Here is a 230,686-nt window from a genome sequence, read left to right as displayed (position 1 = left end):
CAACGAAACGCTCGATGCCGCGCTCAAACGACTGGCATTGTCCGGTGAGGAATTCGCGGTGCTGCTGCTCGACCTCGATCGCTTCAAGGAGGTCAACGACCAGTTCGGTCATCCCGCCGGCGACGAATTCCTGGTCCAGGTCGCAAGCCGCCTGCAACGCTGCACGCGCGCGGCCGAGCATGTCGCGCGCATCGGCGGTGACGAATTCGCGCTGGTCATGAACAATTTGGCGCGGCCGGAAGATGCGCTCGAGATCGCCGAGCGCTTCGTCGCGGCCTTCACCGAGCCGTTCCAGATCGAGGGCCGCCAGATCGTCGGCGCGACCAGCGTTGGCATTGTGCTGGCACCGCGCGACGGCACCATGCCGCTTGACGTCATGAAGAATGCCGATGCCGCGCTCTATCGCGCCAAGAAGGCGGGAGCCGGCACGATCTGCTTTTTCGAGACCAGCGACGACAGGGTGTCGCGCGACCGCAAGGCGCTGCAATCGGACCTCGCCGGCGCGATCGCGAGGGACGAGCTGTTCCTGGTGTTCCAACCGTTCCTCGATCTCGGCGACAACCGCATCACCGGATTCGAGGCGCTGCTGCGGTGGCAGCATCCCGCGCGCGGGCTGGTGCCGCCGAGCGAATTCATCCCGATCGCCGAGGAGACCGGGCTGATCCACGAGATCGGCGAATGGGTCATCCGCCGCGCCTGCGCGACGGTGGCGCAATGGCCGGACGAGATCAGGGTCGCCGTGAATTTCTCCGCGGCGCAATTTCACAACACCGGCGTCCTCCAGACCATCGTGCAGGCGCTTGCCGATGCGAAGGTCTCACCCAGCCGGCTCGAGATCGAGATCACCGAATCGATGCTGCTGTCGAAATACGGCTCGGCCGCATCGGTCCTGAATGCGCTGCTGGAGCTCGGCGTCACCGTAGCGCTCGACGATTTCGGGACGGGCTTCTCCTCGCTCACCTATTTGCGCAAGCTGCCGTTCAGCCGCATCAAGATCGACCAGTCCTTCATCAGCGACGTGTTGGTGCAGCCGGACTGCGCCGCCATCGTGAAGTCGGTGATCTCGCTCGCGCGGGACCTGCGCATCGGCGTCGTCGCCGAAGGCGTCGAGACCGCCGACCAGCTCGAATATCTGCGCCAGATCAGTTGCGACGAGGTGCAGGGCTATCTGATCAGCCGGCCGGTAGCGGCCGATGCCGTGCTGGCGCTGCTGGACAGCAGGAAGCATCGCGCGATTTACGCGGCGTAGGCCTCGATCGGATTAGGATCGGTGCGGCCACGAAGGAGGTGCGCTCCCTCCCGCTTGCGGGGGAGGGCTGGGGAGAGGGTCTCTCCACGGAGGGACTCCCCAAGAGGAGAGCCCTCACCCGCGCCTTCGGCGCGACCTCTCCCGCAAGCGGGCGAGGTGGAGGCCGCGGCGCCGTCCATTCCTCCTAACAGACTCCCGCTCCGGGCCTCGCCTCAAATCGCATCCGCGCGCAGCAGCGTGTCGACCGTAATCGTGCCTCTCGCGCGGGAAACGCAGACGCAGATCTTCTGGTTGCTTTGCTTCTGATGGTCGCTGAAGAAAACGTCGCGATGGTCGATCTCGCCGTCGACCGCGACCACGTCGATGGCGCACAGGCCGCACTCGCCGCGCTTGCAATCATACATCACGTCGTGGCCGCTGGCATTGAGCACATCAAGCATCGAGCGTTCGCGTGGAATCTCGAGCTCGACATTCGAGCCCTTCAAGCGCACCCGGAACGTCTCGGTCGGCAGCGTGCCGCTGGAGCCGAACGTCTCGTAGCGGAGATCTGAAAGCGGATGGCCGGCGCCGATCCAGGCATGGCGCGCGGCATCGAGCATGCGCATCGGGCCGCAGAACAGCGCGAGCGTGCCTTGGGGAAGCGAGGCGAACAGGGCGTCGAGATCGAGGCGCTTGCCTTCGTCGCTGGCATGAACGACCAGGCGATCGCCGAGCAGCGCGGCGAGATCGTCGAGATAGGCGGCTTCGCTGCGCGAACGCACGGCATAGTGCAGCGTGACGTCAGCGCCGCGGCGGGCCAGCGCCTGCGCGGCACCGAGGATCGGCGTGATGCCGATGCCGCCGGCGATCAGGCAATAATTTTCGCGCACCCAGTCCACCGCAAGCAGCGAGGCGGGCTGCGTGATGTCGAGCCGCGCGCCTGGCGCTAATTGCCACATATAGCGCGAGCCGCCGCGGGAATCCTCGGCGCGGCGCACCGCGATCTTGAAGCCGTGGGACGAAGCTTCGCCGACCAGCGAATAGGACCGCGTCTCCGGCAGGCCGTCGATGCTGACGCTGACATTGATGTGGCTGCCGACCGGATAGGCCGCACCGTCGAACTGATCGGGCCGGATCAGGAATTCGCGGATGCCAGGTGCGAGATCGCGGGTCGAGACGAGCGTCGCCGGAAGCCAGGTTTCGATGAAGCGCATGGTGATTGCCTCAATCGTTTGCGGTCTTGATCAGCGCGAGCGCCGGCAAGAGGTCGAGATGGGTCCGGTTGCGCAACGCGAGCCGCAGGTTTCGTACCGCGAGCCGCGCATGCTCGCGCATGACGGCTTCGGCGCGCGCGCCTTCGCGGTTCTCGATCGCGTCGATCACCACGCGGTGATGCTCCTGTCCGATGATCAGGATCTGCTGCGCCTCGGGCAGCGCCGATTGCGCCATCACGAACCCGCTCGGCGAGGCGAACGGCAGCGCCGAGGCGCGGTCGATCTGCCGGATCAAGGGCGGGCTGCGCGACAATTCAGTGAGCAGGGCGTGGAAGCGCGCGTTCAGCGTGACGTAAGACGAAAATGCGTCGACCGAGATCGGCACCTGACGCAGCAATTCATCGATCGCGGCGAGGCACTCCTTCAGCGGCTCGAGCTCGCGCGCGGAGACGCCGCGCTCGGCCGCAAAGCGCGCGGCGAGGCCTTCCAGCGTGCCGCGCAGCTCGATGGAGTCGGAGATATCGCGCTCCGAGAACGCCTTCACCATGAAGCCGCCGGAGGGGATCGCCTCCAACAGGCCCTCCTCCTCCAGCCGCACCAGCGCCATGCGCACCGGCGTGCGCGAGACGCCTGTCGTCTCCACCGCCTGGAGCTCGGAGATGCGCTCGCCCGGACGCAATGAGCCCGACAGGATCTGGTCGCGCAGCGCGAGCTGTGCCTTCACGGTCTGCGAGACGGAGCGGTCAACCTCACGTTCGGCCATCGTCTACTCCGCGGCCTGGAGATGTGTTGGTGCGTTTTCCTTCGCCACCATGCGATCGATCAGCTTGCGCGACCACATCGCGCCGGCATCGATGTTGAGGTTGTAGAAGATGCGATCCGGGTTCTCGTCCATCGCGCGCTGCTGCGCTTCGAGGATCAGCTCGTCCTCATGGAAGATGCCGGAGACGCCGTCGCGGATCTCGGTGGTGATGCGCTGCTCGCCGAGACGATAGTTGCGCACGAAGGCCCAGAAATAATGGCAGGTCTTCTCGGTCTCCGGCGTGATGGTGTTGAGCACGAACCCGTTGACGCCCTGCGAGCGGTCGCCTTCCGGCGCGCCGGTGCCGGTCGGCGCCACGCCGACGTCGATGGCGATGGTGCACGGGGCCTCGAAACGGATGATCTGCCAGCGGTCGACGAGGCCGGGCTTGCCGAGCTGCTTGGCCCAGAACGGCGGCGGCTCGATGCCGCGCATCCAGCGCGTCACCGTCACCGTCTTCTCGCCATGGGTGACGTCGAACGGTGCCTCGGCCACCGCATCGTTGCCGATCGAAGAGCCATGCACGAAGGTCTCGTGGGTGAGATCCATGAGATTGTCGAGCACCAGGCGATAGTCGCATTTGACGTGGATGGTCTTGCCGTCGCCGGCCCAGGCCGGATCGTGATTCCAGTGCATGTCCGGAACTAGCGCGGGATCGGCTAGCGCGGGATCGCCCATCCAGAGCCAGATGTAGCGGTGACGCTCGATCACGGGATAGGCGCGGACACAGGCGGAGGGATTGATGGTCTCCTGCGAGGGCATGAAGGTGCAGCGCCCTTGCGCGTTGTACTTCAGGCCATGATAGCCGCAGACGACGGTGTCGCCTTCGAGCCGGCCCTTGGACAGCGGCACCAGGCGGTGCCAGCAGGCATCCTCCAGCGCGGCCACCGAGCCATCGGCCTTGCGGTACATCACGATGTGCTTGCCGCAGATCGTCCGCGGCAACAGCGCCGGCTTCACCTCGGCATCCCAGGCGGCGGCGTACCAGGCGTTCATGGGGAAGGGTTTTGTCATCGGTCTCGCTCCCACGGCTTATGCATACGTTATGTATACAATAGCGGCGGCATGGAGATCATTCAAGTCGAAAAAGGAGTAGCTGAATACCATACCCACCCATGATGTATACATACTTATGCACGGTCATTCCCCGCGAAGGCGGGGAATCCAGTACGCCGCGGCGGACATTAGGGTCACACAACTTCCGCCGCGGAGTACTGGATCGCCCGCCTGCGCGGGCGATGACACCGGAGGATACGGCGCGTCCTCCCTAGGAGGGACAGTGAGAGCGGCACTCGGGCCCGAATGCTACGCCCCGAACACCTTCGCCAGCCCGGCCTTGGCTTCCTCCTGAATCCGCGTCAGGTGCTCGGTGCTGCGGAAGCTTTCCGCGTAGATCTTGTAGACGTCCTCCGTCCCCGACGGCCTGGCCGCGAACCAGCCGAAATCGGTCTCGACCTTGATGCCACCGAACGGCTGGCCGTTGCCGGGCGCCTTGCTCAGGGTGGCGCGGACGGGATCACCGGCGAGATCCTTCAGGCCAAGCTGCTCGGGTGTGACGGACTTCAAAATGTTCTTCTGCGGCCCGGTGGCGGCAACATCGATGCGCGCGTAATGGGGCACGCCGAACTCGGCGGTGAGGTCATTGAAGAGCTGGCTGGGATCACGGCCAGTCCTGGCCATGATCTCGGCGGCGAGCAGGCCGAGGATGACGCCGTCCTTGTCGGTGGTCCATACCGTACCGTCGCGGCGCAGGAATGAGGCGCCCGCACTCTCCTCGCCGCCGAAGCCGAAGCCGCCCGTGAGGAGGCCGTCGACGAACCATTTGAAGCCGACCGGCGTCTCGACCAGCTTGCGGCCGAGCTTTTTCGCAACGCGGTCGATGATCGAGCTCGACACCACGGTCTTGCCGATCGCGGCATCCTTGCCCCAGTCCGGGCGATGCGCGAACAGATAGGAGATCGCGGTCGCAAGATAATGATTCGGATTCATCAGGCCGCCGGTGCGCGTCACGATGCCGTGGCGATCGGCGTCGGTGTCGTTGGCAAAGGCGACGTCGAAGCGGTCGCGCATCCCGATCAGGCTCGCCATCGCATAGGGCGAGGAGCAGTCCATGCGGATCTTGCCGTCCCAGTCGACGGTCATGAAGCGGAAGGTCGGATCGATCGCCTCGTTCACGACGGTGGCCTTGAGGCCATAGCGCTCGATGATCGGATGCCAGTAATGCACGGCGGCACCGCCGAGCGGATCGATGCCGATCGTGACGCCGGCGGATCTGACCAGGTCGAGATCGACGACATTGCCGAGATCGGCCACGTAAGGCGTGATGAAATCATAGGCGTGGACGTTCGCGGATTTCTTCGCCTTGGCATAGTCGATGCGCTTCACGCCCTTGAGGGCGTCGGCGAGATAAGCATTGGCGCGCTTCTCGACCACGCCGGTGACGTCGGTGTCGGCGGGGCCGCCATGCGGCGGATTGTATTTATAGCCGCCGTCTTCGGGGGGATTGTGCGAGGGCGTGATCACGACGCCATCGGCGAGGCCGCTCGTACGCCCTTTGTTGTAGGTCAGGATCGCGTGTGAGACTACCGGCGTCGGCGTGTAGCCGCCGTCCTTGTCGATCATGACGTCGACGCCGTTGGCCGCGAACACCTCGATGGCGCTGACCAGGGCCGGCTCTGCCAGCGCATGGGTATCGATGCCGATGAAGAGCGGGCCGGTCAGCTGCTTTTCTCTTCTGTAGTCACAAATCGCCTGCGTGGTCGCGACGATGTGGCCCTCGTTGAAGGTGTTCTTGAACGAGGTGCCGCGATGACCCGAGGTGCCGAACGCGACCCGTTGCGCGGGGTCGGCCGCATCCGGCTTGCCGGCGAAATATTCCGTCACCAGCCGCGGAATATTGGTGAGCGCGTCCGGCGAGGCCTGCTTGCCCGCCGCGGGATGAACATCAGCCACTGAAATACCTCGTCCTTGTCAAATTGAGGCCTGCCGCACCATAGCATTGGGCTTGCACGCGCCAACTCAAAAGCCATTGGCCGACACCGGCAACAAATGGCCGCATTTGGGCCCATGAATAGTGACATGACCATTTTCGCAACGACCCTGCTGCTCGCCAGTTCCTTGGCGCTATCGTCTCCGGCACACGTCGGGCGAACCGACGCCGAACTCAACCCGATGCTGCGCAACGCGGCCGTGGATCATGACCTCGCCAAGGTGAAGCAGCAGTTCGAACGGGAGCTCCACAGCGACGCTGCAGACCGCTCCGCGGCATCCAGCCAGCGCTAGCGCCGCGGGCCGGGCGCATCCAAAGGCATTCCTGACGGCCGCACATGGCGTTTACTTCCTTGGGCCGCCTCGAAAGAGGCAGGCACCACAATGCAAATTGCGGGATCATGCTATGGTTGATGCGTCCCCGCTGCCGCGCCGCAAGGCCGGTTTGTTAACTCGGAAGCTCTATCACAGACCCATGCTGTGGGATCGAACACGCTTCAATCTCGGCGCGACGTGGGGACGCGTGGCGGTCGCCCTGCTTTTGTCGGCTCCGATCTGCGCGCAGGCCAAGGACGGCGGTCCGGACGAGCCGCGCACGACGGCAGCGCTGCCCGACGGCGGGACGGAGCTCGGCGCCGGAGAAACGCCGGCATCCCGCGCCGCGATCCGGAAGATCATCGAGAGAGAGATCGCAAACACCCATTTGCCTGCCGACATCGCCGAAGCGGTGGTCTTCGTCGAGAGCGGCTACAACCCGGCCGTGATCGGCAGCGTCGGCGAGATCGGGCTGATGCAGGTGCGGCCCGAGACCGCAGCGATGCTGGGATTCCGCGGAAGCAATGCTGAACTGGCAGAGCCGGACATCAACATCCATTACGGGGTGATTTATCTCAGCCAGGCTTGGCGCCTGGCGGGCGGGGATCTCTGCCGCGCGCTGATGAAGTATCGGGCGGGTCATGGCGAGGAGACGATGACCCCGCGATCGCAAGTCTATTGCAACCGGGCCCGTAACCGGCTTCTCGCGATGAACTCGGCATCGCTGAACGTCGAAGCCGCGGCCGGTCCGGCTCCCGCGCCCATTCCCGCGGCGCCGGCAAAACTGGCAAGTGCACCGAAGATGTCGACGCAGCCCAAAGCCGTCTATGCCCGCTATCGTCAGGGCACGGCCGCCGCCAGCCGCGCCTATTGGGCCGCACATGAAGCCCGGATCAGCCAAATCAAGGCTCGCATCGAAGCAAGATGGAAGCGCGTCGCATCGCGTTGACGGGGATGCCCCGATCTGCCGCTAGAGCCGCTCGCTGAGCGCGAGCTTGTAGCCGACGCCGGTGACGGTCGCGATCACGGGCGTGCCGCTGCCGGTGAGTTTGCGGCGCAGCCGCGCCACCAGCGCATCGACGGTGCGGATGTCGACTTCGGCCTGGCGGTTGCTGACCACCTCGATCAGATAGTCGCGGCTGAGCGGCCTGCCGTCGGCGCCGACCAGCGCGGCGAGCAGATCGAATTCGGCGCGGGTCAACGCCACCGGCTTGCCGTCGCTGCCGAGCAGCTCGCGCCGGGTCAGGTCGATGATCCAATCACCGAACGCGATCGAATTGTGGTTGCGCGCTGCCTTGCGGTCGATCGAGCGCCGCCGCAGCACGCTGCGCGCGCGCGCGAGCAAGTCGCGTAAGTTGATCGGCTTGGTGACGTAATGGTCGCCGGCGATCTCGAGGCCGAGGATGCGATCGACGTCGGTGTCGCGGCGCGTCACGAAGATGATGCCGGCGTTGCTGGTCGCCTGGATCTCCTTGGCGAGCTCGAAGCCGTCACCGTCGGGCAACTGCACGTCGAGGAAGACGAGATCGGTACGCGCGCGCAGTGCCTGGCGGCATTCCGCGCAGGAGCCGGCGCCGACCACGTCGAAATTGTTCTCGTCGAAATAGCCGACCAGCATCGTCCGCGTCACCGGATCGTCTTCGACGACGATCAGCCGCTCGCGGCCGGCGGGGCGCAATTCCGGACGGGCGGAATCGGCCACGATCTTGGGTGTCCTGTGTGCCTGCGGCCCGGCCTGGAAATTCAGGTCCTTGCGCAACGCGCTGTCCTGTGAACGACCATTCACGACCTGTTCGAGCCCCCGAAATTGCCCGCCGCGATACTAGGCGTGTTGTGATGCCCAAACAATATTGGTCATGGTCTTGACGCATTAAGTATGAATTGGCCCACAATTCTCATCGCGTGCATGATCATGCGCCAGCCGCCGAGCCTCCGCGACACCGCCAGTTCGGCACATCCGGCTCCGCACGTCCGCCGTTAACGTAAAGGACGCCTTCGGCTTCGGAAACGCCGGCCCCGCCTCTATGGTCCCCGCTCGCAGATACCAGACCACGGAGAAGGCGTGATGCAGGGGCAGGCCCGGTTGGCAGCCGGTCGAACCAAAGAAGGCACTACGGCCTTCGGCCGTTCGCACACGCTCGACTTGCTGCGCGGTCTTGCCATTGCCGGCGTGATGGCGATCCACGTCTCGCAGTCGTTCCCGTCGCACATCGGCGCCGTCGACTTCGCCTTCATGTGCGGCTGGACCGGCGTCAACGTGTTCTACTTCGTCAGCGCCATGACGATGTGCCTGATGTGGACGCAGCGCACCGAAACGAATCCGGCGCGCAAGTTCTACATCCGCCGTTTCCTGCGCATCGCGCCGCTGTTCTGGCTCGCGATCCCGGTCTACCTGCTCGTCAACGGCACGGGGCCGAGCGCCAACGCTCCCAACGGCATCGGACCGCTTCAGGTGGCCCTGACCGCGACGTTCCTGCACGGCTTCTGGCCGGACAGCGTCAACAGCGTCGTGCCGGGCGACTGGTCGATCGCGGCGGAGATGACGTTCTATCTCGTCTTTCCGCTTCTGATCATCGCGTTCGGAGCACGCCGTCATCTCTATCTGGCGCTCGCGATCGTGCTGCATCTCGTCAATGTCTGCCTCTTTAAGCCGTGGGCCTTCGCGCTGTTCTCGGCCTATTACGGATCGGGCAACGAAGCCTTCGTCTGGACCACGCTGCACATCAGCTTCCTTAACCAGCTTCCGGTCTTCCTCGTCGGCTGCGCGCTGTTCTTCTCCCTGCGCGACGGCTTTGCGAAGTCGGATGCCGCGGTCTTCGCCGTCTTCATCGCACTGTCCTTCATCGCCGACCGCGCCACTGCCTCGCATGAATTCAACTATCTGATGATCAATCTCGTGCTCGGTGCGCTGGTCGCCGGCTGCATCCGTCTCGCGATCCGCTGGCGGCCGCTCGAGGCGCTCGGCCGCAATTCCTACTCGATGTATCTGTCGCACTTCGCGGTGATCTATGGCCTGCGCCAGATCTGGCCGCTCGCGGACGGGCTGGTCTCGCTGCTCATCGCCTATGCCGTCACCGCCGCGCTCAGCTATTTCGTCGCCCGCGCGACCTGGCATCTGGTCGAGCGGCATGCGCAGGATCTGGCGCACCGCCTGACGTCCGCGAGAGGGGACCGATCAACCATCCGGCCGACCCTCGCCGCCACTGCGGCCGGCGTCCGCTGAGCGCCCTGCTCCGTTCCGGCGCTGGTCCTTGATGCGGCTTGCTTAGCTTGCCGTGTTCAAATCTACTGTGAAAAATCTTCACGCTGGAGGTGGCGCCATGGAGGTCATATTGCTCGGCACCGGCGGCCCACGCCCGGATCCACGCCGGATGGCGACGACCACGCTGATCAGGCTCGGCGACGAGAACATCCTGATCGACGCCGGCCGCGGCGTCACGCTGCAGCTCAGCAAGGCCGGCGTGCCGCTCGGCGCCATCAACACGGTCTTTCTCACCCATCACCATTTCGACCACATCGGCGACCTCTACGATGTGATGCTGAATTCATGGATGCATGGCCGCAAGGACGAGCTGCGCATCTATGGTCCCCCGGATACCGAACGGCTGGTCAATACGCTGATCACGCAGGTCTACGACAAGGACATCACCTGGCGGGATCGCGGCGAGCCGACCTTCGGCGGCTGGAAACCGGTGGTTGCAACGGACATCGTGCCGGGTCCCGTTCTCGACACCGGCCGCTGGAAGATCAGCGCCGAGCTCGTCTCGCATGGCGACGGCCTCGACATGCCGCCGGCCTTCCTCCAACGCTGGATGTGTCTCGGCTACCGCTTCGAGGCGGAGGGCAAGGTCATTGCGATTTCCGGCGACACGGTCCCCTGCCCCGGTCTCGAGCGACTGGCTGAGGGCGCCGACCTGCTGGTTCAGTGCTGCTTCCTCGCAACGCCTGAGATCAACAACGAGCACTTGCGCCGGCTTGCGAAATTCACGATCGCCTGCGGCGATACGGTCGGCAAGGTCGCGGCCAAGGCCGGTGTCAAGAAGCTCGCCCTGACCCATCACCGGCCGCGCACCGACGATTCCATGCTGAACGCGCTGCTCAACGACGTCCGGCGGGACTACTCAGGACCTGTCGTGCTCGGCGAGGATCTCACGCGCATCGAGGTCTGAAGACATCGATCTAGGACGATCCGATTTCGATCCGGAACGACAAGCGCTCTTCCGCTCCCGCCGCGATATGCATCAGGCCGGGCTTGTCGGTGAACTCGCCGTCGAAGCCGGCGGGACTGGCATGGCCGCGCCAGGGCTCGATACAGAGGAAAGGCGCGCCCGAGGGCTTCGACCAGACGCCGAGCTCGCGAAAACCGCGCCAGGACATTTTCAGCCACGGCCCGGTTGATGCGCCCTGCCCGGCGGCATAGCGGACCGAGCTGCTCTCGATGCGGTCGAAGATGATGGCGTCATCCACGAACAAGGCTTCGGACAAGGGCAGCGATTTATCTTTGACCGGACTTGGTGCCGTTGCCGCGCGCAGCAAGCCGCCGTCGAGACGGCGGACGGGAGACGATTCCGCGTTCGCAAAGGTCAGCGCATAGCTCTCCTTTGCCAGTCCGGATTGCAGCGGCCAGTTAAAGGCGGGATGACCGCCGAGCGACGCCGGCAATGTCTCCTTGTCGGTGTTGGCGATCGTGAACGTCAGATCAAGGCCGGAATCGTCGATCGCATAGGCAGCGGTGAGCCGGAACGCGAACGGATAGAGCGCACGCGTCGCCTCGCTGTCTTCGAGCACTAGGGTGCAGCGGCTCTCGCCGCGTTCTGCCCACGCAAAGCGGCTGTCGCGCGCAAAGCCGTGCTGGGTCATCCGATACGTCTTGCCCCGGTGCCGCAATTCGTCATTGGCGAGGCGCCCGACGATCGGAAACAAGAGCGGCGCGTGGCGCGGCCATTCCGGCCCCGCCTGCCAGACGAATTCGATGCCGCCTCCGTCTTTGAGCGAGCACAGCTCGGCTCCGTGCGCCTTGATGGCCGCGCTGAGCCGGCCGCTTCGAATGGAGTGGGTTTCATCGCTCATGCGCGACATCTACACCGCGATCTGATACGCAGCAAGGCGGCACCAGCGGAGGCGTGACGGTCATCGATGGCGCTTGCTTGTACAGAGCGTTGAAACGTAACAGAGAATTTGGTGTGGACCATCGCCAGCTCGACACCGCGGCTACGCGCAGCAACTCGCCTGATTAGCGCCTAGGTTGTCACACCGCCGGACCTTCGGAGCAGTCGCGCTAGGCCGAATACAAGAGTAAGCCGCCGAGGTCCGCAACGCCCTCGACTTTGCCACAGGACCGAGGCGCAGCCGCGAACTTGGGCACCGAACATACCTTCGACCCGCAGTCCCAGATGTCCCAGCAGGGCGTCCTCTCAGGACGATGCGACCGGTTTAGACTCAGCACGACGGGATACCCCAGCGCCGGCGAGCTCGTGGGAATTGGACTTGCGCAACAGGAACAACGACCTCCAATCGCCTTGATGGCCAAATTCGATATAACGATAGCTCAGCGCACTTAGCAGGATCGTTATTGCAAGATACGGAAATGAAAGTCGAAGCGTGTCTTGCAACGGAGACGTATCGGGCGGGATCATTTCAACCATGATGATCGAATGCCACGCATAGATACTGTAGCACATGCATCCGACGACTTGAATTGGCCACGCCTCGAACAAGCGATTTGCGGACCATGCCCCGCACAACACCGCCAGCAGCACCATGGAAAACCCGGCGCAAAAGATCGTGGCGTAGAGAATGCTCACAGCCCAGGGGCCGTTATCCTTGAGATATATGGCGGCAATCATCAGCAGCAGTCCGGGCAGCAGCCCGCGCGACTGAAATCTCCTTAGTGAAACGCTGTCTCTGGACTTGACGTAGAGATCGCAAACCAACATTCCGAAAATGAATTGGTAACACGACCCAAATATTCCGCCCACAAACGGGCGAAACATCCCAATCCGATCCACCACGATAAGATGCCCAGCCACCACGAAAGCTGAGCAGATGACGACGCTCAACAGCAACAGTCTTCCAAGGCCGAAGCGCGCGATCAGAAGAATCAGCAGCGGAAACAAAAGGCTGAACCAGATTTCAACGCCTACGGACCACAATACGGGATTGGAGGGGGGCATAAACCCGTGCGGCACAAAAATGAAAAGCGTAGATAACAGTCCGCCGAGCTCCAGATACCACGCATGCGATCCAGCGGGCGACTTGGCATGGAGTGCAACCGTCACGAGGACAACCGTATAGTAGAGTGGAAGCAACCGGGCTGCGCGATGCCAATAGAAATGCGGGAAGTCGGCGAGCCGATCGATGACTCGCTTCTTTGTGCGATAGGGCAGGTACAGAACGAATCCGGAGAGCACAAAAAAGATATTTACGCCCAAGAAGCCATGCTTCGCGACAATCGCCAGGAGACCATTCGGATCAAGTTCGCCGGGAAACGCCGGCGCGCTGGATGTAAACGGAACAAGCAAGTGAAAAAGGATCACCATCAAGATGGCGAGTCCGCGAAAACCGTTGACGGCCCCGATCTTCTGCGCGCGGCTGTCGGTTATGATGGCGGAACCTGGGGATTGTAACGACAAGACGGCGATCTCGGTATTCGTGGTTTCCTGTTTGCGATGTTCGCTACGTTGAGCGAGCTGTCAATCGATGGCTGTCGCATCACTACGACACGTGCGATGCCAAATCGAAGGCGCATTGACCAGCAAATAGGCAAGTCACCGGATCGCGGGGATGCAGCGAATATCTCGTATCGCTCACGACGCGTCAGAAGCGCTCCTGAGGCGAGCGCAGCCCGACACGGATACGGCGAACGACGTGCCTTCAAATCGTCAATTACGGCATCTATCAACTACAGGATATAGACGGTAGCAGGTTAACTCTGAGGCAGAATTATGAGTGGGCGCGTATAGTTTTGATGGTTGGGCTTCTCATCATATTTGTTCTGCTCGCGATTGGCTTCGCGGCCGGCTACGGCACGCGTGAGCTGATCTCTCGTAAGCGGCACGCCGAGTACTTGAACTTGCAGCCCTACGTTTCGCCCGCGCTCAGAACCAGGCGACCAGCTTCGGATGAAAGCACCAGGGCGCGATACGCCACACCTCAACCCGCAATGACTGAGCAGATGAACCATGACATGCCTCAGTCGTTTAAACCCGTATCCATTCGGGAGCCGAAGCCAGTGAAATCCGGGCCTTCCGGCGCAAGCTTGCGTCTGATCGAGCCGCATTCCTCTGAGCCCGATACCGGATCTTTGCAGCCCGTGGACATTGAGCAGAGCCTCGAAGAACTGGTCGGGCTCCTGCTGCGTAAAAGCCAGGGGAGCTAGGACTGGTCTCCTCCGAGGCGTCTTGGTCACAAGCCTCTTGCCGCATTTGCGTGTCGGCCTGTTGCCGAGGTCGACCACCCGGGTGAGCCCCTGGAACCGAAAAGCACCCAGTTGTCAGCAGGAGAACTCCGGGATCCAGGAGACCGGGTCGACGACCGAGCACGTTTTACGACAGAACCGCGCGCCCGCAGCGCAGCGGCAGGCGCACCAAAGATTGGGCGCGGCCGCGTAAAAGTGGTATGTTTTTAGCGGTTCTGTGGCTACAATACGGCCCGTCATGCGTCGGAACATCTCTGGTGCAAGAGCAGGAGGGCAGATCTTGGTCGTGCTGATGATCGCAAGCGCCGTAGCGGGTGTTCTTCTGGGGCGTTTTCTTCGCGCATACGCCCTTATTCCCGCAACGATGCTGATCCTGGTTGCAGCGTGGTATTTGGGTCTTGAGCAGGGTTTCGCCACGGGCGCGATAGCATTCGTCGCCAGCGCGGTAATTTTGCAAGTCGTCTATTGCGCGAGCCTCCTGATCTATCTGCTCATCGCGAACCTCTCGGTGCTCGACCAAGTGCAGTCGGAGGCATCACCGCAGATGCCTGAATCGCAAATCGCAGTCTAGTCACCCCCCTATCATGAGCGGCCAGCGAGCATGTTGTCGCATGGTCCGTGCATTGTGACATCCTCCTGTAGAAGCTCCGCATCTGCTTAATTGTCATGCAGATCATGCCGCAGGGCCGCATTCCAGTCCGTTGTGCTTGTGAGCCGCTTCGTTTACGCGGCATGATCCCGTGCACGAGTGATGCTCCGCAGAAACCGCTGGCCACAACTCTAATCTGCTCTCAACGGCTCGACAGATCTCCTGCACCCAACTGAATACGCGTATGATGCGTGGCGGAGGCTCCTTCCTTTGACTTTGATTTCGGCTCCTTGAAACCGCAGCGGAATGGCTGTGTTGCACAAGGCCAAATGCTTTTGGATGACACGAATCCGCGACAAGCTGGTGCGACACTTCACTTTATGACTTTATGCTCAAGACGTTTGGGAATGAATGGCAATGCAATCTATTTGGAACCGATGCGAAACCGCCGGCCGATAGTCCTCGATTGCAAATAGGAAGCGCACATTTGTAGCTCGCCGCGGGCTTATGAGGCTAGATCAACCCGCTGGGACAATGTGACCGTCCATAGCACCTATATTCGCCGTCTTTATCGTAGATAATGCAGATGTGATCGGTTGGCTGGAAAATCTAAAATGGAATTGCTGGCGAGAGCAGCGGCGGGCGGCAACCGCGCGCGGAACGCGTTACAAGGGTCGATCGTAAGGGGTCAAGCGGCTATCGCACTTTTGACGCCAACGCGATCACGGGCCAAGCATCCCGATCCAGTCATTCACCGGATTGATAGCAGGCCGCTCGACTTCGGCGCCGATGAGATCGTGGCTGTCGGCAAGCTTCGCAACGAAATGCTGCGATTACCCGATTTCCTGCGCCACCATCGCCGGCTCGGGGTCGGACGTTTCCTCGCGATCGATGATCGTTCGGATGACGGCACGCGAGCATTCCTACTCGATCAGCCGGATGTTCACGTGTTCGAGATCCGAGAGCCCTTTGCAGAATCAAGTGGTGGCGCGCGTTGGACCAGCGCCGTGCTCGACCAATTCGCGCCAGGACGGTGGGCGCTGACGCTCGACGCAGACGAACTCTTTGTCTATCCCGGTTGCGAAAATTTTGATCTTCGATGGCTGTGCCGATATCTGGAGAGCACCGGCGCAGATTGCATGACTGCGGAGATGGTCGATATGTATCCACGCTGGCTCGGTGGCCCGGAGCGCTACCATGCCGGTGAGAGCCTCGTCGCGTTCTGCCCCTACTTCGATTCAGATACCTATGTGAAGCGCCGTCGGCGCGGCTTTCCGACCAACTACCTGGTGGGTGGTGCGCGAGCGAGGTTGTTTTATGACGAACCGATGCCGCCGAAGATCGCTCTTTACGACGCACTTGTGCGGTTGCTTGAGCCATACGGGCTGGCGCGGCTGCTGCCTGCAGTTAACATCACGCGCTGGCAGCCACCGCTGCTCACTAAAGTGCCGCTCGCGCGCTGGTTGCCCGGCCGTCGTTATATCGCCGCCGGTCACCTGATGGCCCCACCAGGCAAGCCAGGCGATGTCACAGGCGCCCTGCTCCATTTCAAATTTCTCCACGACTTCACCGACAAGGTCGCAATCGCGGTCCGCGAGGGCAATTACTATCTCGGATCGGTCGAGTATCAGCGTTACGCGGAGCGACTCGATCAGAATCCGTCATTCGAGCTCATCTATCCGAAAAGCCTGATCTACCAATCATCCGACGATCTTGTCCGTTGCGATCTGATGCGTCTCTCTCCGGCCTATCAGGCCGCGACGCGATAACCTGACCCACCGCTTCTTGTACACAGGAGGCGCGCTGGAGCCTTCCTCCAAACGTCATCGGACCCCGTCGTTGTGCTTGATGTTTTCGTCGGAAGGACCGACCGGTATCCGCTGTTCCGGAGCATTGATCTCATCGATCAGCTTGCGGCCGAGAAGCCGAAGGAGAAGCTTCCTTCCGCGCACCAGTGCCGGATAAAGTGCCTTTGCGAGGCGTGGCCGGGAGAACACGAGCCGATTAAGGCGATTGAAAACAGTCGCCTCCCCGGCAAGCGTTGCCAGCAGATGCATTGCATCGGCCCCATAGTAATGCCGCCCACGCCAGCGAACCACCATGCCTTCATTGAGATCGAGATTGCGGGCGCGGATATCGCCTACGATTGGATGCTCCGAACGCGCATCGATCAGGTGAATGCGCTGCCCACGCTCCCGCAACTGGTACAGCAGAACATAGCGGCTGCATAAGGGGCATTCGCCGTCATATACCACCCAGATATCGTCATCACTATGGGTCAATTCGATAATCCGTACGCTTCCGAACGTCGCGCACAAGCTTGCCCTCCGCCAGACCGACGCATACTGAGTCCACCACATAGTGATAGGCGACAATATCGTCCATGGTCAGCTTGTTGAATTCGCCATACAGCCATGGATTGGACAGCATGTGGTGCGGATAGGCATAAAAGCTGTTGTTGTCCTTCACCCAGGGATAGACACGGAAAAAGCGATCCGTCTCGCGGACCAATTTTTCCACGGCCTCCATGGCTACGCCTGTGTCCTGACGCGGAAGGATCTCCGGGCCGCAGGTGGTCGCGTCATGCCAAGTCGCAAGATCGTGGTTGTTGCCGCCAACGCGAGCCCGGAAATGATTCTCAGGGATGTACATGGTTCCGGTCCCGATCATGTACGAGTAGATGCCGAAATACGTGGAAGGCGCGAGAACCTGGCGACCATCGCGGGTCTCGACGAAAAGCCGCGGGCTTGCCAGCTTCGGCCCGTCCAGCCATCCGAGATGATTGGTGTAGAAGAAGAACCGGCCGCAGATGACGGTCACGACCATCACAACCTTCATCGCCGGGGTGAATCCATCACGCGGCAGCGTCCGCGCCGCGGCTACGATGAACAGGTTGAGCGCAATCCAGAAGAAGAACAGAGCCCCGAGCGTGAAGTACACGCCGATGTGGAAGATGTCGAACAGCAGGCAGAAGAACGACAGCGCGCGCGTCGAGATCGCAGCCAGGGGCGACAAGAGCTGGGCACCCAGCACGAAGACGTTGAAGATCAGCTGGTTGCTCGCGATCGCGTCCCAGATCGTCTGCAACGCGCCCGGCCATAGGCCGAGCGGGGCGTCGCCGCGTTCGAGTCCCATCAGGATTGAGGTTTGCGTGGGATTTGCGAGCAGCCAGGTCCATGGCTTCTCGCCACCAGCCTGCAGCTTTGAGATTCCCGACCAGAAATAGCTGCCGAGATGCGCCCCGACGGCGCACGCCCAAATCAAGCCATAGGCGCGATCGCGAAGCTGCTTCACGTTATCTGCGGAAGCGAACACAGTTCGCAGCCACGGCACGCGATCCATCGCCCAGGCGCTGGTGAGGACGATCGTGCCGAGCACGCCAAGGACGGCGAAGTTACCGACGTCGAGCATCCCGAGATAATCGGTCTCAGTCACGAAGATGCCGGATACGACGCTCACCATTTCGCGCCATGCATGATAGAAGTAGAACAGCGGCACCAGAAATGAAGGACGCCAGATCGCGGCTATTCCTGCCACAACCGCAAGCACCGCACCGTAGCGGAAGAACAGTGTTTTGTCGCTCGAACCGAACAGGATGTTGGGAGGCCCTGCGAAGGGCCCCAATGAATCGAACAGCAACTGCACGAAGATCGTCATTCCGATCGCGAAGGCGGTGATCCGCAATGGCGGCGAGAAATCACGGTAGCGAATGGAGCTGAAGGCGAGCGCGCCGGCAAATGCCAAGCAAACCAGCACCAGAGCGTAAATGTCAGACCAGCGCGCGAGATGCGTGACGGCCCGCCGCGAAATCGCAGAAAGAATGACGGCTACTGCAAGGAGGAAGAGAGGTCCCGCAAGCGACGCGACGCCAGACCGCGCTCCTTGCTGTGATGCAACGGTATACAACGTCATCCCGTCTCGGACCTCCGGAGCTTCGCCATCGAGATCAGCCGAACCTTATAGAATCACGAGCGGTCTGCAAACATCGCAAGCGCAGCTTGCCCTTCTCCTGGTGTGAGTGCACAAAATCATCTCACGGGAACCTCAGCACTGCGAATTGAAATATGACAAACTGCGGGCATTGATGTGACCACAAGTCTCCGCATTGACATTGGTGATGGTCAGGCCATCGTTTGAAATCAGCTTCGACCAGGCTCGCCCAGGTACGCCGGTCCCACATCGCCCGATCACGTCTTCCGTTCGTGTCAAGGCCAAGCTAAAAGCCGGAGACGATCGGAACCGCCATCGTTCGGCGCGCTGGATTTCCCGCGGCATTTGCTGGCAGGCGCAAGACCGCGCAAGAACTGTTTGAGATCGCGGGGGTGAGCTCGTTGGACAAAGACAGCAAGTCACGGGCCGTAAACAACATCCTCATAACGGGCGGGTCCCAGGCCTGGAAACTGTCGGCCGGTTTTGTCTTGACGATATTCTCGACGCGAAATCTTGCCCCGTCCGACTTCGGCCTGCTGGCCATGTCTGCGACGGCTGCAACGTTCCTCGGGCTCATCAAGGACGTCGGCGTTGGACAGGCCATCATTCAACGCACGGAAATCGCCAAGGGCCAGATCGATGCGCTGTTCTGGCTATCGGTGCTCGCTTCCGCGGCATCTGCTCTCGTTCTGGCGTTGAGCGCGCATCCGGTTGCGCTGTTTTACGGCGATACGAGGCTTCAACAGCTCATGATCGCAATTGCCGGCCTAAGCTTCATTGCTGGCCTTGCGACCGTTCCGGCGGCGCTACTTGCCAGAGAATCCCGGTTCAAGACCCTGGCAATCCTGGATGTCGCTGCGACAACTGCTTCCGTTGTCGCCGGGATCGTCGCCGTAATCATCTTGAGAGACTATTGGGCACTTTATCTGTCCACGCTCGTTCTCACGCTCATTTCGACAGTCGGGATCTGGGTCTATTCTGGCTATCGCCCCGGATATGCCCGTCTGGACAGCGAGACGCGGCACATGGCGCGATTTGGCCTGCACGTGTCAGGGTTCAATCTGGTCAACTATCTCTCGAGAAATGCGGACAACATTCTCATCGGCAAATTTCGAGGCGGCGACGAACTCGGCCTGTACGATCGGGCCTATAAGCTGTTGCTGCTGCCGATCGTCCAATTACACAACCCCATCGGTCAGGTGATTGTCCCGCTGCTTTCGCGGCTTCGTTTCGATAAGGAGAGATATCTCAGCACCTACAACGATGCCCTTTCCATGGTTATGCTCATATGTCAGCCGGGCATCGTCTTCGCCATCCTGCTCTCGGAGCCGCTCTTCAGAGTTCTCCTCGGGGAGCATTGGGTGGGTGCAGCCCCGATTTTTTCTTGGCTTGGCGTTGCGGGCTTGATCCAGGTCGCAACCGCGACGGCAGCTTGGCTGTTCCTCAGTCAAGGCCGTGGCCAGGAGTACTTCAGGCTCGGCGTTTGGACCGCCCTGATCAACGTGACCTCATTCCTCGTCGGTCTTCCCTGGGGCGCCCTCGGAATCGCGGCGGCGTATACGCTGGTGAACTGCACCGTCGTGCTGCCGCTTTACGCGATGTCAATCGGTCGTCATGGCCCGGTGACGACTAGGAGCCTGGTCAAGACGACCGTCCCACATTGGATCGGTTGTGGCGTTGCGGCGGCCGTCACAAGGATTTCGATCATCTCATTGCTGGATGGAAACTCTTTCGCTGGGTTAGTTATGCTGCTGGCGCTTGCCTATGCATCATATCTCCTCCCCATGACCTTCTTCGCGCGGAAACGGGAACTTGCGAAACGCGTATTACGCAACGCTTTTCGAAAGGCAAAGACCTTCAGCGAAGGATGAAGTCATGCAACTCCGCCAGATGGGCATCAATCGGGGCTACCGCGTGAACGGCGTCGGCCTGATGAAGGCTTGAGTTAACATCTGGATAAGTGGTGGCCACGAGGAGCCTTGCCTTGGCCGATTCATGAAAAGCCTCGTTGCTGAACTCATATACGGTGGGGATAGCGGACTGCTCGAACACGAACCCGTCGTCTCGCGGGCGCGCGGGGCCGACGGCCGGTGCGGTAGGAGGAGGCTGCGACGGCGCAACCGCCGAAAAATCAAAACTGGCCTTCGGAGGATCGATGACCAGCGTGCCCCCGGATCCGTCGCTCGAGAGATTGAAGGTGGAGTTGGTGTAGTCGCCAACAAGCGAGATATGTGCCGTGTGATTTTGAGCATCGACCACGGTCAACACGCCACCGGCTGTATCGCCGGAAAAGGACGCCAACGTTCCCGCTCCATACGCGATGTCCTTCAGGTCGATATGATTGGAATTGGACTCGGTGCCGTCACCCGTCAGACCGATGAGCGTTCCCGTAAATTGCGACGCGTGGTCCAACACCAGATTGCCGGTCGACGCCTTGAAGGTGATCGACCCGGAAGCGGCGCCGGACAATTCGAGCGTGGCGCCGGGGTCGACCGTCGCGGCCTGTGACATATTGCCCAGATTCAATACGACATTTCCGGAGATCTTGAGGATGGTCGATGACGTATTGATTACACCATCGCCATTGAGGTCCTGATAAAAAGTCGTCTCGACCGCTTTAAGAGCAGGGTCAGTCGGGGCCACCTTGTTCAGGAGGTTCGATACATAGTTGCCATTGCTGTCCGTGGTCCACACACAGAGTTCGCCGGTGGCCGGAATCTTCCAGGCCACATCATAGCCGCTGGTCGTTTGCTCCACGCCCACCGGCGTCCAAGCGCCGAACTGTCCCGACACAACCGCTACGCCACCGTACTTCAAGGTCGGTCCCGCGCCGCTGGCAATCGCGTCGAGCAAGTAATTCGAGCCGACCAGAACCAAGCTGGTTGAGCCGGACGCCTCGATTGTCGTGCCTGAAACCTTCTCGGGTGCTGGTGGAAGACCAATCACGCCATCACCATTGAGATCCTGGTGAAAGAGGGTCTCGCTCGACTCAAGAGCCGGGTCGGTTCCGGACACCTTGTTCAGATAGTTGGATACGAAATTGCCGTTGCTGTCGGTGCTCCAGACCGCGAACTGGCCGGTCGAGGGGATCTTCCACGCGACGAGATAGCCGTTCGACGACGCTTCCGCAGCCACTGGCACCCATGCGCCAAGCTGCCCCGCGACAACCGCGGTTCCGCCATTCTTCAAGATCACCGATGAGCCGGCCGTCGAAAGGTAGAAGTTGCTTCCCGACTTGATAAGCGATGTCGTGCCGGCCGCTTCGATCACCGTACCGACGGCGGAGCTGAAAGCGTTCGAAAGCTGGCTCAAATTGCCGGCGATGTCGGTGGCGGTCGCGGTGAAGCTGTGTTGCCCTGCCGTGAGCGATCCGGTGGTGACGCTCCAGGCCCCACTCGTCGCCGCGACCCCCGTGCCGAGCAAGGTCGAGCCTTCGTACAGCCGGACAGTGCTTCCGGCTTCTGCCGTGCCGGACACGATTATTGCGCTCGAAGCTCCAGGTGCACCCGAGGTCAGGATAGGTGCAACCGGGGCACGCGTATCGACCGTGACGTTCAACGCGCCGGAGGAAGCGCTGACGTTGCCGGCGGCGTCCGCGGTCTTGCCGGTAAAGGTGTGATTACCGTCCGCCAAGGTTGCGGTGGCAAAGGACCAGGCTCCGTTGGTGTCGGCGATCACCGTTCCGATCATCGTCGCGCCGTCGAAGACCTGCACCGTGCTCCCGGCGTCCGCGGTTCCAGTCAAATTCACGTGGTTGACATTGGTGACGCCATCGCCGGCAACGTTGCTGTCTGGCGAGAACGACGCGAGCTTGGGCACGTTCGGGGCGACCGTATCGATGGTGACATTCACCCCGGCTGAGAGCGCGGTGAGATTGCCGACACCGTCCATCGCTGCGGCGGCAAAGGCGTGGCCGCCTTCGGCCAGCATTGCGGTCGCCATGCTCCAGTTACCGTTGCCGTCGGCGATCGCCGTGCCGATCTGAGTTGTCCCGTCGAAAACCTTGACGGTTACACCTGCCTGCGCGCGACCCGTGAGGACCAGATGATTTGTATTGATGAGGCCCGACACGATCGAACCGCTGTCGTTGACAGCCGAGATCGTCGGCACGGCGATAGGTATCATCGCCATCGGCGAATTCGTCGCGGAAACGAATGAATAGTCGGCCGACGTCAAGCTGGTGACGCCCGCAATGCGCAGCGTATCTGCTCCACCCGCGTAGTGAACGGTCCACACGTCGTTCACATGGGTCAAATAGGCGCCGCTGTCGTATCCTTTCAGAATCAGCTTGTCGTGTTCGGCAGTCGAGGTCGTGAAGACGTGGAAATCGGCGACCGTATCGTTGCCGCTGCCTGCATTGTAAATGAACGTATCGTTTCCGGCTCCTCCGGAGAGCCAGTCATTCCCGCCCGCGCCATCCAGGGAATCGTCACCGCTCGAGCCGACCATGCGGTTTGCCAATTGGTTGCCGACGCCCGCGAGCCCGCCCATCATCAACGTCAGGTTTTCGACGTTTGCCGGCAACGTGTACGACGTCCACGCCTCCACGCTGTCAATGCCGCCGCCGGGATTCTCGACGATTTTCTGGTTCGCGTTACCGATGACGTAGGAATCGTCGCCGTTCCACCCGACGAGCGTGTCATCGATATTGACCGCCGAGAGCTTGTCGTTTGCCGCGGTACCGTACACCATGCGGCTGCTCGCTTTCCCGCTGATCCAGGACGTGATCGTCCCACCGACCGGGAGTGTTGCTGGCAATTGGAAATCGTCGCTGGTGAATGCCGAGACCGTCGTGTTGCGCAACACCAGGGTGTCCTGGCTGGTCAACTTCAGATAGACGTCGCTTCCGACCTGGGTCATCGCCGCCTGCACGTCGGCGAATGAGGTGAAGGCAAAGCCGTTGAGCTGGACGACGTCGTGCGCGGCACCCGATCCCGGAGAAAAGTCGGTGATGATGTCCGAACCATCGCCGGAGTTGACCACGAAGGTATCCGCACCGCCGCCGCCGGTCAGGATATCATTGCCGAGCCCGCCGGTGATCACGTTCGCCGCGGAATTGCCGATGATGATGTTGGACTGAATATTGCCGGTGGCGTTGATGGCCGCCGAACCGGTGAGCGTCAAATTCTCGACGTAGCTCGAAAGCGTATACGTCACGGAGGAGTTTACCGTGTCGATGCCTCCGCCATAGGCCTCGATAACCTTCGCACCGGAATCGGTCACGACATAAGTGTCATCGCCGGCACCGCCGGTCATGGCATCGGCGCCTCCCGCACCACCGATCAGGTCATTACCGGATGTGCCGCTCAGCGTGTCCGCAGCCGCGCTTCCCACGATCGTGTTGGTCGGTGCGCCACTCGTGAGCAGGGTGTAGTTCGCAAGCGTGTACTCCGGCAATTGATAGGCTTTGATTGAATCGATGGTCATCGTCGCCGTCGATCCTGGAGCGGCGTTGCCCGGCCAGCTCCCGCCCATCGCCAGATTGGCGATCATGTACATCGCCGTATTCATGTCGGAGGGCGTCGCCTGCTGTGCGACCTCCTTCCCGTCGACGAAGAACGTCAAGTCGTAAGGGGTCCATTTGAGCGCAAACGTGTGCTCTCCACTGGTCAGGTTGGCTGTATTTGCCCACCCCCCATTCGTCGCAGGCGCGTAGGGCGAATGAATGGCCCAATGAGCCTGGTCAGGATCCTGACCAAATGCTTCGAGCACGTCGATTTCCGTGTTGAGGTTATTGGCAGTGCTGGGAAGCATCCAGAACGCCGGCCACGCGCCGCTTGTGCTGGGCAGCGTGGCCGTCATCTCGAAATAGCCGTAGGTCTGGGTAAAGCTGTTCTGGGTCGAGATCATGCCCGACGAAAATATGGCACTGCCTGTATAAGGCGTTGCGCTCGCAGGCAACGGTTGCGCCGTGATGACGAGGTGACCGTCCTGAATCGAGAACGGATTAAGCCCGAGCGACGTTGATGCCTGAGTGGCCGGCAGTCCGGAAAAGCTGGGATCGACATACACTTCCTGTTCGCCGGCCAGCCCGTACCCTGCGGCTCCGCTCCAGGCATAGCTCGTGCGCCAGGTCAGGCTCGGATCCTGGCCCGCGGAGAGCGTGTTGAAGTCGTCGTTGAAGGTCTGGACCAGTCCGGTCAGCGGACTGACGATGTTTATATTGGCGGTCGTGAGATTCTGGAGGCTGGTGTTTTCAAGGGTTATCGTTTCGCCGCTCGCGAGTTTCAGAACAAGGTCGGTGCCGACCTGTTTCATGGCCGCCGTGACATCGGTGAACGTCTTGAAGCCGGTGTTGTTGAGCTGCAGGACGTCCCCGCCGGCGCCCGCCTGAAAGTCGGTGACGATGTCGTTGCCGTTGCCCGCTGTCACGACAAAGGTGTCGCGACCGGCTCCACCGGTCAGCACATCGTTGCCTCGCCCGCCGTCGATCATGTTGTCGCCGGCGTTGCCGACAATGATGTTGTTGAGGTCATTACCGGTGGCGGGAGACGGAACGCTATCTGTCAGGACAAGATTCTCGACGTTCGGCGCATTGACAAGGCTGTATCCGTTGATGTTCCAGACACGGATCGTATCGATACCCTCTCCGGCCTGCTCGACGACCTTGGTGTTGTGGTCATAGACATAGTAGGTGTCGTCCCCTGCTCCGCCGATCAGCGTGACGCCCGTGCCGCCGGCCTCCATGCCGTCGTTTGTCGCCCCGGTCGTCAGCGTGCCGCCTGCGGGGACGGTACCCGCCCAGTTCCATGCCGTTCCGCTCGCTGGCAGCGGATTGTCCAGCACGACATTGCTTGCAACCAAGGTCGAAAGCGCGACATTCTGCAGCGTCAGGGTTTCGGTGGACGACAGCGTGACGACCGTATCGGAGCCCACTTGGGTGGCCGCTGCCAGGAAGCTTGCGAACGTCGCAAAGCCGTAGTTCTGCACTCGCAGCACATCGCCGCCTAAGCCCGCCTGAAAATCAGTAACGGTATCGGAGCCGTACCCCTTCGAGACAACGAAAGTATCGCTGCCTGCTCCTCCGGTCAGAACATCATTTCCGGTACCGCCAAACAGAACGTCGGCACCGGCGCTTCCATTGATAATGGTCATGATGGATTACGTGCTCCTTTTACGTGGCACACAACTATGGACGCGTTCAAAAGAGCCTTATGGATTCGACGCAATTTGACGCATGACGAGAGAATTAGCCGACGGCTGGAGATTTCTGCGGAGACACCGGAATGCTACGGGCTCATGTGAAGTCCGCGCTGCTTTGCAAACGCTCAGTGCATTGCCCGTCGTTCCCTGGGCGGGCGCCGAACACGCTGGGTTCCGATTAGGGAACCGCATTTTGCATCCGATAGTATTCAACCCGTATGACACCTCGTTGGCCGAATAGAGTCGCAACACGTGGGTACGATCAATCGGCGGCATGCAGACGCGTGGAGCTGCCACAAAGGCCCGAAACTTTATTGCTTCGCTGCGGTCTGGTCCGAGGGATAGAATCGCGCCTGATGCGCTTCCGATAGAACCTGTCCCGTCGATGATTTCACGAGGGCGGTCCATTCATACAGACCCGGCTTGCAAGGACCAAATGTCCGGATCGTCCCAGACGGCACAACGCCATTACCAGGAACCGGAACGTTCTGGCCTCCCATTTCGCGAGCACCTTCCGCAAGTGTGAGCGTCATCGAAGTGGCACCGGCGGGAATGTTGCGCAGACGTATCTCCGGATTTGGGAACAGCGTGACACAGCCGTGCGCCCCGCGCCATGAAAAATCCAACGTCATCGGATCGGCCGATGCAGGATGACAGACCGCGAGCAACAAAGCGACGGCAACAACAACAGCAGCTCTCACATATCGCTCCCAGTCCGGTTCGCTTCCGATCTTCGAGCGATCGGGGCACGCACTATTCACGATTCACGCAGAATAGATCGCCCATTTTAAGGCGCCATCGGTAAGCCCACTTGCAACCGATGCATTAAAAGAAGCAGTCACGAGTTGGCCATTCTTTTGACGGACCGTCGGTTCGTCCTTTGGCGTGCATCAACGACCATTCCCGCGCCTGCCAACGGATTAAGCAAACAACCGCAAGCGGCAGCTAAATCGTGTCCAAAGAAGTCCTGATTGTCATACCGGTACTGAACGAGGCCCCCCAGATCGAGACGGTTGTCCGCAACCTGGCCCGGGACAGCCTTCACGCAGGTCGCACAATAGTGGTTGCAGATGGCGGCAGCACCGATGGGACGCCCGACATTGTCCGCCAGCTCGCCAAAGACATTGGCGGCGTCCATCTGTTGCGCAATCCGCAGCGGCTGCAGAGTGCCGGGGTCAATCTAGCCGTACAGGTCTATGGTGCTGCGGCGCAGGTCCTAGTGCGGTGTGACGCCCATTGCGGATATCCAGCGGATTATGTTTCGAGCCTCCTCGAGACTCTGGACGAGCGTAAGGCCGACTCGGTCGTGGTCCCCATGGACTCGCATGGCGAGGGTTGCCTGCAGAAGGCCGTCGCCTGGGTCTCGGACACCAAGGTCGGTTCGGGCGGATCGGCACATCGCGGCGGAAAGCAAAGCGGCTTTGTCGATCACGGGCATCATGCGGCGATGACCATCGACGCGTTCCGCAGGGCTGGTGGTTACGACGAATCCTTCGCTCATAATGAAGATGCAGAGTTTGACTGCAGGCTGCGTGCAATCGGCGGCCGGATATTTCTGGATTCGAACATCCGCCTTTCATATCGACCGCGGTCGAGCTTTCTGAGCCTGGCAAAGCAGTACTTCAACTACGGTCGCGGTCGATCGAGAACCGTGAGACGGCATCCCGGATCGTTGCGACTGCGTCAATTCGTGGTGCCCACGCATGTTGCATTGACGATTGGCGCCATCGTGCTGTCGCCGGCGGCGCCGCTGCTGTTGACATTGCCGGCAGCCTATCTGGCGATACTGGCGCTGACTGCAATGATGATTGCAGTAAAACATCGCTCTATTTGCGGGCTGCTTGCACTGCCGGCCGCTGTCGTGATGCACTTCGCGTGGGCACTTGGCTTTTTCTGGGGCATCCTGTCGATCCGCCAGGCCACCTGGCAGATGACCCCTTCAGTTTCCTGAACCCTGCAGAACCTGGGCACTGGCCGGCGCGCCCACACGCCGGCCTGCCTTCACATAGGCCGCCTCGGTCAGGCGTGCAATCGAGGTCCACGTCGGCACCGAGTCTCGCAGATCCAACATTCCTTGACTCTTGCGGTTTCGATAATCAGGGTCGCTGATCAAGCGCTCAAGCGTCCGGGACAACGCGGCGGGATCACCTGGAGGAACGAGCGTCCCCTCTGCCCGATCGCTCAGCCATTCCGAAAACGTTCCAAGGTTCGAAGCGACGATCGGACGTCCCGCCGCGATCGCCAGCATCAGCACACCCGATGCGTCGATATCCCGGTACGGAAAAGCCAGGATGTCAGCGCGCGCGACCAGTGAGGTAACTTCATCTTCCGGAACGAAACGCAGGTCGAATTCGACATGGTCTTCGAGCTGCAGATCCTTCACCATCGCAAACAGCGGCTCCATCGCCATTTCCGGCCAGCCCACGACCTTCACCACGCAATGCGCCCTGACCTCTCGGGGAAGCAGCGCAAGCGCGCGAAGCATGACGTCGACGCCCTTGTAGGGCTTTATCTTGCCGAACAGGAGTATTTGAACGCGCCCGTTCCCGGCCGAGGGCTCGTCGGCCGGTCGGGTGATATGATCCGTCAGCAATCCGTGCGCGATAACGGATATCTTTTCGTCCGGGATACCAACGCGTAGCAGGCGATCGCGTGCAACGGTCGTATGAACGATAAGATGATCGAAGCAATGCAGAATGCTGAACGCGCCAATTCGCTGTATCCGCGAGCTCGGATTGTTATTGAACGGATTCGAGTCATGAACGGTCAGAACCGTTGGCGCGACCCTCCTGAACTTGGGAATGAACTGGCTGTCGACGATCGCCAGCGGTGCCCATTGGAAATGGATCACGTCAGGCGGCGTCCTCCTGAACCGCCTGATCAGCCGTGTCATTGATTCAGCGTGACTGAGGCCCTTCAGCCCCAGCTGCACGTTGCGTGGAAGTTTCTTGAAAAAGCGCGACTGCAATCCCGGATAAAAATGCCTGTCGAGAAACAGGTCTTCATCAACGGAAGGCTTCCGCCCGAGCTGGCGCCCGACAATGCTGGCTGCATGCCCAATATCGGTCAATCCTTTGGCTAATTTAAGATCATATGGCCAAGTAAACAGCGACGGATCGATCAGAGCGATTTTCATGCGATTGCCTCACCAACCATGCTTTGCGGACCGTGAAATTACTTCTGGCTCATCAAGGCATGGATTGATAGCCTCTTCTGTCACCTGCAAATTGTGAGCGACACGCGTTGAAGATCAGCATCGTCATAACTGTCTACAATTACGAACGGTATGTCGGATTGGCAATCGACAGCGCGTTGAATCAGACCCGTCCGGCGGACGAAATCGTCGTCGTCGACGACGGATCGATCGACGGTTCCCGCCAGATCATCGCCGGCTATGGTGACAGGATTCGAGCCATATTTCAGGCAAATCAGGGCAACATCGCAGCATTCGAAGTTGGGTATCGCGCAGCGACAGGCGATGTACTGCTGTTCCTCGATGCGGATGACATCCTGATGCCGACGGCGGTCGAAAACGTCGCGGCGCACTGGCGTGAAGGTGTTTCGAAAGTTCAGTTCAATCTGGACATCATCGATGGCGCCGGCAGGCGACTTGGGCGCTCGTTTTGTGCGTTTCCTAAATCCTACGCGCCAGACGATGTGCACGCAGAATTTACCCGGTCGGGAACGTACATCTGGCCAGTCATGTCGGGAAATGCGTACTCCCGAGAGTTTCTTCGACAGGTCATCCCGCTCAATCCGCCCGTGGGATACGACGGCGCCCTCAACACGATCGCGCCTCTTTACGGAGACGTGGTCACGGTGCAGGAAACCCTGGGGCAATATCGGCTCCATGGCAGAAATATCAGCCGAAATGACGCGAAGGGCCGGGCGCAGCGGTTTCCGGATTTTCCTAGGCAGATCGGGTTCCGTGTCGCAGAGTTCGATATCCTGAAGGCGCATTGCGACAAGAAGTCCATGCACGTGCAAGCGGCACGGCCGATCGATAACGAGATCGTCTTTGTCAACTATCGCCTCGCGTCGCGTAAACTGGGATTGCGCTACGTTCGGCAGGACGCGGACACATCGAGTTCACTTCTGCGCCGTGGGATATGGCTTGCGCTGACCACGACAACACATTGGCGCGCCGCCGCCTCTCATATCGTCTGGTTCACAGGGCTGTTCTTGAGCCCTTCCTGGCTTGCGTACCAGCTGATCATGCTCCGCTTCAACAGGGCAGAACTCTTGAGGCCGCTGATCAGGTTCGGAAGTGCCATCCGGCGCAAGCCCGCCTGAGTGGGCAACGCCGCAAAGGCAACCCGCCTCGTCAGATCTCGTCCTACGCCCTCCAGGCGTCGATCACACGCTTTCGATCGTAACGAATTGTCTCCGGCATTGGCCCGGAAAGACTGGTTGCGGCGGCGAGGCGGGCGCGAATCCGCCTGTCGGACTGGCGAAGGCGGATATTTTCCGACAGGCGCAGAACATATTCCTTTGATTTCCACGCAAACCGAGCCGCTCTGTCAAACGCAGTAGGCTCGCGGACCGACTCCGCCGCCTTTGCAATCGAAGACGTCAGCGTCACCTCAAGGCACGGAAAAGGAAACAAGGCATAATTGTGGAGGCCATTTGCCCAGAAGCGGTCCATCTCCCAGTCGATCGGCCGATGAATCGTTGTCACGCTGTCGATGAATCGACGCGCGGCATGGCCGGAGATTAGATAAGCCTGCGTTCCCATTGGCGCACGCTCAAACCGCACCAATTCCCGCTGATCCAGCCAGGCCACGTGCGTGCACGGCGCCATGTGTCGCCCATACAGCCGGAGATAGCCGATCTCGGCCGCCTTGCAGATGTCCGGAAGCGATCGAAAGCTGAACCCGGCATCGAGAATGACGTCGTCTTCGACCACAAGTGTCCATGAATCGTCGGCGTCTGACGCTGCCACTTGCGCCATGATGCTCATATGACTAGCTGCGCAGCCGATCTCGGCACGTGAAAGGCCCCTGCCCCAAAAGCGGATGGCCGCCGCCTCATCATATTGCGGGAGCCCCTTGGCGGGCACGCGCAAGGCATCAAAGAAGGTCCATGGAATCTCAAGCGACTCCAGATTTGCACTCGCGCGCTCGCGACGCATGGAACCGGCCAAACTAATCGCCACAATTCTGAGATTGCTGCCCATCGATTGATCAGTCCGACGCGTTGATTGGGAACCGTATTGCACGTGATCTCCAAACGATTACCGCGAACCGGTCTGTGCTGACAAGGACGCGGCGCCCGGCGGCTGCCATGCTGGTGGCCATTTCACATTCTTGTTTCGTAAAGCACGGCGAAATCTGCGGCTATACCTAAAGCGGTCGCATTCGGATGCCTTGGATCGAACCAACGGTTCCTCACAGACGAGTGAAACATGTACATCGCGAAAGTCGCGATGGTCTCAAGCAAAGAGGCGCGGATGCCATCAAAGCATCGATTCACCAGCACCATGGCAGCATTGTTCGTCGCATCATTGGTTGTCGGTGGCTCAGTACTTTATCTTGGCCTGAGCAACGATGGTTTGCGACAGCGCCTGCAATTCATCCCGCTGTTTAAGGAACGCAGCCAGGTCGTCGGCGGCGCCGTCGTCGGCCAGAACGGCAGTGGGTTGTATGCCGGCTATACGCTGTCCTGGGGTGATGAATTCAACACTCTCGATATCGTGGGTCCGGCAAACCCTCGCGGCAAGTTCTTCCCGACTGGCGCCTATCATCCAGGCATCCGCGGCAATACCACGTCGCTCGGGACAGCTTTTGATGCCGACCCGCTGACCACCGGCTACAAGGACCGCAACCGCGGTGTCGCGGTTGGCTTCGACAACATGTCGATCTCCGGCTCGGTGCTGCGCCTCGGAGCGCGCAAGGCAACAACGCGCGAGCAGGCATTCCTTACGCCGACCGACCGGTCCATCAACGGAGGCGTGCGGCCGCACCTCTCCGCGATGATCCATACCGCCGGGGCGTTTGCATACTACCCGACCGCCAACGCCGTCATCATCGAGATGCGTGCCCGGTTCAGCCCCAGGCTTACAAATCCGGCCGGCTTTCATCCCGCGTTCTGGACCTATTCGGTCGCACCCGTGCTTAATCCAACCGGCAACGAGTGGGATCTTGAGTGCAACTCCCAAGGGATGCACTTCAGCAATATCGTCCATACCTCGGGGGCGATCTCGACCGACAACAGCGCCGGACCATTCGACTATATGGACGGCGCGTTCCACGTCTTCAGCTTTGTTTTTCGAAACGGCGGAAACACCCAACTCTACGTCGATGGCGCCCTTCGATCCCAGTTTGCCGGCGTGGATTCCAATACCAAGAATATGCCCTCATTTGTGCTGCTGACGTCACACATATTCAATAACACGTTCGCGGGCGAGGCGTATGACGCCGCAGCGTGGGCCAGCTCGGCGACCGGCGCCTATCTCGATGTCGACTGGATCCGCGGCTGGCGCACGACAGGCGTCAAGCATTGGAAGCCGCTGGTTTCGGTCGCAGATCTCAATGTCGATTACGACGGCAACGGCAAGATTGTGCTGCCGAGCGCCAAGGCCCTCTGGGGTGATGCGAGCGTTACCGAATTCGTCCAGGTCGTACCCTATGACAGCTCCGAACCGGGTATGACGGAGCAGACGACGTTTACGCAATTCCCGGAAGGCATTTCGTACGATGCGACATCGCGCACGATCAAGGCGGACTTCACCACTGCCAAGGGCAATGCCGGGCGGTCTCATGTCGTCGTTTATGGCTACAAGCCTGACGGCTCAACGATGGAGCCACTGCGATTCTCCATCAATCGCGGTCCGCGCGTGACGACGCGCCCCCTTTCATCCGCCGCAGGCGACAGCTACCGCCACGATATCTATGGGGAGTGCGATGTCGGAGTCATGATGCCGAAGATATTGTCCGTCAAAGGACTGCCGCAGGGGCTCGCTTTTGACCGTTCCACCGGACTCATCAATGGTGCTCCAACGACGCCAGGGGTCACCAGCCTGACAATCTCCTGCGCAAACAATGCGGGCCAGACAACAAAGAGGACGACAACGTTGACCGTCCACGCGCACGATCCGGCGAACCGCCCGTACGGAGGATGATGCTCGACCCTCAACCTTGATCCGTCGGGGCCGAACTGCCCTGGCAGATATCCAGAAAATTTGCGAGGGCGTCGTCCACACTCGTGCTCAGTGGCCGGCTCAACTTTTCGAATGGCTTGCTCCACGCATCGACGAACGTGCTGATCTTCCCATAATTGTTGTCAAGGACCGAGTGCGGCACATTCAGCAACACGCAAAAGATATGCGTGTGAAGCCGGTCCGTGATCACGTAGGCCGACGATCCAACCTGCCTCATTCCACGGGCTACACGGTTCGACGCCAGCAGGTGAAACCACCGAATGCGCACGTCGAGCTCCGACGGCGTCATGCCCTTGAGCAAGAGGAGCGCCGTCTCGAGCAGCGCCTTGACAAACAACCACTTTCCCAAGCCTCGTTGTTCGATGAGCCAGTCCTCGACAACTGCAAAGTTTGGGAGCGTCGGAAAACGCTTTTGCTCCACCTTCTCGTGATCGGTTCGGAGCAGCAGCAACAATTTCCTGGTTACTGCCGCTGGCGAGCTCTGCGCCCCCAGGCAGAATGCCATGTCCGGACAGAGATCGACGGGCGCAGTAAATTCCGTTGTCGCGATATTCAAACTTTGCACGTCGCGGACCAAAATCCGGAATTTCTTATGCGAGTTGATGATCTCCGCGGCGCGTTTGAGACTTGCCTTCGAGGAGAAGTGTATGGTTTGCGGCAATTGAATGATCTGGCGATCCGGAAACTCCGACAGAAGCCTGAGCCGAAACTCCTGATGGCTAGGCCACAGGTCGCCGAAATTGCCGCCACCATGGATAAGGATAGGTCCGACAGGAACGGCTCTTTCAAACTCTTCCTTTGACCAGGTGTCATAGGTGCAGACGTACGACGGTGCTCGGCCTAGCTTCTTCTGCAGATAGGTCTCTTCACCCAACCATATGGCGCTGTCGCCCACATTCGAGTGGTTGGGGAAGTCCACTAGCGCAAAATTCTCGACACCCTCCAGATGAGGCCCGATGACCTTTTCAATCTCATCCTGCATTTCTGCAATCAGTGTACGAGAGTCCTTCATGGGAGTTTCGGCCATCGTCCTGAGTTCGGTCCCGTCGGTCGCATCACAGCATCGAACGGCTTTCGATGCATCGGCAAAACTTCCCATTCGATTAATCCATTTCTGCCATTGCGCCAGGTACTCGCTGCGGTTGAGCGATGACGCATCTGCCTGCCGTCAGCGAGAACGCCGGACGTTTGCGCTGCGAGCTTCCCGCGTCAGTCATTCGATCTTTCGCGCTCAGCCGGCTTCTGCCTCTATCACGCACTCGTGCCTCTCTCGGTGTCCCCTCGCCGATGCGGAAGCTGACCGGGTTCCAGAGCACGGAATAGATCGGCTTAGCAGCCAAAAGGCAAGTCTCGGCAACGCTGCCGATTAGCGACAACACCGCACATATTCATGACAAGAATCGAATCTATTGAAGTCTTAAGGCAGGCAAATGTGTTGATCGCAACGAACATAGGCAGCGAGCCTGCGGGAATGCCGCTTCTTGCAGCAAGCCTGCACCCAGTGCGTTAGCGAGCTCGGAGTCACCATGATCGGTTTGTTGAAAGACTACGTAAAGGCCCGCCTGCTTGATAACGACTTTATGATATCCGGCACCTCAAAGGAGCAGGAGCTCAGGGAATTCTTCCGGGACCTTTTCCCTGTCGTGACGGACAAGAAATTGATTCGACTGGGCGGATCGGCTGATGGCGGCTATTTGGTTCCGGACGACCTCGATGGCTGCGTCGGTTGCTTTTCGCCGGGGGTCTACAACGTCTCTGACTTCGAGCTCGGCCTTGCCGAACGTGGCATCCCGTGTTTCCTCGCTGACTTCTCGGTGGATGCACCGGCGATCCACAATGACCTGCTCGATTTCGAAAAGAAGTTCCTCGGAAACGAAAACAACGCCAAGTTCATGACTTTAGAGAACTGGATGTCGAGAAAGGGCCCTCGGACCGGCGATCTCATCCTCCAGATGGACATTGAAGGCGGCGAGTACGAGGTTCTCATCGAAACGAGCTGCGACGACCTGAAGCGCTTCAGGATCATGATCATCGAGTTCCATTCCATGGACAGAATTCTCAATCCCATCGGTCTCAAGCTGATCGGCGCTGTTTTCAAGAAGATCACCAAGCACTTCGACGTCGTACACATTCATCCGAACAATTACTTCAAACCCATCGAGTACAGGGGCTTCAAGGTACCGCCGATCATGGAATTCTCGTTCTTGCGCAAGGATCGCGCTGCTCGCCGGACGCCTGCGAGAAAGTTTCCTCACGACCTCGACAGGAGAAACGTCGCAAACAGGGACGATGTCGTGCTGCCGAAATGCTGGTTCGCTCCGGAGTGATCGCCGCCGTGGCCGCGCCGACGAATCACGCCAGCCGCGCACAACGGGCGCGCGGATGCGTGACCGTTGGCTCGCAATGGCAGAAGTGCGCTTCCTACTCTCGCGCCTGCAGGTTCTCGCCGAGATATGCCTGATAGGCCAGCTTGAGCCCATCCTCGAGCGGGGTCTTGGCCCGCCAACCCAGTTTCGCCAACCGGTTGACGTCGAGCAATTTGCGCGGGGTGCCGTCGGGGCGCGAGGTGTCAAAGCTGATCTCGCCTGAATAGCCGACGGTCTCCGCGACCACGCGGGCGAATTCGGCGATCGCAATGTCCACGCCGGTGCCGATGTTGACGAGCTCGCCGCTCGAATAGGTCTTCATCAGATGGATGCAGGCGTCCGCAAGATCGTCGACAAAGAGGAATTCGCGCCGCGGCGTGCCGGTGCCCCACACCACGACGTTCTTCGCTCCCGACGTCTTGGCCTCATGGAAACGGCGGATCAACGCCGCGACGACGTGGCTGTATTCGGGATGATAATTGTCGCCGCGACCGTAGAGGTTGGTCGGCATCACACTGATGAAGTTTGAACCGTACTGGCTGCGATAGGCCTCGACCATCTTGATGCCCGCGATCTTGGCGATCGCGTAGGGTTCGTTGGTCGGCTCCAGCGGGCCAGTCAGCATCGACTCTTCGCGAATCGGCTGGACTGCGAGTTTGGGGTAGATGCAGGAGGAGCCAAAGAACATCAGCTTCTCGCATCGATTGACATGCGCGGCGTGGATGACGTTGGTCGCGATCGCCAGATTTTCGTAGAGGAACTCGGCGCGCAGCGTATTGTTGGCGACGATGCCGCCGACCTTGGCGGCAGCAAGGAACACTGCCTGCGGACGCCTTGCCGCAAACCATTTATCGACCGCGGCCTGGTCACGCAGGTCGACCTCGCTTCGCGAGACTGTCAGAAGTTCGACGTTTTCCTCCGCGAGCCGCCGCACTAACGCGGAGCCAACCATGCCGCGATGTCCGGCGACAAAGACGGTCTTACCGGCCAGCTCAAATGGAGTGCTTGGCATTGGTAACCTCTCGCCTGGCCTCGAGCAAATCGGAAGCCACCATTTCCTTGACCAGTTGCGCGAACGGGGTCCTGGATTTCCAGCCGAGCTTCTCGCGCGCCTTGCTGGGATCGCCGATCAGGAGATCGACCTCGGTGGGACGGAAATAGGTCGGGTCGATCCGCACGATGATCCTGCCTGACTTCTTGTCGATACCGGTTTCCTCGACGCCCTTGCCCCGCCATTCGACTTTGCGGCCGACTTCGGCGAAGGCGAGCTCCACGAACTCACGCACCGAGCGAGTCTCTCCGGTTGCCAGCACGAAATCGTCGGGCCGGTCGGCCTGCAGGATCATGTGCATGCCTTCGACATAATCCCTGGCATGGCCCCAGTCGCGCTTGGCTTCGAGATTTCCGAGATACAGCGTCTCTTCGAGGCCTGTCTCGATGCGGGCAACGGCACGCGTGATCTTGCGGGTGACGAAGGTTTCGCCGCGGATCGGGCTCTCGTGGTTGAAGAGAATACCGTTCGAGGCAAACATGCCGTAGGCTTCGCGGTAGTTCACCGTGATCCAATAGGCATAGAGCTTCGCCACCGCGTAAGGGGAGCGCGGGTAGAAGGGAGTCGTTTCCTTCTGCGGCACTTCCTGCACAAGGCCGTAGAGCTCCGAAGTGGACGCCTGATAGAACCGCGCCTCCTTCTCCATGCCAAGAATGCGAATCGCCTCCAATAGCCGCAGCGTTCCGATCGCGTCAGCGTTCGCGGTGTACTCCGGGCTCTCGAAACTGACCGCCACATGGCTCTGTGCGGCCAGATTGTAGATCTCGGTTGGCCGGATCTGCTGCATCAGGCGGATCAGGTTTGTCGAATCCGTCATGTCGCCGTAATGCATCAGGAACGGCACATTGCCGGCATGCGGATCCTGATAAAGATGATCGACACGGGCGGTGTTGAAGGAGGACGAGCGCCGCTTGATGCCGTGGACGATGTAGCCCAGGCCGACCAGATACTCGGCGAGATAGGCACCGTCCTGACCGGTGACGCCCGTGATCAGCGCGACGCGCCGCTTCGACCTTTCATTCATATTGCTCACCCGACTGCTCGGTTATCATCGACGATTTTTCCCATTTTCCCAAACCTGTTGGCGATTGCGCCGAGGATTCGCAGGATCTCACGCTCGGGCCCTGCCGGCGCGCCTGTCGCTCGCCAGAATCCAAAGAGTGACCCGACATAGGCAAGAGCGCTCACGAGAACAACAGCGATCAACCGAGCATAGACGTGAGACTCATGGCCAAAAGATGTGATGAAAGCCCAATTCGTCAGAAGACCGACAATGATCATCGTGCAGGTGGACAAAGCGGTCCTTAGATTCACGAGAAATTGCCGGGAGACAGAAGTGTCGATCAATTCGCGGACCAGGACCATGTTGTAGACGACACCGCCGAGGGTAACCGCCACGCGGGCGACCAGCAGGCCAACTAACCCTCCCATCCACAAGCCCGCAACAATGAAAGGCAGCCTCACGATCAGGATCGCAACGTCGCGATGAAATAACCTGCGCGTCTGGCCAAGGGCCAGACCAAGGGGTTGGACGGTCGCGCTGAGCGTGTGCAACGCAATTGCACCACCGAGGAGCTGGATCACGATCGTCGCGCCTGCCCAAGCTTCACCCAGTGCGAGCGGAACGAATTGATCGGCGATCAACGCGAAGCCGAACCCCGCCGGAAAGGCGATCGCACACAGCATTGATTGCGCCGACAGATAAGCTCGCTGAAGGGCGGCTTTGTCGTCCCTCAGCCTCACGAACGCGGGAAACAGCGTCCCGGCGAGCGGATTTGTTGCTTCTCTTGTCGGCGTGGCGGCCAGGTCGCTGCCAAGCACATATCCACCCAGGGCGGATTTCCCGAGAAAATATCCGATGATGATCTGGTCGAAACGCCAGTTCAGCGTGCTGACGGCCTGTCCGAGCGATAGCCACACAGAGAACGAGAATAGGGAGCGGCTACCCTTTATCCGGAATTTCGGCCGGAACGGCTGGATCAGATAAGAGGCGACGACATCGATGAAGTTGGCGACGACGGCTCCGGCGATAAGCGCCCAGTAGCTCCTGAAGCAAATGGCGATCCCAGAGGAGACGAGGATGGTTGCGAGCGCCCGGCTGCTGCTCGTCACAAATTCCTGCCAGAAGACGAGTTGACGCTGCATCATCGCAAGCATCGGATTTCGAAGGCCGGATATCACGATCGAACAGCTCAGGACCAACAGGATCGGAATCAAGCGGCCATCGCCGTAGGACAATGCCACCGGATAGGCGAGCAACGACAGCAAGAGTGCCAGCAAGCAAGCACGAGCCAGGCTCAACGTCCACGCGGCGTGGAATTGATCTTCACTTGGATCCTTGTGGTGAATGAGCGCCGATGCCAGGGACAGTTCAGTCATCGACGTCAGAACAGCAATGATGGCCGTCGCGACGGCAACCAGGCCGAAATCTTCCGGCGTGAGCATTCTCGCCAATATGAGCGTGTTCAAGAAGCCGAGACTGGCAACCACCAGCCGGCTCACGCCGATCCAAGCAGCTCCGATGGCGATTGAATTTTTCGACAAAGGGAGCGTCGTACGCGCACCAATAGCGACCATTTTCAATGCTCGTTCATTGACAGATGGTTTCCAGTGCGCGCTCGAAGATGTCAGGCGCAACCTCGAAATCGAATGGACTGGGCCCAAACGCTCCCTGCGGGCGCGTTCCCTTGCTGTCCCCCACGATGTAAGAATAGTCCGCGCCGGCGGACGTTGCGATCGTGTAGTAGTAGGGATGCACGTGGTCTGACGGGATCAACTCCAGGACTTTCGTTCCAGGCGAGCAGAATACGAGGTTGGTCAGCCCCGCACCATGTGCGCCAACGACAATCGAGCATTCCGAGAAAAACGCCGCTTCATCCTCAACGTCATCAAAGTCGTAGATCTGGAAGCCGAACCTTTTCAGTGCAGGCATCAGCTCTTCTTCGTTGGCGACCTTCCTTTGTCCTTTGCGCGGAACGTATACGCGCCTGTCGTGACGAAGCGGCGACTTGGCTACCTGCAAGCGGAAGAACTCCGTAAGCCATGGCGCATAATTCCGTCGCAAGCCTGGAAACGAAGTGCCGATCACGAGATCGGCCTGGATATCCTCCTGGCCTGCCCACACGCACTTGTGCATCGGAATTCCAAGCCGGCGAACGAGCTTGGCTGCCGTTTCGGACCCAGGCTTGGGCAAATAGACATAATCGACATCATCGAGCGAGAGGCCACTTTTCTGAAATAACGCCAAGCGTCCCAGGCAATCGAGCAGGAAGTGCCCATAGTTTCCTCCGGCGAAATCACTCGCCAGCGAGAGACAGGTGCCGCTTAGCGGCAGCGGCGTGCCGTAGGCAATTGATCGCGGATGGCGCGAGAACGACGATCCGTACCAGGTGCTCTCGTAGAGCAGCGATCCATCCTCCGTCACGAGCCAGCCGTCGGGACCGAGGATGCGGGCCTTGTCCAGGCGGAGAATGCCCAGCTCTGGCATTCTGTTGTCAACGCTTTCACCGAAACCTGCGTCGCGGCTGCCGAATCGAACCGGCGCCTTCCGCGCCAGTACCTCTTCCTCGACGGCAGTCAGCCAAGTATGCGGATGTTCACTTCGCCACGCGCGATGATCACAAAGCCGGCTCGGGCTGCCGCGCAATGCACCACGGAGGATTTGCCTGACGGCGCGAACCTTTGAGTTCATGGATGACTACCATTGCAAGAGACACTGACCGTGACAGGCAAGCGCGCATGACGGCCCACCTGCCACAGCCAAAGCAAAATTCAGACCGGCCGTACCGATCGCAATCAGCGGTACTCGGCTTGATCCAGATCACACGGAGTTGTGCGCACGCTGGATGCACCCCTCCGATCAGCGTCGCACATGCAGCGACAATAGACGGCAAGATCTGGCTTTTTTTGGTTGGATCACCGTGGTGTCGCAAGCAACGGGGACTTCTTTGGGGCCGACCTCGCCCGCGACTTCAGCCGTCAGTTTGCTGCCCAGCAGATAGTTCCCTTCGCGCGGCACGGCGGGCAGCGCGAATTCGATCACGCTGACGCCATCTTCCCCTTCCTTGCGAGAGACCTGTTGCAGCGGCTTCTTTGCCGATGCGACCATGGCGCCGGTTGTTGCATCGAAGACGTACGCATGAAGCGTTCGATTTGTCGGATAGTCTTCCGGAATCTTGATGGGAATTTCGATCTTGAGCGGATCGGTTGTGCTCAGTGACAATACCCCCGCATTCGGCTTCTTATCCGCTACCACATTCGTAACATTGAGGAATGTCGGCTTGGGCATGTCGTTGAGCGCTGCCGTGTATCCAAAATCATTGGGATCCGGTGTCACGTCGCTCGGACCGCATTTTCGGCTTCCCCGCTCGGACGACGTGAACTGGCAGACGCGAACGTAGTCGATCTTGAACGTCTGCGGGAAAGCCGCATCATCGACCCCGTGCCGGCCGGCCCAGGCTGCTCCGCCGACGGCGTAATTGAGATCAATGTGCGCCGGCGGCCCCAGTTGGCCGTCCTTCCTGAGCCACTGGTACATGCGCGTGTAGATGAGACGGCCGTCCCAGAAGAACGAAATGCGGTCAGGAGCCCAAACGAAGCCGGCAATATGCCAGTCCTTGTTCAGATCCTCCTTGCCGACCATGTCCTGAAACCTGAGCACGAACGAGTTGTCTACATACGTGTAGGACTGCGGCGTCCACTTATCTTTACTCATGGCATTCGAGTGCAGCATGTTCGGCTTGTCTTCCGCGCCATTGATGACGTACTCGAAAATGTCGATCTCCGGCGGATGCCAGAACTTTCCATCGATGTCGTAATCGGCTTCGAGCCAGAATGCCGGCCACGATCCCCGCGCATTCGGAAGAAAGACCCGCGCTTCATAGTAGCCATAGTAGAATGTCTGATGGCTACGGATCATCGCGGAATCGAACGTGTCCGCCCCCTCATTCTTTTTTGCAGTCAGATTCAGGGCACCTTCGGACACCACGTGGTTGTCGCGGTAGTGCTGCTTTTCATCGTTGAAACGATCCATCGTTTCGTTGTTGTAAATGTATCGGGTAGCCCATTTGGTTCGATCAAGCTTGTCGCCGTTGAACTCGTCCGAAAAAACCAGCTCCCAGCCAGCGCACCAGGCCGGCGCTGCGGATCCGAGTGCAACGACTATCGAGGCGACACAAAGGAGTTGCCTGCGCACGGCTGCGATCATCAACGAGATCCTTTCGGTTCGGCTGTTAGCCCGGCTGGGAAACGCTCTGCCGGCCCAATGCGCAAAGACGATGGCAATAGTGACGCGCCACGTCGTAAGCCGGCACAATCAAGCGCACGGCTGCGGCATTTTCCCGAATAGACAGTCAACTTGCGATCGTTTTGGGGCGGTGACTTGTCGAACAATCAAGAACATTTGACTGTTCCCCGATCAGGTTCCCTCCTTGAGTGCCGTCGAGTGCTTGATTGATCGGCCGGACTGGCGGTTTCGCTTCCGAGGCCCTGTCGAGCCGTTTTCGAATTTGTCCCGTCGCCTTCACTTCAAGGAAGCGATGGCTGATCGTTGCAACGATAAGCGACGGCGGAAGCGAAACCAGGAGGAAAAACAGTTGCGATCCGCTCCCCAATGCATCGACCATGCCCGTCCGATACATGATCAGCTTGACCCCGGCCATGACGATCGGCGGCCAGAGATAAAAACTGAAGCTGATCGTTCCAAGCCACTGCATCACCTGCCAACGCAGCATTCTTCCGATCAGACCGTTTCCTCGGGACATGCCAAGCAGGAAAATAGTCCCGAAGACGCCACCAAGAACAATAAATGGAAAAGCAGAGATCCAGTCATGGAATGACAAATATGCCGGCGTGACAAAGCCAACGTAGTCTGTTGCGCTGGCCAGCTCGAGGCCTCTCCAGACAGTCAGGAACAGCACGAAGAAGATCGCCGGGTACTTCGCCAGCGAATGCAACAAGGTCGACGATAGGTACTTCTCCGCAATGAGCACGCCACCAATCATCAGGAGCGCGCGGGGATAGTACACGAGCAACATCAGCGAACTGACGGCTAATGCCAGCGCCAGCGGCCGACTGACGCCGCTGATCAGGAAAACGACGGCACATACTCCATAGAACAGGAATTCGTATCCGAGCGACCACGCGGCGGGATTGATCTGGATGATGTCAACAAATGGAGGCGGCGCCAATAGATTTGCACCAACCAGCAGCAGACTTGGACCCTTTCCTAAAAGCCGGCCAAAAATCGCGATCGCGATCACGGTCGCCCAGAGCACAGGAAGAATCCTCGCATAGCGATCAAGAATAAAGGTCAAGACCGAGGATGCGCGATACAGGCTTGGCAGAATTACGATTCCACTGATGCCGAAGAAGAACTCGACACCGAATTTTCCGGTCTGCAGCGCTTCTCCCAACAGCCCCCTGGCAAACAGATCGAACGTCGGGAGGCCGGAATGAACGACGTGATAGACGAATACCATGAGGCAAAACAAACCTCTGGCACCATGAACGTAAGGGTTAAATCTTGCGCTCGTGTCGTGTTCCATGTGGGAAGTCACTACAGGCTCAAGTATAGAGGGTGAACAGCCTCACGAGCGAGACCAAGATCGACCGCGATCGTTGCCCTGCGCTCAGACGTACCCACCAACCGAGGCGCCAAGAAGCAGTAATCGACGAGTCCTAACATGGTGAGCCTCGACACATTCCCAGCCAGAACCTCGTCTAACAAGCGCGCTGCAGTAGCGTCAAGCGACGAGACCAACAGCGTCATTTTCGCGCATATCGCCTTCATTCTGTGCATTTGCATGCAGCGCTTCGGACTCCTCATCGGAACCGGACAGATCTTCTTTTCGCTGTTCGGATTCTTCGCGCTCGTCGCGTGGGGATGGTGGGTTGGTCTGGTGAGCATTCGCGGGCCGCAGACTCTCGCATTCGGACTCGTCGTCGTCTGGTTTCTCTTCAGCGCGGTCGCCGCAGCCGAATCTCCCGATCGCGGTGTCGAGACCAGTGCGGCATCACTTGCGATGGTTCTTGTCACGAATTCGATCTTCCTGTTCGGACCCTCGACGAGATTCTCGAACGAGGCGGTCCTTCCCGTCTTCCTGTTCTATGTTCGCCTGTGCGCCGTTCTGGCAATCGTCCAGATCGTTCTTCAATTCGGCGGAATACGCATCTTCTCGTTCAAGGATGCAATCCCGGCGCTCGATCCGGTCCTCGTCGAGTCCGCCTACAATCAAAATGCGGTAGAATTTTATGGGTCTTTGAATCGACGCGCGAACGGGTTTTTCCCGATGGAGCCGGGAGCGCTATCCCAATTGCTCGCTATAGGTGTGATCGTCGATGTGTTCATTTTGCGGCGACTTGCCTATCTTCCGTTGTACGCCATCTCGTACGTGCTCACTCGGTCCGGATCGGGCCTCCTGGTGCTCGTCGTGTCCCTCGGTGCCTATCCCCTGATTGCTCCGCTCAAATCACTGCGGGTTATCGCCATCGGGGCGGCCGTTGCCTTGGTGATCGGCACAACGTACCTCGTTGCGCCGGAACCTTTTGATCCCATCGTTAGTAGGCTTGATGAATTCAGTTCAACCAAGTCGAGCGGCTATGCTCGCTACGTCGCACAACTACAGACCTGGGACTATCTCTTTCAGACCGACAGAGTGCTTATCGGCTCCGGGCCCGGCGGGCTGGAACGGTCGCCCGCCTACTTTGGCGGCAGCGGAAATCCCGTTCTCAAGCTCGTCGCGGATTACGGAATTATCGGGCTACTGATTTTCCTGTTCTATCTCATCCTCTCGATATTCAGGAAAGACAACTCGATGCTCGCATTGACAATGCTGGCCTGCTATCAGCTCGGCGGCGGCAACCTCGCCATGGCCCCATTCCTGATCATGATGGCAATGCTGTGCGTATGGTCGCAGCCGCCAGGCGCCGGCCTGAGGTCGATCCGTCCCAAAGCTGCCGTCTGACCGAAGCGTCCCAGCCCTGCCTTGATCATCGAATGATGCGGAATCGACCGAGCAAAGCGCGCAACCATTTCGGCCGCTGGGCGGGCACGTAGCGCAAACTCACCAGGGCACGACGGAAGTACTGCGGACTGATCAGGATGCAGAAGATCCAGGCCAGCAGCGATATGCGCTGCGATCTTGAGAAACCTTGCGGCGACGCAGCCGCTCCAAGCGCATCGACAGCGATGCTCAACGAGCTATCCGCTGCGATTGGATGAAGGTCCGGCCGCAGCTTGAACGACGCTATCCGCAAACAAAGAAATATCAAATTGCGCTTGAGTGCATCGGGCGCAACCGGCAGCTTCTCCGTGCGCGCGATCTCGGAAAAGAACTTGTACCGCCTCCGCGTGAGGTCGATCTCTCTCGCAAAGCGGGTATCGTCGAGTTGAAGGAAAGCCCCGTGATTGAGGCCGTGCACGCGATAGTCTGCCAACGGCTTGGTGATCGTTACGATCTCGCCACATGCAGGAGCGGCCGCCAAAAGATAACTGTCCGGAGCCCGATCAACGAAGTCGGACTCAAAGCCGAAGACACGCTCGACAAACCATTTCGGGTAGGCATTTCCCGACCCGGGCGGCGTCGGATAAGCGCCGGTGGTTGCCATCCACTTGCGGACGTCCTCCGAGGACGGACAGGAGAAGTACTGCGGCAGGACATTTCCGGTCGGCTGCCCGTCGGCATCGATCACGCGCATCTGAAACTGATATTTGCTCGCGGCTTTGGACCAGACGGATACGATCTCCGTCATGACATCAGGACGCAAGGCGTCGTCCGAGTCGAGAAATATGATGATATCGCCGGACGACCTGCGAAAGCCATTCACACAGGACATCATCTGCCCGGCGTTCGCCTGGCTGATGATTGTGACTTCGTCTGCAAATTCGTTGATGACGTCGAGTGAATGGTCCGTCGACCCGTCATCGACGACGATCACTTCGACGTTTGACCATCGTATGTCCAGCGCGCTGCGGATCGCGGATCCCACGTAAGCTGCGTAATTGTGGTTCGGAATGACGACCGAGAGGCGCGGCAGGGTCGCCAGTTCGACTTCTGGCAACACAGCGTGCCCTGGTATCTCCTTCAACATTCGCCGCCCAGAATACTCGCGTTGTAAGTACGTCGCATGACCGTCGACAGAACATCACAGTCGACGGACGTCAGACATCCAATCCAGGAAGGTGCAGCCTCTAGCACGTGTTTTCAAGCGCAAGGAAGAGGCAAGATTCCTCCTGCAATCCCGGGAACCATTTTGCCTGTCATTCTGTTGCCGCAACTGCAAATCTATCCTGCCGCCGACAATCGCGGCTTCGTTTCGAGAGCTGGCCCCAACCATCATGGATGTGCAGAGCAGTGAAGATACATGATAACCGATCTAGGCGCTCAGACGGTTATGCGGCGATATGTGTAGCTATCGCTTCATCGCTCCTCGCAACGACGGCCGATGCTCAAATTTCCGGCTTCGGTCGCACATCTCCTCCGATGTATGGCGGCTCCGGCATTTCCACTCGGCCTTCGAGTTCGATTCGACCGATGGAAGGTACTTTCGCTCCAAATCACACGACAGCGGACGGAAAGCTTTGCATATCGGTCAATCCGTTGACGCACCCCCAAGCCAACAATCCCAAGATCATCGAGCAGATTGTGCTGGTTCAAAACATTTGCGGTCAATCGATCAGGGTTCGGGTTTGCTACGCGGGAAGTTCCGACTGCATTGTCGTTCCGCTCGCAGGCTACCAGAAGCTGCAGAGACTACTGGGGATTGCGGCCGGATCAACGAACTTTCAATTTGAGTATCGCGAGCTCTATTGAGTCGTTGATTCAGACGAACACCCCTGGTTGAACGCTCACAAGAAATGTGCGCGTTGCCGCTTGAACCAACGCCACCGCATTCGGGATCGCCAAGATGGAACTGATGTTTCCGCGTTCACACGCGCTGCCTGTAACGATCTTGTTATCGCCGCATCAAAAACGCACGACTAACCAATTGCTGCCCCGATTTGCTCGCTTCATTGATATCCAGCAGCGAAAACGCTCGCGGTCGCGAGCGGGCGTACTGCGCGTCAAGCGATCTTGGTCTGTGCGGGCACAACTCTTGCAACGGCGGGGCGTGCAGTTCTTCAATGCGCGTACTCGATCGTCAGCAAGCCTTGACCGAACTTCGTCGCAGTTGATTCAGCACCTTCACTCACGTTGACCCTCGCGCACATGTCCCATCCCACCCAGGCTATTGTATTCGGAGGCGCAGGCTTCATCGGTACACATCTGATGACGCGAATGCTCGCTTCCGGCCGCTACGACCGTATCGTCTCAGTGGATATCGGGAAGCCCAGGGCGTGCGTCGAAGGCGTCGAGTATGTCCATCATGATGTCCGTGAGCCAATCGACCCGAAGCTCGGTGGCGGGGTGCCTGCCGACATCTTCAACCTGGCTGCGGTCCATGTCACCCCGGGTCATCCGGACGGCGACTATTATTATACAAACGTGCTAGGTGCGGTGCACGTCTGCCGATTTGCGAGAGACACTGGCAGCCGGAATGTCATCTTTACCAGTTCGATATCGGTCTACGGTCCGACGGAAACCCCACTTACCGAAGATGCGACGCCAGTCCCGGTCAGTGCTTATGGACGTTCCAAACTCTCGGCCGAAGCAATCCATCGTCTATGGCAGTCGGAGGACCCGGACAGGCGGCTTACCATCGTGCGCCCCGCCGTCATCTATGGGCGCTACGAGCGAGGCAATTTCACGCGATTGTCGAGGCTTCTCGAAAGGCGGGCCTTCATCTATCCCGGCCGCACCGACACCATCAAGTCGTGCGGCTACGTGAAGGACCTGGTCTCGTCGATGCTCTTCATGGCGTCTCGCAACGACAGTCTGTCGATTTACAACTTCTGCTATGAGCACCGTTACACCATCAGCGAGATTTGCTCCGCCTTCTCTCAAGCTGCCGAATACCCCAAGCCGACGATAACGATTCCGGTATGGCTAATGAATCTCGCCGTGCTTCCATTCGAGGTGCTGCAGGCTGTCGGCATCAAGACCGGCATCAATCGTGACCGGATCAAGAAGTTGTGGTTTTCTACGAACATTCTGCCGAAGCATCTGATCGCAAGCGGGTTCAAATTCGACTACGATCTGGCAAGCTCGCTTGTGGATTGGAATCGGGAATCCTCAATCAAGGATTTTGATTGAGGTCTCGTTGCTTGATCTTTCGAGTGCCCGATCGATCGGGGATTCACCGTGGAACTGCGAAGCCGACCCTCGCCACCATAGTGGATGCTCCGAAACCGGACTCGTTCGCATTCCGCCGTCACGTGCTCAGTCGCAACCGCGAGACCGGATTCGCCTTGCCTGTGCCAGTTGCAAGATCCTCATGCTTGTCCGTCACACTCAGGTCGATATTGCATTGCAGAATTCGAGGCCGGTCGGACTCTGTCCACCGGCTCGGCACGTGAGATTCGTGGAACCCTGCCCAATTCGTGGGCGACCATGATCTTCTCAGGCGGCGTAATTCGTCTCGATCTTGAAAGTCGCTTTTTGGCAGAGTTGACGGAGATGGGCATTGTGACGATTTTGCGGCGAGCAGCACCGACAAAGGGCCGGCAGCGTTGCCGAAACTTCTCTGACCAACAACGTGTCGAACGATCTGGCTAGGTGTTTCGCCGAGAGCTTCGATGGCACAGGTCAACCCTCGAGCGCTGCGACGTCGACCATCACATCCGACGTGTCGAATTCTTACCAGCAGGAACTTCTACGTGACGCTTTAACGTTCACGAATTCAGCCGCGGCACGGCCAGCCTGATGCCGCATTCACAGAGATTTGGGTAGGCGGGCCGGATGCTTCAAAAAATCACATCTCGCGAGATTGAAACCACCGCACCAGAGGCTCCATCGCTGGAGCAGACCATCTCCTCTGCGCTTGCGCTGGTGAGCCGCCAGTATCCAGTGATGATTTTCACGCTGCTCCTGTGCATCTGTCTTGCCGGCGTTTACGTGTTCACGGCGCCGAAGCGATATACCGGAACGGCCATCCTGATGATCGACAGCCGCAAGATGCAGGGCCTGCAGACGCAAGCGCCTGCGAGCGGCGCAGACAACCCGATCGACTCGGCGATGGTCGACAGTCAGGTCGAACTTCTCAAGTCCGAAGCGATCGCCTCCAAAGTCATCAAGGACCTGAAACTTGCGGAGTCGGCAGACTTCATGAGCGACGGTGGCGGATTGCTCAGCAGCATCAGTAGCGCGATTACCGGAATATTCTCCGAGTCGACCCCGCCCACGGAAGAGCAAATACTGCGCGCGGCACTCGCTCGCTTTGCGAGCGGCCTCAGCATCAAGCGCGTCGGCGTGAGCTATGTTATCGAGATCTCCTTTCAGGCATTGTCGCAGGACCTGGCAGCACGGATCGCCAACGCGGTCGCCGACGGCTATATCGTGGACTCGTTGGAATCGAAATATCAGGCCTCGAGACGGGCGGCGGTCTGGCTGCAGGACCGATTGAAGGAATTGCGATCGCAGGCGTCTTCCGCTGAACGCACCGTCGCGGATTTCAAGGCCAAGAACAACATCGTCGACGCCGGCGGGCGACTGCTCACCGAGCAGCAACTCGCTGAAATCAATACTTCGCTGACGGCTGCGCGTAGCCAGCGTGCGGAGGCACAAGCTAAGCTCGAACGCATCACCGCGATATTGAATACGGACAGCGACGATTCCAAGGTCATTCTGAATGAACTGGCGACTGTGAGCGAGACGATGGCCAACCCGGTCATCACCAAATTGCGCCAGACCTATCTCGAGTACGCGGCCAAGCAAGCCGATTGGTCGAACCGGTATGGATCGACACATCTGGCGGTTGTCAATTTACGCAACCAGATGCGAGAAATCCGACGCTCGATCATTGACGAACTGCGACGCACGGCCGAGGTCTACAAGAGTGACCTTGAAATTGCCAAGGCGCGCGAGGAGTCCAGCCAGAAGAGCTTGAACGATACGATCGCGGTCTCGAATAATACCAGCCAGGCCCAAATCATCCTGAGAGATCTGGAAAGCAACGCTCAGAGCGCTCGCGCATTATCGGACAACTTCCTGCAACTGTACATGGTCTCGGTTCAGCAGCAGTCGTTTCCCGTTACCGAAGCGAGGGTGATCAGTCAGGCCGCGTCGACTCTTCCCAACAAGACGTCGCCAAGAACGACACTCATCCTGCTTGCGGCGATTGTGGGTGGGTCGATTCTCGCAGCTCTCGTCGCAATCCTGCTTGATATGATGGATCGCGTCTTCCGTACCGTTTCGCAGGTCGAGCAGTTCGTGGATACCCGCTGTCTCGCTTCGATCCCGGTCATAGAGCAGGGTGCCATCAAAGCGAATTCCGCTCAATCGGGCAAAGCGGCCTGGCGATTCGGCAAACGCGACAAGCCCAAACCGCAGCAGGCATCACCGAGTCACGGGGCATCCGGCACGACGTTGCCACTCCACGGGTCCGCGCCCGCGTTCAGCCACCAACAGTCGCATCGCGACCGTCTGCTTTCAACCGAGGAGAGCGTCGGGCGGCACGTGATCAATGCCCCGTTTTCACGCTTCGCGGAGGGATTTCGGTCGATCAAGCTCGCCAGCGATTTCGCAAATTTCGGTGCAGGGTCCAACAAGGTCCTGGGGATTACCTCCGCTCTTCCGAACGAGGGAAAGTCAACCGTCAGCGAAGCGCTGGCGCAGACCTTGGCGCAAAGCGGCTGCCGTACGCTGCTGATCGATGGCGACATCCGCAACCCCAGCCTCACCGCAAGGCTTACTCCGGCTGCGCAGGACGGCTTGATCCATGTCGTCATCGGCCAAGCCGACTGGAGGGACGTGGTCTGGATCGACCCGCAGACGAATCTACATTTTCTTCCTTGTGCTATCACATCCCGCTTCTCGAATTCGAGCGACCTGCTGGCCTCGCAACAGATGGACGATCTGTTCCAGCAACTACGGCAGCACTTTGATCGCATCGTTCTCGATCTTAGCCCGCTGGCGCCGGTCGTCGACGTTCGGGCGACCAGGGGGCTGGCTGATTCCTATATCCTTGTCATCGAATGGGCGAAGTCGAAAATCGATATCGTCGAGCGCGTGCTAGGCGAAACGCCGGTTGTGCGCGAGCGGATGCTCGGTGCGGTTCTTAACAAGGTGAACGTGTCGGTGATGAGCCGCTACGATACGTACGGCGCAGCCTACTATCGCAATCGATACTACAAGAGGTATGGTTACGTCGATTGACGTCAGATGCTTGATCCGGAGCGGTGGGCAGCACTACAGGGCCCTTGGATACAACATGAATGATTTGGCGCTAGCGCATGTTAGGTCGGCGCTTCTGATGGTGCGCTCAGTTCTGCTCGGTGCTGGTCTCTTGATGACGACGGCTCCTGGTCGAGCCGAGCCGGTGCGTCCGGGCATTCTGAACTGCGGGTCTGGCATCAGCGCCGAGCAGCGTCGACGTTGCGACGAAGAGGCGTTCAAGCAGATCGAGTCCGGCAGCCAATCGACACAGCTTGAGAGCGGATGGCGACTAGTTAAGAGCAAAAATCCAGACGGCGGCGCCGATGCCATTTCAGTGATGCATGTCGTCGATAGTGCCAAGTCGGATACGCGCCTTGCTGGTCTGAGCCTGCAATGCGGGAAGAGTGGCATCGAAATTGTACTCATTGTACTCGAGCCACTGTCCCGCTCGGCGCGACCGAACGTAGCCCTCATAGCAGGAGAGAAGCGCGCAGAGTTCCAGGCATCTGTGATCCAGGGCGGCGTGGCGCTCCTACTACCCGCCGACGCCTCGAAGCTTGCTGCCAGCGACTGGCAGACCGCAAACGAGCTTGCGGTTGAAATTGGGACCACACCGAGCGCGATCCGCGGCGCGGTGCCGATGGCTGGACTGGCGACGGCTCTCCGTTACTTGTCGCAGTACTGCTATGCTCGATAGTTTAGCCGGTCACGGAACTGTCATGCCGCGCGAATCCCGCAAATCGACTGCATGTGACCAGTTGGCAGGCCGCGTGTGATGATGCTTTATAGTGGCAACTATCCGGCCATCCATCACCGAGACGACGGTGGCCTCGCATGCTCGGATATGCGACGCGTATCAATGTCCCACTTGTGCAATGCTGCACTCCATTCCCGCTTCCACGTCTCACGGTTCTCCGATTGCTCATCGCTTCCTGGCTTTTGATCACATTGCTGGCCGCGACTCCGATCTTGGCCATCACAAGCGGGTCCTTCGCACAGCATGTGATTTCACTTGCTACTGCGTTAATGATGGCAATGGCAACAAGAGGTCCGGAGGCGCAAATCGCGTCGGCCGCGCAGTTGCTGAAGCAATTTCTCCTCATATTCTTGCTTCCGGTCGTCTGGATGACGTTGCAAATCTTTCCGATGTCTTCGCTTGCGAACCCGATCTGGTCGGCGACTTCGATCGCATTGAATCAGCCATCGCTGCCGGGCCGCATCAGCGTTGATACGGGCGCGACGTTGCAAAGCCTGTTCCTCTTTCTGGTCGATGTGTCGCTCCTGGTGTCGACCATCATCATCGCCAGGGATCGCCGTATGGCCGAAACGATCCTGTTCGTATTGAGCGCAGTGACGACCCTCATGTCAGTCGAGCTCCTACTCGGCCGGCTCGATTTATTCGCCGGAATCATTCCCCAATCCGGCGCAGCTACGAACCTGTTTCCGGCAGCAGCCGCTCTTGCGATATTGACAAATGGCGCGCTCGTCGCCCGGGCACTCGAACGCCACCTGCACCAGCAGAACATCCACAATCTGGCCTCGCCCCAACTGTGGGTCGGCGTTTTCTGCGGCCTGTTAGGAATTGCCGTAGCATTCGCCGCACTTGCGACCCTCGAACAACACACATTGGTGGCGGTTACTGGCTGCGGATTGATGGTCCTCGTGTTCATAGCCGCTGTCCGGCGCTTGGGATTTCGGTTTTGGCCTTCGGCGCTATTGTTCTTGGTCCTTGCAGCGGTCGCCAGCGCGATGGCTGTGCCGCACACTCTATCCGGAGGCTTGGGCCTGCTTGGATTCGTCAGCCTCCCCCCGGAAGCAGTTGCGCCGGCAAAGCACCTGCTCTCTGATGCACCGACGTGGGGCAATGGTCTCGGAACCTTTAGGCTGACTTCGAGAGCCTATCAGGAGTTCGGCGCTGCGCTGGCAGACCCTCCTTCCACCGCGGTCTTAATGGCTGTCGAGGCGGGAAGATTGGCGAGCGCCATCCTGGTAGTCTTCGCCGCCCAGTTCTTCCTTGTTAGCTTTCGCGGCGCCGTTCGGCGAGGACGTGATTCCTTTTTCGCGGCCGCCGCGGCCGCCGGCGTTGTCGTTGTACTCTGCGAGAGCTTTCTTGACTCAAGTCTCTCAAACCCCACGATTCAAGCGATCGTGGCGGTGATGGTCGGAGTTGGACTTGCACAGTCCGTGGGACGGACCAGTGGCGCCAACCACTCGGCGGCATCCGCGCGACCGTAACATTGGGCATCGAGAATGAGTTCATCGAGCAGATTTCGCATTCTTCTGATGGCGTCGGCCTTGACGGTCGGATCCTATGCGATCGTGTCGGCCGTAGCGGAGGTGACGGCGCTGGGGCGGATAACATTTCCCGCAGATGCGGCCGAGATTGGGGCGCGGTGGACTGGAGACGCCCCCTCATTGTTGGGAACGCGCTCGCCGTTTGGATCAGAGCTGGAGAGCAATTATGCATTGATCGCCGCGCTACAGACAATTGAGTCCGGTCAGCAAAGGGCCACGATCCTGCGATCAATAGCGCCCGATGCTCTCGGCCGGGTCAGGCGGACGCTGTCGATCTCGCCCTACAAACCCGAACTATGGCTGGCACTGGCTCTGCTTCAAGTCCAGCGCGACCCGTACGATCCGGTCGTGGTCGAGGCCCTGAAGATGGCATATTTTGTCGCACCAAACGACGCGCGATTGATGCCGGTGCGGATCGACATGGCGGCCCGCTTCGACGCACTCGCCCTTCCCGATGTCAAGGACCTCGTACGCAATGACGTCCGGCTCATCCTAATTCGCCGACCTGGGTCGAGATCGGCACTGGTGTCCGCTTATCGGCGGGCATCAAAACTGGGCAAGGCTTTCCTTGAGGATGCCGTTGAATCGATCGACCCGTCCTTCCTGGCGACACTGCGCGGTTGAATTCGGACAGGACACCTGATGAAGTGCGGGGAGCCGTCGGCACCAAAACACGAGGCGCGAACTTCGCCCGGAACAAGCACTCGCTTCGCTGCACTCATCCGAACCCAGCCTCACCGGTCGATCTGGGGTGATGCCGGAGTTGACCGCTTCGCTCATAGATTACAGATCTTCGATCGTTCAGGAAAACGGTTATGATTGGCGCGCTGCCGCGCGTTTTCTTTTCACGATCAATCCTCTTGCGCAATACGGGGGCGGTTGCCGCCGCCGGCGAACTCACCTAGCGCTCGCGCGATCCATAGGTCCAGCGCCAACCGTAGTGGTACGGAGTCCACAAACGACGGTCATTGTCGTAGCCGATGTTTGCGCGGATTGATGAAGGCGTGCGTGAGGTGATTGAGATAGAGTATCTCCGGGAACTCGTCGGCTGAAAGGAGCCGACTTACATTGCAACAGCGCTGTGCACCCTTTCCTTCTGAGGTTCCGACGGTTAATTTGACCCCATACTCTTGCATTTCGGTGGGACTGGATGACGGTACTTGCCATATTAAGCATCTGGCTACTGCTCAACGTTTTATTCGTGCTCATCGTGGTTCCTCCCCGCGGGGCGCGATCGCGGCTCAACAGGTCAGGAACAATCCTTGCGCCCGTCCCGATCGAAAAGCATCAAGACCAGCTCGATCACAACGAACAATTCTCCCTTCGCCACGCTCTCGGATCATTCGCAACGGGAGTTTTTTTCGTCCTGATGCCCCGGCTGATCGCAATACGGGAGGCCATCATGCGGCTGTGGAACAGGGCGCGTAGGCATAAGACCTAAAACTTGGTGATTGGCGCGACGGCTGAAAGGCTCCACAAGGAGCTCTCGCCTCAATCCGCATCTAGCTCAGCGCCTATGAGTCCGCGCCGCGGCGCCAATGACGCCGGCGCTGACCTAGTACGCCTCCTGTGAAATGACGGTAGCCGCCGTGCGCGCCATGATTTTCAGGTCGAGCCAAATGCTCCAGTTCCTTACATACCAAACGTCATATTCTACCCGCTTTTCCATCAGGTCGATGGTCGGCGTTTCGCCCCGGAAACCATTAACCTGAGCCCAGCCCGTGAGGCCCGGCTTCATGTGGTGGCGGTATACGTAATTGCTGATGATCTCGTCATAATAGTTGTCGTGGGCAAGCGCATGTGGGCGCGGTCCGACCAACGACATGTCGCCGCGCAGCACGTTCCAGAGCTGGGGCAACTCGTCAATGCTGGTCATGCGGAGGAAGCGCCCAATCCTCGTGACGCGCGCGTCCCTCTTGGTTGCTTGAGCAATCGAATGACCATTCTCGCACACGTACATGCTGCGAAATTTCCAGATGTCAAACGGCTTGCCGTTGAAGCCGCGGCGCGACTGTCGAAAGATCACGCTCCCAGGCGAATCCAGCTTGATCAGAATGGAGACGGTGATCAGCACCGGCGCCAGGGCCACTAGCGAAAACAACGCCAGGCCGACGTCGAGGCAGCGCTTCTGGAGACGTTCAAACACGCTGAGCGGTGGTCGCTGAATCTCGATTGCCACCGTGCCGCTGACCGGCAAAAACGGACGCGATACCAGATCTGCAATCGAGTTATCCGGCAACAGACGGATCGGCTGTGGTACGGCGCGCAGGTGCAGTTCGAGTTGCTGCAACGACGGCAGCTCGTTCCAGTCAACCGCCAACAGGTACTCCTCGACATCTGCTGCACGGGATTGGAGGATGACATCGCGGATTTGCCTCTCCCAGCCGTTCCCATGGCTGTTAGCGGGAAGCACGAAATGGCGAACCACGTCGAATCCGTTCTTGCGCAGGTCCTTGAAACGGCTCGAGGTGAAATCAAGCGGCTTCAGGCTGAGCAGGGCAACCTTGCGATCGACCAATCTGCCCTTGGCAAAGCTCGTGCCGAGCGCCCACTGCCACGCAAAGCGCAGGCTGAGCAACCCAACGCCGCCAACGCCGGTGAAGATAAGGAACGTGCCGCGGGACAAATTGTCCGACGATTTCAATAGAAACGCCGCGACAGCAAGGATTGTCAGTGACACCAGCCAGATGATCACCGCTTTGCGCAATTGCCAGACCAGGCTGAGCAAACGGTGCGTTGCATACACACCCTGAAAATATGCGATCGCAACGAACACTGCGCTGACGATCAGTCCGGCGCCGATGGGCGCTCCGTCTCCAGATGACGGCGTAGCGAGGCTATACAGTTCCGACGCCACCGCGTAGCAGAGCAAGATCAGCAAAAGGTCGGCCGCGATGACGAGAAGCTGAAAGGGCCTCTGAAGAGCCGTGCCCCGTGCGGAGGACACCGCATAGGTGCTTTCAGAACCATAAGTTGCAACAACCATTCGATCCTCTACGTGTGGAGAGTGCCTGGCGGTCATTGTGATGCTGAAGATTTGCCGCTTCCCAGACGAAGGGTGTTAAGTGATCGCAGCGACATTGTGGCGCTGCATGCAAAACTTTTGCGATGCACTGATGCGTCGCGTCGAATGAGAAGTGATAATCCGACGCGCTGAAAATCTCGTCACAGTGCTGACATATCGGCGACGCGCTGCCCTATTTTGAATCGAGTTCCACATCCAACACGATGCTTTAATGCTCGCGCGAGCGCGTCTTCGCTCATCTTTGAGGCGCCGATCCGTTGCGAGACTGCGAACAGTATTTGCGGGAACTTCAATTTCTGACTACGAGGGCATCGTAGGATTTGCATTGAGGCATGCATCTTTGCCGCGCTCTGCAGTTCAGCGATGCAATTTCCACGGACCGCTCTTCGCTCGACCCGTTGCAAACAGGTAGGCAAAAAGTTCCGCCCTTCTTTTGGCGTGATCAAGCCGGAGAACGACGACGCTACCCTATTCACCGCACATTGTTCGCGTCAGATGGGGGAGTTCTCAGGTGCCGGCGACTTGGGGAAATTTTCTCGACCACCTCATCGATTGTGCGCCATGATATCTTTCGCCCGACCACGTCGGCCAATCCACAAGCCGCACCTGCCGGAGGGAATTCGCATCTATGCGATCTCGGATATTCACGGCTGTGCGCACTTGCTCCAGCCGATGTTGCGGGTGATCGACGCCGACGTGGCTCGCAGCCGCCCGCACTATGCGATCGAGGTCTTCATGGGCGATTACATCGATCGCGGCCCGGACACGCGCGCCACCCTCGACATCCTGGTCGAGCGTAGTCGCCGGGGCAATGCGGTCTTCCTCAAGGGTAATCACGAGGCATTTCTGGTGAGCGTGTTCGAAGACCCTTCACTGTTCGCGGACTGGATTGCCGTCGGGGGGAGCCAGACATTGATGTCTTACGGGCTCGCCCCGCCGGACTTGAAGCGCGACGAGCCGACGTCGATCTTGCGCGATTTGATTCGCGCAATGCCGACTGAGCATCTGGAATTCCTGGACAATCTGCGGCTGAGCTTTACGTGCGGGGATTTCTTCTTTGTGCATGCGGGCGTTCGACCGGGCGTGGCGTTATCCGAACAGCAGGAGAACGATCTTTTGTGGATTCGCGAGGAGTTCCTGGAGAGCAAAAAGCATTTCGGCAAATATGTCGTGCACGGTCACACGCCGGTGCGGAACGCCGATGTGCGAAATAACCGCGCCAACATCGATACCGGCGCCTATGCGACCGGCAATCTCACCCTGATGAGCATCCAGGGAAGCCGCATGCTCGCGGTGTGACATCTGGCAACCGCTTGCCATCTGCCAAAGCCTCTTCCGCGACGAGGGTCGAATGGGCCTCGGCGCCCAGAGGTGAAGCGCCTTGCTAATTGAGGACTTGCCTAATTGAGCAAGCAGGGCTTCTGCGGCCGGGCACGCGTCTCGGCCATCCAATCGTTCCAGGCTCGCTCATGCTTGACGTAGAGCTCCAGCCAACGCGCGCCGTGCTCGTTCTGCTGCAGACGACGCTCCTGGTCAGGTAAACCGGCGCGCAATCGCGCATCCGGATTGTCCAGCGTTTCGAACTCGACCGTCTCCGAAATCGTCAGGCCGACGAGAACACGCTGTCCCGCGCCATCCACGATGTATCGCCGCGGAGCGTCCTTCTTGGGTTCACTCATCTCGTCATGCCCCCATTCGTTTCAGTGAGACCCCCGCGTGCCCGCCGACGAGCCGGACGGTGCCTAAAAGGCTCGTCGGGCATGGCCGAATGTTGAGGTGGGAGTCGAGGTCTCACCGGAACTTGCAGCCCTTCGCTGGACGCGCCAAGCACGCAGCGCATATCCCAAGATGAGGCCAGCGCCAAAAATGGAAGCGGAGACAAATGCAGAAGCCATGGAGAGTCGTCCCGGATAGTCCGGGGACACATCAAGACCGAGCAGTGTGTCGACATCATGATTCTCGATGGCTCCCGGCGCCGAAAGATTGTTCACGCCTCGACTTCTTGTGTGCATGCAATGCGGTGCCGTGTCAGATCGTCCTTTCCCACCTCTCATCTCGGTCGGCAACGATCACTCTCTCTATATAGAGAAGCCTTTGCGACCTTGCGGGCCGGGCCTTTATCGTCGAACAGGAGCGCTTCGAGCTGACCTCGCCTCCCGCAATGGGAAATTTCGGGCTGATCGGTCGACCGATGCCCTTGCAACCGTCCGGGAGCCGTCGCATTATTTCGCATCGCATTTAGAAGGGATTCAATCCAATGAACTTCCGCGTGCTTATTCCATGCATTGCCCTGTCTGCCCTTGGCCTCACCTTGACGGCATCCGTGGCGCCAGCCGCCGAGCTCGCGCTTGGTCCGGCGCATCATCGGGCGGCTTCCGTCCAAGGCGGAGTTGTGCTGTGGGATGATGTCTACCCGCCCGCGATCTATGGTCCCCAGCTTCGCCCGGTCGAGGAAGTCGCGGCCATGAAGGCGCAGGCACGGCCCGTGTCCCAGCGCTGGTGGGGATACTGGTACGCCTGGTAAATTCGAGAGCGCTTGGCTGAGGCCGAGCCAGGCTGGACTAACGACCGCCGCCACATCGGGCAACCGGATGGCGGCGGTCTTTGTTTTGAGGCGCGCCGCATATATCCGGCGGCCGCGGTGGGCCATAGGGCCCCGACGCCTCCAAAGCCTAGGTGATGAGGAAGTTGCCATTGTGCAGCGTGCCAGTGGCGTTTTGCAGGCTAACGTCCATATCACTGGCGCCGTCGCCGTCGATATCGATCTGGAGGTAGTCGTTGCCAGGCCCAAAACTCTGCAAATGGGCCGAAGCCTGGTTGGCGCCGAGGAGCGCCGCACTGTCCACATACTCGATGTGACCGCCGGCGATGCTGATGCCTGAGAAGGTAAAGCTATCGTTGCCCGCATCGAAATTGTGAATGGTGTCGGCAGCACCGGCGGCGGAATCTGCGATGCTGGCGAAACGGAAACTGTCGTGGCCCGCACTGGCGAAGATCTCATCCGCGCCCGCGCCGGCAGTGATCGTCGTGTTGCCTGACGTATTGCCGATCGTGATCCTGTCGAAATTCGCGCCAGCATTGATGTTTTCGACGTTGCTTACCGTGATGTCGTAGACGTTCGCGTTGAAGGTCAAGCTGTCGTTGCCGTCGCCGAGATCGATCACGTTCGCCGGACTGCCGTTCAACGTCAGGGTATCGTTCGACGAGCTCCCGTTGAGCAGATTCACGTTCCAGAGATTGTCGAACGAATTGCTGCCTGCGGCGAGATTCAGCACGTTGGCTGTACCCTCGCCGAGATTGACCGTGACGCCGGACACGGTGTTCAGGAGTGTGACCGTGTCGTCCGATGGGTTGAGATTGCCGGTAAAATCACTGCCGTTGAGGTTTTCGACGCCAACGATGCTGAGCGAATTGACGCCGTTGGCGAGAGAAACCAGATCGCTGCCACCGCCCATGTCGATGGCAATGCCGTCGACATTATCCGTCAAGCTCAAGGAATTATCGCCTGCATTGCCGTTGATGTGCTCGACACCGACCGCGGCAAATGCAGCGAAGTTTCCGTTAAGGACGATGGTGTCCTCGCCATTGCCGAGGTCAATTGCGACCCCGTTCGCAGCAGAGATCGCACCGGTCACGCTGAGAGTGTCATCACCCGCGGTTCCGTTGACGTGATTGACATCGAAGATATTCACGAACGAGTTCGCGCCGGCGGCGAGATTCATCGTGTTGTCGCCGTTGCCGAGGCTGATCTCCAGGCCAGTGACCGTCGTCGACAAGTTGAGCACGTCATTGACGCCAGGCGTCGCACCGAAATCGGATCCGGCGATCCCCTCGACGTCCACGAGGCTCAGCGTGTTGGTACCGCCCACGAGGCCGAGATGGTCATTGCCGCCACCGAGGTTTACGACCAATCCGTCAGCGTTGTTCGTCAGGTTGACGAATTCGTCGCTATTGCTGCCGACCAGATTCTCGACGCCGGTAAGATTGAGCGTGTAACCGTTGCCGAAGACGCTGCCGTTGAGCAAGACCGTATCCGCGACCCCGCCCCCCAGATTGATCTGATGGCCGAAGATGTTGCTCCCGATACGAAGGTAATCGTCACCGGCCGTTCCGATGACGGGCGCACTGCCGGAGATCTGCTGTTGCGTCGAGAGATCAATCGGACTGCCCGAAGCACCCGACGACAGCAGCACGATGCCGTCGCTGAACTGCAGAACTTCGACATTGGTCAGGCTGTCGGTGCCGTCACGGCCCGCCGTATTGTCTTGAACCACAATCGGTCCAGGCGTCGTGACGGTGTATTGCGATTGCGTCCCGCTGAAGATCACCATGTCGGTGCCGGCGCCGCCGTCGATCGTGTCGTTGCCGCCCTGGCCGGTGATGCCGTCATTGCCGCCGCCGGCACTGATCGCGTCGGCGCCGCCACCGCCGAAGAAGTACTCGTCATTTGAGCTGCCGACCAACGTGTCGGCCAGATTGGAACCCTGAACGCTGTTGACGCCACCCGTGATGACGTCGGCGCCTGCGGCCCCGCTCACCACTCCCGTCGAGAGATCGACGGAAACGCCTCCGCTTGCCTGGGAGTATGAGACGCGCGTATTGCCGTTGCCGGTGATGGTATCATTGCCGAGGAGGCCTTCGAACAAATTGAAGGTACCGAACAATCCGACGAATGTCGCCGCATTGTAAGTGTCGGCCTGATTGCTGCCGGTCACACTGTTGACACCCGTGTAGGTGTCGGCGCCGATCGAGCTGCCGCCGGTTGCAGTTCCTGCCTGCAGGTTGATCGTCACGGCATCGGTCGCGCTGGCGTAGATGATGCGGGTGTTGCCGTTTCCGGTGATGGTGTCGTTGCCGGCCAAGCCTTCGAACTGGTTGAAATTGCCGTTGTTGCCGACGTTGTTGACGGCGGCATTCTGGAAGCCAATCGCACCGAAATTCGTCGCCGTGAAGACGTCGTTGAAAGTCGTGCCCTGGGCGCCCTCGATCCCGCGGAACGTGTCATTGCCGATCGAACTGTCACCGGTCGCCGTGCCGGCCGTGAAGTCGATGGTTACCGGGCCGGTGGAGAAGTAGATATTGTTGTAACTGATGACGTCGAAGCCGCCGCGACCATCGATGGAGTCGTCACCGGCAAGGCCAGTGAACGTCTCGGTAGCTGCAGTGTTGTTGCTTCCATAAAGGACATCGTTGAACATCGAGGCCATCACGGCATTGACGCCGCTGAAGGTGTCGCTGCCCGTGGATGCGTCACCACTCGCCGTGCCCGCCAGCAGGTCGACCGTCACGAGACCGGTCGCATTGGTGAACGCGATGCGCGTGTTGCCGTTACCGGTGATGCTGTCGTTGCCTCCCATGCCGATGAATTCGTTGAAGGTCCCGTTGGAGCCGGCATTCGTGCTGCCTGCACCGAAGCCGGTGGCGTTGAAGACGTCCGCGTCGTTCGAGCCGCGCACGGATTCGATCGATCGAAGCGTGTCGGTGCCGACCGTCGCGGCGTCGCCCGTCACGGTTCCCGCAGCGAGCTGAACGTTGATCCCGCCCACGGCTGCCGGATCGAGCGCGTAGTCCGCCCGGTCGAAACCGGCCCGGCCATCGATCGAGTCGTTGCCGGCGCGACCTTCGAAGGTCTCCACGGTCCCCGGTCCGTTGGTGCTGCCCAGCAACTGGTCGGCAAATCCGGAGCCGACGATGCCGGCAAAGCCCGAGCCCACCAGGGTATCGGTCCCGACCGAGCTATCTCCCGTCGCCGAATGCGCGGCCAGATCCACTGTCACGCTACCCGTCGCGTTGGCGTAAGAGATGCGCGTCAGCAGCGCACCCAGGCTGTTGGTGGCTCCCGTGATGTTGTCGTCGCCGCCGCGGCCCTCGAATTCGTTGAAGCCGAGATTCGTGCCGGCAATGCCGGTGTTGCCCGCAAAGCCGGTCGCGTTGAACGTGTCGGCAAAGCTGCTGCCGACGATGCCCTCGACGTTCACGAGCGTGTCAGTTCCGACACCCGGACCTGTCACCGAGCCTGCGGCGAGACTTGCGGTAATGCCGCCCGTCGCATCGGTATAATCGGCGCGGTCGAAGCCGAGGCCGCCGTCGAGCAAATCATTGCCATCGAGGCCTTTCAGGCGGTCGTTGCCGCCGAGGCCACTCAGGCTGTCGGCATAGGCCGTGCCGGTCAGCGTGTTCGCGTTGCCGTCGCCAGTGAGGTTGACGCCTTGCCCCAGGATGAAATCGGCCGCCGTGAGGTTCGAGAGCGTCACGTTCGAGAGCGTCAGGCTGTCGCCATTGCCGAAGTCGATGACCGTGTTCAGCCCAACCTGAGTGGCAAGCGCCTGAACCTGCGCAAAGCTGGAGACACCCGCGACGCCCGTGAGGTCGATCTTGTCAGTCTGCGTCTGCAAGAAGTCGCCGATGGTGTCCGCGCCTCCGCCGGTGGCGTAGACGAAGGTATCGGCGCCGAAACCGCCACCGAGGAAATCGTTGCCGGCACCGCCGTTGATCAGGTCGTTGCCGTTGTTACCGAACAACTGGTCGCCACTGACCGAGCCGGTGATCGTGTCGTTGAAGTTCGAGCCCGCGACGTTGGTCACCCCTCCCGTGATGGTGTCGTGACCCACCGAGCCGTCGCCGTCCGCGGTACCGCCAGCGAGATTGACGGTCACACCCGACGTGGCGCTGCCGTACTGGATCTGGGTGGAGCCATTGCCGATGATGGTATCGTTGCCGGAGCCGCCCTGGAAGAAGTTGGCCCCGACGAAACCGGCCGCGTCGAACGTATCGTTGCCGCTGCCGCCGACCGCACTGTTGACGCCTGTGAAGCTGTCATGGCCGGTCGAAGCATCGCCATTGGCCGTGCCTGCCGCGAGGTTGATGGTCACGCCGGACATCGCATTCCCGAACAGGATCTGCGTGCTGCCATTGCCGATGATGGTATCGTCGCCGCCCTGGCCCTGGAACGCGTTGAACCCGGCGAACCCCGTCGCGTCGAAACTGTCGGCAAGATTGCTGCCGGTTGCACTGTTGACACCCGTAAAGCTGTCATGCCCGACCGAGGCATCGCCGCTGGCGATTCCGGCCTGAAGGTTGATGGTCACCCCGCCGGTTGCATTGGCGTAGATGATGCGGGTGTTGCCGCTGCCGGTGACGACGTCATCGCCGCCCAGGCCTTCGAACTGGTTGTAGGTGCCGTTGTTACCGACGTTGGAAGCACCGTTCTGGCCGTAGCCCGTTGCGTCGTAGCTGTCGGCGTAGCCCGTGCCCTGAATGCCCTCGATCGAGCGCAGCGTATCGCTGCCGATCGACGCATCGCCGGTCGCCGTGCCTGCCGCCATGTCGACGGTCACGCCGCCCGTGACCGTGCTGAGGCTGTTGTAGATGGCAACGTCGAACCCGCCGCGACCGTCGATGTAATCGTCACCGCCAAGTCCGGTGAAATTGTTGTTGAAGCTGCTCCCGAGCAACGTGTCCGAGAAAGTCGAGCCCTGCACGGCGTTGACGCCGGTGAAGGTGTCGGTTCCCTCGGTCGCACCCGTGGCACTGCCGGCGACCGTGACTGCATTCGTCGTCCCGACGGCGCTGGTCTCGAGGTCGACGCTGACGCTCGAGGCGGCGATCTGGTAGTTCAGGCGGGTGAAGCCGTTGCCGATGATGGTGTCGTTGCCGCCGGCGCCGGCGAAGTCATTGTAGGCCCCCGAGGAGCCGACATTGGTCGCCCCAACCTGACCGAAGCCGGCCGCATCGAAGGTGTCGTCAAAATTGGTGCCGCGGGCGGCCTCGACGTTGCGCAACGTGTCGGTGCCGACCGTCGCATCGCCGTTCACAACGCCTGCCGCAAGGTGAACATAGATGCCTGACGTCGTCGTCGTATCCGAATTGTAGGTGACCTGGTCGTAGCCGCCGCGGCCATCGATATAGTCGTCGCCGCCGCGACCCTCATAGGTCTCGTAGGTGAAGGCGGCATTGTCGCTGCCGTAGATGGTGTCGTTGTAGGCCGAGGCCCAGATGGTCGAGACATTGGAGAAGGTGTCGTGACCGACGGAGGCGTCGCCGTCGGCGGTGCCTGCGCCGATGTCGACCGTGACGGCACCGGTCGCGCTCAGATAGGACAATCGCGTCACCGCCTGCCCCAGGGCGTTCAGATCGCCAATCACGCTGTCGTCGCCGCCACGTCCTTCGAACTCACTTTGACCGGCTGCCACGCCGGGCAGGCCGGTCGAGTCGGTAAATCCAGCCGCGTTGAACGTATCCGCAAAATTGCTGCCGACCGCCCCCTCGATACCAACGAGCGTGTCGGTTCCGACGCCCGATCCTGAGGCGACGCCTGCTGCCAGATTGACCGTGATACCGCCGGTCGCGTCGGTATAGACGGCGCGGTCGAAGCCCGCTCCGCCATCCAGGAGGTCGCTGCCACCCAGGCCCTGAAGGCGATCGTTGCCGCCGAGGCCGCTGATGGATTCGGCATTTGCCGTTCCGACGAGGCTGTTGGCGTCGTCGTCGCCGACGATCGGCGCGGCCGGCGTTCCGAACAGGAAATCGCTCGCCGTCAGGCTGCTCAGAGTGACGTTCTGAAGCGTGAGCCCGTCACCGGAACTGAACGTGATGATCGTGTTCGGGCCGCTCTGCTCCGCGTGCGATTGCAGATCGGAGAGGCTATAGATGCCGTAGACTCCGGTCAGATCGATCTTGTCCTGGCCATGGACGAAATCCTGGATGAAGTCGAAACCACCGCCGCTCGCATAGACAAAGGTGTCTGCACCGGCTCCGCCGCTAAGGAAATCGTTGCCGGCTCGGCCATCCAGCGTGTCATTGCCGCCGCTGCCGGAGAGGCCGTCATTGCTGGCGCTACCGACGATCGTATCGTTGAAATTCGATCCGAAGACGTTGAAGACGCCCCCGGTGATGGTGTCATGGCCGACCGAGCCGTCACCGTCAGCCGTACCCGCGGTGAGATTGATGGTCACGCCGCTGGTCGCGCTGCCATACTGAATCAGGGTGTTGCCGTTGCCGGTAATGCTGTCGTTTCCGGCGTTGCCCTGGAATGAATTGAAATTCGCGTTGACGCCGGTGAAGCCCGTTGCGTCATAGACGTCGTTGAAATTGCTGCCGATGGCGCTGTTCACGCCGCTGAAACTGTCGTGGCCGACTGACGTGTCGCCGCTGGCAGAACCGGCCGCGAGATTGATGGTCACACCGCCGGTGGCGTTGTTGTACTGGATCTGGGTCGTGCCGTTGCCGATGATCTGGTCGTCGCCCCCCTGCCCCTGGAACGAGGTCCCGCTCGGGCCAGAGAATCCGGTCGCGTCGAAAATGTCGGCAAAGTTGCTGCCGAGGGCACTGTTGACACCGGTGAAGGTGTCGTGACCGATTGAACCGTCACCGGTAGCGGTGCCGCCCACGAGATTGATGGTCACGCCGCCGGTGGCGTTGGCGAAAATGAGGCGAGTGTTGCCGTTGCCGGTGATGACGTCGTCACCGCGCAGCCCTTCGAACTGGTTGAAGGTCCCGTTGTTGCCGATGTTGTCCCCGGTCACGCCGTAACCGGTCGCGTCATAGGTATCGTTGAAGTTTGTGCCCTGAATGCCTTCGATCGAACGAAGCGTATCCGTGCCGTTCGAGACATCGCCGGTGACGATGCCGGCCGCCATATTGACGGTGATGCTCCCCGTGGTGAAAAAGATGTTGTTGTAGGACGACACGTCGAAGCCACCGCGGCCGTCGATATGATCGTTGCCGGCAAGGCCGGTGAAGGTATCGTTGGTCGCGCCGCCGTAAAGGGAATCATCGAACATCGATGCCTGGACGGCGTTGACGCCCGTGAAATGATCGGTGCCGACGGATGAATCACCGGTGGCGATGCCGGTCACGAAGTCGACCTGGACGCCCGCCGTCGCATTGTTGAAACCGAGCCGCGTAAAGCCATTGCCGGTGATGGTGTCGTTGCCACCATTGCCGGTGAACTCGTTGAACGTCCCATTCGAGCCGGCATTGACGCTGTTGGAGCCGAAACCGACGGCATTGTAGGTATCCGCGAAGTTGGTGCCGCGGATTGCCTCGATCGCGCGCAGCGTGTCCGTTCCGACGGTGGCGTCGCCGGTCACGATGCCGGCTGCCAGATTGACCGTGATTCCCGTCGCCGTGGTCGGATCGACGTTATAGTCGACGCGGTCATAGCCGCCGCGACCGTCGATATAGTCGTTACCGGCCAAGCCCGAGTACACTTCCGCGGTGAACATCGGATTGTTGCTGCCGAGAATCGTGTCGTCATGGGCTGAGCCCCAGACGCCGTTGAAGCCGGAACCGACCAGCGTATCGTGGCCCACCGACGCATCACCCTGCGCATAGCCGGCGGCGAGATCCACCGTCACCGCCCCGGTCGCGCTCACATAGGAGACGCGCGTGAGCTCCGCCCCCTGGCTGTTGGTATTGCTGATGATGGTGTCGTCGCCGCCCTTGCCCTCGAACTCATTGTAGCCGACGGGGCTGCCCGGAGCACGCGCGTCGCCGGTGAATCCGGCGCCGTTGAATATGTCGGCGAATTCGCTGCCGATGGCGGCTTCGATATTGACAAGCGTGTCCGTATCCACTCCTGCGCCGGACGCTGTTCCCGCCGCGAGATTGATCGTGACTCCGCCGGTCGCATCGGTATAGACGGCGCGGTCGAATCCTGGGCCGCCGTCGAGAACATCGTCGCCGGCACCGCCCGTGAGATAATCCTTGCCCGCGCCACCAAAGAGAATGTCGTTCCCGGCGCCGCCGCTGATGCGGTCGTTGCCGTCCTGACCGTCGATGAGATCGCTGCCGCCCCCACCCGAGAGCACGTCATCGCCGAGCGAGCCGAACTGGGCGCTGCCGACGGGCGTCAGCACGGCATTCTCGACCTGCTGGTCAAGGTTGTCGACGTAGAGAGTGGTGAGCTCGGTTACCGAATCCGGGTCGGAAAAGTTCGTCGCGGCCAATTGGTCGGCGGCCGCGCCTTGAGCGACCTGGCCGGCCTGCGCCAGTTCAGTGACATTCGTCGCCGACTGAATGCTGTCGTTCGCGGCGGCAACGACCTCGATAACCGTCGCCGCAGCCGCCGCGTCGACGCCAGAGGACACCACCACGCTCTGCACCGTTTCCTGCGAGCTGAGATCGAAGGGCAGTGGATTGTCCGGATCGGCCTGAGCGGTCGCAACCGCATCCGCAATTGCGGCTATGACCGTATCCGGCGCAACGCCGACGGCCGAGACCTGCGCCACCGTGCTCTGGACCTGGATGGCCGCCGCAAGCACCGCGGTCGCCGTTGGATCGCTATTCACCGCGTCAGGCACCGGATCGTACGACCTCAAGTCGATACCGGTGAGGTCAAGGTCGAAGGCGGCGGCCACGGCGTTCATGGCTTGGTCCGCCGTCAGCGACGTGCTGTCGATCAAGGCAGCGATCAACGTCGTCAGCGGCGTGATGATGGTGGATCCCTCCGGCGCCCTCAGCACGCCATCGACCTGCAGTCCCGTCGAGATGTCGACACCGCCGATGCTCACGAGCGGACCGGATCCGCCGGACAGCGTGAAGCTGCCGTCGGCCCGGGTCGTCGTGAACGCCTCGCCCGCATCGAGAATTCCGTTGTTGTTGGCGTCTGCAAAGACCGTGGCTCCGCCGATGTAGCCGTCAATATCCAGCGCGTTGATCTCGTTGGCGCCGGGCGTCACGGTCAGCGTGAGGTCGGCCGAGCTCGACGCCTGATGCACGCCGTCGTCGGAGGTGGCCGTGACCTTCAGCGTGAACGGGGTCGTGCTGCCGACGGCATTGTGCGGGATCAAGACGATCTCGGAGATTGAATCGCCGGTCACGAGCCAGGTGCCGTCCCCGATTGCCACGCCGTTCTCGACGTCAAACGTCGTCGGCACACCTTCGATCTTGACCGACAGGATGCTGCCTTGGTCGACTTTGCTGGCCGCGACGTTGAGCGTGATCTCTCCGTCGGCGGCGCCAGATGCGTCCTGAACGCTCAAGCTCGGCGCGTCCTGCGCGCCGTGGATATCGAAGCTGATCTCCTTGGTCGTGCCATCGGCCGACGTGACGGTGAAGGTCTCCGTCTTGGTGTCGGTGGCACCGAGATATTGGATCGCCGCGTTATCGACCGAATAGGTGTAGTGACCGTCGGCAGACAGTGTCACCGCACCGAGATTGCCCGGTGCCGTAATGACGCCAGCCTGGAATGCGGCCTGGTTCTGGTCGGGATCGCTGATGGACAGCTGCCCCGATGCCGTCAGCTGGCTGTCCTCGGTGACGTTGTGCTCTGCAGGATTGCCTATCGCGGCTACGTCGTTGGCGCCCGTGATGTTCACCACGATATCAGAGGTGGCGCTACCGTCGGCCGAGGCGACCGTCAGGGTGTCGGTGACGTGCTGCCCTGCGACGAGCGAATCCGATTTCGCAGGATCGAGCGTATAGGTCCAGGCACCGGTCGCTGGATTGAAGGTGAAGTTGCCGTAGGCGCCGGCCAGGGAGGCCGGGGCGGCGAAATGGTCTTGGCCGCTGTCGAGGTCGTGCACCGCGAGTTGGCCCGACGCGTTGGGATCGCCGGCCACTGCGTCGGCAACGCCGCCAGCCTCGATCACCGAAATATCCTGGGTCCCTGACACCGTGATCGTGGCCGCGTCGTTGCTGCCGGTGACGGTCACCGTGAGCGTCGACAAGCCCGTGCCTCCGTGGTTGTCGGCATTCGTGTAGGTGAACTGATCCGTTACCTGCTGGCCTTCGGCGAGCGCCTGCACGGACGCGCTGGAATTGTTGAGCGTATAGGTGTAGGCGCCGGTCGCCTTGGTGACGACCAGCGTTCCATAGGCGCTGACGACGGTGATCGTGGTGCCGTTGTCGGTGCCTCCCGCTACCGCCGACACGATGTGGGTGTCGCCGACATCGGCGTCCGTGTCGTTTGCGAGCAAATTGCCGCTCGCAACCGTCGTCGCATCCTCCGTGACGGAGACGATATCTGCGACTGCGACCGGCGCATGATTGGTCGCGCCTTCGATGACGACCTCGACCTTCTCGATCGAGACGATGGCCAGGTTGAAGCTCCTGAACGCGTAGTCCGCGCTGCCATAGCGCGCGATAAGCGCCTGGATTGCCGCAAGATCGGACCTGAACGAAGCCGAGTTCGCCAGTTCCTGCGTGACGACGAGGCGGAGCGTGTCCTGGCCCTTGCCGCCGTCATAGATATCGCAAGAACCCACATTCTCCGAAACGCGGTAGATGAGGGTATCGTTGCCATTCTCGCCGCTGACGATGTCAAGACCCGCGCCGCCGTCGATGACGTCGTCGCCGTTGCCGCCGCCGATCAGATCGTTGCCCGTCCCACCGAGTAGCGTATCGTTGCCGTTGCCGCCGAAAATGAGGTCATTACCGGTGCCGCCATCCACCGTGTCGTTGCCATTTCCGGCGTCGATCAGGTCGTTGCCCGCACCGGCGTTTATACTGTCATTGCCGTTGCCGCCCTGAATGAGATCATTGCCTGCCCCGGCGTTGACGGTATCGTCGCCGTTTTTTGCATTGATGACGTCAGCCGCGTTAGTGCCGGCGATCTGATTGCTTGCGTCGGTGCCGTTGATGATCATGGCGGTTCATCTTCCTCGATAGGGCAACAGGCATTGCTCGCGAGCGCGCGGAAGCGGCTTGCGTTATGCGGATGGAGAAATCTTCAATCGTCGATGGTGGAACGCGATATGGACGCGACGCGTAACGTCGTGCGGTCCCTCATGGTGAGCCCCTTCGTAACCTCTTTGATTTTTCAAGTTCGCCGTCAGCCCAACGGCGCGAGTTGGAAATGAACTGGTCTTGTTATTGTTCTACTGAAGTACCGCTCGACGAGGCATTGTGATGCAGCGTCGAACGTCGAAGTCGTATCGCGGACCGTCAAAAGGTTTTTGACAATTGCAAATTGTTTCCATTGTTGCGCGACAGCGTCAAGACAGCACAGCTGCTAACCTTAAGCAGGACGCGAACCGAACGGTGCAGCTGCGAAATCATGCGTTTCCGATTTGCGACGGCCGGCCATCTCACCGAGCCAGAGCATCGACGCATCGCTGGGCCACGGCGCAATCCGCACCGAAATGAAATGTGCGCGCTCTCCACCTGTCGCGATCGGGCCAGATCGCTCAAGCTGCTGATAAAACGAATTGCTACCGTTGACAGCGCCGGCCCCCGGGCCGCGTCGCGTGCTGCAGACCGCACTGCGACACTCTGACGCGCCGAGGCGTCCCCACAGAAACAGAGCATGAGCGGAAACCGAAAACCTGCAACAAACTGGCTCAAGGCCTTAATTCCTCGATCAAAGGCTATTCCTCGCCAATGGAATAGCGTTGGCACGTCTCGACGCATGACCCGAATGGGTCATTGAGAGCTTGCTGGCGCCGCCTCACGGCGCCGATCTCATTAGACTTTCGTCGACCGCGATTCTTCAGGAAAAGCAGGCAGCAGGGCTTGCTTCGAGCTGCCGCCTCACGAACATCCTGGACCAGGGAAGCGCGTTCGAGGGGGCCCAGGGTCGGTTGTGGACCTTCTGCACGGCGTGCAACGAAGCTCGCCGGCTGCAACGAATGCTTGGGCACGGCGGAGGGGGGCCGCTCTTGAGGACCAATAAGATAGACGATCAGGAATTGTCGAAAGTCATCGATCGGCTTGGCGAAGCCGCGGTGAATCCGGATGCGTGGCGCGACATCATGGATGACATCTGCAAGGCGGTCGGGGCGTCGGCGGCACTCCTGCTTCAGAGCGACATCAGGACCCCAGACGTCCCACGCACCGAATCGATCGACGAAGGGACCCAATTCTACTTCAGGAATAACTGGCATCTCAGGGATCCCCGCGCCAGGGGGTTTCCGCGCATGATGGCGGGCGAGGTCGTGACCGACCTCGACGTGATGACCCTGGAGCAGATCCGCTCCGATCCCATGTACAACGAGGTGCTATTTCCGTTCGGATACCGTTGGTTCGCCGGCATAGGCTTCTGGGCCGATACCGCAGCATGGGCATTGACGATCCAGCGAACGGGACCCGAGGGCATGTTCGAGGCCCGCGACAAGCAATTGCTCGCGCAATTGGCGCCGCGCCTCACCGAGACCGCCACGCTCGCGACCGCCGTCGGCAGGGTCGCGCTGACGTCGATGACCGACGTCCTCAGCCGTGTTCGTCAACCTGCATTGGTCCTCAACCGAGAGGGAATGGTCCTGCGCACGAACGAGGTGGCCGACTGTGGCTTTGACGATGAGATCCGCATCAGGGAGCGGCGTCTCGTTCTGCGCGACAAGCAGGCGATGACGAAACTCGATCAGCTGATCAGCTTGATCCGGTCTACGCCTGACGCCATCGCTATCCCCGCCTCTCCGATCCTCATTCGTCGGACGACAAAGCCGCCGGTTGTCTTGCGCATCTTGCCAGTGGACGGCGCCGCGCGTTCCGTCTTCCTCGGAGCGCGTGCCGTGCTGATCCTATCCAACCTCGTCCCGCGCACTGCGCCAGACCCGGCGCTCATCGGCCAAGCCTTCGACCTCACACGAGCCGAATCTCGATTGGCCGCGCTGCTTGCAACTGGCGCATCGATCGACAGCGCCTCCGAACACCTCGGCATTTCGCGCGAAACGGCTCGCAATCACCTGAAAGCGATCTTCTCGAAGACGGGAGCGCACCGCCAGTCGGAGCTGGTCACTCTCGTTTCTCAACTGGCATGAGCGGGACGTTACTATCAACGCTGCAAGACTCTTCGGCGTCCTCAAACAAAGGTCGCTACAGGTCCAGCTGGTTACGCAATGCGTCACGCTCTTCGAAGAGTTCTCGGAGTCGCTGAGCATTGTCGGATTGCATCTCCTGCCACTCGATGCGATCCTCCGCGGTCCACAAGTAAGACTCGCGATTGAATCGGTCTTTTTCTGCCTTATCAAATTCCATGTACAGTTTGATATCGCACTCAACTTGGTCAAGTTGCTCTCGAAGAGTTCTTGGCATCAGCCGTTCCCTCGGCTCTGCCTCTAGCCCACTTTTGATCTTTGACGCTATCGGTGCGGCGATCAATAGGCCTTCTCTCCCCACGGATGACACCCTCAATCTTATTTAAAGTTGTGTGGTCGGCGTGGCTCTCTCTGCGTCAATCCTTGGCCCGAACGATCAACAAGTCGGCCCTGTATAGGCCGCCTGCTGATGAACGCGTCACTCCAAGCTGCCGTAGCATTGTCCAGAATTATTCACTTACGATTTCAACGTATGCAAAGTGAAGAGTGATCGGTGTTTTTGAACCGTCCAATATGATCCGGAGGCTTTTGGGATGATATCCAGCACCAATCAAAGTCCCAGTTCTGCCAGACAACCGTGGCCCGGCAGATGGTCTTACCTCGATGCGAGCACCGACAGTAAATTGCTCTTTGATTGAGAGAGAATCTTGCATCGCTGATGCCTGCACCAAATTCCGGGTTTACTCGATCCAGGCTACGGCTTCTTGGTCGAAGCGCCGAAGACGCTGGCTTGCCATTTCATCACCAGGCGCGGTCCAACAAGGATTTCCTCGTCGGCGACTTTCGCTCAGCCGGCCGCTGTTGCTTGCGGACTCGCGAGCCGAAGGCAATAGTGACCTCACTTAGTAGCAAGCGTATTTTGCCCCCGGCCTACATCCCTTCTTAGCGCCCTTGGTTTTGTCGGGTGTGTTTTGCTGCGCCAGTGCTGGTGGCGAATAGAGCGGCGCCACGGTTGAAATCGCGAATAGAATTAGGACTGTGAGCATGATCGATTTCATCGAAGACACCCCTTCTTGACCCGCACTGATTTATCTGCCATTTTAAATCAGACGCATTGGTATAAAGTATTTAACAACATCTCTTCAAGAGATATTTTCAAATATCGTACTCATTCCCGCCCGGATGGAAGATGATGGACGAGAAGATTGTCCGTTTGCGCACATATCAGAAGAACATAGATCGGTATGTGCGCCTGCTCGAAACGACGCTGACCGAAGTTGAACGGCAGTACATTGAGAGGCGCCTGACCGAAGAACGATCGGCTATGGCACTGCTGTCTGCCTCGTCGCTTCAGATGGCCATCGAGGCTAACGTTGCCAATCAGGCATGCAATCGCCAGCCCAGCTTCAACGCCGCAGAATAGAGCTAACATCGGTCAACCGAGATCCGCTGTGCAACTGCCCCGCAAGTGAGGATGCACAGAGATCCGGGCAGCGACGAATGCACGAATCTGCGCAAGCGGCTGCGGTCCGCAACTCTACGCCAGCATGGCCGGAATCGGGTCCGGTGCCAAAAGCCGATATTTTTTTGGTCATTGCATCGGTGACGCGCGCGCCGACGCTCCGGGCCTGCTGCTGCTTGCACTAAGCTGAAGGACAAGCTTGGGCAGCGGTTGCCTCTCTGATCCGAGGGCCTGACTTAGATCAACTAACCTTCGGATGTGCCTCGGAGCGCAATTTGAACAGCTTTGCGAATTCGCTCACCTTGGCTGGGGGCGATGCCATCCAAGTGGTAAATCCGGCATAGCAGGCTGTTGATACGCCTTACGATAACGCGATTACTGGAATGCCGGTTGCGCGCGTGCACCAACTGACGCCGCACCTCGATCAGGTCAAGGCGACGAAACGCTCTTGATCGTACCATGTGAGTTGGACCTTCCGCACGGGCCCCAATGCTCTCGTTTGATTCCGGGGTCGAACGATCATGGGCTTCAAACAGATTCCGGTGCCGACCGCACAATCTGTTTGCAGTTAATTTACGATGTGTTATTAACACGAAATTAATTAATTTCAATTTCTGAGTGGGGCACTATTTGAATACCCCATTAAACCAAAAGCTCGATGTTGCCGGATCTGAGGTCGCTTGGGAGTCCTTCAGCTTCCCTGAACCTCGCCCAGCCAACTCTCTCATCATTCCTGACGCGCATCTCCTGTTCTCGGGTGAATATGCACGTTCGGGCCATGATCTCATCATTTCCGATCCCAACCATCGGATCACGATCCCCAATTACTTTCTCGGTGAGAAGCGTTCGCCGCTCAGCTCTGCGGACGGCGCGCTGCTCGATGCAAGAGTCGTTGAAGCTCTCACCGGCTACCAAACCTTTGCTCAAGCCGGAGGAAATGCTGCCGCTGGAAAGGTGATTGGCCATGTCGCCACCATAACGGGCAGCGCCAGCATCGTTCGCAACGGCGTTACTATCGAGGCGAATAACGGGGACGTCGTCTATCAGAACGATATCGTGCAGACTGGAAGCAGCTCTACCCTCGGCCTCGTTCTGATCGACGGCTCAACGTTCAACCTGAGTGCCAACGCTCGCTTCATGTTGAACGAGTTGGGGTATGAGGGGCAGAGTAGTGCGAGCGGTACCTTAGTCAGTCTGACGAGTGGCGCGAACCATTCGCTGTTCACTCTCGTCCAGGGCGCTGCCAGTTTCGTCGCCGGCCAGGTTGCCAAAACGGGTGAGATGCAGGTTGCAACGCCTACCGCCGTGATCGGAATTCGCGGTACAGCCGTCCTTCTTAACGTCGATGCAGTGGATGGACAGGTCTCGGTTTCCGTTGCTGATCAGCAAGACGGTCAGGTTCATTCCGTACAGGTCTTCAAATGCGTCCCAACGAACTTGCTTCAAGGCGTTTGTACCGCGGGGGATCCAATCGGGATAGTTACCAGCGACGGTCCATCGATGACCATCACGCCAACCGCGAATTTCGAGGTGATCACCCAAGCCGTCAGTAAGAGCCCAGGCCAGGTTGCGCAGGAATTCAACGCCTTTCAGCAGGTGTTAACGACCTACGATATCGGGAAACAGATCGCTCCAGACACTCCGGCACCTAGCGACGGCAAGCGAGGAGACGTCGATACAAAATCACTGCAGAAGTTCGCTGGGAGCCCGCCACCATCACCCACCGAGGCTCCGACTACCGTTGTTGCGGACGACGTCAAGGGCCAACCTGGTGGCGGCTCGATCACTCCAACTTTTGCGCCCCTCGCCTCCATCACGGGAGGTTCTGCGTCCGCATCGAAACCGCTCGTCCCGACTTTGGATACAACGCAAGCTATCGCCTTGGTGTCGTTGGCGCCTGTAACAATCGCCAATGCAGGTGGGCCAACCAATCAAGGAGGCCAAACGATCAGCGGAACTGTCGATGCGTCCCTCGTTGGAACGACAGTGACGCTGTACGATACCTACAATGGTGTCACCACACAAATTGGAACGGTGACCGTTGGCTCCGGCGGTGTTTGGAGCACGGCAGTCACTCTGGCAGGAGATGGCGACCACAGCATCGTCGCTTTGGACGCTAGCGCCAACGTTAGCACAAGCGTGCCCGTTGTTTTCACCCTCGACACCACGGCACCCGCGGTCGCCATCACGAGCGCGGGCGGGCCAGTCAACCAGGCCAGCCAGACAATCACCGGCACGGTGGGCGTCGCCGATGCCGGCGCCACCGTCACCATCCTGGACGGCACCACCGCGATCGGCACCGCCACCGTGCAGGGCAACGGCAGCTGGAGCAGCACGGTCACGCTCAATAACGGCCCGAACTCGCTGACGGCACGGGTGAGCGATGCGGCCGGCAACACCGCGACCAGCAGCGCGGTGGTCTACACGCTCAGCACCACCGGCCTGACCGTGACCGAGACCCTGGTCGCCGACACCGGCACCTCGGTCACCGACCACGTCACCGCCAACCCGGCGCTGAACGGCACCGGTCTCGCCAACACCGTGGTGCACTTCACCATCGACGGCAGCCCGATCGCGGCAACCGTGACCACCGATGCGCAAGGCGCCTGGTCGTTTACGCCGAGCGGGCTGGCCGACGGACCGCACACCATCGTGGCGAGCCAGACCGACAGCTTCGGCAACACCGGCTCGGCCTCGCTGAGCTTCACGCTCGACACCACGGCACCCACCGTCGCGATCACCAGTGCGGGCGGACCGGTCAACCAGGCGAGCCAGACCATCACCGGCACGGTGGACGTCGCCGATGCCGGCGCCACCGTCACCATCCTGGACGGCACCACCGCGATCGGCACCGCCACCGTGCAAGGTAACGGCAGCTGGAGCACCACGGTCACGCTGAACCAGGGCGGTAACTCCCTGACCGCACGGGTGAGCGATGCGGCCGGCAACATCGCAACCAGCAGCGCGGTGGTCTACACGCTCGGCACCACCGGCCCGACGGTGACCGAGGCCCTGGTCGCCGACACCGGCACTTCGGCCAGCGACCACGTCACCGCCAACCCGGCCGTGAGCGGCACCGGCCTCGCCAACACCGTGGTGCACTTCACCATCGACGGCAGCTCGATCGCCGCAACCGCGACCACCGATGCGCAGGGCGCCTGGTCGTTCGCGCCGAGCGGGCTGGCCGACGGACCGCACACCATCGTGGCGAGCCAGACCGACGCGTTCGGCAACACCGGCTCGGCGTCGCTGAGCTTCACGCTGGACACGACGGCACCCGCGGTCGCGATCACCAGCGCGGGCGGGCCGGTCAACCAGGCGAGCCAGACCATCACCGGCACGGTCGGCGTCGCCGATGCCGGCGCCACCGTCACCATCCTGGACGGCACCACCACAATCGGCACCGCCATCGTGCAGGCCAACGGCAGCTGGAGCAGCACAGTCACGCTCAACAACGGCCCGAACTCCCTGACCGCACGGGTGAGCGATACGGCCGGCAACACCGCGACCAGCAGCGCGGTGGTCTACACGCTCAGCACCACCGGCCCGACGGTGACCGAGGCCCTGGTCGTCGACACCGGCACCTCAGTCACCGACCACGTCACCGCCAACCCAGCGCTGAGCGGCACCGGCCTCGCCAACACCGTGGTGCACTTCACCATCGACGGCAGCCCGATCGCGGCAACGGTGACCGCCGATGCGCAAGGCGCCTGGTCGTTTACGCCGAGCGGGCTGGCCGACGGACCGCACACCATCGTGGCGAGCCAGACCGACAGCTTCGGCAACACCGGTTCGGCCTCGTTGAGCTTCACGCTGGACACGACGGCACCGAGCGGCGGCACGCCAGATCTGACGGCGGGCTCGGACAGCGGCAGCTCGAACACGGACAACATCACCTCGACGACGTCGCCGAGCTTCACGGTGGCGCTGAACCCGGCGGCTGCCATCGGCGATACGGTGCAGCTGTTGCTGGGCGGCTCGCCGCTGGCACATCCGGTCACGCATGTGATCACGGCCACCGACGTCACGGCCGGCAGCGTCAGCCTGACGGTGACTGCCGGCGATCTCGGAGCCGATGGCGCCAAGCAGGTCACGGCGCAGTTCAGCGATGCCGCCGGCAACAATTCGATGACTGCAGCGCTGAGCTTCACCCTCGATACCACGGCGCCCGCCGTCGCCATCACCAGCGCCGGCGGACCGGTCAACCAGGCGAGCCAAACCATCACCGGCACGGTGGGCGTCGCCGATGCCGGCGCCACCGTCACCATCCTGGACGGCACTACCACAATCGGCACCGCCATCGTGCAAGGCAACGGCAGCTGGAGCAGCGCGGTCACGCTCAACGACGGCCCGAACTCGCTGACGGCGCGGGTGAGCGATGCCGCCGGCAACACCGCGACCAGCAGCGCGGTGGTCTATTTTGTCGGCGTGCCCGGCGCCATTCTCGGCGACGCTGGCGACAACATCCTGACCGGGACCGTCGGGAACGATGTATTCCAGGGCTTTGGCGGTAATGACATATTCAACGGGTTGTCGGGTGTTGATCGCGCGGTCTATGTCGACGCGACCGGGGGCATTACCGCCGATCTGACGGCAGGGATCGTGACGGGTCCAGGTGTCGGCACCGACACGTTGATCGGTATCGAAGCCATCCAGGGCAGCAACTTTGCCGACCATTACTCGGCGGTCGGTTTCAGCGGCAATTCCGGGGTCCCCGGTACGCCAATTGGCTTCAACAGTTTCGAAGGCATGGGGGGCGACGATATCATCGCCGGCACGGTCAATCCTTCCGGAGAGATTCTGACCCGCATTTCCTATGTCAGTGCGACAGCGGCAGTCGTCGTAGATTTCGCCGCGGGAACGGCGAACGGCGATTCGTCAGTTGGCAGCGACACTTTCACCAACGTCAACTCGGTCATTGGCTCGGCATTTGGAGACACGCTGCGGGGCAGCGACAATCCGAATGGTACTTTCGAGCAATATGACGGTCGTGCCGGCAACGATCTGATCGATGGCCGCGGCGGCTACGATTTCGCCATCTACAACAACGACGTCGCCACAGCCACGGGCATAACCGTCAATCTGGCAACCGGAACCGTCACTGGCGATGCGACGATCGGAACCGACACGCTGCGTTCAGTGGAAGCTGTGCGCGGCACCAACTTCGCTGATACTTACGATGCCACCGGTTTCAGCGGCACCAGCACCAATGCCGGATCGAGCGGCACCTTCAACAATTTTGAAGGCATGGGCGGCAACGATACCATCATCGGAAATGGCAACACCCGAATCCAATATACGCAATCAAGCGCCGCCGTAACGGTCGATTTCCTCGCGGGCACTGCGATCGGCGATGCCTCGGTGGGTACCGATACATTCACCGGCGTCAACGCCGTCATGGGCTCGATGTTTGCCGACACCTTTTCGGGCAGCGGCGCCAACGAGAACTTCATGGGCCTTGCCGGCGATGATTTCATCGACGGAAAAGGCGGCTTCGACACGGCGCAGTATGCCAACCTCACCTTCACGACGGGTGGGATCAGCGTTCACCTTGCAGCTGGAACGGTGACAGGCGATGCCTCGAGCGGCACCGACACCTTGCGTTCAATCGAAGCCATTCAGGGCACTAACTTTATCGACACCTATGACGCGATCAATTTCGGCGTCACGGGAGCTATTGATCCCGCTACCGGCCTCCCCTATGCCAACGTCGGCAACAATGGCACCTTCAATCAATTTGAGGGAATGGGCGGTAACGACATCATCACCGGTAACGGCAACACGCGTCTGATCTACGCCAATGCGACCGGCCCTGTGACAATCACTTTCAGTCTCAATGGCTGGACCAGCAGCACCAGCGGTGCGTCGGGCACCGTGACCGGCGATGGGTCCGTAGGCACCGACACCTTCTCCGGTGTCGGCTCGGTATCGGGATCGTCATTTGCCGACACCATCACCGGCTCGAACAATCCAAACAACACCTCCGAAGAATTTTCGGGTCGCGCCGGCAATGACTTCATCGACGGCAAGGGTGGGTTCGACAGAGCATTCTACAACAACGACGGCACGGCTTCAGGTATTCAAGTCGATCTGGCTTCGGGCGTGGTGACTGGCGATGCGGCTATCGGAACGGACACCCTCCGATCGGTTGAAGCGATCCGCGGGACCGCCTTCGCCGACACTTATGTCGCGACCAATTTCGGCGTGTCCGGGCCGAATCTCGGCGATTTCGGTACTTTCAACGAGTTTGAGGGGATGGCCGGCAATGACACCATCACCGGCAACGGCAATACCCGCATTGCATTCTACAATGCCCTGGATGGAGTGACCGTGGATCTCGCCGCCGGCGACTCCCACGGGACGGCCTCCGGTGATGCCGCAGGTGTCGGGACAGATGCGTTCACCGGCGTGAATGCCGTCCGTGGCTCGTCGTTTGCCGACATCATCCTCGGAGATGCCAATGCCAATACGCTCGACGGCAGAGATGGCAACGACCGGATCGATGGCCGTGGCGGTGCCGATACCCTGACTGGCGGGAACGGCTCTGACATTTTCGTCTATGCCGATGGCGGCGGAACAGACACCATCACGGACTTTGACCGCAGCCAGGGCGACACCATTGATCTGACAGGTTTGTCCGGCATCTTCACGCTCGCGGACGTTCAATCGAAATCGACGGTGAGTGCCGGCAATACCATAATCAATTTCGGGAGCGGAAATACTCTGACGCTGATTGGTGTGACAAGCCTCCAGCAAAGCGACTTCATCTTTCCGAACGCCACTAACGGCACCTCGGGCTCGGATGTGCTGCTCGGAACGAGCCAAGCGGATGCAATTTACGGGCTTGCAGGAAATGATCGGCTTCAGGGATTCGGTGGCAACGATCTGCTCAATGGCGGGGCCGATTTCGACCGCGCTGTCTACACCGATGCCACGGGCGGAATCTCCGTCGACCTGGCGGCGGGCACGGCATCCGGTCCGGGAGTGGGCACCGACACGCTCGTCGCGATCGAAGGTGCGATTGGCAGTGATTTCGCGGACACATTCAATGCGACCGGTTTCGCGGGAGCCACCGGTATTCCCGGTACACCGATCGGGTTTAACGAGTTCGAGGGTCGAGGCGGCAATGACACCATTCTAAGTGCCGTGAACTCTCTGGGCGCGGCTCTGACGCGGGTTTCTTATGTGAGCGCCACCGCGGGTGTGACTGTCGATATCTTGGCCGGTACGGCGGATGGAGATGGATCCGTTGGTCACGACACGTTTGTCGGCTCGGGAATTATTGCAGTCTGGGGCTCTTCGTTCGCCGATACCCTTTTCGGAAGCAACAATGGATTCGGCACGATCGAGGTCTTTGCAGGCTTTGCTGGCAACGATGTGATCGACGGCCGCGGCGGCTTCGACCGTGTCGACTACAATAACGATCCGACCACCGCGTCAGGCATCACTGTCAATCTCGCGGCCGGCACCCTGACGGGAGACGCCACGGTTGGTCATGATACACTGGTGTCGATCGAAGCTGTCCGCGGCACCAATTTTGCCGACACCTACAACGCCTCCGGGTTTAGCAACACCAGCACGAACTCCGGATCATTGGGGACCTTCAACGAGTTCACCGGCGAGGGCGGCAACGACATCATCACCGGCAATGGCAACACGCGCATCGGATTCAATAATGCGACCGCGGGCGTTGTGGTGGATATAGCAGCCGGCACGGCTACCGGGGACTCCTCGGTCGGAAGCGATACGTTCACCGGCGTCAATGCCATCATGGGCACGATGTTCATCGATTCCCTGTCGGGAAGCAGCACCAACGAGACATTTACAGGGCTTGGCGGCAACGACACGATTGACGGTCGCGGCGGCTTTGATACCGCCAGCTATCACAACATCTACCTTTCGACCGGCAGTGTCACCATTGACATGGCGACCGGCACGGCTACGGGCGATTCCTCGATCGGCGTGGACACGCTGCGCTCGATCGAAGCTATCCAGGGAACCATCCTTGCCGATGCCTACGTGGCAACCGGATACGGCCTCGCAGGCGCTCTTAACGTCGGCAACAACGGCACCTTCAACCAGTTCGAGGGACTTGGTGGTGACGATTCGATCACCGGCAACGGCAACACGCGCCTGATCTACACCAATGCGACCGGTCCCGTGACAATCACTTTCAGCCTCAATAGCTGGACCAGCACCACCAGCGGCGCGTCGGGTACCGTGACCGGCGATGGGTCCGTAGGCACCGACACCTTCTCGGGCGTTGGCTCGGTGTCAGGGTCGTCATTTGCCGACACCATCACCGGCTCGAACAATCCCAATGGTACAGCGGAAGATTTTGCGGGTCGCGGTGGCAACGACTTCATCGACGGTAAAGCTGGCTTTGACCGAGCGTTCTACAACAACGATGGCTCGGCTTCAGGTATTCAAGTCGATCTGGCTTCGGGTGTGGTGAGCGGCGACGCTACTATCGGAACGGACACCCTTCGATCGGTCGAAGCGATCCGCGGGACCGCTTTCGCCGACACTTATGTCGCGACCAATTTCGGCGTGTCCGGGCCGAATCTCGGCGATTTCGGTACTTTCAACGAGTTTGAGGGGATGGCCGGCAATGACACCATCACCGGCAACGGCAATACCCGCATTGCATTCTACAATGCCCTGGATGGAGTGACCGTGGATCTCGCCGCCGGCGACTCCCACGGGACGGCCTCCGGTGATGCCGCAGGTGTCGGGACAGATGCGTTCACCGGCGTGAATGCCGTCCGTGGTTCAGCCTTCGCTGACTTCATTTTCGGCGATGCCGGCAACAACACATTGGATGGGCAAGCAGGAAATGACGTGATCCAGGGGCGCGGAGGCGCCGACACCCTGATAGGAGGAGCGGGAAACGACCAATTCGTCTTCGCCGCGGTTTCCGACTCTACGGTAGCAAGCCATGATACGATCAGTGATTTCGTTCATGGTGCAGACCTCATCGACACCTCGGCGATCGCGGGAGTAACGAGTGTCCAGGGCCTGCTAAGCGGGAGCGCCCAAGTCGCCGCACATAGTATCGCGTGGATTCAGAGCGGCGCGAATACGATTGTCTACGTCAACAGCTCGGGCGCTGCGCAGAACCAGGGGTCGGCGGATATGGAAATTGTCTTGACCAGCGTTACTGCGAATACTTTGACCAATCAGGACTTTCTCTTCCAGATCTAACGGCGCAATTCTTTGCCCCTCGGAGATCGAGGACAACCCGCTGCGCTACGGTTGTCGTTAGCCGGTCAAGCTCGAATGCACGCACTGCTTCGCGATTGTGCATCGGCTGCCTCACAATTGTCATAGCGCTTCCATTGCATCGCAATATAATTCGACTAGCAATCAGGAATGTCAGGCGAACTTTCGATGATCAGACATGCTATGCGCATGCTGGCCATAATGTATTGCGTTTGCAGCCAGCCAGCCTATTCACACTACGAATCTCAAGCGGTGGCACCTCCGCTTTCATTCTCTCAATTCTGCATTCAATATCCCGAGGACTGCCAGCGCCACGATGACCGCAGGATTCGAGATTTCCGCTCCTCCATTCAACGTTGGCGAGAACTCGCCCAGATCAACTCGACGGTGAATTTCGGAATAACACCGAGAGATCCGCCCGCAAGTCGAAATGACGCGGAGTGGCAGATATTCCCTTACGAAGGCAATTGCGGCGACTATGCCGTCACCAAGCGCCATCTGCTGCTGCGATCCGGCTGGCCCAGCTCATCAGTCCTTCTCGCCGAGGTCGTCATCCGAGCAACCGGAGAGCACCACCTCGTGCTGCTTGTGCGTGAGGGAAGAGCGGTCCTTGTACTCGATAATCTGAGCCCGGTCGTGACGCCGCTAGTCGATGCGCTGGATCGGTACGTCATCGTGCGCGCGGAGTCTGGCACAGATCCACAACAGTGGACACGAGACGTCACCGCCTTCTAGCTAGGCTACTGGCCGACTACCGGTCCAAGCCTGAAAGCTGTCATCAATCCAATCCACCCTTTCTCTGGGGAGGACTTTTGGCACACCCGCTGCAGCCAAGCTGCCGTTAATCTAAGCTTGATTTTCGTCCTGTTTCACCCTCCCTAGCCAAGTCAATTCCGTGTAAGCACATATTTCCATTTTTGGGACTGATATGACAAAGAAACGAGCACTTATTACCGGCGTCACCGGCCAGGACGGCGCTTATTTGGCCGAACTTCTTCTACAGAAGGGATACGAGGTCCACGGCATCAAGCGCCGGACCTCCCTCTTCAATACCGACCGAATCGATCACCTTTACCTTGACCCGCATGAGCCGGACCCGCCGTTCCGGTTGCACTACGGCGACCTCACGGACTCGTCGAGCTTGATCCGGATCGTCGGGCAGGTGCAGCCTAATGAGATCTATAATCTCGCTGCCCAGAGCCATGTTGCCGTTTCGTTTGAGGAACCGGAATACACCGCAAATTCAGACGCGCTGGGCGCGCTTCGGATTTTAGAGGCGATCCGGATCGTTGGCCTGGAGAAGAAGACGCGTTTCTACCAAGCCTCGACGTCCGAACTCTATGGCCTCGTGCAGGAGATCCCGCAAAAGGAGACGACGCCCTTCTACCCACGTTCCCCTTACGCGGTCGCCAAGCTCTATGCGTATTGGATCACCGTGAACTATCGTGAAGCCTACGGCATGTATGCCTGCAATGGCATCCTGTTCAATCACGAGTCTCCCGTCCGCGGCGAGACCTTTGTCACCCGAAAAATCACGCGCGCCATGGCGCGGATCCATTTGGGCCTGCAGGAACGTTTGTATCTCGGTAATCTCGACGCGCTGCGCGACTGGGGACATGCCCGCGATTATGTTGAGATGCAGTGGTTGATGTTGCAGCAGGAGAAGGCAGAGGATTTCGTCATCGCTACCGGCAAACAACACTCGGTGAGGGATTTCGTCAACGTCGCGGCCAGCGAGATTGGAATGCGAATTCGCTGGGAAGGCGCGGGGGTCGATGAAAAGGGATACGATGCCAAAACTGGAAAGTGCGTTGTATCGGTCGATCCCAGGTACTTCCGACCGACCGAAGTCGAGACGCTTCTCGGTGATCCTGCCAAGGCGAAACAGAAGCTCGGGTGGGAGCCGAAAACGTCGTTCGAAAGCCTAGTTCGGGAGATGATGAAGGAGGATCTCGAATCCGCGAAGCGGGACGAACTGATCAAGCAGCACGGCTTCCGCTACTTCGCGCGACACGAATAGCCCTGTCGGTGGGTCGACATCGCGATTGATGAGAAGCAAGTAAGCGCTCTCGCGGCGCTTACTGGTGGCTGCTCTTGCCCAAGCGTCGTCATCGCGGTGTCATCCCTCTTTAGGCAAGCGAACCGCATCGTCCACCGGCAGTGAGGAATGAGGCGTTAGAGACCGGACCGACGTCTCGCTGCTCTTGCCAAGACCCCAAGGTTTCCGAGGAGATGTCTTGCCGCTATCGCCGCACTCTTGCCTTCGGTGACTTCCTGGAGCTTATACTCAAAGTAGTCGGGCAAGACGCGATCCAGATCGAACGGGCTGGTTAGCGAGGAATAGCCTGCGGGACAACAATCGCCGCGACAAAAAACGAGAAGGTTCTGTCGATACCAGGGCCGAATTCGGCTGTCGTCATATATCTGCGGTCGGACGCAATCGAAGGCGCTGTAACCATGGCCGCCGAAACGTTCTGCCCAGTAGGATGGCCACTGCTCGTTCAGGTGGTTTCTACCGCCTTGTCCTTTGACTGCAGCAGAGAACAATACGACTGGTGCAGCGGCCACGAGCGCGGAAACGAACTCATTCGCGCTACTCTCGGGCAAATGCTCGGCCACCTCTAACGAACAAGCCAAATCGAATTTGCGGCCGATATCGGTGATGGATCGAAGGTCCATGGATCTGAACCGTTCCGACGGAATTCTGAGCTGATCACGAGGCACATAGTCGCCGTCAATTCCGAGATAATCGCTCACACCGTTCGTAGCGAATTCGTGCAGCCAAGCGCCGATACCGCAGCCGACGTCAACGACCGAATTGACTTTGAAAAGTCGAAGCACCAGTGGGACGATCACCGACGCAGATTCGAAAGACCCGCCTGACTGCTCCTTAAAGAACTGCGCACCGTAATGCTCAGCGACAGACTTCTCCATATCGACACCTCCGGACAATCAAGGCTGCTCCATGCCGGCGCACAACGTCAAGCCCGTCACCCATTGGAGTTTGCAGCAAAAATGTGACCTGTGCGATCGAGTTCCGCACTGCCACATTTGTGGTGCCGACCTCGGCTCGCGGATCGCACTCTCAACTTCGGGCGCTGCAATAACGCATGCTCTATCGCGGCAATACGTTCGGCTTTCGGAAAAGACCTTCCTCCCTTCTTCAATTGATCTTTCACCGACTTTGAAGCAACTGGGCAACATCGCGTACTTCGTCGAATGCGTCGCCGCTTTGTCGCCATTGTTTCCAACGGAACACTGGCGTGCTTAGCATAGAGCGGGTTGACCTCCCTTCATGTGGAGGTCAAGTTGCCGGGTGGGCTGTTCAGGCGACAAGTACAGGCGAACTCATTATGCTCACAGCGCCGCTACGTTTTGCCGGCCGATTGCGCCGCTACATTTCCCGCCGCCTTTACGGCGATCCCGACTCCTATCTTGAACTATGTTCCGGCGTGATTCATGTCGGGGCAAATGCTGGCCAAGAACGAGAGCTCTATGCCCGACACAAGCTCAAGGTGGCGTGGATAGAACCTGTCCCGGAGCAATTTGAAAAGCTTCGACAAAACATCCGCTCGCTGCCTGACCAGCGGGCAATCAACGCGCTGATCGCCGATACTGATGGCAAGCCCTATACTTTCCATGTCTCGAACAATGATGGCCTGTCATCGTCCATTCTGGATTTGCATGACCACAAGGACATTTGGCCGGATGTGCACTTCGTCCGCGACATAACGATTCGTTCTTCGACGTTGAAAACGGCTCTTGAAATGTGGCAAGTCGATCCCGGGCAATACAATGCCCTTGTGTTGGACACCCAGGGCTCGGAGTTGCTGGTTCTGCGGGGTGCGCAAGAAATCTTGCGGCAATTCAGATTCATCAAGGCCGAAGCGGCGGACTTCGAGTCATACCGGAATTGTGCGACCGTTGATCAAATACGCTCGTATCTGAAAGCTTTTGGCTTTCAGGTGAGACGCGAGGACCGGTTTGCGAAGCGTGCATCTGGTGGCGCCTATTTCGACATCTTGTTCGAACGCGTCTAAGGCTGAGGTCACCGAATGACGCCAACCTGCCGGCTTTGGTCCGAGCGGATATTATCTGCAGATTACTTCCCCGCGCTTGGCGGGTCAGGCCCGACTTCTCCTTCGCGTATCCGCCGACACTAGCCCTTGCCTCGCCGCCGCCCCACGAACAGCCGAAAACGGACAAACTCCCCGAACGAAATGCGTGGTACTGATTGTTCGCGCGTTTCTAGACGCAATGTGCACAGCAATAGACATGCAGCCCGTATCGCGAGCGGCGACCCATTTCAGAGCTGATGTCGAGGGGCTGAGGGCGATCGCAGTTCTATCGGTGGTCGCCTTTCATTACGGAGTTCCGGGCTTAACCGGCGGATTTGTCGGTGTAGACGTGTTCTTCGTCATATCCGGCTTCCTGATCACGCAACTTTTGCTTCGGGAGATAGCCGCGACCGGGAAAGTCGATTTTCTTGGCTTCTATGGTCGCAGGGCTAAGAGACTCTTGCCTGCCGCCTTCGCGGTCACGCTAGCGACCTTGATCATCGGATACTTCGTGCTGGCGCCCTTTGAACAGAAGGAGATGGCCAAGTCGGCCGCAGCTTCAGCGCTGTATGCCGCCAATGTTTGGCTCCTCCGCCAATCCATGAACTATTTCGCCCCCGAAAGTTCGCTCAATCCCTTCCTTCATACGTGGTCACTTTCAGTCGAGGAACAATTTTACTTGGTCTGGCCCGCGTTTCTCCTCATTGTCGGTCGTTTCAGCCAAAAGATCATCCTGCCAGCTTTGCTGATCGTAGTGTTCGGATCGTTCGCTGGCTGCAGCTACCTGACCTACGGCAAGCAAGCTTGGGCGTTCTATCTCGCGCCCCCTCGGGCGTGGGAGTTTGGAGCAGGAGCTCTGATCGCAACAAGACCCTTCGAGCGCTGGGCAAAGCAGCATGGCTCGAGTTCAATCGTTGGATGGTTGTCATTCGCACTTCTCATCCTGTCATTCTTTGCTATCGACGGCTTCATGGCGTTCCCGGGAGTAGTTGCCGTTGTTCCAGTGGCAGCTACGGCACTGCTGCTGCTCACGGGGAACAATCCTGCTGGACCGTCGGCTTTGCTCAGGACGTATCCGTTTCAGTTCTTCGGTGCACGGTCCTACGCCATTTACCTCTGGCATTGGCCGATTGCAGTTCTTGGTACGGTGCTTGTTGGCAGCACGGCACTCGCCAATTGCCTTTTCTTTGCCATGACGATCGTTCTCTCGTCGCTCAGCCTTGCCTGGCTCGAATACCCCATCAGAGCTAGTCACTGGCTGGCACAACGACCTGTACGATCAATAATCATGGGCGGCGCCGTTACGTTAACCGCCACAATTGCCGGCATCCTTTCGTTCGCGATTGCGCAGTACGTCACGAATGGCGCGCAAGCGAAGATAATTGCTTCGACTTCGAAATATTCGCTCTCGAGCGAGAGTGGTTGTCTGGCCGGGTTCACCACACAAAGTCCCATCCGCTGCGTGTTCGGCCCATCCAGCTATACAAAGACAATTGTGCTGTTGGGAGATTCTCACGCCGATCAATGGACGACCGCGCTCGCGGCTATTGCCGAACAGAGAGGATGGCGGCTTATTACCTACCTGAAGGCCTCGTGTCCTATAGCCGATATCCCGGTTTCCAAGGTCTACAGTTTGCGACTTCGCCGGCTTTCGCCCCAGTGCGCGAGTTGGCGCGAGCAGGCAATCGCGATGATAAAAACTCAAGATGGCCCCGACGCGATACTGTTGGCGCAGTTTTCGAGCGGAAACGTCAAGGGACCATTCACCAATCTGGGACCTCACGCAGTGAGCATTGAGACCTGGGAGCGTGGATTATTTGGAGCGCTCAAGGAACTCGAACCGGTCAACGCCAAGCTCATTGTGATCCGCGACAATCCCACTCCTTACCACCCGGTCGGCAATTGTCTTGCTCGGGCGGAATGGCGGCGCTTACCATTCAGCACCTGCAGTCGCAGTCTTTCGCTCACTACAAGCAACGAAGTGTTCGAAGCGGAGCAACGTGCCGTCTCGTCCATCAACAACGCGCGCATGATCGACCTAACATCGTCGATTTGCACAGGCTTGGTATGTCCGGCCATTCGCGACGGCGTCGTTGTCTATAGAGACGCAAACCATCTCACAGTCGATTTCACACTAGCGCTTATGGATCGTCTCGCCGCAGAACTAACAGCCGCCCTCTGAGGAAGATCGTGTCGGTCAAGCATCGCAGCGAGCGAGACTCGGGTATGAGCGCTCATCGCGGCGCTTACTTCCGGCTAGTCTCGGTCGACAAAACTATCGCAGCGCAGCTGGTTGAGGCTAGGCACCTCAGGGCACACGAACCGCATCCTCCACCGGCAAAGCAACGTTGTCGTTAGCGCCTGCCGAGCCGCTTTCCTCTTTCCCAGTTGAGTTGGACTCGCCTGCCATGACTTCCGCCCACCGCCGAACGATGGTCCACCGATCCCATCGCTCGAGGGCGCGCTTTCGTCCTTCATCGCCGTAACGCCGGCGGAGTGCGGGCGACTCACTGAGCTGGCAGACCGCAACTTCCAGAGCGGACAAATCTCCCGGCGGAATCACGAGACCGGCGCCGGTCACTTCCGCCGCCAGCCCCGTACCTTCTTCGGCCATCGCTATGACCGGCCGCGCGGACGCGAAGATCGCACCAAGTTTCGAGGGCAACACCAGATCGGCCGCCTCGGCCTTCTGCGGAATGAGATGAAAATCGGCCGTCGCCATCAATTCGTTGAAGCTCTCGCTGGGCTGAAGTCCGAAAAAATGGATGTTGGAATGTCCGGCGCCCATCTGCTCGAGCCTCGTTTTGTGCGGTCCCTCGCCGGCAAGAATAAAGTGAACATTTGGACGGCTTTGCTCCAAGCTGATCGCAGCCTCGATTACGAGATCGAGCCCCTGCTTGTTCGACATCGTTCCAGAGTAGAGCGCAACAATATCGCCCTCGCCAAGGTTTAACTGCCGGCGGTATTTTGTCATTCGTGATCCGGGGCAGACCGCGCTGGTATCAATCCAGTTTCTGACCTCAAGCGCTTTGTTGGGCGCTAGCCCCTTGATTGCCAGCCGCAGCAGCATCGCCTCGGAAATAGTTGAGACGCGATCGAAGGATTTGAGGATTGCAGCTTCCATTCTCAACATCCACTTGCGCAGTGAATGGTTGCGCAGGAGACCAAGATCAAATGCCGCGTCGACCTCGAAGTCCTGCACATGAAGCCATGATTTGGCACCGACGCGACGAGCGACGAACGAGACGAAGGCAGCCGACATCAGCGATGGCGCGACAGCGATCATAACGTCTGGTCGCCAGGATAGCGCCTCGAAGAGGACCGGCGCCGCGCTTGTGAGTGCGAACGAAGCGTGATGGACCAGCCGTTTAGCGCCCGAGGGATGTCCGGGCACATAAATCGGCGCACGTGTTACTCGAACACCGCCAACATCTCTCGATCTGAAGTACGACGATTTGAACGCGGGGGGGATCTTCCAGGCCGGATAATAGGGAGGCGCCGTAATGACCCGAACTTCATGACCGTCGGCTGCCAAACTTTCGCAGAGCTCGGCGTTGTATTTCGCAACGCCGATCAGATCTGGGGCATAGTTGATGCCGACCAAGAGAACACGCATAAAGCCCGCCCCAGTTCAAACTTCAGAATAAAAAAGCTTCTTGCAATCTAAGTCGTCTACTCAGCGCGTTGCGCCGACTTCCAGATGACGTCCGTAGCCTTCTAGATAATCTGCGTAGGCCGTCGCGAGGCCGACCCGCAGAGCAACTTTCGGTCGCCAGCCGAGCCCTCGAATTCTCGAACTATCCAGCAGCTTGCGTGGCGTTCCGTCAGGCTTGGAGGTATCGAACGCGAGCTTGCCTCCATAGCCAACGACTTCCGCTACGGCCGCCGCGAAGTCTGCGATCGACAACTCATCGCCGCTGCCGACGTTTATCGGTAGGTCGCTCGAATAATTCTTCAGAAGGAAAACGCAGGCATCGGCGAAATCATCGACGTTGAGAAATTCGCGGAGCGGCGTGCCGGTGCCCCATACGGAGACGCTCGGCGCATTGGCGATCTTGGCTTCGTGGAAGCGCCGGATCAGCGCTGCAGGGACGTGACTATGGTCCGGATGATAATTGTCGCCACGGCCGTAGAGATTGGTCGGCATCACCGAGATGAAGTCATCGCCATATTGCCGACGATACGCCTGGCACATCTTGAGGCCGGCAATCTTGGCGATCGCATACCATTCGTTGGTCGGCTCGAGCGGCCCCGTCAGCAATTCGCTTTCGGCGATCGGCTGCTTGGCGTGCTTGGGATAGATGCAGGACGAGCCGAGAAACAACAGGCGCTGCACGCCAACCGTGTGACTTGCGCGGATGACGTTCAATTCCACCGCAAGATTGTCGCAGAGAAAGTCGACCGGAAAACTGTTGTTGGCTGCGATACCGCCGACCTTTGCAGCGGCGTGCACCACTACGTCGGGACGATTGGCCTGCAGCCATTTCAGCGTGGGCTCTTCCTTTGTGAGGTCCAGCTCACGCCGGTCGGCCGTCAGCACAGTGCAATTCTCTGATGCAAGCCTTCGGACGACAGCTGATCCGACCATGCCGCGGTGACCCGCGACAAAGACACGTTTGCCCGTGAGATCGTAGGTTGAAACCCCTGTCATCGTATCCTCTACCAGCGACCGATTGGCCGGATCACCACTCCCAGGAGATCCAGCCACCGCCGCCTTAAGCAATCACGCTGCCGATGCAGCCCCGCCGATCTGGTAACACAATCTTCACCATGCGAAAGCCTATCCCGGCCCGACAAAGATATTCATGGTGAACCTGCGCTGCGCGCACAAAAGAGCAGCACTCTGCGAAACAAAAATGAGCAAGGCAGCCGCATGAGCTGTGCGGCTGCCTCGAAATATCTGTGAAAGAAGCGGCAGCCCGCCGCTCTGTCAGCCCAAGCTCAATATGCCCGACGCAGGACAGGACCGACTGGCGCGCAAACGCGGTCCATGTACCAGCCATAGGGCGTCTCGACCCGCACCAAGGGGCAACGGCGCACTGGCACATAGCGGTATGGGTACGGCTGCGCCCAGAACGTAACAGGCGTCACCTGGCTCTCTCCCGTGAGCAGGGCTGCCGGTGCGGGCATCTGCATCGCGGCGCTTGCTCCGCTCGCTGCGCCGAGGGTAACAGTTGCGGCCAAAAGACCTGCTCGCATCAACGTCTTAAACATCCAAAAAGCTCCTCGCCCCTGCGGATTTGATCCCCGTGCTCGTCAGACCCCAGCCGGCCGACGTCGCGGTCCGCAACTAGCCCAAATAGTGAACCGAACTTTACCAAGGCCATCGGTAGAAATGCAACCGATGCCACGGCGGCCAAAGGCCTTTTGGGTCGATATGGCGCATAGGTGTGGCTTCTTGGTCCTACTTTTCCTCGCTCCAGGCGCCCGGGGCAGCGAGGTCGGGTGAACGGCGGTACACATCCCGAAGGAACTGGTAGTTGACCGTCTGAGCCAGCGGCACGTCTTCCTCGCCGAGCTTGGCGAAAATGAGAATATCCCGGAGCGTCCGCCAGCGGCTTTCGTCGTAGTCGCCAATGCGACCGCCCGTCGGCAGTACCAACGGCCGTTGCTGCTGCAGCTCGAATTTCAGCCGCTCAGGGCTCAGCCTGATCGGGCCGGCGCCGGCGAGAACGGGCACGCTCCGTGCATAGTCCGCGTAGGTAAATTGCCATCCTCGAATGAGGCCCTGAAGGATGTCGGCAATCATGGATGGCTGTTCATGGACGAGACCATTGCTCGCGAAGTAGACCAAGCCAGGGACATGGATGCCGTAGTCTTGCGGCTTGATGACATTCAGCTTCACGAAAGCCGAACTGGAGGGATCGGGTTGCTCGTCGATTGCGGTGATGATCGCATCCACCTCCCCGGCCCTCAGAGCTTCGAAGCTGTCGCGGTCGGGCACCTTGGTGATCTGGCTCCGGGGAAGCCCGAGCTGCGCCATCATGGCATCGAAAACGACGTCTCCCTCACTCGCCCTGCGGTATCCGACCCGCTTTCCGACCAGATCAGCCGGTCGCCGCAATCCCGAGGCTTCGAGCGTGAAAATCGCGACAGAGGTGTCGAGAAAGCTCGCAGCAAACGCGGTCACGGGCACGCCACGCCAGCTCGCCAGCAAGAACTTCTGGCCGCTCGTCACGCCGATGGCATGTTGACGTGCAATGGTTTGAACGAAGTCAGGGTCTTCAAGCTGGGCCGACACCTCAATGCGGGAGGAGAAGTATCCCTGTCTGGATGCCGCGAGTTCGCCGGCAAACCGCGCGCCATATGGCCCGTCCAGGAGAAGCTTGGCTGCGGCGGCCGTGGAAGCTGTCGGAGCTCGTATGGGCGCTCTATCGGGACGAAGAACGAGGGGTGCGGTTCCTACCAACGCGACGACTGCGAGGCCAATGGCGAGGTACCGCTTCCCTCTCGGCCGAGGTCGCCGCCGGGACTGGGTTCGAGGCAACGAGAACTTCCTAACGGGTTGTGAAATTTAACATATCAGTCACGAGGCGAGATGGGCTACAATGCAAGCTTGTGGGGTAAGGTTAATTTTTCCTTCGCCTTGTTCTAACAGCGATTTTGACCGATAGCACGGCGCGTTCGGGCAATGAATATTGCGTCAATGGGTTTGGCAGGATGACTATTCTTTCCACGCGACCGGTGCCCGTCGCTGATTCGGCTTCGGAAATTGGCGTGGTCGAGCCAGTTGCATCCACAGCTGCAGGCTTTGCGCCTAGCTGGTTGCGCCCTGTGGTTGTGGAACGGTCGATGGCGGTGATCGATGCGGCGCTGATCGTGGTCAGCGGGATCGGCTGCGCGGTCGGCTATCACGTCGCAACCGCCGGCACGCTCGGCAAGGCCGACGTCTATGCGGCGGCGAGCCTGCTCGTCGCGATCAATTTCGTGCTTCTGACCATCGTGCAGCAGGGCTACCGCCTCAAGAACATCACGAACCTGCCGCGCACGTTCCGGATGACGCTGACGACGTGGACCTTTCTGTTCGGCGCGCTGCTGGCGATCGCCTTCACGATGAAGGTCAGCGACGAATTCTCCCGCGGCACCACGATCTCGTTCTATCTGGTCGGCCTCGCCGTTCTGCTCGCCTGGAAGACGGCCGCCGCGCGCTGGACCGCGCACGCCTTGCGCACCGGCGCCTTCGCCAACGGCCGTGCGATCATGATCGCCGAGTTCGGCCTTGCCACCTCGTCCAACGCGGTCGACGACCTCGGCCAGCACGGCTACCGCCTGATGCGGGTGATGGAGGTCCGGCCCAAGGAGCTCGATTCGCCGCTGCTGCTGTCTTCGCTGGCGCCGCGCTTCGAGGAGCTGATCAGTTACGCGCGCGAGCACCGGATCGAGCACGTCTTCCTGCTGATCAACTGGAGCCGGCAGCATGCGATCGACAGCATTCTGGACGTGCTGAAGATCCTCCCCGTCCCGGTGCATCTGGTGCCGGACGCCAACACGGCGCGCTTCCTGCGCTATCCGCTTGAAGGCACCGGCAACACCTTCACCGCCGAGCTGCGCCGCGCCCCGCTCTCTTATCGCGAACGCGCGCTCAAGCGCGCGCTGGACCTCGTCGGCGCGAGCTTTGCGCTGCTGGTGTTCGCGCCGGTGATGCTGGTGACCGCGATCGTGATCAAGCTGACCTCGAAGGGCCCGGTGTTCTTCCGCCAGACCCGCCACGGCTTTGGCGGGCGCGCGTTCAGGATCTTCAAATTCCGCACCATGCGCGTGCTCGAGGACGGCCCGACGATCGTGCAGGCGCAGAAGAACGACCCGCGCGTCACGCCAATCGGCAAATGGCTGCGCAAGACCTCGATCGACGAGCTGCCGCAGCTCCTCAACGTGCTCAAGGGCGACATGTCGCTGGTCGGCCCCCGCCCGCACGCGGCCGCCCACAACACCGAATATGAGCAGATCATCGGCAACTACGCCTTCCGCCACCACGTCAAGCCCGGCATCACCGGCTGGGCCCAGGTTAATGGTTATCGCGGAGAAACCCGCACGCTCGAGCTGATGCAGAAGCGCGTGGAGCATGATCTGTGGTACATCAATAATTGGAGCTTGTGGTTGGATGCGAGGATTCTCTTTCGCACGATATTGGTAGGAATCGTGGGCAAAGCGGCTTATTGACCCCCAGCCAAGATTGACCCTCGAACTTCGTGGCGATGCTCAGGACAGATGCATCAGTGCCCCAATACGGCTGAGCAACCTTCGATGACGAAAACTTCCTTTGGGCGGTTTCTTTCTGCTAACGCCCTCAGCTCATTCGTTGGGACCGGCATTCAGGCTGCAACGGCTCCGATTTTCCTACTTGTCCTCTCTGTCGGCCAATACGCAACAATTTTGTTGGCGCAAACAGTTGCGACTTACATAGCCTTTTTTCTCAACGGCTTTTATTATTTCATGATGAACTCGATTACTCATGACTGCATCAACAACAGGCGTGAACAAGCTCAAGAAATCTACACGCTCGGCTATTTATCAATTCTTGTCCTTTGTACGACGGCCATCGTTGGAGCGGCAACAACGCTTGCAGCACTTGACGACCCACGAAGCACCGCCATGCTCATCTGGGTCGCGGTGCTAGGAAGCGCTATAAATCTTGGCTACATCCTCGTCGACACTAACTTCCGTGTGGCAAACGAATATGCACTTGGCGTCAATTTGCTCACCGTCGCTCGACTAGTTGATTTCGTCTTGCTTGTATCGGTATTAGCACTCACGAAAGATTTGCTGCTTTCCCTGCTCTTTAATGTTTGCACCCGTACCCTTACCATCATCCTCTTGAAGACGTTGGCGGAGAACCGCTCAGGCGCCCTTTCGATTGGCACGAAAGTTCCAAGCCCCCTCATAGCGATCCGTTATTTGCGATTGGCGCTAGGGCAAGCTGGTCTGTCTGCATACACTGCGTTGGCCGTGATGGGCCCTCAACTTGTTGCAAGCAGCTTCTTTTCGGATACGGTTGCGGTTGCCTTCAACGTTCACCGGACGTACATGCGAGTTGTCGCAGCTCTAGCAAATATCGCAACAGCATCGTCATGGCCGGTACTGAACACTTTACATGCAAGCGGCCGCCCTTCTGAGCTCGCAGCATTCCTAAGCAAGCTCGTCTCGCGCTCGCTTGGGATTACATCCATCGCCTCCGTTTTTTTGTTCTTCGGTGCTCCCTGGGCCTTTTCGACTCTGTTTCACAATAAGGTCCCGGCCAATTCGGAATACCTCGTGTTGATAGGGCTGGCTTGCGTTTTCAATAGCGGCACCACAATCGCACAGGCGCTGTACCTCGCCACCAATCTGAGGTCGACCTTCGTCCTAATTGCATTTCTGCTTACCGCCACAGAGTTAGTTTTGATGGTTGTGATCGGGATACATGTGGGCTTCACATACGGGCTCTTGGTCTATGCGGCTTTTGAACTCGCAGTATTGATTTCTGCTCTAATCGGATGTTCCAGAACGATCCGACGTGAGCAGCAGATTCAGGCAAAATAAGGCGATGGCTTTGTCCATAGCAATCCCCGTTTCGAGGCGAAAGCGCAGCTTCCTGGATTTATTTTCGTTCTGGGCGCTCATCCTTCTCTCTGGACAAGGCTTATTGAACTATCTCCTCGGACAGTCGGCGCTATCGCCCTGGAAGCAGCTCCTGCTGATGGTCTGCTTTCTGACTGCACTTCTACGTATCCAAAGACCATTCGATTTTTATGTGTCAATTTATGTACTTGCGAGTTCCTGCGCACTGATCGTTTCCGGCTCCGTTGAGGGAGTCGGTATGGACACATTGCTATTCAACAGCTTTTACTATGTTGCGTGGCTACCATTCTATCTAACTGGCACAGTCTTCGACTTGCGAGGTCGTAGCAATTTTGTGCGACATGCCTCACTTCTATTTCTTCTGATTGGAGCCATTGGACTCGTACTGCAGCTCTACACGCCCTTTTTCGACTTTTTAAAGGATCAGGAAGCGGCAGACATACGCAGCCGCGCCGGCGAGACGCAACGATTTGGCTTTATTTTTGTAACCTCAACATTAGTTATGCCGACGCTGGCGGGTATGTACTTTCTATATCTGCGCACGGCCAAAAACATGTTCTCTCGAGCTGTGGCACAGGCATCGCTGGTGCTAGCTGTCTTGCCCACCGGTTCGCTGGCCGGCCTGATAATGCTACTTTCAACTTTCGGCATGATAGTGCCACGCCTAAGAGTTGCTTCCGCTGTTCCTTTTTTGGTCGGATTGGCGTTACTTGCTGCCGCCGCAGCTCCGTTCAGCGACGATCTCATCGACCGACAACTTCAAAGGATGACAGGCAATACGATCGAAACTGCATCAAATCAGACGCGCTTGGGCCTCTGGCAATACGCGGTAGACACGATAGCCAATTTCCCCATCGAGATGCAGGTCTTCGGCGCCGGGTTAGGCGTCACGAACTCGAACCGCGCCCAGACAGCAACTTATGCTCATGGCGAATCTTCCTTCTTTCAGGCTCTAATCGAAGGCGGCCTTGTAGGACTGACACTGCGGATTCTCCCGTTCTTTTTGTTACTGTCAGCCAATCTACCGCGAAAGGATTCGATGACGAACTGGGCATACGGCCTTGGGCTTTTCATTTGCTGCGCTGCCGCTCCATTGTTTGGTGGTTTCGGCTTGCAATGTCTCTTGGGCTTCAACGCAGGCCTATCTCAGCAGATAGCGAGACGCGCGGGAGATCGGTAATTGCGATACTTTGTGGTCAATCTGATTCTCTGGTTGCTGCCGCCAACTCGGTTTTTTGCTTTCAAGAGAGCCCTGCTGCGAGCAGGCGGCATTAGCGTTGGGGCTCGCACCCGCGTTTGCGGCGGGACCAGATTTTACGGTGCGGGTCGAGTGTTTATAGGTAGCGACTGCTGGATCGGGCTTGAGACAAAGTTTCATACTGCTGAGCGGGCCGACATTCGGATAGGAGACCGCTGCGATATAGCGCCGGAGGTAATGTTCATCTGCGGATCTCACGAAATGGGTAATGCTGAGAGGCGAGCCGGTCCCGGAAAGTCAACATCGATCGAGATTGGCAATGGAATTTGGATCGGCACCCGCTCAACGATCCTGGGGGGCGCGCAATTGAGAGACTCGTGCATATGCGCCGCGGGGTCTTTGGTCCCGGGCCGTCTGTTTCCGCCGGATGTTCTCATCGCTGGGCATCCGGTGAAGATCGTTAGAGCTTTTGATGTACCCAATAACGAGTAACGCTTAATGCATCCGAGACTGCACTACTTTTCGCTAATCTCGACGGACAAGCTGAACCACCGCTTCGGGGCAAACTTTCACGTTGGTCCGGCCAGCCGCAAAGTACTCGGAACAACACTTGCTCTCCTCTCGGCAAAGGTGAGGCCGGTTGTTGTCTCCGCCCTCATTCCATATCGTAGAGGGACCTCTTATTCCTCAATCGAGAGAATCGAGAGGATACCGTACGTTAGACTATTCGCTCTTGGGCGTGGTGCGTTCCGTCGACTGACAGCCTCGGTTTCTTTTCTTTTCTATACGATTTCAGTGGTTAGATCGAATGACGCTGTGCTGCTTTACAATGCGTTTCCAGAATACATTCTAGCGGCGTTTTATCGCTTTTTGATCGGCCACCGAGCCATATTGGACGTTGAGGACGGTCCTCGGGTCGATGAACGCGGCCCGCGCGGCGCAATGAATATCATCTCGTTCCACATTCTCAGAGCCCTCTGCGATCAGAAGGTCGTAACTGTATCCAAAGCGCTTGCCGAGACCCTTAAGTTGACCAAATACCACGTTAACTACGGCGTCTCATTCCAGACTCGCAATTCGAAGCCGCCCACCGAAAGATTTAGAGCGGACGCACCGCTGAGCATTTTGTATGGCGGAGCAATTATGCCGGAAACGGGGTCTGATCTCTTTTGTAAGGCGGTTCGCCAACTTGCAGACAACCACCCAAAACTGAGGGTGACCTTCCATATTACAGGAGTGTATGACTCAACTTTCTTGGAGGGTCTCCGTCTCAATCAGCCAAACGACTGTGAGACGGAAATCATCGTTCATGGAGACCTCACTGCCGCAGAATACAACGCTCTTTTGCGTTCGATGGACGTCGGTTTATGTTTGAAACTTCCATCCCACAGTATGGGACAGACCACATTTCCATCAAAGGTCGTCGAGATTTGTGCCGCTGGAGTATTGTTGTGCACCACACGAGTAAGCGATGTTCCCGATATATTCGATGACAATAACGCAGTAGTCCTCAAGAATGAGGAGGTAGATGAGCTAGTCGGAGCTATTGCAAACATCTGCCACAACAAAGAGGAAATGCAACATCGAGCGCATTGCGGTCGATTGATGGTGGAGCACAGATTTGGCGTCACGAAAGTCGGGAGCGACCTTCGCGCGTTCATATTCGCTGAATCTCCGGTAACGCAACCGCTGGCCGCAGGTTCAACCTAACAATGGTCGATGTCATAGCGTTCGTATGGGACAACTTTGGGCCTCCTCACATGGATCGGTGTGAGGCAACCGCACGTCGCTTGCAGAACAGATTTCGAGTAGTCGGCGTAGAACTGTTCGAACGGAGTGAGACGTACTCGTGGAATTCGTCAAACGGCGGTACTTTTGAGAAGTTGACTTTATTTAAGACCCGCACAGCCGCCTCACCCCGCATCTTTCTCGAACTCCTAATCAAACTCAGATCTATAAAAGCGCACCACATATTCCTATGCCACTATCAAGAATGGCATATCCTCTTCGTCGCCGTGTTGCTGCGGATCATGGGCAAGAAAGTATATTTTTTAGGCGACTCAAAATTTGACGACTATCCTCGCTGGGTCGGCCGCGAATGGTTGAAGTCACTTTTCTTATTGCCCTACGTAGGAGCATTGACGGCAAGTTGGCGTTCACAGCAGTACCTTGAATTTCTTGGCTGGAAGAAGAGGCCAATCGAACTGGGCTACGACACGATCTCAGTGGATCGAATCAGAATGCTGGCAGGCTCCGCACCTGCGCCCGGCGGATGCCCTCACAGCGAACGGCACTTTACCGTCGTTGCTCGACATGTTCCGAAAAAAAATATCGCGTTGGCTCTACAAGCTTTCGCTGATTTTACGCGAGAGAATCCAAGAGAAACGCCGCGCAGGCTCGTGCTGTGCGGCTCTGGCCCGCTTGAGGAGCAACTAAAGGAGTGTGCTCGTCGCCTTTCAGTCGAGCACCTTGTAGACTTTCGAGGCTTCGTTCAGACAGATCAGGTATGCCAAGCACTTTCGAATACACTCTGCTTAATACTCCCGAGTATCGAGGAGCAATTTGGCCAGGTAGTACCCGAAGCGCTAGCGATGGGGGTACCTGTAGCTCTATCCACGAACTGTGGAGCACGCGATGAACTCGTTAGATCGGGCGTCAATGGATTTGTTTTCGAGCCAGACAATGTAACTGGGCTCCGGAATTTTCTGTGCCTCATCTCCAGGGACGAAAACTTTTGGTCTATTTTGGCAAAAAATGCACATCTCTTTGTTTCGCTGGGAGATGTGGAACGATTTGCCAATTCTGTCGAACGCTTGACTTCCAAAGTAAAAGTAGACTGATCAGCTCTGAAATGGGACTTCTCGATGAAGCTTCTTTTTTGCCGGGCCTTCGCGCTTACCCTGATGGCTCTTTCCGTGGCTGCTTCAGCGCAGCCGGCGCCTCCCCAACAAGCGGTTCGCGCGGGCTTCACCCGATTGATTTTTAATGACGATTTTCTCACGCTTGATCTTAGCGCCGATGGCGAGGGAGATCACGCCTGGTATAATAATCTTTGGTACCAAGCGCCTTCCGAACGTGATCGCTTTCGCCTTGAGGGCGGCATCCTGACTTTGGCAACTCGTGACGATCGCGTCAACATGACGTCGATTGTGACTGTGCCTCACAAGAATGGCCGTCGGACAATCTTTGGGCACGGATATTTTGAAGCTAGGCTAAAATGGCCATCCGACCCCAACAATTTCGCGGCCTTCTGGCTCTTTAGCGATGCTCATGCAAGAGGTACAGACGGGGATCACTGGTGTGAGATTGATATCTACGAAAGCTTCAAAGACGATCTGTATCTTGGAACAGTTCACGAGTGGAGGCCAAAGCGAAGCACACCAAACCCGAACAACTACCACAGACTTTCAGCGCCGATAGCCGTCAATCAGTGGAACATTTATGGATTGTTGTGGGAGAAAGGCAAAGTCACATGGTACTTGAACAATGTTGAACAGATGTCCGCGACAACACCTGAAATATGTGAAGCTCAAAAATTGTTCTTGATATTGAGTGCGCAGAAACGAGGTGGAAAGGCCGACCAAACTTTGTCGGTCGATTGGGTGCGAGTATTTGCTGCACCTGACTGAGTTAATACTTCGGCGGCGAGCGCGTTAGCCGCCCATCGTCGATTACCACGTTTCTGAGCGATGCTGGAACCGGAGTTAGTCTTGAGATATAGTGGACAAAGTTGTTCAGTTTCCGAGAGCGAATGAACTGCTTTTGAGACTATGAACTGTTTGATGATAGAATAGCGTCACAGGCGAAAGAGCCTTGAGAATACTCCAAGTCATTGCAACGGCCGATCCGCGCTACGGCGGGCCAATCGAAGGAATCGTTAGATCATCCGGGGCGCTGGCTCGATTCGGGCACACCCGGGAGTTGGCGACGTTGGATCACCCCTCAGCCCCCTGGCTTAAGTCATCATCAATACCAGTTCACGCTTTGGGCTCGACGAGACCAGAGACGCGCCGCCGATGGAGATGGTTGCCGTGGGTGCATTATGGGTACACCGCAAAGCTCGTCCCATGGCTTAAGGCCAATGCTTCGAACTATGACGTCGTTGTCGTCAGTGGCCTCTGGAATTATTCGACATTGGCGGCTCGCCAAGCGCTCGTCTCTCTAAAGGTCCCCTATTTTGTCTTCACGCATGGGATGCTGGACCCGTGGTTCAGAAAGACCTACCCTCTTAAAACATTCCTAAAGCAAATATCCTGGTGGTTTAACGAGGGACCCTTGCTTGCGAATGCGAGCGGCGTCTTGTTTACGTGCGAGGAGGAGCGCCTTCTCGCGAAGGATGCATTCTGGCCGTATCAAATCAAAGAGTTCGTAGTAGGTTACGGCACTTCCTATACTGCAAACGACGCAGCAGCACAGGTTGCCGAATTTCGGAGTAGTATTCGGAATCTGGGGGGCAAGCGTTTTCTCTTGTTCCTAAGTCGAATTCATCCCAAGAAAGGGTGCGACCTCCTAATAGAGGCTTTTGCAAAGGTTGCACACTCGGCTCCCGATCTTGATTTGGTCATGGCTGGTCCCGACCAGATTGGTTGGATAGCACAGCTGAAGAAGCAGGCGACTCGATACGGTATAGAGGATCGCATACATTGGCCAGGAATGTTGGAAGGCTCCAAAAAATGGGGAGCCTTTCACGGCTGCGAAGCCTTCGTTCTTCCGTCACATCAAGAAAATTTTGGCATAGTTGTTGCTGAAGCCCTAGCCTGCGGAAAGCCAGTCCTAATTACGGATAAAGTCAATATCTGGCGTGAAATAGAGCGAGAGAGCGCTGGGATCGTCGAGAAAGACGACGGAGCAGGAATTGTATCGTTGTTAGAGCGCTTCATGAATATGAACGATGATGAGAGAGCAATTATGGGAGTCAAGGCACGTAGCGCGTTCTCGACTCATTTTGACGTTGATCAAAATGTAACAAAGCTGCTGAGCGTATTTCGCGAAGCCGGCCTAGCACAGTAGTCGTAATCGTCGCCCGGTTGAGTTTCCGCAATGCTCTTAGATGCAAGCCAAAACAAGCCTTTGGAGGGAGGGCCGAGTTTTTCACTCGGCAACCGACTGTTCCGGGTTCTCTGGGGAGTGTCATGGATTCTTCTGGCGAGATGGACGCCACCTCCGTTCCATCGCTGGCGACGATCCGTACTCATCATTTTTGGAGCCAAAATTCATAAGTCCGCCAGGATCCATGCCTCGGTTCGCATTTGGTATCCCCCTTATCTAGAAGTTGGGGAACATGCCACTATTGGTCCGCGAGTGAACTGCTATTGCCAAGACAGAATTCGGATTGGCGATCGAGCCATCGTTTCGCAAGGTGCTCACCTCTGCGCAGGAAGTCATGACATAAGCGACAGGAACTTCCAATTAACGACGAGACCGATCGTCATTGAAGATTGGGCTTGGTTAGCTGCAGAGTGCTTCATCGGTCCCGGCGTTACTGTAGGAGAGGGCGCCGTGCTAGGCGCAAGGGGCGTAGCCTTTAGGAACTTACAGGCTTGGACCGTGTATGCTGGAAACCCAGCTCAAAAGATTAAGGATCGTATCCTACGCGCCGAATGACCTGTTACTTCTGAGAAATCGTGTATCGAAAGACTTTGACGCCTGTCATTGTACCCAACACCAAGTCAGATCGACTATAGCTCCCAAGAGCACTATCAACGCATCTTTCAGTGCCTGCATAGCAAACTCTGATCTTGATCAATCGAGGACAAATGTTCTTCACACTCACAACATGATCGAACAAATTTTGATTGATCATGTGTGATCGAGCTGCGGCCTCAATATCCAGACACGGTCTGCCGAGTGCGTCCCGCAAAATGGGGGAGCTAGATTGTTCGGGCGAGCCCTGGAGCGTCAGCCTTGAAGCGGAATTGTCGGTCTGCGCAAGCAGGCCGGTCGAAACTCCGGATGTCATCGCGAACAGCACGAGGACAGAGTATATTGCACGCTCGGATTTGCCGGCCATCACCGCCATAGCCTTTCGTCGAGTTCGACACCTGGTACGCTTACCTTGACCTTATCGAAAGCCAAACGCTTCGCTAGCGACTCGCGCGCTACAATGTCCACTTCCTCAATACCAGTGAGCAGTCGCTCCCTGTTGGCCCAGCCAACCCCTTCCAAAGCCATCGCGGCCTCTTCCGTAAAGCCGCTATCGACCATTCCAGCGAACTCCGAAATCACCTTAGCTTTCGTCGCCTCACACAACATCGGAAAAACAGCTAAGGCCAGCGTATTACGCCGAAGCGCGACCCAGCCCTCGTGCGGACCAGTTCTGTACGAAAAATGCAAATAGCCGAGGATCGAAGTGTCGAATCCACGCCGGGCGTTTTCGACTGAGTAAACTAAAAGCCAAAGAAAGGAATCTGCCGGATTGACCGCGAGCGAGGATCTAATTGCTTCATTGGCCTCAATTGTTGCTCTATCAGCTGTCTCCGAGCTGGTGCGTGTCGCCTCTTCCGAAATCCAAAGTCGGATAACAGCTTCTGCCCGCACCATTTCGTTTCTCCGAACCAAGCCTTCGGAATTTGCGGTCGCGGACGACAACACGTTCTTAAGTGTTTTGGACTTGAAACGATCGCCGGCCAGAATGCGCGCCATGACATCTCTGGCTGGGGCTGATGACGAGAAAGCTGGCAGCAAGACACCCGACCAGATCGCGCCAGCAAACCCTAGCAAGAGCAAGAAGCCGCGCAACGCGACACCCGACTTTGGATGAGCGCTACTCGACATACCCATAGCGAGCGTAATATTTCTGATAGTAGTAGCGACCGTGATAGGATTCGTATCGCGCAAGCAACTTGGTATCAGCCTTGTTCAGGACCACGCCGAGCAGTTTGTCCTGGATCTCCGGTGAGCTGCGCAGATTGTGCTTGACCACATCGATCTTGGTCCGCCCCCACTCCACTACAAACACGTAGGAATCGATGAAGGATGAAGTAACACGCACGTCTACCACCGGCGCCATGGGCGGCATATCCAACACCACGTAGTCGAATTTCGAGCGCAACTCGGTCACCAGCGCATGCATCGCCTTGGAGGCTAGGATCTCGTTGGTGTGGAGCAGCTTCGAGGTGGTGCCCGCCGGCAGGATCGAGAGCTTGGTCTGGGGGTCGACGATCAGCGCGTCCTCCAGCCGGGTCTTTTGCGCGACAACGTCAACAAGGCCGATCTTGGCATCCGGCACCAGCGCGCGTGACAGTGAGGGGTTGCGCAGGTCAGCATCGACCAGGATGACCCGAGCTCCGCCATGCGCCATCAGCTGGGCGAGGTTGGTCGAAAGCGTGCTCTTGCCTTCGTTCGGAAGGGTCGAGGTAGTCGCCAATACGCGGTTCTCGCGCACGATCGCATTGAGATCCACCGCCACCTTTACCGAACGCACGGCCTCCGAAAAACGCGACAGCGGGCTTTCGATGACATAGCGTAGGAGATCGGGCTCGGGATTGTTTTTCTTGGTGAGCTTGCCGGTCAGCACCTTTTCTCCAAGGCTCTGCACGGAGGTAGCACCGAGCGCTGGCAGGATAGCGACGCAATTAGCGCCCAATTGTTCCTCGACTTGGCTTGTGGTCCGAAAGACTTTGTCGCCCAACTCACGCGCCATTGCAGCACCGAAACTCAGTAGAAAGCCGCCGAACAGCGCGCCAGCCAAGATGATTAGTGTCTTCGGATAGCTCTTCCTCAGCGGCGTGGTCGCAGCACTGATCACGCGCGCCTCGGTGATAGGGAACGACTGCTGCTGCACGCTCTCCATGTAGCGTTGGAGGAAATTGTCGTACATCGCCTGGTAGGACTGCGCGTTGCTCTCGAGCTCGCGCAGCTGCACCTGCGCCTGGTTGGTGAGCTGCGACTCCGAGACGACGTTGGCGAGGCTCGACTTGATACTCTCCTCACGGGTCACTGCGATGTCGTAGTCGCTCTTGTAGGATTCCTGGATGCGCTTGAGCTCGTCCGTGATGTTCTTCTTGATCTCGGCCATCTGGCGACGGAGGTTGACGGCGGCGAGGTGATCCGCGCCGTATTTCATCGCCCAGATCGACTCCTTGGAGGCCATGTCGACATATTGCGCGCGTAGCTTGACGATGGTGTCGTTCTTCAGCGCATCGGCGACGTTGGCGTCCGGGATGTCCTGCTTGAGGATGTCGTTCATGCGGTCGAGCCGCGCCTTGGCCTCAGCGGTGGCTGCATGTGCCATCACCAGCTGGCTGTTCACCTCGGCGAGCTGCTGCTCGTTCATCAGCCGGCCGCCGGTGTCAACGATGTTGTTGGCGGTCTTGAAATCCACCACCGCCTTCTGCGCAGCGGAGGCCTGGGTACGCAGCTCCTTGATGCGGTCCTGGAGCCAGACGCTGGCGCGACGAGTCGCCTGATACTTCGCTTCGAGGGAGTCGACGATATAGGCGTCCGCGATGGCGTTGGCGATCTTCGCCGCCTTGGCCGGGTCCTTCGAGGTGAAACCGATCTCCATGACATAGGTGAGGCCGAGACGCTTGATGGTGCGGTTCTTCTCGAACCGCTCCAGCGCCTGGCGGGTCTGCTCGAATTCGGATGGCGCGCGCCCGTCGGAAAACAAACCGGAGACGGCGCCGATCACCGTGCCGAGCAGGCCACCGCCGCTGCCGGTGAATTCAGGGTCGTCGATTAGGTGCAAGTCGCGAATAACCGCGAGGCTGATGTTCTCGGACTTCAGGATCTCGACCTGGGTTTCCACCGTCGCGGAGTCGACCGCAAGGTCGCCGAGGACCGAGGACTGCTGGAACAACTGCACCTTGCGGGTGTCGATCACCATCGAGGCAGTGGAGGTGAACAGCGGTGCGGCGGTGAAGAGATAGAGCAGCGCCAGAATCACGCAGGCCGATACGATCGCGACCATGGTCGGGAACTGGCGGCGGACGATTTCGAGATAGGAGGTCAGCGTCTGCGACGGGGAGCCGTCGGCCTCGGCGAAATCACGGTTGATCTCCGAGGTCGGCTTGTTCACCTGCAACATCTAGCAATTCCTGAAAATGGATCGATGTGTCTTTTTAAGGATTGACGTTCGTCAAAAGCCTGGATGCGTCCGGAGCAAACCTGATGCCAAAGCCCGCGCTGCGCGAACCCCTAGCATAATCCTGCCTGCAATTGAACGTGCTCGATGCTGCGCACAGCGCCGCTTGCACGACATTTTGCAGGAAGCTTAACGGTGCAAAAGCAAAGCGGCGCCCGCTGGCGCCGCTGCCGTGAGTGTCAAAGGCCGGCCGCAGGGCCGATTCTTATCAGCGCGGGCTGACGCTGTTGGTCGTGCCACTTACGCCGGCGTTCGCGTGCGGCGTGATCGTCGTCGCATAGTGCAGGCCGCCGAAGGTGCCGAGGCTGCCGCCCTGTCCGCCGTTGGCGAAGCCGCCGCCGACCGGGCCGCCCGCGCCGGAGCCACCGCCGCCCGCGCCGCCGCCGGTCGCGGCGATCGCGACGTCGCCGGTCGCGGCCTGGTAGGCGGCGATCACGTCGGGGTTGCCGATGCCGGCGATCGCGGTCTGGATCTCATTGGCGAAAGCCGCATCGCTCTGCGCCGCCATGCGGGCGACCTGGGCGAGGCCGCCGACGATCGCGCGCATCTGGTCCTTGGTGGTCGCGGGATCCTTCAGAAGCGCGATCAGGCCCGGGAGCGTGGTCGGATCGGAGGCGCCGAGGTCGCGCACGCGCGAGATCAGCTGCGGGCCGCCGGTCGGATATTGCTGCAACAGGCTGTTGGGCGCGGCCTTGAACTCGGAAATGATTTGGGCCGGCAGCTGGCGCTGCGGCGGATAAACGGCGGCGCTTGCGGCTGAGGTGATCGTCGCGGCGAGGGCCGCGGCAGCAGCCATGCGAAGCGCAATCCTGATAACGCTCATAAATAGACCTCCAAAAAATCAGCTGCCCCGATTTGCTTCCTCGGCCCGGGCAATGGCTTGCAGTTGCGGAACCTATCCGAAGAGAAATGGGCTGTCCACTTATTCTAAAGACTTCGTAAACAGCGCAACTGCTTCAAATCTAGACACTTTTATGAAGCCGAGGCATTCGCCGCGCGGTTGTATCGGCGGTTGAGGTGCGGCCCTCGCCTCGCCCGCCGGAAGCGACGGCGTTGCTTGCGGAGCGGCCCTCCCGGGTCGAGAAGGACTGGGCCAGGCCCGCGCCGAAAAGCGCAAAGAATGGAATGCTGTAGCCGGGCACCTGGAGCGTGAAGTCGAGGCACGAATGCAGCAGCGACAGCGTGGCGGTGGCCGCGGCCGCCAGCGGGATGATGGCATCGCGCCGTCGCCCGAACACGCCCTTGGCCAGAACCAGCAGCATGATCGCCCAGCCGACCGCAACCAAGAGCGCCATGGGAATGCCCACCTCGGAGGCAAGCTCCAGCGGCGTCGAATGCGCGGCATCCCAGATGCCGCGAATCGAGATGTTGGGACTGCGATAGGGCGGGAAGGCCCATTGGAAGGTGCCCATGCCGGTGCCGAACCAGGGGTTATCGGCGATGATCTTAAGCGTCGATTTCCAGGCCTCGACGCGGCCCTCGTCGACCAGGCCCTGGCTGTCAAACCGGCTCGAGACGCGGCCGCCCAGGAGCTGCAGCAGGCCCAGCGCGACGGCAAGGCCGGAGCCGAGCGAGATCCAGATGCCGGTGCGTCGCGGCAGGTCTTTGCGGAGGAAGAGCGTGAACGCGACGATCATCGCGAGCAGCGACAGGCCGACGCCGGCGCGCGAACCCGTCATGAACATCGCCATGAGGCAGATCAGCAGGCAGCCAAGCTGCGGCAGGATTTCCTTTGGCGGGATCGTGCGCAGATCGAGCGACAGGCGTCGCCATTCGATATGCCGCTCCGGCAAGCGGCGGCGGACATCTTCCAGGATCAGCAGCAGCCAGATCACCGCGCAGGAGCCGAAATAGGCCGCCGCCGTGTTGCGGTTGATGAAGGTGCCGGTGACGCTGCCGAGATAGGCCGTCTTGTCCCGCCACAGGATCATGGTCGGCTCGATCAGGAACGAGAGCACGCCATAGAGCGCGTAACCCGCGCCCGAGATCGCGATCACCCACAGCAAGCGGCGCGCGCGCTCGCGATCGGCGCCGACGGTGATGCCGAGGACGATGGCAAGAATGTTGGCGAGCGGGGCGCCGAGCGCGAAGAACGCCTCGTTCTTCACGATCGAAGCGGACGGGGCGATCGGCACGCCGAGCAGATCCGACGCCTGCTTCCAGATCGGCTGGAATGGCGCGAGGAAGGGATGATCGGACAGCTGCTCATGCAGCACGAACGCGTAAGCGGCGACGATCACGGCGATGCCGGCGAGCAGCCCTAGATGCGGCCTTCGCAGCTCGCGCGTCGGCGCGAACATCACCGCGATTCCCAAGCACAGGCACCAGAACGCGATCGACAGATCATTGGTCGAGCCGAACGGAAACGGCGCGCCGGCGACCACGAAGAACAGGATGAAGGTCGCGGGCAAGCTCCACGACCAACGGATATGGGGAGGCCAAAGGCGCATCGTCGTTTGGGCGAGCTTTGCTTAGCTTCTAGAGGAAGCAATCAATCGGATAGATCTTCAGATCAACGTTGAGGCGGCTGTTCCGGGTCTGCGCCCGGAAGGCGTAGAATAGCCCAAGACTGTCACTCCCCGGCTCGAGTTTTATTCCGGGGGTTAACTCATCCGGCGGGACCAGAAGGCCGATGTGTCGGTTGATGGCGGAAATCTCGATCCGCCCCTCCCCCTCGCCGAACCGACCCTCAAGCCGGGTCACGGTGACCTTGGGCAGGCCGCGGCGCTGATGGCAGGCCTCCTCCTCCCATAGCCTGGTCTGTTGGACCAGCGGCTTGCCCGAGCCATCGGGGACGACGATATCCGGGAAAGACGGGCGCAGCATCCCGAAGAACCGGCTCTCTTTGGAGTTCGCCGACAGCCGGACCGTGAACGAGAGCTCGCCCTTTTCCCCGCGAAGGCGCGCCAAGATCGGCGCATCGGGTTCGGCGGAGACTATCACGTCGATGCGATGGCGAACGCCGAGCTCCCCTGCAGCAGCAAGGGCCTGCCCGAACGGTGCAAGTCCGACGGCAGCAGGGACGAGAGCCAGAAGACGCCAGAATGCTCGAAAGCGCATGAAGCCCCTTGCAACACTGCGGGGTGACCTATCGGCGCGACGTGCTCAGTGCCGCCTTGATCCAAATCCCGAACTCGTAGCCGCAGCAGAACCGCCTCGGTTGCTAAACGAAAATGGCACCGGGACAAAGCCCCGGTGCCATCGGTTTTGGTCGATCAAGTCGGCGTCTTACGGCGCCAGCTTGACGTTGTTGCGGAAGATCAGGGCGTCGTTGGAGAGGTTCACGGCATCGCTGCCGGTCGCCATGATCACGCGCAGGTAGTTCAGGAACTTGGCAACTTCGACGTTGCGCGAGTTCGAGACGTAGATGATGTCCTGATTCTTCATCATGACCTTGGTGGCGAGGAAGAAGCCACCCGGATCGCGGAAATTGACCGCGAAGATGACCGGGATCGTTTCTGACGTGTACTTGCTCACGTCGATGCCGAGCTGTGCGGCAACCTCACGCGGCTCGCGGCGGTAGAGATACACGGCAGCCGGATCGGCCTGGCCATCCAAGAGACCACCGGCCTTGCCGACGGCTTCGCCGAGGTTGATGCGCCAGGCATCGAAATTGAACTCGCCGCTCTGGCCGCTGGCGCCAAACGCCAGGAACTTCTGCTGCTCGCGATAGACATAGATGCTGTCGTCGGGGCGAACATAGATGTTGTTCTCAGGCGTCATCACGAGATTTTCGAACGGCACGGTAGCCCGCCGTCCGGCACGCTCCAGCATGACCCAGGTCTCGAAGCCCTGACCCTTGATGCCGCCGGCGCGGGTGATCGCATCGAGCACGCGATCCTTCGCACCCGCCGCGCTCGCCGGATAACGCGCCGGCGTATTGACCTCGCCGAGCACGCTGATGAGCTGGGTCCGCTGCGAGGACATCGCAACCACAACCTGCGGCTCGATGGCGCGGTTGGATATCTTTTCAACGATGGCTCGCTGAATCTGAACCGCTGTGAGGCCCGCCGCCTTGACCTGACCGGCATAGGGCACGGTGATGAAGCCGTCATTGTCGACCGATTGATCCGGGATCGTCACGAAGTTACCCGGACGGACGCCGGCTTCCGCCGGGATGAACAGACCACCGGCGGCAGCTTCGAAGATGGTGACGCTGACAACGTCGCCGATGCCGAACACGATGCTGGCCGGCGGCCGCTTGTCCGTGAAGGCCCCCGCGAGCCCCTTGGGCTCATGGGTGTGCAGAATCTTCACCGTAGCCGGATTGATCGGCACCAGCTCATAGGCCGGCGCATTTTCGGTCTGGATCTTGTTGTTGACGTCATCCGTGAGCGGGCCCGAACCGGGATTGGTTGAACACGCTCCGAGCGCTAAAGCGGCCGCCAGAAATGCCGGCTTGAATACATAAGTTTTGACAAAGGAATGCATGAATCGCGCCCCAAGAGACCCCAATTACCGTCGATTGGTACGGCGGCGCGGGCGGTGCGACAAGGGTTCCCTAGTGGTTAACGGTGCGATCAGTCGGCTACTGTTGCGTGCGAGCCACTGTTTGGGGCTTAGTTTAACCCTTTGTGACTATTTGTTGTATTTCCTGTGCCCGGCTGACGAGCAAACCGCCCAAGTCAAGGGCTAGGCGTGTCGAGCGCGAGGCTTCTTGGCCTCGCCGCCCTCTGCTAAGGCTGGGCTATTAAGAGTAGGAATCCCCGTGTCTGGCATCCTTCTGATCCCGCTGCTGGCAGGTTCCCTCCTTGGCGCCGCTGATCGCCCATTGGACGGTACAATACCTTGCGCTGAGAGCGCCCGATCCACCTGCCACGGCCCGGCTGTTGTCGAGGTCGCCTCCTCCGCCTCCTCCTCCGTCTGGAAGTTCAGCCGGACCCAAGGGACGAAGGACGGCGAGAGCTTCGCCGCCATCATGAAGACGGCGGACACCAGCCAGTCCGACCCGGACTTCGCCGGCCTGATCGTGCGTTGCGCGCCGAAGGGCAAGGTCGACGTGCTGGTAGCCTTGATCCGGCCTTTCCCGCCGCGGAGCCATCCTAAGGTCACGATCGCCGCGGCCGGCGGCGGCACTTTGACCTTTGATGCCAGCATGGCGGCCGCGGGGGCCGCAGTGCTGTTGCCCGATGAGGTCTCTGCCTTTGCCGCCGGAAAGTGGCAGACGACCCCCTCACTGTCCGTTGTCGTCAAGGAAAGCGACAGCGAGATCAAAGGTGCGGTGGCCCTAAATGGACTGCGGGAGGCCTATCATTCGCTGCTGGCAAATTGCAGCCAATAGGCCAAATTTAGCCATACAACTTAAGGGTCTTTTTAGGGGGGGAACCTAGGGTCCGGAGCACAGAGAGTGTTTCGGATGACCGCGTTTTTGATTTTCAGCTTTCTCGTAGGTGCCGTGCTGGGCCAACGCTTTCGCGTCCTGGTGCTCCTGCCGTTGACCTTCGTCATGGTGCTCGCCGCGATTCCGGTCGGCTTGATGGTCGATCTCACCGTGGTTGAGAGCCTGAAAGGCGTGGTGTTCGCCGCCATCGCCCTCCAGGGCGGCTACCTCTTTGGGTCAGGAGCGCGCTTTGGCCTTGCTGCCGCGCGTACCACCCGCGTATTCACCCGCCCGGTCAAAACTGTCCGCTGACGACGCCGGATTGACGCGGCGATGAACCTTTCGCGCGCGCGCGAAAGGTGAAGACCGAGCTGTTGTCCTGACAGAGCTCTGTTTGAAAACCCATCGCCCGCTTGTATGGTGACCTGACCGTTTCAGGATTCCCTTCGAGCGCGCCGTTTGTCCTTCGCTTATTTTGCCCTCATCGTTTCAATCGTCTCAGCTTCCGCTCTCGAAATTGCCGGCGCCAGGGTCGGTGCGCAGCTCGGGACGATGGCCGCAGCGCTGAGCTTGCTGGCGGCCGCTTCGGCCGCGCGGAAGGCCGACTACGACCACTATGTGCGCGCGGCCGCCTGGGGCCGGTGGATCCTGCTCGCCATTCCGCTGTGCATCGCGGCCCAACACGTCCCTCTTCCGCTGAGCTGGGCGCATCCGATCTGGGCCAGCGCTCACGACGTCCTCGGTGGCCTGTCGCTCGGGCCGATCACGGCCGACACCGGCTTGACGATGAACGCGCTGCTGCTGGCACTCGCGGCGATCTCGTTGCTCGGCGTCACCATCCTGGTGGTCCGCAACCGCGGCCGTGCCGAGCTGGTTCTTTTCGTGCTCAGCGGAGTGACCGCGGTCTCCGCCTTGACCTTGGACTTGCATCGGCTGTCGCCGGCCGTTGCGGCAGCCGCGCCCGCTGACTTCACCACGACTTTGGCCGGCCTCGGCCTCATGCTCAATTTAGCGGTCATGCAGCTCGCTGCTGAACGGGCCGAAACGCATCACTCGGTCCTTCGCTCGATCGCGATCGGCCTTTGCGGCCTTGTCGGGACCCTGGTCTGCGCGGCCGCGATCTTTGGGTTTTCCGGGACGAACAGCGCGATCGCAGCGGCCTTTGGCGTTGTGCTGATCCTGCTGATCCTCGTCATCCGGAGGCTCGACCTCTCGCCATTGGCCGGGGGCGCATTGTCGGCAGCAGCTCTGATCGGCGCGACTATCGTCCTGACCTTCCTCTTCGAGAAGAGTTCTGGGCCGGTCCTCATGCGGCTCGTCCCGAACTTGGGGACCGAGACCAAGGCCGCCCTCGAGCGGATGTTGGCCGACACACGCTGGTTCGGCGCGGGCGCAGGAAGCTTTTCGGCCGTCGCGAAGATCTATCAGAGCGAGGCTGGCACGACTTTGACCGCGCCCTCGGCGGCCATCGCCGTCTTTGCGGACACAGGATGGATCGGCTTGACCGCCATGATGGCAGTAAGCCTGATCGCTCTGGTGCGCCTGTTCTTCGGCGCGCTCCAGCGCGGACGCGACTCGTTCTTCCCAGCGGCAACCGCGGCCTGCGTTCTCTTTGCACTCGTCCAGAGCTTCGCCGGTCCGGGACTGCTGCGCCCGGCAGCAATCCTGTGTCTTTCGGTGATCGTGGGACTGGGGCTGTCGCAGAGCGTCAGCCAATCCTCATCACGATAGAGCGCCGGTCATCAGACGGCGCGATCGCCGAGTGACGCCCAGTAGTTCGGGTTCTTGGGTGATTGGATGCGGACCCAGCGATAGGGCTTCTTCGACCACGGCAGGATGTGACCGGAGAGATTGTCCAGCACGAGATCGCCGGAGAAGGTGCGCACCACGACCACGAGATGATGCTCGCCCCATGTGGTCACGACCTCGCTGAGCAGCACCGAGCGCGCCGGAAAGCCCTTGGCGATCAAATCGTGGCGTTTTGTCACAGCGTAGTCGTTGCAGTCGCCGCTCGCCGGATGCAGCAGCCATTTCTCGCCGCGCAGCCCCTCCAGGTTGGCCTCGGGACGGATCGCGCCGTTGATCCGTTGGTTGATCTCTTGCATCTGCGCCAGCCGCTCCGGCGTGAGCTTCAGACGGCCGCCCCTGAACACGACCTGCTGCGGCCGCGGCCTGCACTCGTCCTTGTACTTCAGGCAAAAGAGCGTGAATGCCATCGGCGCCAGCGTCGGCTGGTCGAACTTGATGTACTGGATGGCACCGCGCAGCCCCAAGGGCGCGCCGACGAAGGCGGCTTCCGCTCTCTGCTGCACCCCCGCAGCAACGACGATTGCGGCCACGGCCGCCAGGAACTTTACAACTTTGCGCATGTCGCGCTCCCCTTCTTGTAGGAAAGGACGCTACGCGAGACCTCTTGAAATACGGCTCAAAGGCCACGCGATCCTTTAATCAAAATGCGGGCGCGTTGGTTGCAAACAATTAAGAATATCGATGTGTGACTGGTTCTGCTAAGAGCGGTCACGATGATCCGCTCGTGACGCTAGAAGCGATTCGACCGACCCGATGGGCCTTTCCAGCCGCTTTCGAAAGAAGACCAAGCCTCGGCTTCCCGACGGCGTTCGCGTCTATGCGATCGGCGACGTGCATGGCCGCGCCGATTTGCTTCAATCGCTGTTAACCGTGATCGACGCCGATCTTGCCCGCTCGGCTCCCCAACGAGCCATTCAGGTCTTTCTCGGCGACTATGTCGACCGCGGCCCGGACTCGCGAGCCGTTCTTGATCTCTTGATCGCGCGCTCGAAATCACACGAGACGGTCTGCCTCAAGGGCAACCACGAAGTCTTCCTGCTCGAGGTCCTCAAGGACCCCGCCCGCTTGCAGGAGTGGCGCCACTATGGCGGCCTCCTGACGCTGGTCTCCTATGGCATCAGGCCGACCATGAATCCGTCCGCAGAGCAGCAGGTCGAGCTGATCGATGAATTGAAGCGCGCGCTCCCGCCCGAGCATCTCGCCTTCCTCCAGCAATTGCCCTCCTCCTTCACCTGCGGCGATTTCTTTTTCGTCCACGCCGGCGTCAAGCCGGGCATCGCGCTCGATCGCCAAAAGGATGAGGATCTGCTCTGGATCCGCGAGGAATTCCTGGCCTCCGAGGAGCGCTTCGGCAAATATATCGTTCACGGTCACACGCCGGTCAGCGCGCCCGATATTCGACCAAACCGCATCAATATCGACACCGGCGCCTACGCGACCGGCAACTTGACGCTGTTGACGATCCAAGGCGATAGTCTGCTCGCAATTTAAGAGTTGAATGTCGGACCCGTCGTCGGCTCGCGCTCATAGGCCTCGTCAATTCCACCATGAATCGCATGATCCTGCTTCGCGTCATCGGCATCTTGACCGCAATCGTGCTGGCGCTTCACGCCGGCATGACGTTCTACGGCGATCTCATACGACCGAACTTTCGCGCCAGCGACTTGTTCTCGGGCGAGATTCCGCCCGACAAGGCCAAGCTGGCGGCCGCCGGCGGCCTTGCATCTTTTTCATGGGATGGCGAGTTGCTTGCGAATTACGCGGCAGCGATGGCCGCTGACTTTCTTCACCGCCCCTCCACCGACGCGGGCAGCAGGGCCAGCGAGAACAAGGCAGCTCAAGGTGCCGTCGTGGCTGCCTTGAAAGTATCGCCGATCAGGCCCGCGCTATGGCTCACGCTCGGCACGCTACAGGCCCAGGCCGGCGAGGCGGTAACGCCTGCGGTGAAGATGTCTTACTTGACCGGGTCGGTGCCGATCGACGTTGCCTTCTCTCGCGTCCAAATCGTGACGTCGGGCGCGGCCGCGACCGATGAAGAGATCAAGCTCCTGGCGCAGTCCGACATCCGGTCGGCGCTGGCCAATCGCTCTCGTTACGAGCCACTGCTGATCGCGGCCTACGTGCAGGCGACTCCGCAAGGCAAGTCGCTGCTGCTGGAGACCACGAAAGTGGCCGACCCCAAATTCAACGAGATTATGCGGCGATACTGAACCCGGACGAGCTTCGTTGCCATCGCTCCTGGGGCTGCAGCGAATTCCTCAGCGCACCGATTTCGGGTTGACCGGCACAAAGTCGTGATCGCGGCGCGGTTGCTCGGATCGCCCCTGGTAGACGAACATGCCTTTCTTGGTCGCGACGATGTCGCCTCGTTGCAGACTGTCGTCGTTGAGGAGACGTTCGGTCGCGACAAGGTCCGGATCTTCCGGAATCGGCTTGTAGAGCTCTGGATGCTCCCGCCGCTCGCGCGAGACCTCCTTGGCTCGGCGCCGCGCGTCCTCGATCCGCTGCCGCCATTCGTCGCGCGTAACTTCCGGCTCGCTTGGCGGAAGATAGTCGTTGATCGAGGGCTCCGGTTCGGTCTGAGCGAGACACAAGGACGGACAGGCAAGACCAAGGCCGAGCACGCCGGCAACAATGATGACCGCCTGAGGCAGCTTCCCAAACCGCTTTTCACAGTGGCCACGTCGACCCGTTCGCACGCTGATGACTCCAGGCAGAGCGACAAGGACGACCATTGGCCAATTTCCTCATCTCCAGCTTTTCAATCTATACCTTTGCCGATTGCAAGAAAGCCAATTCGCCGGGCACCCTTTCCATTTTAGCTCGCGAGGATTTCAGCACCTGGGGCCGTTCGGGGGCCGTCCCATCAAAAAATAGAAAAACAACCCCATGCACAGTAGCCGACACCAGTCGGATCAATGGGTTGCGCCTTTTCCGAAATTCGGGTTGACTCGTCGGGCAAAACAGGGGCAGGATGGCATGGTCCGGAGAGAGGCCGACCGGATGATTGATGTACCCGAGATCCGCGGCATTTGATCGGCTTAAGGGCCAACGGCTCTGTTCTAAGACCTCGTTAGGTCATTGCTGTTTAACTTTGGCATGCGCTCGTGGAGTTGCCGAGAATGCGTGCAAGACCGTTATTGCTGTTAAGTATTGCCGTCGCGGCTTCCTTCATGTCTGGCCTGACGGCGCACGCCAGTCCCGTCTGCATCAAGGAGCGGACGCCTTTTGCCTTTTCGGAAGATTCAGTGAGATGGACGATGTCGATCGCGCCTGGGGCAGATTGCATCCAGGGACTGCGTTGGTCGTATATGCAGATTTTCAACGTGTCGGTCGTGAGCGGACCATCATGGGGACAATTGGCGGTGGTCGGGTCCGGCTTCCGCTATTCGGCAGGAAACGAAACGCCCGGCGCCGACAAGTTCACGCTGGTGATCTCGGGCAAGAGCCGTCATCATCGCGGGACATCGATCCTGGAGGTCGAGGTAAACCCGCAATAGCTGTCTCACGACGCCACCGAAAGGTGCAGGCAGGGCTAACGACGGCTCGACCCGCTGCCCCGGGTTCTGTTCCCGTGATAGGGGCGGGCGTGTCCGCCCCTCGTCACGGGGGGCTCGATTCGACTCGGAATATTTGGCGTCGCTGTGGACGGCGAGGGCTGCGACGGGTTGACGATGATCACGTTGCGATTGGGCGTCGACGGATCGTTGACGCCCTGGGCCCAGGCGCCGGCAGGCACGACAAGCGCGAGTGTGATCAAGACTAAGCGTTTCATGCGAGATCTCCCGAGCAAGAACGTCAGGGAGGCGAACACCGTTCCTTCACGGCTGCTTCACGGTTCCTTGCGTGACCTCACCGAGGCACGGCAATCAGCTTGCCATCCCGCCAGACGCCTTGGGCCGCCCTTCCGGCAGGAAGGCTCCCCGTCACATTTCGGACGGCGGTCGGCCGCGACGCGGCTTGGATGGTCTGCGCCTTTTTCGTGGGCGTTGTGATGATGCTGGAGCTGGTGGTGTTGGCCTGATCCTTGACCCCTTGCGCCGAAGCGGGCTGAACCAGGAACGCCAAAAACGTGATTGCTGTCAAAATGCCGCGCATCATCAAACACCGGAAAGAGGAGTTCGGCGAAATGTCACAGGTTTTTGCCCAAAAGCAAGCTCTTCGAGACATGCGCGTGCAGGACCCAGGGATCCGGGGGTGAAAAAGCCTAGCGAAACAGCTGTATCCGGGGTAGTTGATCGGCCTTGATGACCGAGCCCGGCGACACTGCAGCCAACGCGGACGAGATCAAGGCTGGACTTGTCCGCCTGTTATCAGGGCGGATCCGCGAAATCTCCGACGACCCCCGGCAGATGCGGGACGTCGTTTACGAACTGGCCCGCATCAAGCTGCTGGAACAATTCAACCACGCCGATGCGCGGGAGGCGCGAGCGCTCCAGCAAGTGCTCGAACGCGCCATCCAGGAGGTCGAACGGTCCTTTGAGCGAAGCGAGCCGTCCTCACTGGCAAAGGCTGCCGGCACTGTCGTGGCGAATTCTCGGCCGGACAACGCCCCTGCTCCGCCGCCCATTCCGACGCCGCCGGCTCTGGCTTCACCAGCCCCTTCGACGGCCGCGGAAACGCCACGCGGACCTGCGGCACCGTCAAGATCGCTGGACCAACTCAAACGGAGCGGCGCCTTCAAATCTCTCGTTCGATTGACCGCCATGCTCCTGCTCATTGCGGGCGCCGGGGCCGCGGCTGCCTATTGGCTACATCTGAGGACACAAGTGACCGCATTGCCACAGGTGGCGCTGCCGTCCGCGCGCTCACCGGAAACCTCGGGCCCTCAGCCGACCGCCGTCCCGACTCCCTCGGTGGGTGAACCCGCTGAACGGACGCCGGATAGCGCAAAGGAGCCGGCGCAAGCCGCACAACCGTCGATGCCTTTGCCGACGACGTTCGGCGTCTACGCCTTGAGCGAGGGCCAGCTCCATGAGCTCAAGCCGGTGCCCGGAAAGATTCCGGACCGGCGCGTCGCGATCTCGGCAGCCATCAACACGCCGAGCGCAACCACATTGATGGGCGGCGACGTCAGATTCATCGTGTTCAGGCCCGACGGAGGTGTCGATGCGAGCGGGACCGAAGTTCGGGTGGTCGCGAAAGTCTCCCGGGCAATGGGCGTCGATGCCACCGGGAAAGCCGCCATGGTCAGCGCCGGCGATTCCTGGGTCATCCGCAGCATGTCGTACCCCTACAAGGTAGGTCCGGTCGAAGACCAGTCGAGAATGCTGTTGCTCCAACCAGAGCAAGACGGCTTTACGCTCGCCCCCGGCCGCTACGTCGTGGTGGTCAAGGGTATGGGCTACGACTTCACGGTCGCCGGAACGGTCACTGATCCCAATCAATGCGTCGAACGCATCAATGCGGCGAACGGCGCGTTCTACTCGCCCTGTCCGCCGCCCCGACGCTAAAGCGCGATGAGATTAGGATGTATCGTCATCGCGCTTTAGGTTGTTGTTTGAGCATGATCTTTTCGGAAAACCGCTGCGCACTTTTCCGGATCATGCTTTAGAGCATGATCGGTTCTGATTGAATCAGAACCGAAGCTCTAGATTCTTGTTTTGACGCGTTTTCTTCACGCGAACCGGTATCCACTTCGCTCGAAAGCGCTCCGGCCGTAGCCACCCTGTTCTTATTTCGCCGGCTTGTTGTCCTTTGGCGCGCCCGCCGGCATGTCGTCGACCTTGCCATTGTTGGCAACGCATTTTTGGAAGTATTCGCGCTTATCCTTGGCCGTTCCCTTAGTGCTCCCGGCCGCGGGGTTGCCGATCTGTCTGGGCGGAAAGGCCTTGGCCATCGCCGCATCGCATGCGCGGGCCACTTCCGCCGTGATGGCCGAAGCCGTCGCCGGCGCGGCCAGCGTCAAAGCGCATGCCAATCCAACCAACGTCCTCAAATTCTTGACTGGCACCTCTTCGCTCCTTCAATCCATGAATGCTTGCCGGGACCATATCAAAAAGGGTCGAAGCGCCCAACGGCAAAGCAGCGCCGAATTGTCACGCGGCCGACCTTGCTCGGCGCAGGGCTACTGCATTTGTGAGTGTTTCCCTGCGGCCATCCTTCGAGACGCCCGCTTTACGCGGGCTCCTCAGGATGAGGACGGAGTGCGCGGCAGCAGTTTCAACGGGCACCGACGCCGATTAGCCTCATCCTGAGGAGACCGCTGGGAGCGGTCGTCTCGAAGGACGAGGCGCGCGCTCAGGCCGCCGCCAAGATCATATCCGATTGCCCTGCTACTCGGCGGGACATTGCGCGTGACAAAGCCGTGAAATCCGCGCGTCGCGGCGCATCGCGATGCGGAGCATCGTCCAGTGCAATCCGGGTGAGGGGCCGCGGCAGACAATGAAACTGTAACCCCTCACCCGGATCGCATCTTTGATGCAATCCGACCTCTCCCTACGGGAGAGGGTGCCCTCCTCGGCTCGCACCGATTCAACCAAAGCTCAACTCGCTTTAGCTGTCGAGCTGCGGCGGCTTGAAATCCGGAAAGCGCGTGAGCATTGCGGTCTTGACGAACTTCAAGTGCGCGATGGCGCTTGCCAATTCCTTGAGCCGTCGCTGGCCATTCGAGATGTCGGCCGCAAAGAGATCCTGATGATAATTGTCGAGCGGCTCACGCTCGAGATATTCATCGGTGCCGTTTCCGAAGGTGACGGATGCACGTGCGAGGGCATCGTCAACACGCCGGTTGAGGCCGGCCTGCTCCCTCTCCGCCTCCTGCAATGCTGTTTCGATCGCCGCCAGGACGGCACCGATCCGCGCGCGGTCGGTCTCTGCATCACGCTCGACGGAGCGGGCTTTAAAACCTTTGTCCTCACGGCGGGAGCCGAGAAGATTGTGTGCGCGCGCTCTCAGGAACAGCTGAAACATTTGGGCCATCCCACATTCGAGATTTAGGCGGCTACCATCGGTCAGACATAGTTAACAAAGCTTAAATCCTGCGCCCGCTCCGCCTGGCTTTGTGCGATCCACGCCCGCCAAGCCCCTTCGTGCTTGGAATAGAGCTCAAGCCAGCGAACTTCGTCCGCCGCAACGGCTCCGTCGTTCACGCAAATCTCGGACGCGAATTGCTCTGTCTCGTTCGATGAAAGATCCAGCGCTTCGAACTCCGCCGTCTCTTCCAAAGAAAGGCCGATCAGGACGCGATGCCCTTGGGCGTCGACGAAATACCTGCGGGGCGCGTTGTGCCTTTGATCAATCATTCGAATGGCCCTCATTCATGATCCAAGGCCGCGGAAGATCTTTCAACCGCCGATCAAAGGTACGAACAAAAGCGATCAAAATAAGGACGCACGTCGCGCCCAGCAACGCAATCAAATACGCCATCTACGCCCACCCATGCGGGCCCCGAAAAAATCGAGGCGGCTAAACTCTCACAATGAACCGATACGTTTTAGGTTGCCTTTCCGAAGCTCTCAAGGACCGCACCACGTTAACCTAACCGCACATGGTTATCCGACCTTGCCGCGAGGCAAGATCAACTTCCGACTAAAACATCGCGCCCATGGTTCTGCATTACGATGGATGCTCGCTTTGTTTCACTCCCATCGATGCCGGCGTGTAGGGCGCATAGAGGCGATATCGTGCTGATCGCTTGCGCGAGCGCCACGCCCGCACACCATAGCCACAGCCAAAGCCAGCTGTAAAAATCGAAATCAAAACCAGAATCGCAAGCATTTGGAATGTTCCCAATTTTTCGGAACGCTCCTCCCGGTACATTTCAAACGTGATGTTGCGACGACTTCAAGGTCATCGGCGCTGAAACTTTTGTCAGACGATCATGAAGTTTGTGCAACGTGGTGCTCGAAGTTTGGTCGTCGCGCGAAAACCTGGCGGCAGGAGAGGATGACGAAATCTCTCATTGTTCGAGAGCGATATCCAGCCGACGATGTTAACCCCTGTTCACCTCGGCAAGCAGCCTGAAGCCACGAGCGCGCTGGTGGTCGAGCGTGTCTGTCCTCTGCGTGATGAAGTCGCTTCCGACACCTTTTTCGCACGCGGCTGCTGGCGATTGCAGACAACACCGACGAAACCTCCGTGGTTATACGGAGCGGCATACACCAACTTCATCGCGGTAAGGTTGAGCGGTTAGCTTAATCCGCGGTGTTTGTTGCGAAGTCTCGCGTTTCGCTTATCCATCTTCGCACCGGGCTCCCCCAAGTCCGGCCCCACCCAAGCAAAGCCGTCGAGCGAACATGGGTCGCTTGGCGGCTTTGTCCCTTGTGTCGACGAGAGGATCATTTCGGTTATGGCGCGCAAGCCCTGGTCGTTCAAGGAAGACCGCCGGCTCATGGAGCTGGCCAAGTCTTCGGCTTCGCTGGAAGAGGCGGCGAAAGTTCTCGGGCGCTCGCCTGATGCGATCAAGCGCATGGCGTTGCGGCTTGGTCTTTCGTTGAAGTCGAAAGCGAGCAAGAAAGGCTAGCCTCGGGAAAGGCTAGCCTCGGAAAGAGAGAGTCGAGGACGGCAGCGCCATCATCGCGGCAACGCTCCTCTTCGACCCAGCCGCAGCTTTTCGCCTTGGCAGGACGGAACCAAAGCAACCATTGGGTGTTTGATTCCAGACTTTCAGCGAGGTCTGGCAGTGCTCCACTTTGCCATTTCCGCGATATTGGTTTGGCTGGCGATCAACGTCGCTTTCGTGGTGCTTCGGCTGCGAGCCACCCGCCATCCCGCCACGCCCCACAGCGATAGGCCCAGCCGACCTTATCCAGAGGTCATTTCCGTCCGCCATCGCGGCGGGCGGTGAGCGTCGATTGAGCCGCCTGCCTGCGGCGGTCCGTCCGGCCCGTTCACCGGCCAGTTGTACGTCTTCTGGGGCCCCCTCTAAGGCTGGCTCCGTAGCGGGGCATCTCCGTTCCTTCGTCCCGTTAAACGCTATCTTAGTCCCCGCAGGCTAGGATCAATTTTCCAGGCCTCCCCTGAATTTCGCCCGGACCGGATGAGATTACAGCGACCCAACCTCCTGTTTGCGGCGCTCGTGCTTGCGAGCACGATGGCGTTCGCCCTGGCGGGCCATTTCGCGGCGGAGGCCGTCATTCGCCACCAGCAGGCGCATCAGCTGAGCGAGTTGACCGAGGTCGTTCTGCGCCGCTCCGAATTTGCGGTCGATTTTGCCGCGGCCAGCCTGGACGAGCTCGCAAAACGCAATCTCGCCAGCTGCGAGCCCGGGGCGTTGCAAGCCATCCGCCTCCACGTCTACCAGCGGTCGGCGATCAAGGACGTCCGCCTCGTCAAACCGGATGGCTCGGTGATCTGCTCGGCCTATTCCGAGACGCTCGAATTCGACAAGGGATGGGTGAATCGCCGCGACATGCTGCCCTCGCGCGACAAGGCACTTTCGCTGTTCCGCGTGGAGCAGTTCGGCGGCGACGCCTTGGGCGTGCTCAGGGACATCAACGACAGCTCCGCCCTCGTCGCCATTGTCGGAATCAACGCCAGCCTGTTCGACATCATGCCCGCCGAATTGCGGGCGCACAGCGAGGTGATCCTCACCTTGAGCAGTGGCGAGAAGCTCGGCGAATTCCAGACCGACGCCGACAAGTCCCCGCTGGAGCCGATCAGCTTCGACAGGACTTCCACGCGCTTCCCGCTTCATGCCACGATCATGCTCGAGCAAGCGGTGCTTTCGAGCTGGAACCACGAGGCTTATTGGCCCGCCCTCGCGGTGGCCCTTGGACTTGGCGCAATCTTTGGCATCCTGCTGGCACGCAGCCGCCGAATGGAGGGGCCCGTCGCCGATCTCGATCTGGCGCTGGCGGCCGGCGAATTCAAGCCGTACTACCAACCCATCTTCGATCTCGGGACAGGTCAGATCAAGGGCTGCGAGATTCTGGTTCGCTGGGTGCGCCGAGATGGCTCGGTCGTGCCGCCGATGAACTTCATTCCGCTCGCCGAATCCAGTGGACGCATCCAGGCGATGACCTGGCAGATCCTGGGATCGGCGCTCGCCGAGTTGAAGCCATTGCTGAGGGCAAACAAGAATTTCAAGATGTCCTTGAATGTCGTGCCCGGGCATCTCCTGAGTGCAGGCTTCGTTGAAACGCTGCGTCGCAAGGTCCTGACCGCAAGGGTCTCCGCGCGCCAGATCGTGGTCGAGATAACCGAGCGCGACGAGCTCGACGATCTCGCGCGCGCCGCGGCGGTTGTCGCCGAGCTGCGGGACCATGGCTTCCGCGTTGCCATTGACGACGTCGGCGTCGGCCATAGCGGACTGTCTCGACTGAAGGGCCTCGGCGCCGACATGATCAAGATCGACAAGTTCTTCGTGGACACGATCACGGTGGACGCGTCGACGACGACGATCGTGGAGATGCTGGTTGCGCTCGCGAGAGACCTCCATATGAGCGTGGTCGCGGAAGGCATCGAGACCGAGGAGCAGCTCCGCGCACTGCTCGCGTCCGGCGTAGCGGAGGGCCAGGGTTATCTCGTTGCGCCGCCCCTGCCCTTCGCCAGGTTTAGTGAGCTCGTCGAGTCGCGCCGGGTGGCGCAGTCAGGCGCGGCGGTCTCGAACGATGCGGCTTTGGTGGCCTGACGGTCGAGGAAGAACTTCTATTTCCCTAACGGGGGGTGAGCCGCCAAACGGTATCACCGTCCTTGTGCCAGCGGAGCCTTTGGCGGCGTCCAGCGCCTTTAACGATATTTTCGTCTTTCGAACCAGACGGGCGCCCAACCTTGTATGTTGGCGCCATGCGCAGGAGCCACCTCATCGCAGCCGCGAGCATCTGTCTAGCGCTGATCGTCTATGCCACCCTGGCGAAGCTGGCGGGAAGACCCGCGCTCATGGGACATCACGAGGCCTATTGGATTGTCGTGATCGAGCGCTTCAGTGCCTATGGTCTGCTCGGCTTCCTGCTTTCCTTCCTGTTGCCAGGACGGCTTGGTTTGGCTTGCTCGCTCGTCGTGGCGGTCGCTATGGGGCTGGAGCTGATGCAGGTGTTCATACCCGACCGGGATCCGGGCTTTCTCGACGTGCTCCAGAAGGCGGCAGGAGGCACCGTCGGCGTCATGCTCGCCCAGATGATCCTGGCGTTCTTGCCGAGACCGCCGTCCTAAGCAGCCAACATCCCCTCAGCGAGATGACCGGTGGACGTACACCCCGGTCTCTACTTCACTTCATCATCTGACCGCGCAACTCGCCGCCCGGGTTCGCGGCCGTATGGATGTTCGCGTACCATTTTCCGGTCAGCAGATCTGCCGCCTGCGCGTCGGTGAGCGTGGCACTGCCCTGGATCGGGCTTTGCACCGTCTTGAACGGGAGGACGATGCCGGCGTTCTTGCCAGCTTCGCCGGGGCCATGGAAATGCGCCCCCATTGCGGGTCCCGTCAGCCCGGCATAGGTGACGGTGTAAGTCAGAACTTTCGTTACAGTGTCGTAGCTGGCTTCTGCCTTGCCCGATCCGGACGAGCTGTTCGGGGGCACTTCATTGCTTCCCTTGAGCTCGGCTTGCAGCTTCACGGCTTCCGCGTTTGCCATTCCGCTCGTCGCAACGACGCTTCCAACCAGCGCGAGCGTCCCCAACAGTGCCACCGACGGCCGACGCACAGCTTTGCTCATGCACTCCTCCTGCAGACTTCGCTCCCCATCGCGATTTGAACACCGACGACAGCCGGAAATTCCGCCGCAGAGCTTATGCTGATTCGGGACAACGAGCGCGGTAATTAGCCTTCGGCATGGGCCGGAACACGCGGAGGTTCAGGCCGCCCCACGCCTGTTGTGGAGCTGGGTGGGAGCCAGGAGTTCGGCCATTTGCCGGTGGGTGTTGTGCAGCGCCTCAATCGCGCAATCGAGATCGAAATCCGCCTCACGAACGGATGCAAAGAACTTGGCCGTCAGTGCCAGATCGAGTTTGACCCGCGTCGTCCCGTCGCGACTTTTGCGACGATCGAGCGACAGATGGATGGCGCGATCCCTCGCCTCCATTGCGCCACAGCCGCAAAGCGCGCCGAGTTCATCGTATGTCATCCAGATCTGAGGCATGTTCTTCCACCACACTTGATCGGCCGCAAGGCTAGCCCCCGCTTCTAAAGGCAGAGTTGCTGCAGCGCGGCCGCGGCGTGATTTCGAGACAACAGCGTCAATGCAACGCTAATCACGGAGCTGGGCGCGATTTCACTTGGACGGGCCTGCCGTGAACGGATGCTGCGGCCGGTAACGGCTGTCGGCCCCCTTGGGCAGCTTACCTGCATTCAGCCTCACGACCGCGCTCCTGATGTCGGCAGCCGGCGCATCTTCCTGGCTGTAGATCAGCGTCGCCTCGAACTTCACCTCAGGCGCTTGCTTGGCCGTGCCCGAGCAGGTCGCTATCGCACCGCTGAAGACGCCGGAGAGATAGACTTCGACCTCGTCACGCCCGAACACGGTGGGCGGGCCCTCGGCATGCCGGCGCGTGGTTAGAACGGCCGTGAAACGCTGGTCGTCATCGAATTGATAGGAGCCGCCATAGGTGAAGAAGCTGTCGCTCCCCGAAATCCGGCCCTGGGACAGATGCACAATGCCGGTGCCTTGCGCCTGCGCGGTTCTAAACCACGCCGCGTATTTGCCCTCTTTCAGCATGGAAACATCCGTCGTGAATTCCATGCGTATTTGCAACGAACCGTGGGGCGCGACAATGACCGACGCGGCGCGCATTCCGCCACGGTTAATGCCTCGCAAAGTCAACCTGTCAAATTGCTGCCGACGCGCGAAGCCGGCAGCAACGTCAAAACAGTTCTATGCCGTCATCGGCGGTCTCGACCGCCTCGACCCGGCGCGTGGTGGCGATCGACGCCAGCCCGAGCGTTTGCAGGAATTGCCGATGGACGTCCCGCTCGCGCTCCATCGTGTAGCGCCCGAAGAGTTCGTCGAGCATGGCCTCGTCCTGCGGACGCGGTTTCTGCGCGCCGGCACCGGCCGTCTCGAGGCGCGCAGCGACCGCGGGCAAAGCCGCGGAGCCTTCGCCGAGCGTGCTCATCAGGCCTTGCGCCGAATTCATCAGCCCCTCGAACTCCGCGCCTTCAACCACGAGCCGGTTCATCAGCTTGCCGAGCCGTTCATTGCCGGCCTCGACCTCGCGCAGCGCCTGAAGGATCTGCGGCTCGAGCTTGGCGAGCTGCGTGGGATCGCCCTGCACGCGGAGTTGCTTCAGTTCCCTGGCCGAGCGCTCGATGCCGTCGAGCACCGGCCGCAAGCGTCCTGCCCCCGCCGAGACCTGGTCGGCGGTCGTCTTGAGCTCGTTGGCGATGACGACGAAGGCGCTGCCGCGGCTGCCGAGATGGCTTGCCTTGAGACCGGCATTCATCCCGATCAGCGTGATGTCTATGGTCGCCTCGGCAAGCCCGGCGATCGCCTGACGAAACTTCGTCAGCGTGTCCTCGACGATCGCAAGCGCCTCGTCCACCGAGCGGCCGGCGCCCTCGCAGGTGGCAATCAGGGTCGAGGCGTGCGCCAGCGTCTGCTTGATACGCGCCAGGAACGACGACGCACCGCCGTCCTCGCCGCCGAATAGCGTGCGGCCGTGACCGACGACACTGCTCGCATCGTGCAGGATGGCGGTCAGCGCGCGAACGATCTGACCGATGTCGCCGCCGAACTCGCGCTGGGCATCCCTGAGCTGGGCCGCCTGCAACTGGCAAATCGCGCGCGCGCCGTCATTGCTCGCGCCCGGTTCGGGAACGAGGCTCGGGGCGGATCCCGAGACGAGGCCGAGACCGTGAGCGACATGCTCGAGACGCTGGCGCGTGCTGTCGCCGGCCTGCAAGGAGATGATCGCGCTGCCCACCGCCTCGGCGATCTTCCTGGTGCTGGAACTCGCGAGGTCGGCGAGATGGCTGCTGTTGCGGCGCTGATCGTGCAATCCGGAATAGGCCGCACCAAGCTCGACGCTCTCCGCCGCCAGTTGATTCCGGTAGCGGCTCTCGAACTCCTTCTGCCGGCCGAGTGCGGTGGCGACCGCCTCGGACAGGCGCTGCTGATCCCGCGCGCAGCCCTCGATCGAGCCCTGCACGGCCTTTCCGAGATCGTAGGCTTCCTGCGTGAAGGCGAGAAAGCCCTCGCGGTCGCCGTCGAGCGAGGCAGCCTCGATCCGCGCGCTGCGGGCAATGATGGTGATCATCTGGATGTGCTTGAACACCGGCTTGAGCAGCGAGGACGCCTCCGCCGTGCTCCTGCCGATCGTCTCCAGCAGGGCGGTCTCGGCCGGAAGCGCCTGCGCCAGCTCGCTGAGCTGTGCGGCGATCTCCTGCAACGCGGTCGCGGCGCCCTCGATCTCGGCACCGGAGAGTTCCGAGGACAGCGTTGCGAGACCCTGGTTCAGCTCCTTGAAGATGAGATGGCCACGCCCGAGCTCGTGACCGACGCGCGCGAACACGTCCTCGATCCGCGAGGAAACGTCCTCGATCGCGGTGATCGCCTCATTGAGCGTGTTGGCCGGAATGACGGACATTGCCATCAACCTGCCGCGGCGGCGTGGCCGGACTGATACCAGTGCATGATCTCGCGCGGGATATGGTGCAGCGATACGACCTTCTCGACGCCGCCATGGGCGATGGCTTCCTTGGGCATGCCGAACACCACGCAGCTCTCTTCATCCTGCGCCCGCGTCGAGGCGCCGAGCTTGCGCATCTCCAGCATTCCGCGCGCGCCGTCGTCGCCCATGCCGGTCATGATCACCGCGAGCGCGTTGGCGCCGGCATGCTGGGCCGCCGAGCGGAACAGCACGTCGACGGACGGACGATGCCGCGACACCGGCGGGCCGTCCTTGATCGCGATCTGGTAGCGCAGGCCGATGCGCTGGAGCAGCATGTGACGGGCACCCGGCGCGATATAGGCGCAACCCGGCAGCACCGGCTCGCCATCCTCGGCCTCCTTGACCCGGATCTGGCAGACGCCGTCGAGACGTTTGGCAAAGGCCGCGGTGAAACCCGGCGGCATGTGCTGGACGATCAGAAGCGGAGGACAGTGCGGCGGCAGCATCTCGAGGACGTCGTTGAGCGCTTCGGTGCCACCCGTCGAGGAGCCGATACACACGATGCGCTCCGTGGTCGGCCGGACTTTGCCTTGCACCGGCGGCGGGATGATCGCATCAGCCGTCAGCTTCTTCTCGATCTCCCGACGCTCCGCGCGCGGGCGCACCCGGGCGCGGGCGGCCGACTTCACGGCCTCGCGCAGCCGCGTGGAGCATTCGAGCAGCGCCTGCCGCGTGTCGATCTTCGGCTTCGGCACGATGTCGACCGCACCCGCCTCGAACGCCTCGAACATCACGTTCGAGCCCTCCTCGGTCAGCGAGGAGCAGATGATCACCGGGATCGGACGTTGCGCCATGATCTTGCGCAGGAACGTCATGCCGTCCATGCGCGGCATCTCGATGTCGAGGATGATGACGTCGGGAATTTCGTTCTGGAGGCGGCGCGCCGCCGCGAACGGATCCGAAGCCGTTGCCATCACCTCGATGTCGGGATCGTCGTTGAGGATCGTCTGCAGGATTTGGCGCACCGACGCCGAATCGTCCACGATCAGCACGCGAACTTTTTCCTTCGGCATTCTTGGCGGCGCTCCGATCAAACCTGGAAGATGGTGGGTTGGACCTGCTTCAGACCCGGCACGGCGCTGTGGATCATCGATTCCGAGTGCCCGACCAGCAGATAACCACCGGGCCGCAAATGGTTGCACAGCTGCTCGATCACCTTGCGCTGGGTCTCGCGCTCGAAATAGATCAGGACGTTGCGGCAGAAGATGATATCGACGTCGCGGTCGACGGGATAGGACGCGTCCATGAGATTCATCCGCATGAAATGCGTCATGCGCCGCAATTCCGGTACCACCCGCACCTCGCCGCGCGACCTGTCCCGCGACGACAGGAAATATCGGTTCACGAAGTTTTCCGGCACAGGCGCAAGCACATCGCGCGTGTAGATGGCGGTCTTGGCAAGGCGCAGCACAGCAGTCGAGATGTCGGTCCCGAGGATGCGGTATTGAAACCGCGAACCGTTCCGCGTCATGTCGTCCAGCACCATCGCGGTCGTATAGGCTTCCATGCCGGTGGAGCTCGCCGAGCTCCAGATCTTCAGGTTCGCATTCTTGCGTCCATGCGATTTGAGCAGGGCGGGGATCGCGACATCCCGCAAGAAGGTGAAGTGCTGCGGCTCCCGGAAGAAGTCGGTCTTGTTGGTCGTCACCACATCGATGAGATGAGTGAGCTCGGTGTCGAAATGATCGGCCTCGAACAGGTTTTCGACGTACTCGTTCAGATCCGAATAGTTCAGCGCGCGCACGCGCTTGTGCAGCCGCCCTTCCAGCATCAGCCGCTTGCCCGGCGGCAGCTTGATGCCGACCTGGCCCTCGATCAATTGGGCGATGGTCCGGAAGTGGCGGTCCGACAGATGCACGGCCGTATCCTGCACGCCGGGCATCATGGCCGCCTGCCCCGGTCCGGGATGGCCGCCTGCAGCGAATGTCGGGCCGTCCTGGCCATCTTGAATCCTACGCGTTCACGTAACCGCTGAAAGCGGACCGGTCCACCGTCATCGAGCGAGCCGGCCCGCAGAAGCCCTCGCGGGCCTAGCGTTGGAAATCGGCGTCCCGGTCGTCCCCGCCGTCGTTCATGTCGAAGGCGAAGCCGCCGCCATTGGCAGCCTTCAGGGCGCGCACCGGCTTGCCTTGCGGCTTCTTGGCCGGACGCTCAGTGGCCGCCATTGTCGCCGCCTTGGCCCGCAACTGATTGACCGCCCGATCGATCGGCGCCGCCGCCGGGCTCTTTCCGCCGTGCTCGATGCGGAAATAGGCGATCGTGGACTGCAGCTGTTCGGCCTGCGAGGCGAGTTCCTCGGAGGTCGAGGACACCTGCTCGGAGGCGCTGGCGTTCTGCTGGCCAACCTTGTCGAGCTGCTGGATCGCCTGGTTGATCTGCGCCGAGCCGACGTCCTGCTCGCGGCAGGCCGCGGTGATCTCCTCGACGAGCTCGGCTGTCCTCTTGATGTCCGGAACGAGCTTGGAGAGCATGGCGCCGGCCTCCTGCGCCACCTTGACGGTGTCGGCCGAGAGGGTGCCGATCTCGGCAGCGGCGGCCTGGCTGCGCTCGGCGAGCTTGCGCACTTCGGACGCCACCACCGCAAAGCCCTTGCCGTGCTCGCCGGCGCGGGCGGCCTCGACCGCCGCGTTGAGCGCGAGCAGGTCGGTCTGGCGCGCGATCTCCTGCACGATCGTGATCTTCTCGGCGATGGTCTGCATCGCGTTGACGGCGCGGCCGACCGCGGCGCCGCTGGCCTCCGCGTCCTTAGCGGACTGCGCCGCGATCTTCTCGGTCTGGTTGGCGTTGTCGGCGTTCTGCTTCACGTTGGAGGCCATCTCCTCCATCGAGGAGGAGGCTTCCTCGGCGGACGAGGCCTGCTCGGTTGCGCCCTGCGAGAGCTGTTCGGCGCTGGCGGACAGTTCCTGGCTGCCGGCCGAAACGTTCTGCGCCGCGGTGAGCGCCTCCGATACGATCTGCCGGAGCTTCTCCACCATGCGTTGGAGCGCGAGACCGAGCGTGTCCTTGTCCGACAGCGGCTTGGCTTCGACCATCAGATTGCCTTGCGAGATCTCATTGGCGACGGCCGCGGTCTGGTTGAGGTTGACCGTCATCGCGTTCAGGGATTTCACGAGATCGCCGATCTCGTCGTTGCTGGAAGCATCGATCTTCTGGCTGAGATCACCGATCGCCACAGCATCCGCCAGCCCGACGGCCTTGGCGAGGGACCGGCTGATATTGATCGAAATCCAGACTGCGCTGATCGCCGCAACGATGAGCGAGACGACGACGAGGACGATGAGGATCAACTGGGCGCGGCGGCTGTCTTCATTGGACTGCACGGCCTGCTCGGCCATCTGCCTCTTCGTGTTCGCGACATAGGCTCCCATCGCCTCCGTCGCGTCCGCGACCACCTTGCGCCCGTCACCCATCGAGCGCTCCGTTGCCTTGGTCTTGTCCGTCTTTGCCAGCCTGATCGTCTCTTCCTGGTAGACGTTCATCCTGGCGTAGACACTCGCAAAATTGTCGAGCAGCTTCCTGCCGCCTTCACTGGCGAGCGCATAGACCTCGTCCTTGATCTTCGTCGCCTCCTCGCGGAGCTTGGCCGCGTTCGCGGCGAATTCATCGACTTCGCTTGGTGTTCCCAGAATTGCGTTCTTTTCCGCCCTGACCTGCTGCCAAATGATCCTTTCGACTTCGGATGCTTTCTCCATCCGCTTGGCGCGAAGCACCATGGAATCTGCAGTCGCGGCCATGTCGGCCAATTTCGTGTAGCTCACAGCGCCTGCCACAATGAACAGAAGGATGACGACGCCGAAGGCGCTGGCAAGCTTAGCTTTGACGGTGAATCTCATGTTCGATCTCATTGGTTCAAATTGGGATTGCTATTCGGCAACGCTTTACGCTTCGCAATTCATGCGGCGCGAGATGCATCGGCATCACGCCCCTCCGGGATCTCGTCATGCGCCATCAGCTTGGCGAGATCGAAGATGACGACGAACTTTTCGCCCTTACGGCCGATTCCCGCGGCATAGTCGGATTGCCATTTGCCGCCGACTTCGGGGATGGGCTCGATCGCCTGCTCGTCGATATCGGTGACCTCGAACACGCAGTCGGCAACGAAGCCGACGCCGACCAGGCGATCTTTCATCGGCACATCGAGGATGATGATCCGGGTTGCTTCAGTGGCAGCGACGCTCGGCAGGCCGAGCTTGGTCCGGAGATCGACGATCGGATAGCCGCTACCGCGCACGTCGATCATGCCGAGCAGGAAATCCGGCGCATGCGGAAGCCGCGAGATCGGCCGCATGTCGAGAATTTCGCGGACGTTGCGGATGCTGATGCCGAACGTCTCGCCGGCGAGCCCGAGCGTCAGATATTGCGAGGTTGCGGCCATGATGCAGTCCAGGGGTCGATGGGTTGCGATAGATGTGGTCCGGCGCGCGGCCGGACCGGTTGATCAGCGTCGAAACTCGGCGTCGCGATCGTCCTCGCCATCGTCCATGTCGAAGGCGAAGCCGCCGCCGCTGGCGACTTTCAACGCACGTGCCGGCTGGCGCGCAGGCGCAGGCTTCTTCTTGCCGCGATCGGCGACCGTCATCTGCGCGGCCTTGGCACGGAGCTGGGTGACAGCGTGGTCGATCGGCGCAGCCGCCGCGTTCTCCTTGCGCTTGTCGTTCTCGATCCGGAAGAACGAGATGGTCGACTGCAGCTGCTCGGCCTGCGAAGCGAGCTCTTCCGAGGTCGAGGACACCTGCTCGGACGCGCTGGCGTTCTGCTGGCCGACCTTGTCCAGTTGCTGGATCGCCTGGTTGATTTGGGAGGAGCCGACGTCCTGTTCGCGGCAGGCGGCCGTGATTTCCTGCACCAGCTCCGCCGTCTTCTTGATGTCAGGGACGAGATTGGAGAGCATGCTTCCCGCCTCCTGAGCGACCTTCACGGTCTCGCTCGAGAGCGTGCCAATCTCTGCAGCGGCCGCCTGGCTGCGCTCGGCGAGCTTGCGCACCTCGGAGGCGACCACCGCAAAGCCCTTGCCGTGCTCGCCGGCGCGGGCGGCCTCAACCGCGGCGTTGAGGGCGAGAAGATCGGTCTGCCGCGCGATCTCCTGGACGATGGTGATCTTCTCGGCAATCGTCTGCATCGCCTCGACGGCACGACCGACGGCGGCGCCGCTGGCTTCGGCATCCTTGGCCGACTGCGCTGCGATCTTCTCGGTCTGGCTGGCGTTGTCGGCGTTCTGCTTCACGTTGGAGGCCATCTCCTCCATCGAGGAGGAGGCTTCTTCCGCCGAGGAGGCCTGCTCGGTCGCACCCTGCGAGAGCTGCTCGGCACTCGCCGAGAGCTCCTGGCTGCCGGCCGAGACATTATTCGCAGCGGTCAGAGCTTCCGACACGATCTGCCGGAGCCTTTCAACCATCGCGTTCAGAGATTTTACCAGATCACCAATCTCGTCATTGCTGGACATGTTGATGGTCTGGGTGAGGTCGCCATTGGAAACCGCGGCGGCGAGGCCTACGGCCCGGCCGAGGGCGCGGCTAATTCCAAGCGCGATCCACATTGCCGCACCAACGGCGACTATGAGCGATATAATGATGATGCCGAGCAAGATCGTCTGGGCGCGAGCTCCGTCTTCGTGAGCCTGTTCGGATCGATCAGCCACCTGCTTGTTTACATACGCGATGTACTCGTCGCCAGCCGCAAGCGCCTCGCCTCCAGCCTTACGCACCTCCGTGGAAGAATGCGCCGCCGCTTTCGCCCGATCAATCTTGGCCAGCTTGAGCCCCTCATCCTGAGCGGCCATCATCTTGACCTGAGCTGCAGAAAGCTTGTCAATCAGCTTTTTTCCGTTCTCGGTAGCGATCGCGTAGAGCTCGTCTCTCTTCCTTGTAAATGTGCCCCGAAGATTGCCGATCTCGCCCGCGATGCGGTCCGTCTCCGCGTCGGATGATGCCAGGATCGCGTTCTTTTCGGCACGAATCTGCACCAAGATTTCCTTTTGCAGATCCGCCGCTTTCTGGATGCGCCCCGCCGCAGAGACCAGCGCGTCGCTCGCTCCGATCAGTTCGCTGAGCTTCACGTAGGCGACGCCACCGGCGATCATGGAAAGCACAATGACGACGCCGAATGCGCAGGCGAGTTTTGCTTTGACTGTAAATCTCATAAAATAGAGCCCCTACGATTAGAGCCTCGACTGGAGACCCGATCAATTCAGAATGCGTTCCATGTTCGGAACGATAACGAACTCTTCACGCCACTTGGTGATGAAACGGATGAACTCCGGCTTCCAGTGCATTCCAACGCGCGGCGTCTGCTGCACGTGCGCCTGGGAGATGTCGGTTACTTCGTAGACCTTGTCTGCGGTCACACCGACCAGCACGGGCTCGTTGTCGATCTCGATCTCGATGACGACGATTCTCGTGTCGGCCGAATTCTCAACCAGGGGCATCCCGAAGCGGATCCGCAGATCCGCAAGCGGGATGACGTTCCCGCGAACGTTGATCACGCTGCCCACGAAGGCTCTCGCGCCGGCGACTTTTGTTGCCGGAATGGGATCGATAATCTCGCGCACGAGGCCCGCGTCCAGCGCGAACTTCTCTTCGCCGAGGCCGATCATCACGACCTGCATGGCATCTGCGCCGGCGTCACCGCCCTGCAACGTCTCTCCGCTCATTATGCTGCCTCGCTGAGGTGCTGCTTTTCGATCCTGGACTGCGCCAGCGCGACGAGTTGGGCGACGTCGAGGATCAGCGCCGCCGTGCCGTCACCGAGGATGGTCGCGCCGGAGAAGATCGTGACGTCGGAGTGCAGCTTGGACAGCGACTTGATCACGGTCTGATGGTTACCGATGATCTGGTCAGCGACGAGTCCGACGCGGGTTTCGCCGGTCGAGATGATGATCGTCTTCTGATGCCGGTCCGGTGCACCGGATGCGGCCATGAGCTCGCGCAGGCGCAGGAAGGGGACGAGGTTGCCGCGCACGTTGAGGAAGCTGCGGCCGCGCGAGCGCTCGTCCTCGGCCGTCAGCTCGACGCATTCCTCCACCGCCGACAGCGGGATGATGTAGCGGCCTTCGCCGACGCGGATCAGGAGGCCCTCGATGATCGCGAGCGTGAGCGGCAGACGCAGCGTCACGGTGGTGCCCTGGCCCGGCCTGGTCGACAGGTCGATCGAGCCGCGCATGTTCTCGATGGTGCGCTTGACCACGTCCATGCCGACGCCGCGGCCGGACAGTGCCGAGATGGTCTGCGCGGTGGAGAAGCCGGGATGGAACAGGAACTGGTGGATCTCGTGGTCGGAGAGCGCAGCCCCAGCTGCAATCAGGCCCTGCTCTTCCGCCTTGGCGCGGATGCGCGCGGTGTTGAGGCCGCCGCCATTGTCCTTGACGGTGACGAGCACCTGCGCGCCGGAATGGACGGCGGCAAGCTCGATGCGGCCTTGCTCGGTCTTGCCGGCGGCAGTACGGGTCGCAGTGTCCTCGATGCCATGGTCGATAGCGTTGCGGATCAGGTGCACCAGAGGATCGGCGAGGCACTCGATCATGGTCTTGTCGAGCTCGGTGTCCTCGCCCGAGGTGACGAATTCGACCGGCTTCGACAGGTCGCGCGACAGATCGTGCACGAGGCGGCGGAAGCGGCCGAACAGCGAGCCGATCGGCACCATGCGCGCGCCCATCGTGGTGTCGCGCAAGGAGGACGCAAGGCGCTCGATCTCCTCGGCGATCATCTTGATCGAGAGGTCGGAGCCGGCAGCGGCGAGCTGGGTCAGCCGCGCCTGGGCGATGACAAGCTCGCCGACCCGATCCATCAGCTCGTCGAGGCGCTCGGCCTGGACGCGGACGGTGGCGATGCCGCGATCGTCGCGCTTGGCCTCGGCCTTCGCTTCCGGCTTGGATTCAGATTTCGGCTCCGCCTTTGCAACAGGCTGCTCGACGACCGGTGCGGCAGCAACCTCAACCGCCGGCGCAGGCATCTCGGCCACCGGGGCCGCGGGCTCCTCGTCGAGCAGCTGGAACAGCGGTACCGGGGCGGGCGCCTCAACGTGCTCCAGCGGCGAGAGCGTGAGCTTCATCTCATCTTGCACGAACATGAAGACGTCGTCGATCGCGTCCTTGTCGCAGGCCGCATGCAGCTTGACGTCCCACTTCAGATAGCAGTCTTCCGGCTCCATCTCGTCGAGGAACGGGATGCCGTCCGTGATCGGGACGACGAAGCAGGGGCCGAGCTTGCAGAGATCCTCCAGCAGATCGAGCGGGTTCGAGCCGTTGCGCAGGATATGCGATTCGAATTCCAGATAAAGGTGCCAGCCTGCCTGCTTGCGCTCGCCGGGGGCCAGCGGCGGCGCTTCGGCGATCTCGGCGACAGGCGCAGCAGGCTGATCGGACGAGACAAAGCGTCTGAGGTCGTCGAGAATGGCCTCGCCTATGATGTCGTCGGTCGACTGGGGATCCTCGATCAGCGCGCGGATATAGTCCTTGGCGGCGAGCGCGACCGAGATCAGCTCCTGCGTCGGCATGATCTCGCCCTTGCGGACGCGGTCGAACGCGGTCTCGAATTCATGGGTGAAGGAGGCGACCTTGTCGAAGCCGAACATGGCGCCCGAGCCCTTGATCGTGTGCAGGGCGCGAAAGGCGGAATCGACCAGCTCGCGGTCATCGGGACGCTGGCCGAGATCGAGCAAGGCCCCTTCGAGAACTTCGAAGAGCTCGCTGGCTTCCTGACGAAAAACCTCGGTCGGGTCCATCGCGGTCATGAGCGCACCAGTTTGGAGACGACGGCGAGCAACTGCTCGGGCTTGAACGGCTTGGTGATCCAGCCGGTGGCGCCGGCACTCTTCGCTTCCTGCTTGACCGCATCGTTGGATTCGGTGGTCAGGAAGACGATGGGCATGCCGACCGCGCCCGGCAGCTTGCGCAGCGCCCGGATCAGCTCCAGCCCGTTCATGACGGGCATATTGAGGTCGGTGATCACGAGGTCGAGCTTGCCGGCCTGCGCCTTGGCGAGGCCTTGGGCACCGTCGCCGGCCTCGATCACGCTGTGACCGGCCGGCTCGAGCACGACCTTGATCATCTGGCGAATGCTGGGGGAATCGTCGACCGTCAGAATCGTGGCCATTAGGCGCCATCTTTCTTTTGCGGAAAATGCTGATCGATCATCGCCTCGCTGGCAAAGCCGGCGCGGCGGAGGGTGTTGCGCAGAGACTGGGAAAACGAGGTCAGGACCACCGGACGCCCCTGGGCCGCGCCTGTCTTGGCGGTCGACAGCAGGAGCTGGATCGATGTCACGTCGGCTTTGTCGACGCTGGAGCAGTCGATTTCGAGCCGGTCCTGCCGGCCGAAGGCCTCGCGGATGAGGTCATAGACGCCGCGAATGGCCGCAATGCTGCAGTCGGCGGGCAACCGCAACGACCACTTCGGCTCCGTGGGATTGAGCGACATCGCTGGCCCCCGCCTTTGCTAAAATTTGCACTACACGTTTAACGAGAATCAGGTGAGCAAACCCCTAACGCGGCGGTCCGTACAACTACGGGTCACATTCCGTCACGGTTCGCGCAGTGCATGCAATCGTGCATAGCGTTCAAAAATCTCATGCGACGTGCGCATATCGCGACAATTTGGCTCAACCGGTGCATTTGCCTCGCGTTAAAGTTGATCGGGTTATGCCTTGGGTTCGTGCCTCCGCCAGCGAAGAGAGCTCCGGCCGCCGATGCTGACCCAAGCGCTTCTGGTTGATGACAGCCGTTCCGTCCTCAACTTCCTGAAACGTCATATCGAGGCTGAAGGTCTGGTCGAGGCCACCACCTTCCTCGATCCCGTCGAAGCGCTCGCCTGCGCGCAAGAACGCGTCTTCGATCTCGCACTGGTCGACTACGAGATGCCGCATATGGACGGCATCAGCTTCATCCGTGTCTTCCGCACCCTGCCCGGCTGCGCCGACATCCCGATCGGGATGATCACCTCGCGACAGACCGATGACCTCAAGATGGAAGCGCTGCAGGCCGGTGCGACCGATTTCCTGCCCAAGCAGCCGCAAAGCGTCGAGATGACGGTACGTCTGCGCAACTTGATTCAGCTTGGTGCAGCCGTGCGCAAGCTCAGCGATCGTGCCGCGCATCTGGCCAGCGACGTCGCGGCAGCAACACGAAAGCTCGGCGAGCGCGAGGAGGAGATCATCCTGCGGCTCGCGCTCGCGGTCGAATACCGCGACAACGACACCGGCGAGCACACCCTGAGAGTCGCCCGCTATAGCCGCATCATCGCCGAACAGCTCGACCTGCCGGCCCGGCTCTGCCGCGACATTTATCTGGCCGCGCCCCTGCACGACGTCGGCAAAGTCGCCATTCCCGACAATATCCTGCTCAAGCCCGGCAAGCTCACCGAGGAGGAGATGGCGGTGATCAGGACGCATGCAACGATCGGCGAGCGGATCCTGGCGGATTCCAGCTGCGAGCTGATCCGGCTCGGAGCACAAATTGCCGCAGGCCATCACGAGCGCTGGGACGGCGCGGGCTATCCGAACGGCCTCAGGGCGGACGCGATTCCGGTCGCCGCGCGCGTGGTCGCGGTCGCCGATGTCTTCGACGCCCTGACGACCCGTCGGCCCTATAAGGAGCCGATGCCGCTCGAGGTGGCGCGCAATTACCTGGTCGAGAACAAGGGTCGGCAGTTCGATCCGGCCTGCGTCGAGGCCTTCCTGTCGCGCTGGGACGAGGTGGTCGAGATCGCCGCGGGTCGGCTTGATACCCGATCGCCGATTTGAACCTGTTCCTGATAAGGTGCACCAATATCAGAGAGTGATTCTGGTCACACTTGCCTGGGCGCGCCGCTGCTAAGCATCGGACCGGGACGGGGACCGGCAAAGCATCGGTCGAACTGAATGAGAATACGCATGAGAAGCCTGATCGGCGCCCTTGTCGGCGCGTTCTGTGTTGCGGGCCCCGCCCTGGCGGAGACCCCGGCCGCAATCGTCGAGGATGTGCAAGGCAAGATCGACGGCGTCGAGTTCATGGATTATGTGGCGCCGGGCAAAATCATCAAGCTCGGGCCCAAGACCAGCATTACGCTCAGCTATCTCAAATCCTGCTTGCGCGAGACGATCAGCGAAGGCGTCGTCCTGGTCGGCACTGAACAGAGCACCGTGCAGCTCGGCGACGTGCAGCGCGCTAAGGTGCCATGTGATACCAAGGCGGCGCAGCTCTCCGAACGGGAGGCGAACCAGAGTGCCGCGACCACGTTCCGGACCATGCGGTCCGATGCCAAGGGCGCTCCGTCCAAGCTGCCGACGATCTATGGCGTTGCGCCGCTGGTCCAGGCCAAGAGCGGCAGCACGCTGGTGATCGAGCGCACCGACGGCAAGGAGCCCACGATCAGCGTGCCGCTCAAGAACGACGTCATGATCCGCGGCAAGTTCTATGACTTTGCCAAGGCCGGAAAGTCACTGACCCCGGGCGGCAGCTATCTCGCCATTCTCGGCGCCAAGCGTTACGCCTTCCAGGTCGACGCCAGCGCCACCGCGTCGCCCACCCCGGTGATCGGCCGCCTGTTGCGGCTCGAATAGACGGCCTCGACAACACGATGCGGCGGATCGGCAGGCGGGACATCGTTGCGGCGATCCTGATTGCGCTCCTCGCGGGCGCGATCGTCACGTCCCCGCCGCTCCAGATGCTGCAAGGTCTCTCGCTCGACATCCTCACGGCGATCCGCGGCAAGCTGGTCGGCGAGCGCCGCGAACCTGCGACGTCGCCTGTCGTCGTGGTGGCGATCGATGGAGAGACCTACGACACACCACCCTTCAAGGGATCGCCGACCCAGACCTGGACGCGCGAAATCGGCCGGGTGCTCGGCAGCATCACCGAGGGCGGCGCCAAGGTTATCGGCTTCGACGTGATCTTTCCGAGCTCGATCGAGCAGTCGGAGATTCCTTTCGGCGACATGGCGGTCGGCAGCCGCATGAAGGGATTTGACCGGGATTACCTGATCGCCCTGCGGCAAATCTCCGACAGCGGCAAACTGGTGCTCGGCGAAATCCTGAGCATCGATCATCCGGAAGTGCCCTATCGCGCACAGCAAGTGGCCGTGCGCAACACCATCCGCGCGCTCAATGTCTACACCGATCCCGACGACGTGATCCGCCGAATGCCGTTGAGCTTTGCCATCGAAGGCAGGTCGGTGCCCGCGATGGCGGTCGAGCTCGCTGCGCGTGCGCTTGGCGCAAAGCCCGAGATTGCGCCCTCCGGCGCGACCGAATTGTCCGGCTATGCGATCCCGAGCGCGATGCCGAATACAATGACGCTCAACTTTCGCGGGCTGGGACGCGACGTCCCGACCTTCTCCTTCGCCGACCTGCGCGCCTGCGTCGAGAAGGGCGATCGCGATTTCTTTCGCCGCGCCTTCGACGGCAAGGTCGTGCTGCTTGGCACGGTCCTGAATTTCGAGGACCGTAAGCTCACCTCGATGCGCCTGTCTGGCGGATATGACGGCACGCCGGCCGCGCGATGCGCCCTGCCCGCGCCGGAGCGTGGCGCGCAACGCCCGCGCAGCGATGTCGCCGGCGTCTTCGTGCACGCCACCGTCGTTCGCAACCTGATCGAACGCGATGCCGTCACCGAGCTCGGCTTTCCCGTGCGGAGCATTCTCACGATCGCGTTCGCCCTCGTCATCGCTTGCGCCGCCTGCATGCTTGCGCCGAGCGGCGCGCTGATTGCCTGGCTCGGCCTCACCGCCGTTTACGCCGCCGTGGCCGTCGGTGCGTTCGTTCACGCATTGGCACTGCCGCTGACCGAGCCTGCGCTCGCAAGCCTTGCGGCGCTCGCGATGATGATCGGCTACCGTTTCGTGCTGGCCGATCGCGACGAGCGCTTCCTGCGCAAGAGCTTTGCCCTCTATCTCGCCCCTGAAGTGATCAACACCATGGTTGCGTCCGGCAAGATGCCGGCGCTCGGCGGCGAGATGCGCAATGTCACCATGTTCTTCTCCGACCTCAGCGGCTTCTCCTCGATCGCGGAGACGATGACACCTGGCGAGCTTGTGACCTTGATGAACGAGTATCTGTCCGCCATGACCGACATCATCGAGGGCCATGGCGGCTATGTCGACAAATATATCGGCGATTCCATCGTCGCCATGTTCGGCGCTCCGGCCGACGATCCCGCACATGCGCGCAATGCCGTCCATGCCGCGCTGGAGTGCCACCAGAAGCTGGCGGAGCTCAATTCCGACAATCCCGCCTTCGCCGGCCACGGCCTCTCGCACCGTATCGGCCTCAACAGCGGCGAAGCCGTGGTCGGCAATATCGGCTCGCGCCGCCGCTTCAATTACACCGTGATGAGTGACACCGTGAACGTGGCCTCGCGGCTCGAGGGCGCCAACAAATATTACGGCACCGCGATCATGGTCTCCGAAACCACGATGGCGCAGACCGGCGACACCTTCGCCTGGCGCGAGCTCGATGCGATCAGGGTGATGGGACGCGGCGAAGCGATCAGGGTGTTCGAGCCGCTGGCGGAGAGGGGCGCAGAGAGCGCCGAGCAAACAAAGGTAGCCGCGGCGTATGCCGAAGGGCTGGCATGCTGGCGGGCGCGCGAGTTTCGCAAGGCGGCTGATGCGTTCGATGGCGTAGCGAAGATCGATCTGCCGTCGTCAATGTTCGCGGAGCGCGCCAGAACTCTTATCGCAAATACCCCGCCGCCGGATTGGACGCCGGTCAATACGCTGGAAGGGAAGTAGCAGTTGTTCACCCTCCCCTGGAGGGTCCCTGGAGGGGGAGGGTGAGAAGAGGGCGTCTAAAACGGCAGCCCCACATAATTCTCCGCGAGCAGGCGCTGCGCGGTCTCCGACGAGAGCAGATAGTCCAGCTCCGTCTGCTGAAGCCGATCCTCATATTCGAGCCGGTCGGGGAAGCGGTGCAGCAGCATCGTCATCCACCAGGAGAAGCGTTGCGCCTTCCAGATTCGCGCGAGCGCCTTGGCGGAATAGCCCTTGAGGCCGGAATCGTCGCCGTGCTGATAGTGCGCGAGCATGGCGTGGTAGAGGTAGTAGATGTCGGAGGCGGCGCTGTTCAGTCCGCGCGCGCCGGTCGGCGGCACGATGTGGGCGGCGTCTCCGGCGAGGAACAGGCGGCCATAGCTCATCGGTTCGGCCACGAAACTGCGCAAGGGCGCGATACTCTTTTCGATCGACGGACCCGTGATCAGGCGGCCGGCGACCTCAGCCGGCAGGCGCCGCTTCAGCTCGGCCCAGAACGCATCGTCGCTCCAGTCCTCCACCTTGTCGGTCAAGGGCACCTGGATGTAGTAGCGGCTCAACACCTGCGAGCGCAGCGAACAGAGCGCGAAGCCGCGCTCGTGCTTCACATAGATCAGTTCGGGCGCCACCGGTTTCGTGCGCGACAGCACCCCTAACCAGCCGAACGGATAAACCTTCTCATATTCGCGCAGCACGTCTTTCGGGATCGACTTGCGGCTGACGCCGTGAAAGCCGTCGGCGCCGACGATGTAGTCGCAATCGATACGAACGGTCTCGCCATTCGAACGATAGGTCACGTAGGGACGGTCCGACGTCAGATCGTGCGGCGTCACGTCCTCGGCATTGTGCACGACCTTGCCGCCGAGCCGGTCGCGCGCTTCGTAGAGGTCGCGCGTCAGCTCGGTCTGGCCGTAGACCAGCACCGAATTGCCGCCGGAATGCTTGTGCAGGTCAATCTGGGAGAGCATGCCGTCATGGGCGATCTCGAATCCCCGGTGGATCTCGCCCTCGCGGTCCATTCGCTCGCCGCACTGCGCCTCGCGCATCAGTTTTGCAAAACCGTGCTCGAGCACGCCGGCGCGGATCCGGGCCAGCACGTGGTCGCGGCTGTATTTCTCCAGCACGACGGTATCGATGCCCTTCAGATGCAGCAGCTGGGACAACAGCAGCCCGGATGGCCCGCCGCCGATGATACAGACCTGAACTTTCATTTTTGCGTCCTCCCGTCGGCGCTATTTTGCAGATTCAAAGCCGCAAACCGATGGAGGGTTTCGTCTTTGTCTTGTACTATTCGAACATGAGAAGCACAGCCCCTGCCCCGGCGATCCGGGTTTACAATCTCTTTGGCGAGTCCGGTGACCTGCCCGACGTCGTGCATTGCGAGACCATCGCCTCCCGCTCGGTGCTGCACGACTGGACACTGGCCGTGCACCGCCACGCCCGGTTGCACCAGGTGCTCCTGATCGAGCGCGGTGGCGGCGAGGCAACGCTGGACGGACGCGTGGTACCCTTGAGGCCGATGCAGATCGTCAACGTTCCGGTCGGACACGTCCACGGCTTCCGCTTCGTGCCCGATACCCAAGGATGGGTGCTGACCATCGCCGCGGAGATCCTGGACGAGGCGCTGCTCGCGGCCGAAGGTCTGCGCGGAGCCCTGTCGCAATCGGGCGTGGTGCGCGGCACGCCTCAGATCCGCGCCACCATGAAGCAGATCTTCGCCGAACACGCCGCCCGCGATTTCGGTCGCGCGCATGTGCTGCGCGCATTGTCGTCGGCCATGATCGGGCTCGTGGCGCGCGCGCTCACGAGCGAGAGCGGCGGCAACGGTTCAGCGGAAAGCGGATTGTTCCGCCGCTTCGAGGCGCTGCTGGAGCAGCATCATCTGGAGCGCTGGAGCGTCGCCGACTATGCCAATGCGCTGTCGGTGACGCCGACGCATCTCAACCGGATCACGCGGGCGGCGACCGGCGACACCGCCTCGCATCTGATCCTCAACCGGCTGATCCGCGAGGCGAGGCGCAACCTCGTCTACACCAACCTGCCGGTCTCGACGATTGCGTACGCGCTCGGCTTCGAGGATCCCGCCTATTTCAGCCGGGTTTATGCCGCTGCCACCGGGCTGTCGCCGCGCGCCTTCCGCGCGCAGCTCCATGGCAGCGAAAGCTGAGGCCCCGGATGCCAAACTTCCAGGCGTCGCATTCTACTCGCGCGCGCTTTCCTGCCTGCCATGGATCGGCTCTTCCTCGGGATGCCTCTTGTCGTAATGGAGGAAGAGATCGAGCAGCGCCAGAAGCACAATGACGATACCGAAGCCGATGCTGAGGTGCATCGCGCGTGTGTGCGGGAAGCCAAGCAACCAGGGCGACACGATGAGCCAAATGCCCATCAGAACGTTGAGCCACTCCTCCCAATCCCGATAGGCGATGATGGCAGCCAGCGACAGGATGCCGATGATCGCGCTCGTTACCCAGAGGTCGATCTTGCCCTGGCTGATCGTCAGCTTGAACAGCCACGGGGATATGAAGAGTACAGCGGCGAGAAACAGATTGTAGACGTCAGGGACAGTTTCGCGCTCTTGCAACCTGCTCATGACACACCTCGCAACGAGGATATGTTGGAGGAAGCATTCGCCAGCGCTTTGGTTCCCGATCAACGCGCTTCGCATGATAGACTTTGGTCGCAGGCCGTGGTTTGAGCCGACCTGCTCAATCCGGCGTCTTCGCAGCCACTTACCTTCGTATATAGGCCCTTTACCTCAGTACAATTGAGTGGGGCATGCGCGCGCTTTAGCGTGGCTGCATTCGGCGCCCTGGCGCTGGTGGCATGGAACCTCCCTGACCTTGGCGCAAGACGGCCACCCCTGTCTGGTCGTCTGCGCCGCCTTTTTCAGCAAGCCATCGGCGCCTTCAGTGTTTTCCGGCTTTTTTGCGGAACTGGAGATTTGTGCACAATGTCTTCTCTCGAGAAGATCGCACTCTTTATCGATGGCTCCAATCTCTACGCCACCTCCAAGGCGCTCGGCTTCGACATCGATTTCAGGCGGTTGCTCGGCGAATTTCAAAGCCGAGGTGCACTGTTGCGCGCCTTTTACTACACGACCGTCATTGAGGATCAGGAGTTTTCGTCAATCCGCCCGTTGATCGATTGGCTCGACTATAACGGATACACCGTCGTCACCAAGCTCACCAAGGAGTACGTCGACGCCACCACCGGCCGCCGCAAGGTGAAGGGCAGCATGGATGTCGACCTCGCCGTAAGAGCGATGGAGCTCGCCGAGCACGTCGATCAGATCGTCTTGTTCTCGGGCGACGGGGATTTTCGTTCGCTGGTGGAAGCCCTGCAGCGCCGCGGTGTCCGCGTGACTGTGGTCTCCACGCTCTCCACTCAGCCGCCCATGATCGCGGACGACCTGCGCCGACAGACGGACGTATTCATTGATTTGGCAGAGCTGAAGCCAAAAGTGGGGCGCGATCCCGCCGACCGGCCGCGCGAGCTGCGGCAGCCACCGCAATTCCTCACGCGCGGATCGATCAATCGGGGCGACCGGGTGGAATGATCCCGGGACGGCCGCCGCCCGTCACACGTCGAAGAACACCGTCTCCTCCGGCCCCTGCAAATTGATCGTGAAGGAATACACGATCTTGCCGGCGCGTTCGCTGCGCGTGGCAACCAGCGTCCTGCGGCGCACCGGCGGCTCGATCAGGTTGAGTACGGGGTCGGCGGCATTGGCGGCCTCTTCATCCGAGAAATAGAGCCGCGTGTTCAAGCCGATGTTGATGCCGCGCGCGACGATCCAGACATTGACATGCGGCGCGCATTTGCGGCCCGCCTTGTCGATGATGGCACCGGGCTTGATCGTTTCGAAGCTGACGAGGCCGCTGTCGAAGTCGGAGCCGGCGCGGCCCCAACCACGAAACTCCTGCTCCAGCGCACCCGCCGAGCGGTCGGCCGAGTGGTTGTAGCGGCCGGCGGCATTGGCCTGCCAGATCTCCAGCAGCACGTCGCGCAGCGGCGTGCCGGTACCATCGAGGACCCTGCCTTCCAGCGTGATACGTTCGCCCTTGGTGTTCGGCGTCACCAGGACATTCGAAAAGTTCTTCTCGAAGATGTCGAAGCCGGCCATTGCCGGGATCAGACCGATATGAACGTAGGGACCGGCGGTTTGCGAGGCCGTTTCCTTGAGGTAGTTGAGCGGCTGCGGCATTGCTCAGTTTCCTTCGGAGCGATTTTCGAAATAAGTGGAGCGCTGGCCGCGCAGCACGATGTCGAAGCGGTAGGCGAGCGAGTCGAAGGGCGTGGAGGCGTTGAGATCGAGCGGCGCCACGAGGCGGTCGAGCGCGTCCTTGTCCGGGATCGTCGTCAGGATCGGGCAGACCGGGATCAAGGGATCACCCTCGAAATACATCTGCGTGATCAGCCGCTGCGCAAAACCGGAGCCGAACACCGAGAAGTGGATGTGGGCGGGGCGCCAGCTGTTGACGTAGTTGCGCCAGGGATAGGGCCCGGGCTTCACGGTGCGGAAATAGTAGTAGCCGGTGTCATCGGTCAGCGCGCGGCCGCAGCCGCCGAAATTGGGATCGATCGGCGCCAGATAGGTGTCCTTCTTGTGCCGGTAGCGGCCTCCGGCATTGGCCTGCCAGAACTCGACCAGCGTGTTCGGCACGCCGCGGCCGGTCTCATCCAGCACACGGCCGTGGACGATGATGCGTTCGCCGACGGGATCGCCGTCCTTGGCGTAGTTGCGGATCAAATCATTGTCGAGCGGCCCGAGATCGTTATGGCCGAACACCGGCCCCGTGATCTCCGAGACCGAGTTCTCCAGCGACAGCAATGCCTGGCGCGGCGAACGCAGCACCGAGGACTTGTAGCCGGGTGCGTGCGCCGGCGGATGGATCGAACGGTCGCGCTGGAAGAAGCCGCCATCGCGGGGCGTGAACGGCTCGGGACGGTTGAGGCGGGGATCCTGCAAGGCTGCGAATGGAGCCTGGGCATTCATCGGCGTTGTCTCTCCCTTGGCGCCCCGGGGTCCGGGGGCGCGGCTTATCGGGAGATCATGAGCCGGTCTATTCCACAGATAAATAGATCGATTATAATATATTGCATGAAAGAAATCGATCATTTGGCCCTCGATGGCCACGCCCTCGAGCTGTTCCTGGCCGTGCTGGAGGAAGGCTCGGTGACGGCGGCCGCCACGCGGCTCGGCCTGACGCAATCCGCCGTCAGCCACGCCCTGAACAAGCTGCGGCGGATCGCGGGCGATCCGCTGTTCGCCAAATCCGGCCGCGGCATCGTCGCCACGGCGCACGCCCAGGCCCTCGCGGCGAAGGCGCGCGCGCTGATCGACGAGATGCGCAGCTTCGCCGGCGGCGTCGCTTTCGCGCCGGCGCAGGCCCAGCTATCGCTAACGATCGCCGCCAATGACTTCCAGCGCGACCTGCTGCTGCCACGGTTCTTCGATCATGTCGCCGCGCAAGTGAAGAGCTTGAACCTGCGCGTGATCCCCTCGCAGTCGCCGTCGCCTGCGATGCTGCGCGAAAACCGCTGCGATCTGCTGATCACGCCGTTGCCGCCCGCCGGCGTCGACATCGTGCAGAAGCGGCTGCTGAGAGATCATTACGTCTGCTATTACGACGCCAAAGCGCGTGCCGCGCCAAGCGGCCGTGGCGCCTATCTCGCCGCGCGCCACATCACGGTCGTCTACACCGACAACGAGCGGCTCGACTTCGACCGTCGCCTGGCAGCCAATGGCTTCCACCGCGATATCGCCATCTCCGTGCCGAGCTTCTCCGGCGTGCCATCGTTCCTGCGCGGCTCGCAAATGCTTGCGAGCATGCCGAGCCTGCTGGCGCCTGGCGTCATGCTGGGCTTCGCCCACGTGCGAATTCCGCTGGCCTCGCGCACACAGACACTGGCCGAGCTGCCGATGTTTATGGTCTGGCACCAGCGCTACCAGAAGGATCCGGCCCATCGCTGGATCAGGAATCAACTCGAGACTGTCGCGGCGACGGCCGCCGCCTGAGCGACGGGCCGCGGCCTGCGAAAACCTGATTCCCGCCAAACCCACTGGTTGCGCAAGGGGAGCCACGCTAAAATCCGCCCATGACCGTGACCGACATTGCGAGCCGAACCTACAATCACAGCTGGCGGCTGGATCCCATCATCCGCAGCCTGCTTGATACCGATTTCTACAAGCTGTTGATGTTACAAATGATTCGGGAGGATTACCCGGATCAGCAGGTGACCTTCTCGGTCATCAACCGCTCGCGCCATGTGCGTCTCGCCGAGATCATCGACGAGGGCGAGCTGCGCGCCCAGCTCGACCATGCCCGCACCATCCGTTTCTCCAAGAAGGAGCTGATCTGGCTTGCCGGTAACACCTTCTACGGCAAGACCCACATGTTCTCGGCGGACTTCATCCGCTGGCTAGCCGAATTCCGCTTGCCCGAATACGAGCTGCGCAAGGTCGAAGGCCAGTACGAGCTGCATTTCCACGGCCCCTGGACCCACACCACCATGTGGGAGATTCCGGCACTCGCGATCCTCAACGAGCTGCGCTCGCGCGCAGCAATGAAGGACCGCGGCCGCTTCGAGCTCGACGTGCTCTACGCCCGCGCCAAGGCCAAGCTGTGGACCAAGGTGGAGCGGCTGCGCAAGCTGGAGAATTTGCGGCTGTCCGACTTCGGCACCCGTCGGCGCCACGGCTTCCTCTGGCAGCGCTGGTGCGTGGAGGCGGTGAAGGAAGGCCTCGGCTCGTCCTTCATCGGCACCTCCAACGTGCTGCTCGCGATGGACAACGATCTCGAAGCCATCGGCACCAACGCGCATGAACTGCCGATGGTCGCGGCCGCGCTCGCCAGGGACGACGAGGAATTGCGCTGGGCGCCGTATCGCATCCTCGACCAGTGGCGCCAGACCTATGGCGGCAATCTCCTGATCGCACTGCCCGACGCCTTCGGCACGAAAGCCTTCCTGCGCGATGCGCCGGAATGGGTCGCCGACTGGACCGGCTTCCGCCCCGACAGCGCGCCGCCGATCCAGGCCGGCGAGGAGATCGTCGCCTGGTGGAAGAAGAAGGGCCGCAATCCCAAGGACAAGCTGCTCGTCTTCTCCGACGCGATGGACGTCGGCTCGATCGAGGAGACCTATCACCACTTCGCCGGCCGTGTGCGGCTCTCGTTCGGCTGGGGCACCAACCTCACCAACGACTTCGTCGGCTGCGCGCCGGACGGCTCGTTCAATCTCGATCCCATCTCGCTGGTCTGCAAGGTGTCGTCGGTCGACGGCCAGCCGGCCGTCAAGCTCTCCGACAATCCGGAGAAAGCGACCGGCCTGCCCTCGGAGATCGAGCGTTACCTGCGCGTGTTCGGCGATGCCGGCCGCGTGCGCAAGCCGGTGCTGGTCTAAAGCGCGATAAGATCAGGATGAATCGTCATCGCGCTTTAGGTTATTGTTTGAGCATGATCTTTTCGCAAAACCGCTGCACACTTTTCCGGATCAATGCTCTAGCAGCGAACTGGACTCCTCTCGATCGGGTAAACGGCGCACGATGAATGCGAAGCATTGGTTCGCCGATGCCGCACCAGTTCCGATTGACCGGTATTTGACGCGATCTGCGCGCATCCACTTCACAGCGCCTTCACCGTGCGGCGCAGTCGCTCGCGTTTTCAGGTCGAGTTAAGACATTCTGCTCTACTTCGCGTTGTAGGCCAACGCTCCGCTGGGATCGTTGATCGATTTGGGGAACGCAGGGTGTTTCGCAGAACAGCGACGTCGACGAAGGGACACAGTTTCCTTCACGTCATCAAGCTCGTCTCGCCTTTCGTGATGGTCGTCCTGCTCCAGGCGGCGATCGCGGGATTCAGCCTCGAGGTGATGTCATCGGTCCGCGCCTATGTTGCAGGGGAAGCATTGTGGTCGCGCTCGCAGAAGAACGCCGTCTATTTCCTCCATCGCTACCTGCATTCGGGCGAGGCAAGCCAGTTCGCGCAATACCGGGCCGCGCTCGCCGTTCCCATTGGCGACGAATTCGCGCGCTGGGCGCTCGAGCGCGATCCGGTCGACGTCGAGGTCGCCCGCATCGGCTTCCTGCAAGGCGGCAACCATCCCGATGACGTTCCGGGACTGATCTGGCTGTTTCGCTACTTCAACCGCGTCAGCTTCCTCCAGGAAGCGATTCGCGAATGGGCTGCCACCGATCCGATGCTGCTGGAGCTCAGCGTGTTCGGCGAGGTGATCCGGTCCGAGCTGGAGAACGGCCCCATTCAAGACGACGACCGCCTGCAATTCCTGTCGTCGCACCTCTCGGATCTCAACACTCAATTCACGGTGCACGCCAAGCGGTTCTCCACTGTCCTCGGTGAAGGCTCCCGTGCCATCAAGCTGACGCTGACTTGCATCAACATCGTCACCGCCGCGACGCTGATCCTGCTCCTGATCTGGCATACGCGGCGATTGGTGCTGCAGCGACAGGCATTCGAGGATGCCTTGCACGCCGAGAAGGAGCGCTTGGCCTGGCAGGCGTCGCACGACTGGCTGACCGGCCTGTCCAACCGCCGCGCCTTCGAGGCGCGTCTGCAAAGCGAGCTGGACAATAGTGCGGCGGGTTCGCTCGGCCTGATCCTGATCGACCTCGACCAGTTCAAGAGCGTCAACGACAGCTGCGGTCATCTCGCCGGCGACCGCCTGCTCTGCCAGATCTCGCGCCTCCTGCAACAGGACCGGCATGCGCATGATCAGGTGGCCCGGCTCGGCGGTGACGAATTCGGCCTGATCCTGCCGCGGTGCCCGCCCTCGAAAGCCGTCGATATCGCCGAACGGCTGCGCCGATCGTTCGAACTGTTCAATTTCGCCTGGGACGACCGTTGCTTTGCGGTGACCGCCAGCATCGGCGTTGCCTGCATCGCCGATCGCAACACCACGCTCGAGGACGCGATGCGGCGTGCGGATGCAGCCTGCTATCGCGCCAAGGAAAAGGGACGTAACCGGGTTCAGGTCGACGGCGGGAGACCGGATGTCGTCGTCGTGTCAGCCCGGCCACGCGAAGCTGCGCGCGCTTGACGCTGCCCGCCCCGTCACCGCCGAGGCAAAATGCCGAGGCCGGCGAGATGGGCGTCAACAAATTGTTCGATCTGCTGGCGCAGCATCTGCGGCGGCACGGCCACCATGCGCTCCTCGAGGCCGAGCGAGATGATTCCATGCACGGCGGAAAACAGCGTGCGCGACAACAGCGCGATCTTCACGTCATCCGCATCCGGCAATAGCCGCACCAGCGGTGGATGCATCAGCGCGAAGGCGTCCATGACCATCTGAAGGATGTCGTCGGGATAAGGACGATCGTCCTCCATCCGATGCTCGAACAGCGAGCGCAGCAGATTGGCGTGCTCGGCAAAGAAGTCGAGATAGGTCGCGGCAAGCCCATAGAGCTGGCGAACGGGATCCTCGGTGGGAACTCCGCGCAGCCGCGCCGTGAGCGCCTGAACCGTCTCCCGATTGACGGTCAGGATCACCCCATCGAAGTCGCCGAACTCGTTATAGACGCTGCCGACCGAGCAGCGGGCAGCCTCCGCGACATCCCGAACCTTCAATGATCTCAGCCCCTTACCGGAAATGATGCCGCGGGCGATCTCCACGATCTGAAGCCGTCGCCGATTTTTTTTTCGCCCGCGCAGCGATTCTTCTTGAACATTGTTCATTTTCAAGCTACTCATGTGAACATTGTTCAAATTAACCCGGAGACCTGCAAAATGCAAACCCTCGCTGTTGATATCGCCGCCACGTTCGTCGATGACGCCGCAGCTCTCGTGACCGGCTTTGGCCGGGCCCTGTTGCGGTTCGCCATGGCCCCGATCGATCGCATCGCAAATGCCTGCGACATCGCCGGCGTGCTCACCGAGCGGCGCGCGACCTTCCGGATGTGGCGGAAGAGCCGTGCCCGTGCTCGTCACGAGGGCCGCCGGTTCAGCCTGCTCGGCCGCCTCTCGCCCTTTCGCCACCTCGCCCATCTCACCTGAGACGGGCGCAGCCGACACGTTCCGATCGGTTCGAATGCAATATCCGGTTGCAATAAAGGACTCACCATGTCCCGACATTCGCAACCGACACCGCGGCGCTAGACAATGCGGTTCAGCTTTTCCTCACCGCTGGGCCGATATCCCGACAAGGCGTTTCCGGCCGAACCTGGCCGCGATCAGATATTTGCGAACCTAACAAGACCACTTGGAGACCAACAGGATCGGAGGGATCGAGGGGACAAAGCAGGCCGGCAACCGTCGTCACCCTGCAATCGTTCGTCCCATACCTTCCGGTCGTGACGCTTCACAGACAACGTAACGAACCTCAGGCTGCCTTTTTCAAAACAGGACTAGTCATGATCAGGGAATTGATGTCGTCACGCCGCTTCGCGCCGCTGTTCTGGGCGCAATTCTTCTCGGCGCTCAATGACAACGTGCTCAAGAACGCACTCGTCATCATCCTGCTTTACAGTGCCGCGACCGGTCACGGCGATGCGCTGGTGACGGTGGCAGGCGCCGTCTTCATCTTCCCCTATTTCATCCTGTCCGGACTCGGCGGCCAGCTCGCCGACAAATACGTCAAGTCCGTCGTCGCAAGGCGGCTCAAATTCGCCGAGATCTTCGCCGCTTGCTTTGCCGCCGCCGGTTTCTTCCTGCACTCGGTGCCGCTGCTGTTCGCAGCGCTCGCGCTGTTCGGCATCATCGCCGCCCTGTTCGGTCCCGTGAAATATTCCATGCTGCCGGACCAGCTCGACCTCGGCGAGCTCGCGACCGGCAACGCCCTGGTCGAAGGCGCGACCTTCATGGCTATCCTGCTCGGCACCGTCGCCGGCGGCCAGTTCGTGGCCGGCTCCGCGCATATGGGCTGGGTCGCATCGGCCGTGGTCGTGCTGGCCCTGTTGTCCTGGGCCTTCGCCTCCCGCATTCCCGCGACCACGCCGTCTGCGCCCGAACTGCCCGTCACCGCCAATCCCTGGACCTCGACGCTCAGCCTCCTCAAAACGTTGCACGCCGATCACCGGCTGTGGGACGGCACCGTGATCGTCTCCTGGTTCTGGCTGGTCGGCGCCATCGTGCTGTCGCTGCTGCCGGCGCTGGTGAAGGACGTCGTGGGTGGCACCGAGGGCGTGGTGACGCTGTGTCTTGCGATCTTCGCGATCGGCATCGCCATCGGCTCGCTGTTCGCCGCCAGCCTGAGCCACGTTCGCCCGAACCTCGCGCTGGTGCCGATCGGCGCCATCATCATGGGATGTTCTGGCCTCGATCTCGCTTGGGCCATCGCCGTGACCACCAAGGGCCAGGACATCACCGCGGCCGGTTTCGCGACCTCGTTCGCGGGTCTGCGCATGCTGATCGACTTCGTCGCCTTTGCATTCGGCGGTGGCTTGTTTGTCGTTCCATCCTTTGCCGCCGTCCAGGCCTGGTCAGCGCCGTCCGAGCGCGCCCGCATCATCGCCGCCGGCAATGTGCTGCAGGCCGCCTTCATGGTGGTCGGCTCGCTGTTCGTCGCGCTGTTGCAGGCGGGCGGATTGCATGTCGGCTGGATCTTCTTCGGCCTCGGCGTCGCGAGCTTCGGCGCGGTGTGGTTCGTGCTGACCAAGTGGGGCAAGGAAGGCGTGCGCGACTTCGGCGGACTGCTGTTCCGTGCACTGTTCCGCACCGAGGTGCGCGGGCTCGAGAACCTGCCTCCATCAGGCACCCGTATGTTGATCGCGCCCAACCATGTCAGCCTGATCGACGGCCCGCTGCTGCATGCCGTGCTGCCGATCGACGCCAGCTTCGCGGTGGATACCGGCATCTCGAAGGCCTGGTGGGCCAAGCCGTTCCTGCGCGTGGTCAAGCACTACACCATGGATCCGACCAAGCCGCTGGCTGCGCGCGACCTGATCAAGCTCGTCGCTGCCGGCGAGCCGGTGGTCATTTTTCCGGAAGGACGCATCACCGTCTCCGGCTCGCTGATGAAGGTTTATGACGGCACCGCGATGATCGCGGACAAGGCCGACGCCGTGGTCGTGCCGGTCCGCATCGAAGGCGCGCAGCGCTCCCATCTCAGCTATCTCAACAGCAGCCAGATCAAGCGCTCCTGGTTCCCGCGGGTGACGGTCACCATCCTGCCGCCCGTCAAGCTTCCGGTCGATCCGGCTCTGAAGGGCAAGGCGCGCCGCAACGCCGCCGGCAGCGCGCTCCAGGACGTGATGATCGACGCCCTCGTCAAGAATGCCATGCTCGATCACACCCTGTTCGAAGCCCTCGGGCATGCCTATCGCGACCGCGACACCGGCAAGGTCATCATCGAGGACGCGCTCGGCACCAAGCTGACCTATCGCAAGCTGATCCTCGGCGCGCAGGTCCTGAGCCGCAAGCTCGAAGCCGGCACCACGGCCGGCGAGAATGTCGGCGTGCTGCTGCCGAACTCGGCGGGCGTCGCCGTCGTCTTCATGGCGCTGCAAAACATCGGCCGGGTGCCGGCGATGCTCAATTTCTCCGCCGGTCCGGTCAACGTCCTCGCCGCCATGAAGGCCGCGCAGGTCAGGACGGTGCTGACCTCGAAGGCCTTCATCGAGAAGGGCAAGCTCGACAAGCTGATGTCGGCGATCTCCGCGGAGGCTCGAATCGTCTATCTCGAAGACATCCGCGCCTCAATCGGTGCGGTCGACAAGATCAAGGGTCTGCTCGCCGGCACCGCGCCGCGCGTCACCCGCCAGGCCAATGATCCGGCCGTCGTGCTGTTCACCTCGGGCTCGGAAGGCACGCCCAAAGGCGTGGTGCTTTCTCACCGCAACATCCTCGCCAACGCGGCGCAGGCGCTGGCGCGGGTCGACGCCAACGCCAATGACAAGGTGTTCAACGTACTGCCGGTGTTCCACTCCTTCGGGCTGACCGGCGGAATGATGATGCCGCTGCTGGCGGGCATTCCGATCTACATGTACCCCTCGCCGCTGCACTACCGGATCGTCCCCGAGCTGATCTATCAGACCGGCGCCACGATCCTGTTCGGCACCGACACGTTCCTCACCGGCTATGCACGCTCGGCACACGCCTACGACTTCCGCACCCTGCGTCTCGTGATCGCCGGCGCCGAGGCGGTGAAGGACCGCACGCGGCAGGTGTTCATGGAGCGCTACGGCATCCGCATCCTCGAAGGCTACGGCGTCACCGAGACCGCGCCGGTGCTGGCGATGAACACGCCGATGGCCAACCGCCCCGGCACCGTCGGCCGCCTGTCGCCGCTGATGGAAAGCAGGCTCGATCCGGTCCCCGGCATCGAGGACGGTGGACGCCTCTCGGTGCGCGGGCCGAACGTGATGCTCGGATACTTGCGGGCTGAAAATCCCGGCGTGCTCGAAAAGCTTCCCGAGGGCTGGCACGACACCGGCGACATCGTTTCGATCGACGCGGCCGGCTTCATTACCATCAAGGGCCGCGCCAAGCGCTTTGCCAAGATCGCGGGCGAAATGGTCTCGCTGTCGGCGGTCGAGAGCATCGCGACGACGCTGTGGCCGCAGGCCGCATCGGTCGCCGTGTCGATCCCCGACCAGCGCAAGGGCGAGCGCATCGTGCTGCTGACGACGGAGAAGAACGCCGAGCGTAGTGCGATGCAGGCCCAGGCGAAGTCGATCGGCGCGTCCGAGCTGACCGTTCCAGCGGCGATCATGGTGGTCGACAAGGTGCCGCTGCTCGGCACCGGCAAGACCGACTACGTCACGGCAACGACGATGGCCCGCGAGCAGGCGTCGGCACCGGAGCGCGAGGTGGCGTAACGAGAGATGCATGGGGCGCCCCAAACAGGCGAGGCGCGATGCCCGGGAGTGGTTTTGCTTCATGGCATCGCGCGGACCTCGGCATGCCACAAAAGGCGGAAGCGGGTGCCCCGGGCGACGAGATCGCCGGTCACGCCGCGGTCCGCCGCTCCTGCGCGTAACGCACCAGCGCCGCGAACCGATAGATGCCGTGCACGAACTTGCCATAGGGCATGGTGATGAACAGCGCGAACACGGCGCCGAGATGCAGTGCCAGCACCGGCCCCATCGCAGAAGTCTCGCGCAGCAGCAGAAGTGCCATGCCGGTGATGCCGGTCAGGAACAGCATGGCGATGAAGCCGACGTCCATGCCGTAACGGCTCTCGTCGAGCAATGCCGGATCGCGCTGCATCTTTGCCGCGAACAGGCCGATCGGTCCGATGATCAGGCCGATGCCGCCCAGCGTGCCGAGCACGACCGGGAGGTCCCACCACGGATATGGCGCCTCGCGGCCGAGCAGATAGTGATAGAGCGTCGCGACCGAGGTCGCGGCAAAGCACAGCAGGAAGCCATAGAAGGTCAGGTGATGATACAGCTTGCGCCGATCGGTCGGCTTGTCGTCTTCGTTATAGCAGCCGACGCCGCCGCCATGGAGATAGCGCAGCTCGCCGGCATCGCGTATCGCCTGAAAGATCGAACCGGCATCGGCGCGGCCGCCAATCGGCGGACCGATGTCGCGCCAGAAGGCGCGCACGCTCAGGACGAGAGCCAGGATCGCATAAAGGAAGGCGACGCTGAACAGCGCGGCCATCGCATTATGCGGCATCAGCCTGTAGAACGCGCCGGGGCCGGTGTGCACGCCGAACAGTACGCTGCGGTCGTTCCAGATGGCGAAGCCGAGGATGAAGGCGGCCATGCTGAGCGCAGCGATGATGCTGATGACGAGGCCGTTCCGCGCAAATGTGCCGGATAGCGCCCGCGGCCAGGCATAGGCCGCATAGGACTCGGCGCGCGCAATTGCCAGCGTCTTCGGAACGTTGACGTTGAATTCGTGCGGCGGCGAGAACTGGCAGTCGACATAGCAGGCGCCACAGGCGTGGCAGAGATTGGCGAGATAGTTGAGATCGCCGTCGGAGAAGGCGCGGCGCATCTCCATGGCCGGAAACACCGCGCACAATCCCTCGCAGTAGCGGCAGGAATTGCAGACCGTCATCAGACGGTCGGCTTCGTCCAAAATTCTGGTTCCGTGCATGGCTTTACTTCGTCAGGCCCTTTGCTTCGAGCCATTTCTGGATCAGGCCTGCGACCTCGAGGTTGTTCTTGTCCATCATCACCATATGCGAATTGCCCTTGATACCCGCCTGCGGCAGGTCGACGACGTCGACGCGGCCCCCGGCCGCCTTGATGGCGTCTGCAAAGGCGATGCCGTTGGCGCGGATCTTGGGCCAGCGCGAATCGCGCTCGATATAGTCGCCGTAGATGATGAGGGTCGGAATGTTCTTCAGCACATCCGCCTTGGCGGGATCGCCGATGCCGGCCGGCTCGATCGCAATCAGCGCCTTGACCTTGTCAGGCCGGGCTTGTGCGACCTTGAAGCCGAAGCTGCCGGCCTGGCTGTGGAATAGGATCACCGAGGGACCGACGCGATCGATCTCGGCGATATAGGCGGCGATGGCCGCATCGTCAGTCGTGGTCCAGCGCGGGACGTTCTGCTTGACGAAATTGTCGTAGCCCTCGACCGGAAACTGGCTGCCCGGCAACAGCTTTCGCTTGGCGGGATCGGGGTCGTAGGAGTTCGGACCATCGCCGATGCGGAAACGCTCGAACGGATTGGCCGTGGTGAGGAAGACCGGCTCGCCCTTGAAGATGTCGGGGTATTGCGCCCAGCCTGCGCGCCCGCGCTCCACCGCGTCGGAATTATAGACCGCCCACCCCTTGCGCAGAAAATAATTCAGCCAGCCTTCGCGTCCGTCAGGCGTGGTCTCGTAGGTGACGCCGGTCAGCCCGCCGCCGTGCCACATCAGCAGCGGATAGGCCCCCTTCTCGTTTGCCGGCAGGAAGTATTGCACATACATCTGTTCGACCTGATAGGTGCCGTTCGGATCGACCTTGGCCGGCACGCCGCCGGGCGTGAACACGACCTCCTTCACCGGCTTGCCGGAGATCTCGACGAGACGCCCACCGACATGGAACGAACCCATGTCGCGCAGGGTGATCGGCTCCGCGGCGCGGGCGTGGCCGGCGAGCAGCAGAGCCGCGATCGAAGCGATGGCAATGCGTGACATGCTGTCTCCTTAAGTCTTTTCTTCATTCTAGTTCTTGGCCTGGCGTGCCGCTTCCCGTCCTGCGATCCGCCCGAACACGCTGCCGATGGTCATGCCCATGCCGGCGGCATAGCCCTTGCCGAGCACGTTGCCGGCCATGATCTCGCCGGCCGCGAACATGTTGGCCGACAGCCTGCCGTCAGCCATTAGCATGCGCGCCTCCTTGTTCACGCGCGTGCCGAGATAGGTAAAGGTAATGCCGGGCCGCACCGGATAGGCGAGATAAGGCGGCGTCTCGATCCGCCGCGCCCAATGGGTCTTCTGCGGCGTTATGCCCTCGGTGCGGCAATCGTCCAGGATGGTGTGATCGAAGGTGCCGGGCCGCACCGCGGCATTGAACTCGGTGATGGTCTTCTCCAGCGCCGCCGGATCGAGCTCCAGCTTGCCGGCGAGCTCCGCCACGGTCTGCCCGGCGATCGGCGGAAACAGCGTCGGCATGAAGCTCGTGACCACGGTCGAGTCGAAGATGATGTAGGCGATCTGGTCCGGCTGCGCCGCGACCAGCCGGCCCCAGATCGCGTAGCGCTTCGGCCAGATGTCCTCGCCTTCGTCATAGAAGCGCTGCGCATGCTTGTTGACGACGATGCCGAACACGACGGAGTCGTGGCGAGTGATGATGCCGCCGTCGAATTTCGGCGCGCGGGCGTCGATCGCAACCGCATGGCACTGGGTGGGATCGCCGACCTCCTGCACGCCTTTGTCGAGCAGCATCTTCAGGATCGAGCCGCGATTATAGGGCGTGCCCCGGATCAGGAAATTGTCGGCGGCCTCGCCCCAATATTGCTTCAGCCATTCGATGTTGGCCTCGAACCCGCCGGCCGCCGCGACCAGCGAGGTGGCGCGGATCTCGGTCTCGCCCTTGATCGGCCGCTTGAGGCGCGCGGCGAGGAACATGCCGTCCTCGATCACGAGGTCGATGACTTCGGCATCGTATTCGACCTCGACGCCCAGCTGCTCGGCCGTGAGATAGAGCGCATTCAGCATCGCCCGGCCGCCGCCGAGAAAGAACGAGTTGGTGCGGCCGAGGCTCAGCGTGCCGCCGAGCGACGGCTGCCAGCGCACGCCCTGCTCCACGATCCAGTTCAAAATGTCCTTGGACTCCCGGATCATGTGACGGGCGAGCACCTCGTCGGTCTGCCCGCCGGTAACGCGCAGCAGGTCCTCCCAGAACTCCTCCTCGGTGTAGGGGCCGGTCAGGATTTCCGTGGCGGCGTCATGGGCGCAGCGCATGTTGCGGGTGTGGCGGGTGTTGCCGCCGCGATAGAACTTTGGCGCACCCTCGAGCACCAGCACCGACGCTCCGCCGCGCCGCGCGGCGATCGCCGCGCACAGAGCGGCATTGCCGCCGCCGATCACCAGCACGTCGTACTTGCTGCCCATACCGCCTGTTCCAATGGCGCGCGAGACTAGAGACATTCTGTCCGTCAGCGACCATCCTCAACCACGATCAACGTTGCGTACTTTTGTATACAAAGATATACATAGACGACGCAAGCGGCGTCTTCGCATGGGCCGGATGCGCATTGAGGAACAATGGCCAGACGTCCGGCAAAGACAGGCGGAACGATTGCGCGCGGCGGCGGTGTCGCGCTGGGCGAAGCCGTGTTCCGCTCGCTCTGCGAGGCGCTTCAGGCCGGCAGCTACCGCGCCGGCGACCGCCTGCGCGAGGAAGAGGTCGCGCAGCGGCTGAAGGTCAGCCGCACCCCGGTTCGCGAAGCCTTGGGCCGGCTCGCGGCGCGCGGCTTCGTCGAGCCGGCCGGCGGCCGCGGGCTGATCGTGCGCAACCTCGACATATCAGAGGTGCTCGAGCTCTACGCCATGCGTGAGATCATGGAAGGCGCCGCTGCGCGCCTTGCCGCCGCACACGCCTCCGCCACGGAGATCGACGCGCTCCGCGATATCGAGCAAGCCTTTGTCGAGATATCGGAGACCGACGCGGCCGAGATGGCGAGGCTCAATCGCGCCTTCCACGAAGCCATCTGCCGCGCCGCGCGCAACCGCTATCTCGACAACGCTTCGCGGGAATTGCAGGACTGGATCGCCCTGCTCGGCCCGACCACCTTTACGGTGACCGGCCGTCCTTCAACCAGCCACGGCGAACATCGGGCCATCATCGAGGCCATCGCCGCGCGCGACGGCGACAGGGCCGAGCAGCTTGCGCGTGCACACATCCGTGAAGCGCTACGCTGCCGGCTCAAGCTGCTGCAGAAGCAGTAGCGCGGATCACGCCTCGAAGACGCGCGTCAGCAGCCAGTAGCCGCCGAGCAGGCTGATTGCCGCGGAGACAGCATAGACCAGCCTCGCAGCCCGCACTGGCTTCGTCCGGTCGGCTGCAAACAGCCGATCGACCAGGCCAAGCAGCGGCAGCACGATCGAAACGATCGCGACCTGCCCGATCTCGACGCCAATGTTGAAGGCGGCGAGCGCCGGCACCACCGCGTTCGGCGGCAGGCCGATCTCCTGAAGCGCACCGGCGAAACCAAAGCCGTGGATCAGCCCGAACAGAAAGGTCACGCGCCAGCGCTTGTCGATGTCGCGCGAAAAGAAATTCTCCACGGCAACGAACATGATCGAGGCGGCGATCGCCGGCTCCACGATCCGGCTCGGAATGACGAGGACGTTCAGCGCGGCCAGGGACAGCGTGAGCGAATGGGCAATGGTGAAGGCGGTGACGATCTTGATGATGGGAATGAGCCGGCGCGCCCACAGCACGACGGCGATCAGGAAGGCGATGTGATCGTAGCCGAGAAAAATGTGCTCGATCCCGGTGAGGAGATAGCGCTGCATCGTCGACCACAGCGGCGGCGCGGGGGCGGACAGCGTGACCGTGGTATTGCCAGAATCGAGCAGCGCCTGCGCCTCGGTCCCATTCTGCGCGACCAGCACCACCTGACGCGCGGTGGGATCCCTCTCGGTCAGCACGGTGGAGCGATAGACGATGTCACCGGCCACGGCGGCACAGTCGAAACTGTTGCGATAGATGATGCCGTCGCCGTCCGCCAGGATCGCGGCAGTCCCGGCCGAGCACGCCGTGCCGCCGGAGCCGGTTACCGCGAGATGTGATTGCGCATAGGCCAGGATCGATGCCGCGGCCATTTCGACCGCGGCCGGATCGACCGCATCTTGCTTCGCGTCATAGACCTTCGTGCCGACAAGCCGGTCGACGTCGCTACCTTTGAGTGCCACCTCGATGGTCACGGCGCGAGCGGCGGTCAGTGCCACACGTGCGGTCGACAGATTGACCTGGTGTGCCCATGCCGGCATGCCGATGCCGAGCAGAATCATGCCGAGCAGCGCCAGGCGCGCTCGCATCATGATCCCGCTCCGACCGCGCGCAGCAGCTCCGTCAACCGGCGCATCTCGAACTCGGCCACCGTGACCACGGCGCCGTCGGGCGCGAGCCGCACGTAACGATCGAGACTGTCGGCGGAGGCGCCGAATTCGAGCCTTGCGAGCGGCGCCGGCGCGTCGCGCGCGAAGACCAGAACGATCAGGCTCGGCAGATTGAGGCCGTAGCGCGCCAATTGCGACGGATCGGCAGCGCCAATCCGCGTCTCGACCGCAGCGGCATCGAACGCACGCAGCGCTGCATCGATGATGCGGGCCTGCTCGGGATCGGCAACATGGACGACATGACCGGCGGCATGATTGTGCTGACCGAGATGGCGGAACCAATTGCCACCGGCATCGCGCTCGAAACGGGTGAGCTTGCCGGCGAAGACGATCTCGAGCGCCCAGACCTGCGCCATCGATACCGGCAGCAACAGGCTCTTGCCGCGGCTCGCCGCATCGGCGCCGGCCGGACCGCGCAGGCGGCGTATCATGTCGAAGGTGACGCGCCACTCCTCGCCGACATGGCGCGGCATCAGGTATACGGCGGGGCGGCCGCTGACCCGGACATAGTGCGACGTATTCGCCGGATTCAGCGCGCCCACATTCACCGACGTCGCCGTACCGTCGACGGCCTCGATGACCGCGACGGTTGCGGGTGGGTCCAGACCGAAGCCCGCGAAGCTTGCCGGGCTGAGCTCGCCGGCGGGGATTTCGCGCGCCGGCTCGCTTACCGCGGCGAGCCGCAGCGCCGTCTCGAGATGCGTCCTGAGCTCAGCCGGCATGGTGCCATCCAGCCCCTCGATCGCCCATGCGCCTTCCCTGCGAAGCAGGACGACGCTGTCACCATCCGAACGGATCTCCACTCTCCGAACGTCGGCCGGCGTGAGAGTCAGGAGGCCCTTGGGTGCGAAGGCGACCTTGCTGCGCAGCGCCGGCCACTCTCCGCTGAGGACCAGCAGCCCGAGGAGCGCCACCAGCACCGCAGCCAGGAGCGGCATCAGCCATCGGGGCGTCCCGCCTCCGGCCGCCCCGGCCCTCACCGCCGCCTCCACCACATCGCAACACCGAACAAGGCCGTGCTCAGCGGCAACAGCACTTCCAGCACAATGAAGGTGTCGCGCATCTGGCCGCTGGTCAACACGATCTCCGGCAGCTTGAAGGTCTGCGGCGCGACACTTGGCGAGTGATCATCCTCGGTGAGCCAGCGTAGCGTGGCGAGCGACAGCTCGCCGTTGGAGACATAGGGGAAATATTCGTTGCTCGCGAACTTGCTGGTCCCGGCTATGACCATGCGGAAGCGCTTGTCTGGCGCGCCGCCCGGCCAGGTCCCCTCGAGAGCAACCGCGAGCGGCTGGGCACTGCGGGTCCCTGTTGCCGCCGCATCGCTCGCAGCGGCAACAGTCCTGGGCGAACGCAGGTAGCTGTCCTGACTGCTGGCCGCGAGCACGATCGCGCTTACGCCGCTTGGCGGCTGCGCCACCGCGAGCGGCCGGACTTGCGGAAACACGGTCAACGCCAGGCGCCGGGTGATCGGATGCGGCGGATAATAGGGGACCGCGACCTTGTCCGCGTCGGTGCGGAAATGATTGAGGGGATCGATCACGATCGCCGCCTCGGTCGACAAGCCGACAGGCCTCAGCAGCAGGCGCTCGAAATCGCCGTTGACCTCCGACAGCGGATCAATCAGCAGCAGAAGCCGGCCCCCTCCTCTGACATAGTCGCCAAGCAGCGCCGCCTCGTCAGCGGAAAAGGCGGTGCGTGGGCCGACATCGGCGACGACCGAGCAGTCCGACGGGATGCTGGAGCCAGTCGCCGTGACGAGCTCGCGCATCTCGAAACCGATCTGGTTCAACGCGAGCTGGAGACGGTCGAGCGCTTCCGGCGCCGCCTCCAGCACGTCGCCGGCGCCGGGCGTCTCGTGCCCCTTCAGCGTCTCGACATGGCTGAAATGGAAATGCGAGGGCAGCGGCCGAAACGTCTCGCCGTGACCGGTGACGAAGCACACAGTCTCCACCCGCTTGCGCAGCACCCGCAGCGCCGCATAGCCGATGCGGGCGGGATCAATGACGTTCTCGACCAGGACCTTGCGATCCTCGGCCTGGAGCACCGCCGTGTTGTAGGCACGAACGCCGAGATCGCGGGCAAGGCCTGGCTCCTTGTCGAGATCGATGGCGCGGAACGCGAACAGCGGATGATTGCGCGCGGCGGTCTGAACCAATTCCTTGACATTGACTGCATTTGCATCGCCCGCATTGTAGAAATAGGTCAGGGACAGCGGGACGCGCAATTGCGCGATCACGTCGGTGAGCTGCGGCGGCGGCGTGTTGCGCCCTTCGCGGCTGACGTCGAAGTGCAAATCATGGCGATAGAGCGCAACGTTGGCGCCGATCACGACGGCGATGGCGGCAAGGACGATCGACGTGTTCGCGAGCCAGGCCGAACCGCCGCTGCGCAACGGCAGCCTGATCGCGACGATGAAGAGTGCGAGCAAGGTGAGACCGCAGGCCATGAACAGCAAGATGTTCGAGGCCGACTCGCCGAGTCCGGCAAAGCCGAGTGCGCCACAGATGATCGCTCCGGCCGCCAGGACGAGCAGCGCGACGTTCGATCTGGCTGGGCCGGTCATTCGGTTGCCTCTCACCGCCGCGCCAGCGCGCGGACCGTCAACAGCAGCATCAGCAGCGTGACGCTGAGGAAGAAGCCCACGTCGGACAGGTAGACCGAGCCGACGGCAAAGGGACGGAAATGGACCGAGAGCGACAGGTTCACCACCAGCGTGTCGAACGGGCTCGGCAGCAGCCAGCCGAAATTGTCGATGATCCAGAGCAGGAGGAACACACTGAGCGAGATCAGCGCTGCGATCACCTGGTTTGCCGTCAACGCCGAGGCCAACAGCCCCGCGCCGATCAGCGCCGAGCCGAACAGCAAGAGGCCGAAATAGCCGCTGTAGATCGGGCCGAAATCCGGATCGCCGAACCAGGCGAGCGCGGCCGCGTAGGCCCCCGACAGCACAAGCATGACCACGATCAGGCTCATCGCGGCGAGAAATTTCGCAAGCACGATGGCGACCTCGGAGACAGGGGCGGTCAGCAGCACCTCCAGCGTCTTGAGCTTCCGCTCCTCCGCGAACAGGCGCATGGTGATCAGCGGCGCGGTCAGCATGAACAGCACGAACATCTGGAAAAAGACGTGCACCATGCTCGGCTGATGGCTGAGGAACAGCGTCAGCGTGAAGCTATAGCCCATGATCAGCAGGAACACGGTCATCAGCACGTAGGCGATCGGCGAAGAGAACAGCGCCGTCGCTTCCTTGCCCAGCAGCACGGCGAAGCTTCTCATGCGGCCGCCTCCGGCTGGCGGGTGAGGTCGAGAAACACCCGCTCGAGGTCGGGCCGCAGCTCGGTCAGCTCACGCACCGCAATTTGCGCGCCGACCAGCGCGGACAGGAGGTCGGCGGCAAGTGCGGGACGCCGATCCGCCGCAACGAGAAAGCGCCCACCTTCATCGGCAGCGGCGACGATGTCGTGCACGCCGGCGACCGCATCAGCCGCAGCGCGAATGGTTTCGAGCGACGCATCCGCCGACAAGCGAAGCCGGAAATCGGGCGCGGCATCCTTCAATGCATCGGATGTCAGCAGCACGCCATCGAGCAGGATCATCACCCCCGAAGCAATCTTCTCGATCTCGGGCAGGATATGCGAGGCCATGAGCACGGTGTGCCGTCCGGCCAGCGACTGGATCAGGTCGCGTACGGCGATCACCTGATGAGGATCGAGCCCGCTGGTCGGCTCGTCCAGCACCAGAACGTCTGGATCGCCCAAGAGTGCTTGCGCGATCGAGACACGCTGGCGGAAGCCGCGCGATAATTTGCCGGCCGTCAGCTTCATGACGCGCACAAGGTCGAGCCGCTCCGCCGCCTCGTCGACCGCGGCCCTCGCCTTCGCCCCGTGCAGGCCCTTGAGCCCCGCCATAAAATGCAGGAATTCGCCGACCCGCATATGATCGTAGAGCGGCGCATCTTCCGGCACGTAGCTGATGGCGCGGCGCACGCCGATGGAATCCTCAACCACGTCGTGGCCGGCAACCGCAATGCGCCCGCTCGTCGGCACCAGATAGCCCGTAAGCATGCGGAAGATCGTGCTCTTGCCGGATCCGTTCGGCCCGAGCAGTCCGACGATCTCGCCCGGCGCGATGGAAAAGGAGACGTCGGCGACAGCGCGCCGCGGCCCGTACCATTTTGTTACGCGCTCGGCGACAACGACCGGAGAGACAGCCGGAAGCATGGAGAATTTAGACACCCCTCTGGCGGGCACTCCCTCGGAGTACCGAACGGAATCCCGGGCACAGGGACCCGGGATAACGACTTGCACGAGATGACCCGATGTCGCGACCGATCACTCGTAGAATTCGGGCGAGTGCTTGTGCGCCTTGAACACGTCGGGATCGTGGGCGTAGATGATGTCGGCGCCCTCTGTGTCGCGCACCCGCTTCACCCAGGCATAGGCATCGAGCATGCCGACCGGATCATAGACGCTGCCGATGCTCGGCAGGATGTTCTTATCCAGATTCTCCTGGAGATAGATGGCGTCGCTGGTCAGCACCACTGTTCCGGTCTTCGGCAACCGCACCACCAGGATCTGGCTTCCGGGCGTGTGCGACACGGTGCGATGGATGAAGACGCTGTTGTCCCCGAACAGATCGAGATCGCCGTCGAGCTCGATGGTCTTGTACTTGGCCGGCATGCCGCCGCCGACGCTGTTGCGCAGCATGGCGAAGTCGTCCGAGATGAAGAAGGTCGCGTAGCCAGGCGCCGGCCAGAACGCGTTCCTGATCTCGTCACGCTGGAACACGAAGGTCGAGTCCAGGAATTTTTGGATGTTGCCGGCGTGATCGACGTGGAAATGGCCGAGCACGACATATTTGATATCGGACGGCTTGACGTTGATCTTGGCAAGCTGGGCGTCGATGGCGATGTCGGGCGAACGGCCGGGGTCAAGCGCCTTCACGAACGGGCCCCAATAGTCCGGATCCTTGATGATGCGGTCGTTGTTGCCGCAGTCGAACAGCACGTCGCCCTTCGGATGCCGGATCAGAAAGAAGCCGACCGGGATCTGGACCTTGCCACTGCTGCCATTCTGAATGATCGACTTGTCGAGATTGAGCGCCCCCGACGAGAAGACGTAGAGCTTCATCTCCTTCGGCGGCTCCGCGGCCATCACGGCACCGGACATAAAAAAAAGTCCTGCGGCCAGAGAGCCAAGGACCTTCGACGCAATCCCCCGCATGTCGTCCTCCCTGTTTTCGACGCACTTTTTTCCGCGGATGTCGTACCCTACCATAGTCTAATGATGCTGTGCAGGCTCCTTGCACGCGAGCGTGCAACAAATTCAACTTGCAAGACGCCGCGTTTGTGCACCGCAACTGATGGCGCATGCGAGCCCGGCGTGGTCAGGCGATCACGTCGGTCACGACTGCCTTGAGGACCTCGCGCGCATCGTCCGGCTTCAGCCGCACCTGTAAGCCGCGCTGGCCGCCGTTGAGATACACCTGTTCCTGCGTCATGGCCCGCCGGTCGATCACAGTGCGCACCGGCTTGCGCTGCCCGAACGGGCTGATGCCGCCGACCTTGTAGCCGGTGACGCGCTCGGCCTCGAGCGGCTTCATCATCTGCGCCGACTTGCCGCTCACGACTGCGGCGAGCTTCTTCATGGAGACTTCCTGGTCGGACGGGACGACCACGCAGACCGGCTTGCCGTCCACCAAGGCCATCAGCGTCTTCAACACGCGCGCCGGGTCTTCACCTAGCGCGGAGGCGGCCTGGAGCCCGATGCTTTCTGCGTCGGGATCGTAGTCGTATGTGTGGACGGTGAAGGCAACTCCGGCGGCTTCAAGTGCGCGCGTGGCGGGGGTGACTTTGGACATGAGTCACGTTTACCACCGTCATTGCGAGGAGCGAAGCGACGAAGCAATCCAGAATCCCGCCGGAGAGACAGTCTGGATTGCTTCGCTTCGCTCGCAATGACGATGCGGATGCAGACATGCGCCACACGCTCGATTGTCGTCCCGGCGAAGGCCGGGACCCATAACCACCGGGAGTGGTTTGACGGAGGCTAGTCGTTCGGGACTGCGACCGTCCGCAATCGATGGATCACGCGGTATGGGTCCTGGCTTTCGCCAGGACGACACTGAGGGTTTGGCGGCAGCGCGTCGCCGAACGAGGCCGCCCCTACTCCGCCGCGTCGCGCATCTCCACGCGCTCCGCCCTGGCCGCGCAGAACTTGAACTCCGGAATCTTGCCGAAGGGATCGAGCGCCGGGTTGGTCAACAGGTTCGCCGCCGCCTCTGCGTAGCAGAACGGCATGAACACCATGTTCTCGGGCACGTCGCGGTCGGAGCGCACCTTGACCTCGACGGCGCCGCGGCGGGTCTCCAGGCGAATGAAATCGCCCGGCGCGAGCCTCTTCTTGCGCATGTCCTTCGGCGACATGAACGCGACCGCCTCGGGCTCGATCTGGTCGAGCACCTGCGCGCGGCGCGTCATCGAGCCGGTGTGCCAGTGCTCGAGCACGCGACCGGTCGACAGCACCATCGGATATTCGGCGTCGGGCAGCTCGTCCGGCGGAATCACCTTGGCCGGCACGATCTTGCCGCGGCCGCTCGCGGTCGGGAAGCCCGTGGTGAAGATGATCTCGTTGCCGGGCTTATCGGGAGCGTCGGCCGGATAGGTGACCGCGCCTTCGCGCACCAGCCGTTCCCAGCTGATGTTTTTCAGCGACGGCATCAGCTCCGCCATCTCGGTGTAGACGTCGCCGGGGCCGGAATAATTCCAGGGCAGGCCCATACGTTTGCCGATTTCCTGGATAATCCAGAGATCCTGCCGCGCATCGCCGGGCGGCTTGATCACCTGGCGCGCGAGCTGCACGCGGCGATCGGTGTTGGTGAAGGAGCCTTCCTTCTCGGCAAAGGCCGAGGCCGGCAGGATCACGTCGGCGTGGAACGCGGTCTCGGTGACGAAGAGATCCTGCACTACGAGATGATCGAGCATGGCCAGCGCGTGGCGCGCGTGCTGCAGGTCGGGATCGGACATCGCGGGGTTCTCGCCCTCGATGTACATGCCCTTGATCTCGCCGGCATGGATCGCGTTCATGATCTCGACCACGGTCAATCCGCGGACCGGGTCGAGATCCTGCTGCCACAGCTTCTCGAAAGCGCCGCGCATGTCATCGCGGCCGACCGGCTGATAGTCCGGCAGGAACATCGGGATCAGGCCGGCATCGGAGGCGCCCTGCACGTTGTTCTGGCCGCGCAGCGGATGCAGGCCAGTGCCGGGACGGCCGACCTGGCCGGTGATCAGCGCCAGCGCAATCAGGCAGCGCGCATTGTCGGTGCCGTGGACATGCTGGCTGATGCCCATGCCCCAGAAGATGATCGAGGATTTAGCGCGCGCATAGGTTCGCGCGACCTCGCGGAGCGTCTGCGCCGGGATGCCGCAGATCGGCTCCATCTTCTCCGGCGTAAAGTCCTTGATCTTCTCCTTGAGATCCTCGAAGCCTTCGGTATAGCCGGCGATGTACTGGTCGTCGGTCAGGCCTTCGGTGATGATCGTGTTGATCATCGCGTTCAGCATGGCGACGTCGGAGCCGGGCTTGAACTGCAGATGCTTGGTCGCGTGGCGCGACAGCGACTGCCGGCGCGGGTCCATGACGAACAGCTTGGCGCCGTTCTTGGCAGCGTTCTTGATGTAGGTCGCAGCGACCGGATGGTTCACCGTCGGGTTGGCGCCGATCACCCAGATCACCTCGGCATCCATCGCGGCGGAGAATGGCGCCGACACCGCGCCCGAGCTCAAGCCTTCGAACAGCGCGGCGACCGACGAGGCGTGGCACAGCCGGGTGCAGTGATCGACATTGTTCGAACCGAAGCCGGTGCGCACCAGCTTCTGGAACAAATAGGCCTCTTCGTTCGAGCCCTTGGCCGAGCCGAAGCCGGCCAGCGCCTTCACGCCCTTCTCGTCGCGGATCTTGACCAAGCCCTTGGCCGCGATGTCGAGCGCTTCCTCCCAGCTCGCTTCGCGGAAATGGGTGAAGGGATTGGCGGGATCAACCTGGTCGTTGGCATCCTTCTTCGCATTCGGCAGCCGCACCAGCGGCTTGGTCAGTCGATGCGGATGGTGAATGTAGTCGAAGCCGAAGCGGCCCTTGACGCAGAGACGGTTGTGATTGGCGGGGCCGTCGCGGCCCTCCGCATAGATCACCTTCTCATCCTTGACCTCGTAGGTCACCTGGCAGCCGACGCCGCAGAACGGGCACAGCGAATCCACTTTCTTGTCCGCATAGGTGACGCGGGTCTGCTTCTCGTCGAGCATCACGGCCGGCATCAACGCGCCGGTCGGGCAGGCCTGCACGCATTCGCCGCAGGCAACGCAGGTCGACTCGCCCATGGGATCGTCGAAGTCGAACACGATCTTGGCGCCGGCATTGCGGTAGGCCATGCCGATGACGTCGTTGACCTGGACCTCGCGGCAGGCCCGCACGCAGAGGCCGCACTGGATGCAGGCATCGAGATTGACGCGCATCGCCGGATGGCTGGCGTCCGTTGCCCAGCGCTCGGCGGCGGGGAAGCGGCTCTCGGTGACGCCGGTGGTCTCGGCCCAGTGCCAGAACTTCGAATCCGGATCGTGCGAGGTCTCGCGCGCCGGCTGGTCGGCGACGAGCAGCTCCATCACCATTTTTTGCGCGGCGACGGCGCGCGCGCTCTCGGTCTTCACCTTCATGCCGACTGACGGCGTGCGCTTGCAGGACGCCGCCAGCACGCGCTCGCCCTCGATCTCGACCATGCAGGCGCGGCAGTTGCCGTCAGGGCGATAATCGGGTGCGGGCGAATAGCAGAGGTGCGGGATCTCGCGGCCCTGGCGCTGGGCCACCTGCCAGATCGTCTCGCCGGGTTTGGCCTCGACCTGCTTGCCGTCGAGCTCGAACGTAATCTTGGTCATTCGGCCGCGTCCTTGAACTCGTCAGGGAAATATTTGATCACGGTGGTCAGCGGATTCGATGCCGCCTGTCCGAGCCCGCAGATCGAGGCATCGCGCATCGTTTGGCTCAATTCTTCCAGCAAGGCCCGGTTCCAGACCGGCTTCTGCATCAGCAGCGCCGCTTTCTGGGTTCCGACACGGCACGGCGTGCACTGACCGCAGCTCTCGTCCTCGAAGAACTTCATCAGGTTCAATGCCGCCGCGCGCACGCTGTCCTTCTGCGACAGGATCACGATCGCGGCGGAGCCGATGAAGCAGCCGTATTTCTCCAGCGTGCCGAAATCGAGCGGGATGTCATCCATCGATGCCGGTAGGATGCCGCCGGACGCGCCGCCCGGCAGGTATGCGTAGAACTGATGGCCGTCGGCCATGCCACCGCAATATTCGTCGATCAGCTCGCGCACGGTGATGCCCGCAGGCGCCAGCTTCATGCCGGGATTCTTGACGCGGCCCGAGACCGAGAAGCTGCGCAGGCCATGACGCTCATGGCGGCCATTGCCCTTCCACCAGTCGGCGCCCTTCTCGACGATGTCGCGCACCCACCACAGCGTCTCGATGTTGTTGATCAGCGTCGGCAGCCCGAACAGGCCGACCTGGAACGGGTAAGGCGGCTTGTGCCTGGGCAGGCCGCGCTTGCCCTCGATGCTCTCTAGCAGCGAGGATTCCTCGCCGCAGATATAGGCACCGGCGCCGCGGCGCATGTGCAGCGTCGGACCGCCCGGCGGGAGCTTGGCGATCTCGCGCTCGAGGATCTCGCGCGAGGCCGGATATTCGTCGCGCAGATAGATGTAGATGTCGGAGGCCTGCACCACATCCGCGCCGATCAGCATGCCCTCGATGAAGCGGTGCGGATCGCTTTCGAGATAGTAGCGGTCCTTGAACGTGCCGGGCTCGCCCTCGTCGCCGTTGATCGCCATCAACCGCGGTCCGGGCTCGCCGAGCACCGCGCGCCATTTGCGTCCCGTCGGGAAGCCGGCGCCGCCGAGACCGCGGAGCGAAGCGTCGTCGAGCGCCTTCAAGAGATCGTCCTTCGGCAGTTCGCCGGAGCGCAATCGGTTGAGCAGCTTGTAGCCGCCGCCGGCAACATAGGCCTCGTAATCGATATATTTCGGCAGATGCGCGTGGGTGTCGCCGGCCTTCGCGGCCGCCATGACATTGGCGACGGTCGCGTGGTCGACGAAGTTGTGGCCGACCTCAGCAGCAGGTGCCGTATCGCAACGGCCGACGCAGGGCGCGCGCACGACGCGGATGCCGGGACCCGAGGCGCTCTGCAAATCCTGCAGGAGCTTCTCGCCGCCGAGCATCGCGCAGGTCAGCGAATCGCAGACGCGGATCGTCAGCGGCGCGATGTCAGGCTCACCTTCCTTCACCACGTCGAAATGCGCGTAGAAGGTCGCGGTCTCGAACACCTCAGCAAAGGCGAGCTTCATCTCGTCGGCGAGCGCGGCGAGATGCGCGGCCGAGATCTGGTGGTACTTGTCCTGGATCAGGTGCAGATATTCGATCAGCAAATCGCGCCGCCGCGGCCTGTCGCCGAGCAGTTGCTCGATCTCGTGCGCGGCCATAGGGTCGACCTGACGCCCCTTAGGCGTCGCTTTGGCTCGCTTCCGCCCTTCGCCCGGATGGTCGAAGGAGCGGACCTGTTGCACGTCGTGGCTCATCGCTGCGTCTCGTAGCCCTTCTTTAGAACAAGTCCAACTCTAATCATTGGCATACCAGATGCCAAGAGAATTCGTGCGTTGCAATAAGTATTTAGGGGGCATGCGGCCAAAAAGCCGCATGCCCCGCTCGGATCGAACTGGCGCCGCCCTCATGCACCTTGGAGTGGAGATTCCCGCTGCAAGAGAGCCTGCGCGATCAGAAGATCTTCACCGCGCTCTCGAGCGTCTTGTACACACCCCATGCCAAGGGAACACCGACGAAGGCCCAGAACAGCGCGGCCCTGGCATCCAAACCGCCCTTGCCGATGCCGAAGGAGCCATGCTGGATGCCGGCCTGGGTCTTGGCACTTGCAGCCTGAAGCTTGGCAACCTCCTCCTCGCTCATGTTCCACTTCGGATCGACCGGCTTGATCAGGTAGTTGCAGATCAGTCCCGCGATCAGCATGGCGCAGAGGATGTACATGGTGGTGTTGTAGAGCTGGTCGCGCGGAACGCCCGCCGCAAGCTGGAACTCGCGAATGTAGTTCACCACGACCGGGCCGATGATGCCGGCGGTCGACCACGCCGTCAGCAACCGGCCGTGAATGGCGCCGACGAACTGCGTGCCGAACATGTCGGCGAGATAGGCGGGCACGGTCGCGAAGCCGCCGCCATACATCGACAGGATGATGCCGAAGCCGAGCACAAAGAGCAGCTTCGAGCCCATCGCCGCGAAGGTCGGCGCCAGCGCGTAGAGAGCGATGCCGAGGATGAAGAACGTGTAGTAGGTGTTCTTGCGGCCCATCAGGTCCGACATCGACGCCCAGAAGAACCGGCCGCCGATGTTGAACAATGACAACAGACCGGCGAAGCCGGCGGCGATCGCCGCGATCGCCGCCTTCTGTTCAACCGAAAGCTGGCCGAAGGTCAGCTCCGGATGCCCGATCAGCTTGCCGGCGAAGATCTCCTGAAGCATCGGCGAGGCCATGCCGATCACGCCGATACCCGCCGAGACGTTCAAGCAGAGCACCCACCAGATCAGCCAGAACTGCGGCGTCTTGTGCGCGTTGTCGAGGTGCACATGGTGCTCGGTGATCATCGACTTCTTCTCGCTCGGCGGGGTCCAGCCTTCTGGCTGCCAGCCGGCCGGAGTCACGCGATAGGCGAAGGCGCCGATCATCATGAAGACGAAGTAGACCACCCCCATCGTGACGAAGGTCTCCCAGACGCCGACCGAACTGGGTGTCTTGAAGTAGTTGATCAAGAGATTGGCGAAAGGCGCTCCTATCATGGCACCGCCGCCGAATCCCATGATGGCCATGCCGGTCGCCATGCCGCGACGATCCGGAAACCATTTGATCAAGGTCGACACGGGGGAGATGTAGCCGAGCCCAAGTCCCACGCCACCGATCACGCCGGCGCCGAGCCACATGATCCAGAGCTGGTGGACGTAGACGCCGAAAGCACCGATCAGAAGACCACCGCCCCAACAGCAGGCGGCGACGACGCCCGCCTTGCGCGGACCGGCGCGCTCGAGCCAGCCGCCCCAGATCGCGGCGGAGACGCCGAGCAAGACAAAGAACAGCGTGTACATCCACCCCAGGCTTGCGACCTTCCAGTCGCAGGTGGTGGTGAAGAGCTCTTGCCACAGCGACATATCCGGACAGGCTTTCGGTGCGGTCAACCCGATCGCGCGCGAGAGCGGCAGCCAGAACACCGAGAAGCCATAGGCCATGCCGATGCACAAATGGATGCACAGCGCTGCCGGCGGAACCAGCCAGCGATTGAAGCCGGCGGTCGCGATCGTGCGTTCACGATCGAGGAAGCCGGAAGCACCAATTGGTGCAAGAACGGTATCGGCAGTCGTCATAAGCATTACCTCCAAAGCGTGGCCTTGCCGGCACGTCGGTTTGAGACCGGTCGTGTGCGAGCTTGGCAGCCGCGCATGACAGGTCGGACTTCATGCCGAAGCGGAATCGTCTGGTGCGCATCCGTCATGTGCGCCGAGCAAGCAGCTGGTTGCGGGTGATGTCCCTTCACCCCGCAAGCAGCGTTGCAGTGACGGCTATCGCGCCCTCATCCCCCTCAACACCCTGTCTTGAGATGAGCAACGCGCGTGCCAGAAGTCGCATCGTGATGATTCAACGACTTCCCGCAGCGCAATACGCTGCGCCGGACAGAATGTCCTGAGATCCTCGGACAAAATGTCCAATCAGGTCGCTTCCGGCAGCCACACTGTGAATGTACTCCCGGAACCGACGCGGCTTTCGGCCGTGATCTGCCCACCCTGGCGCTTGATCAGCGTCTGGCTGATGGAGAGGCCGAGCCCAGTGCCTTGCCGCCGTTTCGTGGTGTAGAAGGGGTCGAATATCTTTTCGATCACCTCAGTGCTCATGCCGATGCCGGTGTCGGCGACCTCGATGGCGACGCCTTGATGGCCGTCGCGCTCGGCATCGAAGGAGCGGAGCGTCAGGGTTCCGCCTTCCGGCATGGCATGGATCGCGTTGACGATGAGATTGACCAGGACCTGCTGCAGCTCGTTGCGGTTCATCAGCACGAGCCGGTTGGCGCGGTCGTCCCTGACCACGGCGATCTCGGTCTTGTTCAGAAGATGCTGCACCAGCGGCAGACAGTCGGAGATGACGCTCGCCGGAGCATGGCGCTCGACATAGCCGGCATATTCCTCCGGCCTTGCAAACTGCAACAACTTGGTCACGATCTGGCTAATGCGGTGAATCTGCTCGTCGAGCAGGCGAAACTCGACCTTCGCCTTGTCGGCATCGGCCCCGAACACGCTGCGGATGACGTCGAGATTGCCCTGCATCACCGCGATCGGATTGTTGATCTCGTGCGCAACGCCGGCGGTGATCTCGCCGATCGCAGCCAGCTTCTCCGACATGATGAGCTGCTTGGTGGTTGCCTCGAGCTTGAGATTGGCGTGCTCGAGGTCCCGGGTGCGCTCCCGCACGCGGACGTTCAGTTCCTCATTCCACTCCCGGAGCTGTCGGTCGCGTTCCTGGATCTGGTCGAGCAGGCTATCGAGATGAACCGCGACGCGGCCGATCTCGTCACCCAACACCGGCATCTTGGTGCGGGCGGAGAGGTTCCCGCGCTCCACCTCAGTGATCGTCGCCGTGACGCGCTCCAGCGGCATGAAGATGGAGCTCGCCCAGCGCAGGAAGATTGGTACGGTCGCTGCGGTGATCGCGATGAACGCTACGATGATGATCATCAATGTCTGGTATTTGGCTTCACTGAACGGCTTCTCCAGAAAGCCGACATAGAGCATGCCGACCCGCTTGCCGTAACTGTCGACCAGCGGCTCGTAGGCGGAGATGTACCAGTCATTGACCACGAAAGCGCTGTCGAGCCAGGTTCGCCCCTCGCCCAGCACGGCCGAGCGCACCGCCGCCGACACGCGCGTGCCGAGCGCGCGCCGTCCCTCGAACAGACGGACGTTGGTCGATATCCGCACGTCGTCCAGGAACAGCGTCGCAGTGCCCTGGCTGCCCTCCGGCAGGCTCGCCGCGCGATAGACGAGATCGTTGATCGTGTCGATGAATTCGAGATTCTGGTTGAGCAGCGTGCCGCCGACCAGCGCAGCGGCGCCACCGTCAGGTAGCATCGCCCGGCTCGCCGCATGCACGACCATGCCGCGCGTCTCGGTGCTGCGGTCGGTCGGCACCGCGTTCGGCGTCGGCACGAGGTCCAATCGCGCGCGCTCAGCCAGGGCCGGCGAAATTGCGGCGAGCTCGTCATTGCCGAAAATGTCGACGCCCGTCGCAGGGACCTGGCCCGACAGCGCCGACCTGATGATCGGCCAGTCGCTTCTCGGTCGATGCTGCAGCGGCGGCGATGAGGCCAGGACGTCGCCGCGACCGTTGGTCAGATACAGGAAATCGAGACCGATTTCCTTGCGGGTCTCGTCGAGCAGATCCTGCAGGGAGCCGCGCGCATCCGGCGCCAGCACCTCATGGAAGCGGGCCGACAGGCTGAGCGCCCGGAGCTGGACGCCGGTCTTTTCCAGGATGCGGGCGAGATATTGGTGGGCGATGGTGAGATCGCCGTTGACCTTGGAGATCAGGGTCGCGTCGAATTTCGCGTTCCAGCGATAGATCGCAACGCCGAGCAGGAGCGGCAGGATGACCAGCATCGGCAGCAGCGCGATCGCGAGCAGCCGGAAGCGGACGGAGCGTCCCCGCATAGGCTCGCCGCTGCGGCCGGCAGCATCAGACATCCCACAACGCGCATTTGCGGTCGATGGTCTTGCGTGAGATACCGAGGCGACGCGCCGCCTCCTCCCGATTGCCATTGACCTCCTTCAGCACGCCGAGAATGTGACGGCGCTCGAGCTCCGCGAGACTGTCGGCAGGCGCCGACTGACCGTTGTTGCGGGGATCGGCGAAATCGTCGGGGAAGGCGCCGAGGATCAGCGTGCGCTCGATCAAATTGCGCAGCTCGCGCACATTGCCCGGCCAGTCATAGCTTGCGAGCGCCGCCCGCACCGAGGCGTCGATCGGCACCGGCGGCATGCCGAGCTGAGCCGACAGCTTGCTCATGAAGATGGCGGCAAGCTCCTGCACGTCATCGCCGCGATCCTTCAGGAGCGGCAGGCGGATCTGCATCACGTTGAGTCGGTAGAACAGATCAGCTCGGAAACGGCCCTTCTCGACCTCCTTCTGAAGCTCGGCATTGGTTGCGAAGATGAAGCGAAGGTCGACCGGAACTTCACGCTCGGAGCCAACCGGACGGACGCGGCGGTCTTCGAGCACGCGGAGCAGCTTGCTCTGCATCGGCAGCGGCAGCTCCCCGATCTCGTCCAGGAACAGCGTGCCGCCATGCGCATACAGGAATAAGCCCTCGCGCCCCGAATCGGCGCCGGTGAAGGCGCCCTTGATGTGTCCGAACAGCTCGGCCTCGATCATCTCGGGCGGGATCGCCGCGCAATTCACGGGCACGAAGGGCTTGTCGGCGCGGTCGGACAGCGAGTGGATCGAGCGCGCTGCCACTTCCTTGCCGGTGCCGGATTCGCCGGTGAGGAGAACCGAGGTCGGCAGGCGCGCGACGCGCGCGATGGTCTCACGTACGCGCAGCGTCGCTGCCGACTGTCCGATCAGATTGTCGCGCAGAAAGGTGCGGTCGGACGAGGCACGCAAAGCATAGCGCAGGACATAGTTCTCGCGCTGGAGGCGGACACGGTCGAGGCATCGTGCCACCGCGTTGAGGATCTGGTTGGAGCGGAACGGCTTGAGCACGAAATCGGCCGCACCGGCGCGCAAGGCCTGAATCGCGGTGTCGAGGTCGGCATAGGCGGTGATCAGGATGGCGTCGGCGAAAAAGCCGACGGCGCGCTGCTCGGCGAGCCAATCGACGCCATTCTTGCCTGGCATGATGTTATCGAGAATGACGACGTCGTAGCGGTTGGAATCGAGCTTGCGCGAGGCCTGGTCGGTATCGGCTGCCTCGTCCACCAACTTGCAGCGCGGCGCAAGCGTGCGCACCAGGAAATTGCGCATGCCCGGCTCGTCGTCGACGATCAGGATGGAGGCCTGGGCCAGCGCGCCGAACTCCGGCCCTGCAGCCGTCTTGCCGAGCTTGACGGCAGGCTCGCGGCCCACCGCGGGACTCGCGGCTGCGCTTGCCCTCGGCGTTGAGAAAGTCATGCCCGATGTCTTAGGTTTGAGATCATCCACCGCAATATTCGGCGCCTTTCGCACTGCAGCGAAGCTTCGGCCGTCCCCCGCAGGCGCAGCATAGTCAAACGTCGCCGCCGTGAACATTCGCCTTTCTACGGGGCGTCGCTCTTTTCGACCAGGAATACGATGCGCGCCTCGTTGCGCTCGGTGATCTCGACCTTGTCGCCGGTCTCGCGAATCAGATTCGGAATGTCAATCACCGACAAGGGATCGGTGCAGTGCACTTCGAGTTGATCGCCAGGCTGCAACGGCTTCAGCGCCTTGCGCGTCTTCAGAGCAGGTAACGGGCATTTCAGCCCGGTGAGATCGAGCGTCGTTCGGGTCATGGGCGCAACATGGCGGGATGAGGCGATGGCGTCAACGCAGCCGCATCAGAGCAGATCGGCGTAGGGTAGGAAACCTACGCTGTGCCCCGGCTCGACGCCCGTGACGCTTTCGGCGAGTTCGACCAAGCCGTCGGTCTCGATCAGCGACGACAACAGTCCAGCGCCTTCCCGCGGGAACTTGATCGCCTCGAGCATGCCATCCTCTCCGCGCCGCAAGGAGACGCGAACATATTCGCGCCGGCCCGCCTTCTTCTTGTAAGTGAACGCGGCGCGCACAGGGATCGGCGTCAGCGGCTCCGGCAGGCTGCCGGCGAGCGCCAGCACCGTCGGCCGCACCACATGGACGAAGGTGACGAAGCTAGCAACGGGATTGCCGGGCAATCCGATCAGCGGCGTGCCGTCGATGATGCCCATTGCGACCGGCCGGCCGGGCTTGATCGCCATCCGCCACAGCACCAGCGAGCCGATGCTCTCGACCGCCGCCTTGACGTGATCCTCCTCCCCGGTCGAGACGCCGCCGGTGGTAAGGATAAGGTCGTGTTCGCCGGCGACCTGCTTCAGGCCGTTCGCAAGCGACGTCGGTTCGTCGCGCAAGATGCCGAGATCGCTGACCTCGCAGCCGAGCCGGCGCAGCATCGCCATCAGCATGAAGCGGTTGGAATCGAACAGTTGCGAGGCCGCGCGCGGCTCGCCGGGCGAGGCCAGCTCGTCACCGGTCGAGAACACCGCGACGCGGATGCGCCTGACGACGTCGAGGCTGGTCAGGCCGAAGGCGGCGGCGAGGGCAACGTGCTGCGGCCGCAAGCGCTGGCCGGCGCGCAGCGCGACGTACCCTTCGGGAATGTCCTCGCCCGCAGGGCGTACATTGGCACCCGGCTTCAGCCCCGGCGGCAGCACCACTTTGCCGGACTTATCGATGCGGACATCTTCCTGCATGAAGACCGTCTCGGCATCCGGCGGCATCGGCGCGCCCGTGAAGATGCGCGCGGTGTGGCCGGGCTTGATCGGCGCTTGTGCAAGGCCGCCGGCCTGGATGCGGCCGTCGAGCGGCAACGCCTGCTCCGTGCCTTGCGGAAGATCCGCGCTGCGGACGGCGTAACCATCGACGGCGGAGTTGGTGAAGGGCGGCAGCGGCAAAGGCGCGGCGATATCGTGCGCCAGCACGCGCCCATCCGCTTCGACGAGCGCCACGGTTTCGAGATCGGCGATCGCATTGACGCGCGTGGTGATCAGGCCAACGGCCTCGTCCACCGACATCATCGGGCCGCCGAAGGCAAAGCAATCGTCCGATAGTTGCGCCATGGTGCCTCGTCAGCGCATCGCGGCGCTTTTCGCCACCGCTTCCTCAACCGGCATCGCCGCGCGCAGCAACAATGCCGCCACGGCTGGAATATCGTCGAGATGGACAGTCGGTAGCCGGGTTTCAATGACCACGTCGGTCGCAATCCCGGCAATGCCGGGATCGTCTGGAAACAGCAGTGGCTTACCATTGGCGCCGCGATGCACCTCGATCTTGCGATGTGGCTCGCGCTTGAAGCCCTCGACCACGACCAGATCGACCGCGGACAGCTTGCCCAAGAGTTCCGGCAGCCGCGGCTCCGCCGCGCCGCGCAATTCGTGCATCAAGGCCCAGCGGTTGGACGAAGCAACCAGCACCTCGGCCGCACCGGCCTCGCGATGGCGCCAGGAATCCTTGCCGGGCACGTCGACGTCGAACTGGTGATGCGCATGCTTGATCACGGAGACGCGCAGGCCCTGCGCGTTGAAATGCGGGATCAGCCGCGTCAACAGCGTGGTCTTGCCCGCCCCACTCCAGCCCGCAAGGCCGATGACTTTCATAACCACCCGATCTCCGCCAACGGCTCGCCAGCCGATGGAACTTCCGGCCTCTCCCCGTCATGCTTATATCGGCTTGACCCGAATGTCATGCTAACCTCGCAACCATGATGAAGATCGACAAGACCCCGGTGCCCCTGATCGTCCCTGACACGGACGACCCGCGCCTGACCCAGAGCGTGACCGGGACCGACCAGACCGGCGCCAGGGTCGAGATCAAGGTGCCGATGGAGCGGCCGCTGACGCTCTACCTGAATTCGCAGGAGATCGTCACCATGATGACGATCGGCGACTATCCGGAATATCTGGCGCTCGGCTACCTGCTGAACCAGAACATGCTGAAATATAATGATGCGGTCACCGAGGTCGAATACGACGACGACCTCCAGGTGGTCGTGGTGCGCACCTCACACCACACCAATTTCGAGGCCAAGCTGAAGAAGCGCACGCAGACCTCGGGCTGCGCACAGGGCACCGCCTTCGGCGACCTGCTGGAGGCGGTCGAGAGCGTCGCATTGCCGAAGGCCGAGCTGCGCACCTCCTGGCTCTACCAGATGACGCAGACCATCAACACCATGCCCTCGCTTTATCTGGAGGCCGGCGCGATCCATGGCTGCGTGCTGTGCAAGGAGGGCACCCCGCTTTGCTACACCGAGGATGTCGGCCGTCACAACGCCGTCGACAAGATCGCGGGCTGGATGTACCGCCACGGCGTCGAGCCTGGCGACAAGATCCTCTACACCACGGGACGCCTCACCTCGGAGATGGTGATCAAGACCGTACGGATGGGCATTCCGATCCTGGTGTCGCGCTCCGGCTTCACCGCCTGGGGCGTCGATCTCGCAAGGCAGGTCGGGCTGACACTGATCGGCCGCACCCGCGGCAAGCGCTTCATCGCGCTCGCGGGCGAAGACCGCATCGTCTACGACCAGAACCTCGCTTACGTCGAGGAGGAATCGGCGAAGCACAAGCGCAAGGGTGAAGGTGGTGACGACTAGTTTTCCGGCCGCGAGCATTCCGCCGACTCTTGGCGTGCTGCTCGCCGGCGGTCTCGCCCGCCGCATGGGCGGCGGCGACAAGCCGATGCGCAGCATCGGTGGCCGCACCATCCTGGAGCGTGTGATCGCGCGCCTTTCACCCCAATGCAGCGGACTGATCCTCAATGCCAACGGCGATCCCGCACGCTTCGCCGCGTTCGGCTTGCAGGTGGTCGCCGACGACGTGCCCGGCTTTCCCGGTCCGCTCGCCGGCATTCTCGCGGCGCTCGACTGGACCGCGGCAAACCGGCCGGAGATCGAGTGGGTGCTCAGCGCCGCCGGCGACTGTCCCTTCCTGCCGCGCGATCTGGTCGCCCGACTGCATGAGGCGCGGGCGCGCGAGAACGCGCAGCTCGCGGTCGCCGCATCGGGCGATCAGTCGCATCCGGTGATCGGCCTGTGGCGCGTCGACTTGCGCGACGAGCTCCGCCACGCGCTGGTGGTCGAAGACCTCCGCAAGATCGACCGCTGGACCGCGCGCTATCCGCTGACGACGGTGACGTGGCCGACCGAGCCGCTCGACCCGTTCTTCAATGCCAATACCGTCGAGGACATCGCCGAGGCCGAGCGGTTGGCGGCGCTGGATGACGCATCGTAAGGCGGTGTGCTCCGGTTAGCTTGGATCATTGAGAAGCGCCGCTTCGTCAATCTACGCGGGTCGGAACCCCGCCTGCTCCAGCGCGGCGCGCGCTTCATTCGAGCCGAGTGCATCGAGAAAGGCCTGCACCGCCGGCCGCGCTTTGCGCGCCGTCACCAGCGCGAAGTCATAATGCTCCTCCGCGAGCGGAATGAAACCAAGGCCGACCGCGTGGGCGACCGGCGCAATGGTCATGCCCCAGTCGGCGCGGTGCTGGGCGACGGCCGCTGCCACCGCGTTGTGCGAGCGCGGCTGGTTCCAATAGCCTTCCGGGCGCGCGCCGCCGAGCAGCCGGTCGATCAGGATGCGCGTGCCGGCGCCCTGGTTGCGGTTGACCATGATGCAGGCGGGGTCGGCGAGCGCCGCCGCGACGGCGTCCTTTGCGCCGAGGCCTTCGAAACGCTTGTCGCCCTTGCGGAAGACGATGCCCTGCATCCGCCGCCAACCCGGAACGAGTTCGAGCCCCTCGACGAGATAGGGCGCGTTGTAGGTTTCGCTCTTGTCGTCGAACAGATGGATCGGCGCGAGATCGCACTCGCCGCGCCGCGCTGCCGCGAGCCCGCCGAGGCTGCCGACCGCGATCGAGCGCACGGTGAGGCCGGCATGTGCGAGCTGTGCGGTGACGAGATCGAGGCCGGTGCAATGGCTGCCGACGATGACGAGATCGGGCACGCGCACATGCGGCGTGAACAGCGTCACCTCGGTCTGCGTGCCGGCCGGCATCTGGTCGGCGAGCGCGTCGATGCGCAGAAAGCCATCGGCCTGCGCGAATGACGTGATCGCACCGGATCCCTTGCCGGAGGGATAGGCGATCAGGCCGCCCCGACCTTCAACCAGCGAGACCATGACGAATTCGGTGCGGCCGAGTTCGGAAGCGATGCGCACCGGCACGGTCGCGTTCACCTTGGCCTCGGAGCGCGGCGGCAGCCCGGCCATCCTGCGCAGCACCGGCACGATCATGTCATGGAAGGTGAACATCGCCGAGGTCGGAAAGCCCGGCAGGATCACCACCGGCTTGCCGTCGCAGACCGCAAGGCACAGCGGCTTACCGGGCTTGAGCGCAACGCCATGCGCGACGATGCCGGGCTGGCCGAGCCGGTCGATGATGCGGTGGGACAGGTCGCCCGCGCCTTTCGACGTGCCGCCCGATAGCACCAGCATGTCGGCATCCGCCAGCGCGCGGCGCATGGCGGCTTCGAGCTTGGCTTCATCGTCGGGAATGGCGCCAAGGAAGACCGCCTTGCCGCCATTCTCGTCGATCGCAGCAGCGACGATCGCACCGTTGGTGTCGTAGATCTCGGCGGGCGCGAGCAGCTCTCCGGGCTGCACCAGCTCGTCGCCGGTGGAGATCACGGCCACAATCGGCTTGCGCGCGACATTCACCTCGGCGATGCCGCAAGCGGCCAGCATGCCGATCTCGCGCGAGCCGATGATCGTCCCCGCACGCAGCAGCGCTTCGCCGCGCGCGATGTCGGATCCGGCATAGGAGACGAATTGCCCGGGAGAGGTGGCACGACGAACCTCGATCGCATCCGACCCTGCCGGCTGGGTGTGCTCGACCATGACGACAGCGTCGGCGCCGCGCGGCAGCGGACCGCCGGTGGCGATCGCCGTTGCGGATCCAACAGCCACTTGCAGCGTCGGGGCTGTGCCGCAGTGGATGGTTTCATCGTTCAGCGCGAGACGAACGGGTGCACCTTCCCCCGCCGCAACGACATCGGCTGAGCGGACCGCAAAGCCATCGACATTGGAGCGGTCGAACGGCGGAACGTCGATCGGTGCCGTGACGTCTTGGGCAAGCGCCGCACCGAGTGCATCGGCGAGCTTGAACGTTGCACTCGGAATCGACCGCGGGAACAGCGCTGCCTCGAAGCGGGCCAGCGCTTCCTCCCGCGACAGGACCTTCAGGAACTGCTCCTGTTCCAGCGCGCTGCGCTCTTGCGACCGCGGAATCATCGTCATGCCGGAACCCATATCATTCCCGCATCAGATAAGCACCGACCGGCGTGCCCGCCGCAAATCCCTCGTGGCTGGCGGGGACGAGCAGCCATGCATCGGCACCGGCGATGGCCTGGAGCGACCATTCGCCCACGGCAAGCGGCATCCACGCATGATGTTCCTCGGCCAAGAGGACGATTTCGGCGATGCCGACGCCGGATGCGATCTTGCGTGCGAGCGGCAAGCTCACCTGTCGGCGTGGCCGGCGCGCCGACAGGTGGTCAATGAGTGGCAGCACGAGCGCGAGCCAGGTCGCGAGCGCATGATCGGGCGAGCCGGGCAAGGCGACGATCGGAACCTTTTCGAGCCGGCCGACCGCGGCTGTGCGTCCAGGCTGGAGCGCAACGCCATGGGCAAGCACCTCGCCGCGCCGGGCCAGCGCCGCGATGGCTGCATCCCGGCGGCCGACGCCACTGCCGCCGACGGTCAGCAGCAGATCGCTGGATGACGCATCGAGCGCCTCGGCAATCGATGCTTCGTCGCGCGCGCTGGCGTCAAACGTCCTCACATCCAGTCCCGCTGCGCGCGCGCTCTCGGCGATCATCCGCGCCGTCGTCGTTGCACCCGGCACATTGACGACGCGCAGCCGCGGCCGCCGCACGAAAAGCTTTTCCAAGCCAGCAACGCGCGCGATCAGCAGATCGGCCGCAGCGATGGGATAGCCCTCGGCGCCGGCGGGCGTGCGCGCGGCGACGTCGCTTCCGGCGCGCCTGACGCCCTGCCCCGGCACGGCCTCTGCCAGCACCTGGGCCAGCGGACCCGATACCTCGACCGCGCCAGCATCGAGCACGCAGTCGCAACCCTCCGGCATCGCGTCACCGGCATCGACCCACGCAGGAGCCATCGCCAGCGGCAGCGGCGCGTACGCGGACGCACCGACGAGATCATTGGCCGAGAGCGCCCAGCCGTCTGCTGCGGCAATGTCGCACGGAGGATAGGCGGCAAGCAGCGGAGTGCCCACCGCGATGCAACCGATCGCTTCCGCCAACGGCAACTCCACCGGCGCAACAGCATCGACGCCTCGCAGCAACCCGGCGAGCGCAGTGTCGAGCGGCGTGAGCGAGGACGGCAGGCGTTGGGTCATGCGCCATGATGGACCATGCATCGCCCAGTTTGGCAACCGCCGGCAATGCGGCCTCAGCCGCCCGATCTGTCCGAATTGGGAAAGAATAGCTGCTGCCCGTCGACCTTGTAGCCGGCGATCACCGTCTGCCCCTCCGGCGAGGTCAGCCAGTCGATGAAGGTCTGCGCGAGGTCCTTCTTCACGTTCGGAAACTTCTCGGGGTTCACCAGCATCACGCCGTACTGATTGAGCAGCCGCCTGTCGCCTTCGACCACGATGTCGAGATCGCCGCGATCCCTGAACGAGATCCAGCTGCCGCGGTCCGACAGCACATAGGCGTTCGCCGCGCGCGCGGCGTCGAGGGCTCTCGTCATGCCCGCCCCGGCCTCGCGATACCAGGCGCCCTTGGCGCTCGCGATGTCGATGCCGGCGACGATCCAGAGCGCGAGCTCCGCGGCATGGGTGCCCGAGCGGTCACCGCGCGTCACGAATGGCGCCCCCTTGGCCTCGATCGCCTTCAGCGCGGTCGCGATGTCCTTGCCCTTCACCGCGGCGGGATCGCTCTTCGGCCCGATCAGCACGTAGTCGTTGTACATCACGTCGAGGCGCTTCACGCCGAAACCATCGGCGACGAATTTCTCCTCCTGCGGTCGCGCATGCATCAGCACGACGTCGACCTCGCCCCTTCGCGCCCCGTCGAGCACTTCATCGGCGCGCCGCGCGATCACCGTCACGTCGATGCCGGTCTTCGCGCGGAAGATCGGCAGCAGATAATCGAGCAGGCCGGACTCCTGGGTCGCCGTCGTTGTGGCGAGGACGATGCCACGCTCCTCCGCGGCTGACGCCGCAACGCCCGCAGCAAGGCCGCAAAGAAGCGCGAATGCAACGGCGAGGCGGCGGACGGCCATGATAAGGGTTCCCATTAGCTGTGACGGGATCATGATGACGATCGATTGCGCCGCACTCGTGACGCCATCTGCTCCTCGCGCTGCCCACTCGGGAAATTTCGGCAAAGCGCGAGCGCTTTCGGATCGTTCACCAAAGCAGAAATCGCGCGCGAGGATGTGTTGCAAAGCAGCGAGATGATCGGGCATGGTTCCCGCGGACACGAATTGAAATGCAGAATTCCACCTGCGTCGGACGTCAAAAAGAAGCAAGAATTTGCATAGGAATGCAGGATGGAATTCCTGACGACCAGCGAAGCCGCCGACTATCTTCGGCTCGGCGAACGCAAGCTTTACGAACTCGTCACCACCGGTGCGATCCCCTGCACCAAGGTGACCGGGAAGTGGCTCTTCCCGCGGCACGAGCTCGATCTCTGGGTGCTGTCGGGACTGGCGCGCCCGGCCGGCATGCTGATCGCGGAGCCGCCGCCGGTCGTCGGCGGCAGCCAGGACGAGCTCTTGGCTTGGAGCCTGCGCGAATCCGGCTCTGGGCTGGGATCGATGAGCGAGGGCAGCGCGCGCGGACTCGAGCGCTTGCAGCGCAACGAGGTGATGGCTGCGGCGGTGCACTTCCATGCCTTGGACGCCGCCGACAATCTCGCCAGCGATGCCAGTGTCGAGGCGCTGCGGGCAGCTCCCGATCTGCACGACGCGGTGCTGGTCGCGTTCGTACGCCGCGAGCAGGGCCTCGTGCTGCCGCACGGCAATCCCAAGCATCTGCACGGCCTGTCCGACGTGCTCGCACGCGGCGCCAGGATGGTGATGCGACCACAGGGCACGGGCGCGCAGATGCTGCTCGACGTGCTGCTCAAGCGCGCCGGCGCCTCGACGCGGGATTTGCGCCGCATCGAGACGCAGGCTCTGACCGGCCCGGACCTCGTCGAGATCGTCCGCGTCGGCCAGGCCGATTGCGGGATCGCGACGCGCGCGGCGGCGCGCTCGGCCGGGCTGGATTTCGTGCCGCTGGTCTGGGAGAATCTTGACCTCGCGATGCGGCAGCGCAGCTATTTCCGCCCCGCCATGCAGGCCCTGCTCCGGCTGCTCGACGAAAGGCGGCTGCACCAGCGCGCCGAGGAGCTGACCGGCTACGACCCCTCGCTGGCCGGACAGATCCGCTTTGCGGCCTGACATTGACGCCCGCCCCCGAATAGTTGCAAAAGAAACCAATTCAGCCGGGCATACCCGGGCAACACCGGCCAACGAGCCGGATCAGGGGAGGAGAAGGATGAATCCAATCAGATTTGGACTGCCGGTCGCGGCCGCCTTTGCAGCGATGCTCTTGGCGGCGTCGCTGCTTTCAGGTGCGGCGTCGGCGCAGGTGTCGGACAACGTCGTCAAGATCGGCGTGCTCACCGACATGAACGGCCCGGCCTCGGCGCCGACCGGCCAGGGCTCGGTGACGGCGGCGCAGATGGCGATCGACGATTTCGGCGGCACCGTGCTCGGCAAGCCGATCAGCGTCGTGATCGGCGACCACCAGCTCAAGGCCGATGTCGGCGGCGCGATCGCGCGGCGCTGGTACGACGTCGACCAGGTCGATCTGATCGTCGACGTGCCGGTCTCCGCGGTCGGGCTCGCGGTGCAGAACATCGCCAACGAGAAGAAGCGGCTGTTCATCACCCACTCCACCGGCACCGCGGATTTCCACGGCAAGTTCTGCTCGCCCTACGCGATCCAATGGGTGTTCGACACCCGCGCGCTCGCGGTCGGCACGGCGGATGCGGTGGTCAAGCGCGGCGGCGACAGCTGGTTCTTCATCACCGACGACTACGCCTTCGGCCATTCGCTGGAGCGCGACGCCTCCGCCGTCGTCACCGCCAATGGCGGCAAGGTGCTGGGCTCGGTGCGGCCGCCGCTGGCAACGCCCGACCTCTCCTCCTTCGTGCTACAGGCGCAGGCCTCCAAGGCCAAGATCATCGGCATCGCCGCCGGTCCCCCCAACAACATGAACGAGATCAAGACCGGCTCGGAGTTCGGCGTGTTCAAGGGCGGCCAGCAGATGGCGGCGCTGCTGGCGCTGATCACCGACATCCACGGTCTCGGCCTGCAGGCAGCCCAAGGCCTGCTCCTGACCACGTCGTTCTATTGGGACATGGACGACAAGACCCGCGAATGGTCGAAGCGCTATTTCGCCAAGATGAACAAGATGCCGTCGATGTGGCAGGCCGGCGTCTATTCCAGCGTGATGCACTATCTCAACGCCATCAAGGAGACCGGCACCGACGATCCACTTAAAGTGGCCGCCAAGATGCGCGAGAAGCCGATCGAGGATTTCTTCGCCCGCAACGGCAGACTGCGCGAGGACAATCTGATGGTGCACGACCTCTGGCTGGTTCAGGTGAAGACGCCGGAGGAGAGCAAATATCCGTGGGACTATTACAAGATCCTCACGACGATCTCCGGCGACAAGGCGTTCGGGCCGCCCGACCCGGCGTGCGCGCTGGTGAAGAAGTGACGGTGGAGCCGTGCTGACGGTGCACCCTCTCCCCTTGTGGGAGAGGGTGGCTGCGCGAAGCGCGGCCGGGTGAGGGGTTTCTCTCCGCTAGAACCAGCTCTCATTGGATGCGCGGAGAGTCTCGCTATTTCACCACGCCGATCTCGCGAAAATACTTCATCACGCCCGGATGGATCAGCTCCACCTTTGGCGCTGCCGCGACCGTGTTCGCGGCCGTGGTCTCGCAGGCCTGCGCGAGCTTCTTGCAGAACGTCACTTCTGCGCCATGCAGCGTCTTTGCCAGCCGATAGGCCACGTCATCCGGCAGGTCGTTGCGCGTCAGGACAATACTCCACGAGCCGAGCGAGGCGATCGGCTCCGTCTGCTTCGGATAGCTATTGGCCGGCACGGAGAGCGGCTTCAGGAACGCATGCTTGGCGCGGATGCGTGTGATCTCTTCTGCGCTGGGCGCGATGAAGCGTGCGCCTGACGCGCTCGATGCGACCGCGGCAAAGCCGGGCCAGCCGATGCCGGCGCCCCACAGCGCGGCGACGCGGCCGTCTTCGACCATCGCGGGGCCGTCGCCGGCACGGTCGAGATAGACCGCCTTGAAGTCCTCGTCCTGCTTGAGGCCGAGTCCGTCGAGCACGTAGCGCGCCAGGATCGGCAGGCCCGAGCCTTTGGCGGCGAACGCGACGGGCTGACCGACGAGATCGCGAATGGTCTTGTAGGGACTGTCCGCCCGCACCACGAACATGCCGGGGTTGGAATAGATCGCGGTGAGGATCTTCAGCCGCACAGGCGCACGGCCGATGCCGGCAAAGGCTTCATAGGCCGGCTCGCCTGCGACCAACGCGAGATCGAGCTCGCCTTTCTCCAGAAGCGGGATGTTCTCGTTGCTGCCCTTGGTGTTGCGCGGGATGATCCTGGTTTGCGGATCGGCCGCGTTCATCACCTCCGCGAAGGCGTTGCCGTAGAGCGGAAAGCCGCCGCCGGGCGTCGCAGTGCCGAGGCTGAGTGTCGTGGTCGGAATGGCATTGCCTCCGGTTTGAGCAGCGGCGGAGCTGGCGAGCAGCGCCGCGGCGAGCAGAATAGTCGCGAATCTCATGGTCATTTCCGCCGAGCCTGCGTCAACACCGACTTGCGACGATGTAGGCAGCAGCCCGATTTTGTGAAAGCATGCCCCCAACGACAATAGAACAATGGGAGGCGTCATGTTGCGAATTTTGCGTCACGGTGTTTTTGGGCTCGCAGTTCTTTTAGGTCTTTTCAGCGCCACACTTCCCGCCTCCGCCGCCTATCCCGACCGCCCCGTGCACTGGCTGATCGGCTTTTCCGCCGGCGGCCCGGTCGACATCGTGGCAAGGATCATGGCGCAGTGGCTGTCGGACCGTCTCGGCCAGCAATTCATCGTCGAGAACCGCACCGGCTCCGGTGGCAACATCGCGGCCGCCGCCGCGATCAACTCGCCGCCGGACGGCTACACGCTGCTGTTTGTCGCGCCCAACAACGCGATCTCGACCTCGCTCTACAAGAAGCTGCCGTTCGACTTCCTGCGCGATACCGTGCCGGTCGCGAGCATCATGCAGCTCACCAACATGCTGGTCGTCTCCAACGCGTTCCCGGCGAAGACGGTTCAGGAGTTCATCGACTACTGCAAGGCCAACCCCGGAAAAGTCTCCTTTGCCTCGTCCGGCAACGGCACCTCGGTGCACATGTCGGCCGAGCTGTTCAAGGTGATGACCAAATGCGACATGGTGCACGTGCCCTATCGCGGCTCGGCCATCGCCTTCCCCGACATCATCTCCAACAAGGTGCAGCTGATCTTCGACAACCTGCCCTCCGCCATGGAGCAGGCGAAAGGCGGCAATGTCCGCGCGATTGGGGTGACCTCGCCGCAGCGCTGGCCGAGCGTGCCCGCGATCGCCGAGACCGTGCCGGGCTTCGAGTCCGTCGGCTTCTACGGCATCTCCGCACCAAAGGGCACGCCGCCCGAGGTGATCGAGATCCTCAACAAGGCCGTCGGCGAAGCGCTGAAGGACCCGAAGCTGGTCGCCCGCCTCGCGGAGACCGGCGGCATCCCCAAGCCGATGACCCCGGCCGAGTTCGGCAAGCTGGTGGCAAACGAAACCGAGAAGTGGCGCAAGGTGGTCGAGTTCGCCGGAGTTTCGGTGGATTAGGCGGCGCCCCGCCGCGGGTGCATCGCTTGCCGGCAAGAGGTTTGAGGGGACCGACAGGCCCTCTCAACAAAAAGTGCGAAAACAACCCCATGCACAGTAGAAGATGTGAGCAATCACAGCGGGTTAGGGAAACGCAAGAGCAGGAACCGGCCGGATGACCGCATGGCCATTTGACTCGTCGGGCAAAACACTGGCAAAATGCGATTATTCCGAATCCAGCGATCATCCGACGAGCAGGTGCTTGCCGCGCAGCCCCGGCTTTCCGTTGACCAGAGCCGGCATTGCACCCCCGCCTCAGGCCCTGTAAACGAACCGCGCACCGTTGCCGGCCGCGCGAAGCGGCCGCCTCGCGGCGGGGCCTGTAGCTCAATGGTTAGAGCCGGCCGCTCATAACGGTCTGGTTGCAGGTTCGAGTCCTGCCGGGCCCACCAGCCTTCGCTCGCTTCGCGAGCTACGGCTCGGCAAGCCAGCTCAGGCGGCTATGGCGAAGTGTGCGAAGGCTGCCACGCCGGAGCCCGAAGGGCGAAGGCGGGCGCTGCCATGAAAGACTTCGGAACAGCCCATAACGCGCGGCAGGCTGAGATCGTTTGCAACTAGGGGTTTCGATGGCCAAGCCTACGAAAAGGAAAGCGCCGCGCTCAGCGGCCAAGCTGAGCGCGCTCGACGACCTTCTCAAGGAAGACGGCAAGCTCGAAGAATTTCAAGCCGTAGCCATCAACGTCTTCAGTCCCACGCGGCTCGTAGGCTCTTTGGACGATACGTACGCGACGACTTGTGCATAACTGACCTGTTCCGCTTCTGGCGCGGATCATCGCGGGCATAGCCCGCTTGGCTAGCATCGTCGTCCCCTGTCAAATATACCACTTTTTTGCCCAGCACAGTAACGGCCGCATTTGCATTGCATTGTCGAATAGGGTGACATGCACCCAAATGACCCTCGTCAATTTCACGGATTCGGAGGCTCACGATTTAAGTGCGTCACCGTAATGCGAGGGGGCGGGGGAAGTTCCGGCGTCGGTCCCTCGGATTTTTCTGCATTTGTCGGCGGCCTCATTAAGGTGCTGCACATTGAGTCCAAGTAAGGGGACAGCCTGATGTCGGAGATCGACCCGCATACGCTGGAAGGCCATCTCTCGAAGCTAGTAGAGGACTGCGAATCCTTGACGATTGTGTTCGGCGTGCAGAATGCATGCACCATGTACCCGCCCTACATCGTGGGGAGGGATTTCATCGCTGGGAGCGATCATACGGACCACGCAAAAGCTAGGCCTCTCATGGCGCCGTTCAACAGCATCCAACAGATCATCTGTCACCCGACGAAGAGCTAGATGATCAAGCGCCCGCACGGGGTTTTACGTCACTACACGTATTGCCCCGCAGCAGCTCGACGCGCCGTGATGGGCGCCCCGGATTTGAGGATTTGGAAACGCCGCCTGCGGCATGGCGAGAGGAGCGCGATTTGACGGCGCGGAAGCTATTACGGTGACAGTGGTGGACTGCACTGTCACCGTAATCTTGTAAACGAACCGCGCACCGTTGCCGGCCGCGCGAAGCGGCCGCCTCGCGGCGGGGCCTGTAGCTCAATGGTTAGAGCCGGCCGCTCATAACGGTCTGGTTGCAGGTTCGAGTCCTGCCGGGCCCACCAGCAAATCAATCACATATTAGGTTTTCATTTTCGCTGGCCGTGGGTCACCGCACCAGAAACGCCTCCTTCGATGTTCATCGGTACGCTAGCAGTCTACTGGTTCACGCCTGATCTGACTATGGTGTCCTCCACTCGATCGTAGATTCGACGGTTTTATCGAACCAAAAGGTCCGACTGCACTCTGTGCTGGTCTCATCGACAGCCTCATACAATCCAGCCTCCTTCAGCGGTTGACTGCCCGAATTAAGCAATAGTCGTGTGCAATGAGCGTACCGCTTTTTGGTGACAATGGGAGGCACGCGATGTCCTCCAAGATCGCTGACGATGTTATCGATGCGCTACAGCACTGCCGCTTGAAGGCGTATTTTCAACTGCGTGGCGAGCAAGGGACCCAGTCGGGGTACGAGAGGCTTCTGATCGAGCAGCGAGCCAACCTGCAGTCCAAGGCGATCGAAAAGATTCGACGCGATTACCTCAAAGCCGAGCTGACTACTGACCTGAATTTGTCGGTAGCCAATCTTCGCCAAGGAGCAGCGCTTGTCCTTGGTTCTTGCCTGGAAAACGATCGCTATGCTGTCCACTTCGATGCCCTACGCCGGATCGACGGTCCCTCGGTACTTGGGAACTTCCGATATGAACCGGTGCTGTTTTGTGCGGCGCCCCGGGTTCGCGCTCTCGATCGCCAGCAACTCGCCACACGCGCGGTTCTCTTAGGCCGATTACAGGGCGCTCTTCCTAGCGGCGGAACCGTATATCTCGGGCGCAACGGCGCGAGGACGAACATTCGGTTCGGATCAACACTGACGGCGGCGGAAACTCTCCTCCGGGATGCCGAGCGCCTACAGCGCGCTGATATCCCGCCAAAGCTACTATTGAACGACCATTGCCGAATCTGCGCGTTCCGCGATCGTTGCCGTGACCAAGCCATCCGGGAAGACAATCTTAGCCTTCTGCGTGGCATCGGTGAAAAGACGATCAAACGTTACGCTCGCAAGGGTATCCTCACACTAACTCAGCTCGCCCATACATTTCGGCCTCGGCGACGCGGCAAACGCACCGATATCCCACTCACCCGGCGAGACCACGCGCTGCACGCGTTAGCCATTCGCGATAAGACACTCTATGTGTTGGGCTCACCCACAATTCCAATGGCGACAGTGCGTATCTATGTGGACATGGAGGGTGATCCCGAAGATGGTTCCATTTACCTGATCGGACTTGTCGTTTGCGAAGGCGAGCGCGTCGAGCACCACTCGTTTTGGGCTGATGATCGGAAGGGGGAAGCCGAGATATTCGCTCGATTTCTCGACATCGTCGCGCAGCATAGCGCGCCTCGCCTCTACTCCTACGGCAACTACGAGCGAACCGTTATCGCGCGCATGCGACGTCAAGCCCGGCGTAAGAAGCCCATTGACGCTATTTTGGCTGTGCTGACGAATGTACTCACAATCATCTACCCGCATTTCTACTTTCCAGCCTACTCGAACGGCCTCAAGGAAACGGCAGGCTGCCTCGGCTGCCGCTGGACTGAGCCAGACGCCTCCGGCATCGAGAGCGTCGTTTGGCGCAAGAACTGGGAAAAGACCGGCGACGCTTCATGGAAGGCCAAGCTGATCCAATACAATCTGGAAGACTGCGAAGCGCTGCGTAGAGTCTGCGCGTTCTTGGCCGAAGCACCGAGCTGCAGTGCCAACAGCCTACCGCAGGACGGACTGCGCGTGGCATCGGTGGCGCAGCTCGACAAGCTGGCGCGCACAGCCACTTGGTCCAAATTCGCGCATGCCGACTTCGAATTCGTCAATAAGCGGGCCTATTTCGACTACCAGCAACGTCACGTGTTCGTGCGAACTAAACCGGCTCGGCGCAAGCGAGGCAACAATAAGGGGAGCCGACGCTGGCAAAATCGGGACTTGCGGGTTACGCACCGGATGGAGATCACGGCAACCCGCTGTCCCGTTTGCGGCAGCAAGCGGATCGTGCCACTCGACCCAAAGCAGCGGCCGAAAGACCTACAAAGGAGGCGCAAGCGCGCCATTGATCTCGTCATCACGCCGGGAGCGATCCGACGAAAGATCGTAGAGTTCAGGACCGTTGCCTATCGTTGCGAGTCTTGCCAAAAATGCTTCACGCCCGAGCGCTATGATCGACTAACGCGGTACTTTCATGGCCTAATGAGCTGGTTTGCGTACCAGCACATCACCCATAGGCTTGGGGTCAGGTCGCTGGCCGCGCTCTTCTATGAGACCTTCGGAGTCCGTGTGAATTTTTGGGAATTCACCGATTTCCGGCATCTGCTTGTCCACAAGTACCGCAAGACCTGCAAAATGCTCCTCGCGCAGCTCATTGCCGGGCCGGTGCTCTACGTTGACGAGACCGAGATCAAGTTGAAGGACGGTAACGGGTATGTCTGGGTGTTCGCGAGCCCATACGCGACGATCTACATCTTCCGACGCTCGCGTGAGGGGGATTTCCTACGGCAAATGCTCAAGGACTTTAGAGGCGTGCTGGTCTCCGACTTCTATTCCGCTTATGACGGACTTCCCTGTTTGCAGCAGCGTTGCCTCATCCACCTGATGCGCGACATGAACCGGGCGATTCTCGACAATCCGTTCGACCAGGAGCTTCAATCCATTACAACGCCATTCGGCGGTCTCTTGCGGTCAATCGTGACGACCATTGACGAGCATGGTCTCAGGCAGCGCTATCTGCAAATCCATGCCAAGGCGGCCGAAGCATTTTTCGATGCACTGGCTGAGCGGTTTTACGAATCCGAGGCCTCCAAAGCCTTACGAGAACGACTACTCCGAAATCGCCAGCGCCTCTTCGCGTTCCTGCAGCACGATGGCGTGTCGTGGAACAACAATTTGGCCGAGAATGCCATCAAGCGCGTCAGCGATTACAGGGAGGATGTCCGACGAAGTGTCAAAGAAGCCGGCCTTGCCGAGTACTTGGTATTGCTGAGCCTTTATCAAACCTGCCGCGTCAGAGAGATAAGTTTTCTGAAATTCCTTCTATCGCAGCAACACGATATGGATGCCTTCGTAGCGAGCAAGCGGCGGCCGCGTTTGCAGCAGATCGAGGTCTATCCAAGAGGCTATTTGCCTCCTTCAATCATTTCACTTCGCCGGGTGAAGGCAATTCGGGTCGGCGACACGGTGGCGGCGGAAAGCGAGTGAGTGCTTGGGTCCGAAGTCCGCCGCAGCGATGTCGCCACTCCTGTCGCGGCGGCCCCCTCATCGCAAACTTGAGCGAAGTCGACTCCTCACTTCAAGGCGAGCTCGAGTTGGCGATCGTTCTATCAAGGGAGAATTGCGCCGCGCATCGCAAGCGCCAGCGCCGACGCAAACGGACTCAGCATCTCATCGGTCATGGAGATGCTTCTGTTCTTGAGTCAAGCTTGCGCTTCCTCGTCCGCCACAGCATTTATCGTGCAGGTGGTTCAGTCCCGAGGCTCCAACGAGAGATAGGGCCTTCGTCGCACACAGCGACTTTGTCCGAGTTCAAATCCAGCCTTTCGGAGAGCCTATCTTCGTCGTACCATGGCTTCCCCCGAAAAATCGGGTGAACGCGAGACGGCGCGAATTCCTCCGGGCGCAACGGCGGCCTGTTCGTCTCCACTGGTGCTGAGGCGAGGGATGGACCGCAAGTCGGCCAGATGTTCCTCCAGCGCACGCGTCGCCTCTTTAAAAGTCAGTCATAGTGAACGACCCAATTGCCTAGTCCAGGCGCGGACGATGTCCGATCGACGATCATTAGTTTCCGACATGGATTCATACCGCAGCGTCAGCTACGTCGGCGGTCTGGTCGTGATTGGAGTGATCTATTTCGCCTCGGCAAAGGGTGGCCTTGCCCTCGCCTCCATTCATCCCAGCGCAACGCCAATTTGGCCGCCGACAGGCGTCGCGCTGGCGGCGGTGCTGTTGCGGGGATATCGAACTTGGCCCGCAATTTTTGCGGCGGCGCTGATCGCTAATGCGACGACGGCAGGCTCCGTTGCCACTGCAACTGCGATTGCAACCGGCAACTCTCTCGAGGCGATTGCCGGCGCGTATCTCATTAATCAGTGGTCAGGCGGGTGTGAAACGTTCTCAACGCCAAATTCCGTCGCAAAGTTCACCCTGATCTGCGTCGTGATCGCGACACCGATCAGCGCCAGCATCGGACTGACCAGCCTGGCACTCTTCGGGTACATCGAGCCGGAGAATTTCGCCGACGCGTGGATCACCTGGTGGCTGGGCGACGTCACCGGCGCACTGGTCATTGCCCCCGTGATCGTGCTGTGGGCATCAAAACACCATCATGCCTTCAACCGGCACGATTTTGTGGAGACGGCAGCGGTCCTCGCAACAGCGGCGGCTGTTGGCCTCATTGCCTTCAGCCCCCTGATCGAACAGACGCCCGGCCGAGATCCACTCGGCTTTCTGGCGATCCTGCCCATGTTATGGGCGGCGCTGCGTCGCGGTCCACGCGATACCGCAACGGTTGCCCTCGTGCTTGCGGGCATCACGATTTGGGGAACGCACACGGGCGGCGGCCCCTTCGCGACACCAGATCCCAATGCGTCATTCCTGCTCGTGTTGATGTTCTTGATCAGCATTACCGTTCCAAGCTTGCTGCTGAGTGCGGATGTCGAGGTCCGCAAGAGCGCGGAAGGAAGCCTGCGCCGCGCGCACGTCGAACTCGAGCAGAAGGTCGCAGCGCGCACGCAGGAACTGGAGCTCGCCAACGCAGCGAAATCGCGCTTTCTCGCCATGGCAAGCCATGATTTGCGGCAGCCCTTACATGCGTTGGGGTTGTTCGTCGCCCAGCTGCGCACGCCGCTCAACCCGGAGGAAAGGACAAAGACGATCGAACGGATCGACGCAACCCGCAAGGAAATGGATGAAATGTTCAATTCGCTCCTGGACATGTCCAGGCTGGATGCCGGGATGCTTACGCCCAAAATCACCGAGTTCCCGATCGGGCGCCTGTTGCAAAGAATCGAGACGGCGTTTGACCAGGCGACGCAAAAAAAGGGTCTGCGGCTACGCGTCAGGCCAAGTGATGCCTGGGTGCGAAGCGACGCGATGCTGCTCGAACGCATCATGCTGAATCTTGTATCAAATGCGGTGCGCTATACATTGCAGGGCGGTATCCTGATCGGATGTCGTCGTCGCGGTGAAATGTTGCGTATCGAAGTATGCGATACCGGTCCTGGCATTCCCGACGATCAAAAACAGAATATCTTTGGCGAGTTTTTTCAAGTTTCCAGCTCAGAACAGAACCGGTCCGGCGGACTGGGCCTCGGCCTCGCCATCGTCGACAAGCTTCGCCTGCTTCTCGACCATCAAATCGACCTGGCTTCGACTGTGGGCCGAGGTTCGCGATTTGCGATCCTGGTTCCGAAAGTCGATCAATGCGTCAGGTCCACGGCGCCCGCCGACTTACCATACCCCGGCGCCTTCGCGGTCGACGGCAAGGCAATTCTCGTTATTGCCGATACTCCGATCGTGCAGGAGGGAACGGGCGGATTGCTCAGCAAATGGGGATACTCGGTTCTTGCCGCCGGATCCGACGAAGCTGCACTAGTCCGACTTGCCGAGCGCGAACAGCGCCCCGATCTCATCATCTCGGACTATCATCTCGCAAGCGGGAAGACCGGAATCCGGGCAATTGAACAAATCAATGCGGCGTTTGGCTCGTCAATTCCCGCCATTCTCATCAGCGGCGATACCGGAGCTGAACCTCTGCGGGACGCTAGGGACAGAGGTTACATTTTGCTGCACAAGCCCGTCGACCCGATGCGGCTCCGCGCTGTCATGCATGAGCTCCTTAGGGATCATGATGGTGGAAGAGGCACCGGGGCAGTTTCATGATTCAGATTTCGGCGGCCATTCCCAGCCCATTTTTCCGACCTTTATGACGGCCTCAGTGCGCGTCGCTACGCCGAGCGCCTTGAGAACGACCGTGATGTGATTCTTCACTGTCGGCACTGCCATATTGAGCGTCCTGGCAATGACCTTGTTGCTTTTTCCCTTCATCAGCAGCGCAAGTACGTCGATCTGACGATCGGTCAATCCGCGCCCCTTGAGCGAGTCGCGAGCCAATGGTTTATCTGCAAGCCGCGGACCCGCAGTTTCCTCCAGAATCTCCGAGGGAATGTAAACTCCGCCAGAGAACACCAACTCAATAGCGTTGAGCATCACGTCACGTTCCGTGGTTTTCGGGATGAAACCCAGCGCGCCAAGTTTGAAAGCGCGCCTGACCGTGTCCTGATCATCGGTGGACGAGAGAATGATGATAGCAATCGTCGCATAGCGATGGCGCAGTTCGCAAAGGACAGAGAAGCCGTCGCGGTCAGGCAAATTGATATCGAGCAAAATGAGGCTGATATCGGGATTCTCCTCGACGATGTGCATGGCCTCTCGACTGCTCGAAGCTTCGAATATCACGGCCTCTCGCTTCAATTGCTTCAGGACGCCGTGCAACGCCTCGCGGATCAATGTGTGATCGTCAACGACAAGAACCTTCATAAAAATGCTCTCCGTTCTCTGAGCGCCCGGAGATCAATGAAAAATCATACACCCACCTTCGAAACCGTCCACCTTCTATCTCTGGTCCATTGGTTCCGCCGTCAGGCACTCAGAGTAGGAGCCGAGCGCTGCTGTGTGCAATGGTTGCAATCGGCACACAATCGTAATGAGCGCGGACGACGTGAAGCGCGGTACCCGCTGGCCTCTCCGTCCACGCGAGCGATGAATTGCTCATCACGTGGCTGAGGGTATCAAATAGATACCGCGGCCCGGACGATACCTTGGTCATAGGACCTAGGCACCTCTCTGTACCGACCTGCGGCCGATTTACACACTGCGCCACTTGAACGATGATGTCGACAGTCCGCCTCTCCACCAGCGTTTTACTCGGCGCGGCCATATGATCATTGTCGCAATTGCTGTCGTGGCCAGGTCGATGTGAAGCAACCCTGAACTGCGGCGCTGTCACGACCCGCAGGGCCGCGCTTTTTTTCAAATTCGATCCGTCTCGATCGTTCCTCTTTAAGCGTGCGCGCACGCTGGACGAGGCAAGCCAATGCATGATCGAACCGCCACCCTGAAGCCATCCGCGGATGCGGCGCCGGAGCTGAAAGCCAACGGCCGCGACCTGCGCATTGACGCCTGCCGCGGCATCGCGCTCTGGTGCATCTTTCTTGATCATGTCCCCAATAACATTGGAAGTTGGCTGACGCTGCGAAACTACGGCTTCAGCGATGCCGCGGAAGTGTTCATGTTCGTCTCGGGCGTCACCTGCGCACTGGCCTACGGAAAGGTATGGAGGTGCGAGGGATGGACCAGCGTGATCCGCCGGACGCTGCGGCGAAGCCGGGACATTTATGTCGCATTTCTGCTGCTCACGCTCGCCTGCGCCCTCCTGGTCCACATCGCTGGCGTGGAACGCCTTGCTGACGAGAGCAATACGCGCATTCTGCTGGACCAGCCGGGCGCGACGCTCGCGCATGCGGCGATTCTGCAGTACCGCCCGGTCAATACCGACGTGTTGCCGATCTTCGTGCTTCTCCACCTCTTGTTCGCGCCGTTGCTGTGGTTGCTGCTCCGACTGCCGAACGTGACGCTTGGCGCCTCGCTGGCGCTTTATACGCTGGTGCATATGTTCGGCTGGTCCTTGCCGGCGTGGCCGAACGGCCACTGGGCTTTCAATCCACTGGCCTGGCAGCTGCTAGTGGTGCTTGGCGCGTGGATGATAATCGAGGGCGAAAGAGTGCGCCCCTGGTTAACGTCACGCATGGCGCTTACGCCTGCCGTTCTCTATCTGGTCTTCAGCCTCGTCATCGCATTGAGCTGGAGAATCAAGCCGCTGGAAGTATTGATCCCGCAGGGGCTGACGAAGTTGGCTTACCCGATGGACAAATCGAATCTCGATCCGTTGCGTCTATTGCATTTCCTGGCTCTTGCAGTTGTAGCGGTATGGTTCGTGCCGCCCAATCGACAAGCATTGACGACTGCGGTGATGCGCGGCGCCATCCTCTGTGGCAAGCACTCGTTGCCAATCTTCTGCCTCGGCGTTCTGCTTACGCTCGTCAGCCTCCTGGCGCTGCTCGACATATCTGAGGGGCTTGCGATGCAGATCACGCTCAGCGTTGGTGGCGTCCTAACGATGATCGTGGCGGCGACGCTGCTGAACTTGATCAAGATCAAATCCAGGCCGCAGCAGACCAATGCACTGCCGATGGGTGCGCGCGCCCCGCAGGACGCCTGGGGCACCGTTGGCTGGCGCACCCTGGAGGCGTTTCGCCGAGGACTGCGCGAGTTCGGGTGGGCCGGCGGCCAGAAGCGCCTCATCGATGGCCGGTTCGCGGAGCGGCAATCCCACCAGGGTCCTCGCCTCGCAGGCGAATTGGCGCGGCTCAAGGCGGATGCCATCGCGGCCTCGCCATGCCCACCAAGTCAGTCCCCTTCCGTATCCGTCTGACCTGACTTCTATCACTCGAGCAGAATGTCTGTGGCCTCCGCGACGGCGAAAAGGCCTCCCAGATTGCGCGCCTGAAGGATTCCGGCATCTTCCCCGGGACGGAGGCCCGGATCAGATCTTGGGGATCTTCGCCCGCTCAACCACGCCCGACCACTTCGCGATTTCAGACTGGATCAGCTTCTTCATCTCGTCGGGAGAGCTGCCACGGACTTCGCCTCCGACGGCCGTTTCCAGCCGCTGCTTGATCTCGGGATTCTTGAGGATGTCGAGTGTCGCTGAGTTGAGCGCGGCGACGACGGCAGGCGGGGTTCCCTTGGGAGCGAGAAGGCCCGCCCAGGTCCGCACGTCATATCCCTTGACGCCGGCTTCTTCGACCGTTGGAACATCCGGCAACAGCGCGGTCCGCGTCGGCGAAGTGACTGCCAAGCCCCGAATGGCCCCACTCTGGATTTGCGGTGCAAGCAGGACGGGCGTGCCGACGATCACGGGCACTTCTCCGCCGAGAAGCGCGGTGACGGATTGGGAATCCCCGCGATAGGGTACATGTACCATGTCGATGCTGGCCATCGCGTCGAGCAGCTCTCCCGCAAGATGATGCGTGCTGCCGAAACCGACCGAGCCGAAGCTGAGCGCGCCGGGCTTCTGCTTTGCCGCCGCGATCAATTCGCCGAGCGATTTGGCCGGGTAGTCGTTACGCACCGCAATGACCAGCGCGTAGTAGACCAGCGTCGAGATCATGTCGAAACTCTCGGCCGGCTGGTAGCTCAGACTCTTGTAGGTCGCGGCCGATATGGCGTGGGCGCCCGTGACGAGTCCGATCGTGTAGCCGTCGGGCTCAGCCTTGGCGATCGCGTCCGCCGCAATGTTGCCGCCGGCGCCGGGCTTGGCCTCGACGACGATCGGTTGCCCGAGCTTCTTGGACAGCCCGTCGGCGATGATGCGCGACAGCGTATCGGCCGCACCGCCGGCGGCAAAGCCGTGAATCAAGCGTATCGGGCGCGACGGATAGTTGTCCGCCGACTGGGCCGGGCCGGCTGCCACAAAGCTGCCAAGCAGAAATCCGGTCGCAGCAAGTCGCTTCATCCATCGCATGGATGCATCCTCCCTTTGACTGTTGTTTATGCTCTAGCGGGCGAACTCGACGCATTCCGGTGATGGCGGCAGACCCCAGACGTCGCGCGGCAGCCCGACCCAGACTTTCGGTCGCTGCGGGCGGTCGCGATGCCACGGACGCGGATCGAAATAGCCGAGCTCCTCATCGATCATGCGGTCGAGATCGTGGAACAGCTCGACCAGATGACCATCGGGATTGCGGTGATAGACGGCTGTGTTGTGGCCGGGACCGTGACGGACCGGTCCCCAAAGGATGGGGAGCTTGTGGCGGGCGAGATGATCGCAGGCCTGCTGCATGTGGGAAGGGCCGCGCAATTCGAATGCAAGATGATGCAGGCTGCGCACGGGAGCACGGGCGAAGTTCAGCGTGTGATGTTCATAGCCGCTGCGCATGAAGACGAAGCGGTCCTCGACCCAGTCGGAGACCCGCAAACCCATGACGTTCGCATAGAACTCCGAGGCCGCAAGCGGATCGGGCGTACGAAGCGCGACATGGCCGAGCTTGGTGACAGCGAGCGCACCGATCCGCTCCTGCGCCGGCGTCGGCGTCGGCGTCCAGCCCTGGATCAGCTCGAATTGCGTTCCTTCGGGATCGATGAACGACAGCAGCCTGGAGACGCCGGGCAGAGCATCACTCCGCAGTTCAGGACGCAAATCCGCGCGTTTCAGGGCGGCGCTCAGCGCCTCGATCTCGACATTCGGAGAAATCTCGAAAGCGATGCTCTTCAACGCCGCCTCGCCGGGCTCGATCACGAGCGAAAGCTGCTCGGAATCGCTGGCGAGAAAAATGCGATGTCCATCGCGACCGACCAGGCCGAGGCCAATCACTCCGCGGTAATAGTCGAGCAGTCGCTCGCAATCCGGCGAGGCGAAAGTGGCGTGTCTCAGCCGTGTGAATCGGGCAATGGGCGCTTGGGTCGTCATTGTGTTGGTTCACTCTCTCATGGCGTCATGATGATCTTGCCGAGCGCGGAGCCCTGCTCGAGCAGTGTGTGAGCTTGCCTGACCTGGTCGAGCTTCAGTGTCGCCGAGATGGCCGGCTTGATCGCGTTGCGGCTCAGGGCCTCGATCACATTGCGCAACAGGGCACGACGGCCCTCGCGATCGTGGTCATAGATGTGGAAGGAGAAGCAACGCACGGCCGGGCAGATGTCGAGATGATTGCGCATCGCCGCCATCAGATTCTCTTCCGGCAACCCGGCGAAGGCGTTGTATGACAGCAGCGTGCCCCATTTGCCGAGCGCGCCGAGATAGGAGGTGAACTCGGGTCCGCAGACGTGGTCGAGCACGAGGCCTACGCCCTCACCCTTGGTCAGCTCGCGGGTCCGCGCCACGACATCCTCGCGGCGATAGAAAATGACGTGGTCGGCGCCGTTGCGGCGCGCAAACGCGGCCTTCTCCTCGGTCGAGACCGTGCCGATCACGGTCATCTGCGCCAGCTTGGCCAGCTGCACCAGCGCGGTGCCGACACCGCCGGCCGCGCCGATCACCAGCACGCTCGCGGGCGCGCGCGGATGGCGGCACTCGTGCAGGAGTGCGTAAGCCACTTGGTAGTTCGACAGACACACCGCTGCCTCCAGATCGACATTGTCGGGAAGTGCATGAACTGCGTCAGCGGGCGCGACGACGTATTCGGCGTAACAGCCGCCGCGCTGCGACAGATCACGCGCGCTCAGCAGGACCTTCTGGCCGACTTGCAAGCCTTCAACGCCCGACCCGAGCGCGGCAATACGGCCGGCAACATCATTGCCGGGATTGGCCGGCAGCGGCGGCATCCATTTGTAGACGCCGCGGCGGATCAGCACGTCGGGTTGCCCAACCCCGAACGCCTCGGCACGGATCTGAACCTGTCCGGCACCGGGCGCTGGCACCGGCGCCTCGACCAGTTCGAGTGCATCCGGCCCGCCCGGCTGTCGTACCAGAACCGCTCTCATGAGTTCATTCCCCACCTGATTTTCGAAAATACTAGCGGTTACGAAAATTATTGCAAGATGGTCCTTGGCGCGGCATGTTGGGCCATCGATTCATGGGCAGGACCATGCCTGACAGCGCCATTCGCCCCCGCAAGGAATTCGGCAAGACGATCGCCGCCGACATCACCCACCGGCTGCGCGAGGAGATCGTGACCTGCGCTCTGGCCCCCGGCGAGCCGCTGCGCTTCGACGTGTTGCGCGAGCGCTTCGGCGCGAGCTTCACCACGTTGCGCGAGGCGCTGACCGCCCTCGCCGCAGAGGGACTGGTCGACGCGCAGGAGCAGCGCGGATTTCGCGTGGCACCGGTCAGCCGCCAGGATCTTGTCGAAGTCACCGATGCCCGGGTTCTGATCGAAGTGGAGTTGATCCGCCGCGCGATCGAACGAGGCGACGAAGACTGGGAAATTGCCGTCATCTCGACGCTGCACCGGCTGAAGCGCATTGAACAGCGTGATCCCGAACATCCCTTGCGTGATCCCGAATGGAAGATTGCGCACCGGCAATTCCATCAGGCGCTGGTCTCCGCCTGCGGCTCTGCGACCCTGCTGGCGATCCGCGCCGAGCTGTTCGATCGCGCCGAGCGTTACCGGCATCTGTCGGCCAATTTCCGGCCGCGCCCGCGCGACAAGGCCGGCGAGCACCAGGCGATCATGCAGGCGGCCATATCGCGCAATGCCGATCTCGCCGTGCAACTGATCGAGACCCATATCCGCACCACCGCGGACAATGTCGCGAAATACGCCGGGCACCTGCTCGACGCCGAATAGATGGCGCGGCTTTTTCAGGCGCGGTGGGCTTGCGTCTCGCATGATTTTCGAAAATACTAGAGATCATCGAAAAATGCCAACTCGTGGGTCGTAATCATGAAGCTGCTGTCGTTCTTGGATGGAAATCGGGAAAGCTGGGGCGCCGTTGTCGAAAACGGGGTCGTGGATCTGGGCCGCGCCCTGCCTCAGTATCCGACGCTGGCGGACTTCATCGGCAGCGGCGACTACGCGCGACGCGATGCCATCGTCGCCCAGCACAAGCCGACGATGGCGCTGAGCGCCATCAAATATCTGCCCGTCATTCCGCGCCCGGAGAAGATCGTCTGCGCCGTGCGCAACTATCTCGACCACCACAATGAAGCGGTCGCCTTCGGCATGAAGCGCGAGATCACGGAATTCCCGCCGATCTTCCTGCGGGTCTGGCGCTCCCAGGTCGGCCATAATGCACCGGTGATCCGTCCGAGGGTCTCCGACAATTTCGACTGGGAGGGCGAGCTCGCCGTCGTCATCGGCAAGGCCGGCCGACACATCAGCCAGGCCGACGCCTGGAATCACGTCGCCGGCTACTCGATCTACAACGATGTCAGCGTGCGCGACTGGCAGCGTCATGCGCAGCAGATCGCCTCGGGCAAGAACTTCGTCGGCACGGGTCCGTTCGGACCGTGGCTGGTCACGCCGGACGAGATCGGCGATCCCACCAAGCTGAAGCTCGAGACGCGGGTCAACGGCGCGACAGTGCAATCCTCGGACACCTCGATGCTGATCTTCTCGATCCCGCGGCTGATCGAATATTGCTCGACCATTTTCGACCTCGTCCCCGGCGACGTGATCGCCACCGGCACGCCGGCCGGCGTCGGCTTCACCCGCAAGCCGCCGATCTTCCTCAAGCCCGGCGACGTGGTCGAGGTCGAGATCGAGAACATCGGCGTGCTCAGTAATCCGGTCGTGGACGAGGCATAGGTTCGCATGTCGTCCTATGACATTCGCAAGACCGCGCTCAGTGTCGAGACGGTCTGGCACGAGCGCGGCCCCCGGCTGGAAAAGCCGCTCCTGGTCGGGACGGCCGTTGCCGTCGTCGCCAATCCTTTCGCGGGCCGCTACGAGCCGAACCTGATGCCGTTTCAAGCATCGTTGCGTGAGCTCGGACGCGAGCTCGCGAGCGCGCTGATCGCGCAACTTGGCGGCGCGCCGCACATCGAAGCCTATGGCAAAGGCATCATCGTCGGCGAGGACGGAGAGCTCGAGCATGGCGCCGTCTGGCACGAAGCCGGCGGCCAGGGCATGCGCGAAGTGCTCGGGCAACCCAAGGCGATCGTTCCGGCGGCAAAGACCATCGGCGGTCCCGGCACGCGCCTGATGGTCCCGCTTGGGCACATCCATGCGTGTTATGTGCGCAGTCATTTCGGGACGGCTGAGATGACGCTCTGGGATGCACCGAGACGTGACGAGATCGCCTTCGGCCTGGTGATGGCGACCGGTGGCAGGCCGCATGCGCGGATCGGCGGGCTCGCCGCATCGGATATCTCGGTGCACGATGGGCAGCGCTGAGGATTGACGGCGCATCGCGTCTCGAACTTCACAAAGCCAGTATGAATCTTTAGACGAGGCGCCGATTCATTCCGGCGCCTTTTGTCTTGTTTGAAAGGCTCAGGCCAAGACCTACCTGGCGGTCGCCGCGATCAAATCTCACCTCGATCATCATGCAGCTCTCATTTTTGATCTGAATCAAAGATCGCGACGATCGATATAATTAACATGTTAAACATTATAGCAAAGGGAGGTGCCCCATGGGTGAAATCGTGCTTGCAGCCAAGATTGCACACGTCCCCTCGATTCTGATTTCGGAACGTGAGGGACCCCTAAAGGGCAAGCGAGCAGCGGCAATTCAGGCCCTGCGTGAGATCGGCAAGCGCGCTCACAGCAGAGGAGCCGACACAATCCTCGTGTTCGACACGCACTGGATCTCGAATTTCGGCTGCCACATGAACGCGAACGCGCGTCATCGCGGCGTGTATACGAGCCACGAGGCGCCGCACATGATTCAGAACATGAACTACGATTATCCTGGTGATCCAGAGCTCGGCGATGCCATTGCGGTCGAAGCCTCGAGGAGCGGCCTGCAGGTCCTGGCGCACAAGGTGGAGACGCTGCCGCTCGAGTACGGCACCATCGTGCCGATGCACTACATGAACGAAGGCGGCTGGGCGCGCGTCCTGTCGGTCGCAGCCCCGATCTTCGCCAGCATCGAGGAGAACCGCACGTTTGGAGCGGCCTGCGCCACGGCGATCGCCGCGTCGAGCCGCAAGGTCGCGGTCCTCGCCTCCGGCTCCATGTCGCACAAGCTAATTGCCAACGATCAGGTCGGCGACGGCCAATGGGAACAGGTCGGCAGCGAATTCAACCGTCAGGTCGACTTGCGCGTCCTCGATTTATGGAAGGAGCGCCGCTATGCGGAATTCGTCCGCATGCTTCCCGAATATTCGACCAAGTGCAACGGCGAAGCCTTGATGGCCGACACCCACATGATGTTCGGCTTGCTCGGTTGGGATGCATATAAAGGCGAAACCGAAGTGCTGTGTCCTTATTTTCCGTCCTCGGGCAGCGGCCAAATCATCGCCGAACATCATCTGTGAACGAATCCATGCTGTCGGCTCTGCCGCCGACTGTGCACATCCAGCGGGAAGTTCGCAGCATCCGGTCGAGGGATGGCCATGTTTTTGGTCGCCAACTCAAGCCTTTTTGGGTCGCCTTGACCGCGGCTTGCCTTCGCCTCGGGACGGAGAACTCCCGGCAGCACGTGTCTCGGAGGGCATCAGATGCCCAAGCGGCAACTGCGAGGTTTGCTTCAGGCAATCGAGGACGATGGACGAGCGCACGTGCGCGACACTGTCGTGCGGCAGAAATACGCCGTTGAGAAGCATCGAGAGCGCCTTGAGGTCGGTGATCGCCACCTTGACGAGGTAGTCAGCTTCGCCCGTGAGTGCGTAGGCCTCCTGCACTTCTGCCAGGCTCTCGATGAGCTTGAGGAAGCGTCTCGAATTGTCCGGCGAGTGCGTTGCGAGCGTCACCTGTACGAAGACGACGATGCCCAGCCCGAGCGATTCGCGATCGAGATGAGCATGGTAGCTTGCGATCGTGCCGGCATTTTCGAGCGCCGCGCGACGGCGCGAACATTGAGATGCCGACAAGCCGACAACATCGGCCAGTTCAAAATTCGACAACCGTCCATCTGACTGGAGCGCTTGCAGCAATTTCACGTCAAATTGGTCCATGCGCGATCCTTGCACGATAATGGGGACGTGCGCATGTTTCACGCATAATCTGATTTTGTCGAGCAGATTATGCGAAGATCGTGCAACGGAGCCGCGGTATTTTGATCTAAATCAAATACCATTCCAGGAGCGCGATATGGGCCCCTTCCCTCACGATGCCCCACCCGCCACGATTTCGACGGCCAATCCGGCCGGCACCGACGGATTCGAGTTTGTCGAGTTCGCCCATCCGGAGCCGCAGAAGCTCGCAAAGCTCTTCGAGCAAATGGGCTACACCGAGGTTGCCCGGCACAAGACCAAGGACATCTCCGTTTGGCGCCAGGGAAAGATCAATTACGTCCTGAACCGCGAGCCGAACTCCCATGCCGCCCGCTTTGTCGCCGAACATGGACCTTGCGCGCCGGCGATGGCCTGGCGCGTCGTCGATGCCAAACACGCCCTAAAGCGCGTCCTCGAACTCGGCGGAACGGAATACACCGGCAGCGACAAGTCACTCGACGTGCCCGCCGTTGTCGGGATCGGCGGATCCCTGCTGTACCTGGTCGAGACCTATGGCGCCAAGGGCTCCCCTTATTCAGCCGAATATGACTGGACCGGCGAAGTCGATCCAACCCCGAAAGGCGTCGGGTTCTATTATCTCGATCACCTCACGCACAACGTCATGCGCGGCAACATGGACACCTGGTACAAGTTCTACAGCCAGACGTTCAATTTCCGCGAGATCCGCTACTTCGACATTTCCGGCAAGCTGACTGGCCTGACCTCGCGCGCTCTGACGTCCCCCTGCGGCAAGATTCGGATCCCGATCAACGAAAGCGCCGACGACAAGAGCCAGATCGAGGAATATCTGCGCCAGTACAAGGGCGAAGGCATTCAGCACATCGCCGTCGGCACCGACGACATCTATGCGGCGACCGACGCCATCGCCGGTCGCGGGCTCGAATTCATGCCGGGCCCGCCCTCGATCTACTACGACAAATCGTTTGACCGCGTGAAAGGCCACACCGAGCCGCTCGATCGCATGCGCAAGCACGGAATCCTCATCGACGGCGAAGGTGTCGTCAATGGCGGGCTGACCCGCATCCTGCTTCAGATCTTCTCCAAGACCGTGATCGGCCCGATCTTCTTCGAGTTTATCCAGAGGAAGGGAGATGACGGCTTTGGCGAGGGCAACTTCAAGGCCCTGTTCGAGAGTATCGAGGCCGATCAGATTCAACGCGGCGTGCTCAAGGCATCCTGATGGAGGCAGTCATACTTGACGCATGGAAGAGCTATCGCGGCGCGCCGGCCGAAGGAACCATCCTGTGCGACGCCCATGACGTTGGCGACGGGAGCCTCAAGTCCATCAAGTTCGGTCCCGCAGATTTTCCGATCCTGATCGTCAGGTCGGCGGGCACTCTCGCAGCCTATGTCAATGCATGTCCGCATCAGTACCTGCCCCTCGATCATCGCGGGGAGAACGTGCTGAGCGCGGACGGCACGGTCCTTCGGTGCACCAACCACAGCGCCGGATTTCGCGTTCAGGATGGCACGGGCGTCGAGGGACTGGGCCTGAATTGCGCCCTCGATGCCATTCCGATCGTCGTGGATGACGACGGTCGGATTCGCGTGCATGCCGCATCAGCGGCTTGAGCAATCCAAAGTCCACTGCCCGACCTTGGCAGTCGACAAGGATCATGCCTCATCTGCGATCGTGTTGCGGAGGATACCGATGCCCTCTGCTTCCACCTCGACGACGTCGCCGGGCTTCAGCCAGATCGGCGGCTCGAAGCGCGCGCCGGCACCCGTCGGCGTACCGGTCACGATGACATCGCCAGGAACCAGCGTCGTGAAGGTCGAGATATAGTTGATGATCTTGCGGAAGGAGAATATCATCCGGCTCGTGCGGTCTTGCTGGCGGACCTCGCCGTTGACCCGGGTTTCCAGCTTCACGTCGCCAAGCTGGCTCTCATCGGTATAGGGGATGAGCCAGGGTCCCATCGAACCGGTGCGATCGAAGTTTTTCCCCTGCGTCACGTTGAATTTGGCGTGCCGCACCCAATCGCGGATCGTGCCTTCGTTGCACAGCGATATTGCGGCGATATGGTCGAGCGCTTCGCTCTGTGGAATCCGGCGACCGCCCTTGCCGATCACGATGACGATTTCGCCTTCATAGTCGAGCTGCGGGCTCTCCGGGGCACGCAGCAGAGCCTGTTCATGGCCCGTGAACGAGCGCGGAAAACGGATGAAGAGCGAGGGATTTGAGGGGGCCGCCTGCCCGTCCTTGTATTCCTCGTTTCGGTCGGGGAAGTTCACGCCGACGCAGATGATTTTTTCCGGTGCCGGAATCGGAATCTCGTAGCGGATATCAGTGACCGGAAAATCCGCCGGCAACCCGGCGCTCTCCTCGGCCAGGGACACCAGCGCGCCGACTTCGATCACCTCACGCAACGTACGCCAACGCTTGCCATGGCGGCCGGACAGGTCGACGACGCCCTGATCGCCCAGGAGACCGTAGCCGGGTGTGCCGTTGCGGGTGAAGCTGACGAACCTCGGACGAGACATGTGGTGCCTTTCCCTCGTTTCAGGCGATATGCGAATGCCCGGTCACGGGGCGATGATCGGCTGGGCGGCCAGATCGGCGTCGCGCGGTTCAGCTCCGGCAAAGAGGCTGCCATGCTCGAACCAGGATTTCGGCGCGGGCGCCCCCCAAAGCGTCTGACGTTGCGGATCCTTCAGGTCCCATTTGATCGGCTCAAGATCGGGATCGACCGTCTGGTAATCCGAGCAGTAGATCTCGATCCGATGACCGTCCGGATCAAGGATATAGAGGAAGAAGGCATTCGAGATGCCATGGCGGCCGGGACCGCGTTCGATGTTGGACACCCATCCGGTGGTGGCCATGAGGTCGAGCAGATCGATGATGTTGAGCGGGGTCGGCACCCAGAATGCGGTGTGGTGCAGGCGCGGGCCGCGGCCATTGGTGAAGGCCAGATCGTGAACGCCGCCCTTGCGGTGAGTCCAGGCAGCCCACAGCCGCCCGCTCTCCTCGTCCGCCGTGTACTCCGTCACGCGAAAGCCGATCTCGTTGTAGAAGGCGACGGATTCATCGACGTTCGGCGAGAAGCAATTGAAGTGATCGATGCGGAGCGGCTTCACGCCCTTGTAGAGCGCGTATTTCTGATGAATCGGCGGCAGCCGGTCCATCTTGGAATAGAACTCGAGGGGAATGCCGTGGGGATCGCGGGTGCGGAACGTGCGGGATTGATAGGGACGCTCGACCCACTCAACCGGCAGATCCCTGCTGCTGAAGAAGCTGGCGGCCTTGTCGAGATCTTCCTCGCTGAACACCTTGAAGCCGAGGTCACGGGCTTCGATCTTCTCTGACTTCCGCAGCACGATGCAATGATGGCCGCGCTCTTCCATCGCGCGAAGATAGATCGCCTCCGAGCTCTCGTCCGTCACCTGCAAACCAAGCGTGTCGACATAGAAGGCCCGTGACCTCGCAAGATCGCTCACGCCGAGTTCGACATGACTGAGACGCACGATGTTGAATGGTGGATAAAGGTTGGGCTTGGGCAATGCCATGATTTCCTCCGTGGGTCTGCTGCGGACCGCTTAGCCGCCCAATTTTTGGATGTTGTGCGCGGTGGTGGCAAACGCGACGTTCTTTGTCTCCATATAGAAATCGAACGACCAATCTCCTCCGTCGCGTCCGATGCCCGAGCTCTTCACACCGCCAAAAGGCGTCGGCAGGTGACGAACATTCTCCGAATTGACCCAGATCATGCCGGCTTGCAGCCGGTCGGTGAAGCGGAAGGCACGGGTGACGTCGGCAGTCCAGAGATATCCGGTGAGGCCATACTGGACGTCGTTGGCGAGTTCGAGGGCCTCGGCCTCATCCCTAAACGGGATCGCCGTCAGCACCGGCCCGAAGATCTCTTCCTGCGCGATGCGCATTTGGTTGTTGGCGCCGGTAAAGAGTGTCGGCGCAACGTAGCAACCGCCGCCGGGACCGTCGATCTTGCGGCCGCCGGTCGCAATCTTGGCGCCCTCCGTTCTACCAATCTCGACGTATTCGAGCACCTTCTTCTCGTGAACCGGATGGATCAACGGACCGATGACGGTCTCGGGATCGAGCGGATGCCCCACCTTGATCCGGCTGGCCTTCTCCGCAACGATCGCCGTGAACTTGTCATAGATGCTCGCCTCGACGAGAAGACGCGAGGACGAGGTGCAGCGTTCGCCGTTGAGAGAGTAGATCATGAGCACCGCCGCGTCCGCGGCGCGTTCGAGGTCGGCATCCGCGAATACGATCACCGGATTCTTGCCGCCCAGTTCGAAATGAACACGCTTCAGCGTATCGGCGCCCTGTTTCATGATCATCGATCCGGTGCGGCTTTCGCCAACGAAGCCGATCGCCTTGATGAGCGGGTGCTCGGTCAGCGCCTCGCCGGCGTCCTCGCCAAAGCCGTTGACGAGATTCCAGACGCCCTTGGGCAGCCCGGCCTCCTCCGCGATCTCGATCAGCAGACGTGCAGTCAACGGCGAGAATTCGGCGGGCTTGTGGACGATGGTACAGCCGGCTGCGAGCGCCGGCGCGATCTTCCACGTCGACAGCATGAAGGGCGTATTCCAGGGCGTGATGATGCCCACCGGGCCGATCGGCACGCGGGTGGTCATGTTCACCTGACCGGCGGTGCGAAGCGACTTGCCGTCGCGCGCCTCGGGCGCGCGGTCGGCGAAGAAGCGGAAATTCTCGGCTCCCCTCAGCGCGGCCTTGGCCATGAACTTCAGCGACTGTCCCGTATCCATGCACTCGACGAACGCAATCTCTTCAGCGCGGGCGACGATAGCGTCAGCGACCTTGTGCAACAGCTCCTTTCGCGCATCGCCGGATGTTTCGGCCCATTGCGGAAAGGCCGCCTGCGCCGCCCTCGCGGCGCGATCGATGTCCGCGGCCTTGCCATGCGATACCTTGGCGAGCGGCTTCAGGTCGACCGGAGAGATCGTTTCAAAAGTCGCATTGTCCGCAGCCGGGACGTCTTCACCGCCGATGCGGTTGAGCACGCCCGTCTCTCTGAAGCGGGCAAGGTGGCGCTCGGCCTTGACGATATTTTCCTGCAGCTTGGACATGACGGTTCACTCCCTTTTTGCAGCGCCGCACGCGGGCAGCGACCTCCACCTTTTTTTCGCGAATCCAGGGACGAACGGCATCGCCCTTCCGATGGCCTCAATCCCGGGTATTGGTGGATATACTTAACATGTTAAGTATTTCGTCGGCTGTCAAGCGTTTTCGCAGCCCCACTTCACGGCGAAACGCCCCGATCGGCTTGACCCAGGGTACGAGACGCGAGTCCATGCCGGGAATATTCTCCTCGGCCAAGCCACGGGTCGAATCCATGGTTCCATAGATCGCGTTGAAGAAATCGATGGCGCCGGCTTCCTTTAGGGATCAGCGCGTGCGAGCGCTCCAACGGCTGCCGTTGCAACCGGAGGCGCGGCGTCGGAACTAAAATACCAGCAACAGTCCCGAAACCAGCAAGATGCTGAGAATAATCCGCCGGAACAGCGCGTCATTGACGCAGCGAAAGACATTAAATCCCGAGCGCCGTTCCTGCGAGGAGCGCCGGGATGCTGACTGCGAAGTCAACCAGGACCTTTGTCGACAGATCTTTTCGGATCAGCATAAGAACAAGGGCGAATATCTGCATGGCGGCGATGAAGGGTTGAACCATTCCGCGCTGCTCGGTTTTTGGCACCCCGTGGATGTCACACCATATGGTCGGTATTGCACCCGGCATTGCCGTCAACCCGCCGACAAAGCCTCCGCCGAAGCCGATTAATGCATTGCGTCCCGCATTCATCTGCAAGCGATGAGAAAGCACCGGCCGGAATAACGTGTAGGCCGCATAGCAAGCGACCGCGAGACCAAAGCTTTCCCTGAAGATTCGTGCGTCAGCGGCTTGCAGCAACCACACGGCGATCGGAACGCCAAGCAATCCGCCAACGACGAGTACCGAGCTCTGTTTCCAGCGGATGCTCTTTCTCAAGGCCCAAAGACCCGTGGCCTGCACGGTGATGCTGCAGGCCATCATCAGCGGGACCGCCTCCAGTGGCGGGAGAACGTGAAGGAGAATCGCGCCGGCCACCGCCGAAAAGGCAAAGCCCGCGAGGCCCGAGACGAACGCGCCGCAAAACACTGCGATACTGAGCAGGCAAAACGACGCAATGTCGCCCATGAGCTAATCTTTCATCCTGGAGTGGCGACCTTGCGATTAGTCCTCCGACGACAGTCCGGGCGGCTCGGGCGCTGCTCCGGCATCGCTCTGGCCGGTCGAAGTCAACATCGTGGCTGCAAGGATGTGCAAAATGACAAAGCAGATGGCGATCGTTGCAAGCAGCGCATTCTCGCTCAATGCCGAAATCAGAAGCTTGCGTTCGAACGACTCGTCACTGACCGACATTGTCACCTCCGCCAATATCTGACCGAGAGGCAAACTGGTGCCACGTATTGTCGATCAGACGATGATAGTGTCGAAGGGTGCGCCCTGCCTGCAGCCGTCGCGAATGGTGGAGCGTTTGAAGGAGGCGCCCAAACCAGTCTTCTTTTCGAGAAAAACCCGTGGAGGCGGCATACGAATTCGCTGAGAATAACGCATCGCTTCTGGTTGAAGCTCTGCTGTCAAATGCTGGTACGGATGATGCCGCGATCGACTGAAACATCTTGTGAAACAACGACCGATAGAACATGCGAGTGAGACGCGGCGCCCTTTCTTCCAAGCGCATGACACGAACACCTTGTGTGAGTGGCTGGATACGGCTGGAGTATCGAACGGGACGCCGCGCCGCGCTTTGAGGCGAGCTTAATTTGTTCTTATCGTTTCCTTGATTTTGAAGGGTATGCTTGATTTCGGGCCGGTGTACCGGTTGAATATCCGCCTCGCGCGCACCTCCGAAGGCATTGTTTTGCTGTATCTATTTGACGAATTTGTACTCGACACCGACCAGCGGGAATTGCGCCGTGACGGACGTGCGATTCCGTTGCAGCCTCAGGTTTTTGACCTCCTCGAATATCTGATCCGCCACCGCGCCCGGGTGGTGACCAAGGACGATCTGATCAGTGCAATTTGGGGCGGGCGCATCATCTCGGAGTCAGCGCTCACGACCCGCATCAACGCAGCTCGTACGGGAATAGGCGATTCCGGCGAGGCGCAACGGCTGATCAAGACTTTACCGCGCAAAGGCGTCCGCTTTATCGGCGCTGTGCGCGAAGCACCGAGGGAGGCCGAGGGCGCAGTCGCGCCTCTGAAGCTCGAAACCTCCACCCTGGTGGTCGGCCGAACAGCCCCCCTCGGGATGATCGACCAGATGGTCCGGCACGTATTGTCCGGCAAACGGCAGATGGCTTTTGTCACGGGCGAAGCCGGAATTGGCAAGACGGCGTTCATCGCCAAAGCCATCGAGCGGCTGACCGAACAGGGCTTCGATCTGCTTTATGGGCGCTGTACCGAACGGTTCGGAACAGATGAGGTGTTTCTGCCGCTCATCGATGCCCTGGTGAACAGGTATCGAACGAACGGTCCCGAGCTGATTTCGGCTGTTCGCACGCACGCGCCCACCTGGCTGCTGCAATTGCCAGGCGCGATCGACGCATCGGAACGCGCGGCTTTTCAGAATGAAGTATTCGGCGCGACGCGTGAGCGGATGCTGCGCGAGTTTTGCGATCTCCTCGAAGCGCTGAGCGCCGGCCGCCCCTGGGTGATTGTTCTCGAAGACTTGCATTGGAGCGACTTCGCGACACTCGACGTGCTGTCTCGTTTCGCGCGCGGGAACGGTGAGGCACGCGTGCTGGTCCTCTGCTCTTATCGGCCGGCGGACAGCGCCATCGGTGGGCATCCGATCCGCCGCCTGCACCAGGATCTCCAGATTCATGGATGCTGCAGCGAATTGCACCTCGATCGATTGTCGCCCCAGGAGGTCGGGCACTATCTCGCATTGCGCTTCCATGACGCCGAATTGGCCTCGACCCTATCAAAGCCGGTATTCGAGCGAACGTTGGGGCACCCGCTGTTCGTTGCGTCACTGCTCAAGCATCTGATCGACCAGGAATGGATCGTCGAGGTGGACGGCAGATGGCGCCTGTCGTCACAAAACGCATTTGCTCGAGACGGCATTCCAGACAGCCTCTTGAAGATGATCGGCCATGAACTCGAACGCCTTACCGACAACGAACGGCGCCTGCTCGATGTCGCCAGCGTTGCCGGCGAAGAATTTTCTGCAGCTGTCGTTGCAGCCGGCCTATCCGATGATGCCATCGACGTTGAACGGGACATCGAAGCGTTGATCCGGAAGGATCATATCCTTGTTCGTTCAGGTGTTTCCGAATGGCCCGATGGAACTTATTCGGGCACTTACGCCTTCCGTCACATTCTCTATCAGAACGTCATTTATCAGAATCTCCCACCTGGACATCGCGCGCAGGCACACAAGCGCTTGGGCAAAAGGCTGGAGGAGGCCTATGCGGGCCGCACCGGCGAAATAGCGCCAGAGCTTGCACTTCATTTCGAGCAGGGTCGCGACTTCCCGAGCGCGTTGCGCTACCTCGGAGAAGCGGCACAGAGCTCGATGAAGCGTCTCGGCCATGCCGAGGCCGCGAGCTATCTCACCCGCGCGCTTGGCATACTCGACCGCTTCGATGCTGCCGACAAACTCTCAACCCGCATCGCGCTTCTGCGGCAACGAAGCCTGGCTCTCCGTTCGGGTGGCGACCTCGTCGGCTCGATCCGTGATCTCCAGGATGTGATTGCGTGCGCCGAACAGGTCGGCGAAATCAAGCAGCAGCTCAACGGTCTCATGGCCGTGAGCTCTTTATGGCTGCGGGTCGATCGCCACGCCTGTCTCGAGGCAGCCGATGATGTATTGTCACGGAGCCAGGCGCTTGCGGACGACACATTCAAGGCCCTGGCCCAGGGCAGCAGCGCCAGCATCAACCTGTTCCTCAACGGCTGGCGGGATCAGGACGCCACGCTCTGCGACAGGGCGATCGAGTTGAGCGCCAGCGCGACCAATTATGGCATCCTCATCCGGCGTCATGGAATATCGGGGATCGTTGATTGTTGGAGATCGCGGTACCAGCAATGCCGCCGCGCCGGCACGGAGGGAAAGCGGCTGGCGCGCATGGTTGGCGACGTTTACACGTTCGTCCTGTTCAATGTCCTTGAGTCGATCGCGCTCATTCATCTCGGCGAGTGGCGCGAATTACAGCGCGAAATCACGGCCGGCCTCGAACTGGCTGTCAGGAACGCGAACGATCCCAGCAGCGCATTGTGCCGGCTGACGCTTGCGTGGTTGCATGTCGAAGCGATGGATTTCGAGGGAGCCCGGGAGCTCTGCGAAAGCGTCGACGACAGTCTTCTGGTGGGCGATCAGTCCACATATTTCCACAAGCGGGCCGTCCTTGCGAAGGCGTTTGTCGGCCTGAATGATCCGTTGGGAGCTCGCAAGCAATTCGATGATATTGAGCGCCGCAGGCGTGAAGAAGGCATCGACATCGAGTTTACCGCCGCAACGCAGGTGTATCATTGTCTCGGCGAATATTGCCTGCTGATCGGCGACTTTACCCAGGCTCGCAGATGGGCACGCCAGCTGCACGACTATGTCGCATCGGCGCCCGATCTCAATCACCTGGCCAAGGCCCACGAGCTGCTCGCGCGCATCGCATTTGGTCTGGGCGATTCGGGGGACGCTCTGCCGCACCTCTCCCGCGCGCTGGAGATCGTTGACGACGCCGATTTCCCGATTGCTTCGTGGCGGGTGTACGGCACGGCCGCCGAGATCTTCGCGAAGCACGGAGACGTCGACAGGGCGGCGACTTATCGCTTGCGATTTGTCGAGACCGTCCGAAGGCTCGCGCGAAATTTCGAACCCGAGGATCGGCTGCACAAGAGCTTGCTCGCTGGGTTAGCAACGCGAACAGCGCAACTGGAAGCGATGACCTCGCTGCCTCTGCGACCCTCTTAGCCGACGGCCGTGCCGACGCGTTTGAGAACTCACCCCTCCACCCGCCACAGCCTCCACCGCTCCGGCACGCCTTTCAGCTGATGCACGCCGTGATCCCTGAACCGGATCTCGGGCTGCGAAACCAGCTCCTTCACCGCGCTCGACACCAAAACCTCCCCCGCCCGCGCCTTCGCGGCAACGCGAGTGCCGATGTGGAAGGCGAGACCGACCATTTCGCCGCCGCTGATCGTGTATTCGCCGGCGTGCAGGCCCACCCTGATCTCGAGGCCGAGCGTGCGCACGGCCCTCTGGATCGCGGTCGCGCAACTGATGCCGGCGGCGGGCTTCTTGAACGTCGCCAGCACGCCGTCGCCGGTGGTCACGACTTCCTTGCCGCGCGAGCTCTTCAGCTCCTTGCGGACCGCAGCGTAATAATGGCCCATCACCTTGGTCCAGCGCACATCGCCGAGCTTGGCAGCCTTCGCGGTGGAGCCGACGATATCGACGATCAGGATGGTGGCGAGCGCCTGCTTGAGCTCGGTGCCGCGCTCGGCGGATCGGCGCCGCAGCGCGATGGGTCCGGTCAGCGGCTCGTAGCGATGGTTACGACGCCGCGCGATCGCCGCCGTTGCGTAATCAATGGCACGTTGCGCCGTGCCACAACGAACGGTTTTCTGCTGCGGCGATCGCGACCAGTAGACTTTGCGCCCGTCGCCGGCGCCCTGCACCTCGACGGCGCCCCACTTCAGGAAGACTGCCGAGCCGACGCGCCTGACACACCACGCCTTCGACGTGTATCCGGAAACGTTGGACTGATGGACTCCGATGCGAAGGAATTTTGGCATGAACGAGCGGCCAAAGACCGTTTGGGCGGACCTTCGGCAAAACGTAGCCCTACAATCCAACGTTGGCAACAAGACTCCCGCCACTCCGCCCTCCGGGATCTAAGCCCGCATCCTAGGCTCCTCTGCCGCCGCCCTGCCTGCCGATCGTGCAGCGCCATGCGGCCAGACGTTCGGCCGGATGCTGCGTCATCCATTCGGCGAGCTGCGGCGCGCCCATCAGGCAGGACTGCATCGTCACGTCGGCGAAGTCCGAGGTCGTGACGACCTGTTCATGACAGTCCGTCGGAGAGGAGAGACGACAGAGCACGGCAATGATCCTGATCATGCCAGCTCCTTCGACCAGTCGTATTCGGCTCTGGCGGCCGAGCGCGCCAACGCCCTCGCCGCATCGACGCTCGAAGCCTTTTCGGCGCGCCGCTGATAGTCCTCAGCCAGCATCTTCAACCGCGCCGCAACCACCTCGTCCGTCATGCTCCGCGCCGCGCGCAGCAGGCTCTGCGCCGTTTCGATATATTGCTTGCCTCGTCGTGACATCTGAAGCGTCATAGCGCCCTCGCGCGGTTCCGATGAAGCGGGCGGCATTCGTCGTCTGGGCCGCCAACGAAACCAGCCTACGGGTCTTGCGCGGGAATCTCTTTCAACAAGGCGCTCTCGATTGCCCATCCGCACGACGAGCGGCCCCGCGCATGAGGGCGGCCAAACGTCCCGTTTGCGCAACCGATGCGCCAGGCCAGAACGCGCCAGATCGCGGGGTCCGAATTTTCGTTCGATCTCGGAAACGCAACGACCAGGCAGGCGCGATCACGACCACGGCCGTTGCGGGCGCGACCATTCAGGCCAGCCCGCCCCCCGAAACGACATGGAGATCTATGACGACGACGTCGCCGGTCTTCCGCGCGCCGTTACCCCTGATACGCAAACAGTTCGATGGGATCGCTGAAGCCGCGCACCTCGTGTTGGCCGACGTGCTCCAGCTCGAACTCCCGCTCCACCAGCTCGGCGAAGGCGCGCGACAGCAGCACCGTTCGTCCCAGCTGCTTGGTCAGAGCCTCGAGGCGGGAAGCCATGTTGACGGCGGGGCCGATGACGGTGAAGTCGAGCCGGCTGGTCGAGCCGATATTGCCGTACATGACATCGCCGACATGGACGCCGATGCCATAATTCAGCGGCGCGCGGCCGGTCCCGTTGTTGCGCTCGTTCAGCGCGGCCATGGCCTTGCGGGCTTCGGTCACGGCATGCAGCAGGTTGGCGCAGGCATCGGGCTGACTGAGCGGGAAGATGGCGAGCAGGCCGTCGCCGATGAATTTGAGGATCTCGCCGCCATGCCGCGCGATCGGCTCGGACATCGCATCGAAATAGTCGTTGAGCAGATCGATGACGTCGTCGCGCGGCCAGTTGTCGGAGATTTTCGTGAAATCCCTGAGATCGCAGATCATGATCGCGGCGCGGACCGTTGTGCCGGTGCCGCGCCTGGTGGCACCGGCCAGGATCAGTTCGCCGGCATGGGAGCCGACATAGGTCTCGAGCAGCGTGCGCGCCAGCCGGTTCTTGACGCGGATCTCGCTGACCAGCGCTAGCACCGGCAGCAGCTTCTTCAGGCCCGCGATGTGCGCATCGTCGAACCCGCCGGGACGATCGGTGGCGAAGGTGACGAGATGGCGCTTCCCGAGTGTGTGGTAGAGCGGCCAGGCCACATAGTCGGTCAGGCCTCGTGCCCGCATCTCGTCATAGAGGGCGTGCTTGCGGCCGAGCGAGGAATCCTGCTCGAGCCGCTCGCGCACCTCGGCGGCGCCGTCATGGATTTCGTTGGCGGCGCTGCCGATATATTCGGACCGCTCGCGCACGTCATAGTCGACCAATGCAATCTCGGCCTCCCGCATCCCGTCGGACCACATCATCCGGGCCCCCAGCCATTGCGGGTGGTGGATCAGGATGTGAAGCGTCGACCGCTTGAGCGGGATGCCCGCCTGCTGGAGGCGGATGCACATCTGTGCGAAGATATTGTCGACGAAGCGCTCATCGCGCGTGCCATTGGTCAGCCAGTCGACGACGCTGTCGGCTTGCGTAGGGGCGTTGTTGTCTGTCGGCGCGTTCATATCCTGCCCCTTTGAGCGGCGGTCTGCATCGAGCAGATATCGTGCTCCGACGCGGCGGCGTCAACCTGGCCAGTTGCCCGGTTTGTGCGCAGCGGCTCGGCGGGTCAGTCGCCGTCTAGCCGACGATCCGGATCGATCCCAGCACCGCCAGACCCGATGCAAGCGCGAGGCGCGATGGCTCGGTGACTTCGATCTTCAGCGTGCCGCCGCCAGGAATGGCAAAATGCGCGTCGCCAAGACGGATACTGCAATCGCCCCGAACCGCGTAAACCAGATGCGTGCCGGGAAACAACGATCGATCGCCGGGCTCCCTGAGCGCTTCGAGCTCGATCTCCGCCGCACCCCGCCGCGCCATCAGGTTCACGACCTCGACGGGACCCGCCTCGAGCTCGGTGACGATCGCGAGCTCGCCAGAAAAACGCACGGTGGTGAACGGCTCGCGCTCGTCGAATTCCTGCGTGGGCGACTTCAGCACCAGCCCGCGCCCGCCTACGACCATCTGGAGCCGGTCGATGCCGGGCATATGGGAGAACGGACCCGGCGCCACGATCGGTGTGCTGGCAAAGCGCCAGAGCAGGCTGTCCCAGTCCTTCACGGGCGCGCCAGCGCGATGGGCACCCGCGATATCGGTGAAAATGCCGCCGCCATTCTTCCAGGGCGAGCGGGTGTAGTGTTCGGGTTTGAGCAGCGTTGTTTTCATGTCCGCATCATGCCCGTGATGGATCGACTTTGCCAACCGGTTTGGCAAATGACGCGCGCCGATTCCGCGCGCCTGCCATCAGACCTTCGCGTCGGAGTCCGCCGGTCGGCTCGTTGACCAGCGCTTTTTCTACTTCGTCGTCAACGCTGCGACCGGACGCCAGGAGTCATCGGGTGCAGCGGCGGACAATTTCCGACAGCGCTCGCGCATCAGCTCGGCTGGACCATCGCGGCCGCGCTCAGACAGCACGGCTTCAAAATCGGCGAGCGCGGCAGTAAACCGGCGTGCGCGGTAATGGGCAAGGCCCCGCGCGTAGTGACCGACCCAGGCGGGGGGTTCGTTGCCGACGCCATCCTCCCCGACGAGCCCGATCAGCTCGTAGACAGAAAATCCCTCCTCGCGTCCGTACACGGCAATGCTGTCGATCTCGCGCGTGATTATGGCGCCGCGGGCCAGACGTTCGGTTGCCTCGCCGATCAGGATTTGCGTGCCATAGGATTTGTTGGCGCCCTCGAGACGGCTGGCAACGTTCACGGCGTCGCCGATCACGGTGTAGTTCAGGCGCAGCTCCGAACCGATATTGCCGACCAGCATCCGGCCGGAATTGATGCCGATCCGGATCTGGAGCGGCTGGCCGAGATCATCGGCAAGGCCAGAGGCGTCGATTGCTCTCCGGCAGCCGAGTGCCGCGCGGCAGCATCGCAGCGCGTGGTCGGACTGCGGCTGCGGCGCGCCCCAGAATGCCATCACGGCATCGCCGATGAACTTGTCGATGGTGCCGCCATTGGCGACGATGACCTCGGAGGCGAGGTCGAGGTAGCGCGACAACAGCGGCACCACGCGGTCGCCGAGCCGCTCCGACAATCCGGTGAAACCAGCGATATCGATGAACATCACGCTGAGCACCTGAATGCTGCCGCCGGGTTTGGCCTCGACGCCTTGGCGCAGCAGCGAACGGACGAGATCGGCCGGGATGAACTTGCGGAACGCGGAGAGGCCGGATGCCATTTCGGCGATCGCGCCCGACAGGCTCGCGATCTCCTTGAGACGCGACGGATGGCGGCGGACCTGCTCAAGCGCGAAAGCCTCGACGTGGCGGAGCTCGCCCACGACACGCGACAGCGGCGCGGCAATGACGGAGCGCGCCAACATTGCCGATGCCAGCGCCGCGAGCACGGCGCCGATTGCGAGGCCGAGGATCAGGCGCCGCAGCGTCGCCTCGACCGGCCCGAGAAACTCGGCCTCTGGGATCACCGTGGCGAGCGACCAGCCGTGAAAAGGCAGCGGCGCGAGCGCGACTTCATAGGCGGCGCCAGCGAAATTCAGCCGGCTGCGCGAGGCCTGCTTGCGGCCCTCGTCACCTGCCGTCGCAAGCGCCAGCCGCGCCAATGGGAGCAGCTTGGTATCGCCCTTGGCGGGATGCAGCTCGTCGGCGTCCTTATCCGGTGCGGCGACCAGCTCACCGCTATCATCGATGATGAAGGCCGTTCCCGTCCGCCCGACCTCGAGCTGCGACAGGAAGCGCGCGAGCCGCGTATATTCAATCATGATCGCGAGCACGCCCTGCCGCTCCTGATAGACGTCGATCGGACCTGCGAAGGCAATCGACGGCCGCTCGCCGGTGGGATGGTCCATCACCCTGAACCATTGCGGCTCCTCGGCGGCGAGCCCGGCCTCGAACCAGGCGCGGTCGGCGACGCGAAACTCGGTCGGCTCGAAACGGCGATTGGCGAACTCGATATCGCCGGGCACGACGTCATACTCGTCGACGCGCCGCTGGCCCGCATGGTCGGTCAGCGATATCTCCATCATCTCCAGACGGCGATCGCCGAGCTTGTGCGCGGCGAAGAAGGAACCATCCGGCCAGCCGAAGGCGACCCAGGAGATCGTCGCCTGCGACTGCAACTGCGAGAGGAACACGAATTCGCGCTTGTCGGCCTCGCGGGTGTCGAGCACGTTCTGGAGGAACAGGGTGCGGATTGCCGTGTGCGCGGCGCGCGCCTCGTCGACGATAGCCGAGACCTCCTTGCGGACTGCCGCGACGATCTGTTCGTTGATAGTCGAGGCAAGCTGCCGACTGGTCGCCTCCGCCGTTCGCCACCACAACAGGCTCGACAGCGCCGCGGTCAGCAGGATCGCGGCCAGGACCAGGGCCGAGACGGCCAGGCGAATGCTGACCGTCAGCCTGGCGATCGCGCGAAGCTGCCGTCCGGGATCGACGTTCATGGTTGTTTCCGCCTTCGGCCGGGCACGGCTCCTATCATTGCTCTACGCAGGCTTCCGCCGTTCATTACCTCTGGCAGGCCCAATCGATCGCAGCCAATGCTCTCCCGCTAATGTCTCGATAGCGCCAAGGCATTGGATTTGAACGGCCGCATGCCCGCTAATCCTGACCCAGGCGCACCTGTGGTGCGCCAGATCCAAACGGTCTCACGGATTCGTGAGCAGCTTCGCGGTAACGCGGGCTGCGCACGGAGCGAAGCAGATCATGCGCCTTCGCCTGCCGCGGGCGATGCTATCTCGAACAGGAGAAACTCCGATGTCTGCCAAGCATGTCGTCACGTCGATCGTTCTCGCCGGCGCGGTATCAACCGCCCTCGCCACCCTTGCCGCCGCCGGCCCGCTGACCAAGGCGGAGGGCGATGCGGCCATCGCCGCCAAGAAGGAAAAATGCTTCGGCGTCGCGCTGAAGGGCCAGAACGATTGCGCGGCGGGGCCGGGCACGACTTGCCAGGGCACCTCGACCGTCGACTTCCAGGGCAACGCCTGGAAGTTCGTGCAGGGCGGCACCTGCGCCAGCATCGAGCTGCCGAACGGCAAGAAGGGTTCGCTCAAGCCGGTCTAACGCATGAGTCGCGCCCACGACAACATGGAAAAGCGGAGGAGACCATGACGACGGCAATCGTGCCCGACGTGTCTGCGGTGCCACTCCGCTACTCCGCTCCCATCGGCGGCGTTGCCGGGACGAGCTTCAAGCCGGAGCACCTCCAGGCCATCCTGAGCGCGGACCGGCAACGCAGCTTCTTCGAGGTGCACGCCGAAAACTACATGGGCGCGGGCGGCCCGCCCCATCGCGCGCTGGAGGCGATCCGCCGCGACCATCCGCTGTCGCTGCACGGCGTGTGCATGTCGATCGGTGGACCCCAGCCGCTCGACAAGGCGCATCTGGCCCGCTTTCGAGGCTTGGTCGCTCGCTACCAGCCGGCGCTGGTCTCCGAGCATCTTGCCTGGTCGACGCATGAGACCAGCTTCTTCAACGATCTTCTGCCACTGCCTTACACCGAAGCGACGCTGGCTTGCGTCTGCGACCACATCGACCAGGTGCAGGACGCGATCCGCCGTCCGCTGCTATTGGAAAACCCGTCGACCTATGTCGCCTTTCGCGAATCGTCGATGAGCGAGACCGATTTCATCCGCGCCATTGCCGAACGCACCGGCTGCGGGCTGCTGCTCGACATCAACAACGTCTTCGTATCCGCGACCAATCACGGATTTTCCGCCCTTGAGTATCTCGCGGAGTTTCCGCTGTCGCGCGTCGGAGAGATCCACCTCGCCGGCCATGCTGAGCAGGCGGACGACGAAGGCGACCTGCTGCTGATCGACAGCCATGACGGCCCGGTCGCGGATGCCGTGTGGAAGCTCTACGAGATCGTCATCCGGCGCCGCGGCGGCGTGCCGACGCTGATCGAATGGGATAGCATGATTCCGGACTGGCCGGTCCTGCAGGCGGAAGCCACCGCAGCACAAGCGATTCTGGATCGTTACGGCCCGGCCGTGCTGGTGGGAGACCGTCATGCCGCCTGAGCAGGATCTATCCTTTGCCGCCGCCTTTGCGCGGGGCCTGCTGGACCCCGCGCGGTCGGCGCCTGCGATCGTGGCGGGTCCCAACGGCAAGGCCGCCGGCAAGCGCTACGCCGTCTACCGCAACAATGTCACGGTGAGTCTGATCAACGCGCTCGCTGCAATTTATCCGGCGGTGCAGCGCATCACCGGTCCTGATTTCTTCCGTGCCATGGCGCGCTTCCACATCCGCAGCAGCCCACCAACTTCCCCGCTGCTGTTCGAATATGGCCGCGAGTTTGCCGACTTCATCGCACGATATGAGTACGCACAGACAATGCCCTGGCTTGCCGATGTCGCCCGCATCGAGCGGGCTTGGCTCGATGCCTACCATGCGCAGGACGCCGCGCCGCTGTCACCCGCCGGGCTCGCAGCCGTCGCCCCGGAGCGACTTGCCGATCTCGTCTTCATCCCGCATCCGGCGCTGCGGATCGTACGCTCATCATTCTCGGCGGTGACGGTCTTTGCCGCCAACCGCGACGACGCACCGCTTGAGCGCATCGACGCATCTACGCCGGAAGACGCACTGATCACCCGGCCCGAACTCGACGTCATGGTGCGGCGCCTTCCGCCCGGCGGCGCAGTGTTTGCCGAACGTCTGGCGTCGGGCGAGCCACTCGGCGGGGCCGCTGCGTCGGCGCTGGATGCATGCCCCGATTTCGATCTCGCTTCCAACATCACCGGCCTGATCGAGGCTGGCGCGTTCACTTCGCTTGCTCTCGGAGACGCACGATGATCACCGACCAACACATGCCCGCAGGAAGCGGCCTGCCATCACTCGGGCTGCTGTTCGACAAGGCCAACGATCTGATACGGACGATTGCCGCGCCCTCGCTCGTTCAGCTCGTGCTGCGCGCGGCGCTCGCCGTTCCATTCTGGCGCTCGGGCATTCTCAAGTGGGACGGCTTTCTCAGACTCAACGACACCGCGGTGACGCTGTTCAGCGACGAGTTCATGCTGCATCTGCCCGGCGGGCCCTATCACTTTCCTGCGCCGACGGTGCTGGCCTTTCTGTCGGGATGTGGCGAGATCATGTTTCCGATCCTGCTGGTGCTGGGTCTCGGCACACGGTTCGCCGCGCTCGGATTATTGTTCATGACCGTCATCGTCGAGCTCACAGTGCCCGACGGCTGGCCGATTCACCTCACCTGGGCGGCCATGACACTCGCCCTGATGGCTTACGGACCCGGGCACATCTCGCTCGACCATCTCATCTGTCGCGCGCGATCGCACGCGCGATAGGACGCTGCCGGCCGCAGATCCCGCTCAAACCGCTGTCGACTGCGCGCGTCTGCGCGGTGACGTAGACGCTCTCGTCCGACGGGAAGAACAGCACGGCATAGGACGACGCAGGAGCCGGTGGTTCACATCTTTGCTGGCGCGGTGACGTGGCGATCCGTGCTAGCTTGGATCTCGTGTCCAAAGCTTCAGCGAGGCAAGCATGTCCGACACTGACAAGGTTTTCGCCGGCTCGGTCCCAAAACTCTACGACGAATATCTCGTCCCGATGATCTTCGCCGAGTATGCCGACGACATCGCAAGACGCGTCGCTGCACTCTCTCCCTCCGTGTTGCTCGAAATCGCGGCGGGCACCGGCGCGGTGACGCGCGCCGTGGCAGCGGCGCTGCCACGCGGCGTCCGCTATGTTGCGACTGACCTCAACGAGCCGATGCTCGCGGTCGCAGCGCAGCGTCAGGCGGACGATGCTCGCATCACTTGGCGCCAGGCGGATGCATCGGCTCTTCCCTTCGGCGACGCCGAGTTCGACGTGGTCTGCTGCCAGTTCGGCGCCATGTTCTTTCCGGACCGCGTCAAGGGCCACTCAGAAGCAAGGCGCGTCTTGAAGCCGAGCGGCATGTTCCTCTTCAATGTCTGGGACCGCATCGAGGAGAACGTGTTCGCCCACGATGCAACGATGGCGCTCGGCAAGTTGTTTCCCGATGATCCACCTCGTTTCATGGCGCGGACACCGCACGGCTATTTCGACCAGACGATCATCCGAGCGGATCTCGAACGCGCAGGTTTTGGCAACGTCTCGATCGAAACGCGGGCCGCCATCAGCCGCGCGCCAACGGCGGGCCACGTGGCGATCGCATACTGTCAGGGAACGCCGCTACGTGGCGAGATCGAAGCCCGGGATGCGAGCAAGCTTCAGGCTGCGACCGACGCCGTTGCCGAGGCGATCCGAATCCGCCACGGGTCAGGGCCGGTCGAAGCCAAGATCCAAGCGCTAGTGATCACGGCGCGCCGTATCTGATGACTTCGGCGTCCATCACGTACGGCCCCGGCGCGGTGGCGCGCCCGCTTACCACCAATTCCGCTGCATCGGCTGCGTCGATTGATAGTACTGGTACTGGCCACGCTGCCGACGCGGATTGACCGGTTGCACATACGGGTCGCGCTGCTGGAAGAAGAAGAAGCCGTTGCCGCCATTGTCCCAGCCGTCATCGCTCGCGATCATGGCAGGCGCGGTCGGCTTGCGCGTGATGAAGCCGCCCTGCGGCTGGTTGCTCAGCACCGCGACGAATTCGGTGCGGTAATTGGTCTCGCTGCTCAACGGTTCGTCCGAGATGATGATTGACGAGCGCGGCAACGCGGTCGGCGCGATGCGGTCGAGCACCTCCTGCGGGATGGTGATCCGGTCGAGCGCGTTCCTCGCCCCGTCGCCGTTTTCAATCGTGACCACGCTCCAGCGCAGACCCGTATCGGTCTTCGCCATCGCCGTGAAGATGTGCGTGCCGAGCGGCAGGTCGGGATTGCGGATCGTGACGGGGACCTCGATGCTGGTGTCGAACACCTCGCCGCCGCCGTCGGGCGCCGGCTTATGGGTGTTTCGCCGCACATACAGCTTCTGCGTCGCGCGGCTGATGTAGACCGAGACCGGCTCGAGCGCGAGCTTTGCGTCGGTCGCCGCCTTCACCGCGTCGGCCTTCTTGGTCGCCGCCGCCTTGGCGGCCTCCTTGGTGGCGGCAGCGGCGTCGCGCTTCGGCTGCGCGGCCTCCTTGGCGGCTTCGAGCTGCGTCGCTGCATCCGCAGCCTTGGTGGCGGCCTTCTGCTTCAGCTCCTCGGCCTTGGCGCGGGCCTGATCGGTCTTTGCGTTCGTGAGCGACTTGTCGGCGAAGGCGAGCTCGGCGTCAGCGCGGGCCTTCTGCTGGTCCAGCTTGCGCAGCGCCGCCGGGAGCGAGGCGGCTTCTTTCGCCGCTGCCGATGCGGCCTTCTTGGCCTCGTCGGCGGCCCTCGTGGCCTCCTCGGCCTCGACGGAGAGCTTGTCGGCACGGCTCGGCGCCGCCGCCATCGCCTCCCGCTTCGGCATGAACAGCGAGGGGTGAGAGAACTCGGTCGGGACCGCATCGTCCGGCGAGATGATCACGCGCATCCCGATATACGTCTTTTCGAACAAATTCTCGGCAAAGCCGAACGGCATCCGCACGCAGCCATGCGAGGCGGCATAGCCGGGCAGCGGCCCGCCATGCAGCGCGATGCCATTCCAGGTGATGCGCTGCATGTTCGGCATCCAGGCATCGTCATACATGGTCGAATGATGGTCCTTGTCCTTCTCGATGACGGCGAAGACGCCGGCCGGCGTCTCGCGTCCCGTGGTGCCGGTCGACACCGGCGCGCGCAGGATCCAGCCGTCGGCGTCGTAGAAGGTGACCTGCTGGCCCTTGATCGACACGATCGCCATGATTGGCTCGCCGGCCACGCGCGGCGCCACCGCCTCGGCCGCCTGGCGGGGCTGCTTGGCCGCGGTCGCCGGGGCCACCGCTGCAAACATGGCCACTGCCGCAAGCGCAATGATCCCGGCAGGCCCCCGACGCCGCATCGCCCCGGTGGATTGCGCCGTCGTCGATCGGTTTTTCATGCCATCCTCGGTCGAACTGCCAGTCTGCCGGTGTCGCTCAAATGTCAAATTGCGATCTTTGACTTAAGAATTCGCAGCCGCCTTACGTTCCCTCTGTGGCGAGATTCGGCACGTTCCGGCGACAATCTCTCATATATGACGGTTCGCACAGGCGGAAGGCGGCCTCCGGCCGAAGCTGGCCCGAAGCTGGCCTCGATCGCTGCGGCAGAATGTCCGGATCGGCCGCCCGGGGCCGGCGTCTGGCGGCGACCACGCCCACTGCACAACTAGACGCCCAGCGCCTTCCGATTGAACGTGCGCAGGAGGCGCAGTGACAACGTTCGCACGTTCGCAACGTTCATCAGCCACGCCGCGGCGGCGTAAACGAGGCCACCGGCGAGGCTCACGACGATGAGCGACCCGAGACCGGTGCCGCCCGTTTGCGATCGCGCGATCAGGATCGCGGCCGCCATCGCCGCAGCGGAAGCGGCAACAGCGGCGAGGCGGTTGAGGTCGAACGGGACCGGGTGGGCGCGATGCATCAGGACGACGGCAACGAGGAAACCGATCGCCTCGGTCGCGAAGGTTGCCAGCGCCGCACCGTAGAGCCCGTAGCCAGCGACCAGCGCGAACATCAAGACGACGCTGACGACCAGCGTGAGAAAGGACTGTGCCGCCAGCATGAAGGGCCGTTCGGCGAGCTGGAAGCTGATCTGGACATAGAACTGATTGGCAATGCCGAACAAGCGCGCGAGCACCAGGGTCGGCAGCAGCGCGGACACACCGGCGCGGAAGTCGACGCCGACCAGCGTGCCGGCGACCTGGTCTGCCGCCAGCACGAGCCAGACCGCGACCGGCGCGACGACGACGAGCAGCAGCTCGAGGCTCTCGGTCAGCCGCTCCCGCGTCACCGCATCGTTCTTCTCGGACAACGAGCGGAACACCAGCGGCACGGTGGCCGCCGCGACGCTGGAAGCGATCATGACCATGAACTGGCGCGGCAGGTCCGCGGCGACGCCAAAAATGCCGGCGGCATCCGTGCCTAGCAAATAAGCGACGATGAGGCGGTCGCAGGCTGAGTAGACCGCAACGGAAAGCCCGGCCAGCGTCAACGGAAGGCCGTAGCGCGCGAGTTGCATGAACTGGCTGCGCTGGAAGCGCGCGATCTTGGTGCGGTCACCGACCAGATTCAGGATGATGCCGGTGAGCGAGCCCAGGCCGAATGCCGCAAGCAGCCCCAATCCACCCCAGCCGAGCCAGATGCCGGCGAGGCCGAAGCCGACGCTCGCCACGCTGCGCACGATCGAGATCGCCGCGAAGCGGTAGGGGCGCAGCTTGGCGCGTTCGAACTCCTGGCCGACATCGACTGCATTGGCCATGATCGCGACGAACATGCTGGCGAGCAGCAGCTCGACGCTGACGTCGCTGCGGAATAGGAACACCAGTGGAGTGGTGGCGCACAGAACCGCGGCGGTCAGCGCAAAGGCGACCATGGCCGTGCCGCGAAAATCCACCTCCGCAGACATCGCCTGATAGCGCGACACCGACAGCTTGATCCAGGCGAAAAAGACCGCGCCCAAGATTCCGGCAAGGCTGATGCCGACGACATAGACGCCGTACTCCGCCGGCGTCAGCAGCCGGGTGTAGGCCGTCACCGCGAAGAACCCCACCGCCGCCGGCAGGATGTAGGCGACGAGATAGATCGAGAAATGGCGATTCAGCATGCGGACTGGGACCGGTAGCGGCCGTGAGGATTAACGAAGCGTTAAAACACCTGGACTTTGCTGGAACAATCGGACTGCGGCGCTGGCATCGGCAAGATAGCCGCATAAGCCTGCAAATCGGACCGCGAATGAAGCGTTCGCGCGGTTATCGCGCGTTAGCGTTAAATTTGCCCTGTCCTTGAAGGGGCCGGCGGGATCACAGAAAAGAAGCAATGATAGCGAAACGTCGCCCGACTCCTCCGATGCGCTGATGTGACTGACATGGACGTTGCCGAACGAACACGGGCGAAGCCGACCTCTCGGCCGCATCGCGGCGCTGACGCGCCGCTGGTTCCGGCAGCCCCAGGCATGACTGGCAGGATGGTCCTCAACCTCTTCTTCGAAGAGCGGGACGACCGCTGGTTTCCGGGCGACCGCCACCTCCGGCCGCTGCTACGGCGCTTGCTGCTGGGCAAGTCCTACATCAGCGGCCAGCGGCGCGTGCTGCTCAATCTGTGCGCGGGCCTCGATCGGCTCGGCATCCGCTATCGCGTCAACGACTATCGCTACATCCAGAAGCATCCCGAAGAACTGGCGTGCATCATCGGCCGGCCGTTGGTGCTCGACTGGTTCAAGTGGAAGAACCCGCTGCTGCTCGGCGTCGCCATGTACGACCACCCGATCGATGCGCCGGAGAGTCTGAAGGACCTCGACGTAAAGCGCGTGCTGGTGCCATGCGCCTGGTACGCCGACATGTTCCGTCCGCAC

At 61.4% G+C, this 230,686-nt stretch carries 179 protein-coding genes, 2 tRNA genes and 1 pseudogene (2 of these 182 cut by a window edge); 83 read left to right on the top strand and 99 right to left on the bottom strand.

Annotated features, from left to right (window positions below; genetic code table 11):
- Nucleotides 1–1,249, top strand: partial view of a putative bifunctional diguanylate cyclase/phosphodiesterase gene (locus AAE027_RS12035; protein WP_370988223.1) — the 3' portion only. 713 nt of this gene lie to the left of the window's left edge; the window shows 1,249 of its 1,962 coding nt (coding positions 714–1,962); its start codon lies beyond the left edge, outside the window; it ends in the stop codon at nucleotides 1,247–1,249.
- Between the two features lie 212 nt (nucleotides 1,250–1,461).
- Here AAE027_RS12035 and AAE027_RS12030 read toward each other — a convergent pair whose 3' ends face one another.
- The 4 genes from AAE027_RS12030 to pgm form a co-directional block, all read right to left on the bottom strand.
- Nucleotides 1,462–2,442, bottom strand: coding sequence for a PDR/VanB family oxidoreductase (locus AAE027_RS12030; protein WP_370988222.1), 981 nt, complete (start codon nucleotides 2,440–2,442; stop codon nucleotides 1,462–1,464).
- Between the two features lie 10 nt (nucleotides 2,443–2,452).
- On the bottom strand, nucleotides 2,453–3,205 hold the full coding sequence (locus AAE027_RS12025) for a GntR family transcriptional regulator (RefSeq protein WP_091894076.1): 753 nt from the start codon (nucleotides 3,203–3,205) through the stop codon (nucleotides 2,453–2,455).
- A gap of 3 nt (nucleotides 3,206–3,208) precedes the next feature.
- Entirely contained in the window at nucleotides 3,209–4,258 is a 1,050-nt protein-coding gene (locus AAE027_RS12020; protein ID WP_370988221.1) for an aromatic ring-hydroxylating dioxygenase subunit alpha, read from the bottom strand.
- A 291-nt stretch (nucleotides 4,259–4,549) separates the two neighbouring features.
- Entirely contained in the window at nucleotides 4,550–6,196 is a 1,647-nt protein-coding gene (gene pgm, locus AAE027_RS12015; protein WP_370988220.1) for a phosphoglucomutase (alpha-D-glucose-1,6-bisphosphate-dependent), read from the bottom strand.
- Between the two features lie 126 nt (nucleotides 6,197–6,322).
- Between pgm and AAE027_RS12010 the strand changes: the two genes are divergently transcribed.
- The gene (locus AAE027_RS12010) at nucleotides 6,323–6,526 is read left to right on the top strand and encodes a hypothetical protein (RefSeq protein ID WP_370988219.1); all 204 of its coding nucleotides are present in this window, start codon (nucleotides 6,323–6,325) and stop codon (nucleotides 6,524–6,526) included.
- A gap of 181 nt (nucleotides 6,527–6,707) precedes the next feature.
- Nucleotides 6,708–7,496: a transglycosylase SLT domain-containing protein gene (locus tag AAE027_RS12005; protein WP_479714217.1), complete on the top strand. Its 789-nt coding sequence runs from the start codon at nucleotides 6,708–6,710 to the stop codon at nucleotides 7,494–7,496.
- A 21-nt stretch (nucleotides 7,497–7,517) separates the two neighbouring features.
- Here AAE027_RS12005 and AAE027_RS12000 read toward each other — a convergent pair whose 3' ends face one another.
- On the bottom strand, nucleotides 7,518–8,333 hold the full coding sequence (locus AAE027_RS12000; RefSeq protein ID WP_370988217.1) for a winged helix-turn-helix domain-containing protein: 816 nt from the start codon (nucleotides 8,331–8,333) through the stop codon (nucleotides 7,518–7,520).
- A 279-nt stretch (nucleotides 8,334–8,612) separates the two neighbouring features.
- Between AAE027_RS12000 and AAE027_RS11995 the strand changes: the two genes are divergently transcribed.
- Both AAE027_RS11995 and AAE027_RS11990 read left to right on the top strand, forming a co-directional pair.
- A complete protein-coding gene (locus AAE027_RS11995; RefSeq protein ID WP_370988216.1) occupies nucleotides 8,613–9,770 on the top strand; it encodes an acyltransferase family protein in 1,158 nt (385 codons plus the stop codon).
- A gap of 97 nt (nucleotides 9,771–9,867) precedes the next feature.
- Complete coding sequence (locus AAE027_RS11990; protein WP_370988215.1) at nucleotides 9,868–10,716, top strand: MBL fold metallo-hydrolase; 849 nt, start codon at nucleotides 9,868–9,870, stop codon at nucleotides 10,714–10,716.
- Nucleotides 10,717–10,726: 10 nt separating this feature from the next.
- Here AAE027_RS11990 and AAE027_RS11985 read toward each other — a convergent pair whose 3' ends face one another.
- Both AAE027_RS11985 and AAE027_RS11980 read right to left on the bottom strand, forming a co-directional pair.
- Complete coding sequence (locus AAE027_RS11985; RefSeq protein ID WP_370988214.1) at nucleotides 10,727–11,617, bottom strand: aldose 1-epimerase family protein; 891 nt, start codon at nucleotides 11,615–11,617, stop codon at nucleotides 10,727–10,729.
- 344 nt (nucleotides 11,618–11,961) lie between these two features.
- Nucleotides 11,962–13,179 carry an acyltransferase family protein gene (locus tag AAE027_RS11980; RefSeq protein WP_370988213.1) on the bottom strand — a complete coding sequence of 406 codons (1,218 nt, stop codon included), beginning with the start codon at nucleotides 13,177–13,179 and terminating at the stop codon, nucleotides 11,962–11,964.
- A gap of 335 nt (nucleotides 13,180–13,514) precedes the next feature.
- Here AAE027_RS11980 and AAE027_RS11975 point away from each other — a divergent pair, with 335 nt between their 5' ends.
- The 3 genes from AAE027_RS11975 to AAE027_RS11965 all read left to right on the top strand — a co-directional run bounded on the left by AAE027_RS11975 (nucleotide 13,515) and on the right by AAE027_RS11965 (nucleotide 16,322).
- Complete coding sequence (locus AAE027_RS11975; RefSeq protein ID WP_370988212.1) at nucleotides 13,515–13,925, top strand: hypothetical protein; 411 nt, start codon at nucleotides 13,515–13,517, stop codon at nucleotides 13,923–13,925.
- A gap of 319 nt (nucleotides 13,926–14,244) precedes the next feature.
- Nucleotides 14,245–14,535: a hypothetical protein gene (locus AAE027_RS11970; protein WP_130211929.1), complete on the top strand. Its 291-nt coding sequence runs from the start codon at nucleotides 14,245–14,247 to the stop codon at nucleotides 14,533–14,535.
- A gap of 632 nt (nucleotides 14,536–15,167) precedes the next feature.
- A complete protein-coding gene (locus AAE027_RS11965; protein WP_370988211.1) occupies nucleotides 15,168–16,322 on the top strand; it encodes a glycosyltransferase family 2 protein in 1,155 nt (384 codons plus the stop codon).
- Between the two features lie 54 nt (nucleotides 16,323–16,376).
- On the opposite strand, the gene AAE027_RS11960 is transcribed toward AAE027_RS11965, so the two are convergent.
- Together AAE027_RS11960 and AAE027_RS11955 are read right to left on the bottom strand one after the other, a co-directional pair.
- Complete coding sequence (locus AAE027_RS11960) at nucleotides 16,377–16,835, bottom strand: thiol-disulfide oxidoreductase DCC family protein (protein WP_370988210.1); 459 nt, start codon at nucleotides 16,833–16,835, stop codon at nucleotides 16,377–16,379.
- Nucleotides 16,825–18,465: a hypothetical protein gene (locus AAE027_RS11955; protein WP_370988209.1), complete on the bottom strand. Its 1,641-nt coding sequence runs from the start codon at nucleotides 18,463–18,465 to the stop codon at nucleotides 16,825–16,827. The genes AAE027_RS11960 and AAE027_RS11955 overlap by 11 nt, the downstream gene beginning before the upstream one ends.
- Nucleotides 18,466–18,884: 419 nt before the next feature.
- Here AAE027_RS11955 and AAE027_RS11950 point away from each other — a divergent pair, with 419 nt between their 5' ends.
- Nucleotides 18,885–20,354: a lipopolysaccharide biosynthesis protein gene (locus AAE027_RS11950; RefSeq protein WP_370988208.1), complete on the top strand. Its 1,470-nt coding sequence runs from the start codon at nucleotides 18,885–18,887 to the stop codon at nucleotides 20,352–20,354.
- On the opposite strand, the gene AAE027_RS11945 is transcribed toward AAE027_RS11950, so the two are convergent.
- A complete protein-coding gene (locus tag AAE027_RS11945; protein WP_370988207.1) occupies nucleotides 20,341–25,578 on the bottom strand; it encodes an Ig-like domain-containing protein in 5,238 nt (1,745 codons plus the stop codon). The genes AAE027_RS11950 and AAE027_RS11945 overlap by 14 nt on opposite strands.
- A 359-nt stretch (nucleotides 25,579–25,937) precedes the next feature.
- Nucleotides 25,938–26,327 carry a hypothetical protein gene (locus AAE027_RS11940; protein ID WP_143035545.1) on the bottom strand — a complete coding sequence of 130 codons (390 nt, stop codon included), beginning with the start codon at nucleotides 26,325–26,327 and terminating at the stop codon, nucleotides 25,938–25,940.
- A gap of 251 nt (nucleotides 26,328–26,578) precedes the next feature.
- On the opposite strand from AAE027_RS11940, the gene AAE027_RS11935 reads away from it, so the two are divergent.
- A complete protein-coding gene (locus tag AAE027_RS11935; RefSeq protein WP_370988205.1) occupies nucleotides 26,579–27,577 on the top strand; it encodes a glycosyltransferase family 2 protein in 999 nt (332 codons plus the stop codon).
- On the opposite strand, the gene AAE027_RS11930 is transcribed toward AAE027_RS11935, so the two are convergent.
- Nucleotides 27,566–28,762 (bottom strand): glycosyltransferase, encoded by a 1,197-nt coding sequence (locus tag AAE027_RS11930; RefSeq protein ID WP_370988204.1) that lies wholly within the window; start codon nucleotides 28,760–28,762, stop codon nucleotides 27,566–27,568. The genes AAE027_RS11935 and AAE027_RS11930 overlap by 12 nt on opposite strands.
- A gap of 107 nt (nucleotides 28,763–28,869) precedes the next feature.
- On the opposite strand from AAE027_RS11930, the gene AAE027_RS11925 reads away from it, so the two are divergent.
- Nucleotides 28,870–29,919: a glycosyltransferase family 2 protein gene (locus AAE027_RS11925; protein WP_370988203.1), complete on the top strand. Its 1,050-nt coding sequence runs from the start codon at nucleotides 28,870–28,872 to the stop codon at nucleotides 29,917–29,919.
- A 43-nt stretch (nucleotides 29,920–29,962) separates the two neighbouring features.
- Here the strand turns inward: AAE027_RS11925 and AAE027_RS11920 are convergent, their stop codons facing one another.
- Entirely contained in the window at nucleotides 29,963–30,802 is an 840-nt protein-coding gene (locus AAE027_RS11920; protein WP_370988202.1) for a glycosyltransferase family 25 protein, read from the bottom strand.
- Between the two features lie 228 nt (nucleotides 30,803–31,030).
- Here AAE027_RS11920 and AAE027_RS11915 point away from each other — a divergent pair, with 228 nt between their 5' ends.
- Nucleotides 31,031–32,746 (top strand): putative Ig domain-containing protein, encoded by a 1,716-nt coding sequence (locus AAE027_RS11915; RefSeq protein ID WP_370988201.1) that lies wholly within the window; start codon nucleotides 31,031–31,033, stop codon nucleotides 32,744–32,746.
- A 10-nt stretch (nucleotides 32,747–32,756) separates the two neighbouring features.
- Here the strand turns inward: AAE027_RS11915 and AAE027_RS11910 are convergent, their stop codons facing one another.
- Nucleotides 32,757–33,884, bottom strand: coding sequence for a polysaccharide pyruvyl transferase family protein (locus tag AAE027_RS11910; RefSeq protein ID WP_370988200.1), 1,128 nt, complete (start codon nucleotides 33,882–33,884; stop codon nucleotides 32,757–32,759).
- Between the two features lie 427 nt (nucleotides 33,885–34,311).
- Here AAE027_RS11910 and AAE027_RS11905 point away from each other — a divergent pair, with 427 nt between their 5' ends.
- Nucleotides 34,312–35,112 (top strand): FkbM family methyltransferase, encoded by an 801-nt coding sequence (locus tag AAE027_RS11905; protein WP_370988199.1) that lies wholly within the window; start codon nucleotides 34,312–34,314, stop codon nucleotides 35,110–35,112.
- A 94-nt stretch (nucleotides 35,113–35,206) separates the two neighbouring features.
- On the opposite strand, the gene fcl is transcribed toward AAE027_RS11905, so the two are convergent.
- The 6 genes from fcl to AAE027_RS11875 form a co-directional block, all read right to left on the bottom strand.
- Entirely contained in the window at nucleotides 35,207–36,163 is a 957-nt protein-coding gene (gene fcl / locus AAE027_RS11900) for a GDP-L-fucose synthase (protein ID WP_130211918.1), read from the bottom strand.
- Complete coding sequence (gmd, locus tag AAE027_RS11895) at nucleotides 36,144–37,226, bottom strand: GDP-mannose 4,6-dehydratase (RefSeq protein WP_370988197.1); 1,083 nt, start codon at nucleotides 37,224–37,226, stop codon at nucleotides 36,144–36,146. The genes fcl and gmd (AAE027_RS11895) overlap by 20 nt, the downstream gene beginning before the upstream one ends.
- 5 nt (nucleotides 37,227–37,231) lie before the next feature.
- The gene (locus AAE027_RS11890) at nucleotides 37,232–38,779 is read right to left on the bottom strand and encodes a lipopolysaccharide biosynthesis protein (RefSeq protein ID WP_091894123.1); all 1,548 of its coding nucleotides are present in this window, start codon (nucleotides 38,777–38,779) and stop codon (nucleotides 37,232–37,234) included.
- 13 nt (nucleotides 38,780–38,792) lie between these two features.
- Nucleotides 38,793–39,893: a glycosyltransferase family 61 protein gene (locus AAE027_RS11885; protein ID WP_370988196.1), complete on the bottom strand. Its 1,101-nt coding sequence runs from the start codon at nucleotides 39,891–39,893 to the stop codon at nucleotides 38,793–38,795.
- Between the two features lie 168 nt (nucleotides 39,894–40,061).
- A complete protein-coding gene (locus AAE027_RS11880; protein ID WP_370988194.1) occupies nucleotides 40,062–41,408 on the bottom strand; it encodes a glycoside hydrolase family 16 protein in 1,347 nt (448 codons plus the stop codon).
- Between the two features lie 145 nt (nucleotides 41,409–41,553).
- Nucleotides 41,554–42,747 (bottom strand): acyltransferase family protein, encoded by a 1,194-nt coding sequence (locus AAE027_RS11875; RefSeq protein WP_370988193.1) that lies wholly within the window; start codon nucleotides 42,745–42,747, stop codon nucleotides 41,554–41,556.
- Between the two features lie 138 nt (nucleotides 42,748–42,885).
- On the opposite strand from AAE027_RS11875, the gene AAE027_RS11870 reads away from it, so the two are divergent.
- Complete coding sequence (locus AAE027_RS11870; protein WP_370988192.1) at nucleotides 42,886–44,166, top strand: hypothetical protein; 1,281 nt, start codon at nucleotides 42,886–42,888, stop codon at nucleotides 44,164–44,166.
- 25 nt (nucleotides 44,167–44,191) lie between these two features.
- Here the strand turns inward: AAE027_RS11870 and AAE027_RS11865 are convergent, their stop codons facing one another.
- A complete protein-coding gene (locus tag AAE027_RS11865; protein ID WP_370988190.1) occupies nucleotides 44,192–45,262 on the bottom strand; it encodes a glycosyltransferase family 2 protein in 1,071 nt (356 codons plus the stop codon).
- A 473-nt stretch (nucleotides 45,263–45,735) separates the two neighbouring features.
- On the opposite strand from AAE027_RS11865, the gene AAE027_RS11860 reads away from it, so the two are divergent.
- The 6 genes from AAE027_RS11860 (at nucleotide 45,736) to AAE027_RS11835 (ending at nucleotide 53,373) form a co-directional block, all read left to right on the top strand.
- Nucleotides 45,736–46,014 carry a hypothetical protein gene (locus AAE027_RS11860; RefSeq protein ID WP_128935719.1) on the top strand — a complete coding sequence of 93 codons (279 nt, stop codon included), beginning with the start codon at nucleotides 45,736–45,738 and terminating at the stop codon, nucleotides 46,012–46,014.
- A gap of 396 nt (nucleotides 46,015–46,410) precedes the next feature.
- Nucleotides 46,411–47,394 carry an NAD-dependent epimerase/dehydratase family protein gene (locus AAE027_RS11855; RefSeq protein ID WP_370988188.1) on the top strand — a complete coding sequence of 328 codons (984 nt, stop codon included), beginning with the start codon at nucleotides 46,411–46,413 and terminating at the stop codon, nucleotides 47,392–47,394.
- A 645-nt stretch (nucleotides 47,395–48,039) separates the two neighbouring features.
- Nucleotides 48,040–50,454 carry a polysaccharide biosynthesis tyrosine autokinase gene (locus AAE027_RS11850; RefSeq protein ID WP_370988186.1) on the top strand — a complete coding sequence of 805 codons (2,415 nt, stop codon included), beginning with the start codon at nucleotides 48,040–48,042 and terminating at the stop codon, nucleotides 50,452–50,454.
- Nucleotides 50,455–50,509: 55 nt separating this feature from the next.
- Nucleotides 50,510–51,151, top strand: coding sequence for a hypothetical protein (locus tag AAE027_RS11845; protein WP_370988185.1), 642 nt, complete (start codon nucleotides 50,510–50,512; stop codon nucleotides 51,149–51,151).
- A gap of 221 nt (nucleotides 51,152–51,372) precedes the next feature.
- Nucleotides 51,373–52,689, top strand: coding sequence for a hypothetical protein (locus AAE027_RS11840; RefSeq protein WP_370988184.1), 1,317 nt, complete (start codon nucleotides 51,373–51,375; stop codon nucleotides 52,687–52,689).
- 15 nt (nucleotides 52,690–52,704) lie between these two features.
- Nucleotides 52,705–53,373: a hypothetical protein gene (locus AAE027_RS11835; protein ID WP_370988183.1), complete on the top strand. Its 669-nt coding sequence runs from the start codon at nucleotides 52,705–52,707 to the stop codon at nucleotides 53,371–53,373.
- A 931-nt stretch (nucleotides 53,374–54,304) separates the two neighbouring features.
- Here the strand turns inward: AAE027_RS11835 and AAE027_RS11830 are convergent.
- Nucleotides 54,305–55,735: an undecaprenyl-phosphate glucose phosphotransferase gene (locus AAE027_RS11830; RefSeq protein WP_370988182.1), complete on the bottom strand. Its 1,431-nt coding sequence runs from the start codon at nucleotides 55,733–55,735 to the stop codon at nucleotides 54,305–54,307.
- 600 nt (nucleotides 55,736–56,335) lie between these two features.
- On the opposite strand from AAE027_RS11830, the gene AAE027_RS11825 reads away from it, so the two are divergent.
- Nucleotides 56,336–57,073 carry a metallophosphoesterase family protein gene (locus AAE027_RS11825; RefSeq protein WP_370988181.1) on the top strand — a complete coding sequence of 246 codons (738 nt, stop codon included), beginning with the start codon at nucleotides 56,336–56,338 and terminating at the stop codon, nucleotides 57,071–57,073.
- Nucleotides 57,074–57,174: 101 nt separating this feature from the next.
- Here the strand turns inward: AAE027_RS11825 and AAE027_RS11820 are convergent, their stop codons facing one another.
- Nucleotides 57,175–57,453 (bottom strand): hypothetical protein, encoded by a 279-nt coding sequence (locus AAE027_RS11820; protein WP_370988180.1) that lies wholly within the window; start codon nucleotides 57,451–57,453, stop codon nucleotides 57,175–57,177.
- A 644-nt stretch (nucleotides 57,454–58,097) separates the two neighbouring features.
- On the opposite strand from AAE027_RS11820, the gene AAE027_RS11815 reads away from it, so the two are divergent.
- On the top strand, nucleotides 58,098–58,298 hold the full coding sequence (locus AAE027_RS11815; RefSeq protein WP_370988179.1) for a hypothetical protein: 201 nt from the start codon (nucleotides 58,098–58,100) through the stop codon (nucleotides 58,296–58,298).
- A gap of 148 nt (nucleotides 58,299–58,446) precedes the next feature.
- On the opposite strand, the gene AAE027_RS11810 is transcribed toward AAE027_RS11815, so the two are convergent.
- On the bottom strand, nucleotides 58,447–69,363 hold the full coding sequence (locus AAE027_RS11810; RefSeq protein ID WP_370988177.1) for a VCBS domain-containing protein: 10,917 nt from the start codon (nucleotides 69,361–69,363) through the stop codon (nucleotides 58,447–58,449).
- 786 nt (nucleotides 69,364–70,149) lie between these two features.
- On the opposite strand from AAE027_RS11810, the gene AAE027_RS11805 reads away from it, so the two are divergent.
- Nucleotides 70,150–71,475: a helix-turn-helix transcriptional regulator gene (locus AAE027_RS11805; protein WP_370988176.1), complete on the top strand. Its 1,326-nt coding sequence runs from the start codon at nucleotides 70,150–70,152 to the stop codon at nucleotides 71,473–71,475.
- 55 nt (nucleotides 71,476–71,530) lie between these two features.
- On the opposite strand, the gene AAE027_RS11800 is transcribed toward AAE027_RS11805, so the two are convergent.
- The gene (locus tag AAE027_RS11800) at nucleotides 71,531–71,815 is read right to left on the bottom strand and encodes a hypothetical protein (protein WP_245471518.1); all 285 of its coding nucleotides are present in this window, start codon (nucleotides 71,813–71,815) and stop codon (nucleotides 71,531–71,533) included.
- Between the two features lie 846 nt (nucleotides 71,816–72,661).
- On the opposite strand from AAE027_RS11800, the gene AAE027_RS11795 reads away from it, so the two are divergent.
- The 4 genes from AAE027_RS11795 (at nucleotide 72,662) to gmd (AAE027_RS11780) (ending at nucleotide 84,176) form a co-directional block, all read left to right on the top strand.
- Nucleotides 72,662–72,895: a hypothetical protein gene (locus tag AAE027_RS11795; protein ID WP_091894168.1), complete on the top strand. Its 234-nt coding sequence runs from the start codon at nucleotides 72,662–72,664 to the stop codon at nucleotides 72,893–72,895.
- 669 nt (nucleotides 72,896–73,564) lie between these two features.
- Complete coding sequence (locus AAE027_RS11790; RefSeq protein ID WP_479714216.1) at nucleotides 73,565–82,138, top strand: Ig-like domain-containing protein; 8,574 nt, start codon at nucleotides 73,565–73,567, stop codon at nucleotides 82,136–82,138.
- 168 nt (nucleotides 82,139–82,306) lie between these two features.
- Entirely contained in the window at nucleotides 82,307–82,891 is a 585-nt protein-coding gene (locus tag AAE027_RS11785) for a transglutaminase-like cysteine peptidase (RefSeq protein ID WP_370988174.1), read from the top strand.
- A gap of 193 nt (nucleotides 82,892–83,084) precedes the next feature.
- Entirely contained in the window at nucleotides 83,085–84,176 is a 1,092-nt protein-coding gene (gene gmd, locus AAE027_RS11780) for a GDP-mannose 4,6-dehydratase (RefSeq protein WP_370988173.1), read from the top strand.
- A gap of 155 nt (nucleotides 84,177–84,331) precedes the next feature.
- Here gmd (AAE027_RS11780) and AAE027_RS11775 read toward each other — a convergent pair whose 3' ends face one another.
- Nucleotides 84,332–85,090 (bottom strand): class I SAM-dependent methyltransferase, encoded by a 759-nt coding sequence (locus AAE027_RS11775; RefSeq protein ID WP_370988172.1) that lies wholly within the window; start codon nucleotides 85,088–85,090, stop codon nucleotides 84,332–84,334.
- A 419-nt stretch (nucleotides 85,091–85,509) separates the two neighbouring features.
- On the opposite strand from AAE027_RS11775, the gene AAE027_RS11770 reads away from it, so the two are divergent.
- Together AAE027_RS11770 and AAE027_RS11765 are read left to right on the top strand one after the other, a co-directional pair.
- Complete coding sequence (locus AAE027_RS11770; protein WP_370988171.1) at nucleotides 85,510–86,196, top strand: FkbM family methyltransferase; 687 nt, start codon at nucleotides 85,510–85,512, stop codon at nucleotides 86,194–86,196.
- A 235-nt stretch (nucleotides 86,197–86,431) separates the two neighbouring features.
- Nucleotides 86,432–88,396 (top strand): acyltransferase family protein, encoded by a 1,965-nt coding sequence (locus tag AAE027_RS11765; RefSeq protein ID WP_370988170.1) that lies wholly within the window; start codon nucleotides 86,432–86,434, stop codon nucleotides 88,394–88,396.
- 126 nt (nucleotides 88,397–88,522) lie between these two features.
- Here AAE027_RS11765 and AAE027_RS11760 read toward each other — a convergent pair whose 3' ends face one another.
- The 3 genes from AAE027_RS11760 to AAE027_RS11750 form a co-directional block, all read right to left on the bottom strand.
- Nucleotides 88,523–89,830 carry a WcaI family glycosyltransferase gene (locus AAE027_RS11760; RefSeq protein ID WP_370988168.1) on the bottom strand — a complete coding sequence of 436 codons (1,308 nt, stop codon included), beginning with the start codon at nucleotides 89,828–89,830 and terminating at the stop codon, nucleotides 88,523–88,525.
- A gap of 60 nt (nucleotides 89,831–89,890) precedes the next feature.
- Nucleotides 89,891–90,865: a GDP-L-fucose synthase family protein gene (locus AAE027_RS11755; protein ID WP_370988167.1), complete on the bottom strand. Its 975-nt coding sequence runs from the start codon at nucleotides 90,863–90,865 to the stop codon at nucleotides 89,891–89,893.
- Between the two features lie 753 nt (nucleotides 90,866–91,618).
- Nucleotides 91,619–92,623, bottom strand: a complete 1,005-nt coding sequence (locus AAE027_RS11750) for an ABC transporter substrate-binding protein (RefSeq protein ID WP_370988166.1) — start codon at nucleotides 92,621–92,623, stop codon at nucleotides 91,619–91,621.
- 383 nt (nucleotides 92,624–93,006) lie between these two features.
- Here AAE027_RS11750 and AAE027_RS11745 point away from each other — a divergent pair, with 383 nt between their 5' ends.
- The 8 genes from AAE027_RS11745 (at nucleotide 93,007) to AAE027_RS11710 (ending at nucleotide 102,574) form a co-directional block, all read left to right on the top strand.
- The gene (locus AAE027_RS11745; protein ID WP_370988165.1) at nucleotides 93,007–94,374 is read left to right on the top strand and encodes an undecaprenyl-phosphate glucose phosphotransferase; all 1,368 of its coding nucleotides are present in this window, start codon (nucleotides 93,007–93,009) and stop codon (nucleotides 94,372–94,374) included.
- 84 nt (nucleotides 94,375–94,458) lie between these two features.
- A complete protein-coding gene (locus tag AAE027_RS11740) occupies nucleotides 94,459–95,733 on the top strand; it encodes a hypothetical protein (RefSeq protein WP_370988164.1) in 1,275 nt (424 codons plus the stop codon).
- Nucleotides 95,708–96,952, top strand: a complete 1,245-nt coding sequence (locus AAE027_RS11735; RefSeq protein WP_370988163.1) for an O-antigen ligase family protein — start codon at nucleotides 95,708–95,710, stop codon at nucleotides 96,950–96,952. The genes AAE027_RS11740 and AAE027_RS11735 overlap by 26 nt, the downstream gene beginning before the upstream one ends.
- Nucleotides 96,953–97,468: 516 nt before the next feature.
- Nucleotides 97,469–98,680: a glycosyltransferase family 4 protein gene (locus tag AAE027_RS11730; RefSeq protein WP_370988162.1), complete on the top strand. Its 1,212-nt coding sequence runs from the start codon at nucleotides 97,469–97,471 to the stop codon at nucleotides 98,678–98,680.
- Nucleotides 98,681–99,000: 320 nt separating this feature from the next.
- Nucleotides 99,001–99,810, top strand: a complete 810-nt coding sequence (locus AAE027_RS11725; RefSeq protein WP_370988161.1) for a glycosyltransferase — start codon at nucleotides 99,001–99,003, stop codon at nucleotides 99,808–99,810.
- Nucleotides 99,811–99,834: 24 nt separating this feature from the next.
- Nucleotides 99,835–100,599, top strand: a complete 765-nt coding sequence (locus AAE027_RS11720) for a glycoside hydrolase family 16 protein (RefSeq protein ID WP_370988160.1) — start codon at nucleotides 99,835–99,837, stop codon at nucleotides 100,597–100,599.
- Nucleotides 100,600–100,783: 184 nt separating this feature from the next.
- On the top strand, nucleotides 100,784–101,980 hold the full coding sequence (locus AAE027_RS11715) for a glycosyltransferase (RefSeq protein WP_370988159.1): 1,197 nt from the start codon (nucleotides 100,784–100,786) through the stop codon (nucleotides 101,978–101,980).
- Nucleotides 101,981–102,010: 30 nt separating this feature from the next.
- The gene (locus AAE027_RS11710) at nucleotides 102,011–102,574 is read left to right on the top strand and encodes an LbetaH domain-containing protein (protein WP_370988158.1); all 564 of its coding nucleotides are present in this window, start codon (nucleotides 102,011–102,013) and stop codon (nucleotides 102,572–102,574) included.
- Nucleotides 102,575–102,979: 405 nt separating this feature from the next.
- Here the strand turns inward: AAE027_RS11710 and AAE027_RS11705 are convergent, their stop codons facing one another.
- The 6 genes from AAE027_RS11705 to AAE027_RS11680 all read right to left on the bottom strand — a co-directional run bounded on the left by AAE027_RS11705 (nucleotide 102,980) and on the right by AAE027_RS11680 (nucleotide 110,486).
- Complete coding sequence (locus tag AAE027_RS11705) at nucleotides 102,980–103,612, bottom strand: hypothetical protein (protein ID WP_370988157.1); 633 nt, start codon at nucleotides 103,610–103,612, stop codon at nucleotides 102,980–102,982.
- Between the two features lie 121 nt (nucleotides 103,613–103,733).
- A complete protein-coding gene (locus tag AAE027_RS11700) occupies nucleotides 103,734–105,881 on the bottom strand; it encodes a polysaccharide biosynthesis tyrosine autokinase (RefSeq protein WP_370988252.1) in 2,148 nt (715 codons plus the stop codon).
- Between the two features lie 382 nt (nucleotides 105,882–106,263).
- On the bottom strand, nucleotides 106,264–106,878 hold the full coding sequence (locus AAE027_RS11695; RefSeq protein WP_370988156.1) for a hypothetical protein: 615 nt from the start codon (nucleotides 106,876–106,878) through the stop codon (nucleotides 106,264–106,266).
- A gap of 139 nt (nucleotides 106,879–107,017) precedes the next feature.
- Nucleotides 107,018–108,466 carry an O-antigen ligase family protein gene (locus tag AAE027_RS11690; protein WP_370988155.1) on the bottom strand — a complete coding sequence of 483 codons (1,449 nt, stop codon included), beginning with the start codon at nucleotides 108,464–108,466 and terminating at the stop codon, nucleotides 107,018–107,020.
- A 67-nt stretch (nucleotides 108,467–108,533) separates the two neighbouring features.
- Nucleotides 108,534–109,115 (bottom strand): hypothetical protein, encoded by a 582-nt coding sequence (locus AAE027_RS11685; RefSeq protein ID WP_370988154.1) that lies wholly within the window; start codon nucleotides 109,113–109,115, stop codon nucleotides 108,534–108,536.
- Between the two features lie 168 nt (nucleotides 109,116–109,283).
- Nucleotides 109,284–110,486, bottom strand: a complete 1,203-nt coding sequence (locus AAE027_RS11680) for a polysaccharide biosynthesis/export family protein (protein ID WP_370988153.1) — start codon at nucleotides 110,484–110,486, stop codon at nucleotides 109,284–109,286.
- A gap of 277 nt (nucleotides 110,487–110,763) precedes the next feature.
- Between AAE027_RS11680 and AAE027_RS11675 the strand changes: the two genes are divergently transcribed.
- The 3 genes from AAE027_RS11675 to AAE027_RS11665 all read left to right on the top strand — a co-directional run bounded on the left by AAE027_RS11675 (nucleotide 110,764) and on the right by AAE027_RS11665 (nucleotide 113,106).
- Complete coding sequence (locus AAE027_RS11675) at nucleotides 110,764–111,336, top strand: hypothetical protein (protein WP_370988152.1); 573 nt, start codon at nucleotides 110,764–110,766, stop codon at nucleotides 111,334–111,336.
- Nucleotides 111,337–111,411: 75 nt separating this feature from the next.
- Nucleotides 111,412–111,687 (top strand): hypothetical protein, encoded by a 276-nt coding sequence (locus AAE027_RS11670; protein WP_370988151.1) that lies wholly within the window; start codon nucleotides 111,412–111,414, stop codon nucleotides 111,685–111,687.
- A gap of 240 nt (nucleotides 111,688–111,927) precedes the next feature.
- A complete protein-coding gene (locus AAE027_RS11665; RefSeq protein WP_370988150.1) occupies nucleotides 111,928–113,106 on the top strand; it encodes a hypothetical protein in 1,179 nt (392 codons plus the stop codon).
- 11 nt (nucleotides 113,107–113,117) lie between these two features.
- Here AAE027_RS11665 and AAE027_RS11660 read toward each other — a convergent pair whose 3' ends face one another.
- Nucleotides 113,118–113,744 (bottom strand): transglutaminase-like cysteine peptidase, encoded by a 627-nt coding sequence (locus AAE027_RS11660; protein ID WP_370988149.1) that lies wholly within the window; start codon nucleotides 113,742–113,744, stop codon nucleotides 113,118–113,120.
- A gap of 193 nt (nucleotides 113,745–113,937) precedes the next feature.
- On the opposite strand from AAE027_RS11660, the gene AAE027_RS11655 reads away from it, so the two are divergent.
- Nucleotides 113,938–114,675: a metallophosphoesterase family protein gene (locus tag AAE027_RS11655; RefSeq protein WP_370988148.1), complete on the top strand. Its 738-nt coding sequence runs from the start codon at nucleotides 113,938–113,940 to the stop codon at nucleotides 114,673–114,675.
- 56 nt (nucleotides 114,676–114,731) lie between these two features.
- On the top strand, nucleotides 114,732–115,394 hold the full coding sequence (locus tag AAE027_RS11650; protein ID WP_370988147.1) for a hypothetical protein: 663 nt from the start codon (nucleotides 114,732–114,734) through the stop codon (nucleotides 115,392–115,394).
- A 48-nt stretch (nucleotides 115,395–115,442) separates the two neighbouring features.
- On the opposite strand, the gene AAE027_RS11645 is transcribed toward AAE027_RS11650, so the two are convergent.
- Nucleotides 115,443–115,919 carry a hypothetical protein gene (locus tag AAE027_RS11645; RefSeq protein WP_244551057.1) on the bottom strand — a complete coding sequence of 159 codons (477 nt, stop codon included), beginning with the start codon at nucleotides 115,917–115,919 and terminating at the stop codon, nucleotides 115,443–115,445.
- 387 nt (nucleotides 115,920–116,306) lie between these two features.
- Between AAE027_RS11645 and AAE027_RS11640 the strand changes: the two genes are divergently transcribed.
- Nucleotides 116,307–116,684, top strand: coding sequence for a hypothetical protein (locus AAE027_RS11640; RefSeq protein WP_128935768.1), 378 nt, complete (start codon nucleotides 116,307–116,309; stop codon nucleotides 116,682–116,684).
- 352 nt (nucleotides 116,685–117,036) lie between these two features.
- Here AAE027_RS11640 and AAE027_RS11635 read toward each other — a convergent pair whose 3' ends face one another.
- The gene (locus AAE027_RS11635; protein WP_370988145.1) at nucleotides 117,037–117,285 is read right to left on the bottom strand and encodes a hypothetical protein; all 249 of its coding nucleotides are present in this window, start codon (nucleotides 117,283–117,285) and stop codon (nucleotides 117,037–117,039) included.
- Between the two features lie 146 nt (nucleotides 117,286–117,431).
- On the opposite strand from AAE027_RS11635, the gene AAE027_RS11630 reads away from it, so the two are divergent.
- A complete protein-coding gene (locus AAE027_RS11630) occupies nucleotides 117,432–118,637 on the top strand; it encodes a hypothetical protein (protein WP_370988144.1) in 1,206 nt (401 codons plus the stop codon).
- 221 nt (nucleotides 118,638–118,858) lie between these two features.
- Here AAE027_RS11630 and AAE027_RS11625 read toward each other — a convergent pair whose 3' ends face one another.
- From AAE027_RS11625 to AAE027_RS11615, 3 genes are all read right to left on the bottom strand, one after another.
- Nucleotides 118,859–119,092, bottom strand: coding sequence for a hypothetical protein (locus AAE027_RS11625; protein WP_370988142.1), 234 nt, complete (start codon nucleotides 119,090–119,092; stop codon nucleotides 118,859–118,861).
- Between the two features lie 587 nt (nucleotides 119,093–119,679).
- Complete coding sequence (locus AAE027_RS11620; protein WP_091884443.1) at nucleotides 119,680–120,096, bottom strand: hypothetical protein; 417 nt, start codon at nucleotides 120,094–120,096, stop codon at nucleotides 119,680–119,682.
- Nucleotides 120,097–120,137: 41 nt separating this feature from the next.
- Nucleotides 120,138–120,428, bottom strand: a complete 291-nt coding sequence (locus AAE027_RS11615) for a hypothetical protein (RefSeq protein ID WP_370988141.1) — start codon at nucleotides 120,426–120,428, stop codon at nucleotides 120,138–120,140.
- A 1,046-nt stretch (nucleotides 120,429–121,474) separates the two neighbouring features.
- Between AAE027_RS11615 and AAE027_RS11610 the strand changes: the two genes are divergently transcribed.
- The 3 genes from AAE027_RS11610 (at nucleotide 121,475) to AAE027_RS11600 (ending at nucleotide 124,278) form a co-directional block, all read left to right on the top strand.
- A complete protein-coding gene (locus tag AAE027_RS11610) occupies nucleotides 121,475–121,648 on the top strand; it encodes a hypothetical protein (RefSeq protein WP_165405291.1) in 174 nt (57 codons plus the stop codon).
- A 516-nt stretch (nucleotides 121,649–122,164) separates the two neighbouring features.
- Nucleotides 122,165–123,757, top strand: coding sequence for an EAL domain-containing protein (locus tag AAE027_RS11605; protein ID WP_370988139.1), 1,593 nt, complete (start codon nucleotides 122,165–122,167; stop codon nucleotides 123,755–123,757).
- A gap of 155 nt (nucleotides 123,758–123,912) precedes the next feature.
- Entirely contained in the window at nucleotides 123,913–124,278 is a 366-nt protein-coding gene (locus AAE027_RS11600; protein ID WP_130212922.1) for a VanZ family protein, read from the top strand.
- 55 nt (nucleotides 124,279–124,333) lie between these two features.
- On the opposite strand, the gene AAE027_RS11595 is transcribed toward AAE027_RS11600, so the two are convergent.
- The 13 genes from AAE027_RS11595 to AAE027_RS11535 form a co-directional block, all read right to left on the bottom strand.
- The gene (locus AAE027_RS11595; protein WP_130212921.1) at nucleotides 124,334–124,780 is read right to left on the bottom strand and encodes a CHRD domain-containing protein; all 447 of its coding nucleotides are present in this window, start codon (nucleotides 124,778–124,780) and stop codon (nucleotides 124,334–124,336) included.
- Between the two features lie 138 nt (nucleotides 124,781–124,918).
- Nucleotides 124,919–125,203 carry a hypothetical protein gene (locus AAE027_RS11590; protein ID WP_091884431.1) on the bottom strand — a complete coding sequence of 95 codons (285 nt, stop codon included), beginning with the start codon at nucleotides 125,201–125,203 and terminating at the stop codon, nucleotides 124,919–124,921.
- 132 nt (nucleotides 125,204–125,335) lie between these two features.
- Entirely contained in the window at nucleotides 125,336–125,779 is a 444-nt protein-coding gene (locus AAE027_RS11585) for a hypothetical protein (RefSeq protein ID WP_370988251.1), read from the bottom strand.
- Between the two features lie 145 nt (nucleotides 125,780–125,924).
- Nucleotides 125,925–127,646, bottom strand: coding sequence for a chemotaxis protein (locus tag AAE027_RS11580; protein ID WP_370988138.1), 1,722 nt, complete (start codon nucleotides 127,644–127,646; stop codon nucleotides 125,925–125,927).
- Nucleotides 127,647–127,651: 5 nt separating this feature from the next.
- Complete coding sequence (locus tag AAE027_RS11575) at nucleotides 127,652–128,743, bottom strand: protein-glutamate methylesterase/protein-glutamine glutaminase (RefSeq protein ID WP_370988137.1); 1,092 nt, start codon at nucleotides 128,741–128,743, stop codon at nucleotides 127,652–127,654.
- 17 nt (nucleotides 128,744–128,760) lie between these two features.
- A complete protein-coding gene (locus tag AAE027_RS11570) occupies nucleotides 128,761–129,615 on the bottom strand; it encodes a CheR family methyltransferase (RefSeq protein ID WP_370988136.1) in 855 nt (284 codons plus the stop codon).
- A 145-nt stretch (nucleotides 129,616–129,760) separates the two neighbouring features.
- Nucleotides 129,761–131,563, bottom strand: coding sequence for a methyl-accepting chemotaxis protein (locus AAE027_RS11565; RefSeq protein ID WP_370988135.1), 1,803 nt, complete (start codon nucleotides 131,561–131,563; stop codon nucleotides 129,761–129,763).
- A gap of 59 nt (nucleotides 131,564–131,622) precedes the next feature.
- Nucleotides 131,623–132,105 (bottom strand): chemotaxis protein CheW, encoded by a 483-nt coding sequence (locus AAE027_RS11560; RefSeq protein ID WP_128938196.1) that lies wholly within the window; start codon nucleotides 132,103–132,105, stop codon nucleotides 131,623–131,625.
- Between the two features lie 63 nt (nucleotides 132,106–132,168).
- Complete coding sequence (locus AAE027_RS11555; protein ID WP_370988134.1) at nucleotides 132,169–133,869, bottom strand: methyl-accepting chemotaxis protein; 1,701 nt, start codon at nucleotides 133,867–133,869, stop codon at nucleotides 132,169–132,171.
- A 42-nt stretch (nucleotides 133,870–133,911) separates the two neighbouring features.
- Nucleotides 133,912–134,379 (bottom strand): chemotaxis protein CheW, encoded by a 468-nt coding sequence (locus tag AAE027_RS11550; protein ID WP_370988133.1) that lies wholly within the window; start codon nucleotides 134,377–134,379, stop codon nucleotides 133,912–133,914.
- Nucleotides 134,379–136,457 carry a chemotaxis protein CheA gene (locus AAE027_RS11545; RefSeq protein WP_370988132.1) on the bottom strand — a complete coding sequence of 693 codons (2,079 nt, stop codon included), beginning with the start codon at nucleotides 136,455–136,457 and terminating at the stop codon, nucleotides 134,379–134,381. The genes AAE027_RS11550 and AAE027_RS11545 overlap by 1 nt, the downstream gene beginning before the upstream one ends.
- Nucleotides 136,454–136,819 (bottom strand): response regulator, encoded by a 366-nt coding sequence (locus AAE027_RS11540; protein WP_370988131.1) that lies wholly within the window; start codon nucleotides 136,817–136,819, stop codon nucleotides 136,454–136,456. Before AAE027_RS11540 ends, AAE027_RS11545 begins: the two co-directional genes overlap by 4 nt.
- Nucleotides 136,819–137,142 carry an STAS domain-containing protein gene (locus AAE027_RS11535; RefSeq protein ID WP_370988130.1) on the bottom strand — a complete coding sequence of 108 codons (324 nt, stop codon included), beginning with the start codon at nucleotides 137,140–137,142 and terminating at the stop codon, nucleotides 136,819–136,821. Before AAE027_RS11535 ends, AAE027_RS11540 begins: the two co-directional genes overlap by 1 nt.
- 268 nt (nucleotides 137,143–137,410) lie before the next feature.
- On the opposite strand from AAE027_RS11535, the gene AAE027_RS11530 reads away from it, so the two are divergent.
- From AAE027_RS11530 to AAE027_RS11520, 3 genes are all read left to right on the top strand, one after another.
- On the top strand, nucleotides 137,411–138,463 hold the full coding sequence (locus AAE027_RS11530; protein WP_370988129.1) for an HD domain-containing phosphohydrolase: 1,053 nt from the start codon (nucleotides 137,411–137,413) through the stop codon (nucleotides 138,461–138,463).
- Between the two features lie 129 nt (nucleotides 138,464–138,592).
- On the top strand, nucleotides 138,593–139,261 hold the full coding sequence (locus AAE027_RS11525) for a hypothetical protein (RefSeq protein WP_370988128.1): 669 nt from the start codon (nucleotides 138,593–138,595) through the stop codon (nucleotides 139,259–139,261).
- Between the two features lie 17 nt (nucleotides 139,262–139,278).
- The gene (locus AAE027_RS11520) at nucleotides 139,279–141,429 is read left to right on the top strand and encodes a CHASE2 domain-containing protein (protein WP_370988127.1); all 2,151 of its coding nucleotides are present in this window, start codon (nucleotides 139,279–139,281) and stop codon (nucleotides 141,427–141,429) included.
- 56 nt (nucleotides 141,430–141,485) lie between these two features.
- On the opposite strand, the gene pobA is transcribed toward AAE027_RS11520, so the two are convergent.
- Entirely contained in the window at nucleotides 141,486–142,658 is a 1,173-nt protein-coding gene (gene pobA / locus AAE027_RS11515) for a 4-hydroxybenzoate 3-monooxygenase (protein ID WP_370988126.1), read from the bottom strand.
- A 50-nt stretch (nucleotides 142,659–142,708) separates the two neighbouring features.
- Between pobA and AAE027_RS11510 the strand changes: the two genes are divergently transcribed.
- Complete coding sequence (locus AAE027_RS11510; protein ID WP_370988125.1) at nucleotides 142,709–143,614, top strand: helix-turn-helix domain-containing protein; 906 nt, start codon at nucleotides 142,709–142,711, stop codon at nucleotides 143,612–143,614.
- A gap of 33 nt (nucleotides 143,615–143,647) precedes the next feature.
- Here the strand turns inward: AAE027_RS11510 and AAE027_RS11505 are convergent, their stop codons facing one another.
- Nucleotides 143,648–144,037 (bottom strand): SPW repeat protein, encoded by a 390-nt coding sequence (locus AAE027_RS11505; protein ID WP_091884380.1) that lies wholly within the window; start codon nucleotides 144,035–144,037, stop codon nucleotides 143,648–143,650.
- A 360-nt stretch (nucleotides 144,038–144,397) separates the two neighbouring features.
- Between AAE027_RS11505 and AAE027_RS11500 the strand changes: the two genes are divergently transcribed.
- The gene (locus tag AAE027_RS11500) at nucleotides 144,398–145,003 is read left to right on the top strand and encodes a LabA-like NYN domain-containing protein (RefSeq protein WP_370988250.1); all 606 of its coding nucleotides are present in this window, start codon (nucleotides 144,398–144,400) and stop codon (nucleotides 145,001–145,003) included.
- A 21-nt stretch (nucleotides 145,004–145,024) separates the two neighbouring features.
- Here the strand turns inward: AAE027_RS11500 and pcaG are convergent, their stop codons facing one another.
- Nucleotides 145,025–145,651 (bottom strand): protocatechuate 3,4-dioxygenase subunit alpha, encoded by a 627-nt coding sequence (pcaG, locus tag AAE027_RS11495; protein WP_370988124.1) that lies wholly within the window; start codon nucleotides 145,649–145,651, stop codon nucleotides 145,025–145,027.
- 3 nt (nucleotides 145,652–145,654) lie between these two features.
- Nucleotides 145,655–146,443, bottom strand: a complete 789-nt coding sequence (gene pcaH, locus AAE027_RS11490) for a protocatechuate 3,4-dioxygenase subunit beta (RefSeq protein ID WP_128938215.1) — start codon at nucleotides 146,441–146,443, stop codon at nucleotides 145,655–145,657.
- Nucleotides 146,444–146,548: 105 nt separating this feature from the next.
- Here pcaH and AAE027_RS11485 point away from each other — a divergent pair, with 105 nt between their 5' ends.
- The 3 genes from AAE027_RS11485 to AAE027_RS11475 all read left to right on the top strand — a co-directional run bounded on the left by AAE027_RS11485 (nucleotide 146,549) and on the right by AAE027_RS11475 (nucleotide 150,504).
- Nucleotides 146,549–147,466 (top strand): LysR family transcriptional regulator, encoded by a 918-nt coding sequence (locus tag AAE027_RS11485; protein ID WP_370988123.1) that lies wholly within the window; start codon nucleotides 146,549–146,551, stop codon nucleotides 147,464–147,466.
- 80 nt (nucleotides 147,467–147,546) lie between these two features.
- A complete protein-coding gene (pncB, locus tag AAE027_RS11480) occupies nucleotides 147,547–148,851 on the top strand; it encodes a nicotinate phosphoribosyltransferase (RefSeq protein WP_128935797.1) in 1,305 nt (434 codons plus the stop codon).
- Nucleotides 148,852–149,196: 345 nt separating this feature from the next.
- Nucleotides 149,197–150,504, top strand: a complete 1,308-nt coding sequence (locus AAE027_RS11475) for a GGDEF domain-containing protein (protein WP_370988122.1) — start codon at nucleotides 149,197–149,199, stop codon at nucleotides 150,502–150,504.
- 14 nt (nucleotides 150,505–150,518) lie between these two features.
- Here the strand turns inward: AAE027_RS11475 and AAE027_RS11470 are convergent, their stop codons facing one another.
- Nucleotides 150,519–151,139, bottom strand: a complete 621-nt coding sequence (locus tag AAE027_RS11470; protein WP_370988121.1) for a TetR/AcrR family transcriptional regulator — start codon at nucleotides 151,137–151,139, stop codon at nucleotides 150,519–150,521.
- Between the two features lie 51 nt (nucleotides 151,140–151,190).
- Between AAE027_RS11470 and AAE027_RS11465 the strand changes: the two genes are divergently transcribed.
- Both AAE027_RS11465 and AAE027_RS11460 read left to right on the top strand, forming a co-directional pair.
- A complete protein-coding gene (locus AAE027_RS11465; protein ID WP_370988120.1) occupies nucleotides 151,191–151,457 on the top strand; it encodes a hypothetical protein in 267 nt (88 codons plus the stop codon).
- 356 nt (nucleotides 151,458–151,813) lie between these two features.
- Nucleotides 151,814–155,218 (top strand): acyl-[ACP]--phospholipid O-acyltransferase, encoded by a 3,405-nt coding sequence (locus AAE027_RS11460; protein ID WP_370988119.1) that lies wholly within the window; start codon nucleotides 151,814–151,816, stop codon nucleotides 155,216–155,218.
- 130 nt (nucleotides 155,219–155,348) lie between these two features.
- Here the strand turns inward: AAE027_RS11460 and tcuB are convergent, their stop codons facing one another.
- Genes tcuB through tcuA form a run of 3 tightly spaced genes read right to left on the bottom strand, consistent with a single transcriptional unit; the run spans nucleotide 155,349 to nucleotide 158,901 of the window.
- Nucleotides 155,349–156,449: a tricarballylate utilization 4Fe-4S protein TcuB gene (tcuB, locus tag AAE027_RS11455; RefSeq protein ID WP_370988117.1), complete on the bottom strand. Its 1,101-nt coding sequence runs from the start codon at nucleotides 156,447–156,449 to the stop codon at nucleotides 155,349–155,351.
- Between the two features lie 4 nt (nucleotides 156,450–156,453).
- On the bottom strand, nucleotides 156,454–157,482 hold the full coding sequence (locus tag AAE027_RS11450) for an alpha/beta hydrolase (RefSeq protein ID WP_370988116.1): 1,029 nt from the start codon (nucleotides 157,480–157,482) through the stop codon (nucleotides 156,454–156,456).
- Between the two features lie 27 nt (nucleotides 157,483–157,509).
- On the bottom strand, nucleotides 157,510–158,901 hold the full coding sequence (gene tcuA / locus AAE027_RS11445) for an FAD-dependent tricarballylate dehydrogenase TcuA (protein WP_370988115.1): 1,392 nt from the start codon (nucleotides 158,899–158,901) through the stop codon (nucleotides 157,510–157,512).
- Between the two features lie 153 nt (nucleotides 158,902–159,054).
- Between tcuA and AAE027_RS11440 the strand changes: the two genes are divergently transcribed.
- Nucleotides 159,055–159,738, top strand: a complete 684-nt coding sequence (locus tag AAE027_RS11440; protein WP_370988114.1) for a GntR family transcriptional regulator — start codon at nucleotides 159,055–159,057, stop codon at nucleotides 159,736–159,738.
- 6 nt (nucleotides 159,739–159,744) lie between these two features.
- On the opposite strand, the gene AAE027_RS11435 is transcribed toward AAE027_RS11440, so the two are convergent.
- The 15 genes from AAE027_RS11435 to mobB form a co-directional block, all read right to left on the bottom strand.
- Nucleotides 159,745–160,836, bottom strand: coding sequence for a HupE/UreJ family protein (locus AAE027_RS11435; protein WP_370988113.1), 1,092 nt, complete (start codon nucleotides 160,834–160,836; stop codon nucleotides 159,745–159,747).
- Entirely contained in the window at nucleotides 160,833–161,852 is a 1,020-nt protein-coding gene (locus tag AAE027_RS11430; RefSeq protein ID WP_370988112.1) for a DUF4340 domain-containing protein, read from the bottom strand. Before AAE027_RS11430 ends, AAE027_RS11435 begins: the two co-directional genes overlap by 4 nt.
- A 38-nt stretch (nucleotides 161,853–161,890) precedes the next feature.
- A complete protein-coding gene (locus AAE027_RS11425) occupies nucleotides 161,891–163,480 on the bottom strand; it encodes a Gldg family protein (RefSeq protein ID WP_370988111.1) in 1,590 nt (529 codons plus the stop codon).
- Nucleotides 163,481–163,491: 11 nt separating this feature from the next.
- Nucleotides 163,492–164,193, bottom strand: coding sequence for an ABC transporter permease (locus AAE027_RS11420; protein WP_370988110.1), 702 nt, complete (start codon nucleotides 164,191–164,193; stop codon nucleotides 163,492–163,494).
- Nucleotides 164,190–165,137 (bottom strand): ABC transporter ATP-binding protein, encoded by a 948-nt coding sequence (locus tag AAE027_RS11415; protein ID WP_370988109.1) that lies wholly within the window; start codon nucleotides 165,135–165,137, stop codon nucleotides 164,190–164,192. Before AAE027_RS11415 ends, AAE027_RS11420 begins: the two co-directional genes overlap by 4 nt.
- Before the next feature lie 111 nt (nucleotides 165,138–165,248).
- Nucleotides 165,249–166,085, bottom strand: coding sequence for an N-acyl homoserine lactonase family protein (locus AAE027_RS11410; protein WP_370988108.1), 837 nt, complete (start codon nucleotides 166,083–166,085; stop codon nucleotides 165,249–165,251).
- A gap of 217 nt (nucleotides 166,086–166,302) precedes the next feature.
- Nucleotides 166,303–166,776 (bottom strand): Cys-tRNA(Pro) deacylase, encoded by a 474-nt coding sequence (ybaK, locus tag AAE027_RS11405; RefSeq protein WP_370988107.1) that lies wholly within the window; start codon nucleotides 166,774–166,776, stop codon nucleotides 166,303–166,305.
- A 304-nt stretch (nucleotides 166,777–167,080) separates the two neighbouring features.
- Nucleotides 167,081–169,846: a formate dehydrogenase subunit alpha gene (gene fdhF, locus AAE027_RS11400; RefSeq protein ID WP_370988106.1), complete on the bottom strand. Its 2,766-nt coding sequence runs from the start codon at nucleotides 169,844–169,846 to the stop codon at nucleotides 167,081–167,083.
- Nucleotides 169,843–171,546 carry an NADH-ubiquinone oxidoreductase-F iron-sulfur binding region domain-containing protein gene (locus tag AAE027_RS11395; RefSeq protein WP_370988105.1) on the bottom strand — a complete coding sequence of 568 codons (1,704 nt, stop codon included), beginning with the start codon at nucleotides 171,544–171,546 and terminating at the stop codon, nucleotides 169,843–169,845. The genes fdhF and AAE027_RS11395 overlap by 4 nt, the downstream gene beginning before the upstream one ends.
- Nucleotides 171,547–171,742: 196 nt before the next feature.
- Complete coding sequence (locus tag AAE027_RS11390) at nucleotides 171,743–173,395, bottom strand: OFA family MFS transporter (protein ID WP_370988104.1); 1,653 nt, start codon at nucleotides 173,393–173,395, stop codon at nucleotides 171,743–171,745.
- A 342-nt stretch (nucleotides 173,396–173,737) separates the two neighbouring features.
- A complete protein-coding gene (locus tag AAE027_RS11385; protein WP_370988103.1) occupies nucleotides 173,738–175,762 on the bottom strand; it encodes a sensor histidine kinase in 2,025 nt (674 codons plus the stop codon).
- A complete protein-coding gene (locus AAE027_RS11380) occupies nucleotides 175,755–177,188 on the bottom strand; it encodes a sigma-54-dependent transcriptional regulator (protein WP_370988101.1) in 1,434 nt (477 codons plus the stop codon). The genes AAE027_RS11385 and AAE027_RS11380 overlap by 8 nt, the downstream gene beginning before the upstream one ends.
- Before the next feature lie 125 nt (nucleotides 177,189–177,313).
- Complete coding sequence (locus AAE027_RS11375) at nucleotides 177,314–177,547, bottom strand: sulfurtransferase TusA family protein (RefSeq protein WP_028142272.1); 234 nt, start codon at nucleotides 177,545–177,547, stop codon at nucleotides 177,314–177,316.
- 45 nt (nucleotides 177,548–177,592) lie between these two features.
- The gene (locus tag AAE027_RS11370; protein ID WP_370988100.1) at nucleotides 177,593–178,849 is read right to left on the bottom strand and encodes a molybdopterin molybdotransferase MoeA; all 1,257 of its coding nucleotides are present in this window, start codon (nucleotides 178,847–178,849) and stop codon (nucleotides 177,593–177,595) included.
- A gap of 9 nt (nucleotides 178,850–178,858) precedes the next feature.
- The gene (gene mobB, locus AAE027_RS11365) at nucleotides 178,859–179,386 is read right to left on the bottom strand and encodes a molybdopterin-guanine dinucleotide biosynthesis protein B (RefSeq protein ID WP_370988249.1); all 528 of its coding nucleotides are present in this window, start codon (nucleotides 179,384–179,386) and stop codon (nucleotides 178,859–178,861) included.
- A 104-nt stretch (nucleotides 179,387–179,490) separates the two neighbouring features.
- Between mobB and AAE027_RS11360 the strand changes: the two genes are divergently transcribed.
- Both AAE027_RS11360 and mobA read left to right on the top strand, forming a co-directional pair.
- Complete coding sequence (locus tag AAE027_RS11360; RefSeq protein WP_370988099.1) at nucleotides 179,491–180,381, top strand: formate dehydrogenase accessory sulfurtransferase FdhD; 891 nt, start codon at nucleotides 179,491–179,493, stop codon at nucleotides 180,379–180,381.
- Nucleotides 180,368–181,018: a molybdenum cofactor guanylyltransferase MobA gene (gene mobA, locus AAE027_RS11355; RefSeq protein ID WP_370988097.1), complete on the top strand. Its 651-nt coding sequence runs from the start codon at nucleotides 180,368–180,370 to the stop codon at nucleotides 181,016–181,018. Before AAE027_RS11360 ends, mobA begins: the two co-directional genes overlap by 14 nt.
- Before the next feature lie 51 nt (nucleotides 181,019–181,069).
- Here the strand turns inward: mobA and AAE027_RS11350 are convergent, their stop codons facing one another.
- The 3 genes from AAE027_RS11350 to AAE027_RS11340 are packed head-to-tail and all read right to left on the bottom strand — an operon-like array spanning nucleotide 181,070 to nucleotide 185,026.
- Nucleotides 181,070–183,019: a molybdopterin biosynthesis protein gene (locus AAE027_RS11350; protein WP_370988096.1), complete on the bottom strand. Its 1,950-nt coding sequence runs from the start codon at nucleotides 183,017–183,019 to the stop codon at nucleotides 181,070–181,072.
- A 13-nt stretch (nucleotides 183,020–183,032) separates the two neighbouring features.
- Nucleotides 183,033–184,139: a molybdopterin-binding protein gene (locus tag AAE027_RS11345; protein ID WP_370988095.1), complete on the bottom strand. Its 1,107-nt coding sequence runs from the start codon at nucleotides 184,137–184,139 to the stop codon at nucleotides 183,033–183,035.
- A 53-nt stretch (nucleotides 184,140–184,192) separates the two neighbouring features.
- Nucleotides 184,193–185,026, bottom strand: coding sequence for an ABC transporter substrate-binding protein (locus AAE027_RS11340; RefSeq protein WP_370988093.1), 834 nt, complete (start codon nucleotides 185,024–185,026; stop codon nucleotides 184,193–184,195).
- A gap of 270 nt (nucleotides 185,027–185,296) precedes the next feature.
- On the opposite strand from AAE027_RS11340, the gene AAE027_RS11335 reads away from it, so the two are divergent.
- Nucleotides 185,297–186,190 (top strand): substrate-binding domain-containing protein, encoded by an 894-nt coding sequence (locus tag AAE027_RS11335; protein ID WP_370988092.1) that lies wholly within the window; start codon nucleotides 185,297–185,299, stop codon nucleotides 186,188–186,190.
- A 97-nt stretch (nucleotides 186,191–186,287) separates the two neighbouring features.
- Entirely contained in the window at nucleotides 186,288–187,517 is a 1,230-nt protein-coding gene (locus AAE027_RS11330) for an ABC transporter substrate-binding protein (RefSeq protein ID WP_370988091.1), read from the top strand.
- Between the two features lie 124 nt (nucleotides 187,518–187,641).
- Here the strand turns inward: AAE027_RS11330 and AAE027_RS11325 are convergent, their stop codons facing one another.
- Nucleotides 187,642–188,604: a TAXI family TRAP transporter solute-binding subunit gene (locus AAE027_RS11325; protein ID WP_370988090.1), complete on the bottom strand. Its 963-nt coding sequence runs from the start codon at nucleotides 188,602–188,604 to the stop codon at nucleotides 187,642–187,644.
- 106 nt (nucleotides 188,605–188,710) lie between these two features.
- Here AAE027_RS11325 and AAE027_RS11320 point away from each other — a divergent pair, with 106 nt between their 5' ends.
- The 7 genes from AAE027_RS11320 to AAE027_RS11290 all read left to right on the top strand — a co-directional run bounded on the left by AAE027_RS11320 (nucleotide 188,711) and on the right by AAE027_RS11290 (nucleotide 197,176).
- Entirely contained in the window at nucleotides 188,711–189,676 is a 966-nt protein-coding gene (locus AAE027_RS11320; RefSeq protein ID WP_370988089.1) for a Bug family tripartite tricarboxylate transporter substrate binding protein, read from the top strand.
- Nucleotides 189,677–190,031: 355 nt separating this feature from the next.
- Nucleotides 190,032–190,107 (top strand) — tRNA-Ile (locus tag AAE027_RS11315).
- A gap of 174 nt (nucleotides 190,108–190,281) precedes the next feature.
- On the top strand, nucleotides 190,282–190,458 hold the full coding sequence (locus tag AAE027_RS11310; protein WP_370988088.1) for a hypothetical protein: 177 nt from the start codon (nucleotides 190,282–190,284) through the stop codon (nucleotides 190,456–190,458).
- 312 nt (nucleotides 190,459–190,770) lie between these two features.
- Entirely contained in the window at nucleotides 190,771–191,004 is a 234-nt protein-coding gene (locus tag AAE027_RS11305) for a hypothetical protein (protein ID WP_130219806.1), read from the top strand.
- A gap of 241 nt (nucleotides 191,005–191,245) precedes the next feature.
- Nucleotides 191,246–191,321 (top strand) — tRNA-Ile (locus AAE027_RS11300).
- A 302-nt stretch (nucleotides 191,322–191,623) separates the two neighbouring features.
- Nucleotides 191,624–194,497 carry a TM0106 family RecB-like putative nuclease gene (locus AAE027_RS11295; RefSeq protein WP_370988087.1) on the top strand — a complete coding sequence of 958 codons (2,874 nt, stop codon included), beginning with the start codon at nucleotides 191,624–191,626 and terminating at the stop codon, nucleotides 194,495–194,497.
- A gap of 558 nt (nucleotides 194,498–195,055) precedes the next feature.
- Nucleotides 195,056–197,176, top strand: coding sequence for an MASE1 domain-containing protein (locus AAE027_RS11290; protein ID WP_370988086.1), 2,121 nt, complete (start codon nucleotides 195,056–195,058; stop codon nucleotides 197,174–197,176).
- Here the strand turns inward: AAE027_RS11290 and AAE027_RS11285 are convergent.
- Complete coding sequence (locus tag AAE027_RS11285) at nucleotides 197,171–197,833, bottom strand: response regulator (protein WP_091884211.1); 663 nt, start codon at nucleotides 197,831–197,833, stop codon at nucleotides 197,171–197,173. The two genes, AAE027_RS11290 and AAE027_RS11285, sit on opposite strands and share 6 nt — an antisense overlap.
- A gap of 556 nt (nucleotides 197,834–198,389) precedes the next feature.
- Here AAE027_RS11285 and AAE027_RS11280 point away from each other — a divergent pair.
- Complete coding sequence (locus AAE027_RS11280; RefSeq protein ID WP_370988085.1) at nucleotides 198,390–199,787, top strand: OpgC domain-containing protein; 1,398 nt, start codon at nucleotides 198,390–198,392, stop codon at nucleotides 199,785–199,787.
- Nucleotides 199,788–199,898: 111 nt separating this feature from the next.
- Here the strand turns inward: AAE027_RS11280 and AAE027_RS11275 are convergent, their stop codons facing one another.
- The 3 genes from AAE027_RS11275 to AAE027_RS11265 are packed head-to-tail and all read right to left on the bottom strand — an operon-like array spanning nucleotide 199,899 to nucleotide 202,834.
- A complete protein-coding gene (locus tag AAE027_RS11275; protein ID WP_370988084.1) occupies nucleotides 199,899–200,879 on the bottom strand; it encodes a Bug family tripartite tricarboxylate transporter substrate binding protein in 981 nt (326 codons plus the stop codon).
- Nucleotides 200,880–200,912: 33 nt separating this feature from the next.
- On the bottom strand, nucleotides 200,913–201,824 hold the full coding sequence (locus AAE027_RS11270) for a VOC family protein (protein ID WP_370988083.1): 912 nt from the start codon (nucleotides 201,822–201,824) through the stop codon (nucleotides 200,913–200,915).
- A gap of 17 nt (nucleotides 201,825–201,841) precedes the next feature.
- Complete coding sequence (locus AAE027_RS11265; RefSeq protein WP_370988082.1) at nucleotides 201,842–202,834, bottom strand: zinc-dependent alcohol dehydrogenase family protein; 993 nt, start codon at nucleotides 202,832–202,834, stop codon at nucleotides 201,842–201,844.
- 104 nt (nucleotides 202,835–202,938) lie between these two features.
- Here AAE027_RS11265 and AAE027_RS11260 point away from each other — a divergent pair, with 104 nt between their 5' ends.
- The 4 genes from AAE027_RS11260 (at nucleotide 202,939) to hpaD (AAE027_RS11245) (ending at nucleotide 206,273) form a co-directional block, all read left to right on the top strand.
- On the top strand, nucleotides 202,939–203,640 hold the full coding sequence (locus tag AAE027_RS11260; protein WP_370988081.1) for a GntR family transcriptional regulator: 702 nt from the start codon (nucleotides 202,939–202,941) through the stop codon (nucleotides 203,638–203,640).
- Nucleotides 203,641–203,736: 96 nt separating this feature from the next.
- A complete protein-coding gene (locus tag AAE027_RS11255; protein WP_370988080.1) occupies nucleotides 203,737–204,600 on the top strand; it encodes a fumarylacetoacetate hydrolase family protein in 864 nt (287 codons plus the stop codon).
- Nucleotides 204,601–204,606: 6 nt separating this feature from the next.
- Entirely contained in the window at nucleotides 204,607–205,188 is a 582-nt protein-coding gene (locus AAE027_RS11250) for an amino acid synthesis family protein (protein WP_370988079.1), read from the top strand.
- 239 nt (nucleotides 205,189–205,427) lie between these two features.
- Nucleotides 205,428–206,273 (top strand): 3,4-dihydroxyphenylacetate 2,3-dioxygenase, encoded by an 846-nt coding sequence (hpaD, locus tag AAE027_RS11245; protein ID WP_370988078.1) that lies wholly within the window; start codon nucleotides 205,428–205,430, stop codon nucleotides 206,271–206,273.
- A gap of 96 nt (nucleotides 206,274–206,369) precedes the next feature.
- Here hpaD (AAE027_RS11245) and AAE027_RS11240 read toward each other — a convergent pair whose 3' ends face one another.
- Complete coding sequence (locus AAE027_RS11240; RefSeq protein ID WP_370988077.1) at nucleotides 206,370–206,912, bottom strand: Lrp/AsnC family transcriptional regulator; 543 nt, start codon at nucleotides 206,910–206,912, stop codon at nucleotides 206,370–206,372.
- 136 nt (nucleotides 206,913–207,048) lie between these two features.
- Between AAE027_RS11240 and hppD the strand changes: the two genes are divergently transcribed.
- Nucleotides 207,049–208,152: a 4-hydroxyphenylpyruvate dioxygenase gene (hppD, locus tag AAE027_RS11235; protein ID WP_370988076.1), complete on the top strand. Its 1,104-nt coding sequence runs from the start codon at nucleotides 207,049–207,051 to the stop codon at nucleotides 208,150–208,152.
- Nucleotides 208,152–208,544: a Rieske (2Fe-2S) protein gene (locus tag AAE027_RS11230; protein WP_370988075.1), complete on the top strand. Its 393-nt coding sequence runs from the start codon at nucleotides 208,152–208,154 to the stop codon at nucleotides 208,542–208,544. Before hppD ends, AAE027_RS11230 begins: the two co-directional genes overlap by 1 nt.
- Nucleotides 208,545–208,586: 42 nt before the next feature.
- On the opposite strand, the gene AAE027_RS11225 is transcribed toward AAE027_RS11230, so the two are convergent.
- From AAE027_RS11225 to AAE027_RS11205, 5 genes and pseudogenes are all read right to left on the bottom strand, one after another.
- Nucleotides 208,587–209,456 (bottom strand): fumarylacetoacetate hydrolase family protein, encoded by an 870-nt coding sequence (locus AAE027_RS11225; RefSeq protein ID WP_370988074.1) that lies wholly within the window; start codon nucleotides 209,454–209,456, stop codon nucleotides 208,587–208,589.
- Nucleotides 209,457–209,498: 42 nt separating this feature from the next.
- Nucleotides 209,499–210,479 carry a 3,4-dihydroxyphenylacetate 2,3-dioxygenase gene (gene hpaD / locus AAE027_RS11220; RefSeq protein ID WP_370988073.1) on the bottom strand — a complete coding sequence of 327 codons (981 nt, stop codon included), beginning with the start codon at nucleotides 210,477–210,479 and terminating at the stop codon, nucleotides 209,499–209,501.
- Nucleotides 210,480–210,509: 30 nt separating this feature from the next.
- Entirely contained in the window at nucleotides 210,510–212,027 is a 1,518-nt protein-coding gene (gene hpaE, locus AAE027_RS11215) for a 5-carboxymethyl-2-hydroxymuconate semialdehyde dehydrogenase (RefSeq protein WP_370988072.1), read from the bottom strand.
- A gap of 376 nt (nucleotides 212,028–212,403) precedes the next feature.
- A pseudogene (locus tag AAE027_RS11210) lies at nucleotides 212,404–213,133 on the bottom strand (sulfite exporter TauE/SafE family protein).
- A gap of 36 nt (nucleotides 213,134–213,169) precedes the next feature.
- Nucleotides 213,170–213,358, bottom strand: coding sequence for a hypothetical protein (locus tag AAE027_RS11205; RefSeq protein ID WP_370988071.1), 189 nt, complete (start codon nucleotides 213,356–213,358; stop codon nucleotides 213,170–213,172).
- A 436-nt stretch (nucleotides 213,359–213,794) separates the two neighbouring features.
- Here AAE027_RS11205 and AAE027_RS11200 point away from each other — a divergent pair, with 436 nt between their 5' ends.
- Entirely contained in the window at nucleotides 213,795–216,914 is a 3,120-nt protein-coding gene (locus tag AAE027_RS11200; protein ID WP_370988070.1) for an ATP-binding protein, read from the top strand.
- A gap of 29 nt (nucleotides 216,915–216,943) precedes the next feature.
- On the opposite strand, the gene AAE027_RS11195 is transcribed toward AAE027_RS11200, so the two are convergent.
- The 6 genes from AAE027_RS11195 to AAE027_RS11170 form a co-directional block, all read right to left on the bottom strand.
- Entirely contained in the window at nucleotides 216,944–217,738 is a 795-nt protein-coding gene (locus AAE027_RS11195; RefSeq protein ID WP_370988069.1) for an adenylate/guanylate cyclase domain-containing protein, read from the bottom strand.
- Between the two features lie 112 nt (nucleotides 217,739–217,850).
- The gene (locus AAE027_RS11190) at nucleotides 217,851–218,063 is read right to left on the bottom strand and encodes a hypothetical protein (RefSeq protein WP_370988068.1); all 213 of its coding nucleotides are present in this window, start codon (nucleotides 218,061–218,063) and stop codon (nucleotides 217,851–217,853) included.
- Entirely contained in the window at nucleotides 218,060–218,284 is a 225-nt protein-coding gene (locus AAE027_RS11185; protein ID WP_091884134.1) for a hypothetical protein, read from the bottom strand. The genes AAE027_RS11190 and AAE027_RS11185 overlap by 4 nt, the downstream gene beginning before the upstream one ends.
- 356 nt (nucleotides 218,285–218,640) lie before the next feature.
- Nucleotides 218,641–219,834 (bottom strand): adenylate/guanylate cyclase domain-containing protein, encoded by a 1,194-nt coding sequence (locus AAE027_RS11180; RefSeq protein WP_370988067.1) that lies wholly within the window; start codon nucleotides 219,832–219,834, stop codon nucleotides 218,641–218,643.
- Between the two features lie 115 nt (nucleotides 219,835–219,949).
- On the bottom strand, nucleotides 219,950–220,534 hold the full coding sequence (locus AAE027_RS11175; protein ID WP_370988066.1) for a HutD/Ves family protein: 585 nt from the start codon (nucleotides 220,532–220,534) through the stop codon (nucleotides 219,950–219,952).
- A gap of 129 nt (nucleotides 220,535–220,663) precedes the next feature.
- A complete protein-coding gene (locus AAE027_RS11170) occupies nucleotides 220,664–222,760 on the bottom strand; it encodes an adenylate/guanylate cyclase domain-containing protein (protein WP_370988065.1) in 2,097 nt (698 codons plus the stop codon).
- Nucleotides 222,761–223,073: 313 nt separating this feature from the next.
- Between AAE027_RS11170 and AAE027_RS11165 the strand changes: the two genes are divergently transcribed.
- From AAE027_RS11165 to AAE027_RS11145, 5 genes are all read left to right on the top strand, one after another.
- Nucleotides 223,074–223,379: a BufA1 family periplasmic bufferin-type metallophore gene (locus AAE027_RS11165; protein ID WP_370988064.1), complete on the top strand. Its 306-nt coding sequence runs from the start codon at nucleotides 223,074–223,076 to the stop codon at nucleotides 223,377–223,379.
- A 44-nt stretch (nucleotides 223,380–223,423) separates the two neighbouring features.
- On the top strand, nucleotides 223,424–224,338 hold the full coding sequence (gene bufB / locus AAE027_RS11160; RefSeq protein ID WP_370988063.1) for an MNIO family bufferin maturase: 915 nt from the start codon (nucleotides 223,424–223,426) through the stop codon (nucleotides 224,336–224,338).
- A complete protein-coding gene (locus tag AAE027_RS11155; protein ID WP_370988062.1) occupies nucleotides 224,328–225,110 on the top strand; it encodes an HvfC/BufC N-terminal domain-containing protein in 783 nt (260 codons plus the stop codon). Before bufB ends, AAE027_RS11155 begins: the two co-directional genes overlap by 11 nt.
- Nucleotides 225,107–225,616 (top strand): DoxX family protein, encoded by a 510-nt coding sequence (locus AAE027_RS11150; RefSeq protein WP_370988061.1) that lies wholly within the window; start codon nucleotides 225,107–225,109, stop codon nucleotides 225,614–225,616. The genes AAE027_RS11155 and AAE027_RS11150 overlap by 4 nt, the downstream gene beginning before the upstream one ends.
- Before the next feature lie 199 nt (nucleotides 225,617–225,815).
- A complete protein-coding gene (locus AAE027_RS11145; RefSeq protein ID WP_370988060.1) occupies nucleotides 225,816–226,631 on the top strand; it encodes a class I SAM-dependent methyltransferase in 816 nt (271 codons plus the stop codon).
- A gap of 48 nt (nucleotides 226,632–226,679) precedes the next feature.
- On the opposite strand, the gene AAE027_RS11140 is transcribed toward AAE027_RS11145, so the two are convergent.
- Nucleotides 226,680–228,236, bottom strand: coding sequence for a L,D-transpeptidase (locus AAE027_RS11140; RefSeq protein ID WP_370988059.1), 1,557 nt, complete (start codon nucleotides 228,234–228,236; stop codon nucleotides 226,680–226,682).
- 266 nt (nucleotides 228,237–228,502) lie between these two features.
- A complete protein-coding gene (locus AAE027_RS11135) occupies nucleotides 228,503–229,939 on the bottom strand; it encodes an oligosaccharide flippase family protein (protein ID WP_370988058.1) in 1,437 nt (478 codons plus the stop codon).
- Between the two features lie 261 nt (nucleotides 229,940–230,200).
- On the opposite strand from AAE027_RS11135, the gene AAE027_RS11130 reads away from it, so the two are divergent.
- A protein-coding gene (locus tag AAE027_RS11130; RefSeq protein WP_370988057.1) for a glycosyltransferase family 1 protein crosses the window boundary here: on the top strand, nucleotides 230,201–230,686 show its beginning. 597 nt of this gene lie beyond the right edge of the window; only the first 486 of its 1,083 coding nucleotides appear in the window; the start codon lies at nucleotides 230,201–230,203; its stop codon lies off the right edge, out of view.

Origin of the sequence: Bradyrhizobium sp. DN3 (assembly GCF_041357655.1) — a bacterium.
Classification (GTDB): domain Bacteria; phylum Pseudomonadota; class Alphaproteobacteria; order Rhizobiales; family Xanthobacteraceae; genus Bradyrhizobium.
The sequence above is the reverse complement of the archived record's forward strand: the minus strand, read 5'-3'. Positions and strand labels throughout refer to the sequence as shown.

Excerpts from the sequence above, each read along its gene's own strand:
- AAE027_RS11600 (WP_130212922.1), top strand. The coding sequence starts at position 123,913 with ATGCGCAGGAGCCACCTCATCGCAGCCGCGAGCATCTGTCTAGCGCTG.
- AAE027_RS11470 (WP_370988121.1), bottom strand. The coding sequence starts at position 151,139 with ATGAACAATGTTCAAGAAGAATCGCTGCGCGGGCGAAAAAAAAATCGG.
- AAE027_RS11285 (WP_091884211.1), bottom strand. The coding sequence starts at position 197,833 with ATGAAGGTTCTTGTCGTTGACGATCACACATTGATCCGCGAGGCGTTG.
- AAE027_RS11250 (WP_370988079.1), top strand. The coding sequence starts at position 204,607 with ATGTCGTCCTATGACATTCGCAAGACCGCGCTCAGTGTCGAGACGGTC.
- AAE027_RS11890 (WP_091894123.1), bottom strand. The coding sequence starts at position 38,779 with ATGGTCGCTATTGGTGCGCGTACGACGCTCCCTTTGTCGAAAAATTCA.
- AAE027_RS11140 (WP_370988059.1), bottom strand. The coding sequence starts at position 228,236 with ATGAAAAACCGATCGACGACGGCGCAATCCACCGGGGCGATGCGGCGT.
- AAE027_RS11995 (WP_370988216.1), top strand. The coding sequence starts at position 8,613 with ATGCAGGGGCAGGCCCGGTTGGCAGCCGGTCGAACCAAAGAAGGCACT.
- AAE027_RS11375 (WP_028142272.1), bottom strand. The coding sequence starts at position 177,547 with ATGACCCGAACGACGCTCGATCTCACCGGGCTGAAATGCCCGTTACCT.
- AAE027_RS11660 (WP_370988149.1), bottom strand. The coding sequence starts at position 113,744 with ATGCGCAAAGTTGTAAAGTTCCTGGCGGCCGTGGCCGCAATCGTCGTT.
- AAE027_RS11955 (WP_370988209.1), bottom strand. The coding sequence starts at position 18,465 with ATGACGTTGTATACCGTTGCATCACAGCAAGGAGCGCGGTCTGGCGTC.
- AAE027_RS11410 (WP_370988108.1), bottom strand. The coding sequence starts at position 166,085 with ATGTCCGGTGCCGTGATGGCCGCGGAGCCGCCGAAGGAGATGAAGCTC.
- hppD (WP_370988076.1), top strand. The coding sequence starts at position 207,049 with ATGGGCCCCTTCCCTCACGATGCCCCACCCGCCACGATTTCGACGGCC.
- AAE027_RS11275 (WP_370988084.1), bottom strand. The coding sequence starts at position 200,879 with ATGCGATGGATGAAGCGACTTGCTGCGACCGGATTTCTGCTTGGCAGC.
- AAE027_RS12010 (WP_370988219.1), top strand. The coding sequence starts at position 6,323 with ATGACCATTTTCGCAACGACCCTGCTGCTCGCCAGTTCCTTGGCGCTA.
- AAE027_RS11590 (WP_091884431.1), bottom strand. The coding sequence starts at position 125,203 with ATGCCTCAGATCTGGATGACATACGATGAACTCGGCGCGCTTTGCGGC.
- AAE027_RS11155 (WP_370988062.1), top strand. The coding sequence starts at position 224,328 with ATGCCGCCTGAGCAGGATCTATCCTTTGCCGCCGCCTTTGCGCGGGGC.
- pcaG (WP_370988124.1), bottom strand. The coding sequence starts at position 145,651 with ATGCCGCAGCCGCTCAACTACCTCAAGGAAACGGCCTCGCAAACCGCC.
- pcaH (WP_128938215.1), bottom strand. The coding sequence starts at position 146,443 with ATGAATGCCCAGGCTCCATTCGCAGCCTTGCAGGATCCCCGCCTCAAC.
- AAE027_RS11320 (WP_370988089.1), top strand. The coding sequence starts at position 188,711 with ATGTTGCGAATTTTGCGTCACGGTGTTTTTGGGCTCGCAGTTCTTTTA.
- AAE027_RS11225 (WP_370988074.1), bottom strand. The coding sequence starts at position 209,456 with ATGTCTCGTCCGAGGTTCGTCAGCTTCACCCGCAACGGCACACCCGGC.
- hpaD (WP_370988073.1), bottom strand. The coding sequence starts at position 210,479 with ATGGCATTGCCCAAGCCCAACCTTTATCCACCATTCAACATCGTGCGT.
- pncB (WP_128935797.1), top strand. The coding sequence starts at position 147,547 with ATGACCGTGACCGACATTGCGAGCCGAACCTACAATCACAGCTGGCGG.
- ybaK (WP_370988107.1), bottom strand. The coding sequence starts at position 166,776 with ATGTCCAAAGTCACCCCCGCCACGCGCGCACTTGAAGCCGCCGGAGTT.
- AAE027_RS11680 (WP_370988153.1), bottom strand. The coding sequence starts at position 110,486 with ATGCATTCCTTTGTCAAAACTTATGTATTCAAGCCGGCATTTCTGGCG.
- AAE027_RS11255 (WP_370988080.1), top strand. The coding sequence starts at position 203,737 with ATGAAGCTGCTGTCGTTCTTGGATGGAAATCGGGAAAGCTGGGGCGCC.
- AAE027_RS11725 (WP_370988161.1), top strand. The coding sequence starts at position 99,001 with ATGGGCAAGAAAGTATATTTTTTAGGCGACTCAAAATTTGACGACTAT.
- AAE027_RS11565 (WP_370988135.1), bottom strand. The coding sequence starts at position 131,563 with ATGAGATTCACCGTCAAAGCTAAGCTTGCCAGCGCCTTCGGCGTCGTC.
- AAE027_RS11880 (WP_370988194.1), bottom strand. The coding sequence starts at position 41,408 with ATGATCGCAGCCGTGCGCAGGCAACTCCTTTGTGTCGCCTCGATAGTC.
- AAE027_RS11775 (WP_370988172.1), bottom strand. The coding sequence starts at position 85,090 with ATGGAGAAGTCTGTCGCTGAGCATTACGGTGCGCAGTTCTTTAAGGAG.
- AAE027_RS11510 (WP_370988125.1), top strand. The coding sequence starts at position 142,709 with ATGGAGGGTTTCGTCTTTGTCTTGTACTATTCGAACATGAGAAGCACA.
- AAE027_RS11835 (WP_370988183.1), top strand. The coding sequence starts at position 52,705 with ATGAGTTCATCGAGCAGATTTCGCATTCTTCTGATGGCGTCGGCCTTG.
- AAE027_RS11610 (WP_165405291.1), top strand. The coding sequence starts at position 121,475 with ATGGCGCGCAAGCCCTGGTCGTTCAAGGAAGACCGCCGGCTCATGGAG.
- AAE027_RS11205 (WP_370988071.1), bottom strand. The coding sequence starts at position 213,358 with ATGTCGGTCAGTGACGAGTCGTTCGAACGCAAGCTTCTGATTTCGGCA.
- AAE027_RS11440 (WP_370988114.1), top strand. The coding sequence starts at position 159,055 with ATGGCCAGACGTCCGGCAAAGACAGGCGGAACGATTGCGCGCGGCGGC.
- AAE027_RS11500 (WP_370988250.1), top strand. The coding sequence starts at position 144,398 with ATGTCTTCTCTCGAGAAGATCGCACTCTTTATCGATGGCTCCAATCTC.
- AAE027_RS11710 (WP_370988158.1), top strand. The coding sequence starts at position 102,011 with ATGCTCTTAGATGCAAGCCAAAACAAGCCTTTGGAGGGAGGGCCGAGT.
- AAE027_RS11395 (WP_370988105.1), bottom strand. The coding sequence starts at position 171,546 with ATGAGCCACGACGTGCAACAGGTCCGCTCCTTCGACCATCCGGGCGAA.
- AAE027_RS11605 (WP_370988139.1), top strand. The coding sequence starts at position 122,165 with ATGAGATTACAGCGACCCAACCTCCTGTTTGCGGCGCTCGTGCTTGCG.
- tcuA (WP_370988115.1), bottom strand. The coding sequence starts at position 158,901 with ATGGGCAGCAAGTACGACGTGCTGGTGATCGGCGGCGGCAATGCCGCT.
- AAE027_RS11695 (WP_370988156.1), bottom strand. The coding sequence starts at position 106,878 with ATGAGCGTTATCAGGATTGCGCTTCGCATGGCTGCTGCCGCGGCCCTC.
- AAE027_RS11290 (WP_370988086.1), top strand. The coding sequence starts at position 195,056 with ATGTCCGATCGACGATCATTAGTTTCCGACATGGATTCATACCGCAGC.
- AAE027_RS11845 (WP_370988185.1), top strand. The coding sequence starts at position 50,510 with ATGAATGATTTGGCGCTAGCGCATGTTAGGTCGGCGCTTCTGATGGTG.
- AAE027_RS11180 (WP_370988067.1), bottom strand. The coding sequence starts at position 219,834 with ATGAACGCGCCGACAGACAACAACGCCCCTACGCAAGCCGACAGCGTC.
- AAE027_RS11665 (WP_370988150.1), top strand. The coding sequence starts at position 111,928 with ATGGCCGCAGCGCTGAGCTTGCTGGCGGCCGCTTCGGCCGCGCGGAAG.
- AAE027_RS11450 (WP_370988116.1), bottom strand. The coding sequence starts at position 157,482 with ATGTCACGCATTGCCATCGCTTCGATCGCGGCTCTGCTGCTCGCCGGC.
- AAE027_RS11350 (WP_370988096.1), bottom strand. The coding sequence starts at position 183,019 with ATGACGATGATTCCGCGGTCGCAAGAGCGCAGCGCGCTGGAACAGGAG.
- AAE027_RS11595 (WP_130212921.1), bottom strand. The coding sequence starts at position 124,780 with ATGAGCAAAGCTGTGCGTCGGCCGTCGGTGGCACTGTTGGGGACGCTC.
- AAE027_RS11545 (WP_370988132.1), bottom strand. The coding sequence starts at position 136,457 with ATGACCGCGATGGACCCGACCGAGGTTTTTCGTCAGGAAGCCAGCGAG.
- AAE027_RS11755 (WP_370988167.1), bottom strand. The coding sequence starts at position 90,865 with ATGACAGGGGTTTCAACCTACGATCTCACGGGCAAACGTGTCTTTGTC.
- AAE027_RS11850 (WP_370988186.1), top strand. The coding sequence starts at position 48,040 with ATGCTTCAAAAAATCACATCTCGCGAGATTGAAACCACCGCACCAGAG.
- AAE027_RS11325 (WP_370988090.1), bottom strand. The coding sequence starts at position 188,604 with ATGAGATTCGCGACTATTCTGCTCGCCGCGGCGCTGCTCGCCAGCTCC.
- tcuB (WP_370988117.1), bottom strand. The coding sequence starts at position 156,449 with ATGCACGGAACCAGAATTTTGGACGAAGCCGACCGTCTGATGACGGTC.
- AAE027_RS11640 (WP_128935768.1), top strand. The coding sequence starts at position 116,307 with ATGCGTGCAAGACCGTTATTGCTGTTAAGTATTGCCGTCGCGGCTTCC.
- AAE027_RS11570 (WP_370988136.1), bottom strand. The coding sequence starts at position 129,615 with ATGATGCCCGGCGTGCAGGATACGGCCGTGCATCTGTCGGACCGCCAC.
- AAE027_RS11975 (WP_370988212.1), top strand. The coding sequence starts at position 13,515 with ATGGTTGGGCTTCTCATCATATTTGTTCTGCTCGCGATTGGCTTCGCG.
- AAE027_RS11335 (WP_370988092.1), top strand. The coding sequence starts at position 185,297 with ATGGAATTCCTGACGACCAGCGAAGCCGCCGACTATCTTCGGCTCGGC.
- AAE027_RS11530 (WP_370988129.1), top strand. The coding sequence starts at position 137,411 with ATGCTGACCCAAGCGCTTCTGGTTGATGACAGCCGTTCCGTCCTCAAC.
- AAE027_RS11740 (WP_370988164.1), top strand. The coding sequence starts at position 94,459 with ATGACGAAAACTTCCTTTGGGCGGTTTCTTTCTGCTAACGCCCTCAGC.
- AAE027_RS11820 (WP_370988180.1), bottom strand. The coding sequence starts at position 57,453 with ATGAGTGAACCCAAGAAGGACGCTCCGCGGCGATACATCGTGGATGGC.
- fcl (WP_130211918.1), bottom strand. The coding sequence starts at position 36,163 with ATGCCAAGCACTCCATTTGAGCTGGCCGGTAAGACCGTCTTTGTCGCC.
- AAE027_RS11270 (WP_370988083.1), bottom strand. The coding sequence starts at position 201,824 with ATGACGACCCAAGCGCCCATTGCCCGATTCACACGGCTGAGACACGCC.
- AAE027_RS11650 (WP_370988147.1), top strand. The coding sequence starts at position 114,732 with ATGAATCGCATGATCCTGCTTCGCGTCATCGGCATCTTGACCGCAATC.
- AAE027_RS11795 (WP_091894168.1), top strand. The coding sequence starts at position 72,662 with ATGATGGACGAGAAGATTGTCCGTTTGCGCACATATCAGAAGAACATA.
- AAE027_RS11190 (WP_370988068.1), bottom strand. The coding sequence starts at position 218,063 with ATGATCAGGATCATTGCCGTGCTCTGTCGTCTCTCCTCTCCGACGGAC.
- AAE027_RS11635 (WP_370988145.1), bottom strand. The coding sequence starts at position 117,285 with ATGATGCGCGGCATTTTGACAGCAATCACGTTTTTGGCGTTCCTGGTT.
- AAE027_RS11330 (WP_370988091.1), top strand. The coding sequence starts at position 186,288 with ATGAATCCAATCAGATTTGGACTGCCGGTCGCGGCCGCCTTTGCAGCG.
- AAE027_RS11295 (WP_370988087.1), top strand. The coding sequence starts at position 191,624 with ATGTCCTCCAAGATCGCTGACGATGTTATCGATGCGCTACAGCACTGC.
- AAE027_RS11830 (WP_370988182.1), bottom strand. The coding sequence starts at position 55,735 with ATGGTTGTTGCAACTTATGGTTCTGAAAGCACCTATGCGGTGTCCTCC.
- AAE027_RS11685 (WP_370988154.1), bottom strand. The coding sequence starts at position 109,115 with ATGCGCTTTCGAGCATTCTGGCGTCTTCTGGCTCTCGTCCCTGCTGCC.
- AAE027_RS11825 (WP_370988181.1), top strand. The coding sequence starts at position 56,336 with ATGATATCTTTCGCCCGACCACGTCGGCCAATCCACAAGCCGCACCTG.
- AAE027_RS11615 (WP_370988141.1), bottom strand. The coding sequence starts at position 120,428 with ATGATTGATCAAAGGCACAACGCGCCCCGCAGGTATTTCGTCGACGCC.
- AAE027_RS11670 (WP_370988151.1), top strand. The coding sequence starts at position 111,412 with ATGACCGCGTTTTTGATTTTCAGCTTTCTCGTAGGTGCCGTGCTGGGC.
- AAE027_RS11425 (WP_370988111.1), bottom strand. The coding sequence starts at position 163,480 with ATGACCGGCCCAGCCAGATCGAACGTCGCGCTGCTCGTCCTGGCGGCC.
- AAE027_RS11585 (WP_370988251.1), bottom strand. The coding sequence starts at position 125,779 with ATGCTGAAAGAGGGCAAATACGCGGCGTGGTTTAGAACCGCGCAGGCG.
- AAE027_RS11985 (WP_370988214.1), bottom strand. The coding sequence starts at position 11,617 with ATGAGCGATGAAACCCACTCCATTCGAAGCGGCCGGCTCAGCGCGGCC.
- AAE027_RS11345 (WP_370988095.1), bottom strand. The coding sequence starts at position 184,139 with ATGACCCAACGCCTGCCGTCCTCGCTCACGCCGCTCGACACTGCGCTC.
- AAE027_RS11230 (WP_370988075.1), top strand. The coding sequence starts at position 208,152 with ATGGAGGCAGTCATACTTGACGCATGGAAGAGCTATCGCGGCGCGCCG.
- AAE027_RS11420 (WP_370988110.1), bottom strand. The coding sequence starts at position 164,193 with ATGAGAAGCTTCGCCGTGCTGCTGGGCAAGGAAGCGACGGCGCTGTTC.
- AAE027_RS11415 (WP_370988109.1), bottom strand. The coding sequence starts at position 165,137 with ATGCTTCCGGCTGTCTCTCCGGTCGTTGTCGCCGAGCGCGTAACAAAA.
- AAE027_RS12020 (WP_370988221.1), bottom strand. The coding sequence starts at position 4,258 with ATGACAAAACCCTTCCCCATGAACGCCTGGTACGCCGCCGCCTGGGAT.
- AAE027_RS11720 (WP_370988160.1), top strand. The coding sequence starts at position 99,835 with ATGAAGCTTCTTTTTTGCCGGGCCTTCGCGCTTACCCTGATGGCTCTT.
- AAE027_RS11630 (WP_370988144.1), top strand. The coding sequence starts at position 117,432 with ATGACCGAGCCCGGCGACACTGCAGCCAACGCGGACGAGATCAAGGCT.
- AAE027_RS11145 (WP_370988060.1), top strand. The coding sequence starts at position 225,816 with ATGTCCGACACTGACAAGGTTTTCGCCGGCTCGGTCCCAAAACTCTAC.
- AAE027_RS11465 (WP_370988120.1), top strand. The coding sequence starts at position 151,191 with ATGCAAACCCTCGCTGTTGATATCGCCGCCACGTTCGTCGATGACGCC.
- AAE027_RS11990 (WP_370988215.1), top strand. The coding sequence starts at position 9,868 with ATGGAGGTCATATTGCTCGGCACCGGCGGCCCACGCCCGGATCCACGC.
- AAE027_RS11930 (WP_370988204.1), bottom strand. The coding sequence starts at position 28,762 with ATGAAAATCGCTCTGATCGATCCGTCGCTGTTTACTTGGCCATATGAT.
- AAE027_RS11745 (WP_370988165.1), top strand. The coding sequence starts at position 93,007 with ATGGCGGTGATCGATGCGGCGCTGATCGTGGTCAGCGGGATCGGCTGC.
- AAE027_RS11430 (WP_370988112.1), bottom strand. The coding sequence starts at position 161,852 with ATGCCGCTCCTGGCTGCGGTGCTGGTGGCGCTCCTCGGGCTGCTGGTC.
- AAE027_RS11380 (WP_370988101.1), bottom strand. The coding sequence starts at position 177,188 with ATGACTTTCTCAACGCCGAGGGCAAGCGCAGCCGCGAGTCCCGCGGTG.
- AAE027_RS11170 (WP_370988065.1), bottom strand. The coding sequence starts at position 222,760 with ATGAACGTCGATCCCGGACGGCAGCTTCGCGCGATCGCCAGGCTGACG.
- AAE027_RS11885 (WP_370988196.1), bottom strand. The coding sequence starts at position 39,893 with ATGAACTCAAAGGTTCGCGCCGTCAGGCAAATCCTCCGTGGTGCATTG.
- AAE027_RS12030 (WP_370988222.1), bottom strand. The coding sequence starts at position 2,442 with ATGCGCTTCATCGAAACCTGGCTTCCGGCGACGCTCGTCTCGACCCGC.
- AAE027_RS11555 (WP_370988134.1), bottom strand. The coding sequence starts at position 133,869 with ATGAGATTTACAGTCAAAGCAAAACTCGCCTGCGCATTCGGCGTCGTC.
- AAE027_RS12005 (WP_479714217.1), top strand. The coding sequence starts at position 6,708 with ATGCTGTGGGATCGAACACGCTTCAATCTCGGCGCGACGTGGGGACGC.
- AAE027_RS11945 (WP_370988207.1), bottom strand. The coding sequence starts at position 25,578 with ATGACCATTATCAATGGAAGCGCCGGTGCCGACGTTCTGTTTGGCGGT.
- AAE027_RS11535 (WP_370988130.1), bottom strand. The coding sequence starts at position 137,142 with ATGTCGCTCAATCCCACGGAGCCGAAGTGGTCGTTGCGGTTGCCCGCC.
- AAE027_RS11760 (WP_370988168.1), bottom strand. The coding sequence starts at position 89,830 with ATGCGTGTTCTCTTGGTCGGCATCAACTATGCCCCAGATCTGATCGGC.
- AAE027_RS11505 (WP_091884380.1), bottom strand. The coding sequence starts at position 144,037 with ATGAGCAGGTTGCAAGAGCGCGAAACTGTCCCTGACGTCTACAATCTG.
- AAE027_RS11810 (WP_370988177.1), bottom strand. The coding sequence starts at position 69,363 with ATGATCATCAACGGCACCGACGCAAGCAATCAGATCGCCGGCACTAAC.
- AAE027_RS11560 (WP_128938196.1), bottom strand. The coding sequence starts at position 132,105 with ATGGCCGCAACCTCGCAATATCTGACGCTCGGGCTCGCCGGCGAGACG.
- AAE027_RS11370 (WP_370988100.1), bottom strand. The coding sequence starts at position 178,849 with ATGGCGCAACTATCGGACGATTGCTTTGCCTTCGGCGGCCCGATGATG.
- AAE027_RS11460 (WP_370988119.1), top strand. The coding sequence starts at position 151,814 with ATGATCAGGGAATTGATGTCGTCACGCCGCTTCGCGCCGCTGTTCTGG.
- AAE027_RS11705 (WP_370988157.1), bottom strand. The coding sequence starts at position 103,612 with ATGGCGCGCATTCTGGCCGGCGATCGTTTCAAGTCCAAAACACTTAAG.
- AAE027_RS11485 (WP_370988123.1), top strand. The coding sequence starts at position 146,549 with ATGAAAGAAATCGATCATTTGGCCCTCGATGGCCACGCCCTCGAGCTG.
- AAE027_RS11730 (WP_370988162.1), top strand. The coding sequence starts at position 97,469 with ATGCATCCGAGACTGCACTACTTTTCGCTAATCTCGACGGACAAGCTG.
- AAE027_RS11185 (WP_091884134.1), bottom strand. The coding sequence starts at position 218,284 with ATGACGCTTCAGATGTCACGACGAGGCAAGCAATATATCGAAACGGCG.
- AAE027_RS11520 (WP_370988127.1), top strand. The coding sequence starts at position 139,279 with ATGCGGCGGATCGGCAGGCGGGACATCGTTGCGGCGATCCTGATTGCG.
- AAE027_RS11260 (WP_370988081.1), top strand. The coding sequence starts at position 202,939 with ATGCCTGACAGCGCCATTCGCCCCCGCAAGGAATTCGGCAAGACGATC.
- pobA (WP_370988126.1), bottom strand. The coding sequence starts at position 142,658 with ATGAAAGTTCAGGTCTGTATCATCGGCGGCGGGCCATCCGGGCTGCTG.
- hpaD (WP_370988078.1), top strand. The coding sequence starts at position 205,428 with ATGGGTGAAATCGTGCTTGCAGCCAAGATTGCACACGTCCCCTCGATT.
- fdhF (WP_370988106.1), bottom strand. The coding sequence starts at position 169,846 with ATGACCAAGATTACGTTCGAGCTCGACGGCAAGCAGGTCGAGGCCAAA.
- AAE027_RS11280 (WP_370988085.1), top strand. The coding sequence starts at position 198,390 with ATGCATGATCGAACCGCCACCCTGAAGCCATCCGCGGATGCGGCGCCG.
- AAE027_RS11550 (WP_370988133.1), bottom strand. The coding sequence starts at position 134,379 with ATGAGCGGAGAGACGTTGCAGGGCGGTGACGCCGGCGCAGATGCCATG.
- AAE027_RS11620 (WP_091884443.1), bottom strand. The coding sequence starts at position 120,096 with ATGTTTCAGCTGTTCCTGAGAGCGCGCGCACACAATCTTCTCGGCTCC.
- AAE027_RS11540 (WP_370988131.1), bottom strand. The coding sequence starts at position 136,819 with ATGGCCACGATTCTGACGGTCGACGATTCCCCCAGCATTCGCCAGATG.
- AAE027_RS12025 (WP_091894076.1), bottom strand. The coding sequence starts at position 3,205 with ATGGCCGAACGTGAGGTTGACCGCTCCGTCTCGCAGACCGTGAAGGCA.
- AAE027_RS11150 (WP_370988061.1), top strand. The coding sequence starts at position 225,107 with ATGATCACCGACCAACACATGCCCGCAGGAAGCGGCCTGCCATCACTC.
- mobB (WP_370988249.1), bottom strand. The coding sequence starts at position 179,386 with ATGAAAGTCATCGGCCTTGCGGGCTGGAGTGGGGCGGGCAAGACCACG.
- AAE027_RS11240 (WP_370988077.1), bottom strand. The coding sequence starts at position 206,912 with ATGGACCAATTTGACGTGAAATTGCTGCAAGCGCTCCAGTCAGATGGA.
- AAE027_RS11870 (WP_370988192.1), top strand. The coding sequence starts at position 42,886 with ATGGTGAGCCTCGACACATTCCCAGCCAGAACCTCGTCTAACAAGCGC.
- AAE027_RS11305 (WP_130219806.1), top strand. The coding sequence starts at position 190,771 with ATGTCGGAGATCGACCCGCATACGCTGGAAGGCCATCTCTCGAAGCTA.
- AAE027_RS11310 (WP_370988088.1), top strand. The coding sequence starts at position 190,282 with ATGGCCAAGCCTACGAAAAGGAAAGCGCCGCGCTCAGCGGCCAAGCTG.
- AAE027_RS11165 (WP_370988064.1), top strand. The coding sequence starts at position 223,074 with ATGTCTGCCAAGCATGTCGTCACGTCGATCGTTCTCGCCGGCGCGGTA.
- AAE027_RS11910 (WP_370988200.1), bottom strand. The coding sequence starts at position 33,884 with ATGGGAAGTTTTGCCGATGCATCGAAAGCCGTTCGATGCTGTGATGCG.
- AAE027_RS11195 (WP_370988069.1), bottom strand. The coding sequence starts at position 217,738 with ATGCCAAAATTCCTTCGCATCGGAGTCCATCAGTCCAACGTTTCCGGA.
- AAE027_RS11580 (WP_370988138.1), bottom strand. The coding sequence starts at position 127,646 with ATGTCCGTCATTCCGGCCAACACGCTCAATGAGGCGATCACCGCGATC.
- AAE027_RS11965 (WP_370988211.1), top strand. The coding sequence starts at position 15,168 with ATGGAATTGCTGGCGAGAGCAGCGGCGGGCGGCAACCGCGCGCGGAAC.
- AAE027_RS11875 (WP_370988193.1), bottom strand. The coding sequence starts at position 42,747 with ATGGAACACGACACGAGCGCAAGATTTAACCCTTACGTTCATGGTGCC.
- AAE027_RS11575 (WP_370988137.1), bottom strand. The coding sequence starts at position 128,743 with ATGCCGAAGGAAAAAGTTCGCGTGCTGATCGTGGACGATTCGGCGTCG.
- AAE027_RS11905 (WP_370988199.1), top strand. The coding sequence starts at position 34,312 with ATGATCGGTTTGTTGAAAGACTACGTAAAGGCCCGCCTGCTTGATAAC.
- AAE027_RS11920 (WP_370988202.1), bottom strand. The coding sequence starts at position 30,802 with ATGGGCAGCAATCTCAGAATTGTGGCGATTAGTTTGGCCGGTTCCATG.
- AAE027_RS11700 (WP_370988252.1), bottom strand. The coding sequence starts at position 105,881 with ATGGTCGCGATCGTATCGGCCTGCGTGATTCTGGCGCTGCTCTATCTC.
- AAE027_RS11135 (WP_370988058.1), bottom strand. The coding sequence starts at position 229,939 with ATGCTGAATCGCCATTTCTCGATCTATCTCGTCGCCTACATCCTGCCG.
- AAE027_RS11655 (WP_370988148.1), top strand. The coding sequence starts at position 113,938 with ATGGGCCTTTCCAGCCGCTTTCGAAAGAAGACCAAGCCTCGGCTTCCC.
- gmd (WP_370988173.1), top strand. The coding sequence starts at position 83,085 with ATGACAAAGAAACGAGCACTTATTACCGGCGTCACCGGCCAGGACGGC.
- AAE027_RS11855 (WP_370988188.1), top strand. The coding sequence starts at position 46,411 with ATGTCCCATCCCACCCAGGCTATTGTATTCGGAGGCGCAGGCTTCATC.
- bufB (WP_370988063.1), top strand. The coding sequence starts at position 223,424 with ATGACGACGGCAATCGTGCCCGACGTGTCTGCGGTGCCACTCCGCTAC.
- hpaE (WP_370988072.1), bottom strand. The coding sequence starts at position 212,027 with ATGTCCAAGCTGCAGGAAAATATCGTCAAGGCCGAGCGCCACCTTGCC.
- AAE027_RS11360 (WP_370988099.1), top strand. The coding sequence starts at position 179,491 with ATGATGAAGATCGACAAGACCCCGGTGCCCCTGATCGTCCCTGACACG.
- AAE027_RS11385 (WP_370988103.1), bottom strand. The coding sequence starts at position 175,762 with ATGTCTGATGCTGCCGGCCGCAGCGGCGAGCCTATGCGGGGACGCTCC.
- AAE027_RS11340 (WP_370988093.1), bottom strand. The coding sequence starts at position 185,026 with ATGGCCGTCCGCCGCCTCGCCGTTGCATTCGCGCTTCTTTGCGGCCTT.
- AAE027_RS11175 (WP_370988066.1), bottom strand. The coding sequence starts at position 220,534 with ATGAAAACAACGCTGCTCAAACCCGAACACTACACCCGCTCGCCCTGG.
- AAE027_RS11390 (WP_370988104.1), bottom strand. The coding sequence starts at position 173,395 with ATGACGACTGCCGATACCGTTCTTGCACCAATTGGTGCTTCCGGCTTC.
- AAE027_RS11770 (WP_370988171.1), top strand. The coding sequence starts at position 85,510 with ATGCTCACAGCGCCGCTACGTTTTGCCGGCCGATTGCGCCGCTACATT.
- gmd (WP_370988197.1), bottom strand. The coding sequence starts at position 37,226 with ATGAATGAAAGGTCGAAGCGGCGCGTCGCGCTGATCACGGGCGTCACC.
- AAE027_RS11785 (WP_370988174.1), top strand. The coding sequence starts at position 82,307 with ATGTCAGGCGAACTTTCGATGATCAGACATGCTATGCGCATGCTGGCC.
- AAE027_RS11915 (WP_370988201.1), top strand. The coding sequence starts at position 31,031 with ATGTACATCGCGAAAGTCGCGATGGTCTCAAGCAAAGAGGCGCGGATG.
- AAE027_RS11200 (WP_370988070.1), top strand. The coding sequence starts at position 213,795 with ATGCTTGATTTCGGGCCGGTGTACCGGTTGAATATCCGCCTCGCGCGC.
- AAE027_RS11435 (WP_370988113.1), bottom strand. The coding sequence starts at position 160,836 with ATGATGCGAGCGCGCCTGGCGCTGCTCGGCATGATTCTGCTCGGCATC.
- AAE027_RS11645 (WP_244551057.1), bottom strand. The coding sequence starts at position 115,919 with ATGGTCGTCCTTGTCGCTCTGCCTGGAGTCATCAGCGTGCGAACGGGT.
- AAE027_RS11525 (WP_370988128.1), top strand. The coding sequence starts at position 138,593 with ATGAGAAGCCTGATCGGCGCCCTTGTCGGCGCGTTCTGTGTTGCGGGC.
- AAE027_RS11265 (WP_370988082.1), bottom strand. The coding sequence starts at position 202,834 with ATGAGAGCGGTTCTGGTACGACAGCCGGGCGGGCCGGATGCACTCGAA.
- AAE027_RS11765 (WP_370988170.1), top strand. The coding sequence starts at position 86,432 with ATGCAGCCCGTATCGCGAGCGGCGACCCATTTCAGAGCTGATGTCGAG.
- AAE027_RS11860 (WP_128935719.1), top strand. The coding sequence starts at position 45,736 with ATGGAAGGTACTTTCGCTCCAAATCACACGACAGCGGACGGAAAGCTT.